We start from the raw sequence: 230,686 nt of genomic DNA, 5'->3' as shown, positions 1-230,686 counted from the left end.
AATAAGCGGTGTCGATATAAGCACCTCGACCGCCGGAATTCGGGCGTTGCCCTCGGTTGTCTTCATCAAACGCTGCGAAATTACCGACTTCAGAAGCCCGGCGAGCTGGATGCGGATCGATTTTTGCTGAAACGGCGGAAATGCCGAGATTATTCGCGTCAGCGTCTCTTGTGCATCGAGCGTATGGAGCGTCGAGAGCACAAGATGGCCTGTTTCTGCGGCTACGAGAGCGGTCTCGATGGTCTCAAGGTCACGCATTTCGCCGACGAGGATTACGTCCGGGTCTTGCCGAAGGCTGCCGCGAAGGGCTTCGGCAAAGCTCCGCGTATCGACATCGACCTCGCGTTGCGTGATGTAGGATTTCTTGTCCTTGTGGAGGAATTCGATCGGGTCTTCGATCGTCACGATGTGGCAATTTCGGACCTCATTGATATGATCGACGATCGCAGCGAGGGTTGTCGATTTACCCGAACCGGTCGTGCCGGTAACGAGAATCAGGCCGCGCATTTCTTCCGAGACCTTGTTCAGGATCGGCGGCAGGCCGAGCTCGGAAAAGTTCGCGATCTTGTCGGAAATAACGCGGGCGACGATTCCGATAGAGTTTCGCTGCTGGAAAATGTTGACGCGAAATCGTCCGAGACCCTTTACGCCGTAGCCGATATCTACCTCAAAAACGTCCTTGAAGTGCTGCTTTTGGCGGTTTGACATCATTGAGAACGCCATTTCGAGCGTCTCTTCCTGCGTAAGCTTGTTCGACCCGCCAAGTAATCTGAGTTCGCCATTGACGCGAATGACCGGCACTGCACCGGCCCGCAAATGCAGGTCGGAAGCACCGAAGCTCATCGCCATCCGAAGGAGATCGTCAATTCTGTTGAGCATATTTCAGCGGAAAATGGCAGGATCCCTGCAAGATCAGCCGTATCCGGCCGCGTTTTCCCCAAGAACTAAAGTGTGATCCGGCGGTTTGTGGCCAGGATTGTGGACAGGAGTGAACCGTTTCGTTCCAAATTACGACGGCTAAACACAGTTTAAACTGTTTGGGCAACCGAGGTCAATGCTTTTTGCCGTATTTGCCCGTGTATTCCCGCGACTGTTCGACAGTTTGCCGCCATCGTCGTAGAATTGGCTTGAAACTATGACCTTTGGCCCGCGAATCGAGAAAATAGAACCAAATTTTGCCGCCGGCGATGGATACGTCCACATTTTCACGGCCGGCCTTTCGATCGAGCCGCGCAGCCTGCGGGTGACGGTCGGCGGGAAGAGGGTTGTAAAGGCGGCAGGGCCGAAGCGGATCATCGTCCGGCTACCGGAGTCTTTTCGGGCGAGCCGGAATGCATCGTGGAATCTGGCGTCGATATCACACCGCCTTTTCGGCATGGCTTTGCGAACCATCTCACCGAAGGGCTTCACAACGTCGGCTCTCCGGCAGTCGATCCAACGACCGGAGCCATTTACGCTATGCGTTCGGGCAGCCGCGGGATGCAGCTCGTGAATACGCTCTATCGCGTTGAGCCGGACGGCTATCTGGACGAGCTGCCGGTTCAGGTGATGAACCCGAGCGGGCTCGCCTTTGGGCCGGACGGCAAACTCGACGTAACGAACCGAGCACTCGGCGCGCTTTACGTTATCGACAGCGACCTGGAGGCAACGCGGCTCACGACCGGGCTGGGAATCGCGACCGGGATCGCATTTGATAAGGAAGGAATTCTTTACGTCGGCGACCGCTCGGGCACGATCTTTCGGTGCGAGGTCGGTGGAATACCGGAGCATTTTGCACAGGTCGAGCCGTCGGTGGCGGCGTTTCATCTGGCGTTTGGCCCGGACGATCGGCTTTATGTAACGTCGCCGGGGCTTGCGAGCCGCGACGCCATTTATGCCATCGATAGGGACGGCACGGTCGAGACATTTCTCCGTGCCTTTGGCCGGCCGCAGGGGCTTGCGTTTGACCGCGACGGCAATATTTATCTGGCCGCAAACTACCAGGGACGGCAGGGAATTTTCCGTGTTTCGCCGGCAAAAGAGGTCGAATGGATCGCCTCGGCCCATGCCCCGGTCGGGCTTTGTTTTACGGCAAGGGGCGAGATGATAGTTGCCACGCATCACGAGCTTTACTCCTTTGACGCCAATATTTTAGGCACCCTCGTTTAGACAATGAAAAGACTTAGTTTTACCCTGATCGCCATCGGTCTTTTGCTGTTCGTTTCGTGCTCTGCGGAGCGTGCGGCGAACACGGCGACTCCCCCGGCCGAAGCTACACCGACGCCAACTCCCGCCGTCAGCCGCGATGCCGAGCTTGAGCGTGCGTTTGCCGAGATCGCGAAGGACTCGCAGGGGCGAGTCGGCGTTTATGCCCGCGTCGTCGAGACCGGCGAATCGGCGGAGCTCAACGCGGACGAGCGGTTCGCCATGCAGAGCGTCGTCAAAGTGCCGATCTCGATGGCGGTTTTGAAGCAGGTCGAAGAAGGTAGGCTTTCGTTGGATCAGACAATCACAATTGATAAGGATGAGTTTGTCCGACGCGGGATGCACTCGCCGATTCGCGATAAGGCCGAGCACTCCGACGGATACTTACTTTCCTCGAGACACGAACTCAGGGATCTAATCGCGTTCGCAGTTTCCGAAAGCGACGGGACAGCGGCTGACGTCGTTCAGCGAGTTGCTGGCGGAGCCGACGGCGTGAACGCATATCTCGAGTCGGTTGGCGTGGAGGCAATGAAGGTCACCTACACGCACAAGGAGTTTTCGAACAACATCGGGCGGCAGACCGCGAACTGGACCACGCCGAAAGGTGCCGCTGCATTGCTTGAAAAGCTGCTTGAATCTTCTACGGCGGATACAGCAGACGGCCGTGCCCTAACCAAACCGAATGCCGAACTTCTGCTGCGATTTATGACCGAGACCTGGACCGGGGCGAACCGGCTAAAGGGAATGCTTCCGCCCGGGACCGTCGTCGCCCACAAGACGGGAAGCTCCGGCACATTCAACGGACTTACGCCGACGGCAAACGACGTAGGCATCATCACAACGCCGTCGGGCCGACGCATTCTGATCGCCGTGCTGGTCGGCGATTCGCGGGCGGACGAAAAGACCCGCGACGCGGTCATCGCCCGAATCGCAAAGGCCGCCTGGGACAAATGGGCCGTTGGCGGTTAGCCGAGAATATCGCTGACCGGGAGGTTGAGGGCGGGCAGGGTTTCGGAGACGGCAGTTTCGCCGCGGAGAAAGATCTTGACGATGCCGTAAGCCGTTTCTTTCGGTGAGAAATGTACCTCGACGTGCTCCGATTCAAGGTCGATGAGCCACGTTTCCGGAATGCCCGCTTCGGCATACTTCGGCAGCTTTCGCGAACGGTCAAAGGCAATGGTTGAATCGCTCACCTCAATGACCAGGGCCACATCTTTGCCGGTCGGCAGGCCATCGATGTAAAGGTCTGCGCGGCGTGCCAGCACGCAATGTCCGGTTGCGGCTCGCTGTCATCTGAACGACGATCGGGTTCTGAACGCTCACTATGAAACGATCGGAAAAACGTCGAGTTTCGCAAGAACTCCGACAAAAATTACGCACCTAACGTGGCGGCTTCCAATTGGTGACATCTCAATGATCTCTCCGTCGATCAACTCGACCCGGGCATCGGGCGAACGTACCGCGTTCCGCCATTATGTGATAAAGCTCAACGGAGATCGGATAATGTTTTACCCTCGGCAGCATTCTTCCCGAATTATAAACGTAACCCACCAAAAAAAGAAGACCTTAATTCCCGGACCGGCACCTCATCCTTGGGGTGGGTCGTGCGGCGAGGATAGAACCCGAGAAAAGAATGCTATTACTGAAACGGATTTTACTTTCATGGCTAATCTAATCCTTCCATTTCATTCGACCGGACCAATTTGTTTGATATATAACGAAAGAGGCCTATCAGACAGAAAACGAGAATGCCGAAAATGGGCACGAGGATTGAAGATACCCAAAGGAATATCAGCAAATGCCGTTCGAGAAAGATCGAGAGGTCCGTCGAGTCCACGTGACCATCTGTAGTGTAATTTTGGAGGCCTCTGTAGCTCACCCAGATGAAAGAGCCTAAGAAAGCGATGAAAGCGGCTGACAATAACGGGCGAGTGGCCATCTTGGACTGCGAAGAAATCAAGATCAATCCAAAAAACACTGAGACGCCGACGATCCAATCCCGAAAAATCATGGAATAGTCAACGACTCCATCGAATCGTCCAAAGACCAAGAGAAACAGGATGCTTGAGACCGAAAAGATCGCGGCTAGTAGATCGGGCCAAGGCTTGTATTTTCGTGCGTTCATAAAGACTCCACATTGACCAATGCGACCCCAAAGGGGTCCGTTGGGGTTTGCTCGGGAAACAGATTCACAAGCTCGTCTTCGCGTGACGCACATTGATCTTCCCGATATTAGTTGCCAAAAGGATCGGTCTATCACCGGCGCCACTCAAAACAAGAACATAGACATTGCCAAAGACCCGTGATAACGTTTTAGGACTCTTGATATTCTGGGCTGTAATCTTGACCAGCTACGGGTGTGAACGAGACAAAAAGAAGAAGCAGAATAAATGCCCCATTAGAAAACAGGAAACCGCTAAGTGCCCTTCGAGTTCTTTCTTTCATCTCGTTTTCAATCGGAGTGTTCAGAGTCTTGAATCGCATAGTTCTGAGCTTTACAGAGCCCGCGTCACGTGGCTAGGAAAAGTGAATAAAAAAAAGGCGTGGCCGGGGTTAGCGCTCACACCTTTTACTGTTTACGGCGGCGGTTTGCCGCGGGCGGCTTGATGATAGAGCAGGGCTAGATCATAAAGCCGAGGTCGGTTTGCGGGAAAGTGCCGATGTTCGGGAAGACGGAGCCAAGTTCGTTTTCCGGCAGGCCGAACCAGCGGGCTAGGGTCGCGCAGTATTGCTCGACCGAGGTGGTCGGAATCCAGCGGCCGCGGGCACCGGTTCCGCTGGTCGTGTCGTCCGGGCCGGCGGTTCCGATGACGAGCGTTGGGAACGGCGTTCCGTTGGTCGTGTTCATTCCGTAGAAGTCACCGCCCGCGACCGATCCGCCGATCGCCATCATGTGGTTGCCCCAGGCGTGGTCGCTGCCGACGGTCGCACCCGAGCCAGCCGGGTTCATCGTCCGGTTAAAGTCAGAGAGCGTAAAGAGCGTGACGTCGTTTGAGACGCCCTGGACGACCATTTCGTCATAGAACGACCGTGCCGCCTGGCTTACCTGTGAGAGCAGATTGGTTTGGTTGTTAAGCTGATTGTTGTGCGTATCGAAGCTGCCGATCTGGCAGTAGAAGACCTGCCGATTGACGTTAAGGTCGGTTCGCTTCTTGATCAGCCGGGCGATCTGGCGAAGCTGGCGGCCGATGCTCGTGTTCGGAAATGCAACGGTCACTTCCTGAAAGGTCTGCAGAGCGTTGTTCGCCTCCATCGCAAGATCGGTAACGTGGCTCGCTGCGGCGAGGTAGTTGTTATCAAGGTCGATGGTGCGAAGCTGGTTCATCGCATTGCGACGGGCGACCGAGGCCGAGGTCGTGTTAAAGCCTGCGGGGTTGAGCACATTGGCAAGCGAGGTGTTGGCGTCGGCGATGGCCATCGGCAGCGTCGTTTGCCCTGCGGTGAAGAGCTGTGCACCGGCGATCGAGGTGATCATCGGGATGAGGCCGTTCGGGTTGTTCGGCTGGTTCATCCGGTCGGCGATCCGGCCGCCCCAGCCGGTAAAGGCCTGAGTGCTTGAAACGCTCGTCTGGCTCTGTGCCACCTGGTCGGAGTGCGAAAAGAGCTGATAGGGCTTCGGCACAGAGTTGTTCTGATACTGTGCCTTGGTCATCGGGGCGACGAGCGTCCCGACGTTGGTCACCATCGCCAGCTTCTGCTGTGCCCAGAGCTCGTGGATGCCGTTGTTTATGCCGCCGGTAATCGGGCCGAGAGCGGGGTGAAGCCCGTAGGTCAGCCCGCCGATCCGCGGAACACTTATCGGAAGCAGGTCGCCCTGCGGAATGGCAAGGCCCTGCGTCTGGCGGGTCGCGGCGTAAGCGGCATAGTTGCTGACCGAAGCGTCGTTATGCGCCGGGATGACCATATTGTTGCCATCATTGCCGCCGGCCATATAGAGGAGGACGATCGCCTTGTAGCTCTCGCCGCCCTGTGCGGGCTGCTCCTTCTCTTCCATCTTTTGGGCAAGCACGCTCATCATGCCCATATGGTGCATTTGCGTCGCGAGTGCCGTCATGCTCAAGGCACAAGTAGATTTTTTCAGAAATTCGCGTCTTGATTCATTCATCTTTCTCACCTCTGTACCTGGAATTGCGACGAGGTCGCGACCAAATAGATTGCTGCTTGTGCTCGGGCACGGGGAGTTGCCGCCGAAGACGGCGGTCACGGCCGGAAGTATCGTTGCCCGCATCTGCGGCGACATCGTGTAATGGAGCAGACGCTTGTTCAGCTCATCAAGCAGCAGGTTGCCGGTCGGATCAGCGGCGAGCGCTTCCATTTCGGTGAGGTCGAGCGAAGTCCCCTGCGGGAAGTTCTCGGTGCCGCCATTGATGCGGTTATAGACCATCGTATTGAAGACATTGAGCCTTCCGATCGCTGTGCCGGTGGTCATTATCCCAAACTCGGGTCCGTTCAGAGCCGTGCCGGGAATGGTGTAGTCCGGCGGGAAGTAGTTGAACACCGTCGGCGAATAAAAGACGCTCTGCCCGAGCGGGCTTGTCAGGCCGTTCACAACGCCATCCGACTGCTGGGTCAGGTTGGCGGACTTGACGTCAAATGCTTTGAGCACGTTTGTGACAAGCTGAACCGGCTCACGGAGCTTGCCGAAATTCGGGTCGGTCTTGACGTCGCCGCGTGCTTCGGGGTCAAGAAGGATCGCCTTGACGACAGCCTTCAGGTCGCCTCGGACGCCGAATCCATTGTTGTTGAAAACGGCGGCAACGCGTCCGACGTAAGCCGGTGTCGGGTCGCTCGTGACCAGGTGCTGGATCAGGAGTTTGCTGACGAACGGGCCAACGTTCGGGTGATAGAAGATGTTGTCGAGTGCCAGTTCGAGCTCGGTGTTGCCGTTGAGCCCGGCGGGAATATTCTGGTTAACGGCATTCGGATAGGCAAGCAGCGTCTTTGCCGTCATGTCGTGGTTATTTTGGTTAAGGATCATCGGATCCTTGTAGTTGACGATGCTCGGAGCCGAATTCGGGCAGCCGACGTTGCAGAACGTCCAGCCCGTCATCACCTTGGTGAAGTTATCGACGGTCGATTGGTCATAGGTCGGGATCGGCTGATTATTGCCATCAAGCATCAGCGTCCCGTCCTGATTGAGCATAAAGAGGCCGACCGAGAAAAGCTGCAGGATCTCACGCGGGTAATTCTCGTTCGGGTTGTTCTTCGTGCTGCGGACCATGTCGAGGTAGTTGCCCATGGCCGGGTTGAGCGTCATATCGCGCATAAGGTCGCGATAATTACCGAAGGCGTGCTGGCTCAGGATCTTATGGTAGGCGATCATCCAGCTTGATTGCTGTGTATCGACGCCCGAGACCACCCAGATCTGGCCGAGAGCCCATGAAACGCGATGGCGAAGCTGAGGCTCGCCATAGAGAGCTTCCTTAAAGAACCAATTCTGAAGCGGATACTGCGTATAGTGGTCGCGGTTACAGATCCGGCGTTCAGCGGTTCCATCAGCAAACATACCGCAACCGAGGGTCGCATTGTTGCTGTCGATGTGTTTGAGCGGAATGTTCGGATAGGGATTCACGAGCGACGGATACGGTGCTTCGAATTGCTCGGCAAGGTACGTCCGCAGGCCGATTCGGCGAATGCGGTCATCGAGCGAACGGTCAGCACCGAAGGTCGCCTGCTGGAGAAAACGCATCCGGTCGCCGGACCAGCGATAGCCGACGTACTCAGAGGTCGGCGGCTCAGCACCGGTCATGAACGACGCCGCCCGCGAAAGCGGCATCGGCTGCGAGCCCGGATCGTCCTTTATCTCACCGCCGGTCTTTCCGAGCCCCAAACGAACGCGGTTGCTCGAAAGCCCACGCCACGTCAGCCGGACAAGCACATCGCCATTGGCGGCGGGCTGCTCCCAAAATCCGAGTTCATCGCGGAGATAGATCGTTACCCGATACACTCCCTTTTGATATTCAGAAGGCTGAAGATCGACGACCGGGACGCGATACTGCCGCTTCTGCGAGTCTTCGAGATAAACGCGAAAGGCATTAGCCCCCTCGCCTTCCATCAGATCGATGTTGGTGACGTAGAGGTTTACCTTGGCGTTCAGCGGGAATGCTGTCTCGGCAAACGGCTGGCGTTTGCTGTCTCTGCGTTCCTCGGCATACTCAGCCAAGGCTCGGGTCGAGTCTTCCTGACTTAAAAGCACCGGAACCGGAGAATTTGGGTTTGGGTCAATTTGACCAAAAAGATTTAACGACGCAAACAACCCTATTAGCAAGGCTGCAGTTAAGGACACGGGACGCTTTGGCCCGGACACGCGACACTTCATAATTCGACCTCCCTTCTTGCGAAAGAAATCCTTGATTTGCTAAAGAACCCTGGGCTGACCTAACTGTTCGGTAGTGTATGGATGGGGTAACGAAATATTACACTCTCTCTTAGAAAGAAACAACGAATATTTACGGTCTCCGCAAAATTTTCTTCGTGGTTCGCCTGTCAGACGAATGTTAGACGCCTAAAGCGGCAATTTGGACGAAGATTTGCGGTTTGTTTTTTTTCAGCGAGATACGATTCAATGCGTGAAAAAGAACCTTTTATCTGAAAACCCCGGCGGGCCTGCACTTTGAGCGTGCCGTTTGCGGGCATGGTTGGTACGACCTGCCGCCGTTCTCTTTTGACGGTGAGGCTCGAAAACTCCGCTATACCTTCGCGATCGATGGGAAAAAGGCGGCTACATTGACGATATCGCCGTCAAAAGAGCGGCTGAAAGTGATCGCACCGGGTAATCTGCCGAGGAGGCGGTGATCACCACCGTCGGCCGGATGCTGCGCTTAGATGAGGCGTTTGACGAGTTTTATGAATTCGCGTCGAGCGATCCCAGGCCTTGCCTGGACCGCGGATCTTGGGGCCGGGCGGGTGCTTCGGTCGGCGACCGTGTTCGAAGACCTGATAAAAACGCTTTGCACGACGAATTGTTCGTGGTCGCTGACCCGTAAGATGGTTTCAATCTCACTGAAAGTCTTGGGATGTCTTGCAGAGCGGTTTCGGGCGTTTCCGACGGCTGAGGCGATGGCGGCAAAGAGCCCGGACTTTCTCGCACTGAGATCCGGGCCGGTTACCGATCTGATTATCTTGCCGAGATCGCCGAGGGCGTTGCTTCGGGAAAGATCGACCCTGAATCGTGGCTTTTGTCCGATCTGCCGACTCCGGAAATGAAAAAGGAGCTTTTGAAAGTTAAGGGCATCGGGACATACGCAGCCGAGCATCTCTTGAAACTGTTGGGAAGATACGACGGGCTGGCACTTGATTCGTGGCTCCGCGCCGCTTCGCGGAAAAGCATAATCGGAACCGACCGCCGACCGACAAGAAGATCGCGCAACATTACAGAAGGTACGGCCGTTGGCAGGGGCTCGCCCTATGGTGCGATATGACCGCGGATTGGTTTTCGCATTAGCGGTGAGGGCTTAGGCAGAACAATGACGCCTCTTTCGCGTATAGAAAAAAAGACGGGTGCGTAGTAAACTGCCGTTCGGTTCGTTTTGGGATAGCTGATGATCGAGAAAGGAAAGATCTTGCAGGGACGCTACCGGGTCGAAAAGCAGATCGGCCAGGGCGGAATGGGCGCGGTTTTTGTTGCCGTCGATGAACGCTTTGGAAGTACGGTGGCGATCAAGCAAACGCTCTGCATGGACGACAACTATCGCCGAGCGATCGAGCGCGAAGCACGCCTGCTGAACAGCCTCAAGCATCCTGCACTTCCTCGCGTTAGCGATCATTTTGTCGAGGATGAAGGCCAGTTCATCGTGATGGAATTCATTCCCGGCGAGGACCTGTGCTGCATACTCGAAGATCAGGGAAAGCCGTTCGAGGTCGATCAAGTGATCAAATGGGCAGAGCAATTGCTCGATGCACTTGAGTTTCTGCATAATCAGGAAAGCCCGGTCATCCACCGCGACATCAAGCCGCAGAACCTAAAGGTAACGCCAAAAGGCCAGATCATCTTGCTAGATTTTGGGCTCGCAAAGGGCAATCCGAGCGAGATGGGCGGAAGTCCACCACCAAGAGCATTTTCGGGTATTCACGCAACTACGCTTCGCTCGAGCAGATCCAGGGAACCGGAACGGACCCGAGAAGCGATCTCTACTCGCTCGCCGCGACGCTTTATCACCTCCTGACCGAGGTGCCGCCCGAGGACGCGCTCACCCGGGCGATGTCGGTGCTATCGGAAAGGCCGGACCCGCTCGAGCCTGCGAGCCAGCTAAACCCAAATGTCCCGCCGGGGCTTTCTGCGGTTCTATCGATGACGATGGACCTGAACGCCGACCTCAGGCCGCAGAGTGCCCGCCAGATGCGCGAGATGCTCGCGACGCATCAGAATTTTGCAGAGTTCGACGCGGCCAGGCAGCCAGAACAGGCCGAAATAGCCGGGCGATCCACGCTGAAACGACGAGGCTCTTGCCGGAAAACACGGCGAATGTTGCCGCGAGCACGGAGGCTCTGACGGCAGTCATGCCCGAAAACGTCAGCCAGCTTACCCAACTCCGATCGATCCCGGAGACGATCGGGGCCGGCACAGAAGCTCCGACCGGGAAGCGTCGGTTCGTTTACGCAGCGGGCGGCTTGGGGGCTCTCTTGTTGGCAGGCGTTATCGTTGCGGGGGTGGTTTCGTATTCAGAGTTTTCCGTGCCGGAGGTCCCTGTATCTGAACCCGGGCAGACAGCTTTGCCGCTGACAGCAAATATCGCAAATGCCGTGGGTTCGAATCAGGTCGAAGGCAGCGGTGAATCGGACCGGCGGCAAGCTAACACAGCCGAGGATGAGCACGCAGCCCGAGCGGACGCCGAGGGCAACGTTCCAGGCGCTCAGTAACAGCCCAAGGGAAATGTTACGCTCGAAAGTCTCGAGAATCTCGAAAGTGAACGGATCGTGATCGAAGGCGACAAGGTCTATATAGGCAACCGTTTGCTGGATGCCAATTCGTTCGAGTTTCGCCGAATGAGACCGAATGACCCAAGGCTTCGGCCACGGCGGCCTCCGATACCGCCCCAAACTCCGGACGCCAACTTCCGTCCGTTGACGCGAGAAGAGATCCAAAAAATAAGAGAGGCCCGGCGATTGGCCGCAAATGCGAATTTGCAGCGTCAGCCGTAGCCTCCCAAGTCTTCTTTTTTCTAGTTCTTCGCTTCGACGAGTTTCAGGTTCTCGACCGGAAACTTTGCGTCAACAAAGTTCAGGTGAAGCCGCATGCGGCCGTCCTTTGCGTTTTGGCGGTTACAGACTATTGCGAGTCCTGAGTAGTCGTGCGGTTCGCAAATTAGTTTGACGCGGTCGCCGACGTTTACATCGAGTGTTGAAAAGACGGCCGCACCGCTCTTGCTGACGTTTTCGGTGACCGACTTGGCTCCGCTCAGCGACTTCTTTTCTTTATCAACGAGGGCAACATAGCATTCGATCGACTGCCAAAAGCGGACGTCACGACGGATCTTGAACGCGGCCTTTGCCGGCTCTATCCTCCAAAGTCCGTCGGTATTCATTCCGCAAATTCGGAAATGACGCTCCGGATCTTCATTGTAGGACGGCGGAGCATTCTTTCCGGTGAAGGCGACCCCGATGTGGTAAGACTCGTTATCTTCTCCGTTTAACTTTTGGCAGAACTGAACGACGCCCCAGACCCTATAAAACTCTTTGTCATGGTCATAACAACGCATCTCCGCGGGAAGCGGTAGCATTAGTGAGATCAACTGGCCGGGACTAACTTGCCTTGCCATATAGAACCCGGCACCGGTCGGCGAATAACTAACAACATCGGCGACCTCTTTCCAACTCTCGCTGTCTTTCGATTTGCTCTTAACAACGGCGTTAAGGACGGCGGGCTGAGAATCGTCGATGATATCTTCAGAAATGATCTCTACGATGGGTTCAGTTTGGGTTGCGGACATTTTACCTCCGGACATAAGGGGATACATTTAATAGCGGCAATGCTGAATTTAGAAGGCGGCTTCGACCTCAATGCCTTCTAGCGGAAACATTCTGTCGACAAATTCGATATGGAGCCTTACCACGCCATCCGGGCCTAAACGGCGGCCGCGGACGATAGCGATGATGGTGATATTATGTCGGTCGCTCGTTACCCGCAGGAATGAACCTGTCTCAGCCTTGAAAGACGTAAAAACTGCGGCTCCACCAAGGCTGACATTCTCGGTTACGGTCACTTCGCTGGCCACGACATCGCCGTTCTCGTCAAGGACTTCGAGGAGAAGCGACTCAGGTATAGAGAAGCGTGTGTGCCTTCGCAAGTACGAGGGCAGATCGTTCTCATCTGGATTTGAAGCTGCGTCGGTAAGCATCCAAAGGCCTCCATCTTCGCGTGAGCTTATCTCATAAAGTTTTGAAGGGTTTTCGAGATAACTAGAGGGCGGTGTTTTCCCGATGAACGCGACGCCTACACCGTATTTTTGTGCAACAGGGTTGTGCCCGAGCGGAATGCACCGACGAACAAGCGCCCAAACCCTGTATTGAGGCTCAAGAAAATCAAAACACCGGAGCTGCCGGGGCAAGGGTGCGCTCATCGAAAGCAAACGGCCTCGTTTTACCGGCCGGGTAAGCGTAAACCCCGCACCGAACGCCGAAACATCCTCGATACGCGTGACCTCGTTCCAGGTAAATTTCTCATCGACCTTCACCTCGACACGGGCCGGAAGGGCGAGCGAATAGCGCTGGATCCTACGTTGGTCCTTTTCAACTTCAACTTCTGACATCTTTACGGTTTTTCAGGCAGTGGTCTCCGGGAAAGAAGGACGTGAACCAAGGAGTGTTCGCAGGTCGGGACGGGCCGGAGATGGGACGGGGCGTGGATTGCGATTCAGGCTCCCCGCCTGTAAAATCAAAGATAGCATCAAGCAGTGAAAAAATCCAGCACTTTTTACATTGTTTTGTAATGTTTAGCAAAATAATCGCCTGAACCCTATCAAATGGACTCATTACTCGAACGAGAACAAATAAATATTGACGATGAGATGCGCCGGTCGTATCTCGATTATGCAATGTCCGTCATCATCGGACGGGCGCTCCCGGACGTCCGCGATGGCCTTAAGCCGGTTCACCGCCGCATTCTTTACGGAATGTACGAGGCAGGGAACACGTCCAGCAAGCAATACAGGAAATCCGCACGTGCCGTTGGTGACGTGATGGGTAAATATCACCCGCACGGCGACTCGGCGATCTACGACTCGATCGTCCGGATGGCCCAGGACTTCTCGATGCGCTATCCGCTCGTCGATGGCCAGGGCAATTTTGGCTCGATCGACGGCGACAATCCGGCGGCGATGCGTTACACCGAGGTCAGGCTCCAAAAGCTGAGCGACGATGTGCTCGCGGATATCGAAAAGGAGACGGTCGATTTTCACCCGAATTACGACGATACGCTTTCCGAGCCGTCAGTTCTGCCGACAAAGATACCGCTTTTGCTGGTGAATGGATCGGAGGGAATTGCGGTCGGTATGGCCACGAAGATACCGCCGCACAACCTCACCGAGATTCTCGATGCAACGATTACGGTCATCAAGAACCCGACAGTGACGGTTGACGAGCTTATCAAGATCGTTCCCGGCCCCGACTTTCCGACCGCCGGATTTATCTATGGCCGCGAGGAGATACACAAAGCTTATCGCGAGGGCCGCGGCGTTATTCAGATGCGTGCCAAGGCGGCGATCGATCAGATCGGCCGCGGTGAACGCGACGCGATCGTCATTACGGAGATACCGTATCAGGTCAACAAAGCGAGGCTTATCGAAAAGATCGCTGAGCTGATGAACGAGAAAAGGCTCGAGGGAGCCTCTGAGGTCCGGGACGAATCGAACCGCGAAGGCATGCGGATCGTTATCGAGTTGAAGCGCGATGCGATCCCGCAGGTGATCCTAAACAAGCTTTATAAGCTGACACCGCTCCAGTCCTCGTTTGGCATCATTAGTATTGCGATCGTCGACGGGCAGCCGAAAGTGCTTACGCTCAAGGAGATGCTCGAGTGCTTCGTTGCCTTCCGCCGAGAGGTGGTAACGCGACGGACGCAGTTCGAACTTCGCAAGGCCCAGGCCCGGGCGCATATTTTGGAAGGCCTTAATAAGGCGATCGACGCTCTTGACTACATCATTCCGCTGATCCGCAATTCGCGGTCGGTCGATGAGGCCAAGAAGTGGATGACTGCCAATTTTGAGACGCTTGAAGAGGTCAAGAAATGGCGAGGTATCGCGGGCGGCAAAGGCGAGGAGGAGTTCAAGAAAGAGCTTCGGAAGATCATCAACAGTCTTGCGTTTACCGATATTCAGGCACAGGCGATCCTTGACCTGCAGCTTCGCAGGCTTTCGGCCCTTGAGCGGCAGAAGATCCTTGACGAATACGAGTCGATCATTAAGCTGATCGCAGAACTCGAGAATATCCTTGAGAACGATAGCGTGCTCAAGCAGGTGATCATCGATGAACTGCTCGAGGTCAGGAGGCTGTTCGGTGACGCTAGGCGGACGCAGATCGTCGATGCCGGCGTTGAGTTCAAGATCGAGGATCTGATCCCAGATGAAGAGGTCGCGATTACCGTGACAAAGGCCGGGTACATCAAGCGTACGGCGGTCTCGACCTACACACGGCAGGGCCGCGGTGGAAAGGGAAGGCTCGGTGCGACGGCGAAGAACGAAGATTTCGTTGAGCATATTTTCACGGCATCGACCCACGACTACCTGATGATCTTCACCGAGGACGGCCAGGTCTATAAGATCAAGGTCCACGAGATCCCCGAGGCTGCAGCAGCGGCTCGCGGAAAGGCGGTCGTCAACCTCGTTCAGATCTCGATGGAGCGAAAGCTTGTCGCGGTGATGCCGGTTCGCGATTTTACAGAGGAAGTTTACCTGACGATGGTGACGCGAAACGGTGTGATCAAGAAGACATTGCTTTCGGATTATCAGAACATCAGGGTCACGGGAATAAATGCCATCAATATTGACGAAGGCGATGAACTGCTCAATGTCATCCGGACGGATGGAAAACAGCAGATCTTCATCGCGACGCACAACGGAATGGCGGTTCGTTTTAATGAAACGGACGTCCGGCCGATGGGTCGCGTGGCCCGCGGCGTTCGCGGTGTTAACCTTCGCGATGGCGATTATGTCGTTTCGGTTTGTGCCGTCTCTCCCGAAGGTGATCAGAAGATCCTTTCGGTTTCGGAGAACGGATTCGGAAAGCAAACGCAGGTCGCAAACTATCGGCTGACGAAGCGTGGCGGCATCGGCGTCATCAATATGAAGACGACCGAGAAGACCGGCAAGGTCATTTCGGCGTTTCCGGTCGAGGATGATTCCGAGATAATGATAATCACGCAGCAGGCAAAGCTGATCCGGCTCGGAGTTGATAAGATCCGCGAAACGGGCCGGTCGGCTCAGGGCGTGATGCTGATCCGCTGCGACGACGGCGACTGCGTCACATCCGCAACGCTTTTGGCTGCGGAAGAAGGCGAAGAATAGTTCTACGTCGATAGGGAAGTACGGGCCGTTCGGGATCTCCGAGCGGCCCTTTTTCGTGGAAGGGATTCAGATATAATCGAGCCTATGATCGTTGTAATGACAACAGTTCCGAATGAGGCAGAAGGAATGCAACTCGCCAAAGGCATTGTCGAGAACCGGATCGCCGCCTGCGTCCAGGTATTGCCGCGGATGACGTCGGTTTATCGCTGGAAAGACGAAGTGAAAGAGGACGGCGAATATTTGCTGCTGATCAAGACGGTCGCCGAGCGCTACGGTGAGCTTGAAAGCTACATCGACGCTAACCACAGCTACGACGAGCCGGAGATCGTCGCGATACCGGCGAGCTACGTTTCGGACGGATATCTTAGTTGGGTGAAGGATTCGGTCGGCTTATAGCTTGTGCTTCTTTTCAACATCGCCGCATGTTTTGACGATAAAGTCCACGGCGTCCTGCGGAGAATCGGTCAGGTGGATCAGGTTCAGGTCCTCGGGGCTGATGTTCCGCTCATTTAGCATCATCGACGTGATCCACTGGAGCATTCCCTGCCAATATTGCGACCCAAAAAGCACGACCGGAAAGTTGCGGATCTTTCGCGTCTGGATAAGAGTTAATGCCTCGAATAGTTCATCCATCGTACCGAACCCGCCGGGGAAGATGATGTAAGCGTTGCTGTACTTGATGAACATCGTCTTGCGGACGAAGAAGTACTTAAAGGAGAGCGACTTGGTCTGGTACCGATTGGCCGATTGCTCAAATGGAAGCTCGATGTTGCAGCCGACGGAAACGCCGCCTGCCTCAAATGCGCCGCGGTTCGCGGCTTCCATGATTCCGGGGCCGCCGCCAGTGATGATCTCAAAATCCAACTCGGCGAGCAGCTTGGCCGTTTCGCGGGCGGCAATGTACATCGGATCGTCCTCGCGGGTACGAGCCGAGCCGAAAACGGACACACCGCGGATAATGGTCGAAAGATTGTCGAACCCGTCAACGAACTCGCCGAGAATGCGAAAAACGCGCCACGAATCGGACGTCTTATATTCATCCTCCGGCTCAGGCGAGCGGAGAAGGACCTCATCGTCCGTCAACTGCCAATAGCCCGGCTCCTGCTGGCGCTTCTTTGCCTCGGCCACGGTCTTGGGCTCAGGAGGCTTGTGAAGGTCTTTGTTCTTCTTCGGTTTGTTCGCGTCAGTTTCAGCCATAAATCAGTCTCGGAAGTCTAGGAAGTCTAGGATGTCTGGGAAGTCTAGGAAGTCCTTTTTAGTCTAGGAAGTCTTGTCAGTCTAGGATGTCCAGGATGTCGTGAATGACAAATCACCTTCACTACCGAGGCACCAAAGACTTCTTGAGCCAATAAGACTCCCCGACATTCCAGACATCCCAGACTGTCTAGACTTCCAAGACTTCCTAGACTTCTCAAAGCCCCATAATGTTATATCCGCAATCTACGTAGATCGTTTCGCCCGTGATGCCCGAAGCGAGGTCGCTGACCAAAAATAATGCCGTGTTGCCGACCTCGGCTGCTTCAACGTTTCGTTGCAACGGAGCTTTTTCGGCGACGTATGATAGCATCGAGCCCATGTTCTTTACGCCTCGGGCAGAGAGCGTGTTGATCGGCCCGGCCGAGATCGCATTTACGCGAATGCCCTGCCTGCCGAGATCGGCCGCGAGGTAGCGTACGGAGGCTTCAAGAGCGGCTTTTGCTACGCCCATAACGTTGTAATTTCGCACGACCTTTTCGGCTCCGTAGTAGCTCATCGTTACGATACTGCCGCCCTCTTTCATCAAGGGAGCCGCGGCAAATGCCACCTGGTTTAGCGAGAAGGCACTGATCTCGAGAGCCGTGCGGAACGCGTCCCGTGTGGTCGCGACGTAATCGCCCTCAAGTGCCTCGCGAGGAGCGAATGCGATCGAGTGGATGATGTAATCGAGCTTGCCGTACTTGCTGCCGATCGCCTCGAACGCGGCATCGACCTCGGCCTGGTTCGTCACATCCATCGGCAGGATGAGCGAATCCGGCAGATCGCCGGCGAGCTTTTCGACATTTTCTTTAAGCCGCTCGCCCTGAAATGAGAACGCTTGCCGGGCGCCGTTGCGGCTGCACGCATCGGCACAGGCCCATGCGATCGAACGTTTGTTTGCGACGCCAAGAATCAACCCGACCTTGTTTTCCAATAAGTTCATTGTTCCGTCACGTAAATTCGCTGAAGTGCCTCGAAATCGACGAATCTTACCTCAATATTGACCGGGGTTCCGCGAAAGGCGGCGCTTCCGATCGTGCTTCGCAGGTGCCGCTCGTCCTCGGCAGTAAGCTGCGTGACAAGTACGAGCATCAAGCGGACATCAAGCGGCGAGTTTCGCGTTTCGAGTGCTCGCCGGACGAGCCCGGCTTTTCGCATAATGGCCTCGCGTCGATCCTGCCGAAGCTCCGGCGTTACGAGAAACGCAACCTCGCAGCAAATGAGCCGCTTATCGCTGACGAATGCCGCATCAAAAGGCACGCCGTGTACGCTAACGTGGCGGAGCAGCGGTATGCCCTCTTCTTGCTGCATCTGACGAAGTGCGAGATCTTCGGCGACGATGTAAGCCGATTGTAGGTCGCTGATGCTCTCGGGTTCGACCTCGAGAATGCCGGCGAGTTCGGTCACCTCAATGCCGAGGCTCTGCCGCTGGATCTCGGGGCCGGTCGAATCCCAGTCGACGCGAGTGCCCGAACGCCAGGCGGCGAGAACTCGTGATTGGTCGAGTGCGACCCAAAAGAAGACGGCAAATCCGACGAGTCCGAGGCCGAGAAGAATGGCCAACGGCCATATACCGTAAATGACCGACAGAACGATCGAGACGGCCAACAATATCACGATAACGCCGCCGCCGATCAGCAGAGTCGTGTTGCCGGCCGGGCGTGAGAAGGTCGTGATCGAATTATCGAATTGCTTTGCCATTCAGCATCAGGCGGCGGTCGCCCGCTCGAACGGAATATCGTCGAAATGGGTCATTTGCTTAAAGTCCGCAAACCGCTGATTGATCTCAGGGTAATCGAGAGCATCGACCCGTTCGGTGCCGAACTTTTCGACGTTGAACGACGCCATTACCGAGCCGTAGATCATCGCCCGCCGCATTGTGTCGTCGGTGATCTCATTCTGGGCGGCAAGATAGCCCATAAAGCCGCCGGCGAATGTATCTCCGGCTCCGGTCGGATCAAAAACGCTCTCAAGCGGATAGGCCGGTGCGACGAAATAAGCGTCTTTTGTGAAGAGCGTCGCTCCATATTCGCCCCGCTTAATGACAACTGCACGAAGGCCGAGATCCATGATCTTACGTGCAGCCTTGTAGATGCTCGGTTCGTCGGTGAGTTGGCGAGCCTCGGCATCGTTGATGATGATGCAATCGACGACCTTGATGGTCTCGATAACGGCGTCCTTCATCGATGAGATCCAGAAGTTCATCGTGTCCATCGCGACGAACTTCGCATCCGGACACTGCTCGCGGACGCCTTTTTGAAGCATCGGAAGGATGTTGGCAAGGAAGAGCAGTTTCGAGCCCTTCGAATTGTCGGAAAGCTTCGGGTCAAACGTCTCAAAGACGTTGAGCTGCGTGTCGAGCGTATGGGCCGTGTTCATGTCGTAATCGTAACGGCCGCTCCAGAAGAACGTCTTGCCGTCCGGTACGGCCTCTATATCATCGGTGTTGATATGATGACGCTTGAAAACGTCCCACTCGGCATCGCCGAAATCACCGCCGACCACACCGACGGCATTCACCTCGGTGAAAAAGCTGGCCGAGAGCCCAAAGTGCGTCGCCGCACCGCCAAGAACCTTATCGCTCTTGCCGAACGGCGATTCGAGCGCGTCAAAAGCGACAGAACCTACAACTGTTAATGACATAAGTTTGAGTAATTGCCGGAAGCCAGAAGCAGAGAGAGCCAGAAGAGTTTCCCCCAGAGGCGTTCGCAACTGGACTCCCCATTTTACACGGCATAGAGGTTTTTTGCGATTCCAGAAAGTCAGAACCGCCTGCGTTAGCGGGCGGCCAGTTCGCGAGTGTAAGAATTCTGGCGGACGTAACGGCAACAAACTGACCCTCCGCTTATGCAGAGGGTTCCGACATTTGCGACTCTTATAAATTTTGTCTCTTTTTTCTTCTTTCTACGCATTATTTAGTAGGAAGGAATCAAATCGCCCAAAATTCATAGAAGGAATAGGAGAAAGCAGGTTATGGCATGGTGGTGGAGTAAAAAAGTTAATAAAGCAAGTTTGATAGAAACATTGCATCAGGCGGCGCAATTGGTTGAAAAGTACCAGAATTACGAATTTGGCATCTGCAATCTGTTGCCAAACCGAGTGAAAGAGAAGATCCAGGCTGCGTCGAAGGGTGTCAAAAGCTTGAATGAATGCACGGTCTTCTATGAGGACATGGAAAAAGCCTATGTTGCCCTTACGGTCTTAAACAATATGAAGACCGCGAAAGACCCGGAAATGGCAGCGAAGGCATACGGGCAGTTGTTGCAGTCTTTTGGGACCGTTATCGGTAAACTCCCTTTTCCGGCGAACAGTTATGCAAGGCCACTGACAGAGATCGGCAGCAAGTTTGAACGGATCGTCGGAACATTGATGCCTTCGGCACACGGAAGCGGGCTTGATAACGATCTCAAGGACTTCCTCGCCGGCGGGCAGAAATTCATCAACGGGATCTAACCCGCCACGGCGGATTTTTGCGATTCTCGCCGGCGTGGAATAGGCAGATCTTGTTGCCGTTGGGGTCGAGCAGGTAAGCTTGCCGCCAGAGCCACTCTTCATCACGCGGCTCCTGGATGAACTCCAAGCCGAGCGATTTCAGCCGGGCGACCTCGGCATCAACGTCGTCGCATTCGAAATAGAGAACGACCTGGTTAGCGGCAGGGGCGGCATCGGCGATGTTGACGGAGAGAGTGGCCTCGCCGTCAGGGCATTCGAGCCGGGCATATCGAGGAAGGGAATCGACAATAAGGCGAAGGCCGAGTTTCTGGAAAAACTCGACCGTTTCAATTGGCTTTGATGAATAGATGGTCGCCTGATTTAGGTTCATTTAGTCGCTGCCGAAAGCTCTACTCGACAGGTTTTAGATCTTTAAGCACTTTCTCCGCGTTTTCCCGATATTTACTTTCAGGGTTCCGCTCGAGCATCATCGCCAGGTATGCAGCGGCATTTTCGCGAAGCTTCTGCGGGTCATACTTTTCGCGTTCGCGTTCTATCTTAAGGTTCACCTTCTGCTTGCCTTCGTTTTTTGAGAGGTAGTAACTGCTCATTCCCGCAAGGTAAAGAAACTCGTCGATCTTTGAGAATTCAGGATAAGCGGCATAGGTCTCTTCAAACCGCCCGAGCACCTGCTTATAAGCCTTACGAGCAGGGCCAAATGCCTGCCAGGCGACATCAAGGTTGTGGAGAGCATCCGCCTCAAGCAGCGGATCACGGTCAATTGCAGGCGTTACATTGCGCAGCCCAAAGCTGTGGCTCGAAATAAATCCCTTTTAAAATTAACAACGAGGCAAAAATGTATTTCATGTTGATGCTTAGATGGAAAGGCCTCTTGAGGTTTTCTGTCCAACCGAAAGCGTCAATTATCGAAAATCGTTTCCTTCCAATCGATCAGGATTGATGCGATCGATCTCTCACTTTCGCCATCGCCCGATTGAGGCATTCCCATACTCATGCTCTTGATGATTCCCAGGTGCTTGCTTATTGTGGTCACCGCCCCGCCACTGAGATGATGACGTAGGCATGGTCTCATCTTGCGGCCGGAATATCCCGCCACCCCCCAACATAATGGAGCACCTCCTTGCTCCGTTCATCATCTTGCAGATTTGTACCCATTCCAATACGCGGTACTTGCCGATGATCGCCTCCAGCTTCTTTGCTGTTTCCGCGGGCCAGTGGTCGGGGGCGGTGAAGATGGCGTTCTTGGTCGCTCCGGCGAACTGGTTCGGCGTTTCCTTGGCGGCGACGCGTTTGACGGCGTCTTTCAGGATAAGCTGGGCGTTGCGGACGTTCTTGTTCAGATAGGCGATGACCATGTCGATCGTTACGTCGTCGTGGCCTTCGTACCAGCAGTCGTAGTCGGTGACCAGGGCGAGCGTGGCGTAGGCGATCTCGGCCTCGCGAGCGAGCTTTGCTTCCTGCAGGTTGGTCATGCCGATGACGTCCATGCCCCACTGGCGATAGACCATCGATTCGGCCTTGGTTGAAAAGGCCGGGCCTTCCATACACAAATAAGTGCCGCCGCGGTGGACCTTTACACCGACCGCTTTACAAGAGGCTTCGAGGATATCGCCAAGCTCATCGCAAACGGGATGGGCAAAGGTCACATGGCCGACGATGCCTTCGCCAAAAAAGGTCGATTCCTTGGCCCGGTCACGCGTCCGGTCAAAGAATTGGCTCGGGGATGACCATGTCGGTCGGCGCGTATTGCTCCTGAAGCGAACCGACCGCCGAAACCGAGAGAATGTATTCCACGCCCAAGAGCTTCATCGCGTAGATGTTCGCCCTGTAAGGCACTTCCGTGGGCGTAAACTTATGCCCGCGTGCGTGTCGCGGCAAAAACGCGACCGTAACGCCATCAAGTTCGCCAATGATGAACGCGTCCGACGGCGAGCCGAATGGCGTCTCCACCACCTGCTCACGAACATTTTCTAATTCCGGCATCTGGTACAAACCACTGCCGCCAATTATTCCGATTGTAACTTTTTCCATTCTAATTATCTGCCTTCTTCTCGCACTTACCCTTTGCGAATGCGGTCTCGACTATTGCCTTAAGCTCACCATTGTTTTGTTTAATTATCAATTCATCGAGCTTCGCGTTCCTGGCTTTTTCATTTTCTGCGACCATCGTCGAATAGGTACGAAGCATACTTTCAACGCCAGCTACCTGGGCCGCTATTTCGTCGGACTTTTTATCCGGGTTCTCTAGTTTGAAAACGGCCATGCCAAAGGTCATTTGCATTAACAGCTCGGATTTGAACTTATTCTTCTTCGAGGGATTCAATTCCATTACCTCGCCGCAAAGAGCTACGGTCACCTGGTCTGTGTCGACCACCCATCGGAATCCGGATTCCCGGGCTGCTGCAGCGTTCGGGTCGAGGGGCTTCCGCTCGAGTAGTTTTGCGTTACTGATGAACGTGCTTCGTTCTTGTTCTGCACGTGTTTGACCGAATACGACTTGGGAAAGGGCGATAGCCAAGACGATCGAAAAAAGTATCTTGATCTTCATTGCTGGGAATTCTCCTAATCAAATTGTTAACTGATCTTTAGTCTTTGTTCCGTTAGATGGTTTGGCCAGTTGAAACGGCCTCTATTTTAGTGCCTTCAGTGACCAATCGACAAAGCGGGTGCTCGAAATCGTGATAAAAAAGACACATCCAGCCTTCTGCGACCGCTCTCGGTAATATTTCTTTCTTGAACGCCAGTGTTTCGGTCGGGTAAAGGTCGTAGCCCATTATCCATGGGAGCGGGAGGTGGTGTCGAGTTGGGATGAGGTCGGCGAAACCGTACATCGTTTTGCCGCCGCGACTCAGTTGCCAGGTCTGCATTGTTTCGGAGTGGCCGCGAATGGTTTGGAGCTGTAGGCCGGGAATTGGTTCGTATTCGTCGGGCATCGGCTCAAGCTGGCCGGTCTCGATCATCGGCCGCCAGTTTTCGGGAAGATAGCTTGCCCGGTCGCGCTCGTGCGGAACCTCGGCGTGTTCGAGTTCTCGCTTGGAAACCAGGTAACGGGCGTTCGTAAATTGTGGTATCGGATGGCTTGAGAGAGCCACCCCGTCCGCCGAGGCGGCGTCCACCCCTCCTTCGTAAGGAGGGGAATTCAAAACGGTGTTGCCGCCGGCGTGGTCAAAATGGAGGTGAGTATTAATGACGATCGTGATGTCATCGGGCGTGCAGCCGGTCTTCTCAAATAGAGTTTCCGCAAAGGGCCGCTCGCGTAGGATCCCGTAGATCTTCGTTTCTTTCTTGGTCCATTTTTCGCCGATGCCGGTCTCGATCAAGACCTTTTCTTTACCGGTGTCGATAAAGACGCAGTTCATCTGCTGGCGAATGCGGTTGAGTTCATCGGGCGGGCAGACGCGTTCCCACAAAACGCGAGGGACGACTCCAAACATCGCCCCTCCGTCTAACCTAAATTCCGTATCCGGAATTATTTCTATTTTGTAATCGCCAAATTCCATCGGGCGTTTACCATTTAGTGGTCGTGTCCATCGCCTTCCGAGTGCCCACCGGGAGTGTTGATGACCTGCTGCTGTTGCTGCTGTTTCATCATCTCCTGAATTTGCTCGTCCGTGATCTGCGGGACGTTGAAGTCTTCCGGCACCTGAACATTGTTTCGGGCGACGAGGTCTTCCATCGTCTTTTTCTCACGTTCTTCTTCGAGCTTTCGGCGAACGTACTGCTTGATCGGTTCCTCGCGGCCGATGGGGTTGTTCGGGTCTTTGAATCCGGTCGAGATAAGGATGTGCCGAACGTCGTAGGTCTGTTCCTTCTGACCTTCGCGGCCATCGGCTTCGCCCTTCTTTTCAAGTTTGACGATGTGGTACCCGAAGTCAGTTTCGACAAGACCCTGCGAAACCTGGCCGGGTTCGAGGGCAAGTGCGGCTTCCTCAAAGGGCTTGACCATCATTCCGAGCCTGACGTTCTCATAAAGGCCACCGCGCTTTTTGCCGTCTTCACCGGCGTTGTTGCCCGGATCTTCGCTAAATTCATTCGCAAGAGCAGCAAAGTCTTCGCCACCTTTTGCACGAGCGAGAATCTCATCGGCTTTGGCTCGTTTAGCGGAGGTATCAAATTCCGGATTCGCCGCAATGTAGGCCGCGACATCCTCGTCCGTTACTTCTATCTCTTTGGCCATCTTGTCCGAGTAAACGCGGGCAAGGAACTGAGCCTGCTGGAGCTTGACCTGCAGGTCGATCTTATCTTTCAGCTCTTTCGGAAGTTCGCCGGAAGCGATCTTTGTCCCGAATTCGTCGTTGTAGATGTTGATCTTTGCAAAGAACTCACGGGCCTGGGTCTTCTCTTCTTCTGAGATCTCGCGGTCTTTCATCGCCGGATTGCTTTCCTTCAAAAGAGAGATCTTTGTGTCGAGAAAACGCTGAAACGCCATCTCGTTGTCCTTTTTGCCAAGGCCGATCTTGTCCTTGAGGTTCGCAAAGAATCCTTGTGCGGGCTGTTCGCCTTCACCCCAGAAAGCCTTTACCTGATCCTCGCCGATGAAGCCGAACGGTGGCATCGGGCCTTTGTCCTTGTTGATGTGGCGGTCGTAGTTTACTGCCGTCAGCTCAGTTCGGATGTTCTGAAGCTCGTTGCGAAATTTCGGGTCATTGGTCATTCCGCTCCGCTCCGCCTCAGAGGCAAATGCGAACAATTCTTTGAGATTGTTCAACTGCTGTTTACGAAGCTCAGCATCCTCGCCGAGGCGTTTGATCGCCATCGGATTCTGTTCGGCCAGATCGGCAACAAGGAGTTCGACCTCTTGCTGCGTGATCTTATTAAAACCGGCGTTCGAGTGGCCGCCGACCTTGCTTTTCCAGACGGCCAGCCCGGCACCGATGCCAAGTACGACGAGAAGCAAGATCAGACCTTTTGTTAAGTTACTCAATTCCTAATTCCTCACTAAAAAGATTATTCCAAATGTGCTTTCGGCAAACCGCAATCATACCAAAACACTACCGAAACAGCTAGGATGTTGTTGACCCCTGATCGGTTTGCACGAGTTCTAATAGAACTCCGCCCGAGGACTTTGGATGGACGAAGGCAACAAGGCATCCTTCGGCCCCGATCCGCGGCTCTTCGTCGATAAGTTGCATGCCTTGTGCCTTTAGCCTGGCGAGCGACGCCCGGATATCTTCAACCTCAACCGCGATGTGATGAATGCCGCCGCCGCGTTTTTCAAGAAACTTCGATATCGGCGAATCGTCCGAGGTCGGTTCGAGCAGTTCGACACGGCTCTCGCCGATCGGGAGCATCGCAACCCGCACCTTCTGATCCTCAACGATCTCGGTGTGAACGTTCTCAAGCCCGAGAGCGTCCTCCCAAAACTTAAGGGCCGCATCAATGCCCTTCGTTGCGATGCCTAAGTGGTTGATCTTCATACAGCTATTTTGCAAGTCTCACTTCTCTCGGCTCATCAATTCTTCGACAGCGGAATACGGATCGATCTGTTTCGCCGCGACGTTCGCAGAGAGCTTTTCGAGGGCCTTTTCGGCCCCATTTTTTTCAAGCAGATCGGCAAGCAGCCGCTCACGCAAAAGCTCCAGCAAACGCCAGCGGGCGATCGCGTGTTTGCGATCCGCGATGGCCTCGCCGTCGGCCATAGCCGTGTATTTCGCATATCTTTCGATGGCGGCGGCGAGGCCTTCGATGCCTTTGGATTCGGTCGCTACGGTCGGGACGATCGGCGGATTCCACATATCGGGGCGATGGGCGAGCGATAGGAGAGATTCGAGCTCCTTTTGCGTCCGCAGCACGCCTTCGCGGTCGGCCTTGTTGATGACGAAAACGTCGCCGATCTCCATTATCCCGGCCTTTATCGCTTGAATGTCGTCGCCCATTCCCGGCACGAGAACGACGACCGAAACATCGGCCGTTTTCACTATCTCGACCTCGTCCTGCCCGACGCCGACCGTTTCGACGATGACCTTGTCGTAACCCGCTGCATCAAGAATCGCCACCGCATCTACGGTCGAACGCGAAAGACCGCCGAGATTTCCGCGGGTCGCCATCGAGCGGATAAAGACATTCTTGTCCATGCCGAGCGTGGACATCCGAATGCGGTCGCCCAAGATCGCACCGCCCGAAAACGGGCTCGAAGGATCAATGCAGACGATTCCGACGCGAAGCCCCTCGTTCTTGTAAAAAAGAGCGAGCTTATCAACCAAAGACGACTTGCCGGCTCCCGGCGACCCGGTAATGCCGATAACGGTCGCTCGTCCGGTACGTGGAAAGATCGAACGCATCAGCTCAGCCGCCTTCGGCCCGCCGGACTCGGCCAAAGTGATCGCCCGGGCAACCGACCGCGGTTCGCCGGCAAAGAGCTTATCTATGTTTTCCAATACGGGCATCGATTCGAAGGCAGAAATAAAATATTCGCATTTCGGGCGGAAAATAAAAAGGCGGGCCGACCTGGCCCACCTTTTTCACTTTTGAACTTTTCACATTTTCCCTACATCTGCCCTTCATCGGCTGAGGGGCCATATATCGATGGAACGGCAATGTCGTTGAGCCGCAGATAGACCGAAAGCTGGCCGCGGTGATGGACGATGTGGTTGCCGACGAACGAACGCATTACGCTGATCTTCGGCATTGTGAAATAGACCGTTTCGCCATTGCGCATCGTCCAGTTTTCGAGGAAAACGTCGTCAGGCGTGTTGCGAAGCGTTTCGATCGCCTCGTTAACGTTCTTATCGAGAAACTCTACCAGCTCTTCGGTCGTTTTCGGGTCAAACGGAGTGTAATCAAACTTGGCAAAGTCGAGTTCCGGCTGGGTGAGTGTTGCCGGTGTCCAGCCAAACATCTCGGCGATGTGCGAGGCCAACCGGCCGAAGGTCATCGATTTTTCGTGCGGCTTCCAGTCGAATTTCTCGGCCGGGATGCGCTCCAGGCATTGGCGGGTCGTTGCTGCCTCATGCTGCAATTCAGCGATGAATGCTGAGGCCACGTTATTCGAACTTTGTGCAGTACTTCTGCTCATAAATATCTCCTTGCGAACTAAATTTGGAAGGGAAGGATACTATAGAAATTGCATAGATGCAACATGAAACACCGCAATGTTGCACATAACTTCCTCCAAATTCTTACGCCGCGGCTTCCGAAACTGTTCGCTTTTTCGAAAGCCAGTAAATATCGATGAGATTAGCGACCGGCCCAACGAGAAAAAGAGCATAGTAAGGAGCATGCACATTTTCCATTAGTCGCAGAATGGCCTCGACGCCCGCGATCGCAAGCACGACGATGATCTGCGCCGCCTTAGAATGCCGGACCGTCGTCTTCGGGTCCGTGATCATAAAAAAGATGAAGAGTTGATACATCGGTCCGGTGATCGGAGCGACCTCGGCGAGGAAAGAATGGCCGGTCCAGAGGCTTCTGATCAAGGCGAACGCAACGAACGCGGCGACGTAGGTTGCCGTGATATGAAAACGCTTGAGCCGATAGACAATTATCGAGCCGAGCAGCCAGATCACCATCATTGCGTAGATGTTGTTTCCCCATTGAATGGAAAGGCTTGCCACCGAAAACGGCGCGGCAAAGAGCATAAAGCTGACCGCAAAATTGGTCGGGTTCCAGAGGTGGCGGCCCTCGAGGCGGAGCACGTATTTCGAACAGATCGCCACCGCTGCACAAAGAGCGAACGGCCAAAACTCCGGCGAGCGAATTAGGATGCCGGCGCTGATGCCGGAGATATAGGCACTCGCCAGATGCGGGAATTTACCGGCGACCGCATACGAAAGGATGATCTCGGCCAGGATGCACACGCCGATGGCCGTAAGAGTCTGCGGATAACTTTCGAGAATGCCGAACGATAGCTGGCCGACGAGGAGGATCAGCGTTATGAGTATCGGCGCGATAAAGCGGGAATCGATGCCCCACATTTTCATTGGGACAGCGTCGCCGCCGAACGAAGCGGGATTGATTGCAGATACGTCGGTGCTCATTGTTCCTTGATCTTGTGTATTTTTCCTACCCCGGGAGATTCGATAGTGGTCCTTTTGCCAGACGGCCAAACGATCTCGGCCTTTTCGACCGAGCCGTAAGTTCCGAGCCCGAAGTGCAGCCGCCGCTGATTCTGTGAGCAGAAGCCAATGCCGCCGGTCATCTCCTGCCGCTGACGTTTTCCGTCCCAAAAGAGTGTGACGCTCGCCCCGATCGCTGAGCGGTTGCTCAGGCTTCCTTCAAGCTCAAAGCCGATCCAGATTCGGCCCGGTGCCGGGTTGTTTTTGTAAATTAGCGCCGGGCCATTCTGATTTGCGACGATAACGTCCAGAACACCGCGGTTCCAAAGATCGGCAAAGGCGACGGCACGTCCATCGAAAGTCTCGCTGACGCCGACAGCAAGTGCGGCGTCGTTGAAGCGGCCAGCTCCATCATTTAACCAAACTCGCTTCTGCTGAAAGCCCGCAAGGCTTCGGCCTTCCATTGACGGCCAGTTAGCCGCATCGCCGATGATCGTATTGTGCCCGACCGTGACTTTTGAATAATCATACCAATAATTCGCGGCCTTATCAGCAGAAATATATCCGTTCGTTAGGAAAAGGTCCTGGTTCCCATCGTTGTTGAGGTCGCCGAATTGGGCGGCCCAACTCCAGCCGCCGCGTTCGACGCCAAAGTTGTTCGCCTGGTTATCGTATTTCAATCCGCCGGTGCTGTCCTGCCGCGGAACCCAGAGATTGTTACCCTGGAGCAAGATGCCTTCCTCAGAAATATTAGAGACGTAAATCGACAAACGACCGTCGTTAAGCACATCGCCAAACGAGGCATTCATTCCGCTTTTAGGCGAAAAACCGACACCGCTTGATTCGCCGGCCGCGACAAAACGCTTCCCATCCTGATTCAAGAAAAGCTCAGAAACGGCATAGTCGTTTGCAATAAAGATGTCGGGGAAACCGTTGCCGTCGAAATCTGCGGAACCGGCGGCGAGTGCCCATCGGTTAGTGTCAATGCCGGCTGCCGTCGTTACATCTCCAAACTTTCCATTCCCCAAACCCCGCAGCAGATATTTCCGGCCGCCATTGCGAGCATATTCGAAGCTCTCGGGCATCATCAGTGTATTCGGCAGGTTCCAAAGATCGAGGTCTTGGTGAAAATAACCGCCGAGAAAGATATCGAGCACACCGTCGCGGTCGAAATCGAGCCATATAGCGGTGTTGATATTTGCCCAAGCCGGGAAACCGGTATCTTCGACACGGGTGAAGCTCTTGCCGCCGTTGTTCTTGTAAAGCTCGGTGCGGCCCCATTTATAAACGAGGAGGTCTTCAAAGCCGTCGTTGTCAAAGTCGCCCCAAACGGCTCCCATCGAGACACCATTTGCGCGGCTGTTAAGATCGGCAATTCCCAGTTCGGCCGCGACGTCGGTGAATGTCCCGTCGCCGTTATTTCGATAGAGGGCATTTTGTGAACCTTCGCCGCTGTTGGTGAAGTAGAGGTCGTTCCAACCGTCGCGATCAAAATCGACGACCGAGACTCCGGCGCCCATCGATGCGATGATCGGCATTATGTGGTCGAGCTTTTGATCAAGGCGTGGAGACGTGTGCTTGAACTCAACGCCGCTCTCGCCTGCGACCTCCGTCAAAAAGAAGCCGTACCGGTCGAGTGCCGCGCTCGAATCAACGCGTGTCTCTGAAACGCGGTAGCTGCCCCGAAGCCAAAAAGGTACAGAGAGGAGGGCGACGAAAAGGACAGCGGCGAAGATCCTTCCTATTTTGCTCATTCTAAATACGAGTTTACGGATTTCTTACCTTTGAGCGAAATCCATCCGGAGCGACATAGCGCGTGTGAAAATTGATCCAGTCTTCTCGGAAGCGCTTGAAAACGGGATCGTCCTCAAGCCGGCCCGGCGGCGTTGAATAGTCGCTCGTTTCGCGGCTCGGAAGCGGCAGCAGCGTCCGCGAAAAGACCGAGTTGAGATCGCCGTCCTTGATCCAGCCGTTTCCGACGATGACAAAATCACGCTTAAATCCCGCCGGCGGAGCGGGCAAAGCCGGAAACTTGAGCACGAGTTCATCGCCCGCATTCATAAGCACTAAACGGCCATCGACGCCCGTCAGCAATTCCTTGACGTCGCCAAAGCGGGTGTAATAGCCCTCAAGGTCGCGCCAGCGTTGGCCGGTCGTCAGGATCTGATCGTAGATCGGCTTCTCGGGCGACGAGGCATTCGGCTTATCAATTACCGAAAACCCGCGATATCTCAGTTCTGCAGTGCCGAGGGCGAGTTCGTGCGTTCGATTTTCATTCGTCGCGGCGGCAGTTGACCACGCAAGGCGGTCCCAATAGATTTCCATGCTCGTCCGAAGGCGGAAACGCCGATGTCCCTCGGGCAGTTCGATCAGCACCGTTTTCATCTTTCCGGCAGGGAAGCCGAGATTTTCTTTCGCGGTTTGCCAGCCGCCGTTGCTATCGGGAACTTCGATGCTAAGGCTTCGTGGCGGAGCGTGCGAACTCTGCCCAAGCTGGACGTTTATCGAAGCGTCCGTCGGGTAAAGCCAGCCGTCGGCGACGAGCGTCAGTTTCTTGTCCGTCGGCGCATCCTCGGGCAGCGTTAGCTCGACCCAATGATCTTCCGCGACGCCTTGGAATTTGCCGCGTTTGATCCCGTCGAGATAATTCTCATCGACGGCGAGTACGTATTCGGCAACATCGCGTCCGTTGTGGTCGGTAGCCGCGAGAAAGGACTTCGGTTCGTCGAATGTAAAGACCTGAAGCGGCGGAGGCGGAACGGCAAACCGCTCATCGGTATAAACCTCAACGTTTTCGGGGTGATCGACGGCAATCAGTCTGTAATGATCGAGGTAGAACGACTCCCAATATTCGCCTGTGATGCGGAGTTCGTAATGGCCATCTTTCGGCTTAATCGAACTGCCCGGGATCTTGAACCACTCCTCGGTCTGGATTATCCCGAAGGTGTCCTGCGCGTTGATCTTCAGGCCGAGTGCGGGGCTCCAGGGCGGGGCGTCTTTTACCATCTCAAAACTTTCGCCGTTCCAGGCAAAAAGATGCGGGCACGAGCCCTTTAGCCGCTGCTCGGCGGCGATGGCCTGGTCGCTCGCGAGGTCGAACTCGGCCTGAACGAAACCGTTATTCCAGACGATGCGCAGAACATCGGCATTCGGTGCTTCCCCGAGCCCGAAATGAACGACCGGAGCGGTGATGAGTTGCTTCTGCGTCCGGATGCCGGTGCGGACCTCCATTTCGCCGCCTATGCCGAACGAATTGACACGCTGATCGCCTTCGGTCTTACCGGCCCGCGGGCGAAATATCTGCCAGCGGTAGTTCTTACTGCTCTGATTCCTGAGAACGGCCGGAATTCCATCAGGGCCGATCCCGACTATATCAAGCTTTCCATCGCCGTTTTGGTCACGGACGGCGAACGCTTGGATCTTGAGCGGCTGGCCCAGGAGCATTCCGCCTCCGCCCGGGCCGAATGAGGCGATCCGAGTGGTTCCGGCGGTGGAGATTACGACATCGTTCCCGCCATTGTTGTCGATATCGCCAACGAAGACGGAGCATTCAGACCCGACTGCGGATGTTCCCGGACAAACATCGCCGAGTTCGGCGACGTTTATCTCTAAAGCTTCCCATCTGGATCGCTCCAGGTTCTTCGAAATGCGATGGAGTATTGACGAGGCGGCGATGACCTCAAGCCGGCCGCTTCCGCCGACATCGCCAACGGCGAATGCTTGGACTCCGGAAACATCAGGAATTTCAGCCTCAACGAACTTCCCGCCGCGGTCGTTAAGGAATACCCGAAGTTTGCCGTCCTTCGTTAACAGGAGCGCGTCAGCGTCGCCATCCTCGTCGATATCTGCATATGCAAATTGCCGAACACCGGCCACGCCCGCAAAAGTTTCGACGGCAGTAAATGTTCCGTCGCCGTTGTTTTGCAAAACGACCGTCGGGCCTTCGGTGGCCGCCGCGATGAGATCGAGGTCGCCGTCGTGCTCAACGTCGAGCGGCCAAACGCCGTCATACGAACGGCTGAGAATCGAACTACTGAGTTTCGTGGCAACGGTCACGTCCGCGAAGGTTCCGTCTTCGCCTTGTTTGAATATTTTCAGTCCCGACGATGAGGCAAAGGCGAGGTCATTGCGAAAGTCGAAATCGAAGTCGAACTGAGCGATCTGATCGGCCCTGTTCACTTGAGTTTCTATCGCCTGTTCGCCGACGAAGAACTTCTCGCCGGCCGCACGAGCGATCTTGGTTTCTCCGTCAGCGTTCAAATATATCGGCAAAGCAAAAGCGAAAACCTCACTGCCAAGCGGCTCGGCGGTAAAGGTTATCTCGCGGTCGGGCTCGGCGGGGCTGAAATTGGGCGCCGCGAGCTTCAGCGGCGTGTAGAGCGGCGTGCCGATCGTCGTTTCCGATGGCTTGAATTCGGCGATCGCCTGCCTGAACCACGGCTCGCGGAGCAGGACATTGCGGAGAAATGAAACGGCTGCCGCGGCCGCTTGCGTGTTTCCGCTTTCGACGGCCGAGCGGAGTTCAGCAAGCTGCTGAGAGCCCTCGGGTGAAAGTTTTGATGAGGACCGTTCGATCGCGGCGAAGGTATTTTTCAGGCTTTCCGTATCGCCGCTTCTGGCCTCAAGCCGGGCGACCTCGATGCGGGCGGCAAGATTCTCCGGAGCCTTCTCGGCGATCTTCGAATAAAGTTGAAGTGCCTCGGCTATTCCCGCCTCCCGTTCGCGAAGATCGGCGAGCAAATAGATCGGTGCCAGGTCATCGGGCGCCAGCGAGCCGGCCTTTTCGAGTTCTGCAGATGCTTTGGCGCTGTCGCCCTGCTGCAGTGCTACCGTAGCTGAGTTGAGCGTGACAACGGCGTTTTCAGGGGCGAGCTTTGAAGCCTGATCGATGGAGGTTCTTGCACCTTCCAGATCGCGCTGTCGAAGCTGGAGGACAGCGAGGTTGTTCCACGCCGCAGGTTCGCCCGGAGCAGTTTGGGTAGCTTTCTCGAGTTCCGATCGTGCACGGCGGTCATCGCCGACGTCGAGCGCTGCCAAGCCGACATAGAAACTTCGGACGGCTTCCGCGTGCTTCGGCGACGATGTGTCAGGCAAATTGCCGCAGCCTGCCAGCAGAACTGAAACGAAAAGTATTAACTTTCGGGATCGCAGCATGTTGAAAAATCGAACAGATCAAGGCTCGATCCGTTTTTCGCCCGGTACGAAGGCGACCGGAGAATTGCCCTCGCGAATGTAATAGAACGCACCGGACGCGAGGCCATTGACAACTTGCTTTTCCGAGCCGGGCCAGTGGATCGTAAGTTGATCGATCTTCTCTGCAGGCCCAAGGCCGAAATGGACGCGAAGGTCACTCATCGAGAGATAACTTTGTGCTCCCATCACCTGCCGCTCGATGGTCCGCTCGCCGATCTTCGCGACCAACCGGGCACCGATCGCACTTCGGTTCGCCTTTGAGCCTTCGAGCCAAAGCACAACAAACTTGCCCGGCTCTTTCGAATTATTGAAAGCGACCTGTGCAGTGCCGCCATTGTTATTTACGACGAAATCGATAAGACCGTCTCCGTTCAGATCCCCGGTTGCCAGGCCGCGGCTGACCTGAATATCTTTGAGAGCATCGCCCGATGAATCGCTTACATCCCGGAACTTTCCGTCACCGACATTGAGGAAAAGTGAGTTCTGTTGCGGAAAAGTGACCGTATCGGAATTTAAGTGAATATTGTCTTCGATATGGCCGTTAACGAAGAGCAGGTCTTCGAACCCGTTGTTGTTTGCGTCGAAAGCGTCAATGCCCCAACTCAGGCGATTTCGCGAGACCTCGCCGACGCCACGCAGGTCCGAGCTTTCTTGAAAAAGCCCCTTGGATATCTGCATGTAAAGACTCGTAACCTCAGATTGAAAATTGGTGACCATGATATCCTCGAGTCCATTCAGGTCAACGTCGGAAAAGTCAGCGCCCATGCTCCCTTCTTCCCGTCCCATTTCGTCGTAGGCGACTCCGGCAAGCTGGGCGATATCCGTAAATGTCCCGTTCCTGTTCTGCCACAGCTGATTTGGGGTTGTATCGTTCGCGACGTAGATATCTGTCCAACCGTCCTTGTCAATGTCGCCGATAGCCATGGCAAGGCCTTTTTCGGCCGAGCGAATGCCGGCGGTATCACTCACATTGGAGAATCGCCCGTTTCCTTCGTTCCTCCAAAGCTGATCGGTGACCGGCTGAAAAAGCACGGGAGTGGGGTAAATAAGCGTCCGGTTACGGAACGAACGGGGGGCATTTGCCGGTGAAAAGTCAACGTAACGAACTATGAAGATATCCAAGTCGCCGTCTTTATCGTAGTCAAGAAATCCGGCACTCGTCGACCATTTTCCGTCTGCGGTCAAACCTGAGCTTTCGGTCACATCTTCGAAGCTCGTACCTGAATTCTTGAGCAAGATGTTCCGTCCTTCGAAACTGGTCAAAAGAAGGTCTGTGTTTCCATCGTTGTCGAAGTCGCCCGCGGCCGCTCCCATTCCGTAATACCGGCTCGGGAGTTTCCATTCTTCGGTCTTGTCGGTGAAATTGCCCTTGCGGTCATTGAGATAAAGCCGCGTGTATTGGTCCGGCGTCCGTACCTCGGTCGCGATCGAACCGCTATTGACCAGCAAAACATCAGGCGCACCATCACGGTTAAAATCTGTGACGACGACGCCGCTGCCGATAACTTCAGGCATTAGCTTCGCATCCGTTCTTGATGGGACGTGTTTGAATGATATTCCCGAAGATGCGGTCGCGTCGGAAAAAGAGATCGAAGCCTCACCTGCGGGACCGGGGCCGTTGTTCACCGTCCCGGAATTTCCGCTGCAACCGGTGAAAGCGAGTTGAGCGGCGATGATGAGAACAAGTTTCTGATTTATCGATCTCATTTTAGTCGGTTCATTTCTTCCACGGCCGCTTTTGCCTCTTCCGTCCGGCCAAGCCGTGTGTATGACTCGGCAATGTACTGATACAGAACTGGCTTGGTCTGAGCGTCGGAGACCTCAAGTGCTTGCCGAGCGATCACGATAACTTCGGGATACTGCTGCTGATTCCATTTATCCTGAAGCTCATAGATCAACTGGACCTTTCGAAGTGCTCGATTTTCCTCGGAGGTAATTTTAGCCTGAGCATCTTCTGTCCGCTTGCGTAATTCCTCTGCCCGGGCGACGACTCCTTTCGCAAAGTATGAACGGCTGAGAGCGTTAAGCGCGGTCACGTTCTCGGGCTGCAAGTCGATAACGCGTTCGAGCAATGCACGGGACTCCTCGTCCTTACCCTGCCGGGCAAATATAAGTGCCCGGAGCGTCATTTCACTCAAGCGTCGTTCGCTCTCGATCCGTCCCCAGAACTTTTCAAGCAAGGCATCCGCCTCGTCAAACCGGCCGGTGTTGTAATAGCCGCCTGCGAGCAGGGCCGCGAGGTCGATGTCCTGAGGAGACTCAGCAACGAGCGGCTCTGCGGAGCTTACGACATCGGCGAAACGCCCGAGCCGGAAGTACGCGCGGGCGAGATTTGCCTTATCGTTGGCCGACAGCGAACCTTCAGGTTCGTTCCCGAAGAAATCAACAAGGGCCTGCCAATCTTCGCGTTTAATCAGTGCGGAAGTGTATGTTTCCTTTACCTTCGTAGCGCGAGGAAATTTCTCTCTGATCTTCTTTAGAGATTCGTAGTCGGATCTCTGAAGGGGGATTCCCGAAGCGAGAACCTGCTCGATCCGGGCGAGTTCGCCTAGGGATGCCTTGTCAGCGGCCAAGGCCTGGTTGTCGCGCTCGCTAGCATCACCGCATCCGCCGAGCCCGGCCGAAACGGCGAGCAGCAGAATGATGAATATCTCTCTGGGAATTCGCGGGCAAACTTTGATGGACACTCCGTCAAAGATAACCCGTTTTTATGCGGCTTTCAACAATTGCTTGGCAATGACCAGACGCTGGATCTCGCTAGTGCCTTCGCCGATGGTGCAGAGTTTTGCGTCTCTCCAATACTTCTCGGCGGGGTAATCTTTCGTGTACCCGTAGCCGCCGTGGATCTGGATCGATTCTTCGGCAACGCGAACGGCCGTTTCCGAGGCATAAAGCTTTGCCATCGCTGATTTCTGGGTGACCGACTTGCCCGCATCCTTCATCGCCGCGGCCTGAAGCGTAAGCAGCCGGGAGCACTCGATCTGCGTTGCCATATCTGCGAGCTTGAACTGAATGGCTTGAAACTCAGCGATCGGTTTGCCGAACTGCTCGCGTTCCTTTGCGTACCTGATCGCAGCCTCGTAAGCCCCTTGGGCGATACCTACCGAAAGCGCCGCGATCGAGATGCGTCCGCCATCTAGGATCTGCATCGCTTGCAGAAATCCTTCGCCCTCATTCCCAAGCAAATTCTCTTGCGGGACGTAGCAATCTTCAAAGACGACCGACGCTGTCTCAGAGGCCCGCATTCCGAGCTTGTTTTCTTTCTTATCGGGACGGAAGCCTTCCATTGATTTATCGAAAATGAAGGCTGAAATGCCGCGGTTTCCTTTTTCTTTGTCGGTCACCGCAACAGCAACGAGCGTGTTGCAAGCGATAGCGTGGGTGATGAAATTCTTTGAGCCGTTTACCTTCCAGCCGCCGTTCGAGCGGATCGCATTTGTGCGTGTGCCCGATGCATCGGAACCGGCTTGCGATTCGGTCAATCCCCACGCACCGAACGACTCGCCCTGAGCAAGCGGCACAAGATAGTCCTTCTTTTGCTGCTCGGTGCCGAACATATAGATGTGGTTCGAGCAGAGCGAATTGTGGGCAGCGACCGAAAGCCCGACCGAACCGCAGACACGGCCGAGCTCTTCGATGATCGTGGCATATTCCACATAGCCCATCGCCGAACCGCCATATTCTTCGGGAAAAAGGACGCCCATCAAGCCGAGCTCGGCAAGCTTTGGCCGAAGTTCGATAGGGAAGTGCTGACTTTCGTCCCACTCCATAACGTGCGGGCCGATCTCTGCCTCCGCAAATTCCCTGATGCTGTGTTTTATCTGCTGCTGTTCTTCTGTGAGTTCGAAGTTCATAGGTATATAACGAAATATTATGATTACATAATGCACGGTTTTGGGGCAAGTTTTCGCGGAGCAATTGTTTCGCGAACGAGCGAGAAGCTAGAATCAGAGTATGCAGAAAAAGGGAAGGGAGCTATCGTCCGATGACGAGATACGCGATTTGCTCCGGCAGACTCAATCGATCGCCGTTCTCGGGATAAAGCCGAAGTCGCACGCGATGCAGCCGGCGTTTTACGTTACTAAATACATGCAGGACGCTGGATACAAGATCATCCCCGTGCCTGTTTATTACCCGGAAGTTACGGAGATTCTCGGCGAACCAGTGTTTCGCGACCTTCGCTCGATCGCGGGCGGGGTCGATATGGTCAATGTTTTTCGGCGGCCGGCTGACATCGACAAGCACGTTGAGGAGATCATCGCTGCAAAGCCGAAGTCGGTATGGTTCCAGCTAGGAATTCGGAACGACGCGGCGGCGAAGGCATTCATCGAAGCGGGTATCGACGTTGTGCAGGATCGATGCCTTTTGGTCGAACATCGGGCACTTTTACGATGATCGGGTTGGTTTTTTCGGCGCTAGAAGCGAACGGATCTCTCGCTCATCAAGCGACCGATAGCGGCCGACGGGCAAGCCTAGATCGTCGATCATTCCAATTCGAATACGGCGGAGCTTTACGACGGAATGGCCGATCGAGTCGAACATCTTTCTGATCTGCTGATTGTGGCCCTCGTATAGCGTGACCTCATACCAGCCGTTCTTGTCGGTCGGCTTTAGCGGTGTGATCTCAGCCGGTGCGGTTTTGAATCCATCGGGCAGCCGGACGCCGCGGGCAAGTTTCCTGATCGCAACCTCGGGCGGAAGCCCCTTTACCTTAACAAGATAGACTTTCGGGATCTTTTTCGATCCGGCGACGGCATTGGTGAAGTCGCCGTCATTGGTCATTATGATCAACCCTTCGGTATTGAAATCAAGGCGGCCGACCGGATGCAACCGGCCGTGGCCTTTGATCAGGTCTGTGACAAGCTTGCGGCCTTCCGGGTCGGCGACGCTCGAAAGATAACCCTTCGGTTTGTTGAGCAAGAAATAGACATTTTCCCGATTGGCGAGCAGCGGGTTGATCAGCTTTCCGCGAACCTTTATGTGGTCATTGTCGGGATCAGCCTTGGTGCCGAGCTCGGTCACGACCTCACCGTTGACCGTCACCTCGCCGGCGCGTATCAATTCCTCGGCCGCACGCCGCGAAGCCACTCCGGCTTGTGAGATCAATTTTTGAAGTCTTTCCATATAGTGAGCTGTAAGCAGTGAGCCGTGAGCCGTGAGCCGTGAGCCGTTACCTGTAAGCCGCGAGCGAGACTTGCTTACTCCTTACGTTACCAAATCTTCGAAATCCTCCACCGAAGGCAGGTCGTTTAGGTCCTTCAAACCAAAGTGGATAAGGAACTCTTTCGAGGTTCCATACTGCATCGGGCGGCCGACGGTTTCTTTATGGCCTTTTGTCACAATGAGCCGTTTTTCTAGCAGTGTTTTGATTGCCGAGGCCGATTGCACGCCGCGAATTTCGAGAATTTCCGGAACGGTGACCGGCTGCTTATAGGCAATGACCGCCAGCGTCTCGAGAGCGGCGATCGAGAGCTTTGCCGAGGGTCGGGTCTTCAGGAACCGGCGGACGTCTTCGTGCAGCTCGGTGCGGGTCGCTATCTGCCAGCCGCCGGCGACCGCCCGGACCTGCAATCCGCTTTCGCGAGTGTCGTATTCCTCGCAAAGTGCCTCGAGAGCTGCCTCGACGCTCGCTTTGTCCTCTTCGAGCACGTCCGCGATGGTGCGGGCCATGATCGGCTCATCGGCGACGAATATCAGGGCCTCGGCAAGAGCCATTAGCTCGCCGGTGCTTCGCGATCGCTTTGCTGTTACTACTTGTTGTTCTACTTGTTCTGCTTCTTCTGACATCAAACTTTCTTCAGGATTATGTCGTCAAACGTCTGTTTCTGTATCAATTTAACGCTCTCGGTCCGGACGACCTCGAGCACGGCGATGAAGGCCGTTACGAGCTCGCGGCGCGTGTCAAACTCTTCAAAAAAGCTGGCGAGGCTTAGTTCGGCATGCTCGAAGATGCGCTGCTTGAGCCGCTTTATCATGTCGGCAAGCGAGACCTCGTCCCGCTCGATCTCCATCGTGATCTTCTCTTTCTGCCGCTCGACTATCTTCTGGAAAATGGTGATCAGGTCGAAGACCGTCGCACTGATCTCGGCGTTGTTGTCGTCGCTTTCGATCTTGCCGCGAGGAAAGACAGCCTGTTCGATGGTCGCCTTTTCATAGAGCATCTGGGCGGCCGACTTATATTTCTCGTATTCGAGCAGGCGATCGACTAGTTCCTTTCGCGGGTCCTCGACCTCTTCGTCCGGTTCGGCGAAAGGGTCGCGAGGCAGCAGCATCTTCGATTTGACCTCGATAAGCTGCGCCGCCATCACCAGAAAATCCGCCGCGACGGCGATATCGAGCGTCTTCATCAGGCGAATGTAGCTGAGATATTCGTCGGTGATGCGGGCGATCGGGATATCAAAGATATTCGCCTGCTCCTGCCTGATCAAATAAAGCAAAAGATCGAGCGGCCCGGCAAAATCGCCGATGCGGACGCTGATCTCGTCACGCGACTCCGTGACGATCTCTGCAGTTTCCGAAAGGAAATCAAAGGTATATTGTTCTTGCTCTTCCTGCATTAGGGAAACTCGCATTTTAGCCTATAGGGCGGGCGCAAGCGAAGGCAAAGCGTAAGAATTGCGTAACATCCAGCGGCGAATCAAATGTATTTCGTCTCTCGGAGGTAGATTATGTTGTCTATCCGCGGAGGTTCGTGGCCGGCGTCGCGGATGATCGTCATCAGGTTACCGCGGTGGGTGGTGGAATGAAGGAGGACGTGCGTCAGCAGTTCGCGGTAGGTGTTCTCGAAAGGCAGGCCCTCGCTTGAGCGGTATCTGACGGTGATATCGAGTCCCTCGTCGTCGAATCGACGAAGCAGCTTATCGAAAAGATCGGCGTTTTCGCGGGCCATCTGTCCGCAATCCTCTATCGACATCGGCGGCCAGAAGTCGAACCCGGTCGAGTCCTTTCCGTAGAGCCGCTCGTAGTATTCACGCTCCGTTACCAGCAGATGAGCCAAAATCCCGACCGCCCTCGGGAGTTCAACGCCCTTCAAGGCGACGACCATCCGCCGATTGGCCCAGTCGTTATAAGCAAAAAGCTGCCGGAGATGTTCGATGGTCTGCATACTTCAAAGTGAAAAGATGAAAAAGTGAAAAGGTTGAAAAGCTGGAAAAGTAAGGATGCTGCGAAGGCTGAACGGTGGAAAGATTGCTAAGAACAACATTATTTTGTGTTCCCTTCCCAAAGCTGATTTAGCCCGGCGAAACGCTGTAACCATACACTCACGCCACTTTTTCACCTTTCCACATTTCCACGTTTCACCCTTCTACTGCGTATTCTTTCAGGTCTTCGAGCCGGATGACGGTCAGCGCGTGTTCGTGCGTTGCGTTGAGAAAGACCTGCGGGGCCATGCCGTGTTCGAGCGCCTCTTTCCAGCGGAGCATACACAGGCACCACTTATCGCCGTCCTTCAAACCGGGGAACGCCCACTCCGGCCGCGGCGTTGAAAGATCATTGCCCGCCGCCTTTGAGAACGCGAGAAACTCGTCAGTCACCCGCACACAGACCGTGTGCCGCCCCGTGTCGTCCACGCCCGTCTTGCAATAGCCGTCGCGGTAAAAACCAGTCATCGGATCGGTGCAGCAGCTCTCAAGCTCGCCCCCGAGCACATTTCGCGGCTTCGGCTTATGCCCGTTGCCGTTTCCGTTTCCGTTTGTAAAGCTCATGCGAATATCTTACGGAATCGTCGAGATGGTGTCGATGTCTGAGTATTGCCCGACTGCGTCGTTGCCATCGAGGTATCGGGCGCGGATGCGGACGAGCCGCGGCAGGTTCTCCGGCCCGGCGGGAATGTGAAGCTCGGCCGGCGAACGCACAAATCGCCCCGCGGGCCGCCATTCCTTCTCCGTATCGAGCTGCATTTGGACGTCGATGCCGGTAAACTTGCCGCGTTTGAAGCGAACGCTGACGATATTTCCGGGCTCGGCCGTGAGGCTCGGGTTCGGTTTGGCGTCGTTAAGGTCGGCAGACTCGCCACGGATCGGCCGAATGCCGAGCGAGGCCTCATTCTCAGCCGAAAAATTTGGCGAAACGCGAATGCGCTCGACCACCTCGGCGATTCGGCGATAAACTCCGACCGAGGTTCCGGGCGGCGGAGTAAGCGACGAAGGCTGCGGGAAATCACTGAGCGGCGAACCGGGCCGTCCGGACAAAACATGCCGCCGATAGCTCGCCGCGGCCCGCCGAAAACTCTCGATATCGACCTGATTTTGGGCCAGCCACGCAAGCGTTTCGGCATCGGCCTCGACCGTCGCGATCTCCGCCGGAGAAAAACCGAGCGCCGCACCTTGCTTCGCAAATTCCGTGGCAAAATTCCGCATCCACGCCGCTTGATCGGTAAGACTATCGGGAAACCAACGGTTACTCGGCCTCATATTTCATTCACCTCAGCAAATAACAAAGAAATGTTAGTCGGCGATCCGTCCACCGCCATCGACATATGCCGCATAATAGCAGAAATGCAACGCATGAACAAAATAATTCACTGCATTATGGCAAAAATGCAATGCATGAACTGATTACTGCGTCGGAATGTGACTAACATGCACTGCATTTATGCATATATGGAATCGAAGTTAATCAGATCGCAAACGCGATGCATTAATTAGATACGTCGCAATAATGTGTTGGTGCAATGCACTGTCAGTATCAGCTAAATGCGAAAAATGTTTGGGATATTTTCTTTACCGGAAGCCTATTTTAATAGCTCGAGGGCCTTTTCTATTGGGCGGGCGATGACTGCGCGGTCGCCGGCAACGACTATCGGGCGATTGAGAAGCCCCGGATTCGCGACGATTGCGGCGATTATCTCGTCCTCGGGCGTCTCCGGCGTGAATCCGCGTTCCTTAAACTCCTTTTCTTTGGTCCGCAGCAGCCCAAACGCCGGTATTTTCAGCTTCGCGAGCAGCATTTTCACATCCGCCGCCGTCAGCCGCTCCCTGAAATAATCAACCTGCTCAAACTCAACGCCATTCTCCCGGAACAGCCCCGCCAAATTGCGACAAGTCGTTCAAGTAGGCTTTTCGTAAATGGTGATCTTCATAAATGTGCACTTTCTGCCCGGATCGTTCTTCAAAAAACCGATCCTCGCTTCGCTATTTCAAGTAGCCGCCGACCGGAACGTAACGAACCTCGGCCGACGCTTTCAGCTCTTTGCGGAGCCAATAGGTGTGCTCAACGCCGACTAGGACAAGTACCCGCTTGCCCGGGTGCTGCTTCGCGGCGGCAAGTATCTGCTTGAGGAAATGCGAATTCCAGCCATCCCATGCGGCTTCTTCGTTTGGTCCAAAAAGCGCATTCTGAAACTCATGCTTTACCTCGAACAAGGCGTCGGTCTCATCTGAATTCACGGCTTCGGCCGATTTCCATTTTTCGAAGAGGTACTCGTAAAGCTGGTTTGAATACACGGAAAAGGCTTCACTCTTTTGCGGAAACTTCTCGTTGAATTCCTTGCTTGATGCCCGAAATATCCCGACCAGCCTCGAGTATTCCGGTTCAGCCGGTTCCATCGGGATGGCCAGATAGCCGTGCTTCTCCAATAGCGGGAAAATGCTTCGCTGATATTCCTGCTTCGTCTTCTGTTCGGACCTGTTCTCTAGGGCTTCCGGCGTCAGCTCGGTAGCCAGGATATCCGGCTTTATAGTTTCAATGATCCGCGAAAGATCGGCGAATGAGTAACCGCTCGTCTTCTCGTGAAACTGATGAAGCGTCCCCAAAACAAGCACCTCCGACTTGCCCTTGCCAAACGAGGGAACCGGAGCCACCACCATCAAAGCAACGAAAAGAAATAAAACAATAAAATATCTGGGCATTTAAAACGATCTCCGTACTAAGGTGTTATCAAGCTCGACCGCCGAAAATCAGAAAATTGAAACCTATGTTCAAACTCAACGCGGTTCTACCGGAATAGCCCCGCCAAATTACGACAAGTAGTTCAAGTAGGTTTTGCGTAGATCCTTATCTTCATACTAGTTTGAAATACTGATCATTCGCTTTCCATATCCTTCTTTATTTTATGCTCCGAAGCGATCAGGAGAAGCAAAATAAGGGTGGCGAATGTAGAAAACAGAAGAGCCCATTCGAATGATGAACCGTCGCCATGGTGAATCAGCAACATTCCAAACATCGCGACAAATGCACTAAACGGAAGACCAAGAACTGCAAGGAAGACCGGAAAATAGAAGAACGAGAAGATCACCGCGACAACATACAAGGCGATGGCGATCTTCCAAGATCTTGTGATCAGCGGTTCACGGGCTGGTCTTTCGTCAAACATAACTCAGAGTAACCCAACGAAGATTCAGCAAAGGTTCAATTCGCGAGTGATCACTGCAACTTTTCCACCGGTGAATTGAAAAGTTAGAAAACCGTCACCGTCCGCATAGCCAAGCGTTTCAACTTCGTCGATTTTATGTAACCCAACTCGGCCCATCTTGCTACGAACTTGAGATAAATCCATACCGACTCTAACGCCTGGCGTCATTTCCCACTCAGGTGATGTGATCTCGATCAGGATGACAATATTTGATTCACCACTGTCATCCAACGTGAAGCGGATGCCCTTGTAAGTAACCACCGTCTTGATATATCCGCAGGCATTCTCGCCTCCGCGTTTTTCCGAAAGCGGTTTGCCGAAGCGTTGCTTTAGTTCTGCGTAAGACGTACCGATTCTAACCCCATTAACAAAATTGTAGGCATCATTCCAGGTTTCGGATGGAGTTGGCTCGACGGAAGGTTGCGGCGTCGGAACGGAATTCACCGCGATGTCGTTTGCGGCGGCTGGCATCTCCTGCCGAGCGCACCCAATGAGCGACGCGGCAGTCAGACCAAGAAAAACCGCGAATATTAATCGAGCACTATTTGATACCCATATTCTCATAAACCTTCTTCAACGTGTCGGCGGCGATTGCTCGGGCTTTTTCGGCGCCGGGGTTTAGGATGGAGCGGAGCGTTTCGTCGTCGTATTGCTTGACGCGTTCCTGGAAGGGGCGGAGGAATTCGACGGTGGCTTCGGCGAGTTCTGTTTTGAAATGGCCGTAGCCTTTGCCGGCGAAATGGGCGACGCACTCTTCGTCGGTCTTGCCGGTCAGCAGGCGGTAAATGGTCAGCAGATTGTTGATCGCCGGCCGCGTTTCGTCGAACTCGATGGTCGTGCCGCTATCGGTAACGGCCCGCTTGATCTTTTTCGTGACCGTGTCGGCGTCGTCGAGCAGGAAGATGGAGCCGGCGGCGTTCTCGTCGGACTTCGACATCTTCCGTTCGGGCTCCTGCAGCGATTTTATGCTCGCACCGGCCTTTGGAATGTAGGGCTCGGGCACCTTAAATGTCTCGCCGTAGTCGCGGTTGAAACGCTCAGCGAGGTCGCGGCTCAGCTCAAGATGCTGCTTCTGATCCTGCCCGACCGGGACGAGATCGGTCTGGTAAAGCAAAATGTCCGCGGCCATCAGGATCGGATAAGTGAATAGCCCGACTCCGGCACGCTCGGCGTTGCCCTTGCCTTTGTCCTTGAATTGCGTCATCCGCTCGAGCTCGCCCATGCGTGCGATGCAGGAAAGCGTCCAGGCGAGCTCGGCGTGTTCGGGGACATCGGATTGGATGAAGATGGTCGAACGCGAGGGATCGACGCCCGCCGCGAGATAAATGCGGGCAAGGTCGAGCGTCGCCTTGCGGAGCGACGCCGGCTCTTGCGGGAGCGTTATCGCGTGGAGATTTACGATGCAGTAAAACGCTTCGTACTCATCCTGAAGCGCGACCCAGTTCTTCAACGCACCGAGGTAATTGCCAATGTGAAGCTGCCCCGTAGGCTGGGCACCGCTGAAAATACGTTTTGTCATCGCGAACTAATAGATTGCGTAGAGCACATAAACCAATCCCATGAGGAACGGATAAAGTATGAACCGGAAAACGCCGATGTAGATGAGGAACATCAGGATAAGGAACCCAAACTGCTCGAGGAAATCGAAGATCGGCTGAGTGCTTTCCGGCAGAAACGTCGAGAGGATCTTGCTGCCGTCGAGCGGCGGAAAGGGCAGCAGATTGAACACGAAGAGCGAGAGATTGAGCAACATCAGGTTGCTGACAAACATCGCCAGCGGATTTGTCGCCCCGCCGAAGAGGTCATTTGGCGTGAATCCGTAGATGAAGAGGACCTTCGCCAGAACGATGCCGATTATGAGCAAGATCAGGTTCGCTAGAACGCCGGCGACCGAGACCATAACGTTCGCGAGCTTGTAGTTCGTCCAGTTGCTTGGGTTTACCGGCGTCGGTTTGCCCCATCCGATGAGCGGAATCGAGCCCAAAGCCCCGCCCATCGTTCCCAAAATGAACGCGACGACCGGGATCAGAAGCGTGCCGATCGGGTCGGTGTGGGCGACCGGGTTTAGCGTGACGCGGCCGAGCATAAAGGCCGTGTCGTCGCCAAATTTGTGCGACATCCAGGCATGGCCCGCCTCATGGGCCGAGACCGCAAGAAGCAGCACGACCATGAAAACAATGAGGTGGCTCGCCAGTACGGCCAAATCGATATCGCCCATTTAAACTCCTATAGATCTTCGGTTTACAACTCTTAAGTACCGATAAAAGTAACGCCCTATGCGTTGTTTTTATTGTTCGATTGTGCCATTCTTTTACGACAAAATAAAACAAACAAGGGGTTTACGTAATGCTTAATAAACTTTTGTTCGGCGGTGAGAGCGGTTTGTCGTGGCACGCGAATGCGGGGCTTGCGTTGCTGCGGATCTTTTCGGGTGTCGCGATGGCGTTTGCCCACGGGCTCGGCAAATTGCCTCCGGCCGAGGGACTTATCGGCCGCACGGCGGAGATGGGCTTCCCGATGCCGGCATTCTTTGCCTGGGCGGCGGCTCTATCGGAGTTCGTCGGCGGCATTTTTCTCGCACTCGGGCTTCTGACGCGATTATCGAGCTTCTTTATCGCGGTGACGATGCTTGTTGCACTCATCGGCGTTCACGGGGCAGATCCCTTCAACGTCCAGGAGAAGGCGTTCCTTTTCCTCTTTATTTCGATCGCCTTCATGTTGAAGGGCTCGGGCGATTGGAGCGTCGATAGCTTCCTCCGGAAGTAGTGAAAACGGCTTTTATGAAAAAGCACATAGTTTGCATAGCAAGCGAGCATAAGGGGAACGAGTTTCTCGAGGAGTGCCAGAACGCCGACTGGTTCGTGACTCTTGTGACCCGCAAGAAGCTGCTCGATGAACCCTGGGCATGGACCGCTCTCAATGACGTCAAGACGGTCGAGGATAACGCGAGCGTCGAGGACTATGTTCGCGCCGTAACGAACATCGCGGGAATGCGGCACATTGACCGCGTCGTCGGGCTTGATGAGTTCGATGTCGTAACCGCGGCCCGTGCCCGGGAGCATCTCCAGCTTGGCGGCATGACCTATTCGCACGCCGTCCGTTTTCGCGATAAATACGCCATGCGTAACATCGCGAGCGAGGCCGGAATCGCCTGCCCCGATTATATTTGCCCTGTGAATCCGGACGAGATAAATGCCTTTCTCGATCGCGTCCCTGCACCGTGGATCGTGAAGCCGCGACATGAGGTTTCGGCATTTGGCATTAGAAAATGCGAGACGAAAGAGCAGGTTTGGGAAGTGCTCAATGACCTCGACGACCGAAATAATTGGCGTGACCATCCGTCGCAGTTCCTTATCGAAAAGTTTATCGAGGGCGATGTCTTTCACGTTGATGCGGTCGTCCATAATGGAAAGGTCGTCGCGGCGGGCGTGAGCCGCTACGGCCGTCCGCCGTTTTCTGTTTCGCACTACGGCGGCGTGTTTACGACATCCATTGTCGAATATGGTTCAAAGGAGCGGAAAGAACTTGAGAAGCTAAACGCCAAACTCCTGAAAGAGTTTAAGTATGAAGAGGGCGTAACACACGGCGAGTTCCTACGGAGCAACGAGGACGGCGAGTACTATTTGCTTGAGGTCGCGTGCCGCGTCGGCGGCGCCTATATCGCGAACGTGCTCGATAGTGCATGCGGGTTCAATCTGTGGCGCGAATGGGCAAAGCTCTCGATCGCGGATAAAGATCATCCCTACGAAAAACCAAAGGTCCGCAAGGAATATGCCGGCGTCGCCCTTGCCCTTTCAAAAGACGATGAACCAGACACCTCGCACTACACCGACCCCGAGATCGTTTATCGTATAAAAAAGCCAAAGCACGTCGGGCTCATCTTTCACTCACCCGACCGCTCGCGCATCAACGAACTGCTCGAAGAATACACAAAGCGGATCGGCGATGACTTCCTAGCGGTCGCCCCGGCGAAGGAACGGTACGACGATTAGCGCTGGCGAAGCACAATCTTAGAGGGCGGCTGCGGCCGCTCTTTTCTTTTCGCGGGTGAATCGCTATCCTCTGTATTTTTATGACGCCGCGAGTTTCTACCGAAGTTCATTCCCCGGATCTGCTCGATCACGGGCTAGAGCCGTATTTTCAAGAGCTGCTGAAGTTCGAATCGACCGCGGAACTTGAGGCCTCGGCTCTGCACGACGAGATCCGCGAAGAGGCAGAGCGGATACTGAACGGGATGTTTCATGAGGAGCTTGCAACTGAGCCCGAGGGCGGCGATGCCTCGGAAGTAATCCGCACCATCGCGTGGAACATCGAACGCGGTTGCGTTTTTGAAGGCATTCTTGAGTCGCTCAAGGCTCACGCCGACCTGCGGGACAAGGATGTGCTTTTGCTGACGGAGCTTGATCATGGCATGGCCCGGAGCGGGAATCGGTTTGTTGCCCAAGAGATCGCCCGTGAGCTCGGGATGAACTACGCCTTCGCACCGGTCTATATCGCGTTGCAAAAAGGCAGCGGGGTTGAGGCGTTGGCGGAGGGCGAGAATACGAAGTCGATCCACGGCCTCGCGATGTTCTCGAAGTGGCCGATGCGAAATATCCACGCCGTGCCGATCCCGAATGGCAAAGACAAGATGTGGGGCAAGGAAAAGCGGCTTGGCTGGCTCCGGGCGTTGATCGCCGATATCGAGCATCCGGCGGGCACTTTCCGGGCCGTGACCGTGCATCTTGATTCGCACTGCTCGCGTGCCCATCGGCGGCTGCAGATGCAGATCATCCTTGATCATCTCGAAACGCTGGCTCCGCTCCCAACCATAATCGGCGGCGATTGGAACACGACGACGTTCAACTCGCAGAGCTCCCGACGGGCGATAATGGGCTATTGGCGTCGCGTTTTTATGGGGCCGAAGAACGTGGCGAAAAATCACTTACCGCATCCCGAAAGATATTTCGAGCGGCCACTTTTCAAGATGCTCGAGCGCCGCGGTTACGATTTCCGCAACCTCAATGAACTCGGAGCCGGAACGCTGCACTATCACGTCGAGAGCATCGAAAAGAACACGAACCTTCGGGACTGGGTGCCGGAGTGGTGTTTCCCTTTCATCTTCTGGGCGGCAAACCGCGTCGGCGGGAGCGTCTCTGGACGGTTGGATTGGTTTGCCGGTAAAGGAATCGAGCCTGCACATGAAGCGGCGGTCAAAACGATCGGCGAACTCCGCGATGCGAACGGGACGCCGCTTTCAGACCACGACGCCATCGGCTTGGACTTTCGCATTTCGGGCGCTTAGACTCTGACTAACGGAGAACATAATGGAAGTTTCATTTTCACAAACACTTAGTTTCGACGCGGCGACCTTTGAATACGAGGCGGTCGCCCACGAGAACGGCAACGCGACAACGATCAAATTCCCGGTCGACGAAAAAAAGGTAAGCCCCGGCGACGCGGTCGTCGTCGTTTCCGGCGAAGAGATCCACTTTCACGGGATGATCTCATCGATCGCAGACGGGTTCGCCTACGTTTCCGACCCGAAAGGCTCGCTGCTACCGGCCGGGGCCGTAAATTGATAAATTAGTTGATAGTTTATAAATGATAGTTGATAATTTGCGATCAGAAGTGGTCGGGTATATCGGCTGTTTTTCGATTTGATGGAGCCTGCCGCAGTCCGGTTCGAAGGCTTGTTTAGGCCCAATGAAGATGAGATCGGAAGGTCTTTCATTTTTCATCTTTCATTTATCATTTTGATTTCGGGGATGTAGCTCAGCTGGGAGAGCGCGGCGTTCGCAATGCCGAGGTCAGGGGTTCGATCCCCCTCATCTCCACCAAGTTTAATGAAGCGTGGCTTACATTGGGCCACGCTTTTTGTATTCTCGGACGTGTGCGGGGAGCTCGATGCCTTCTGCAAGCTTTGCATCGGGCAGCGGTTCGCCGGCAAACGTTTCAAGCGGGACGACTCCGGCCCAGACGTTCATTTCGTAGTCTTCTTCATCATCTTTGGGATCGCCGGTGCGTATCTTTGCCGAGGCTTCTTCGATCGGGAGCCGGAGGACCGACGTCGCTTTCATTTCGAGTTCATTTGGCCAGCGGATCTCGGGCCAGCGGCCGGGGATGATGTGCTCGGTGAAAGCCTCGAGAGCCGCATATTTTTCGTCGGCGTCGGTGACAAGTTCGGCCCGACCGAGCACTACGACCGAGCGGTAATTGATCGAATGATGAAACGCCGACCGGGCAAGCACCAGCCCATCGACATGCGTCACCGTAACGCAGACATCGGCTCCGGCCGCAAGATTTCGCAGCATCCGGCTGGCCGATGACCCGTGGATGTAAAGATCATCGCCGATGCGGGCGTACCCGGTCGGGATCACATACGGCTGGCCTTGGGCGACAAAACCGACATGGCAGATAAACCCCGCGTCGAGGATCGAATAGATCGTCTCGCGATCATAAGCCCCACGAGCCGGAAGCCGCTTGACCTTGGTGCGGTCCGTTTTTGTTTCTTTCGTCATCCGTTAACTAGACGTAGTCCACAGGCATTCGCGGACTCGCAATAGCGTACTGGCGTTATTTACAGCTCATCCAGTCGTCGCCGGCGCCGATCTCGGCGATGAGCGGGGCGTCGAGAATCGCGGCGGCTTCCATTTCGCGTTTGATGATGGCGGAGGCCTGCTCGACCTCGCCCTTCGGAGCTTCGAAGAGAAGTTCGTCGTGGACCTGCATTATCATCTTCGTCTCGAGCCCGGCGTCGCGGAGAGCTTTGGCGACGTTGATCATCGCTATCTTGACGATGTCGCTCGCCGTGCCTTGGATCGGCATATTGATCGCCTCGCGTTCGGCCCGCGAACGGACGGCGAAGTTGCGGTCCTTGATGCCGGGGAAGTAGCGGCGGCGGCCAAAAAGTGACGTGACGTAGCCCTTCTCGCGGGCCTCCTCAGGGATCCGATCCATGTATTCGCGAATGCCCTTATAGGTCGCGAAGTAGTCGTCGATGACCTTCCGCGCTTCCTGTTTTGAGATGCCGACACGCTGCGAAAGCCCAAACGCCTCGACCGCATAGGCGATGCCGAAATTGACTATCTTCGCCAGCCGACGCTTTTCCTTCAGGTCCTTTTCATCTGTCGCTCCAAAGACGAGCCGGGCCGTTTTTGCGTGGATGTCCTCGTTGTTCTGATATGCCTCAAGCATCACCGGGTCTTTGGTGATGTGGGCCAGAATGCGGAGCTCGAGCTGCGAGTAATCGGCCGAAATGAGCTTGTTGCCCGCTTCGGGGATGAACGCCCTGCGGATCTGCTGGCCCATCTCGGTGCGGACCGGAATGTTCTGCAGGTTCGGCTCGGTCGAGCTAAGCCGGCCCGTCGCGGCCACGGTCTGGTTGAGCACGCCGTGGATGCGGCCATCGCTGCCGACCATCTTCGGGAGCGAATCGGCATAGGTCGCCTTGAGCTTGTCCATCTCGCGATAGTCGATGATGAGTTGGGCGATCTCGTGGTCAACGGCAAGCTCGGCGAGCACATCCTTGCTGGTCGAGATCTGGCCGGTCGCGGTCTTTTTCCCGGTAGCGATGTTGAGGTCCTGGAAGATCTCGCCGACCTGCTTTGGCGAGCCGATGTTGAACTCGCGGCCGGCGATCTTAAAAACCCGCGCGGAGAGCGTTTCGAGTTCCTTTGAGATCCTTTCGGAGAAATCGTGCAAGGCTTCGGAATCGATCTTCATCCCGGCCGTTTCGATATCGGCCAGGATCGCTTCGAGCGGCACCTCGATCTCGTCGTAGATGCGGGTCAGCTTGTCCTCGGCGATCTTTTTTCGAAACTGCGGCACGAGCTGATAGACAAAATCGGCCCGCTCGGCGGCGGCAAAGCCCGAGGCCGTAAAACCGTCCGGCGTTTCGATCGCCGGGTAGGCGTTGAGATGGTTTTGTGCGAGGAACGCAAGAGTAAAATTTGACCGACCTGAGTCGAGCAGATAAGCGGCGATCATCGGGTCTTCCTTCACCTCACGAGGCTCGATGCCGAGCGAGCGAAGAACGCCGAGGTTGCGTTTGTAATCATGGCACGCCTTCGTCATGTAGGGATTGGCGAAGGTGTCGCCAAGCATCCGCACGACATACTCGCTCCCGCCCTCAAACTCTTGCAGATCAACAAAATACGAGACGCCGGGCGCATATGAAACAGCAATACCGAGCGGAGCGACCTTATCAAATGCGCTGTGCCGGTCGCCGCCGTTCGAATCATCAACATCGAACGCCCATGTTTCCTTTTCCCAGAGCGTGCGGATCAGCTTATCAAGCTCCTCGCGGGTTTTGACCGCCTCATACTTTCGCTCGATCCGTTCGGATGCGTCCTCGCCGCCGTGCATGTCAAAAAGCGTGGCCGCGTCGGAGAATTCCTTCGTCAGCGTGTTGAACTCGAGCTCCCGAAATAGCTCATATGCCTTCTGGCGGTCGGGCTCGCGGAAGCGGAGTTGGTCAAGATCGAGCTCGACCGGCACTTCGCAATGGACGGTTGCAAGCTCCAGCGACTGGCGAATGATGTCCTGATTATTTTGCAGGCTTTCGCGATAGGTTTTGTGCGTTACCTTGTCGGCATTTTCCATCGCTCCGATGGCCGAGCCGTACTCCAACACGAGCTTGCGCGCTCCTTTTTCGCCAATGCCGGGAGCGCCGGGAATGTTGTCGATCGAATCGCCCATCAGCCCGAGCAGGTCGATGATCATTGAGGGCGGCACGCCGAACTTTGCCTCGACCCAAGCCTCATCGCACCACTCGATCGGCGGCACGGGCACCTTGCGCTTTAGATTGGTCGAATTTTGTCGCATGGCAATGACATACGGATCCTGCACAAGCTGGCAAAGATCTTTATCGTTGGAGACGATGACCGCCTGCAGCTTCTTTTCGGCCGCCTTTTTGGCGAGCGTCCCGATAATGTCGTCAGCCTCGAAGCCGTCGTATTTCAAGATCGGCAGGTTAAATGCTTCGCAAACGCGGACGATGAACGGAAGCTGGGCCGCGAGGTCCTCGGGCATTTCCTCGCGGTTGGCCTTGTATGCCTCGTAAGAATCGTGGCGAAACGTCGGTGCCGCCGTGTCAAAAACCGCCGCGATGTAGTCGGGCTTTTCGTCATTGATCAGCTTGCGGAGCATGTTCGTAAAGACGAAAACGGCTTGCGTCACCTGACCTTTGCTGTTGCGGAGCGGCTCCTGCCGGGCCCCCATCGGGGCAAAGTAGGCCCGAAAGATGTGTGACATCGAATCGATCAGAAATACGCGCTTCATTTCGGTGTAGTGTAGCCGATTGTCGCCGCCGAGCGAAGCATCGCGGCCATCGAGTCTCTCGCGAACTGTTTCTGCAAATATCGAGCGGCCGGATAGCAAAGATAGGTAAGGAAATGCCCGGGCCGCGAGAATGCGAGAAGGCTGTAATGGACGTCGCCGTTCTCCGGGCTTCGCTCAACGAGGAACAGTTCCTCGCCCGATTCGCCATGATCTTCGAGTGTGCCGTAGGCAAATCCGAACTGCTCAGAACTATCGAGAACATAGACGATACGAGCCGCGTTCAAACTATAGATGCCGAAGTGAGAAACGACGACCGCGACATCGCGGCCCTTCTCGATCGGCGTATCGCCCGGATACGCTCTCGCCCAGCCAATGTCAAACATCGTCCATTCGCGGATCGCCGCCTTCGCCTTCTCCCAAACCTCTTCGCCCGAGCCCAAAAGAATTCGATTTCGGTCAACGATGTAGCCAGCCGGGATCTCGCCCTGCGTCGCACCGATATCCTCATAAGAAAAGCCGGTCCGGCCTGTTGAGTCGAGGAACGCTCGTATCGTGTCATTATCCGGCTCGAAGATGGTAAACATACTTTTCGTCAACGAACCTAATTCCACGCTATTTTTTAACACATTGCTGCCGGTCGATGCCCAGCAGTGTTTCATTTTTCGTCGAGGCCGTGCGTTTCTGAAACAGATGAAACAGATGAATCGCCTGAAACGTCTGGAACGTCTGGAACGTCTGGAACGCGGCCGGGCAGCTCCTCCACCGCCAAGGGCTTTCGTCTTCGGTTTTTGGTTTTGGGTCGTGGGTATTCGCATCGTCGCATTCTGACTACTGACTAATGACTACTGGCGACTGATCATGGATCATCGTTCTTGCTTTCCGGCTTACAGCTAACGGCTTACAGCTTACAGCTTACAGCTTACAGCTCAGTGCTCACCACCTTCTGCGGGCTCCGCGTTGGTAAAACCCCGCAATAACTGCTAACCATTTTCTTAAGCCGACACAATGCACCAATGGAAGAAATGGATGAAACGGGAGGTTTGGAAGGTTGCGAAGTTGCGAAGTTCGGGGTGCGGGCTTCAGCCGGCCTGTCATCGATGTTGAAGAAGGTGGCATCGGGCTTGGACATTCTTCACCATGGAAGAAGAAAAGGAGAAAACCGGAAGTTTGTCGGTGCCGTCTGTGGGTTTCGTCTGTGAATTCTGTGGTCTTAGAGAAAACCACTACCACAGAATGCGCAGACGGAAGCCGCACAGAGTATGAGTTTCGGAGTTTGGACTTCCTTAGTGGGAATATTGCCTTGGTAGTTAAGCCCTTGCTGACGCGCGAGCTTCCGCAACCGGATTCCAGATATCATAATTCACATTCATCATTCATCATTCATCATTCATCATTCCAATCGACACCCTACCTACGGGTCGGGTTTCCGCCTGTGTGGTCAGCGATCAGGTGAAAACGGCATCGGATGAACCGCCCTTACTTACGTGCCGGCCTCAAAATGTTTTACCACCCCGTCCGCGGAAGCGGCGACCACCCCTCCAGCGGAGGGGAGTTTCCCAACAAATTCCCTCCATCCCGAACACGGTCCCCTATTCACGATTTACGATTTACGATTCACGACCACAGGTTTGACAAGGAAAATCGCGGATTGGTATCCTTCTCATTCGCTCTTTTTGGGGCGAAAATCGTGTCCGGTTCGTCTAGGGGTCTAGGACACCGCCCTTTCACGGCGGCAACACGGGTTCAAATCCCGTACCGGATACCATCTTTATTTAGAGTTTCGACATCATAATGGTTTGATTCCGAGTTCGCTTGCACAACAAGCGAACTTTTTATTTTATACTTAAGTGTTATGCGAAAGCGGTTCTTATTAAGTTTTGCGGTGGTCCTGGTGGCCGCGGCCGGTGCGTTTGGCCAACAGCGGGTTACTGATTCGGTGATGGTCATGCCGTTTGAGAATGTTTCGAACAAGGCGGAGTTCAATTGGATCGGCGAGAGCTTTGCGCTTTCGCTTTCCGAGCTTCTGCAGGTTCCGGGGCTTGCGGTCGTTTCAAACAGCGAGCGGAAGATGATCCAGCAGCGGCTTCGCGTGCCGCTGGCGAGCATCCCGAGCCTTGCAACATCGCTCCGGCTCGCCCGCGAGAGCAATGCGACGCTGCTCGTTTCCGGCAAGTACACGATCATTCCGGCACAGGACGACCTGGCCGCGACGATCAACGTTACCGCTCGCGTCATCCGCGTCAATGAAGGCCGCTTTCTGAGCGAAGACCTGCCGGACGGCCGGCGGATCACCCGCGACATCGCGCTCAATGATGCCCTCGGGAACCTGCAAACGATGCAGGGACAGATCGCTTATCAGGTGCTGTATCAGCGGGACAAGGCGTTGCCATTCTCGCAAAATCAGATGATCGAGACGGCGACGAAGGTCCCGGCTCGGGCGTTTGAGGCATACATCAAGGGTTTGCTTACGCAAGACCCGATGTTTCGCGAGAACTTTTTCAAGAACGCGCTTAGGCTCCATGCCGATTCCGGCGCGGCGGGCGAATTTACCGAGGCGGCGCTCGAACTCGGGCATCTTCATTATGGCCAAAGGAAGTTCGGCGAGGCGATCGACGCCTTCCAGCGGGTGGTCAATACCGAACAGGCCTGCACCGAACGGGCTCGTGGCGAGAACCGGCCGGCGAACTGCAACGATGAGGCTTATGCCGAGGCGTCGTTTTACATGGGCGTTATCCGCTGGCAGCAGTCGGATTTCGACCAGGCACTCGCCGTGCTGCGGCCGCTATCGGAGGAACTTAAGATCACGAGCCTTTACAACATGCTCGGGGCGATCGCGGTTCAGGCTTCGCAGGCGGAGAAGCGTGATGAGGCTCGGCAGGCGGCACTACTCGCCGAGGGCGTCGCGTTTCTTGAAAAGGCACATGCAAATGCCGACGACGACCTGGCGATCAAGTTCAATCTTTCGTTCGCTCATTTCCTCAATGGCACTTACACCTCGGCAGCGGAATATCTGAAGGAGCTCGTCGCGGCGGCGCCGAAGGACGGCGAGGCATTTTACATACTTGCCAAGACACTCGGCGAGCTAAAGGACGAAACTGCGGCAGATGTCGATAACCTGGCCCGAACGCATCTGGCAGCCGGGAACCGATACGCAACGCTTGAACGCGATTGGGCGCGGGCGAAGGCCATCACGGATATGAAGCTCCGCGTAGTGCAGCCGCAGAGAAAAGATTTTGTCTCCGTCGTGCTAAGCCAGCGGGAAGCGACGCCGGTCGCTCGGCCCATCAGCAGCACGGAGACACTGCTTGCACAGGCGAAGAAGGAATATCAGGCCGGCGAGGACGACAAGGCGATGGAGACGATTCGCCGCGTTCTGGTCAGCGAGCCGATGAGCGCCGAGAGCTATTTGATACTCGGCAAGATACACCTTCGTCGCGGCGACCGCGACCAGGCGACGAGCGCAATGAAGACCGCTCTTTTCTGGGACAACCGTTTGCTTGATGCCCACGTAGCTCTCGGCCGCATTTATCTTGAACGCGGCGACTGCCAGCAGGCTCGAACCTTTGCCGCATCGGCCGCTGTGATCGACGGAGAGAACTCGGAGGTCAGTTCTCTACAGAGGCTTGCCGAGCGATGTTCCAAATAGTGCAAGCGATACGCACGAGAATGGAGCGGCAAGATCGCAGGGGTTGATCGTTTTGAACGATGTGTGAAGTCTCTAAGTCATGACAGTGCAGACGTTTACGGGAATTATTTAATATTGAAAGAACGAATTTGGGTCAAGGTGCAGGTTGTGGCACGCGGCGTGCATTAGAGAATAGCGGCCAGCTTGATCAAGGGATCAGGACCCCGCCGCCATCACTTCTCCGAGCGCGGTTTGCCACTGTGCTTGATAACCTTCCGAGCGTTCCTTCAGTTGTCCTTCCTTTATGAGCCCGGCCGAAAAGCCGGGCTCACCCTCTTTTAAATCACCGTAAACACAATAAAAATAAAGGTTTTCTGCGAATGTGCTGGAAACCTGCAGGTATTCATTGTGTTCGCGGGCACTTGTGCGCGGTTTGACGGAAAGCATTTCAATTTGAACGATGCCGATCGCGTCTCAAACGCCGGTTGACGAAAATTGTCACGCGGGCTCTGACAAATTTTGGATTTGTGACGAAGGGCGTCGTGTCAGTTTGAACGAAGTGAATCACGGTGAAATCCATCGATATTCCAGCAGAAAAGTTTAGCGGGCGAGGGAAGTTTGCTAAACTCGGCTGAGTGCTAAAGTGGTTCAAAGCCTTTATCCCGGATGTCCGGAGCTTGCTGCTCGCGGCAACGGGCGGCGTCTTGCTTGTGCTCGCGTTTCCTGATTTCGAGCTCTGGTATCTCGCTTGGGTCGCTCTGGTTCCGCTGCTCGCGGCGATAGATCGAGAAAAGGGATCTTCGCGGCGGGCGTTTACGGTCGGATGGACATTCGGGCTCGTCTTCTTTTTCGGGACTTGCTGGTGGCTGACTTTTGCCCCGATAACCTACGCCGGATTCCCGCCAATCGTTGCTTACTTTTTGCTGCTGATCGTTTGCATGATCGTCGGGGTATTTCCGGGGATCTTTGCGGCGATAATGGCGTTCTTGCTTCGCCGGTTCGGATCGGTCGCAATGCTCGCGGCTCCGTTCGTTTGGGTCTTCACCGAGTTCCTTCGCTACTGGCTAACGGGGAACAACTGGAACGCGATCGGGTATTCGCAGGCGTTCAGTGGGTTCGGACTTAAGTTTGCCCAGATTGGTGGAGTACTTATAACCTCGGGTGCTGTGCTGATCGGATCATCGTTCATCGCTTTTGTTCTTTCGGGCCGTCGGCAATATATGAACGACCCGAAGAAGGCTCCGATCTTCATAGTCGTTCTCTATGGATTGATTGGGCCGCTCGTGTTCATTGATTCGCGTGCTGCAGATCAAGCGTGGGAGGTTCCCGAGGTCGATGTTCGGCTTCCAATAGTCGCATCGATCTTTCTTCCGTTGATCTTGTTGACGATCTTGTCAATGATCTTTGCTTCGGTCTATGAATTTGGCTCTCTAAGCTCGGAACCGTCAGATGTCTCCGCGAGGGTCGTTGCGATCCAGCCGAATGTTCCGATGTCCGGGCTGACGTATGAAAAGTGGCAAGATTTGCGGGAGCGGCATGTGCGGATGGCGGAGGCGGAACTCGGCAAACTGACAACTGACAACCAAGAACTGACAACTGTTATCTTCCCCGAATCGCCGATGAACTTTATGTACGAATCGGACCGCGAGACGCGGGAGTTCATCGATGGTTTTGCCCGGCGGAATAACGTTTCGGTGCTATTCAATTCGGCCGAGCCAAACCATGCGGACGGGAAATTCTTTAACTCGGCGGTGCTGGTCGGGCCGAAGGGCGGCGAGGTGGCCCAGTATGACAAGATCTATCTGGTGCCGTTCGGCGAGTTCGTGCCGGAGCCGCTCGCGTCGGTTGTGCCGGCATTTGTCGGGAGCTTTTCTCAGGGGCAGGATTATGAGCTATTGCCGATCGGAACCGGGAAGGCGGGCGTGATGATCTGCTTCGAGTCGCACTTTGGCCAGCTCGGGCGCGAGTACGTCCGCGGCGGCGCGGATGTGCTGATCGAGATGACCAACGACGGCTATCTCGGGCCGACACCCATTTTGCGGCAGCATCTGGCAAACGCGGTCTTCCGGGCGGTGGAAACGAACCGGCCGCTGCTCCGGGTAACCAATGTCGGCATTACGGCCTATATAACCGAACGCGGCGAGGTCCGCGACCCGGCACCGGTTTACCAGGAAGACACGCGGGTCTGGACCTTTGCAACTTCCGACGGCTCGCAGACGTTCTATGTGAAATACGGCGACTGGTTCGCATGGCTTTGCGCGGTGGTGACCTTAGCACTACTTGCGTTTGGGGCGTTCCGAAAGAGGGCCAATGCGGAAGCCGCGGCGTCGTAGAAATACATTCAACGGTCGAGGTTGGTCAAGATGAAAATGGAACGGCTGATTCCGATGCTGCCGGTGGCGAATATCGCACGTAGTGTCGAATTTTATGGGAAGCTCGGGTTCGAGGTTGAGAACCGCAATGACGAATGGCGGTGGGCGATGCTGAGGTTCGGCGATTGCCGGCTGATGATCGACCAATCGATCAACCCGCATCCGGGAATGCCGCGGACCGGTGTGCTCTATCTTTATCCGAGCGACATCGTAGGCTATCATGCTCAGGTACGTTCGAATGGGATCGACATCCCGGACCTCGAAACGACCTTTTACGGCCTGACCGAGTTCCGGCTCGACGACCCGGACGGAAACCGGCTCTGGATCGGGCAAAATACAGGCTCAGAGGCCGGCTAAATCGAACGACGCAAACAAAATGGAATTACAGGAACTCAGAACAAAATACGACGAAATAAAAGAGAAGGTCCTCCAACTCGGGAGGTTTCTTTGACGCACCCGCCAAGCAGAGAGAACTAGCAGAACTTGAGGACAGGATCTCGGAACCGGGCTTTTGGGATGACCAAGCCGGTGCGCAGCGGTTTGTGCAGCAGCGGAGCCGGGTTGAGAAAGCTCTCGGCCAGCAGAAAGATTTTGAGACCGGCATTTCGGACGCCGAGGTACTTTTCGAATTTGCAGAGACCGATGAAGCCTCGGCCGGCGAGCTTGCCACGCTGATCGAAAAGCTCGACCGCGACGTAACGACCGCGGAGACGGAAAGCCTGCTCTCGGGCGAGACGGACGCAAACAACGCCATCTGCTCGATCCAGGCCGGAGCCGGCGGAACGGACGCACAGGACTTTGCCCAGATGCTGCTGAGGATGTATATCCGCTGGGCGGAGCGGCGCGGGTTTAAGGTCGATTTGATCGATGAACAGACGGGAAGCGAGGCCGGGATAAAGTCGGCGACATTCCGGGTCGAGGGCGATTATGCCTATGGGTTGTTATCGGCCGAGGCCGGCGTTCACCGGCTGGTTCGCATATCGCCGTTCAATTCGGGTGGAAGCCGCGAGACCTCGTTCGCTTCGATGTTCGTTTCGCCGGAGATCGACGAGAATATCGAGGTCAACATCGATGATAAGGACCTCCGAGTTGATACCTATCGGTCATCCGGAGCGGGCGGGCAGCACGTTAACGTGACCGACAGCGCCGTCAGGATAACTCATATGCCCTCCGGAATTGTGGTAACCTGCCAGAATCAGCGGTCGCAGCTGCAAAACCGAATGGTCGCGATGCAGGTGCTGAGGTCTAAGCTATACGAACTCGAGCTCGATCGACGCCGCTCGGATGCCGCCGAACTCGAGGCAACAAAGATGGACATCTCGTTTGGGTCGCAGATCCGCAACTACGTCCTGCATCCGTACCGGCTTGTGAAGGACACGCGGACAAAGCTCGAGGAAACTGATGTCGAAGCTGTGCTCGGCGGCGAGATCGACCCTTTCATTAAGGAATTCCTGATGTTCAAAAAGGGGATCAAGGGCCCCGCACCGGCTTAGCGAACGCGATCGGCAAATGAAGATCTGCCCGAAATGCAAGAAGGAATATACCGACGACGAGATGAACTATTGTCTCGCCGACGGCTCGACGCTGATCAAAAAGCGAGGGGCGAAGCCGCAGGAGCGTTCGCGGCTTAATGAGGTCGTTGCCGTCGGCTTGGTCGCGTTGGCGGTTCTCGTTTTTCTTAGCCTTGTGACCGGAAGTCCGGACGACCGTTCGATCATCTCCACCGGCCACGGCCAGGGGCGGGCAACACAAAACTGGATCGGCGTTGTCGGAGCCAATCTCTCAGCAATTCTGATAAGCGCCGTCGGGCTTACCGCATATTTTCTTCCTCCGCTGCTGGCTTTCATTGCCTGGCGGGTATTCCGCTCGGTGGGCCTGCGGCCGACGGTCGCACGCGGGGTTGGCTATGCGTTGATCGTGCTCGCGGTCTCGGGGCTCGGCTATATGATCGAGCCGAGCTACGGCGGCGTTCTCGGCGGCGCTTTCCCGTTCCTCGCGGCAAAGATGATCGGGACGACTGGGACGCTTATCGTTCTCATCGCCATGCTGACGGCGTCGGTGCTGCTCATTTCAAATTTCTCATTCGAATGGCTGCTTGCGACATTCGATCTGCCGATCCAAAATCTCAAAACGCGAGTACGCGAGTGGTTCGAGCGAAGGAGCTTGGTACGCCGTCAGCGGCACGACGCGGCGCTCGAGCGGGCCCAACGCCGACGCGAGCTTCGCGAACAACCTTCATCAGTAGAACCGCCGACGGTCCCGATTCCCGATACCTTGATCGGCGATCCCGTTCCCGCAACGATCCTCGAAAAACCGGCAAAGAAGACGCGGGCGATGAAGACCGAGGAACGCATCGAGGCCGCCGCAGCCGCTGACGAGTCGGAGCAGAAGCCCGCCGAAGAAGCCGAGCCGAAGCCGCCGGAAGAAAAGAAGGTGGTCGGGAAGGAGGGCTACACGCTGCCGAGTTCGGAATTGCTAAATCCGGCACCGCCCCGGATCGCCCACAACGATGCTCGGCTTCGCGACCTCGCGGTAATGATCGGCGAGAAATCACGTGAGTTTAATGTTGCTGGATCGGTCAGCCGATACTCGCCGGGGCCGGTCGTTACAACATTTCAGTTCAAGCCGGATGCGGGCGTCAAATACTCGCGGATTACCGGCCTCGCAGACGACCTTTGCCTGGCACTTGAGGCCGAGTCGATCCGCATCGACCGTATTCCGGGCACCGCCCACGTCGGCATCGAAGTGCCGAACCATGACCGCGAAACGATCTTTCTCCGTGACGTCATAGAATCGCCGCAGTTCAAGAGATCACAATCGCCGCTTACCATCGCGCTCGGCAAGACCATCTCCGGCGAGAACTACGTAACCGACCTCGCAAAGATGCCCCACTTGCTGATCGCCGGTGCGACCGGTGCGGGAAAATCGGTCGGCGTAAACTCGCTGATCGTCTCAATGCTCTACAAGGCGACGCCCGAGGACGTGAAGTTCATAATGGTTGACCCGAAGCGGCTTGAGCTCGGGCTCTATGCGGATATTCCGCACCTCCGCGTGCCGATCATCACCGAGCCGAAAGAGGCCGCGAACGCGCTCCACTGGGCGGTCCGCGAAATGGAGAACCGCTACAAGCGGTTGGCCGGATATGCCGTTCGCAACATCGAGGGCTACAACGCCGAGGCCAAAAGGCGGAACGCGGCGAAGCAGTTTGACGACGAAGGCAATCCGCACGAGACGCTGCCGTATTTCGTCATCATTATCGACGAACTTGCCGACCTGATGATGGTCGCCGGCAAGCAGGTCGAGACGTATATTACGCGGCTGGCACAGATGGCTCGGGCGGTCGGGATTCACCTAGTGCTGGCGACGCAGCGGCCTTCGGTAGATGTCATCACCGGACTGATCAAAGCAAACTTTCCGGCACGGATCTCGTTCCGCGTTTCTTCAAAGGTAGATAGCCGGACGATCATCGATGGCAACGGTGCCGAGTCGCTCCTCGGCCGCGGCGATATGCTCTTCCTGCCGCCGGCGACGTCGCAGGTGATCCGCGTCCACGGTGCCTATGTTGACGAGAAAGAGATCGCTCGGATCGTAGAACATGTGAAGACCTACGGCGAGCCCGAGTATGACCCGACCGTGACAAAGAGCGAAGAAGAAATGGCGGCCGAGGCGGGCGAGCACCCCTCGACCAACGACCCGCTTTTCTGGGATGCTCTGAAAGTCGTTGTGAATGCAAAGCGCGGGTCAACGTCGCTGCTGCAACGACACTTGAAGATCGGCTACGGCCGCGCGGCGGGGATACTTGATGCGATGGTCGCACGGGGCTACGTCGGAGAAATGGACGGTGCCGCACGTGCCCGCCCCGTCCTGCCAAAAGCATTCGAAGAGCTTTCCGAGATGATGGAAATGAAAGAGGGATTGTGACGCTTCTCTGCTCTCTCTGCGGAATTCTCAGCGAGCTCTGCGTTGAAGAGAGCAAAACGCAGAGAGCACGGAGATATTCGCCGAGATCGGAGAGATGAGTGCGGCCCGTCATTCTTGAGCTTTCGGGTTTTTATTGGGCGTTGAACCTTTTCCACACAATCTGTGGAAAAGCGGCGGATTTCGCCGATGTTAAATCGTTCAAGTCTTTGTAACATCGCGACTTTTAGCATTTTGCACATTGTTTCAGCACGCCGGAGAATGTCGTTTTCAGGATCGAAAAGCGGACGTTATAGAACCACAGTGAAGACCGCATTACTGCTTATCGCGGTGCTCGCAGCGGGTTGTTCAAAAGGCCTCGAAAACACAGAAACTGCATATAAACTCGAGCCCGCACCGGCCGCTCCCTCGCACGAAACCATTAACATCAACACGGCAGGAATCGATGAGCTCCGCCGAATTCCGAACATCGGCGAAGGGCTTGCGATGGAGATCATCCGCCACCGGAACGAGCACGGCCCCTTTCGGCGGCCGGAGAGCCTGATGCTTGTTCGCGGCATCGGCGACAAGCGTTTCCGCGAGATACGGCACCTGATCAGAATTGACTAACCGAGAGCCCACACCCACGCGAAGCTTTACCCGACATCCGCTCCTCTGGCTTGCGGCCGCGTTCGCATTTGGGGCGGCGGTGGGCGGTAATTTTACCGCGATAGGGCCGCTATATTTTGCGGCGGCGAGCGTCCTGCTGGCTGTTCTTGCTTTCGCGTTTCGTGAGCGCGCGATCGCAACCGCTCTTCTTCTCGCGGCATTTTTTTCGGCAGGAGCATTTGGATACATCTACGAGGCGGCGTCAATTTCGCCGGTGCGGGTAAAGGCGATCTATGACCTCGGCATCGTGCCACAAGCCGACCCGGTCGCCATCCGCGGGCGGCTTGTCCGGGCAGTCGAGGTCGGGCCCTCGACGGCGGTGCTTCGAATTGCAGCGACCGAGATCACCCACCGCGGCGAGGCAATGGCGACCGAGGGCGATGTTCGGGCGTTCGTTCCGGTCGATTCCGACGAGGCTCGCGGCGACCTCGAACGGCTCGGGCTCCGGCAGGGCGACAAGGTGATCATCGAATGCGGTCTCGATCGCGACGAAAGGTACCTTAATCCCGGGGTGGCTCGGCGGCCGGAACTGCTCGACCGGCAGGGGATCGACGCGGCGTGCATGCTCAAGAGCCCGCTGCTGATCGAGCGCGTTGCCAGAGGCGGCGGGATCGCGGCATCGGTGCTTGCGGCACGCGGTGCGGCGATCGAACGTACGGCAGAGCTTTTCAGCCCGCGGACAGCCGGCATTCTCGCCGCGGCGATGTTCGGCGACCGCTACTACCTCGACCGCGAAACCGCTGAGACCTTCCGCGAGGGTGGGACGTTTCACGTGCTCGTCATTTCCGGCCTGCATATCACTTTCATCGCCGGGCTTCTGCTTTATTTCACGAGCCGGTTCGTCCGATCGCGGGTGCGGCAGGCGGCGATCGTTCTGCCGGCGATCTGGATCTTTTCCTTCGCCGTCGGGATGGAAAAGCCGGTCACGCGGGCGGCACTGATGTTCAGCTTTATCCTCATTGGGCGGGCGATCGGGCAGGCGGGCTCGATGCTAAATGCCGCCGGTGCCTGTTCGCTCGTGTTGCTCGCCTGGCGGCCGAGCGATGTCTTCGACCCCTCGCTGCTACTGACCTTTGCCAGCGTTTTCGGGATAATCGCGACCGCCGTTCCGCTGATCGAGAAGCTGAGGGCGATCGGCGGCTGGCGGCCAACGCGGGAAGCTCCGTTTCCGCCGGCGGTGCCCGGCACGGTGCGACGCTTCTGCGAAGCACTTTACTGGAGCGAGGCGGGTTGGCGGATCGAAAGCGGGCGGAACGTCTGGCGGACATTGCTCTTTAAGCGGCCGCTCGTGGCGGGAGGTGTATGGGAGCGAATACGCCCATCGGTGCGTTTCGTTTTCGAGGCGGTCGTAGTTTCGGCCTCGGTGCAGCTTTGGCTGCTGCCGCTGATGGCAGTCTATTTTCACCGGATACCGATTGCCGGAATCGTGCTGAACATCTGGACCGGCGGACTGGTCGCGGCGATGGGGATACTTGCCGTGCCGGCACTTTTGCTTGGAAGCATCGCCGACGTGCTTGCCATGCCATTCGTTGCGGCAGCCGAGGCGGCTTCGACAGCGGCGGCGTGGGGCTCACAGGCGGTGCTCGGCCTTGGGCTAGGCGGGATGCGGATGCCTGTATATTCCGGAGCGGGCGTTGCGATCTATTTCCTTTATCTTGCCCCGGTCGTCGCACTGGCCGTGATGCTTTTCCGTTGGGATCCGTTTCGAATAAAGCCCGGTCCGATGATTCATAAGACTACGAAGCGAGGGCTCGCGGCGGCCGCTGCTGCACTGACGCTTTTGCTCGGGTCGATCATCGTTTTCACACCGCTCTCCGCTCCGCGGCCGAATGGCAAGCTGCGGGTCGATCTGCTCGACGTAGGGCAAGGCGATGCGGCCCTCATTACATTTCCGAACGGCGAAACGATGCTGATAGATGCCGGCGGGCAGGTCGATTACCGAACCGATGCGGAGGGCGACGAGGACTTTGAGCCGGACAGGGCACGGATCGGCGAGATGGTGGTTTCGGAGTTTCTTTGGGAACGCGGGCTTTCGCACATCGACCACATTGTCGCCTCGCACGCGGACAGCGACCACCTGCAAGGGTTGATCGATGTGGCAAGAAATTTCTCCGTTGGCCGGGCGTATTTTGCTGCGGCTCAGGGCGTGACCGAGGAATCGCAGATGCTTTACGCGATCCTTGCCGAACGCGGCGTTGCGGCCGAGCGGTTAACGGCCGGCGAAGCGATGACGGTCGGCGGAGTTCGGGTCGATGTGCTCTATCCGGCCGCGACTGCTTCGCCGAGTCTGGCGGAAAACGACCGATCTTTGGTGCTGATGCTGACCTTCGGCGAGCGGCGGTTCCTTTTCACCGGCGACATCGAGGCCGAAGCCGAGCGGCTCTTGATCGAAAGCGGAGCCGAACTCGAGGCAGATGTGGTGAAGGTTCCGCACCACGGCAGCCGGACCTCCTCGACAGAGGCGTTCGTCCGGGCAGTGCGGCCGCGGTTTGCGGTGATACCCGTGGGCCGGCGTTCGCGGTTCCGGCATCCCGACCCGCAGGTCGTCGAACGCTGGCACGCGGCCGGAGCCGAAACGCTTACCACCGGAAGCCGCGGAACTATCACCTTCGAAACAGACGGGCAGGGAATCGAAGTCTCCGCTTTCGTGAAATAAAAATGCCCGCGGCCGTGTTTTGCACCGCAGGCATTTTCTTGTATTGCGTTCGGCTTACATCGCCGGTGATTCGAACATAAAGGCAAGCTTCCATGCATCGCCTTCCTTCACATAGACCGCCGATTGATAGAGCGGGCCGTTCTTTTGCCCGTCGCAGGAGCCATCCGCGGCGCCTTTGAGCGTCAGGATCTCGACCGTAGGCGAGATCGCGGTCGCAACGGCATCGGTGATCTCGGCCTTCGTCACGCCTTCGCATTTCATCGTTTCGGTCCAGACCTTGATCGCGTCGGCCTTGGTGGCGACGTACGTGCCCATCGGATCGACGAACGAAGCGGCCGCGGCCATGTTGTCGTTGAACCACTTCGCGTCTTTTGCCTTCCAAGCGTCCCAGCCGCCCTGATGCATCTTCTTCAGTGCCTCGGTGTTCGGGCCGGCGGCCGGCTTTGCAGTGTCAGCCGAAGCTTCCTCTTTCTTCTCACCCGAAGCCGCAGGCGGAGCGGCGGGCGGATTCTTCGGGTCGATTATCGGGGTCTCGCTGTGGAATGCGGCCTTCCAGTCAGAGCCTTCGCGGACCCAAATGGTCGCCGCACGGGTCGGGCTCGGGACCTTTTCGGTCTTGCCGTCCATCGTGCAAGTTCCGTCAAAGTTGCTCTTATAGACCATCACGTAAGTGTCGTCATTGAGCTTGGCCATCTGTGCATCTTCGTGCGACCACGACTTCGCCTCGCATTTCACCGAGCCGATCATCTTCATCTCATCGGCCTTGGCGTAGCGTTTTCCGCCGCTGAAGCCAACGAACTTGTCGGAAAGCATCTTGTCGAAATGGGCGGTGTCGCCCTTGGTCCAAGCCTCGTAGGCCTTTTTCTCCATTTCGATGAATGCCTCCTTGGTCGGTGCCGCGGGTTTGGCGGCCGTCGCGTTAGCGGCATTGGCGTTTGCCGCCGTGTTGCCCGTATTTGCCGCCGGGCCGCCGCATGCCGAGACGAAGGCCAGCGAAGCGGCGATGATAAAAGTGAATAGTTTCATTCTAGTTGCCTCCAAGTGTTTCGGTTCGAACAAAAACAGGGAAGTTTGCGAGCAGCCGACGGTTTGATCACCCGAGCGGCCAAGCTGTACGGGAGCGAACATGCGGTGAGAGGCAATCTGTGAGGCGGATTCAGCGGGAAATATGACACAAGTGACGGGCGGATGCAATACCGGGGAAAAATAAAGACCCGGAGATTTGCTTTACGCAAACCCTCCGGGCGTTGCTTCAGTTGTCCTGTATTTGGGAATAGTAAAACAGTCTTAGACGGATGTCAAGAAAAAGTTAAGGTAAAACATTAACAAACTTGTTTAACACTAGTGCTTAAAATGACGGATACCGGTGAATGCCATCACGATGCCGTGTTCGTTCGCCGCGTCGATCGATTCTTCGTCCTTAACCGAGCCGCCGGGCTGAATTATCGCCGCGACGCCAATTTTTGCTGCCTCGTCAACGTTATCGCGGAACGGGAAGAAGGCGTCCGAAGCGAGCACCGAGCCCTTGACCGGGAGCTCGAAGCGTTCGGCCCGCATCGCTGCGATGCGGACGGAATCGACGCGGTTCATCTGTCCGGCACCGACGCCGATGGTGCGGCCGCCTGCGGCAAGAACGATCGCATTTGATTTCACATGCTTGCAGACGGTCCAGGCGAAGAGCATCTCGCGGATCTCGTCCTCGGTCGGCCGGCGGTTGCTGACGATGCGGAGCATGTCCTCGGCAAGGCGGTGCGAATCGGTTTGCTGGACGAGCATCCCGCCTGTGATCTGACGGACCTCAAGCCCGGTCGCTCCCATCTCCGGGTGAACGCGAAGCACGCGGAGATTCTTTTTCGTTTCAAAAACGTCGAGTGCGCCCTGCGAAAAATCCGGGGCGACGACGACCTCAGTAAAGACCTTTACAACCGCCTCGGCCGCCTCGGCATCGACCGTTCGGTTAAAGGCGACGATGCCGCCAAATGCTGAAACGGGATCGGTCGCGAGGGCTCGTTGGTAGGCCTCAAGATTAGTCGAGCCAAGCCCGACACCCGAGGGATTTGTGTGTTTGATGATCGCGACGGCGAGGTCGTCGAAGTCCTGCACAAGGTTCCAGGCGGCCTCGGCATCGACGTAGTTGTTGTACGACATCTCCTTGCCGAGAAGCTGCTCGGCATTGGCGATGCCGCCTTCGTTTCCGGTGGTGTAGAGGGCTGCTTTCTGGTGCGGGTTTTCGCCGTAGCGAAGGTCGGTTACCTTATCGAGAATGCTGTCGAGCGTCGGCGGGAGCGGGTTGCTCAGGTCGTATTCTTCGCCCTCGTCGTCATCGGCGTCGATGAACATCATATCGCCGAGCGGGTTGAATTGCTCGAGCTGTTCGAGCTCATCGTCCGAGAGCTGCTCGGCAAGGTAGGACGAGATCGCGAGGTCGTAGCTAGCCGTGCGGGTGTAGGCGAGCGTTGCCAACCGCTTACGTGTTTCCATTGAGAGCGATCCGGCGGTCTCCTTCATCTCGGCGACGAGGTCGGGATAGAGCCGCGGATCGGTGACGACCGCGACACTTCGCCAGTTCTTTGAAGCCGAGCGGATCATCGCCGGGCCGCCGATGTCGATATTCTCGATCGCTTCCTCAAGCGAAACGCCTTCCTTGGCGATGGTTTCTTCGAAGGGGTAAAGGTTAACGACAACGAGATCGATCGGCTCGATTCCGTGCTGCTCCATCGCCGCCACGTGCTCGGCGTTGTCGCGGAGGGCGAGGAATGCTCCATGGATCTTCGGGTGGAGCGTTTTGACGCGGCCGTCCATCATTTCAGGAAAGCCGGTCACTTCGCTGACGTCCGTCACGGCGACGCCGCTTTCGCGAAGCGAGCGGGCCGTGCCGCCGGTCGAGAGGATCTCGACACCATTCAATTGAAGATACTGGGCAAGTTCAACTATACCCGCCTTGTCCGAAACACTTATTAGAGCCCGCTTGATCTTAACGTTACCTGACATTTGATCTCCCTCTGGAATGAATAAAAACTACACTCTACCACTTGGGTTATGCGGAGCGGAAATTCGGAGGGTTTGCGAGGTGTTTGAAATACAAAAGCGGCCGCGAAAGGCCGCCGATTGAAGCATGAATATGACCTGCGAGCGTCGAGGGCTCAGCATAATTGCTACCCTATGCCCCGCCGTTTCTTAGAAAAAGAACCGGCCGAAGAACAGGATGCTCAGCACGACTGCTAGGACGTACACTACAATTTTGATGACACTCATACTATCCTTGGAAATGTGATAAAGAGCCCGTCAAAGTACCTTCCAAACTTTAAGTTTATGCCTGCACGCGGTGAAGTGTCAACGAGGTTAAGGCTCAACAAGGCTGTATTTTGGGCATTTCTGTTAATTTTACAAATTTTTACATTTGCCGCTGCGCAAGGCTCTGACGTCGAAATTAGGCTAGATCTCGAGGCAAAAAAGGCAGCGGTGACGGGGAGCTATGTCCGCAATGATGAGCAGGCGGCGAAGAGCAATATCTCTTTCGTACTCGGTGTTGCGGGCGTTGAGGGCTTAGGCGAGAGGCTAGGCGAAGTTCAAGCTTTTGATGCGGATAGTGCAGAGCTTTCGCTCCGTCGGCTTGTTGCGGGCGAGTATCTCGCACCGCGGCCGCCCGTGCGTTGGAGCTACGATATCGATCTCCGGCCGCCCGCGAATCGCCTTGCGTCACCGCATCTTTCGTGGCTCGGAAATGCGGGCGGGCTCTTGATGCTCGGTGATCTGCTGCCTTTTGAGGGCAGGCGTGAGCGGTCGGCTCGGGTCAAGGTAGTACTACCTGAAGGCTGGCGAGCGGTCTCGACATACAAGGCCGGGCCGGACGGTTCGATGGTCATCCCCGATGTTTCGCGGGCCGTGATCGCGATCCTAAGAGAAGGCGAACGGCCGATCGAGTTTCGCTCGAGACGCGGCACGAAATATGAAATGCTCATCACGGGTGAGTGGCAGTTCACCCGTGCGGACGCCGAAGGGATGCTCCGCGAGATCGCGGAGGAATATGAGAAGCTCTTCGACCGCGGCCCGGCGGAGAATGTCCTCGTCAACCTACTGCCGTTTCCGCAAGGCGGCGGGGTCGGCGAGTGGGCGGCGGAAACACGCGGCCAAACGGTCACGATCGTCTCAGGCGACACGCCGTTCAAAACGCAATCGACACAGCGGCTGCACGAGCAGCTTCGGCACGAGCTTTTTCATCTCTGGCTGCCGAATGGCGTCAAACTCACTGGGAACTATGACTGGTTTTACGAGGGAGCGGCGCTTTATCATTCACTGAAGACCGGAGCGAGGCTTGGGCGGATATCTTTCACGAACTTCCTTGAAACGCTCTCGCGAGCAGCGGCGATCGAGGCGAGAATGCCGGCCGGTTCGCAGCTAATGTCGTCCGGCGGAAGATGGTCGGGAAACTCGACCGGCGTCTACGCCCGCGGCATCCTGACCGCGTTCGCACTTGACCTTGCGATGCAGGACGCGAGCCGCGGAAAGCGTTCAATGGATGGTTTTCTCAAGCGGCTTTATACCGAGAATCGTGAACGCGAGGCCGACGGCAATGCGACGATCCTGCGGATGCTCGGCGAAGCGCCGGAAACAACGCTGATCGCCGAACGGCACATCAAAGGAAGCGACAGGCTTGAGCTCGGAAAGCTCGCGCTTCCGGCGGGCATTTTATGGGACGGCCGGAGATTCACCCTAAGCGAAAAGCCGAACGGCCGGCAGAGGGCGATACTCCGCGATCTGGGTTATAATAGCGAGCGTCGAAGACCGAGATATCAGAATGAGAAGTAAAGTAGCATTCCTAATCCTTACCATTGCGCTCGTGGCCACGCAGCCGGCCTGCAGCCTTTTAGATTCGACCGTCGACACGTTCTCGCAGGCGGTCGGGCTCTCCGATACGGCGATCGTGATCGCGAAAACGGCGCAGATCCGCACGTCGTATGCGGTCGTCGCGGCGGACCTTCTTGAGGTAAAACGCGGCGAGCGGCTCGATGTGCTCGACCAGATGGAGTTTGAGAAGGTGATCTGGTACCGCGTCCGGGCTCGCGATGAGGAAAACACCGAAGGCTGGATCGAGGCACAGAACGTCATCACAAGCGAAGTGCTCGAGCGGTCGCAAAAGCTAGCTGAGCAGTTCAAGGACCAGTCTCCACAGGCAGCCGGAAAACTGAGAGCGGCGTCAAACCTTCGTCTCGGGCCTGAAGTGAATGCAGAAAATGTGCTTTTTCGGTTATCGAATGGTTCGAACTTCGAAATAATGGACTGGAACTTTGTTCCCAAACAGCAGGTCGTCGACCCCGAAGACCCCGCCGCTCAACGGGGCGAGGTAGATGAAGACATTGCTGCCGCGAAAGAAGCCAACGAACCGGAAAGGCTCGATGAGAAATACGACATCTGGTATCTGGTGAAGCTTGATCCTTCGGTCTCGCCGGCTCCGGCGGGCTGGCTTTTTGGCCGACAGGTCGAACTTGATATCCCGAGCGAGATCGCCTTTTTCCAGCAGAACAATCGGAAGTTCGTCACCTGGCAGCGGCTCGACAGCGATGCCCAAAGCAGTTCTGTCACGGCAGACCGCAATGCGACGCCGGGCAATTGGGTGATACTCACACGCACGAATGTTTCGAAAGCGATCGACGGCGAGGAGCCGGACTTTGACGGCATTCTCGTCCTTGCGTTCGATAAATACAATCAGAGCTTTTACACCGTCTGGCGTTCGACCGGCGAGGTTTGGGGGACGCTGCCGCTGAGGGTCGAAGGCTCGGGCGACAACAAGACGTTTTCGATTCGCATTCGGCATCCTGAAGGAAGAATGGACGAGAAGCGTTTCGTCGTTTTCCGCGACCGCAATCGCGTCCGCGTCACGCAGCCCGAGGACATCGCACAATACTACACAACGCAAGGCCGGTGAAATGGAAGATGATCTGGAAAACCCGTTTCCGGAAACGGTCGAGCTTGAGATAACGGATTCGCTCGATCTTCACGCCTTTCACCCGAAGGATATTAAGGCCGTAACCGAGGCTTATCTTGAGGAAGCACGGCGGAAGGGGTTTCGGATCGTGCGGCTGATCCACGGCAAGGGCATTGGCGTTCAGCGTGAGATCGTAAGAAAAGTGCTCTCGGAGACAGACTTCGTAAGCAGCTTCAAAAGCGGCGACGAGATGTCCGACGGTTGGGGAGCGACGATCGCGGAACTCAAAGTCGAATAGCCTCCCGCTTTATTCGATCACGTCCGCCCAATTATCTTCGTGCTCCGGAGCAGCACCGAAAGCTCCGAGCAATTCGTCCTGTTCGGCCATTCGCTCCTCGGCCCGCTCGAGCCTGGCGGAAAGTGCACGACACCGGCGTTCGAGCTGACGCAGTCTTCGTTTGCGTTCCTTATCCAGCCGATCAAGGTAAAACATGTAGGCCATTTGGAGCCCGGCGACACCGGTCAGGACAAGACAAAGACAGATGAGAACGTAATAGAGCATTAGTTTCCCCCTTGTGCAACGAAAGCGGGCCAAACGAGCTATCTTCGCTCGAACAGTTTGGCCTTTTTCCGATAGTTTCGGATTATACTCTTGACCTATTGGAGATGAAAGGCAAAAATCATAAGCATTTCTGATGTTGCGGTAAAAGGGCGGCTGAAATGATGAACGACCTAAAACTTGTTTACACGCTTTTATGTGACGATGTCCGTATCGAGATGGGCAACAAGATCTCGTTGATGGGTATCTTTCAGAACATAATGGTTGAGAAGCTGCCGATATCGCTGATCAAATTCGCGGTGATCAACCATTGGACCGGCAGCGGCCGCTACGATACGGAAGTGCGGATCCTTGCACCGGACAGGGAGCGGGTCGTCGTCAGTTCGCAACCGACCAAGATCGAGCTTGCCACTGGCGGCTTTACCGACAACGTCAGCTTTTTCGTCAATATAATGCTCGAAAGCCCGGGAACCTACTGGGTGCAAACTCTGGCTGATGGCCGCGTGCTTGAGGAATTTCCGCTGATGGTGATCGACCAGAATGGGCTTGAAGCTTCGGCAGCTCCGGACGAGATATCAGAGACGATCAACTAACGGTCGTTGCGTGAGATATCGAGCGAGATCGCAGTACGGTAGATCGCAGCAGTTTCTACTTCAATATCTTTCGAGGCACTAACGCCCTTAAAACTTGCGGTGACGCGAAGCTTTGCCGGTCCCTCGGGACGGCGGAAGGTGAACTCGCCCTGCAAGGAAGTGAACGCCTGGCCTAATCGTTTCAGCGAGCCGTTGCTGCCGACCTCAAAGAGTTCGACCTTTGCACCCTGCATACTGTTTCCTTCCTTAAAGAAAACGCTTCCGCGAATGATGACGAGCGTGCCCTGATCTACATTGAGAATCAGGCGGTCGCCGATATTTCGTACGCTATTCTTGACCTCGACGCCATAGCGGATGCCCGAGGCAAAGCCCGTTGCATCGACCACAACATTGTAATTTCCCGAAGAAAGCCCATTGATCTCAAAGCTCCCGTTTCGGTCTGTTGTTGCCGAGCGGACGTCCTTGCCATCGAGCCGTGCGGTGACGGTCGCGTTTGGGATGGCTTTGCCGGATACGGTGCGAACTCGCCCTTTGATCCCACCCGACTGAGCCGCACTCTCGGCGGGAAATAGCAGAATAACGAACGCCGCGAGCGATGCGGCCGCGAGAGTTGAAATTAATGTACGTCTAAGCATTCGTAGATCCGGCGGCGGAGCTGCCTTTCGCCTCGCGGATAACATCATTGATGATGTCAGCAAGGCTTCGGGTTGGCTGGTAACCGATCATTCGTTTGGCCTTGTCGAGGCTCGGGACGCGTCGCTGCATGTCCTCAAAGCCCTCGCCATAGGCTTCATCGTATGAAACGAAGTGCAATTCGCTCGTGCTTCCGGTGAGCTCAATGGCCTTTTCAGCAAGCTGCTTGATCGAGGTCTCTTCGTCGTTTCCAAGGTTAATAACTTGACCGAGGCAGGACGGCGTGTCGAGCACCTTTGTTAGCCCCTCAACGACGTCAAGCACATGGCCGAAACAGCGGGACTGTGTGCCATCGCCGTGAATTGTGATCGGCTCGTTTTTCATCGCGGCGTGAACGAAGCGAGGCACGACCATTCCGTATTGCCCGGTCTGCCGCGGGCCGACGGTGTTGAAAAGCCGGACAACAACGACCGGCAGCCGCGTTTCCTTAAAATGGGCGAGAGCGAGGAATTCATCAAGCGTCTTGGCACAGGCATATGCCCATCGGTGCTTGTCGGTCGCGCCGGTCAGCAGGTCATCTTCCTCGCGGAAGGGAACCGAAGCACCCTTGCCGTAAACCTCGGACGTGCTAGGGATGAGCACCGGCTTGCGGTAACGCGAGCAGAACTTAAGCACAACATCGGTGCCATGGAAGATGGTCTCGATGGTCTTGACCGGCTGTTCCATGATGAGCCGGACGCCGACGGCGCTCGCCATGTGGAACACGCGGTCGGTATCGCGGATCAGGTCTTCCATCAGCGACTGGTTCATCACCGTGTCGATGATCAGCCGAAAACGCTCGTGGCCCTCAAGGTGCTCAATGTTGGCGTAACGGCCGGTCGAAAGGTCGTCGATGACCGTGATGGAATGCCCTTCGGCAATGAGTTTGTCTGCAAGATGGCTGCCGACAAATCCGGCCCCGCCTGTGATTAAAATTTTCATATGTCAATTGCCACTAGCTTCAGATAGTGGTTTACAGCTAAAAAAAAATCTCGGGCTTTAGCCCACCATTCGGCTAAAGCCTAAAAACTTTGTGTGTTGCCCTACCACTAGCTAAAGCTAGTGTCAATTGAAACGATCAATCGCGAGCAGTAGCAGCCGCATCACCGATCGACTCAGCAAAATAGGCAACGGTCTTCCTCAGTCCCTCAGCCAGCGACACCTTCGGTTCCCATCCGAGCAACTTCTGGGCTCGCTCGATGTTCGGCTTTCTCTGCTTCGGGTCGTCCTGCGGCAGCGGAAAGTGTTTTATCTCGATCTGCTTTCCGGTCGCTTTGCCGACCTCTTCGGCGAGTTCATTCATCGTAAATTCGCCGGGATTGCCGATGTTGACCGGGAGATGAATGCCTTCGGCCTCAGTGTTCATAAGGCGAATTAAGCCATCGACGAGGTCGCTGACGTAACAGAACGAACGCGTCTGGCTGCCATCGCCGTAGATGGTCAAGGGCTCGCCTCTGAGTGCCTGGACAACGAAGTTTGAAACCACGCGGCCGTCGTTTTCCATCATCCGCTCGCCGTAAGTGTTGAAAATACGGACGATACGGGTATCGACGTCATTTTGCCGATGATAATCCATCATCAGCGTTTCGGCGACGCGTTTTCCTTCGTCGTAGCAGCTTCGCGGGCCGATCGGGTTCACATTGCCCCAGTAATCTTCTGTCTGCGGATGAATAAGCGGATCGCCGTAAACCTCGCTGGTCGAGGCCTGAAGTATCCGGGCCTTTACCCTCTTCGCCATCCCGAGCATGTTTATCATGCCCATCACGCTTGTCTTTACGGTCTTGACCGGGTTGAACTGATAATGGATCGGCGAGGCCGGGCAGGCGAGGTTATAGATCTGGTCAACCTCAAGCAGGATCGGTTCGGTGACGTCGTGGCGGACGAGCTCAAAGCGGCGATCGTCGAAAAGATGTGCGACATTCGCCTTCCGCCCGGTGAAGAAATTATCGAGGCAAATCACCTCGTTGCCCTCATTGAGCAGCCTTTCGCAAAGGTGCGAACCGATAAATCCGGCACCGCCGGTAACCAATATCCTCATTTTATGTGATCGATCTGATATAGACGCCCGCACTAAACGGCGGCAAAGAGTGATTATCACCGAACCGGAACGATTACGCAATGGTTTTGGGAATCGAAAAGCGGTTTCTTACGTGGCTTGTATGAAACATTGGCATCGGCCTGTGCGTAAATAACATCGTATTCAGCACACATCGCACGACATTGACTTGCCCACCTGCGGCGCAATCCAGCAAAATGGTCTGCGAATCACACATTTAGGAGACAATTGATCGATGTTCAAGAGAGAAAGACTCGCATTTTTACTAGTTTTGACGATGGTTGCGCCCGGGCTTGTCCTCGCGCAGCCGGCACCGGCCGTCGAACGGCCTTCGGTTGACCGCATCCGCGACGAGGGCATGAACCGCTCGCAGGCAATGGCGACGATGAAGTACCTCAGCGACGTTATCGGCGCCCGGTTGACCAACTCGCCCGCACAACGCCGGGCAAACGCCTGGACCAAGGAACAGCTCGAAAAGTGGGGCATGAAGAATGCCGCCATCGACCCCTGGGGCGAATTTGGCAAGGGCTGGGAACTGAAGCGGTTCACGGCCTCGGTCGATGCGAACGGCGAATTCGTCGCATTCCGCTCATATCCGAAGGCATGGTCGCCCTCGACCAATGGAGCCATCACCGGCGACGTGGTCTATGTTGACGCGACCGATGAGGCGGGCCTTGAGAAATACAATGGCAAGCTGAAAGGTGCGATCGTCTTCACCGCTCCGGAACGCCGCGTTGAGCCGGGCTTTAGTCCGGTCGCTTCGCGTACGTCGGACGACGAACTCGCCAAGCTTGATGCCGCAAAGCCGCAGGATAACGTCCAGCAGAACCGCGGACGCCAAGGCGCTGGGGGAGCGGGCAATCAATCGTTCAACCAGCGAAAGTACCGCTTCTACTTTGAAGAAGGCGTTGCTGTTTTGGTCGAGCCGAGCATGGGAACTGATTCGGGAACGATCCGCGTCATGGGAGCCTCGCCGGCACCGACGACGCCGGTTCCGGGCCAGAGCCCGTTTGCGGGAATGCGAGTTTATTCAAAAGGAGCTGCTCCGACCATTCCGCAGCTTGTCGCCGAGACCGAGCAATACAACCGCGTCTATCGTCTTCTGAAGCAGGGCATCCCGGTCAAGATGACGGTCGATCTGGCGGTCCAGTTCTTTGGGGACGATCTGCAGGGCTACAACACCATCGCCGAGATCCCGGGAACGGACCTCGCCGATGAGGTCGTAATGATCGGCGGCCACCTTGATTCGTGGCACGCCGGCAACGGCTCGACCGACAATGGTGCGGGCGTGACGGTCACGATGGAAGCGATGCGTATCCTCGCGGCGACCGGCCTCAAGCCCCGCCGGACGATCCGGATCGCACTCTGGACCGGTGAGGAGCAAGGACTGCTCGGTGCCCGCGGTTACGTTGCGAAGAATTTCGCCCGTATCGGCGATGGCTCGGACAACGCAGCCTTTGCCGCACTCTCAGGCGGCCCGCGGACGCTGACAAAGCTTCCGGCTTACGACAAGTTTGCTGCCTACTTCAACCTCGATAATGGCACGGGCCAGATCCGCGGCATCAACATGCAGGGCAATGAGGCCCTGAGGCCGATGTTCCGCACTTGGTTTGAGCCTTTCCACGACCTCGGTGCAAAGACCGTTAGCATCAATTCGGTCGGCGGAACGGACCACCTCGCCTTCACGGGCGTTGGGCTTCCGGGCTTCCAGTTCATTCAGGACCCGATCGAATACTTCGGCCGCACCTGGCACACAACGCAGGACGTTGCCGATCGGACGATCGAAGAGGACCTGAAGCGTTCGGCCGTGATCATGGCGACCTTTGCCTATAATGCCGCGATGTCGGATGAGAAGATGCCGCGTCAGCAGGCGGCCGCCGGCGTCGCATCGCTGATCCCGGGCTTTGATTACCGTGCACTCAACGACGAGCAGGCGTTCGCCGCTCTCGGGCTCGGCCATCAGGTCTGCGGCTATCCGGTCCGACCGGAAGAACTGCCGAACGGGTTCCCGTCGATGTTTGCCGTCAGCACCTTCTTCCGCGATGGTGCAGAAGCAACCGCCGGCGAATAGTGCGGTTTCAATGAACAAAGGGCTGCATCGCTTTCCGCGGTGCGGCCCTTCATCTTTTGCCGAACCCGAAACAAAGGAATATCATCGAACGTATCAACTTCTGTTAACGCCACATATTCGGGAGCCATCAAAAATAAGGAGCAACGATGATGAAGAGACTGCTGTCATTTGCGACAATAGCACTGCTAGCGAGCAGCGGCCCGGCCGCACTCGCCCAGAAAGATATGAAACCACCCGTAGCGAAAAAGGTCCCGAGTGTCCTTAAGATCCATGGATACGAGATCACGGACAATTACGCATGGATGCGTGACCGTAACGAGAAGAAAGCCCCCGAGATCATCAAGTATCTTGAGGATGAGAATGCCTACGTCGAGCACCACATGGGCAAGCATCAGCCGATGGTCGACGAGCTCTATAAGGAAATGCTCGGCCGGATCAAACAGACCGACCTGAGCGTTCCGGTCAAGCGGGGCGACTATTGGTACTTCTCGAAGTCCGAGGAAGGAAAGCAGTATGCGACCTATCTCCGCAGCAAGGCCGCGGACGGGGCGAACCCCGAAGTTCTGCTCGACCTGAACAAAATGGCCGAGGGCTTTAAGTATTTTGCTGTCTCCAACGCTGAACCGAGCGACGATGGCAATATGCTCGCTTATGCGACCGACACGACCGGCTATCGTCAATATACCCTCCAGGTCAAAGATCTCCGCACCGGCAAGGTGCTTCCGGATAAGATCGAGCGGGTGACCAGCGTCGAATGGTCGCCGGATGGCAAGTTCCTCTTTATCGGCCAGGAAGACGCGGTCTCAAAGCGTTCCGACAAGGTCTGGCGGCACGAAGTCGGGACGAAGAACACCGAGCTCATTTTTGAAGAAAAGGACGTGCTCTTCAACACGGGCATCGGGCGTAGCCGCGATAAGCAGATGTATTTCATCGCTTCATTCGCCAAAACCTCGAGCGAATACCGCTATCTTCCGGCCAACGCGGTCAAGGACGGCGTGTTCAGCGTGCTCTCGCCGCGGCGTGAGGGGCATGAGTATTCGGCCGACTTCAACAACGGCGAGTTCTTTATCAGAACGAACAAGGACGCCGAAAACTTCAAAGTGATGCGGGTCGGGCAGAAGGATCCGAGCGAAGACAACTGGAAGGATTACATCCCGCACAACCCGGCCATCAAGATCGAGGGTATCGATTTCTTTAAGGATTTCGCCGTTGTCTCGGAGCTTGAGAACGGGCTTGAGTACCTCCGTGTGATGGATATGAAAACGCGGCGGGCACCGATGCGGATACCGACCGACGAAAGCGTTTACACGATGAGTCTCGCGTACAATCCGGAGTACGAAACGGACGTCATTCGGTTTGGTTATTCGTCGATGATCACGCCGCAATCGACCTTTGAATTCAACCTGCGAACGCGGCAATCCAAGCTCATCAAGCAGCAGGAGATACCGAGCGGCTACGACAAAACGCAGTATGAGACGACCCGCGTTTGGGCCGATGCCCGCGACGGCGTAAAGGTCCCGGTCATCCTGATGATGAAAAAGGGCACAAAGCTCGACGGCAAGTCGCCGATGCTGCTTTACGCTTATGGTTCATACGGTGCCTCGATGACGCCGAACTTCTCGACCGCCAGGCTTTCGCTGGTCGATCGCGGAATGATCTTCGCCCTTGCCCAGATCCGCGGCGGCGGCGAGCTTGGCGAAAAGTGGCGGCAGGACGGCCGAATGTTCAAGAAGATGAACACCTTCAACGACTTTGTCGATTCGTCGAAGTGGCTGCTTAAGAACAAATACACATCGAGCGACCGGCTTGTAATTCAGGGCGGTTCAGCCGGCGGCCTGCTGATGGGTGCGGTGATGAACCAGGCTCCGGAACTCTACAAAGCCGCGATCGTGCAGGTGCCGTTCGTCGATGTGATGAACACGATGATCGACGAGACGCTGCCTCTGACGACCGAGGAATGGGATGAATGGGGCAACCCGCGGGACGACAAAAAGGCCTGGGACTATATGTACAGCTATTCACCATATGACCAGATAAAGAAGATGGCGTATCCGAATATGCTGGTCGAGGTTTCGCTAAACGACAGCCAGGTGCCGTATTGGGAAGGAGCAAAATATGCGGCCAAGATCCGCGAATACAAGACGAACGACAGCGTCGTCCTGCTCAAGACCAACATGGGTGCCGGCCACGGCGGTTCCTCGGGCCGCTACGACCGCCTGAAGGAAGTGGCGTTCGAATATGCCTACGCACTGACACAGGTCGGGATAACAGAGTAAGGGCGTTTTAGCCAACAAAAGCAAAAAGCGGGCTCGCACAATGCGCGGGCCCGTTTTTTTTGCATTCGGCCTGAGAAGCGCTTGGCTGTAATTGGTTTCGGGTGTATATTCGCCGCGAGGTTCTTTCAATGTGGAGCTCTCGCTCTCGCGGCGGCGGCGGTTACGCAAAAAGCCGATGCTCTTGCAGTCTCGATGTTAGACGAACGGGATTTGCTCCCGTGTTACCGATCAATCATAAAATTTCGTTCCGGCCGGCGGCGTTTGTTGCCGGCAGGAAGAACCGGAGGATATTCAGATCATGGCGAGATATTTTGCACTTCGCGACAAGCGACTCGGGGGCGGTGTCCCTTCACGAGCTAATCTTTCAATCTTTAACACAGATGCCGAGGTGGCCTTGGCAAATGCCTTTGCGAGCATTAACGGTACGGCTCGGGCATCCGGCGGCAAGATCCACTCGATGTTCGTGCTTTGCCACGGCTATGCCGGATCGAATCGAAATGCCGCGATGTCGATGGACGCGGGCGGTATGGGGCTCCAGCTTGGCCGCGAGAATGTGCTGCATACGAACGTCGCAATGTGGTCGGCGATCGCGGGCAAGGTTGACAACATTGTCGTTTATTCGTGCGGGGCAGGTGATACCCAGCCGGGCAATGAAGGCACGACAGCGGATGGCCAGTACCTGATGGGAGCACTCGCGATCCACACCAATGCCAACGTTTACGCTGCGGACAAGATACAGTGGTACCGCAGGCACGAAGGCCTATCGAACGGCAGATATGAATTCGGAGCATGGGAAGGCACTTTGTTTTGCTTTCCGCCGAACGGGAACTCGCCGATGATCGTCGCCGCACCGCCGGTCGAGTTTAGCGATGTAATGATGGGCTCGGCCCCTTAGCCGTTGTTCCGGTCTTTATTCAGCGTGGATCAGCGGCTTGGCGTCGAGCGGGTGTTCGGTGCCGTAAATATTTGCGGCATTGAGCAGGTCGCCCTCGGCCCAGTAATTCCCGACGAGCTGGACGCCGATCGGCAGGCCTTCGGACGAAAGCCCGCAGGGAATGCTGATCGCGGGCAGTCCGGCGAGATTTGCCGAAACGGTGTAAATGTCGCTCAGATACATCGCCAGCGGGTCGTCGGAGCGTTCGCCCAAGCGGAAAGCGGTGGTCGGCGAGGTCGGCGTCAGCACGAAGTCGCAGTTCTCGAAAGCCGTCTTGTAGTCATCACGGACGAGAGCCCGGACCTTCTGTGCCTTGGAGTAATAGGCGTCGTAATAGCCGCTCGAGAGCACATAAGTGCCGAGCATTATGCGGCGTTTGACCTCGGGGCCGAAGCCCTCTTCGCGGGTCTTGAAATACATTCGCCGCAGCTCGTGAGCATCCTCGGCACGAACGCCGTAGCGGACGCCGTCATAGCGGGCAAGGTTTGACGATGCCTCGGCGGTCGCGATGATGTAATAGACCGCGATGCCGTATTTGGCGTGCGGGAGTTCGATGTCAACCACCTCGCAGCCGAGCTTGCGGAAATTATCGATAGAAGCTTCGACCGCCGCCCGCACTTCCTCATCAAGCCCTTCGCCAAAGAACGCCCGCGGCACGCCGATGCGTTTGCCTTCGAGGCTGCCGTCGAGCATCGATGAATAATCCGGCACCGGAACGTCTGCCGAGGTCGAATCAAGCGGGTCACGGCCGGCGACAACGCCAAGGACATCAGCGATCTTGCCCGCCGAGCTGCCAAAAACACCGATCGCATCGAGCGAAGACGCAAACGCGACAAGCCCGTAACGCGAGATGCGTCCATAGGTCGGCTTTAGGCCATAGATGCCGCAAAGAGCCGCGGGCTGACGCACCGAGCCTCCCGTCTCTGAACCAAGGGCAACATCGACCACACCCGAAGCCACAGCGACTGCCGAACCGCCCGAGCTTCCGCCGGGAACGCGTTCCGGGTCCCAGGGATTCCGAGCCGGGCCGAACGCAGAGTTCTCGTTCGAGGAACCCATCGCGAACTCGTCCATGTTGGTCTTTCCGACGGTGACGGCACCGGCGGCGTTAAGCCTCTGCACGGCGGTCGCGTCGTAATGGGCGGTATAGTTCGCAAGTATCCGCGAGCCGCACGAGGTGCGAATGTCTTTGGTGCAGATGTTGTCCTTGATGGCGATCGGCACGCCGCGGAGCGGAAGCTCGCCCGAGGCATTTTCAATGGCTTCGGAACGCCCGAGAGCATGATCCCGCTCAATCGACAAAAACGAGCCGAGCTGGTCATTTAGCCGCTCGGCATTGGTCAAAACGCGTTCGATCTCGTTCTTTAGCATCAGGTCTCAGTTATTAACTTTATCGATCAGCCAGGCATCGCCCGAGCGTTCCATTTCAACCGTGATCGCTCGCTGTTCCGTGCGGGTCTCGTCACGCCAGAAGAGCAGCACCTCGAACGACGTCCGCCCCTCGGCCGGTTTTTCGCAGCTCCCGATCCTGAACGCTCGCGGCACATCTGCGGTGCCGGAAGTGAATGGGTCGGCGTCACCGGTGGCCGCCGTGAGCGACTGATAGAACCGGTCGGTCAAATGCCGCCGCTTTTCCTCGAGCCGTTCCTTTGAGAAAAGCATATCGCCGGCAAAATGGGTCGAGTAAAACTCCCGCAACGCGGGCCGCGACTCGCCGCACTCCGCCGGCTCGAGCTGCGGCAAGCTGCACCCGGCGGCGAAAATGGCGGCCGCCATCAGCCAGGCGATCTTCATAGTACCTTCGGCACCTGAAAGTGGCCGTCGGTTGAGGCCGGAGCACGGCTCAGTGCCGCTTCAGTCCCGAGGCTTGTGCCGATCTCGTCTTCGCGGATCGCGTCGGTCGCCTGTCCGGCAGCGGTCAACCCGCCGAGCATCGGCTCAACGTCGCCGGTATCGAGCTCATTGAGCTGCTCAATATAGCCGACGATCTGCTCCATCTGCGGCGTGTAGATGGCGACCTCTTCGTCGGTTATCTCCAAATGAGCGAGCTTTGCGATCTTTTTGACATCCATATTTGGTCAATCTTCTTTCGACTCGGCAAACAATTCGGGGGCGGCCGCGATCTCGATATAGCGGACCATGCTCTTGCCGAGGAAACGATTCATCTTAGCGACCAGCTCCGGCGCGATCGAATCAAGCTGGGCTTTCCAATTCTTGTCCTTAGTGCCGACGACCAGCCGGCCCTTGGTGAAACTCTGTGCCCGCGAGGCCTCGGCGATCGCCTCGCCAACGGCCGGCCGCCAGAGCGATACGATAACGGTCTCAAGAATGTCCGGGTCATCGGGCAGCGATCGGACGAAAGTAGGTACAAGGTTTGAAAATCGCTCCATTTGCCAATCTGCTCCGATCTAATATCATCTTAAACGAGAACATTTAGAAATGCTAAATCACGACCAGAAAGACGGCATTTTGCCGGAGATAGTACTTGCCTCGGGGAGCCCGCGGCGATCGGAGATACTTGCTTCCGTCGGCTGGAGCTTTGTAAAGGACGTGCCGGAGATCGACGAAAGCCTACGCGAGGGCGAGACCCCCGAGGCTTATGTTGAGCGGCTGGCGGTTGAAAAGGCGGCCGCGATCGCGGGCCAGTGGCCGGGACGCGTCGTACTCGGGGCGGATACGACCGTTGTGCTCGGCGGCGAGGTCATCGGCAAACCGGCCGATATGGACGACGCCCGGCGGATGATCCGTCTGCTCTCAGGCGAAGTGCACGATGTGATAACCGGCGTCGCGCTCGTTCGCGATTCAACCGCAGTTTCGGGAATACAACGGACGGCCGTGACGTTTGCAGAAATGAGCGAGGCGGAGATCGAGTTTTTGGCACTTGAGGGCGACCCGCTCGACAAAGCCGGAGCATATGCCGTACAGGCCCAGGCGGCGCTCTTCATTCGCGGCATCAGCGGCGACTATTGGAACGTCGTCGGCCTGCCGATCAATTTGGTGTATGAGCTGTATCGCGGTTTTGAAGCCGCAATAGGTGAAAAGGCTTGAGGCGCTTTGAGACCTTGGTCTGGATTTGATCTGTCGCGGTCGTTACCGTGGAGAGCTTAATCAGTGGCTTTCGGTTCTGCTTCTGTATGTTCTGTGGTTCATGGCTCCCGAATGGTTGATCTAAAGAGTGACCGCGGTTTCTAAGAGCAAAAAACACAGACTGCACAGAACGAAGACACAGACCAGAGGTACAAACCACAGACACAAAAAGAGGCTCGCAGTGGAGCCTCTTTTTCTTGATTTATTTTCCATTGAGAATCAGAGCAGCCGATCGACAACGCGTGAGATCGGGACGGTGACGTCGTATTTCGGATCGATGCCGCCGTAGGGTTCGCCGACCATCTTGCCGTCCTTGCCGAGGATGACGAACGAAGGTACCTGATCAAGCGAATAGTGCTTGAGCATAAATGCACCGTCATTGTCTCGGATCATCGTGGCCGATAGGCGGTTCTTTGTTGCGAACTGGCTGAGATCCGCCGCCGAGGCAAAATTTCGCGTTCCTTGCGTTACCGAATCGGTAGCGACATAGAGCACAACGACGTCTTTACCGGCATACTTGCGGGAAAGCACATTGGTGAATTCCACCTGCTTTCCAGAGAGCGGAATCCACGAAGCTCCGACCGCCATTATGACGACCTTACCCTTGTGGTCCTCGATATTGAACGAACCGCCGTTTACGGTCGTCAGTCTTGCCTGAGCGGAGACCGCCGTTGCAGATATTGCGAAGACGGTAAAGAGGAGAAACGTTTTCAGATAGTTTTTCATCACTTTTTCGGGCCGGCAAATGCCTCGCCCTACACGGTTTAGATGCAATAGAGGTGCCAGACTACTGCCCGCGGCCTAATCTGATGTTATCTATCAGCCGAACACCTCCGATCTTTGCCGCAACCGCGATCATCGAGCCCGTATCTCCAACTCTCTCAACGACTTTCAGCGTTTCAGCATTTACTGTGGCAACATAGTCAAGCGTCACGTCAGGATCCGACTTCAGCGCATTTTCTACCATTTGAGTCAATTTCGAAGCATTACGTTCACCCGAAATGAAGGCATTTTGAGCCATATGGAGTGCCGCGTAGATCACCGACGCCCGAGCCCGATCCTCAGGCGAGAGAAGTTCGTTTCGCGAAGACCTCGCGAGTCCGCTCGGTTCGCGAACCGTCTGGACCGAGATAATTTCAGTATCGAAGCCCATGTCGCGGGTCAGTCTTTTCACTATGGCAAGCTGCTGGGCGTCCTTCTCGCCGAAAAAGGCGAAGTCCGGCCGAATGGTGTTGAGCAATAGCGTCACAACCGTCGCGACACCGCGAAAATGGCCAGGCCGCGAAGCGCCCTCAAGGCTCTCGGAAAGCCCCTCAACATAAACGAAACTTGAAAAGCCCTCGGGATAGATGTCGTGCGGCTCGGGAGCATAAATGTAGTCGACGCCGAACTCGGACAATAAGGCCGCATCGGTCGCCAGATCGCGTGGATAGTTTGCGAGGTCCTTTGCGTCTGTAAATTGGGCCGGATTAACGAAGATCGAGACAATGACCGCGTCGCCGCGTTTTGAGGCTTCCTGGACGAGAGCGAGGTGGCCTTCGTGAAGTGCCCCCATTGTGGGTACAAAGGCGATGGTCTTGTTCTCACGGCGAAGCTTGCGCGTGATCGAGGCCATTCGCTGTCGGCGATTAATGATCTCCATAACGAACTTAGAACGGAATAGTTGCCGTCAAATCTTCCAGGTTTACGTCTTCGGGCAAACCATACGACTCGGCCTCGGCCGGGTAGTTGCCGCTGCGGACGTCGTCCATCCATCGCGTTATCGCGTCGGTAATGACACCGCTGACGTTGGCATATTGCCGGACGAACCGCGGCTGGCGGCCGAATGTAAACCCGATCAGGTCGTGCAGGACAAGAACTTGGATATCACAGTCGGTACCGGCGCCGATGCCGACGGTCGAGATCTTAAGTTCTTTGGTGATGACGGCCGCGACCTCGCGCGGCACAAGTTCGAGAACGACGGCGAAAGCTCCTGCCTCTTCGAGAAGCAATGCGTCGTCGATAAGACGTTTTGCGTCGTCGGTCGTTTTGCCCTGGACGCGATAGCCGCCTAGCTTATGGACCGACTGCGGCGTCAGGCCGATGTGTGCCATAACGGGTATCTCTTCATCGACCAAGCGTTTCACAAGGTCAACCCGGTTGCGGCCGCCTTCGAGCTTCACGGCCTCGGCACCGCCGTATTTCATCAGCTTGAGGGCATTTCGCACGGCCTTGTTGTCGCCGGTGTGATAGCTGCCGTAGGGCATGTCGGCGACGGTAAGCGCTCGGCTTGAGCCGCGTTTTACGGCCTTGGTCGCCGAGAGAATTTCCTCAAGCGAAACCGGGATCGTGTTCCCGTAGCCGTGAATGACATTTCCCATGCTATCGCCGACAAGGATGATGTCCACGCCGGCCTCGTCAACGATGCGGGCGGTCGGGTAATCATAGGCCGTAAGGCAAACGAGCTTCTCGCCCTTCTCTTTGGCGGCTCGAAGTGCGGGAACGTAAACCTTCTCGGGTTTGTCCGGTTTAAGGTAGGCCATAAAAGGTGTTTAGTCTATTCCTTTCAGACGTTTAAGTCTAGCATCAGACGCCGGCGACATCGGCGGCGACGCCCCGGTTTACATCCGCGGGGAGCCACTTCTCAATGCGCGAATCGTCAGGCGTTACGGCAAGAAGGTCTTCGACCGTTTTGCCGAGAACCGGATGGCGAAGCTTCGGCGCAATATCATTCAGCGGCATAAGGACGAACTTTCGGAGATGGATACGCGGGTGCGGCAGCGTGAGGAACGGTGTGTCCATCTTTGTCTCGCCAAAGAAAAGCAGATCAAGATCGATGGTCCGCGGCTTGTGAAAGGTCTTGGACGTCCGGCCAAGGTTGTACTCGATCCGGAGCAGTCGGGCCATCAACTGGGTCGGGGTCACCTCTTTACAGCGCAGTGCGACGGCCATATTGAGAAAATCCGGAGCGCCTTCCATGTCGATCGGTTCGGACTCATAGATACATGAGATAGCGGTTACTTCAAAACACGCCTCGATCAACCCGCGGACGCCGAGCAGGAGATTTCCCGCCCGGTCGCCAAGGTCGGAACCGAGCCCGACATATGCTGTTACTGCCGCGTTATTAGCCGCCATTGTTTGCGTGCTTTCACCCCGGACTTCCCGCGGGGAGTGCCAGTTCGATCGAACGTTTTGAGTCTGACTTTTGTGAAAGCTCTCTTGAAAATACTTCAAGTCGCTACCAAAAAACAAGGAATCGGCCGCCCAAGGGAGCGATGCCAGGCTTTTCCCGACGCTTATTTTTTACTTTTGGGTTTACACATGTTTGAATAGAAACAGTCCGAAAGGACAAATCCAGAGGCTTGGGGACCGGTCCCCGATGCCCGGGCGGACAAACAGGTGTGGTCCGTCTTGACAAAAAAGCACACGCCGGATTTTATGGCCCGCAGACGATTCCGACATAGCCAGCGATTTGATAATCCGGCAGATCGCTCCCATCAAGAATATCTTTTGGATGCCAGCCATCCGGTGACCTCCCGGACGGAACTGCTGCGCCTTGTCCGCGGCGGCGAAGATACCTACCTTGAATTAAAGGTAAAGCTTTCGAATCCCGAGCGGATCGCTCAAGGGATCGTCGCTCTCGCCAATACGAATGGCGGGACGATCATCTTTGGTGTGAACGACCAATTGCGGGTCGAGGGGCTGAGCAACCCCGACGAGGTGCAGGCCGAGCTTGTCCGCATCTGCCGCGAGGAGATCGTGCCGCCGATCGTGCCGATGATCGACAGCATCGCTTTTGACAGCGGAAAGCGTGTTGTCGCGCTTGATATCGATGCCCGGCGAAAGCCTTTCCGGACCCGCGACGGCCGCTTTTACATGCGGTTCGGCGCGGAAAAGCGGGAGGTGACCCGCGACGAACTCTCGCGATGGCTCGACGAGATCCGGCCATTCACATACGAGAATATTCCGCTCTTTACGGCAACCGAAAGCGACATCGAGGAAGGGTTGCTTTGGTCGTTTGCCCAGGCGTTCGCCGATATCAATCCACTGCCGGGCCAGTTTGATACAAAAGAGCTCGTGCGAAAAGACCTCTTGCTCGCGGCGGGCAATGGCGACGAATTTTTCCCGACGGTCGCCGGGCTGACGTTATTTGGCCGGACAGAAAGCGTGGTCTCGCTCTTCCCGCGAAGCACGGTTAAGATCAGCCGCTTTTCCGGCGAGAACGGCAACGCACAGTTGGTGGAGAGCCGTGACGTCGGCGGCAATCTGCTGCATCAGTTTGAGGCAATGATGCAGTTCGTCGAACGCTACTGCGACCTCGAAAAGACGGCCCCGCGACAGCGAAAGGCCGACACGAACGGGCAAGCCGTGCCGCGTTCGAAATATCACCTCTATTCAGTTCGCGAGGCGGTTGCGAATATGCTCATTCATCGCGACTTCGCGCTTCGCGATATCGGCTCGCGAATGAACATCTACGACAACTCGATCGAGTTCATCAACGCCCGGCGGACGAACGGCTTCGTGCCACCGGCCTCGCGGGCGATACGGTTCGGCATAACCCAGCGGATCAATCCGCAGATCGCCGCCATCTTTACCCGCCGCGAATATTGCCCCGACGTGCCGCAAGGCGGCCTCCCGATGATCCTCAAACAATCCGAACGGATCTCACGCCGGCGGGCCGAGGTCTATACCTCGAACGACGAATTCAAACTAAAGATCTACGGGACCGCGTAGCGACGTCGCGATGCTCCTCGACATAACACCGCTCAGGGACTCTCGCGATTACCGGCTGCTCTTCATCGGCCAGCTCGTTTCCTTCTTTGGTTCGATGATGACGTTCATCGTCGTCCCGTGGCAGATGTATGAGCTCACGGGCTCATCGGCGATGGTCGGCTACATCTATCTCGCCGAGTTCGTGCCGATGCTCGTGCTTGCCGTCATCGGCGGAGCACTAGCGGATTTTGTTGAAAAGCGGCGGCTGCTCCGGTTGACCGAGTTTGGCCAGGCGGCGGCCTCCGCGACGCTTCTTGCCAATTCGCTGCTCGAAACTCCCTACGTTTCGGTGCTTTTTATTTGTGTAGCCGTCCACGCAGGCCTTGCCGCGATACAGCGGCCGGCATTCGAATCGTTCATACAAAAGATCATTCCGCCGGAGCTGATCTCGTCGGTGATGGCGCTCAACTCGATCCGCTGGAGTATCGGGGCGATCATCAGTCCGGCGATCGCGGGAATCATTGTTGTCAAGCTCGGGCCTTCGGTCGCCTACGCACTCGATCTGGTTACGTTTGCGGCGACGATCTACGCGGTCTATGCCGTCAGCGCCGTACCGCCGCCGGAGAATGCCGAGCGGCCGAGCCTCGATGCGATCCGCAAGGCACTGAGATACGCAAAGAGCCGGCAGGAGCTTCTCGGGACGTATTTCATCGACATCTTCGCGATGTTCTTCGCGATGCCGCAGGCGCTTTATCCGGCACTTGCGGTGATCTATGGTGAGCGATATCTCGGCTTCTTTCCTGCCGCGATCGCACTCGGTGCCTTGGTCGCGAGCCTGACCTCCGGCTGGACGAAGTCGGTTCACCGCCACGGAGTTCTGGTTACGGCGGCGGCAGTACTTTGGGGATTTGCGATCATCGGATTCGGGCTGGCGGACGGCATCGTTTTCGCGTTGCTTTTCCTTGTGGCGGCCGGTTTCTTCGATATGATCTCCGGCATCTTTCGCGGAGCGATCTGGAATCAGACGATACCGAACCATCTCCGCGGCCGGCTGGCGAGCATCGAGATGGTCAGCTATCTGACCGGGCCGATGCTCGGCAGCGCAAAGATGGGGATCGTGGCCGAGTCGTTCAGCGTAAAGATCGCTCTCGTTTCCGGCGGAATTTTGTGCGTCGTTTCGGTGTTGGCCGCGGCTTTGTTCCTGCCGGGTTTTCTCCGCTACGATGGCCGCGACGGCATCCGCCGCCGACACGAAGAGGAAGAAGCACACGCCGGCCGGAAGGCCGAAGAATAAAAGATCCCGGACCGTGCCCGCCGGACCGGAATGTGGTAGAAAACCATTATGCCGATAGTGAGAAAACGACAGATAGAATCACTGCAGCAGCTTAGCGGCGAGGAGCTCGAGGCTTTTCTCGATTCGCTCCCGGCCGGTGCAGAGTCGATTAGCAAGCTACTCGATTTTGTCGAGGACGAGCTGTACGACAAGGAGTGCAACCACAGCCTCCGCTATGCAATGCAGTTCATGATGGAGAACGGGCTCAGCTTCCCAAAGGTCTCAACTTGGCTGACGGAAAACGGCGGTTACTGCGACTGTAAGGTGCTAGAAGAAATAGCCCCGCACTGGCGCGAGAAGTTTGGTGATGATTGATCAAAGCACATCTTTGAGATAACGGCCGGTGTGCGAGGCTTCGCAGCCGGCCACTTTTTCGGGCGTGCCGATGGCGACGACATGGCCGCCGCCGACTCCGCCTTCGGGGCCGAGGTCTATCAGGTGATCGGCTGTCTTTATCACGTCCATGTTGTGCTCGATGACGATGATGCTTGAACCGTTATCGAGCAATGCACGAAAAGCTCCGAGCAGCTTATTGATGTCGTCAAAGTGGAGCCCGGTCGTTGGTTCGTCAAAGATGAAGAGCGTTCGCGAGGCGGTCGTTTGGGCAAGGTGCGAGGCGAGCTTTACACGCTGTGCCTCACCGCCGGAAAGTGTAGTCGCCGATTGGCCGAGCCGCAGGTATCCGAGCCCGACGGCATCCAGGACGCGGAGTTTCGTCACCAGCTTTTTCACATCCTTAAAGAAAAGTATTGCCTCGCTAACGGTCATCGCTAGAGCTTCGTGGATGTTTTTTCCCTTGTAGCGAATGCCGAGCACTTCCTGCTTGAATCGCGTTCCGCGGCAGTCCTCACAGGTGAGTTCGACGTCGGCGAGGAACTGCATCTCGACCGTAACGGTGCCGCTGCCCTGGCAAACCTCGCACCGGCCGCCGGGCACATTGAATGAAAAATGTGACGGGCCAAAGCCTTTCGCCTTTGCCGATTGTGTGCCCGCAAAAACGTCGCGGATGGCGTCGTAAGCTTTCACGTAGGTCACCGGGTTCGAACGCGGCGTGCGGCCGATCGGCGATTGATCTACCAAGATGACATCGTCGATGTTCTCGGTGCCTGTGATCTCCTTAAAAAGCCCGACGTGGCCGGTCCATTCGCCCCGCATTTTCTTGATGCCGGCGTAAAGCACGTCGTGGATCAGCGTCGATTTGCCCGAGCCTGAAACTCCCGTCACACAAACGAGCATTCCGAGCGGAATATCGACCGAGACGTTCCTGAGATTATTCTCGCGAGCACCCGTGATGGCGATCTTTTCCTTGCCCGGCTTCCGCCGCTTTTGTGGAACGCGGATCTCCATCTCGCCGTTCAGGTAGCGAGCCGTCAGCGATTGCTTCGATTTGAGCAGCCCTTTATACGTGCCCTCGTAAACGACCTCGCCGCCGAGTTCGCCCGCGGCAGGGCCGATGTCGATGACGTGATCGGCGGTCCGCATCGTCTCCTCATCGTGTTCGACGACGAGCAGCGTGTTGCCGATGTCGCGAAGGTGCTTGAGGATGTTGATCAGCCGCGTATTGTCCCGCGGATGGAGCCCGATGCTCGGTTCATCAAGCACATAAAGCGTGCCGACGAGCAGCGAGCCGAGATTGGTCGCGAGCTGAATACGCTGAGCCTCGCCGCCCGAAAGCGTGGAGGCAAGCCGATTGAGCGTCAGGTAATCGAGCCCGACATCGACGAGGAATTTGAGCCGCCGACGGACCTCTTCAAGCAGGCGTTCAGCGATCTTCTCGCGTTCGCGATCGAGTTCTAATTGGTTAAAGAACTTTGCGGCATCGGTGATCGAAAGATCAAGCACCTCGGGCAGCGAGCGGCCGCCTATTTTCACATCGCGGGCCTCTTGTCGGAGCCTCGAGCCGCCGCAATCGGGACACTTGGTGTAACCGCGGAACTTTGCGAGAAAAACGCGGACGTGGAGCTTGTATTTCTTCGTCTCAAGCCACTCGAAAAATCCGCGGATGCCCCGCCAGCCTTCGTCGCCAAATACGATGCAGTTCTGCTGATAATCCTCGAGGTCGGCGTATGGCTTTTTGATGTCTATCCCAGCCGCGGCGGCATAGCGAAGCAGTTCCTTCTGCGCCCATTCGTACTGCGGCCGCGTAAGGGCTCGACCGCTCCGTCCTTTATCGACTTGAGCGGATCGGGAATGACGAGCCCGTAATCGACGCCGATCGTATTGCCAAAACCCTGACAGGTCCGGCAGGCTCCGTAGGGCGAATTGAAGCTAAAAAGCTGCGGCTCCGGCTCTTCGTACACGGTGCCGTCATACTTGCAGATGTAGCGGTTGGCGTATTTAAGCTTCGTGCCGTCGGTCGTTTCGATGATGGCCGAATGTGCTTCGCGGAAGCAGGTCTCGAGCGAATCGACCAGCCGCTGGCGGATGTCCGCCGACGCCTTGAGGCGGTCGATGAGGACGAAAGTATCGTTCAGGTCCTCGTGCGGGTAGTCCTCGGGCCGTTGGAGTTCGATCACCTCGCCGCCGCGATAAAGCCTTGCATAACCGGACTGCATCAGCGACATCAGATGTGCCTGCGTGCTCAAAGCCTGTTCGTTCTTGACGGCTTTTGTTGTTCGCTTAGTCGGCTTTTTCGCCGGTGCAAGTGCTTCGGAACTGATCGGAAAGAGGACGTAGAACCGCGTTCCCTCGGCGAGCGTTGAGAGCGTCTCATCGGCAGCCGACTCGGGCGAGTCCTTCTTCACCTCGCGGCCGCAAACGTGGCAGAATGTCTGGCCCGCACGAGCGTAAAGCAAGCGAAGGTAATCGTAGATCTCGGTCTGCGTCGAGACGGTCGATCGCGGGTTGCGGGTCGAGTTCTTTTGCCTGATGGCGATGGCCGGAGCGATGCCGAGGATCTCATCGACGTCCGGCTTGTCCATCCGCTCGAGGAACTGGCGGGCATAGGCGGAGAGCGACTCAACGTAACGCCGCTGGCCCTCGGCATAGATGGTGTCGAAGGCAAGGCTCGACTTGCCCGAACCGGAAACGCCGGTGATCACCGTAAGTTTATTGAGCGGGAGCGAAACCGAAACGTTTTTGAGATTATGGACGCGGGCGCCGCGGACGCTGATCACTTCCTCTTTCCGTCGTACTGCCTTCATAGAAGCCTTCGCCGTGTGCAGGGCAAACTTTGATTCTAGCAAAGCGGTCGGGCGGGTGAAAGGCGGCGGCGGTTACCAGCGGCGTTCGATGCGGGAAAGATTCTCTCGCCAGTGTTCGGCAGATTCGCTGACAAGAAATTGGATGCCGCGTTCACCTGCGAGCGGGCTCGCCGGCGGACGGGCGATGCGGTAATTTCGGCCCTTTGGAGATGCGACCGAGAGCGTGATGCGTTCCTCGGACTTGCGAGAGACGGCAGCGAATCGCCATTCGGTCTTTGCCCGGATCAGGAGCCTTGCCCCGAGCGGAAGATCGGCAAGCGTCATTTCAGCTTCGGGAGATTCCATTTCTTTCGGAGCTTTTTGTACTCTGCAGCAGGCAGCTGGACAAGATACGGGTTCCGGGTCGGTTCGAGCCAGGAGACGATACGCTCGACATTTCGGCGTTCCATCGCGGTGCAGCCGCTGGTCGCGGTCTCGGCGTCCTTCCAAACGTGGAGAAAGATGCACGAACCATCGCCGCGGCGGACCGGATAGGAATTGTAAGCGACGAAGACACCGAGGCCGTATTCCTCACCGACGGCAAGCATTTTCTCCGAGCTTTTCCAATCGAAATTGCCGACCTTGAAGCGGTCAACGATCTTGTTGTAATGCGATGAGGCGGCGTCATCGACGCATTCGGTCGAGCTTTCGAGCTTGGTGTAGGGATAGTTGAGTTGTTCCGGTTTCGGTGAAGAGCCGAAGGCGGAGGTCAGAGAAAAAAGCCCTGCCGGAGCCTTGCCGTCGCCCTCTTTCTTGAATTCACTTGCAGATTCGGGGGCAGATTCGATCGCCCAGCCAAGGCCGCTGCGACCAACCACGATCGGGAATTCATCGCCGACAGCGGTCCACTTTGCGCGAAGCGTTTTGCGTTCGAAGAGGCGTGCTGTGCCTTTGACCGTCGGCCAATCGGGCGTGGTCACCACAACCGCCTGAAGCGATTCGGCAAATGGCTTTTTAACGGCCGGCGGCTCGGGTGTTTTCACCTGAGCCGCGACGGTAAACGAAAATGCAAGCAAGAAAAAACCGAGAGCCGGGAGTCTTCGCATAAGTTATTGATCTTCGAAAAGGGCGTCCGACGAACCCGACCGTTTGCTGACCGCATAGACCCGCAGGCCGATGGAGATCATCAGGATCGAGATTGCCATCCAGATAAACACCCAGACAACGGCCGGAAGCCCCGTGGCGGCCGCCATATTCGCTGCGTCCGATTGGGCGTTCGAGAAGGTCGAGATGAAGAAAAGATTTACCAGGTCGAAGAACGCATTAAGCAGTGTCTGCACCGCAAGAAATGCGAGTGCGAAATTGACCCACTTGATCTCGGCGTATTTCGCCACGGCAAAAAGGCCGGCTGCGATGATGCTGCCCGAAATTACCGTGAAAACAAGCCCGCCGAAAGTTGCGGTGGAGAAAAGATTCCAGATCGGGGCAAGCACGCCAAAGACGACCGTCAGAACCCCAACCGTTCCGGCCGAGATGTAAAGGGCAAGACGCGAATCGAACCCATAACGCATCCAGGCCAGCAGGGCGGCACCGAAAGCGGTCGTGCCGAGATAACCGGCACTTGAGATAAATAGCTGCGAGAACCAACCCGAGGACTGTGACCAAACAACGCCGCTCGCATCCGGCGAAACCGCCAGGCTCTGCACCGAGTTGCCGGTGAGGACGGTCGCCAAGGCATGGCCGCCTTCATGAATGAACGTCGCAAAAAGCTGGAGCGGGTAGAAAATATACCCGACGAACGGGATGAACCACGACGCGATCCAGATCCCGATGGTGACCAGAGTTGCGATAAGCAGCAACGTGAACTGCGGTTCGGCTTCTTTTGCGACTTTGTAAGGCATAATTTTCTCCCCTTAAAGGTCTGAAACAGATTACGAAACAGTTTACCGCAAAGTTCGCCCGGAGCGAAGAAAAATCGGCGGCTAGCTGCGGCTGTAGTCTTCCTTGCCGCCGGTTTTCGATTCGAGCCGGATGTCGGTTATCTCGATGTCACGCTGAACGGCCTTGCACATATCGTATATCGTTAGGGCCGCGACCGAAACGGCGGTCAACGCCTCCATCTCGACGCCGGTCTGTGATGTTGTGATGGCCTTGGCCCGAAGTTCGATGCCTGAATCCGTCAAATCGGCCTCGATATTTACCTTTGAAAGCGGCACCTGATGGCAGAGCGGAATTAGCTCCGAGGTGCGTTTTGCGGCCATGATGCCGGCGATGCGGGCGATCTCGAGCGGGTCGCCCTTCGGCGTTTCATTGGCGCGGAGCTTTGCGATGGTCTCCGGCGAAAGAATCACGCGGCCCGATGCGACGGCGACGCGCTTCGTCGGTTCTTTGCCGGAAACATCGACCATCCGGATGCGTCCGGCTTCATCAAAATGCGATAAATCGCTCATAGGTTCGCTCAGTGTGAATGCGCCTAATGTATCAAAGGAAGAGCACTTCGCACACCTCGCCGGACGTGAGGGAACCGCCGGCGGGAATTTTGACAAGGGCGTCGGCACTCGCAAAGCCGATGAAATCCGATGAACCATGCCAGCGGAGCGGAACGGCGAGCAGGCGGCCTTTGGAGTCGGTCGCGAGGCTCGCCGGCAGATAAGAGTCGCGTTCACGCGTGCCTTTCGCCTCGCCTTCCAATATTGCAAAGCCAGTTGGAAGCTCGACGGCGGACGCCGATTGCATCAGCATCAACGCCCGCCGAACGAAAAGGTGAAAGGTCACCGCCGCCGAGACCGGATTGCCCGGAAGGCCAAAGAAATATGCCTTTTGCAGCCTCGCGAAAACGGTCGGCTTGCCGGGCTTGAGCTTCACTTTTTCAAAGAAAACCTCCGCCCCGAGTCCGGCGATCGCTTCCTTCGTCAGGTCATATTTACCGACCGAAACGCCGCCGGTCGTTATGACAAGATCAACAGATCTCGCGGCGGTTTCGATGGCGGCGGTGAGTTCGGAAAGCTTGTCGCCGACAGTAGGAAGCGTTACTGTCTCAGCACCCGCGGATTGGCAGAGCGAGGCGAGCATCAATGAGTTGGAGTTGCGTATCTGGTCGGGCTTTGGGCGTTTCGCGATGGGCACGATCTCGGTCCCGGTGGCGAGTATGGCGACCCGCGGCCTTTTCGAAACCTTCAGCTTCGCGTAGCCGAAAGCCGCCGGTACTGAAATATTTGCGGGCGAAATGCGGGTTCCGCGGCGAAGCACTGTCGCGCCCTTTTTAACCTCTTTGCCTTTCGATACTATGAAGCGGCCCTTTGCGGTCGGTTCATTGAGTGTGACGTTGCCATTGGCCTCGGACGTTAGCTCGATCTTCTGAACTGCGTCGGCACCCGCAGGCATCGGTGCTCCCGTCATTATTCTCACGGCTTCGCCCGCTTTCATTCGCCCCTTCCAGCCGCGGCCGGCGGCTGACTCGCCAACCAGCTTCAGCACCGCCGGAGCATCTTTCGTATCAGCCGCACGCACGGCATAGCCATCCATCTGCGACCGATCAAACGGCGGCATATCCGAATCAGCCACTATATCTTCCGCTAGAATTCGGCCGATCGAGTTCTCGATCGCAACCCGCTCTGCCGGCAAAGCCAGCACCTCGCGGCCGATGATCTTAAGAGCTTTAGCAACTGCGATCATCGAATGATATATATCTCCGTCTGCCGCGGGCGGATGAATTCGTAGCCTTTTTCGGTCATTACGGCGTCGTCTTCGGCCATCATTGTGACCTTTTGCCCGCCCCATTCGGCGACCGGCGTTGAGGTGTTTAGCTCGATGGACATATACGAGCCGAGGATGATCTTGTTCCCGCCGCCGCCGATGTTACCGCGGAAATCGATCGACGGGCCGAGGCCATGGCCGTGGGTGCCGATCGGGTGCGAGTAGATCATCGCCTCAATGCCTTGCCGTTTGACCTCGGCCATTGTCTTTTCGTAAACCTCGGTGCCGGTCATGCCCGGTCTTGCGATGGAGAACAAGATGTCCTGCAGCCGATTCGTGTTCTTAAACGCCGCCGTTAGACCCGCCGGAATGGTCTTTTCGCCTTCCTTCAAGACATACGCGTGCTTTTGCCAGTCGGTCGAGAGGCCCATGTAATCCAGCCCGAAATCGAGATGGAGCAGGTCCCCGCGACGGATGACCTCGGCTTCGGCTGCGGTGCTGAGGAACGGCCCGGTCGTCTCGGTCGCGGCCCGCCGACGCTGGATGCGGAGGTCCGGTTGGAACCAGATGGTCAGGCCGAGCTTGTTGACCTGTTCCATCATCCACCAGCGGACGTCGCCGACCGTCGTCTTGCCCGGCGTTATCACCTCATTTGAAAACGCACGGCGGGCGATTATCTCGGTTGCGGCAACGGCGTTGCGATAGTGCTCGAGTTCCTCGGGAAGCCGCGTATCGAAAAACTCCACTAGCAAATCGGCCGCCGGGACGAACTTCTTTTCATTCTCCGCACCGAGCGATTCCGCCAGAAAGCGGTAGGAATCATAAGAAAGCCCGCTCTGTTGGCCGCGGCTGCCGCCGATGTTGAGTGCGATGGTCTTCGGCTTGCGTTCATCGACTATCTTTTTCAGCTCCTCGCCAAATTTATCGCGGGCGGGCATCACCATCCGGTAATGATTCTTAAGCCGCTCCTCGTCGTAGCGGACCATCGCGATCCGCTCCAGCGTCTCACCGCGGTCGATGAAGATGAAAACGTCCCGCCGGCCTACGATCGGGATCGGCGGCGTGATGTGTGGGGTTACGGGGTCGCTGTTAAATTCCTCATTCACAACGATCCACATATCAATGCCATGCCGCTTCATCATCCCCGGCAAAAGCGTCCCAAGCCGCTTCTTAAGCCACCCCTCCCGAACCTCCATCTGCTCTCGCTGCGAAAGCAGCTTCGGCATTGCTTCTGGGGTCGGGCTTTGAGCAAGGGCGTTGAATGAAAAGAGAGCAGCGACGGTGATGAGTATCGCAGAAAGAGTGAATAAGCGTTTCGAATTTGGCATATTTCGCTTGGACCGAGGTTCGGTGATATTCTTTTAAGTTGTTTCGAGTCTGATATTAACACAAAAGGATTTTCCGAAAAGGAGCAGTCGTGATCGATTTTGAATTGACAGAAGAGCAGGAGCAGTTGAGGAATACTGTTCGTGAGTTTTGTGCGGGCGAGGTTGCTCCGCACATTAAGGAGTGGGACGAGAAGGCGCACTTTGAGCGGAGCGTTTTTGACAAGATGGCCGAGCTTGGGCTGATGGGCGTCTGCATTCCGGAGGAATATGGTGGAGCGGGATTTGATTATATCTCGCTCGGCTTAGTCTGCGAAGAGCTTGAGGCCTGCGATACGTTCCTGCGGGTCGCGATGAGCGTCCACGTCGGGCTTAACAGCATGAGCCTGCTCGCCTGGGGAACCGAGGAGCAGAAGCAGAAATACCTCGTCCCTCAGGCGAAGGGCGAAAAGCTCGCGACCTTTGGCCTGACCGAACCGAACGCCGGGTCGGACGTCGTCGGGATGCGAAGCTACGCAAAACGCGACGGCGACGACTGGATATTGAACGGCGAAAAGATGTGGATCTCGCTCGGCAATACGGCCGATCATTTCCTGTTTTTCTGCTGGACCGATCAGGAAAAGCAAAAGGTTCGCGACCACACTGGTATCTCGTGCTTTATCGTCGAGCGGTCGATGCCGGGCTTTTCGAGCGGAACGCTCCACGGCAAGATGGGCATCCGTGCGGGTGATACGGGCTACTTTTCGCTCCAGGACGTCCGCGTCCCGGCGGCGAACATGCTCGGGCAGGAAGGCGAAGGCTTTAAGATCGCGATGTTCTCGCTCGAGAATGGCCGCTACACGGTGGCTGCCGGTGCGACCGGCGTCATCAAGGCTTCGCGTGATGCCTCGGTCGCTTATGCCAACACCCGCGAGGTGCAGGGCCAGACGATCGCCAATTTCCAGCTTGTAAAGCAGAAGATCGCCGAGATGGAAGCCGATTACCAGATGGCGCATCTGTTGTGGCTGAAATGCGGCTACCTGAAGAACGAGGGCAAGCCTTCGGCAAAGGCGGCGAGCCTAGCTAAGTGGCAGGCGACGACGCGTTCGGAGAAAGCGGCGTCGATGGCCATCGAGGTCCACGGAGCGAACGGCTACATCAATGATTATCCGGTCGAACGTTACCTGCGGAACTGCAAAGCAGCGGTGATCTACGAGGGAACCCGCGACATCCACACGTTGATGCAGGCCGACTGGGCGCTTGGGCTAAAGAAAGAAAAATCAGCTCGCGTTACGCTGCCGAAGTATCAAGCCGCCGGTGCGAAATAATTGGGTCGAGAACAAAAGAAAAGAGGATGGCTCGTGGGCCATCCTCTTTTTCATTTAGCCGGTTCGGTGTCTTTTTAATCGCAAACGCCACAAAGGCTTTGCACAAAGTTCGCGGAGACTTTTGCGAAGGCTATTTCTTCTCAAAACCCGGGACGCGATTTGTCAGCTTCCAGTCGTTACCTTCCTTTACGAACAGGACCTTGGCACCGTTCGGCATGCTTTTGGTCTTGACCTCGGCGACGGCTTCGTTGCCGGTGATGGTCTCATTGCGGACCTCGCAGAGAGCGGTCGTCGCCATATCGTTCGAGAAATATTCCATCAGTGAATCGATGCCGTCGGCCTTCATTTCCTCTTCGATGCGGCGAATAGAATCTGCTGAGTAGATCCGGCGAATAGCGGCTTCATCCTTTTTCTCGACCGCGGCACAGTATGCCTTGAAGACCGGGCCGACCGTCGGAGCTTCGTTGGTCGTCGCGGCCGGCGTCGGTGTGGTCACCGCGACCGGGCTGTTGCTGTCGGCATTTGCGTTGATAGCCGCTGAGTTTGCGACGTTGCTGTTTGCATTGGCGTTGTTTGCCGCGGGTTCGGCTCCGCCACATGCCGCAAGAAATGCCGAAAGCGATACGAAAATAAAAGCAATGAAAAATCTGTTCATAAATATCACCTGATTAAGCTAAGTTCAAACTCCCGAGTATAATAAAGCTCGCAATGTTCGACAATTCTTACACGACCATTTTTCGCAAGGTCTATCTCTTTACAGCTCTCCCCGAGCCGCTCACACCGGCCAGCGAGCACGTCCAGCTATTCGACAATTATCTGCCCGAGACCGGCCTCAGGCTTCGTTCGCTCCGCATTCCGGAGACGAAAGCGTGGCGGTATTTCTTTGACCAGGAACGGGCGGAGTTTGCTGCGGTGCGGACCATTAAGCGTGCGGCGATGGAACTCGATGAGAAAGAATATGCCCACCTGCAGATGTTTGAGGGCAACGAGATTCGCAAGAATCGCTATTTCGCCCAGCTCAACGCCCGGCCGGCGACGCTTGATATTTATCTCGGCGAGCTCTGGGGGCTGAATGTGGCGACGGTGGAGTTTGCTGATGAAAGCGAGGCTTTAGCATACCCGCAACCGGAGATCGCGGTGGCCGATGTCTCGGCGGATGCGTTTTTTACAGGGCCGAACCTTGTTCAGCTCAAGTTCGCAGACGTCCAAGCCCATCTGGCAAGCGAATAAAAGCAAAAACGGCCGCTGGCTAGTTCACCGGCGACCGTTCGATCATTTAGTATCTTCTCTTACTTACGGCGAGGCGTCATCGGGACGTTCTGCTCGACCGAGGCGAAGATCTGCAAATAGATCTTCGTTTCACGCGGGATGAGGTTCGCCCAGCCCGCACCGCCGCGGGTGATGTATCCCGGAAGGCGTGCAGGATTTGAATTATAGCCGGCCGCCATTATCTGTTCCTGGGTTGCAAGCCCGCGGAGCAATGCATCCGAGACCGAAGGCCGCGACTTGAGATCATCCCACGTCCACTGCATATAAAGCAGCATCGCCTGAGAGGCGTTAACGTGGTCGCGCATTCCTTCAACAAAGTTCGGATTGAGCGGGACGTTCGGGAACTGAGCCCTGACCATCCGATAGGTCGACGGGATCATTTGCACCATTCCGCCCGCACCGGCCGAGCTGACGGCGTATCGGTAGGTCTGGCCTTCGTTCAACGCAAAAAGCGTAAAGACGTCGTTGTAAATATTTTGATGCGGTTCGGTCCTGAAGCGGAGGTGATCGACGTGTTCGACGACGGCCAGCCTTTCCGCTATGTCGGCAACCTTCGGATCAACCCGAAATCCGAGACGCCCAAGCCGTTCGCGAGCCGTGTTAATAACGTTGCGTACGTAGATCTGTCCGGCGCCGACGACCTCCGGAGTAACGATGCCCGGATGGGTCGACATGTAGTATGCCGTTTCCTGATAAACGCCTTTATCGACTCTCGGATATTGGACAAGAAGCGGCAGATGCTGCTGATTGCGTTCGTCAAAAATGATAACCGGTGTATTGACCCCGTTGCCGCGAATCGTGCGGAGGATCATATTGCGTCCGCCTTCGGACACGACCGCTTTATCTGATGCGGTTGAAAGAAATGCATCCTTGGCGAGCATCACAAAGTCGATGTCATTGCGGTCCCAGTCGAAGAACGCGACCCGCACGGCCTCGACGCCCTCAAATGCATTGCCGCGGGAGGCGGTCGTGATCGGCCGCGATTGTAGGCGGCGTTTGGCATCGGCGATCTTTGCCTTGATCTCATTGAAAGAAGGCGTTCGGCGGCCGGTATTCGGGTAAGCGGAACTCGGCGGCGTTTCAGGCGTTGCGACAGGCTGAACCGGTGCGACAGTTCGGGGGCGCTCACCGGCATTCGGTCCCGACGCGGGACGCTCCTCTGCCTTGATATTTTCGGTAACTACGACCTTTACTTTTCGTTCTTCCGGTTCGGCGGGCTTTTGGCCGAAGGCTCCGGGGCATAGAAACAGCAATGCGGCAAACGGAAGTATTTTCGTTTTCATTATTTAATTCGTGCAGGGGAAAGCTGGGTTGAACGTTTACGGGCTAGTGCCCGCCTTCTCGACCTATAGATTCGCCCAACGCATAAATGGTTGTCAAATCAAAAACCGGTGATTATCGTAGCAATAATTAAGATTTATGGCAATTGAGGCTTTTCTGCGTGCCATAAGTTAATGTATAAGTTGAACTTGAGCTATTTTCTATGAGTACGGGCAAGAAAACGAAATTAATGAATTTATTTGGAACGGATGGGATACGCGGACGGGCCGGGGAGTTTCCGCTGGATGATGCTACGCTCTCGGCAATCGGTCGTGCGGTCGGCGAGCACTTATGCGACCGCCTCGGCCGCGGGGCAAAGATAATAACGGGCCGCGACACGCGCGAATCGGGCGAGCATATTGAGCAGGTCTTCTCGGCCGCCGCTGCGGGGTCGGGCGCCGAGTGCCGGTCGGCGGGTGTGATAACAACACCTGGCGTCGCTTTTCTCACGGCCGAGGGCGGATTTGACGTCGGCGTCGTGATCAGCGCGTCGCATAACCCTTACGAAGACAACGGCATCAAGCTATTCCTGCCCTCGGGCAAGAAACTAAACGCGCAGGATGAACGGGAACTTGAGGCTCGGATACACGAACTGCGAAAGGATTCGGCGACTCAGCCGAATCCTTCGTTTGATCTGACTTTGTATCCTGATTCGCACGCGAAATATCTCGAGCATCTGAAAGAAAACTCGCCGGGACTTCGCCTCGATGGGCTGAAGATCACGCTTGATTGTGCGAATGGGGCGGCAAGCACGCTTGCTCCCGAGCTCTTTCGCGAGCTTGGTGCCGAGGTTGTAGCGATCGCCTGTGACCCGGACGGACGAAATATCAACAAAGATTGCGGCTCGCTGCATCTCGAAGGCTTGCAGGCGGCAGTGACAAAAGACAAGGCTGATATCGGCATCGCCTTTGATGGCGACGCGGACAGGTGTTTGTTCGTCGATGCAGGTGGGAATGTGGTCGATGGCGATGCAACGCTTTGGATATTGGCCAACGACATGCTGCGTTCCGGCGAGCTCAAAAGCGGCAAGGTCATTGCGACCGTGATGAGCAACATGGGGCTCGAGATCGCATTTCGCGAAGCGGGCATCGAGATGGTGCGGACGAAGGTCGGCGACAAATATGTGCTCGATGAGATCCTGCGGTCCGGTGCCGAGTTCGGCGGCGAGCAATCCGGCCACATTATTGTCCGCGAGGTCGGCTTGGTCGGCGATGGGATGATGACGGCGTTGCTCGTCCTCAAAGCAATGAAGGCAACAGGGAAATCGCTCGCCGAACTCACGGCCGGTTTTACAAAGTTGCCGCAGATTCTGGTTAATCAAAGGGTCAAGGAAAAGGTTCCATTCGAGACAATTCCAGCGATAAAAGCGGCGGCCGACGAAGCTGAACGCAGGCTCGAAGGGCAGGGAAGGCTGTTGCTGCGATATTCCGGAACGGAGAACCTCGCCCGGGTGATGATCGAGGGCCGCGACCAAAATGTGATAGAGGAAATGGCACACAGCATTGCTGCGGTTATCAAAGATGCGATCGGCTGAGAAGAAAATCGAGGTCGGCGTTCGTATTCCCGGCGAGGCTTCAAAGTACCGGATAGCCTGCGGTTCTGGACTTCTCGACAGTGTCGGCGAGGTCGTCCGCTCAGCACTGGGCGAGGACGTCCGACGTGTTGCTGTGATCTCAAATCGAAAGGTGTTTGGGCTTTATGGTGAACGCGTCGAACTTGCGTTGAAGCAGGCCGGAGTTTCCGTTTCATCGTTCATGATCGGCGACGGCGAACGGTTTAAGACGCTGAAAACTGCAGAGAAGATACTCGCGTTTCTTAATTCCGAAGGCATCAAACGGAGCGACGCAGTCGTTGCACTTGGCGGCGGCGTCGTCGGCGATGCGGCTGGTTTTGCGGCATCTTTGCATCTTCGTGGCGTTGCGTTGATTCAGTTACCGACGACGCTGCTTGCGATGATCGATTCATCCGTCGGTGGAAAGACGGGCGTGAATAGCTCTTTCGGCAAGAACCTGATCGGTACGTTTCATCAACCGACGGCCGTCGTCGCAGATGTAAATGTGCTCGCCACGCTCGATCCGCGTGAGCTTTCGGCCGGCCTTTTCGAAGCTGTTAAGCACGGTGCGATCGCGGGCGAAAAGCTCCTCCCGACCACGGAAAAAATGATCGATGCCCGCGGCCGCGACCTGAAATTCATTGAGGCAGCAACACGCGAAACGTTTGCGAAGGGCATCGCAGAGCACGTCAAGTTTAAGGCTTTGATCGTGAAAGGCGATGCCCGCGAGGCGGTCGGAGACGTTGGAAATCGTTCGCGAAAGATCCTGAATTTCGGGCATACGCTCGCCCACGCCCTTGAACTTGCGACCGGCTACCGTTATCTCAAACATGGCGAGGCGGTCGGGCATGGAGTTCTCTTTGCTGCAGAACTCTCAAAAAGGCTTGAATTATTGCCCCCGGATAGTATAAACTTCTTAAACGATGTTGTTCATCGTGTCGGCGGCCTGCCGGCGGTGAACACGATCGACTTTGAGGCTGTTCTCTCAGCCCTTTCCAATGACAAAAAATCTCGTGGCGGTTCGATTGAATGGGTTCTGCTCGAAGGCATCGGCCGGCCTGAGATCGTATCAGACAAAACTTTCCCCGTTGGCCTTCTGCGGTCAAGCTTAAAAGCCTATCTTGAGTCCACGCGTTAATGATCTTCGCTTATCTGTTTTTCCAGGAGTATTTCGTATGAATAGCAATAAATTTGATCGCAGTTCGGAACGCGGCGGGGCAGGAGTGAAGTTCCTGATCGTATTCGTTCTCATCATTCTCGCCGGGAACGCCGGGGTTAACTACATTCCGGTCGCCTACAATGGTGCGAGCTTCCGGCAGGAAATGGACACGGCAGTGGTAAAGGGAATGGCGACATCTGGAAGGCTGAAGCCCGCTGATGTGGTTTCAGATTATCTTCGCCGTGCTGCGACGGATAACGACCTGCCGGTTGATGCTTTTGTCGAGGTGAAGGATAACGGGAAGTATGTCCAAGCGATAGCCTCGTACAGTGTCGATGTCAATATTCTTCCGTTTGGTATCTACAAGTACAAATACCAATTCGACCACACCGCCGTGCCGACAGGTTTTCTGACCAAGCAGTAACTAAGCGCCGACGGCGAGAGCTTCGCGGACCTTAGCGGGCTGTATCTGAACCAGAGCCGCAGGGGCATCGGCGAGCCAGGTCGTCGGGCAAACGCCGCAGGTCGTACATTTTTCAACAGCAGGACAAGGAAGGCTCGAGAGCGATTCTCGGGCCTTTTCGTGTTCGGTCTTGAGAAATTCGAACGAAAGGCCTGTATCGACGATCGACCACGGAAGAAATTCATCGTAGCTGCGGTCTCGCGAAGTATGGAAAGCGGGATCGACTCCGGTCTCGCGAAGGGCCTTGTCGATGTCGCCACCGAGGGCTGCAGCCCGCTCGATCACCTTTGCGATCGTGCGGTCGCCGGAGGAAAAAAGTGCCTGTTCGTGGGCGATGCGGGCGGACATAAAGCGGACGTCCACATTCGGGATGCGGCCCAGGCCCTTGCAGACGTATTTGATGCGGCGTTTCAATTCGCGTTCATCGCAAATGGCGTCCCACTGAAGCGGCGTGTTCGGCTTCGGCACAAACCCGTTAAGGGAAGGGATGATCTTTCCCGCACGGCCAAAGCGTTTCCCGGCTTCGAGCATTCGGTCCTTGATCCGTTCGACAAGGACAAACATCTCGTCGAGGTCTTCCTGCGTTTCGGTCGGAAGCCCGACCATCATATAGAGCTTGATGGTCAGCATTCCGCGGTCAAAAACAGCACCGCAGATATCGACGATCTCGTCGTTAGTCAAATTTTTGTTGATAACGCGGCGGAGGCGGTCGGAGCCGGTTTCCGGAGCGACGGCTATCTGCTGGTCATTTGATTCGACCAAAGCGTCGAGCAGTTCGTCGGAAATCTGGTCCAGCCGCAGGCTCGAGACCGTTATGCGATATTCCATCGCCCTCAATTCGCTGAGAATGGTCGATATCTCCGGGTGGTCGCAAACGGCGGTCGATACAAGGCCGATCTTGTCGGTCTTGCCACGCCATTCGGCGGCCTTGGCGAGGATGTCTTTTGCCGGGACGACCCGCGGCGGATAGTAGTTATAACCAGCCCAACAGAACCGGCAGCCCTGAGAACAGCCTCGAGAGATCTCGACCAAAAGACGGTCGCCCATCTCGGCCGCGGGCGCCCAGACTGCCGTCGAGGGGCAGAAGGTGTCTTGGTTGACGAGAAAATCCGCAAGTTCGTTTTCGCCGCGTTTCAGGGCCCGGCGGAGCGTGCCTTCTTTCGGGTTGACCGAGGCGAGGGCCCGCCCGACACGCTTCGGAACGCCCGCTTTCTTCGGAACATAATCGAAGACCGTGCCGTCGTCGTTGTAGATGACGTCGTAAAGCGACGGAATATAAAACCCGCGGCCGATGGCTGCAAGAGCGGCGAGACTTTCGTCCTTCGTTTCGTTTTCAAAGATCGCGTCAACAAGCTGGTGAGCGAGTATCTCGCCTTCGCCGACGGCGATTATGTCGGTAAAATCTGCGATCGGCTCCGGATTAAGAAAGGATGCCGCTCCCCCCATAATGATTAGCGGGTGATAATGGTTGCGTTTCGCGGACCATACCGGAATGCCCGAAAGCTGCAGCATCCGAGCCATGTTGAGGTAATCGGTCTCGAATGAAATTGAGAATGCAACGACATCGAAATCACGGACGGGCGTCTGAGTCTCAAGCGAGAGCAGCGGTGTCCGCGACTTTTCGTATTCTTTGAGCTCTGAAGCATCGGGCAGGAAGACGCGTTCGCAAGAGACTTCCGGAATGTTGTTGAACAGCTCATACATCGTATGAAGGCCGAGGTTGGCCATCCCGATCCCGTAAGTATTCGGGTAGCAAAGAGCAATGCGAAGCGAGGCCCCGTGTTTCACAACGTAACCTTCCTCGTTTGCAAGCTTTGCCTTGTAACTGTCCGTTATCTTTCTGTTCATCAATTCCGTAGAACGGTAAACAAATAGAATAACAGTTTGAGGCGGTAATACTCAATCATTTTCTAAACAAAAGACGGCCCGGAGGCCGTCCATCCGCATTCGCTATTCGAACCTGCTACCACTATTTCTTCTTCTCAACCTCTTTCGCGATCAGGACAACGCTGCGGTGCTGGACAACGAAGTTCTTTTCGTCGTAAACGCCGTCGCCGTCTACATCGACCTTAACCTCGAGCTTATGCTTCGAGCCCGGCTTATGTTTTTCGTCGAGTTCGTAGGCCATGTTGTATTGATTGCGGAGCAAGCCATTGATCGAGTTCAGGTAATCAGGGATCTCGCCGGGAAAGGTCATTTCAAAGTGCATTCCGCCCGATTCTCTAGCGAAGGTATTCATTATGTTCTTTGCCTGCAGGAAGTCCATCCTTCCCGGCATTCCAGTGATCGATGTCGTCGTCTCCAGGCGGTGTTCATACATCTTGTAGAACATGTTGCCAGTGCTAATTATGTAGATCGGTATTCCGGCCTCTTGGATCACCTTGCGGATCTCGCCGTAATTCGTTCGGCTGAAGGTATCGATGCCCGAAGCAACGAGGATGATCGCCCGCCGCTTGGCCCGGACGTCAACCATTCCCCCGTACTCCGTCGTCCGACTTTCTGAATTCTCAAGCACGACGGAGTCGCCTTTTCCGCCGATCAATGAGAACTTGATCGCGTCATAAAGATTGTTCTCGCGAAATGCAGGCGTGTTACGAAGCAGCAGATCGACCGTTTGGCGGATGCGGTTCGGATCGTTGGTAAAGTCTGTGATCGGTGTCGGGCGAAGGTCGAAAGCCACGACCGAGGCGTAATCATCAGGCGGTTTGATGAACTGCGTGATGAACTGTGCGACCGGGCGGATGGTCTCATAAATGCCGGGCTCAAAAACACCGCCCGATGCTCGGCCGAACATCTCGGACCATTTGCTGTACTCGAGGACAAGCGTAACGGTTATCGGGGCTTCAGGCGTGGCGAAATCGGCGATATCGCGTTTAATTCCATTCTCGAAAATCCCAAAATTCTCTTTTTTCAGGCCGGTGATGATCTGGCCGGACTTCTTGTTGTAAACGACCGCATCGACATTGACGATGTTTGTTTCAATGCGAAGCGGGTCGTCGATCACCTCGGCGTTCTTTATCTCCTCCTGAAGCCGCCGCTCCTCTTCTTCCTTCCTAAGCTGTTCTTCGGTCTTTGGCGTCGGCCGTTGATTGCGTTTTTCGTTTCCGGTCGGCGTCGGCCTTTGCGGGCGAGACTGCCCGACGGCAACCGATTGAAAAACGAACACCGCTAGGATCATGAATGCGACCCCGGTTCGACTACGAAGAACTAGATTTTTCATATAATTTTCCTTTGTTCAAGAAGTTCAGAGCTTTGACTCAAATTGTGGTCGATTGGTTGGCTTTAATCAAGAGTTATCTTCGTCGGCAGAACATTTTCGGTTTTTCCGCTGAACTTATGGGATGGTCTTTGACACCCTTGATGCCAGCGTCTAGAATTCCCTTTGCTTCTCAGTTAAATTGCTTCGAAATTATGTCCTCGCTCTCCAATTCTGAGACCGGTTCACTTGGCATTAGCGTTCGTTCGGCCGGGCTTACGGCCGTGACGCTGGCTGAGGGTAAGATCGTCTTCAGGAAGGAGGCGGTGCTCGGCACTGAATCTGGGATAGCGGAGCGGATCGCGGCGTTTGGACGCGAGTGTTTGGCGGAGGTTGGCGGCGAGGTCGAGCGTGTTGGGATCGCGGTCCCGGGTTTGATAAGCAATGACCGCAACCGGGTCGAATTCTCGGCTGCATTTCCTGAGCTTTCACGCACCGAGATCGGTGCAATGCTTGCCGACGCTTGGGGCAAGCCCGTCACGGTCGAAAACGACGCCAATTCCGGAGCGCTTGGTGAATATCGCTTCGGGGCCGGCCGCAATGCGGCGAGTATGTTCTATGCAACGCTCGGCACCGGCATTGGCGGGGCTATCGTCCTCGATGGAGATATCTGGCGCGGAAGTTCGGGTTTTGCGGGTGAATTTGGGTATGTGGCTATAAATTCCGACGGGCTTCGGCTTGAGGATGTTGCATCTGGCCCGAACATCGTCCGGCGTGCCGTGAGCAGGATACATCAGGACGCTACCTCAGACCTTGCTTCGCTCGATGATTCGCAGTTGACGGTCGAGAAGATCGTCGAATCGGCGGTAAAGGGCGATGATTTTGCAATGATGATGCTCGAACGGACCGGCACATATATTGGTTCGGCCCTCGCGAGCGTGATCAATTTGCTCAACATCGAGCGGGTCGTGCTCGGCGGTTTGATAATGAACGCCGGAGATTCAGTTTTGGATTCGATCGTTTCGCGAGCCCGCGAGCTTTCGTTCGGCCCGTCATTTCGTGATCTGACCATCGTCAGCGGCGAATTGGGGACGGATGCATACGCGATCGGGGCATGTATTGCCGGAAACGGCAAATGAATGGATCGTATCGCCGTTTCGAAGGCGTTAATCACGCTTATCAGTGGTTCTAATTCGACCGGGCGTTGTATTTGGACGCTGGCGTTAATAATTTGTAAAGAGCAGAGCTTGCGGTTTGCCCGGACTTTAGTTAAATTATTCGGAGTTTTTCCGATCTAAACCTCCGAAAATTTAAGCTCGAACGATTTAGAGGCCTGCAACTCTCGTAAATTGAAGATATTGGTCTATCGAATCGAGGTGGTTGGGGTTTTTCAGGTGTAACAATGGCCCAGTTTTTTCCAAAAAGCGCGAACAATGTGGCGAAGATCACAATGATCCTCGGCGTCGTACTGGCCGTAACGGCCTTTTACGCATACACACAGCTCGCCCGCTCGTCCTATCTTACCGGACGATACGTCGAGAAGCAGCAGCCTGTGCAGTTCAGCCACAAGCACCACACGGGTGACGATGGCATTGATTGCCGCTATTGCCATACGACGGTTGAGACGACCGCGTCGGCGGGTATGCCCTCGACCGAGACGTGTATGACCTGCCACTCGCAGATCTGGTCGGATAGCCCATACCTTGAGCCCGTTCGTGCCAGCTATCGCGACAATACGCCGATCGAATGGGAACGCGTGCATGACCTGCCGGAATACACTTACTTTAACCACAGCATCCACATCGCAAAGGGCATAGGATGCTCGACCTGCCATGGCCAGATCGACAATATGCCTTCGGTCTATCAGGAAAATACGCTTCAAATGGAGTGGTGCCTCGCTTGCCACCGCGAGCCGGAGAAGTTCATCAGGCCGAAATCTGAGATATATAACATGCGTTGGAAGGATAGCGACCTTTCGACCGAAGCACGTGTTCAGCTCAAGCAAGAATACAAGATCCGCAGCCGCGAAATGTTGACGAGCTGCTCGGTGTGTCACCGTTAGTGGCTGCCGTTGATCGTTTACCGGAAAGGGAAAGGAATCATTGATGATGCCTAGTCAGGAAAGCATACAAAACTTTGCAAAACTGCGAGACGAAATTCTCGCGGAAAACAGCGGCAAGGACTATTGGCGGAGCCTTGAAGAACTGGCCGACCGGCCGGAGTTCGAGGAATTCGTCAAGGGAGAATTCCCGATCCAGGCCGAGGAATGGGACAACAGCCTCAGCCGCCGCAACTTTATCAAGGTGATGGGTGCCTCGCTCGCCCTTGCCGGCCTTTCGGGGTGCGTCATTCAACCGCCGGAAAAGATCGTGCCCTATGTCCGGCCCAATGAGGACATGCTCCCGGGCAAACCACTCTTTTTTGCAACCGCGATGACGATGGGCGGGGTCGCCACCGGCGTGCTCGCCAAGTCGTTCGAGGGCCGGCCGATCAAGATCGAAGGCAATCCGCAGCACCCGGCAAGCCTCGGGGCGACCGACATTTACGCACAGGCGGCGATCTTGGACATGTATGACCCGGATCGTTCGCAGAAGGTAATGTACCGCGGTGCACCGAACTCCTGGCAGAACTTCGTTACGGCAATGCGGTCCTCCATAAACGAGAACCGCGCCGATGGAGGTGCGGGCATCCGCTTCCTCACGCCGACCGTGACCTCGCCGACCCTGCAAGCGCAGATCCGGCAACTTCAGACCCAACTTCCGAATTTGAAATGGGTCCAATACGAGCCGGTCAACAAGGATAATGTCCACGAAGGGGCAAAGCTCGCTTTCGGTTCGCCTGTGAACACGGTTTATAGGTTTGACCGGGCAATGCGCGTGCTTTCGCTCGATTCGGACATCTTCTCGGGCTCGAACGTCCGGTACATGGCGGATTTTGCCAAGGCCCGCCGCTATTCTGAAGAGAACAAAGAGATCAGCCGCCTCTATGCCATCGAAACGACGATGACGCTCACCGGAGCGAAGGCGGACCACCGTCTGGCGGTCAAGCCGAGCCAGATGACCGAGGTCGCAAAGGCGATCGCCGCGGCCGTCGGCGTTGGCGGTGCGAGCAGCACTTATACGGAAAATTCGGACTGGATCGCCGTGATGGCGAAAGACCTTTCGGCCTTCCGCGGCCGTTCGCTCGTCGTCGCCGGCGATAATCAGCCGCCGGCCGTTCACGCAATTGCACATGCGATGAACGCAGCTCTCGGCAACGTCGGCGAAACGGTTGTTTACACCGACCCGCTGGCAGCAAATGCCGATCGGCCGCAGATCGAACAGCTTAGCGAATTGGTCGCCGACATCGACGCCGGACGGGTGAAAATGCTGGTGATGATGGGCGGAAATCCCGTTTATTCAACCCCCGCCGACCTCAAGCTCAACTTCAAGCGATTCGTTCCCGAAGGGACGCAGGACACAAAAGTCCCTATGCGTGTTCACCTCGGGCTGCATTTTGATGAGACAGCCGAGATCTGCCATTGGCATGTGCCGGAGAAGCACTTCCTCGAAATGTGGAGCGACGGCCGTGCGTATGATGGCACTGTCACGATGACCCAGCCGCTTATCGAGCCGCTCTATGGCGGAAAATCGGTACACGAGCTGACGCAGCTTTTCTTCCGCGAGAACTTTGAAAAGAAAGACTACGACATCGTACGCGAATACTGGCAGACGCAGAACATCGGGGCCACGGCACCCGCACCGGCTCCGGTAGCTGTAGCGGCAAACGCGAACACGGCCGCGAATTCAAACACAAACGCTCAGCCATCGGCAGCAGCAACTCCCGCGGCTACATCTGCTCCTAGCACCTTTGAGGACAATTGGCGGCGTGCGGTTCATGACGGATTCCTCGCCAATAGTGCATATCCGGCAAAGGCGGTCTCAGCAAATACTGCATTTCTCAGCCAGCCGGCCGCGGCAAATTCAGGCAGCGGGCCGCTTGAGGTGACGATCCTGCCTGATCCTTCGGTTTACGACGGTCGCTTTGCCAACAACGGCTGGATGCAGGAACTTCCGAACCCGCTGACCAAGATCACCTGGGACAACGTCGGCCTGATCAGCCCGGCGACCGCCGCCCGGCTTGGCATCAACCGCTCGAACGATGCTCGTGAACAGTCCGGCGGTGAACGGCCCACTGCCTTTATCAACAGCCACGGCAACAATATGTTTTCGGACGTGGTCAAGCTGACCTATCAGGGGCAAGAGCTTGACGGCGTCCCGATGTGGATCGCTCCGGGCCAGCCCGATGACGTTATAACGATCTACATGGGCTACGGCCGTACGCGAGCCGGAAATGTTGGAACCGGCCTTGGCTACAATGCGTTTCAGGTGCAGCGTTCCGATGCGATGACGTTCGGCTTCGGCGATATTTTGAAGACCGCCGAAACCACGACCATTGCATCCGCGCAGATTCACTTCAACATGGAAGGCCGCGATCTGCTCCGCGTTTGGGACGTTAACCATTACGAAGAGCACGTCACAAAGGGCAAGCAGGACGACTTCAAGTCGAAGTCGATGTATAACACGCCCGAGTACGACAAATGGTACGCCGAGAACCACAAGTGGGCGATGTCGATCGACCTCAGTTCATGCGTCGGCTGCAACGCCTGCGTGCTGGCTTGCCAATCGGAAAACAATATCCCGGTCGTAGGCAAGGAACAGGTCGCTCGTGCCCGCGAGATGCACTGGATGCGTATCGATACCTACTACGGCGGCAGCGACGTCAGCAAGCCCGAAGGCCCGCACTTCCAGCCGGTGCTGTGTATGCAGTGCGAAATGGCACCGTGCGAGGTCGTTTGCCCGGTAACGGCAACCGTTCACAATCCGGAAGGCCTCAACGACATGGTTTATAACCGTTGTGTCGGTACGCGGTATTGCTCAAACAACTGCCCGTACAAGGTTCGCCGGTTCAATTTCTTCCTTTATCAGGACTGGGATACGCCGCAGTACAAGCTTATGCGAAACCCCGAGGTTTCGATCCGCAGCCGCGGCGTGATGGAGAAATGTACTTACTGCACTCAGCGTATCTCCGAAGCTCGCATCGAGGCAGAGAAGGAAGGACGCCGTGTCCGCGATGGCGAGGTTCTGACGGCCTGCCAGTCGGTCTGCCCGACCGGTGCGATAGTTTTCGGCGATATGAACGACCCGCTCAGCAAGGTCGCGAAGGTCAAGGTCGATCCGCGTAACTACAACTTGCTCAATGAGTTGAACACACAGCCGCGGACGACCTATTTGCCGGATGTCAAGAATCCGAACCCCGAGATGCCGGGCTATGTAAAGCCGAAGATCAAGAAGGTCTCGCACGCGAAGCCGGAAACTGCGGCAAAGAAAGAGGGCAACGACGGACATTAATGCTTGATGGCCGCGGGCGGGGTGACCTGACCAAAGGCCGGATGATCGATTCGGGCCGGACGGCGGCCGAAATGATATGTCAGACATCAAAGAAATACAAGAAAGGATCTATCCTCCAATGGTGGAGGGCGACCATTCGTTCGGGACCGTATCCGATAAGATCGGCGACCTTTCGCTAAAGCGGAGAACGCCGTTCCATTGGTACATCGGTTTTGCGATCTCGTTCATCGTCGCACAGCTTCTCTTGTTCTCGGTAGTGGTGCTGCTCGCCCGCGGTATCGGAATCTGGGGCAACAACCAACCGGTCGGCTGGGCCTTCGACATCATCAACTTCGTTTGGTGGATCGGCATCGGCCACGCCGGAACGCTCATTTCGGCGATCCTTTTGCTGCTTAATCAGAAGTGGCGGACCTCGATCAACCGTTTTGCGGAGGCGATGACGCTCTTCGCCGTGGCCTGCGCCGCGATGTTCCCGCTCTTGCACACGGGCCGTCCGTGGCTGGCGGCTTACTGGCTTTTCCCGTACCCGAACACGATGGGCATCTGGCCGCAGTTTCGCTCGCCGCTCATCTGGGACGTCTTTGCAGTCTCGACCTATGCGACGATCTCGCTGCTTTTCTGGTACGTCGGCCTCATCCCGGACTTTGCAACGCTCCGGGACCGGGCAAAGAATAAATTCTTCAAGGCTGTTTACGGCCTGCTTTCCTGGGGCTGGCGAGGAAGTGCACGCCATTGGCATCGCTATGAGATAGCTTATCTCCTGCTTGCCGGGCTTTCGACACCGCTGGTTCTCTCTGTCCACTCGATCGTGTCCTTCGACTTCGCCGTTTCTCAACTGCCGGGATGGCACGCAACGATCTTCCCGCCGTACTTTGTTGCGGGTGCGATCTTTGCCGGGTTCGCGATGGTTCTGATCCTCGTTATTCCGCTCCGGATCCTTTACAACATGAAGGATTTCATCACGGACACCCACCTCACCTATATGGGAAAGGTGATGCTCGCGACCGGGCTGATCGTGGTTTATGGCTACGCGATGGAAGGTTTTTTCGCCTGGTATAGTGCGGCAGAGTACGAATGGTTCATGATGAAGAACCGAATTTGGGAAGGGCCGTACTGGTGGTCTTATTGGCTGCTGATCCTCTGCAACGGTATGTCCATCCAGTTGCTGTGGTTCAAGAAATTCAGGGAAAGCGCCTTCTGGCTGTTCATGATCTCGCTGGTTGTCAGCGTTGGTATGTGGCTTGAGCGGTTTGTGATCATCGTTACAAGCTTGAACCGCGACTTCCTGCCCTCGTCATGGGCTATGTATTCGCCGACCGTCTTCGATTGGTCGATGTTCGTCGGCACCATCGGGTTCTTTTTCACGCTGCTCTATCTGTTCATCCGGTTCGTTCCGATCATCTCGATCTTTGAGGTCAGAACGCTACTCCCGGAAGCGAATGTGCACGGGCACCATCAGGATTTTGAGGAGAATGTGGTCGTCGTCGAGGAGACCTACGACCGAACGGACCCGCCTAACAGCGAAGGCGGAAAGTAACTGAGCCAGGTTTATTGTTATGCAGAAGAAACTGTACGGCTTAATGGCTGAATTCGATACCGCGACCGATCTGGTCGATGCGGCAAATCGAGTGCGCGAGGCCGGGTACACCAAGACCGACGCCTTTTCGCCATTTCCGCTTCACGAGATCGATGAGGCGTTGGGGATCAAGCGGAGCATTCTTCCGGTGCTGGTGTTTTTTGGCGGACTCGCGGGACTTTGCCTCGGCATCGGGCTCCAGGTTTTTGTCCACTATATCGATTATCCGATGAACGTCGGCGGGCGGCCGTACCTAAGTTGGCCGGCATTCGTTCCGCCGTCTTACGAGCTGACGATCCTGCTCGCGGGCTTTACGGCGGTTTTCGGAATGCTTTTTCTCAATGGGCTGCCGAGGCCATATCATCCGGTCTTCAATGTGCCGCGATTCGCGCTCGCTTCGCGTGAAAAGTTCTTTTTGCTGGTCGAGGCGGCCGATTCGAAATACGATTATGACGAGACCAAGGCGTTTCTTGGCGAACTTAAGCCGCAGGAGGTGTTCGATGTTGAAGAATAATCCTGCTCGCAGTGTTTTCATCGCCTGCCTTTTCGCGATTGCGATGGTTGCCTCCGGCTGCGGAGTTCGGTTCGATATGCAGGACCAGCCGCGTTACAAGGCCTATAAGAAGAGCGATTTCTTTGCCGATGGGCGTGCTTCGCGCGACATGGTTGAGGGAACGGTCGCTCGCGGCTTGTTGAAGGAAAACAAGGCCTTCTATACCGGCAAGATCGATAACCCGGACCCGAATGCACAGGTTCAGACCTCGACCGACGCAAGCGGCAACACGGTTGTGACGAGCTTTCCGAACGCGATCGACGAGTTCCCGATACCGGTTACAAAAGAGTTGATCGACCGCGGCGAACAGCGTTACAAGATCAACTGTATCGTTTGCCACGGTCCGGTCGGTGCGGGCGACGGCATGATCGTCCGCCGCGGGTTCGTACGGCCGCCGTCGTATCACATTGACCGGCTGCGTGGTGCTCCGGTCGGACATTTCTTTGACGTGATCTCAAATGGTTGGGGACGTATGACCGGCCAGAAGGCAATGATTCCGGTAGCGGACCGCTGGGCGATCGTGGCTTACATTCGGACGCTCCAGGCGAGCCAAAATCCTGAACAGATAATGAGAATGAACTCGGGCACTCAGCCCGCGGCAACAGCAACACCGGCGCCGGCCGCAAGCCCGGCCGCCCAGCCGAACGGAGGTGCCAATTAATGAACGGACACGGCGAATATCAGGCACCGGCCGAGATCAAGAAGTACCAGAGCATTGCTCTTGGTGCAGGCGGCATTGCGTTCATCGCGTGGGCCATCGGGACCTATTTCAATGTTGAGCAGGGGCTTCGGTCTTGGCTGCTCGGCTTTATCTTTTGGAGCGGGCTCGGGCTCGGCTCGATCGGCGTGCTGATGCTTCAGTACCTGACGGGCGGTGCCTGGGGCGTCGTTGTACGGCGGATCGTTGAGGCAGCAACGCGTACGCTGCCCGTGATCTTCCTGATCTTTTTGCCGATACTTTTCGGCCTTTCATATCTCTACGAGTGGACACACCTTCCGGCGGATGACTACGCAATGGTGCACCGCGGCTGGTTCATGACGACCGAAAGCTGGATCCTCCGTTCGGTGATCTACTTCATCATTTTCGGAGTGATCGTTTATTTACTTAATAAATGGTCAGCCGCTCAGGATGCGTCCAAGGACCACGAAGAGGCAGCCAGATGGCTCGGGCGAGCGACGGCGTTTTCCGGCCCGACGATGGTGATCTACGTACTCGTCGTAACCTTCGCGACCGTCGATTGGGTCATGATGCTCGAGCCGCACTGGTTCTCGACCATCTGGGGATTCCTTTTCGTCGCCGGCTGGGCTCTTGCGACATTCAGCTTTGCCGTCGCCATGCTCGCCTTTTTGTCGGACAAGGCTCCGATGAATCGCGTGCTTGATAAGCGGCACTTCCACGACCTCGGCAAGTTGATGCTCGCCTTCACGATGGTCTGGACGTACTTCAATTTCTCGCAGTTCCTTATCATCTGGTCCGGCAACATCCCGGAAGAAACGGGCTACTACATCTTCCGGCTTGATGGCGGCTGGCAGTGGGTCGCGGGCGGGTTGCTCCTTTTCCATTTTGCGTTCCCGTTCCTCATCTTGCTTCAGCAGGATTTCAAGCGAAAAGCGAAACTACTCGCGTCGATGGCAGGTTTTATTCTCGTGATGCGGCTCGTCGATATGTATTTCCTGATCGGCCCGACGCCGCGTATCGAAACGCACGGCAAGGGGCTTCCGCTGCTTGAGAGCTTTAGCTGGATGGACATCGTCGCCCCGATCGCGGTCGGCGGTTTCTGGATGGCGTTCTTCTTTTATCAGTATGCGAAGCGGCCGATCATGCCGATCATGGATCCGTTCCTGCAGCGGGCGATAGACCACGGCAAGGGGCACTAATTTTCGAAGTATTTTTTTGTTATGGCACACACAGCTAAAGACGATCTTGCGGTCGATGTCGAACTTGGTTACGAACAGAACGACATCCAACTTCGCGGCATCATCGGATTCGCCATCGGCCTTTTGTTGCTGATCGTGATCACGTTCGGGTTGATGTGGGCACTCCTCTATGTGCTCGAATCTTACTCTGCCGAAGCTCAGGCTTCGGTCAATCCGATGCAGATGAAGGAGAAGGAAAGGCTGCCTGCGGAGCCGCGGCTCCAGGGAGCTCCGGGGTTTGGCGTCGATGGGCCTAACGGGCGTGTGAATCTGGAATTAACTCCGCCGCAGGCTGAGTATTGGGAGCTTGAAAAGCAGTGGAAGGTGCTTTGGAAGGAAGGGGCCAAGCATCCAGAGACCGGGGCTGTGATCTCGATGCCGATCGAACAGGCGAAAGAGGTCGTTCTAAGCAGCGGACTCAAGGCAAAGCAGGGTCCGGAAGCCGAAAAGCTTGCCGAAAGGTCGCGACAGTATTTTACGGATGCAAGTGCCGGCCGCGTTGCCGGCGGCAATTACAAGTAGTCCCGCACGCCGCGGGAAAAGAGGTTCAAGAAAGTGTTCAAGCAAATGCAAAAGAGTGAAGTAGTGAGGCACGCGGTTTGGCCGATGCTCTTGCTTTGCATTGTTTTCGCCGGAGTGTTTACGGTAGCGGGCCAGAAGAACGAGCATTACAACTCGCCCCTCTACTCGCCGCGGAAGTACGACCCGGCACAGACAACGGCCAACGGTATTCCCGATCCGCTCAAGAAGGTCGGGATCGAGCAAAAGCTCGGCGAGCAACTGCCGCTCGAAACCAGGTTCAAGGACGAGAACGGCAACATGGTCGCTCTCGGTGATTACTTCAAGAGCGGCCGCCCGGTCATCGTGACGCTGGTTTATTACGACTGCCCGATGCTGTGCAATCAGGTGCTCAACGGCCTGACCGGTTCGCTCAAGGGCATCTCGCTCGATGCGGGCAAGGACTTTGACGTCGTTGCCATCAGCTTTGACGCAAAGGAATTCGACAAGCCTGAGATCGCCAAGAACAAGAAGGCCTCGTACATGAAGCGCTACGGCAGGCCCGGAACGGAGCAAGGCTTCCATTTCCTGACGGGTGAGCAGGCCTCGATCGACGCCGTAACGAACGCCGTCGGGTTCACCTATGAATGGGACGAAGCTTCGGAGCAGTTCGCCCATGCAAGTGCGATCATGATCGCGACCCCGCAAGGCGTGCTTTCAAAGTATTTTTACGGCATCGATTATGCTCCGCGTGACGTCCGGCTCGGCCTCGTCGAATCGGCCGAGAACAAGGTCGGCGGAGTTACAGATCAGCTTTTGCTTTATTGTTTTCACTACGACCCCTCAACGGGTAAGTACGGCCTCGCTGTCCTGCGGCTTATGCGAGGCGCCGCAGTCGCCACCCTGCTTGGAATGGCGGCGATGGGATTTGTCTTCTGGCGGAGAAATAAACGGAAGTCGGACGGGCTGAAATAGCCCGTCGCATAAGGACAACGGTTTTTATATGCAGACGGATTCGTGGATACCATTATTTCCTGAGAGTGCCTCGTCATTTTCGTGGCAGGTCGATGCTCTCTATTTTTATCTGATCGGGATCAGTGTCGCATTTATGATCCCGATCGTTGCGGCCATCTTTTGGTTCGTCGTCAGATACCGCGAACGCGAGAAATTTGCGACACCCGATGAGATCCATGGCTCTATCGTCCTCGAGACGGTCTGGTCGATCATCCCTTTCGTCATCTCGATGACCATCTTCCTCGGCGGTGCCGTTGTTTATTACACCCAGTACCGTATGCCGGAAGACGCGATGCAGGTTTACGTTGTCGGCAAGCAGTGGATGTGGAAGATCCAGCACGAAACCGGCCAGCGTGAGATAAATGAGCTCCACGTTCCGGTCAATACCAAGGTCAAGCTGACGATGACGACCGAGGACGTACTCCATGATTTCTCGATCCCGGCATTCCGTACAAAGGCGGACGTCGTCCCGGGCCGCTATACCTATCTTTGGTTCGAAGCCACAAAGCCCGGCACGTATCACCTCTTTTGTGCTGAATACTGCGGCCTGAATCACTCTGGAATGATCGGCTCCGTCGTCGTAATGGAGCAGAACGATTTCGAGAGCTGGCTCCAGGGCAATGCCTCGAATCTTACACCGGTCGAACAAGGCCGCGATCTTTTTGAGAACAAACTTGGATGTGCCTCGTGCCACGCAGGCGGAAGCGGACAGCGTGGTGCGGTGCTTGAAAATATTTACGGTAAAGAGGTCAAGTTCGTCGGCGGCAGCTCCACGATCGTTGACGACGAGTACCTCAGGAACTCGATATTGAACCCGAGCTCGCAGGTCGTTGAGGGGTATCAGCCGATAATGCCGACCTTCAAGGGCCAGGTGACCGAGGAGCAGCTCATATCGCTCGTGGCTTACATCAAGTCGCTGAGCGGCGTCGATGCCTCGGCAACTGCGCCGAGTGCCCCGGCCGCCCCTGCACCGGCCCCGGCTAACAACATGGGCTCAAACAGTAATCAAGGTGGTAGATAAATATGCAGAACGCAGACGGTTTTAATCCTTCGCTGATGCGCGAACCGAAGGACAGCTACCTCACGAATGGCTATTCGCTTAAGTCATGGCTCCTGACCAAGGACCATAAGCGGATCGCGTTGATGTATCTGATCTCGATCTCGGTCTTCTTTTTCATGGGCGGCCTGTATGCGGCGGCCATCCGGCTTGAACTCCTGACGCCGGGTTCCGACCTTTTGCAATCGGCCACCTATAACAAGGCCTTTACCCAGCACGGGATCTTGATGATCTTCTTCTTCCTGATCCCGTCCATCCCGGCAACGCTTGGAAACTTCCTGCTGCCGCTAATGATCGGGGCCAAGGACCTTGCCCTGCCGCGGATCAATCTTCTCAGCCTTTATCTTTACTGGATCGGCGGCCTTTTGACGCTATATGCATTGATGCAGGGCGGCGTTGATACCGGTTGGACGTTCTACACGCCTTACAGCACGACCTTTTCGAATTCGTACGTGATGGCGGTCGGGCTCGGAATTTTTATCAACGGGTTTTCGTCGATCCTGACGGGCCTTAACTTCATCGTTACGATCCACACGATGCGTGCCCCGGGCATGACCTGGTTCCGTCTGCCGCTCTTCGTTTGGGCACATTACGCGACGAGTCTTGTGATGATCCTCGGAACGCCGGTCATCGCGATCACCGTACTTTTACTCGCTATCGAAAGAGTCGTAAAGGTTGGTATTTTCGACCCCGCCATAGGTGGCGACCCGATCTTGTTCCAGCACCTATTTTGGTTCTATTCGCACCCAGCGGTCTATATTATGATCTTGCCGGGAATGGGCGTCATCTCTGAGGTGATCTCCAGTTTCTCGCGGAAAAAGATCTTCGGCTACGAGTTCATCGCCTTTTCGTCTATCGCCATCGCTGTCTTCGGCTTCCTTGTTTGGGGCCACCACATGTTCGTTAGCGGACAGTCGATCTATGCCGGGCTTGTGTTCTCGTTCCTGACGATGGTCGTGGCCGTGCCTTCGGCGATCAAGGTCTTCAACTGGACCGCGACGATGTACAAGGGTTCGATCTCGTATGATACGCCAATGCTTTACGCCATCGGCTTCCTCGGGCTCTTCCTCGTCGGCGGGCTTACGGGACTCTTTCTCGGTTCGGTCGGCCTTACGGTCCACCTTACCGATACCTATTTCGTCGTTGCCCACTTCCACTACGTGATGGTTGGCGGGCAGGTGATCGCATATCTCGCCGGTATCCATTACTGGTGGCCGAAAATGACCGGCAAGATGTACTCGGAGTTTTGGGGCAAGGTCTCGGCTATGCTTGTCTTCGTCGGGTTCAACCTGACCTTCTTCCCGCAGTTCATCCTCGGTTATCAGGGTATGCCGCGGCGTTACGCGTCCTATCCGGCCGAGTTTCAGGTGCTCAATATTTTCTCTACGGCCGGAGCTTCGGTGCTCGGTGTCGGCCTGCTGATGCCGGTCGTTTACCTGACCCATTCGATCTTTGCCGGTAAGCCGGCGGGTGACAACCCGTGGATGCTTCCGGGTCTTGAGTGGCGGACACAGTCGCCTCCGCCGACTCTGAACTTTGACGAGCAGCCCGTTGTTACCTGGGAAGCTTACGAATTTGGCGAGGAAAGCGGCCTTGATCTTGAAGAGGCCCGACGCGCCGCTGGCCGGCCTTCGGTCGTTTAATACTGCTCGATACTAGATTTGGCTTATGTCAACACACGCAGACGCACACGATCATCATCACGAACCGGGATTGCAGCACCAGTTCGAGAACATGAAGCAGCAGGAGGAATCCGTCTCGATCGGGATGTGGATGTTCCTCGTCCAGGAGATCATGTTCTTCGGCGGCCTGTTCACCGCGTATATGGTATTCCGGTGGCGGTACCCGATGGCATTTGCCGAGGGCTCCAATCACCTTGATGCCTTTTGGGGCGGCCTTAATACCGTCGTGCTCATCGTAAGCTCGCTGACGATGGCCCTTGCTGTCTATTACGCCCAGAAGGGAATCCGTAATATGCAGGTGATAATGATCGTGCTCACGATGTTCTTCGGTACGGTCTTTTTGGGCGTCAAGGCAATTGAGTATACAGATAAGTACAACAACGGCCTGATCCCGGTCGCTGGCTGGAACAAAAAGTCCACCGGTGCTGAGGTCGCAGAGAAGGCTCAGGCATTTGCGTTCCCGTGGGAGGTCAAAACCGAGGCCGCGGCTGCGAAGGACGGCGAGAAAAAGACGTACGTCAATCCTCGAGGCGACTTTCAATGGAACTACGGCCACGAGCTTGTTAAGCAAGCCGAAACGGCCGGCTACCTGACCGCGGACGAAAAGATCCATTATTACTCTAACGGCCAGATCGACCCGTTCAAGTTTCAAGAAAAGGTCCGGATGTTCTATTTCATCTATTTTGTGATGACCGGACTCCACGCTCTGCACATGGTCGTCGGGTTGCTCCTAATGGCTTGGCTGCTTTGGAAGGCCTGGATCGGGACCTTTACCGCTCTTTATTATTCGCCCGTCGAGATGTCAGGGCTTTACTGGCACTTTGTCGATATCGTTTGGATATTTCTATTCCCGCTTCTCTATTTGCTGGGGCGGCACTTTATACATTAGGAGGCACCGATGGCAGAAACTCATTCAGATCACGAGCACATCGGAATTCCGGGCTATTTGGCCGTTTTCGCAATTCTTATCGTCGGCACGTGGATAACCTACGTAGTAGCATTCTGGGATCTTGATTCGGTATTTCCCGGGGCGAACACTCTTCTTGCCTTAGCGATCGCCTTCACCAAAATGACGGTCGTTATGCTCTATTTCATGCACGTCCGCTGGAGCAAGGAGCTTGTTTGGCTCTCTGCCGTCGCCAGTTTCTTCTGGCTGCTGATCATGTTCGCATTTACGATGCAGGATTATTTCACCCGGGTTTCGGGCGTATTTTCCTCCTAGAGCGATTTCATTTGTTTTCCGGACGCGTCGGCCCTTTTTGTTGGGCAGGCGCGTCTTTGTCTTGTCGCTAGAAGTTGCACGATGTACGTGGTATTATCATCGGTTTGATGTCCTGAAACGAGACATTTGGTCTTATTTCGGTGCAACAGAGCCGCGTCGCCGGACATCAGAGATTGGAGATGTTTCGCCCTTTTAATACAAGCTATATACGTACCATTCTCATCGTGGCCGTTGCAGCCCTTTTTTCGGGCTGCATCTCGGTCAAGAATGAACGCGGCACACCGACACTTCTCAAGACCGAGGAGGCCTCACTTACATTTCTACGGAACGAGGTTGACCGCTTTGCGCGGGTCGAATCGCTTCGGGCGAAAATGGACCTCAAGTTCGAAGATAACTCCTTCGCCCAGTTCGGCAGCAAAGAGGTCTATCGCTCGGCCGATGGCGAGGTTGTCGTTCAGCGGCCGGCGAGTATTTACCTGAAGGTTCAGGTTCCTGTCCTCAAAACCGATGTCGCCCAGATGACCTCCGATGGCGAGAAGTTCCGGGTCGCGGTGCTTCAGGATGGCGGAAGCGGCAAGTACAAGAAATTCGTAATGGGCACGAACAATGCCGATTACGCAAAGCTACAGCGTGAGATCGACCTCGCCAACGGCGACGGCACGATCCGCCAAAACGTCAACGCCTTTGCAAATCTACGCCCGCAGCATTTTACCGATGCCATGCTCGTCCGGCCGACCGGCGGCGAATACACGTATTCGATGAGCTCGACCTTCCTGATCGAAGAAGATGGAAAGCAGAAGAAAAAGTCGCCGCTCCGGGTGGTCAATCGCGGGTATTATCTGCTTGATGAGTTTGGCCGAAACCCCGATGGCGGCCTGCAGATCGTCCGGCGGTTCTGGTTCGACCGCGTCGGCGGCATTCGGCTCGCCCGTCAACAGATCTTCGACGCCCGCGGCGAGATCGCGTCAGACATCGTTTATGGCCGCGAGGGCAGCCTGACCGATACCGGTGAATACAAAAATCTTCCGCTTGAGATAGTCGTAACTCGGCCGAAGGAGAAGTATTCGATGCGGCTCACCTATCAGGTGCCGGAAAAAGTGATGATCGGGCATCAGTTTCCGCAAGAGGCATTCGTGCTGCAGAATTCGTGGAACCTCGAAGAGGTCGATCTCGACAAAATGCTTCGTGAAAACAATACCGGGGCAACGACGCCGCGGCCTGTACCGGAGGCGAGCCGACTGCAAAAGTCCCCGTAATGAAAACGATTCTCAAGACAGAGGACCTGAAAAAGTCCTACCGGATGGGAAATAAGATCGACGTTCCTGCTTTGCGGGGCGTTTCTCTTGATATCGAAGAGGGCGAGTTCGTCGCGATCATGGGCCCTTCGGGATGCGGAAAATCGACGCTGCTTCACCTGCTTGGCGGACTGCTTAGCCCGACCTCGGGCAGGATCATCATCGATGGCGAGGATATCTCGGACGTTTCTGACGCCAAGCGGACCGATATTCGACGGCGGAAGATCGGTTTTGTTTTTCAGCGTTTCAATCTTTTTCCGACACTTTCGGCCGAGGGAAACCTGAAACTCGCCGAGCGGATCCACACCGGCGACCATAGCCACGACGATTCGAAGCGGCGAGAGGTATTGCGGCTCTTGAAGCTTGAGGATAAAATGCACCACAAGCCGCTTGAACTTTCCGGCGGCGAGCAGCAGCGGGTGGCACTCGCACGTGCCGTTATCAATGAACCGGCGATCATCCTTGCCGATGAGCCGACCGGCAATCTTGATACTGAGAATTCGAAGATCGTGCTCGATATGTTCCGCCGGCTGAACGAGGAATTTAACCAAACGATCATTATGATCACCCATAACCCCGAGGCGGCGGCCGTTTGTTCGCGGACGATAAATATGCGCGACGGGCGGATAGTCGAAGTGGAGCGGGCCGTATAGAAAATGAGCGTTTTTAAGCGAGCATTGCTATGGGATTACGGTCGCGAGACCTCGATCTATGTCGTATTTTGCTTGATGATCGTCGGTTTTATCTTTTTGACGCCGAGGTCTTGGTTTGATAAACGGGAAAGGCTTGCAACCCAAACCTCTCGGCTGATCGTCAAAGCCGAGGACTATTCCCCGGACCGGGCAACGCTCGAACTCCGGGTTCGGGAGATCAGTGGGAATTCCGAGGCCGTCATCGTCGAGACCCGCGAGAAAAAGAACGCCCGCGGCGAGACGGTTTATGAGATAGAGATCCGCTAGAGCGGCCGAAAGCCGTTTTTGTATTTACGGAGTTTTATATGAGCAATATTAAGAAATATCTCGGGCTGGCAGCTTTGATCTTTGTGATCGGCGGAGCGGCGGCGAGCGAGGTCTCAGGCCAGCTGACCAACGCGATCCTGACCCGGATGGACAATCACAACAAGGCGCTTACGTCGCTCAGGGCCGACGTGACAATGGTGAAGGAAAACACGCAGCTTCGCGTCAAGGACACGACCGAGGGCAAGGTTTCCTACGTTCCGCAGCGTAATGGCGATCCGCTTGTCCGCATCGATTGGCGGAGCCCGGATGAGACATTTGCGGTTGTGAAGGGAACATACATCATTTACCGCCCGCGTCTCCAGCAGTACATCACCGGAAGCACAAAGCAGGCTAAGGGCAAAGGCACGGCAAGCGGAGCTCTTGCATTCATGAATATGTCGCGTGCCGAGCTTCGGAAAAACTATGAGGTAGTTCAGCTAAGCCCGAACGCTACTATCAGCGGCGGCGTTAGCACAATTCACCTGAAGCTGACGCCGAAGATCAAGGCTTCGTATCAATACGCCGAGGTCTGGGTCGATTCGGACGGAATGCCGCGACAGAGTAAGGTAGTTGAAAATAACGGCGACTCGACCACGATCCTGCTCAAGAATCTTGAGAAGAACATCACGCTCGACCGATCTATCTTTCAGGTAAAGCTTCCGCCGGGAACGAAGAAGGTTGATGCCTAGTTTGGCGGTCATTTTCGATTGGCCCCGGGCGAGAGTTGTCCGGGGCTTTTTCGTGCGGTTTGAATTGCCGCTCACCGCGTCTTATAATTTCGGTTTCGGCAGATAAGCGAAGGGCGGCCCTTTGCAATAGCGATTTATGCCCAAGGCAAGTTCATTTAGCAGGTTCACACGCGGCGTCCGCCATACGGTGCGGGCATTTGCCTCGACCAAGCATCCGGTGCTGGTCCACATCGTCCCGATGCGGCGGTGCAACCTTGCGTGCACTTATTGCAATGAATATGACAAGACGAGCGACCCGGTGCCGATCGATGTAATGCTCGAGCGGATCGACAAACTTGCCGAGTTTGGTTCATCTGTTATCACCATTTCGGGCGGCGAGCCGATGATGCACCCGGAGATTTTTGAGATCATCGCCCGCATCCGCCACCACGGAATGATTGCCGGCCTTATCTCGAACGGCTACTATTTTCAGGTCGATAAGATCAAAAAGCTCAACGAAGCAGGGCTCGACTATCTGCAGATCTCGATCGACAACGTAACGCCCGACGAAGTTTCGAAAAAGAGCCTCAAGGTGCTCGATGCGAAGCTCGTCAATCTCCGCGACCACGCGAAGTTCAAGGTAAACATCAATTCGGTCGTCGGCGGAGGTGTGGCAAATCCGGAGGAGGCTCTGATAATCGCTAGCCGTGCCCGCGAGCTCGGGTTCTCTTCGACCGTCGGCGTGATCCATGACGAAATGGGCCTCAACAAGGGCCTGACCGACCGCGAGAAGGAAGTTTACAAAGAGATCAAATCAAAGGGAACTCGGTCCTACGCCCGCTGGAATTGGTTCCAGGACGCGCTCGTTGAAGGTAAGGAATACGAATGGCGGTGCCGTGCCGGTGCCCGTTATCTTTATGTGGATGAGGGCGGCATTGTCAGTTGGTGCTCGCAGCAACGAGGCACGCCGGGCATTCCGCTGCTCGAATATACTCACGAGGACATGGAACGCGAGTACATCACGGAAAAATGGTGCGCCCCGACCTGCACCATCCAATGCGTCCATCAGGTCGGCCACCTCGACGCCTGGCGGGACAAGCAGATCTCAGTGAACGACTACAACAACCGTAAGGGCAATGGCCTAAAGAAAGAGACCGTCGCACAAGTCCTCAATGCCAAATAAAGGAACCGCCGGGCACGTCCCGGCGTATTTATTTCTATGACCGGCGAAGAGCACAACAAATACGTATCCTGGGCATTTCTCGGCTACGGGATATTTCAAGCAGTGATGCTCCTTCTCGTCGCCGCTGTATTTCTGATCGTCTTCGGTGCCGCCGGTGCAAGCGACCCCAATTTTCCCGCGGTTTTGTTTGGCGTTATTGCCCTCGTCGCCGTCCTGATCAACGCTCTGTTCGTCGTACCCTCGTTTGTTGCCTACTACGCGATGAAAAATCGAAAGCCGTGGGCTCGCATTGCGGCGATCGTCGCCGGGGCCTTGGCAGTGATGAGCATGCCCTTCGGAACGGCGGCGGGTGTCTATGCCTTCGTCTTCTTTCTCGGGGAGGACTGGAAGCAGGTTTACGAGCCGCAGCGGCCGCCGCACATGCTCCGCGACGACGCCGGTTTCGGTTCCACCTACGGCCGCGACGATCAAACGGCCGCCGACCGCGACGCCCAATTTCAATACCGCGAACCGCCCGACTGGCGATAGGGCACACGTCTAACGCCGTTGGCCGCACTTTCGTCCTCGCACAAGCCTTGACGCCTGGGTTATCCTGTAGATATGAAACTCAACAGGAACGAGGCGAAAGCCCTTACGAACGCAAAGGAACTTGAGCTTTACGATATGGCGCGTGCACCGCGTTTGAACAAGCTCACGGTGAAGGAACTCAAAAACCTGGTAAAGCGAAGCCGGACGCTCCGCGACAAGCTAAAGGACGTAAAGCGTAGTCAGGTGCGGTCAAAGCAGGCGACCGCGAAGGCTCGCGGTGTGCAGCCAGCGGACCGAAGCAAGGAGAAAGCGGAGCTCTTTGCTGAAGTGCATGACGTATTCGTCGCCCGGCTCGCCAAGGTCGAGGCCGCCGAGGCAAAGGCGAAGGAAAAAGAGAAGGCAGCCGCAAAAAAGGCAGCACCTAAGAAGCCACTAGCTTCGGCCTCGAAGGGCCGCGGAACCGGAGCCGGAAGGCCGGCCGCTTCGCGATCGGATAAAGCCACGTTTGCTTCGAAGGCGGCGGCACATGCCGATGTCGATGCGACTCAGGGCCCGCAGGCCGCAGCTCGCCTGGATGACCCGACGGCATTGGTCGAGGAGACAAGGATAGCCCGCAGCGGCATCACGCGGCAAAGAGGGCATCTCTCGGGTGTGAACAAACGGCGGCAGGGCAAGCGCGATTCAAAATAGATTGACAGGGCCGGCCGGGGAATAATCCCGCCGGCTTTTTGCTTTTTAGACGTTATGAGCGAAAAACTATCGATACCGATCATACTCGGCACCAACCGCAAGGACCGAAAGAGCGAGCACGTCGCGAAGTGGGTCTTTGCACAGATGCAGGAACGCGACGACATCGAGCCTGTCTTTTTCGACGTCCGCGATTTCGACCTGCCGCAGGACCATTACGGCACAGAGATCGGCCATCTTTTTCCCGAGTGGCGCGATGCAGTGATCGCCGCCGATGGGCTTGTCATCGTCACTCCCGAATATAACCACGGCTATCCGGGCGTGCTCAAGAGTGTGCTCGACACGCTGTTGAAAGAATATATTCACAAAGCGGTCGCTTTGGTCGGCGTTTCGGCCGGGCCGTGGGGCGGCACGCGAGTCATTGAGTCAATGGTCCCGATGGTCCGCGAACTCGGGCTTGCCGTCACGTTTACGGATCTCAATTTTCCGAAGGTCGGCACGAAGTTTGACGAGGACGGTAATCTGCTTGACGAGGCTTATGAAAAGCGGGTTACCGGGTTCCTCGATGAGCTCGTATGGATGGCCCGGTCGCTGAAATGGGGAAGGGAGGATCTTTGAGTTGTGATCGATAACGGTTCGCGAACCTGACCTCGGGAAGTGGTGCTATGAGACACGATGAATATCATCGGACCGAACGAGTGGGCTGGCTTCGGGCAGCGGTTCTCGGCGCCAATGACGGAATAGTCTCGACCGCGAGCCTCGTCATCGGTGTAGCGGCAGCCACCGGGGACCGCGACGCGATTTTGGTAGCGGGCATTGCCGGGCTCGTCGCGGGTGCAATGTCGATGGCCGCCGGAGAGTATGTTTCGGTCTATTCGCAGGCGGATACCGAACGCGCCGATATTGAACGTGAGAGGAAAGAGCTTGAGGAAGATCCTGAGGGCGAACTGAGCGAGCTGACCGGCATATACATTTCGCGAGGGTTGAGTCCCGGACTCGCCAAACAGGTGGCCGAGGAACTCACCACACACGACAAACTCGGTGCTCATGCCCGCGATGAACTCGGAATAACCGAGGAACTGAAGGCGAGGCCAATACAGGCGGCGGTTTTTTCTGCAGTGAGTTTTGCCATTGGAGCGGCGATCCCTCTAGCCCTCGTGCTGGCCTTCGCTGGCGAATGGCTGATGTACATTGTTGGAGCTGGCTCGCTCGTATCACTCGCCGGCCTCGGTGCGATCGCCGCGAGAGCCGGCGGCGCCGATCCGGTTCGCGGTGCCGTTCGCGTTGCTTTTTGGGGAGCTGCGGCGATGGTTGTTACGGCTCTTGTCGGTAGCCTTTTCGGAACGGCGGTCGCGTGATCTCTGTTTTCAGTTTGCTTAGGTAAAATAAGGTAATGAAGAAGGTCGGACTTTTTCTCGGGCTTATGGCCGCCGCGTTCGTCGTCTCCGGCGGCTTCTTTTTGCTTTGGGCTTTGTGGATCCCGTCGCCGATGCCGGAGGCTCTTGAGGCGATGACGAGCAGTGAGACGGTCGAGGTTCGCACCGAACCGACGCTGACATTTTTGCCGAAGGCGGGGAAGCCGAAAGCTGGCGTAGTGATCTACCCAGGAGCACGGGTTGATGCTCGGGCCTATGCACCGCTCGGGCGGCGGCTTGCCGAGGCGGGCTATCTAGTAGCGATCCCTTCCGTAAGGCTAAATATGGCGGTCTTCGAGCCGGATGCGGCTGAACGGGCAATTGCTGAAAATCCGGAAATTGAAACTTGGGTTGCGGCCGGGCATTCGCTCGGCGGGACTATGGCGGCAAGATTTGCGGAGGCGGATCCGTCGAGGTTCCGGGGCGTCATTTTTCTCGGGTCGTATCCGCTGGCGGCGTCGCAGCTCAAAAACTCGGGCTTCGCAGTTCTTTCGGTCTACGGAACGCTCGACGGCGTCTCGGAACCGCGGGACATTCGTGCGGCGGAACGTGTACTGCCGGCGAGCACCGTGTGGGTTCCGATAGAAGGCGGGAACCACGCACAATTCGGCTACTACGGCGACCAGAGCGGCGACAACGCTGCCGCTATCAGCCGCGAGGAACAGCAGCGTCAAACCGCCGAGGCGATCATTAATTTTCTCCGTTCTTTAGAGTCCCCAGAGGCGTAAAGTTTGCTCGATCTAGTATGTCTCCCACATATTAGAAACACTTACACGCATCCTCACAATTCTTCATAAGGTATAAGTGCATCTGTTAAATCCTGACACCCGAAAACCCTATTGATTTCAGTCGATAAGTCGATGTAAATCACTAAGAATTGTCCTGGGGCTTCGCTTGTCCATTCAGGACCGAGAAATCTTTGTAGTTTTGGGGATCATCGGAACCGGACAGTGACACTGTTGTCACAAAGACCGAACATGGGCCAAGTGGTAAGCAATGCAACGGCCGCAGGACCTCTTAGGAACGCATTTTGTGCGTAAAGAAAATAAATTCCTGGAGGACATATGTTACCTGAGCTTTCCGTCGGACAATTTTCGTTAGTTGCAAACTTTCTTTCCTTCGCTATCGCCACTCTTGGTGCGGCGGCGATCTTTTACTTTATCAGCCCTGGTGTCAACAAGCGCTACAGGCTCGCAGTCGTGGTCAGTGGACTCGTGTGCCTTATCGCGACGTACCATTATTTTCGGATCTATGATTCGTTCGTCACTGCGTACGCGCTGGAGGGGACGGGAAACCTTGCCCGCTATGTTGCAAGCGGAACACCGTTCAACGACTTTTACCGGTACGCTGACTGGTTCATCACGGTTCCGCTCTTAATGGTCGAACTTGTCGCCGTACTTGCCCTTGCTCGCAGTGAGAGTCGAACCCTTTTGACCAAGTTGGTCGTTGCAACAGCCCTGATGATCGCCCTGGGCTATCCGGGTGAGGTTTCATCAGATGCCGGAACGCGGTGGATCTTCTGGACACTCAGCATGATCCCCTTCATTTACACTCTCTATGTTCTTTTCATCGAACTTGGAAAGGCCTTGGAGAGGCAGCCCGCTGAGGTTCGTGGATTGATCTCGACTGCCCGGGTCGTGATCTTGGTTACGTGGATGTTCTACCCGATAGCCTTTGCCATCAAGACTCTGACGGGAACCACTGCCGAAGGCGAAGTAGCGATCCAGATCGGATACTCGATCGCCGACGTCACTGCAAAGGCCGGTTATGGACTAGTCATCTACTTCATTGCTCGCCGAAAGAGCGAGTTGGAAGAGGAAGTCCCGGGGTCGAGTTTATCTGACGCCGCATTGCCAGCCTAGGTCCTCAATCTTGCACTTAGTTGGAGGCTGGCCTAGCTTCTGAGGCCAGCCTGACTTTCAAGGGAATGAAGGTGTCACAATGAACGAAGAAACTGGTTCGATCCTCATCGCCGGAGCCGGGTGTGCTGGTCTTAGCCTCGCGACCCATCTAGTTCAGCGTAAGAGCCTTAACAAAAACATCGTGCTCGTTGAACCGCGAATGCGTGACGAGTACAAAAATGATCGAACCTGGAGCGGTTTTGCGACCAAACCTCATCTCTTTAGCGGCCTCGCAACGAACCGCTGGAACAAATGGAAATGCAAGACCTTCAACGGCGAGAACATTTCCGAATCTGGGCGGTACGCGTACGAGTCGATTCGATCTTCTGACTATTACGATTATTGCTTTGAGCAATTAGCCTCTGACCCTAGGGTCGAAATGCATTTTGGCTGCCGTCTTGTAAATGGGGCCGATGGTTGGTTCCATATCGTCGACCGGTCGAATCAATTAAAACAAAAGATCAGGCCGGAGCATTTTTTCGACAGCCGCCCGCAGCCCAACGCCTTTTTTGAGGGAAATCGAGATGACGTTGCCCTTTGGCAGCAGTTTTCGGGGATCGAAGTTGAGATGACGCGAGATGCGTTCGATCCCGGCGTCGCGACCCTAATGGACTTCGCCATCGATCAAGAAAATGCGATCCGTTTCATCTACGTACTGCCATTCTCGAGGCGGCGTGCCTTGGTTGAGGTTACTTTATTCAGTGCTTCGAAGCTTTCATTTCATCATCTGAGAAATGAAGCGGAGACCTATCTCAACAACACTTACGGTGAAAACTCTTGGCGTATGCTAGGTCATGAGAACGGCAGGATCCCAATGGTCACCGCGGAGATCGAGTCTAACACCTCGGAAAAAGTAACGAGGATCGGACTCAGCGGCGGGCTGGCACGTCCGTCGACTGGTTACGCCTTCGCGGCGATCCACGAACACAGCCGACAGATCGCAGATACGTTGGAACGCGGACAACCGATCAAAGATCGAAAGCAGGAATGGCTTTCGAAAACCCTGGATCGCATATTCTTAAGCTTTCTTTCGAAGCACCCGGAGCAGGCGGGTGAACTGTTTTTAAGGATCAGTCAGAACACGGATCCGGACCGCTTCGCTCGCTTTATGATGGATGACAGCAGCCTGCTCGATAAGCTTGCCGTTATAATGTCGATGCCGAAGCTCCCGTTCATCATCGAAGCGTGGCGATCCCGCAACATCTGGCTTATGCGCCGATCAAGTTCAGCGACCGTTAAGGCCTTCCGGCCAAATACGGAGGTCCGTCTGTGACGAGCCGCTCGGCCCAACAGAAATTGAGGGACTTGCACACGAAGTTGATGCTCCCGGTTTTGATCGGCTGCGCGTTGTTGGGGTTGTTTTGGACGCCCGATTTCACAACTCAGGTTGTGCTGATGTCGATCGGCGTCGCGACCATTGGTCTCGGGCACGGGGCAATGGATCATCGGGTCGGCGAGATCTTGATGCGGCCGCGATTTGGCCAACAATGGCCGATCATATTCGCGTTGTTTTATCTTACGCTTGGAGCGATGGGACTCGCTTTTTGGTTTATCGCACCCGCGGCCGCTCTAACCGCATTTCTCGTTTACTCGGCAATTCATTTTGGATCTGACCGTTTGCAGGAAAACGGGATCTTGCATGCGTTCATGCGAGGCTCGATTCCAATATTGCTGCCGATCGCTTTACGACCCGAAGACGTTTCAGAGCTTTTTTCGACGATTGCGGCCACGACTATATGGGTCGAGGAGTACGTGCAAAGTGTTGGAATTCTTGCTGCGATCGCGGTTCTTTTTACGCTGATTTCCGCACTTCGGCGGCGTGAGTATCTTCTAGGCACTGAAGCCTTGGTGCTCGTGGCTCTCAACTTTACGTTACCTCCGCTGATAGCGTTCTCGCTGTATTTCGTGTTTCTTCACTCAATAAGACATATTATCGAATTAGCCGGTTGGATCGAGCCAAACTCGCTGGCAAAGGGCTTTAGTCGAATCGCGCGCGAATCTGTTCCGCTGACCGTTATCACGCTTTTGGCAGGTGCTTTTGCAATAAATTTCGCGCGTGTCGGAGGAATAGAGGCCGGTGTTATTCAGGCAGTTTTCGTCGGGCTAAGTTGCCTGACGGTGCCGCATATGATGATAACGCATCTTGCTGAAAAACGATCAGCCGATGCGGAATTCAGCATGAGCTGAAGATCTCAACTGCCCGAGTGCGAATCGCCGGGACTCTGCGATCCCCTCAGTGGGACACTTTCTCCGATGGTCCAGACAACGACCGAGCTTGAGAGCCCGAGTCCGGAAAGGCGGCCCGCCATCATTACAAGAGTCTCGCCCGGAGTGACCATGCCCGCTTCGAGAAGCGTCCGTTCGCCGATCTTCAGCATCTCCTGAGTCGCCCAAGGAACTTCGTGAACGAAGGGCTGCACTCCCCAGATAAGAGCAAGCTGATTGTAGGCGTCCTCGGAGGTCGTTAGGCCAAAGCTCCGCAGACCCGAACGAAAGCTCGAAAGCCGCCGTGCCATCAAGCCGGATTCTGTGTAAACCGCGATCTTTTCGGTCATCGTTTCTTTTGCGGCGTAGGCTGCGGCCTTGCAGAGTGCCTGGCTCGTCCGGCCCGAGGGCGGGAGAGAGAATTTTACCGGCTTCTTAAGTTGGTCGGGTTTGATGGTTTCAGCGGAATCGATGATCTGTGCCATTGTCCGAACCGTTTCGACCGGATAGCTGCCCGAAGCCGTTTCGGCAGAGAGCATCACGGCGTCCGTCCCGTCCCAAACTGCGTTGGCGACGTCCGAGGCTTCGGCACGCGTCGGGTAAGGACTCTCGATCATCGACTGCAGCATCTGCGTGGCTGTGATGACAAATCGATCATTGGCGACGGCCCGTTCGATGATTCGTTTTTGATAGACCGGAACAAGCTCGACCGAGGTCTCAACGCCAAGATCGCCGCGGGCGACCATCACGCCATCGGTCGCCTGAATGATCTCCTCAAGATTTACGATCGCCTCTGCTTTTTCGATCTTCGCAACGAGCAACGCGCAGCCCATCTCCCGCCGATTGAGCTTTTTGATCATCTCCTTCGCTTCGACGCAATCTTCGGCACGCCGGACGAACGAAAGAGCGATGTAGTCCACGTTCTGCCCCATCGCCCATTCCAGATCGGCGTGGTCCTTTTCGGTCATCGAGGGGATCGGGAGCGAGGTTGCGGGCAGGTTTATGCCCTTGCGTTCCTTCAATTCGCCGCCGACAACGACGGTGCAGTTGACGTCCGTGTCGGTCACCGAATCGACCCTTAGCTTGAGCGCTCCGTCATCGAGCAGGATCATCGAATCGGGTGTGACCACTTTCGGGAGTTCGGAGAAATTGGTACTAACGATCTCACTCGTGCCCTCGACCTTTTTGGTCGTCAGTGTAAATCGCGCACCCTCGGTTAGCATTACAGGCTCGCCGCCGGCTAGTGTACTTGTTCGGATCTTTGGGCCTGAGAGGTCAACCAGAATTGCCAGCGGCCGGTCGAGCGAGCGAGCCGCACTTCGGGCATTCGCGATCAACACTTCGTGCTCGGCATAGGTGCCGTGCGACATATTTATCCTGACGGCGTTGACACCTGTTTCGATCATTGTCCTGATGATCGGTTCGGTGTTTGAGGCCGGGCCGAGCGTGGCGAGGATCTTTGCGTTTCTCATCGTTAGGATTGTATCGCACCGCAGCGGAACGTGCGAAAATTGCAGCCCTGCGGTTAACAATTTGTTTGCCGCCGGCTATTTTGCTAGCTCGCGAAGTTTTGCAAGGTAATGAAGCGAGGTGGCGACGAAGGTCGAGTGTGACCACGTAAGCGGTGCAACCGAGACCGGACCGCCGGTGACGGGGTCGGCTTGCTCGGCAAGCACACCGGAGGGCAGTGCCTTCTCGACCACCCAGTCGATCATCCTGCGGGCGGGCTCAAGCTCTTCGGCCGACGTAGCCCGAGCGATGTAATACTCGGCCAACCAGAGGCTGCAGATGAACCAGGCGTTGCCGGGTTCGGAGGCGGAAACTCGCATGTATCCGTCATTCTCAAACCGGGCAAGGCCGCCGCTCGAGACGCCAAGCTTTTCTTCGATCGCCCTCATCGTGCTTTCGACCTTCGGGTCATTGACCGAGAAACAACCGAAATAAAACAGCCCGAAAAGCGAGGCGTCGACCGTGGCGTCGGGTTCGTAATGGTCATCGCCTTTGAACTGCAGCGAACGGAGATAACGGTTATGTTCGATGCTGAAAAGATGCCGTTCCATTGCAGCGAGGATCGAATCGGCTCGCTCCCGGTAACGCATTGCGCGGTCGTGTTCGGCAAATAGCTCGGCAAAGTTTGCCGCGGCCCGCAGGCCGGCAACCACCGACGCACATGTAAAGGTGTGGATTCCACGGCGGTCTTCCCAAAGATTCCAACTCGGAGCGGGCAGCCCGAGTTCCGGATGAATGAAATCCGCCATAAAGTCGGCACACGGGATGGTCATCTTTGTGTAAAGCCGATGAGCGAATTCGATATCCCGATAGCGGTCGTAATGTTCCCAAAGCGACCAGAGAACGAGTGCCGTTTCGTCTTCCTGGATCGGGACTTGCGGTTCCCCGGTCCAGCGGTCCCAGGCGGCATGCCAACCGGAGGCAACGGTTCCGTCCGCGTTATATTTTTGCAGAAAGTAGCCATTCGGATGCACGATCCGGCCGCAAAGGTCGAAGAATTTTCGTGTCAGGTGCGAAAAGCCCGCAAGGTCGAGAGCCTCGGCAACGAACGCACCGTCACGCGGCCAGAGATAGCTGTAATGATCGGTCGCACGAAGCGTCACGTCCCAATCATTAGCGGCGAGGATCGCTCCGCCTTTGTCCATTTGGCTGTGAACGATAAGGAGCGAGAGCTTCAGCTGTTTCTGAACTTCGGGTGAAAGAGGCTCGAGGTCGGTATCGTTTTTATTGACCCAGGCTCGCCAATAGTTTGCCGTGTAGTCGAGAAATTCGCTTGGGTCGCTGCCGGTTACGCGATCGTTCAGCTGTTCGACCTCCGCGTGGTCGGTCCCGGCGGCGATCCAATAAAAGAACTCGAAGCTCCCGAGCGGTTCGAGCTCAAAATGGACACCGACGGTTGAATCGACCGAGCCTTCGGTCGTGACTCCGCCCTGGAGTTCGCCATCTTCGGCGTCTCGCCAGGTGCCTTCCTGCCCTTGAAAATCCTTGCGGCCGGTCGCAAACGAATCGAAATGAGGTGAGGTGTTGATCAGAAAATATCGCTCTTTTTGATAATGGATCAGCGAACGAGTTACGGGGTCGTAAAAAGCGGTGTCGCCGACCTTGTTCTCATAAAGGCGAAAGTCGTGGTGCAGAAAAACGCGAACGCTCCGCTTTTTCCCGGCGGTATCATAGACGCGGACACGGCGGAGAAAGATATTTTCGTGGCTCGCGACCGTATCATTCGCATCTATGCGTAGCCCAAGCGATGCGTTCTTAAGCGTGACGGCCGTTACCAGCGTTTCGGGCATGTAACGCAGTTCGCGTTCCCATCCAGCATCCGCGATCCACGAAAAATTGCCATCGCACCAAACGCCAAAACGCGAGACCGAGCCTTCGGTGTGGTTCTCCTGCCCGACGTGGGGAAAGAATATATCGCGGATCTGATACTTGTCGTCAAAATTGACGAGCAGCGAGCCATTGCCAACAGGGATATCACGCATTTGTTTTCGCGTCTAACGACGTCCGTTCGAGCGATGTTCGTCCGAGGATGACAACCGTTCTTTCGCTATCGAAAGCTAGTGAGCTGATGGCTTCGTCAACCGGGAACCAGCGGGCTTCGGCGACCTCGTGGTCGTGGTCGGCAACGTCGCCGGAGAGGTATCGCATCAGGTAGAAATGGACGAACTTATGTATTCTGACCTGCGAGCCCGAGCGAGTATCGACAAACCAGTATTCGATTATCTCGATCGGTTCGAGGAGTTCGCACTCAATGCCCGCCTCCTCGCGGACCTCGCGGAGAGCGGCCTGCTCGGGCGTTTCACCGGGGTCGATGATGCCCTTCGGCAATTGCCAACGCAGTTCGGGGAGCATCAGCACTAGCGCGACTTCGAGCTTTCCATCCGTTTTGCGAAACGCGGCACCGCCCGCCGAAAACCTGCTTTCGTGTTTCCATTCAAGGGGGTTATTGCCCGATCGCCTGTGCGATCAATTCGTCAAGCTGGGCGGCGATCTCCTTGTCGAATCCAACGATCTTGCGGACGAATTTACCCTCGCGGTCAAAGATCGCAGTTTGCGGTATCGCCGATTCTTCGCCAAAGACAAAGCGGGTGAGTTCGTCTTCGGGCACCGCAAGCGGATAGTTGATCTTCATTTCTTCGAGGAAGGCTGGGACCTTGGGCCGATCTTCCGGGCCGCCAACGTGAAGCCCGATGACCTGCAGATCGTTCGGGTAACGTGCCTGCAGTTCGAGCAGATGCGGAATGCCTTCCTTGCAGGGCGGACAATAGGTAGCCCAGAAATCGAGCAACAGAACTCGGCCTTTGTAGTCTTTTACTTTCTGAACATTGCCCTCAAAGGTGCTCCAGCTAAGCTCTGTTTCCGGCTTCATCGCCCGCCGCGGTGCGTCCTTGACCGGCATTCCGTTGACCGCAACCGGCCGGTCGCCGACGGCAACCGGCGCCGCGGCCGGCTTGCAGGCGGCGAAACAAACAAGTGAAAGTATCGCGAGAAAAAACGATCCAAACCGCATAACCTGATTCTACATAAGTTCACCGGGAACTTCACATACCGGGCGTTCATCAACCGTCTTGTGGCAAAATCGCATTGTGACTTCGGCACGCGAAAAATTCTCCGAGCTCTTCGCCCGCTCGCTTGGGTTGCAGGCTGAGGATTTCAATGCCGAGGGAAGGTCGGTCAAGTTCGATTGCGGTTGTTTCATTGCGGTCAGGTTCTTGATAGACGAGGCGAGCAGCGTGATCGAACAAGCCTCATTTCGCACAAATGGCTGCCCGGCGATGATCGCGGCCGGCCTCGGATTAAAACGGCTCCAAGGCCGAGGACTTCAGGAACTACATGGGCTGGAAGATATCGAACCTCAGAACGACGATTCGGCGTTTCGGGTCGATCGCGGTCGATGCTCGGAGGCGGTAACCGAGGCGTTGCGAACCGCACTCGCCGGCTTCCGAGACCGTCGGGTCGCAGAGTTTACAGGCGAGCGGGCTCTTATTTGTTCGTGCTTTGGTATTGGCGAGGACAATATTGAAGAGGCTATCACCGGCACGAACATCGATTCGCTTGATGCACTGATGGACACGACAAGGGCCGGAACGGGCTGCGGGTCGTGCCGGATGCTGCTTCAGGAAATGATCGAAACGAGCGAAATGCGTTGATTTTTGCGGTTTTCTTTGTGATATAATTCCGGGATTCGTCGAACGCTAAATTTCGACGGAAAAGTTTAAGCGAAGGAGCATTTTTTGATCAGGGCTGCCGGCGGTGCAGCAGAATTAATTTAGTTCGATAAGTAATGGACGACCCTGCCAGTTTATCTGCCTTATTTTCGGGTCCTATTCTGAACTTCGCACTGGAGTTTCCTTCAATAGGATCCGTAACGTTCAACCTTTTTCTGGTCATAGCGCTTGTTCTGGCAAACGGCTTTTTTGTTGCCAGCGAGTTCGCGTTGGTCAAGGTGCGCCGATCGAGAATTGCGTCGCTGGCCGCCGAGGGCGATCGAGCTGCCATCCGGCTGCTCGGGATGCTCGACAACCTGAACGCGTACATTTCCGCCACGCAGCTCGGGATCACGCTCTCATCGCTTGGCCTCGGTTGGCTCGGCGAACCGGCCGTCGCTTCTGTGCTTGAGCCGTTTTTAAGCCAGTTTGCGGAGATGGTCGGGCTTCCGTGGCTCGCGGCGGGGGCGGTTTTGCATACTGTTTCTTTCGCCATTGCGTTCTCGTTCATCACGTTCTTGCATATCGTTTTTGGCGAACTTGCACCTAAGACGGCGGCTCTTGAGATCTCCGAGAAGGTCTCCTATTTCGTAGCTGTTCCGCTCCAGCTCTTTTACAAGGTCTTTTATTACCCGATCCGTTTGCTCGATTGGGCCGGTACAAAAACGGCACGGGCATTTGGGCTTGAGCCGACGGGCGAACATGGAGCAAGCTATTCCGAGGATGAGATACGTGCGTTGATCAACGCCTCGCAAGAAAAGGGTTTGCTTAATGAGGACGAACGCCGGCTGATCAATCAGGTGTTCGAATTCTCAGAGACGACCGTTCGCGAGGCAATGGTCCCGCGGCCGGAGATGGTCGCGATACAGGCAAAATGTACGCTCGACGAGCTGATCGAGGCCTTCCGCAGCCATGGCTACTCTCGGCTCCCGGTCTACGACGAATCGCTCGACGATATTCGCGGCGTCGTTCATAGTAAAGATATCCTTCGTTTCATCGGCTCGCCGAGTTCGTTCCGGCTGGAAAGGATACTCAAGAAGCCGATCTACGTTGTTGACTCGGCACGGCTCGAGGACGTTCTCCGGCAGATGCAGAAAGAAAAGTTCCACTTCGGCTTCGTCGTCGATGAACACGGCGGAGTCGAGGGCATCATAACGCTTGAGGATCTGCTCGAAGAGATCGTCGGCGAGATCAGCGACGAGCACGACGATGAGGTCAATGAACAGATCCACGAGCAGCCGGACGGCAGCTTTGTGCTCGACGGCGGCCTTGCCGTCCGCGACCTGAACAAGCGGCTCGGGCTTCATCTCCCGATCTCTGAGGCCTACACGACCATCGGCGGTTTCCTGATGTCAGAATCCGGCCAGATACTCGGCGAAGGCGATATGGTCCCATTTAACGGGCACACTTTCCATGTTGAGAAGGCGGCAAAGCGGAGAATAGTAAAGGTCCGAATGCGCGCGACCGTCAAGGCGGAAGCTCCGGAAGCCGATACGGCGCTCGCGGCCTAGCCGACGCAGATCAAGCTGACCAAACGGCCCCGAAGGAACAAAAATGAACCGCCGCAGTCTTGGGATCGGATCCACTCAAGGTTCAGTAATAACAAAACGCCCTGGCGAGCAAAGCGTTCGCCAGGGCAATCGATCAGCAAATATAAACAACTCAGCTAAAAACGGTCAAGATCCATGACCTTGGCCCAAGCTTTAACGAAGTCCTTAGCAAATTTCTCTTTAGCATCGTCGGCCGCGTAAAATTCAGCGACCGCTCGCAGTTCAGCGTGCGAACCAAAGATGAGATCGACCGGCGATGCCTTCCACTTAAGAGCTCCTGTCTTCCGATCGCGGCCTTCGTAAACGCCTTCGGAAGTCGTTGACTTGGACCATTTTGTGGACATGTCCATCAGGTTGACGAAGAAATCGTTACTCAACGTTCCCGGGCGTGCGGTAAATACACCAAGATCGGAACCACCGGCGTTTGCGTTCAACGAACGCATTCCTCCGACGAGCACGGTCATTTCCGGAACCGTCAGCGAGAGAAGGCTCGCTTTGTCAACCAGCATTTCTGCGGGCGATACGCGATTGCCTTTTGCATAGTAATTGCGGAATCCGTCAGCTGTCGGCCTCAGCAGTTCGAAGCTTTCGACGTTTGTCTGTTCCTGGGTGGCATCGGCTCTTCCGGGCTTGAACGGGACGGATATCGTAACGCCGCCGTTCTTCGCTGCCTGTTCTACGGCGGCCACGCCGCCCAGAACCACCATATCTGCAAAAGAGACCCTCTTCTGTCCTTGCTGAGTTCCGTTGAATTCTGTCCGAATTCGCTCAAGGCCCTTCAAGACGCTATCCAGCTCTTTCGGATCGTTCGCTTCCCAGTCTTTCTGCGGCGCAAGGCGGATCCTGCCGCCGTTCGCCCCGCCACGCATATCCGAAGATCGGAATGACGATGCCGCGGCCCACGCCGCACGTATCAATGCCGTGTTGCTGATCCCCGAATTGAGGATCTTTGTTTTCAGCGCATTGATGTCGTTGTCGTCGATCAGTTGGTACTCGAACGTTGGAATCGGATCTTGCCAGATCAGTATCAGGTCAGGAACGTCCGGGCCTATGTAGCGTGATCGCGGCCCCATGTCGCGGTGGGTCAGCTTGAACCAGGCCCTAGCAAACGCCGCATCAAACTCTTTCGGATTCGCGAGGAAACGCCGTGAGATCTTTTCGTAAACGGGGTCGAATCTGAGCGAAAGATCGGTCGTCAGCATTATCGGCGGAACCCGTTTACCCTTGATATGAGCATCGGGGACCATGTCTTTGGCTGCTCCGCCCTTGGGTATCCACTGAGTTGCACCTGCTGGGCTCTTGGTCTTCTCCCATTCAAAACCGAATAGATTCTCAAAATAGTTGTTGCTCCAGCGTACAGGAGTCCTTGTCCATGCTCCTTCAAGCCCGCTCGTCATGGTGTCTTCAGCGTTGCCTTTTCCGCATTTATTCGTCCAGCCGAATCCCTGGTCTTCCAGGTTCGCACCGGTCGGTTCGGGACCGATGCAGTCCACCTTCTGCGCTCCATGTGTCTTTCCGAGCGTATGTCCGCCAGCGATCAGGGCAACCGTTTCTTCGTCGTCCATTCCCATTCGGCCGAACGTTTCGCGAATGTCCTTAGCTGCGAGCAGCGGATCCGGATTGCCGCCGGGGCCTTCAGGGTTCACGTAGATCAACCCCATCTGCACCGCTGCGAGCGGCCTTTCAAGCGATTTCTCGGCATCGTATCTCTTATCCCCTGCGAGCCATTTCGTTTCTGCTCCCCAATAGACCATATCGGCTTCCCAGTCGTCTTCGCGTCCGCCCGCAAATCCGATCGTCTTAAGGCCCATGTCGTCGAAAGCGACATTACCGGCTAAGATCATCAGGTCTGCCCAGGAGATCCGACGGCCATATTTTTTCTTTACCGGCCACAAGATCCGCCTTGCCTTGTCGAGGTTCGCGTTGTCCGGCCAGCTGTTCAGCGGTTCAAAACGCTGCTGTCCGCCGCCTGCACCGCCTCTTCCGTCCATCGAACGGTAAGTTCCGGCGCTGTGCCATGCCATTCGAATAATGAAGGGGCCGTAGTTGCCGTAGTCGGCGGGCCACCAATCCTGCGACGTTCTCAGCGTTTTCTTAATATCGGCTTTTACCGCCTCAAGATCCAGTTTCTTGAATTCCTCGGCGTAGTTAAAATCTTCACCCATCGGATTCGACCTGGGAGATTGCTGTCGAAGTGGTGAAAGGTCAAGTCGATCCGGCCACCAGAATTCGTTTGTGGCGGGTTTTGTTTGTGATAGGACCGGTAGTGAAAGCAATAGCATAACTACCAGTAAGCACGTCAATGACGGCGTAATTCGTTTAGACATATCTGATCTCCCATTGCTGATCGCCATCTTCGGTAAAATATTGATCAGCCCTTAAGTACTGCCGTCTCAGGCTGTGCTGAGACGAATAGCGTCCTTGTTCCTGTCCATGACTCGCGGTTCATATGTGCAGATTTTGGAACTAAAGTCCCGCTAAAGCACAAAGACCTGCCCGAAAAAAGTTTTTCATCAAGCAGGTACCAAATCGCGTATTCAACGAGTTGATTATAGAACTAAACCCGAGCCGGCAAGGTGACCGACATCACAAGTCCCTCGGAAAAGAAGCGGGCTTGCTTGGGCCGCGGTTTTTGATGATTGGGGCGTGATGGTCGAACTTTGCGACCGGCGATTTCCACATTAAGACTTCCGCATCGCTCCACCGCAGCGAGAAAAGAACACATTTTCTGTGCCGATCGATCCTCATCGCCCGCTGCAGATTCCACGCCTTATTGTTCGTGCTTCGCACCAATGGCGACACGAGTGTCACCGCTCCTTCCATATGGTTGCGCTGAAAAACATCGGGACACGGGACGGAGTTTTGTGTTTGCTTCGGAACACGGTTACATTATCTTTTATCGATAAATACCGACCTTATTGGAGACAATCATTAAATGAGCTTGATCGAACACGTCTGGGCAAGGGAGATAATGGACTCCCGCGGAAATCCGACCATCGAGGCGGAGGTAATTCTTGAGGATGGCCTTACCGGCCGCGCGGCGGTGCCAAGCGGAGCCTCGACCGGCGAGAACGAGGCCGTTGAGCTTCGCGACGGCGACGACCTGCGCTACCTCGGCAAGGGCGTTCTGAAGGCGGTCGAGAACGTTATCGACAAGATCGGGCCGGAGATCGAAGGCCTAGATGTGCTTGATCAGGTCGAGATCGACGAAACTATGATCGGGCTCGACGGCACCTCGAACAAATCAAATCTCGGGGCGAATGCGATGCTTGCCGTGTCATTGGCGGCTGCACGTGCGGCGGCTCAAGTGCTCGAGATCCCGCTCTATCGCTACATCGGCGGGGCCAACGCCCGAACGCTGCCCGTGCCGATGATGAACATCCTCAATGGCGGCGCCCACGCGGATAACAACGTAGATTTCCAGGAGTTTATGGTAATGCCGGTCGGGGCCGAGAGCTTTACCGAAGCTCTGCGGATGGGGGCCGAGATATTTCACCACCTAAAAGGCGTGCTCAAATCGCGGGGCTATTCAACCAGTGTCGGCGACGAAGGCGGCTTTGCTCCGAACCTGAAGTCGAACGAGGAAGCGGTCGAGACGATCCTCGAGGCGATCGAAAAGGCCGGTTACGCCGCGGGCGACAACGTGATGCTCGCCCTTGACCCTGCCGCGAGCGAGTTCTTTATCGACGGAAAATACGTCTTCAAAAAGTCGGACAAACGCGAGCTTTCGTCCGACGAAATGGCCGCATATTGGACCGATTGGTGCGACCGCTACCCGATCATTTCCATCGAAGACGGCATGGCCGAAAACGACTGGAACGGCTGGAAGGCTCTGACGGCCTCGGTCGGCGAAAGGGTCCAGCTTGTCGGCGACGACCTTTTTGTTACTAATGTTCGCTTTCTGCAAAGGGGAATCGACGAAGGTGCGGCAAATTCGATCCTCATCAAGGTCAACCAGATCGGAACGCTGAGCGAAACGCTCGACGCCATCGAGCTCGCCCGGACGAACAATATGACCGCCGTCATCTCGCACCGCTCGGGCGAAACGGAAGACACGTTCATTGCGGACCTTGCGGTTGCAACCAATGCCGGCCAGATCAAGACCGGAAGCCTCTGTCGCTCGGACCGAATAGCAAAGTACAACCAGCTTCTCCGCATCGAAGAAGATCTCGGCGATTCGGCGCGATACCCGGGCCGCAAGGCGTTCTACCAGATCCGCGGTTAGCGATGGAAACGAGAAACGGGGAATTCTTGATCACAACGGACAAGGACCGGCTCGATGTCGGTCTGATCCAAAAATTTCTCGTCGAGGAATCTTATTGGGCCCGCGAGCGTACGATCGAGCAGACGCGGACGGCGATCGAGAACTCGATGTGTTTTGGGGTTTATGAGGGCGAGAGGCAGGTCGGGTTTGGCCGGGTGGTGAGCGATAAGGCGACGTTCGCGTATATCGGCGATGTGTTTGTGATCGACGAATATCGTGGCCGCGGCATCGGGAAGATGCTGATGGAGGCGATGGTTTCGCACCCGGAGTTGCAGGGCCTGCGGCGGTGGGTTTTGGCCACCCGCGATGCCCACGGGCTTTATGAGCAGTTCGAGTTCGCCCCGCTCCGCCACCCGGACCGCTGGATGGAGAAGACGGCCCCAAACGCGTACTGAAAAATCTCTGGTAAAAGCCGCCCGCTATCCGATATAATCTAATCAACGGCTTTCCCACCATTGCCGTGCTTTCCCGATAACGCGATCCTTCTCCATCCGCCCAATTTAGCATGGCGGACAGTGAATTCCTCAAAATGAACAAACCTCTCGAAAGGCCGCTTGCTCTGATAATCCTCGATGGCTGGGGTTCCGCCGATGCTTCGGAAACAAACGCCATCGCCGCCGCACATACGCCATATTACGACGAGATCTGCCGCCGATATCCGGCGACGCTGCTTGCCGCTGCGGGCGAAGCAGTCGGGCTTGCCGCTAGTGAGGCCGGCAACGCGGAGCTTGGCCATATGAACATCGGTGCGGGCCGCGTTGTCCGCACGCCGGTATCAAACATCCGCGAGGCCGTCCGCTCGGGCGCCTACATGGACAACGAGCTTCTTGCCAACGCGTTCACCGAGGCGAAGGCCGCCGGAAAGAATGTGCACCTGGTCGGGATGATCAGTCAGGGCGACATTCATTCTTCGCAGGAAAATCTCTTCGCGATGATCCGAATGGCGAAAAAGTTTGGGCTTGAGGACGTTTTCATCCACGGCATTCTTGATGGCCGCGATGAGCCGCCGCGGACGTCGGACGTTGTGGTCGAGGCGCTTGAGGTCAAGCTTGCCGATTTCGGCATTGGCCGGATCGCATCGCTCTGCGGCCGCTTCTACGCGATGGACAGCAGCGAGAATTGGGAGCGAACGGCCCGAGCATTTACAATGCTGGTCCATGCCGAGGGCGAGCGGGCCTCCGACCCCGTTATGGCCGTGCGGAGTTCATTCCTCCGCGGCATCTCGGACGAATTCATCGCCCCGATCGTGTTTGAATCTTCGCCCGGCGTTCCGGTCGCAACGGTAGGAAGCGGGGATCTTGTCATTTATTTCAATCATCGCCCCGATACGATCCGCCAACTCGTTCGGGCGCTTTCGGTGCCCGATACCGGAATGATCTCAGCCGCTTCAAAGCCTGAGATCAACAGCATTTGCCTAGCGGAATATGACCCGAACTTCGGCCTTCCCGTCGCTTTTCCTTCGCCGGTGATCGACGGTGTTTTGGGCTCGGTCCTGGCGGCAAATCATGTCGCGAATTTCCGCATTTCTGAATCCGACCGCTTTCCTCATGTCTCGCGTTTTCTTGATTGCGGCGTCGGCGATGCGGGTGAGTATGAGGTCGGTGTCGAGGTCCAGTCGCTTGAGGGCTTTAACCGCGTGGCCGAGCCCGAGCTTCGCAGCTTTAAGATAACTGACCGCTTTATCAAGGCCGTCCGCGAAGAGCCCGGCAGCGTTTTCGTCCTGAACTTTCCCGCTCCGGGATTGCTTGCCGAAACCGGCAGTTTCGAGCGAACGGTCGAGGCCGTTCAGTATGTCGATACCTGTCTCGGCGGCGTGATCCGCCACCTGCGAAATGCCGGCGGAGCGGCGGTCATCACCTCGACCCACGGCAAATGCGAGCAAATGACGGAAGAGAACGGCGAGCCCGCCCGCGGAGCGTCGCAGAATCCGGTTCCGTTCCATCTTGTCGATGACCAGGCCGAAGGCCGAGCGTTGCGGACCGACGGCACGCTTGCCGATGTCGCCCCAACGCTGCTCGCGATGGCGGGCATCGAACGCTCGCCGGAGATGACCGGCCGCGACCTCCGAGCCTAAGAAAGCTCAACGAAAAGATGCCTCGCGGGCCCGATTTCGGCCTGCGGGGCTTTTTCTTTATAATCAAGATTTTCGCCAAGCGACAACTAATAATGATTGAAGGCTATTTTGACGATACAGAAGAGCGCCGCAAGCAGCGGCAGAACGGCACAGGCTGGGTCGAGGTAATTGTCGGGTCGATGTTTTCGGGCAAGTCCGAGGAATTGATCCGCCGGCTCAATCGGGCACGCATCGCCCGGCAGAAGGTGCAGGTCTTCAAGCCGAAGATCGACGCCCGCTATTCACGCGAAGAGATCGCCTCGCACTCCGGCCAAACACACACGTCGCTGCCGGTAACGACCGCTGCCGAGCTGCTCGCACAGGTCGAGCACGACACCGAGGTCGTCGGGATCGACGAAGGGCAGTTCTTCGATATGGAGATCGTCGAGGCGGTCAATCGGCTCGCGGCGGAAGGGAAGCGGGTGATCGTCGCCGGGCTTGATCAGGACTACACGGGCAAGCCCTTCGAGCCGATGCCGCAGCTTCTTTGCGTGGCTGAGTTCATCACCAAGACGCACGCCATCTGCGTCAAATGCGGCTCGACGGCGAATTATTCACAGCGGACGGTCGAATCCGAAGCCCGGGTCGAGGTCGGTGCGGCCGATAAATACGAAGCCCGCTGCCGGAAATGCTTCGTCCCCCACGCCGACGCGCCGACCGAGGGATAGTCAATGGTGAATGGTGAATCGCCGTGTCAGTAGCCCGACCGTGAGGGAGGGCGCGTCGCAGTGACGAGTGGCGAGTGACGAGGGGTAATTCCAGATTCCAAATTCCGAATTCACCGTTCACAATTCACAATTCACTATTTTCCTTATCCCTTCGAGATCTTCATTGAGTACATAATGGCGGCGAAGGTGTCGCGTTTTTGGTCAAACTCGTTCCCTTTGGTCGAGACCATTATGTTGAGCTGCTGATTCTGGCCCTGATAGTTGCGGAAAGCTATCCACTGGTGCCGCCGCGGGCCGGTCTTGTCTTCGGGCATCGCTTCGACCCATTCCACGCCCTTAATGCCATCGATCTCAAGCCAGCGGACGGTCTCGTATTTGCCCTGTTTTAGCTGTTCAAGTGCCGAGTCGTACTGCGCTTTCAAACTTATCTCTGCGGGGAAGCTGGCGGGCATAGTCGATATCGTCCCGATCAGAAAGCCGACCGCGGGCGAGCCGTAATTGAAGCTCTCTTTTCTGACATCCATCTTGTTCCAGCCTTCCGGTAGCCGCCAAGACATGTTCTGCTCTTCCCATTTTACTTCGGTCGCCGCGTCGGCGATCGCCTTCTGGTCCGAGTTCAAAGAGGCCGTATCAACGTCGCCGTCCGAGCTTTTATCGGCGGTGGCCGGCGTTGTGCCGCCGGGCGTGTTGCCGTCGCCCTGCAGCGATTGCAGCCGTTCGCCGAGCCCGCAGAAAGACAACGCGAAAAATAACATTCCAAATCCGAGCAATGATTTCATTAACTAACCTCCGGTAAATTGTTTGCTGTAAGGCGCGTGGTGGAAAATTCTTGGTTATTGTCGGCCGAAACGCTCGAAAGGTCAAACACCGTTGCCAAACTCGCCGGGACCGGAATAATTTCAAAAGTGTTGCCAAACATTTCTGAAAAGTAGCCGAAGATTCGTCCCACGTTCGCGAACATTTGACCAATATTGCAGAACATTTGTCCCACGCTGACGAAAAGTTTCCTCATGTTGGCTAACATTTCCCACACGTGAGCCAACATTTGCCCTACGTTAAGGAAGATTTCTTTCACGTTGCCAATCATCTGTCCACAAAAGAGTTGGATCAATCCACGTTGCGTAGATATTAAATCTTTGAGGCCGGAGTGATTCTAGCAACCGGTCGGCCCTTCGCGTCGTAATCAAGTATAATCATTTCAGCGATTACAAAGATGAATCAAGAACAAGCGACATTACGGGCCGAGGGCGTTACGAAGCGCTACGGCGACTTTACTGCGGTCGATGATCTCAGCTTTGAGGTCCGGCCCGGGCGTGTTTTCGGCTTTCTCGGGCCAAACGGTGCGGGCAAGACGACGACAATACGAATGATCGTCGGCATCACGTTCCCGGACGAAGGCCGGATAAGCCTTTTTGGCGAGCAGGTCACGACCGAAACGCAAGGCCGCATCGGCTATCTGCCTGAGGAACGCGGGCTTTACAAGAAAATGAAGGTCGTCGATCAGCTCAAGTACTTCGCCGCGTTAAAGGGCGTTTCGGGCCGCGAGTCCGAGAAGCGGATCGACTTCTGGCTCGAGCGAATGCAGCTCACTGAGTGGAAGAAAAAGAAAACGACCGACCTCTCAAAGGGAATGCAGCAAAAGATACAGTTTATCGCGACCGTGCTGCACGACCCCGATCTGCTCATCCTCGATGAGCCCTTCTCGGGGCTCGACCCCGTCAACGTCGAGTTCCTGATCGACGTCATCAGCGAATTTCGCACTGGCGAAAAGACGATCATCTTTTCAACGCATCTGATGGAAACGGCCGAGCGGCTTTGCAGCGATATCTTGCTGATCGATAAATCGAAGAAGGTCCTCTTCGGCAGTCTGCGTGAGATAAAGGAAAGCTACGGGCAAAATCTGATCGCCTTTCGCGGCGAGGGTGCAGGGGCGATACTCGAGGACCGCTCGACCATCGAACGCGTCGTAACACACGCCGATGAACAGGAACTTCATCTCGCCGAGGGGATCGATGCACAGGATCTGCTCAAGCGTATGGTCGCGGCCGGAGTTTCGATCTCAAAGTTTGAGAAAACAGAACCGAGCCTCAACGACATCTTCATCGACCGCGTAAAGGGAGGAGAGAACTCGCATGGATAGGTTTTTTGCCGTCGTAGTTCATGAGTACAAAAAGGTCGTGCTCAAGTGGTCGTTCCTCGTCGGGACGCTGCTTTTGCCGGTGCTCGCCGGAGTTTTCGCATTCGTGCCGGCGATCATCTTTTCGCTCAAGGGCGAGCCAACGCGGATCGCCTTGATCGACCGCTCGGGCACCGTTGCTCCTCGATTGAAGGACAATCTTTCAGCCGAAAAGCGGGCAGAGCGAGCCCGCACAGCCGCTCGAGAAGCGGCGGTCAATATCACGCCCTCGCAAGAGGAGCAGTTAAAAATGGCCTCGACGCAGATGGCCGATTCGTTCATTTTTACTGACATCGATCCCGCCGGCCGCTCGATCGAAGACATGCGTTCCGAACTGACAACGCGGATAACGGCCGATGAATTCGACGCCTATCTGATCATCCCGCCGGACATCAACGATACGGCGGCCGTCTATGAATTCCGCTCGCGGAAAGGGGCTGATTTTGTCACCAACGATTCGCTCCGCGATGCTCTCAACAGCGCAGTGCGCTCGCAGCGGCTCGCCGAGGCGAACATAAGCGAAGAGCGGCTGGCCTCGATCGGCCGGGCTGTGAAACTCGACGCCAAAGGCCTCGATGACCGCGGCGGCGAGAAGGACACGACCGGCCTGATGATCGCCTCGTTCGTCATCGGGCTGATGATCTACATCACGCTCGCGATCTACGGTCAGGCGATAATGGGCGCGGTAGTCGAGGAAAAAGAGACGCGGATCTCCGAGATACTTTTCTCATCGGCAAGGCCGTTCACGCTGCTCTTCGGAAAGCTTGTCGGCGTCGGGCTCGCGGGGCTGACACAGCTCTCGATCTGGATCGTAAGTGCCGCCGCCCTGCTCGCGTTTCTCGCGTTGCAGACCGATCTTTCGCAGCTCGTCGGTGCGGTTCCTTCGATCTCGCCGCTGATGATCCTCTATTTCCTTATCTTTTTCCTCATCGGCTATTTTATTTACGCGTCGATCTTTGCATTGATCGGCTCGGTGGTCACATCGCTCCAGGAAGGCGGGCAGTTCGCGTTCCCGCCGGTGATGCTTCTGCTTGCGGCGTTCTATTTCAGCATTGCGGTGATCCGCGATCCGAATTCTTCGCTCTCATTCTGGGTCTCGATCGCACCGTTCTTTGCCCCGATTACGATGCCGATACGCATCCTCGCAGAGACGCCGCCCTTCTGGGAGATCGCTCTTTCGATCGGGATAAACGTGCTTGCCATCGCCGGGCTCGTCTGGCTTGCCTCGCGAGTTTACCGTGTCGGGATGCTGATGTATGGCAAGCGGGCGACGCTTCCCGAGATCTGGAAATGGATCCGCTACGTCTGATCGAATGATAGAGATCGAGAAGAAATATCGCCTTCCAGCAGGACTGCGTGGCGAGGTCGAGAAGCGGCTCGCCGAATTTGGCGCCGAGTATCTTGGCGAGGACCACGAGGAGAATATCATCCTCGGCGGCGGGCCGATGGCCGATCTAAACTCAGTTATGCGCATTCGCAAAACCCCGTTGCGGACGATTCTCACATTCAAAAAGCGGCTGCCGGGCATTTCGGACGTAAAGCAGCAGATCGAGGAAGAGACCGAGATCGCGGACGGCGACGCGATGGAGCGAGTCCTCGCGGCGATCGGCATCACGCGAAAGCTTGTTTACGAAAAGCGGCGAAAGAAGTGGCGGTTCCGCTCGACCGAAACGGTCATCGACGAACTCCCTTTCGGTCTCTTCATGGAGATCGAAGGTGCGCTGACCGCCATCCGCGAGGCCGAGCTGCTGCTTGAGATTGACACGCTGGAAGCAGAGAATAAAACATATCCCCGATTGACCGCCGAACTCGGGAGCGAGAAAGACGGTGTCATCGAATCCCGTTTCGTGAAATCCTTCTGAAGCTAAGATCCGTTTTGTTTTGTGAGTTCGAGAATCAGGCCGACGAGCGGTTCGGGGTCGAAGGGTTTGGTCGCGTAGCGTTGAAAGCCGGCGGCAAGTGCCGAGTCGCGGCTTTGTTCCGAGGTGAAAGCGCTCAAAGCTATTGCAGGTATCTCGGCCCCGCCATCGGAGTTTCGCGAACGGATCCGCGAGATGAGCGAGAGCCCGTCCTCGCCGGGCATTGCGAGGTCTGAAATGATCAGATCGGGCAGCCGGCCATTTGCACCGTTCAGTATTTCGACCGCCTGTCTCGCGTCCATCGCGGCGTGAATATCCGCCCCATTTTGCTGAAGAAATAGCTGCAGCACCTCTCGCGAATCCGGGTCATCTTCAACGATCAGGATGCGAAGGCCATCGAGCCTTCGGGCGTCGGGCCGTGCCGATTCAGCTAAAGCGACCGTAGCAGGAGCATCCTTTAGCGGCAGCCGAACAGTGAAAGCCGAACCGTGTCCCGGCCCGTCGCTTTCCGCGGTGATCGTGCCGCCGTGGCGTTCGGCGAGAATCTTTGCGATCGAGAGCCCGAGCCCGAAGCCGGAGCTATTCCTGCCGCTTTCCACATGGCCTTGCGAGAACTGCCGGAAGATCGCCGTCAAAGCGTCGGCGTTGATGCCTTGTCCGGTATCGGCAATGCGAATCGCCGCCGTGCCGTCATCGGACGTGAGCTCGATCGATACCGTGCCGCCCGGCTCGGTAAATTTGATGGCGTTTGAAATTATATTGCCAAAGACCTGCTGCAGCCGGTTTGCGTCGGCAAAGACGACCAGATCTTCGCGGTCGGCAGAGAATGTGAACTCAAGTTCTCGCGAGGTCGCCGCAGGTTGATGGGCCTGAACCGCCCCGCGGATAAGTTTATAGAGATTCGTAGGGCGATATTCGAGCCGAAGCTTGCCCGAAGCGACACGGGCTGAATCAACAAGGTCGTTTATCAGCTTTGCCTGGACCTGGGCGCTACGCTCGATCGTCTCCAATGCGTTTCGCCGTGTCTCGACATCGAGTTCCTTCGAAAGCAGGATCTTCGACCATCCCATTATCGCGTTGAGCGGGGCGCGAAGTTCGTGTGAGACAAGCGTAAGGAAAAAATCTTTCGCCCGGTTCGCCTCGGTCGCCTCTTCGCGTGCCTTTCGTTCGCGTTCGTATATCTTTGCAAGCTCTTCGGCGGCGACCTTTTCTGCGGTTATCTGCCGAAGATTTCCTAGCATCCTCGAGCCTGCGGTATCGCTTGGCCCGACTATCTTGCCTTCGGCGCGGATCCACTGTGTTTTGCCGTCAGGATAAACGACGCGAAACTCTTGATCGAACCGTCCCGGCTGGTTTTCGGCATTTGCGATAAATGCCGCTATCCGCGGTCGGTCGTCTGGATGAATAGATGAAATGAACGCTTCGTATTCAAGCTCTTCGTACGGCGAAAGGCCAAGTATTTCATTTGTCCGAGGAGTTGAGCGCGCCCGGCCGCGTTCCAGGTCCCAAGCAAAAAGCCCGGCACCTGCCGCTCCTGCTGCCTCGATCAATTCTGCATAATGCCGTCCGTCCTCATCTTGAACGCCGCTGCCGCAATGTCGGCCGGCGACCATGACCATTGCTTCTTCCTCAGACGAACTTACGGGAAACAGAAAGAGCTCGATCGGCACGCTCTCGTTTACCCGCAGCCGGAAGTCAAGTGTAAGCCGACGCGGCGACCCGGCGAGAGCCTCACCGACTGCCGTTGAAAGCAGTGCAGAAGTGTTTTCGGTTGATTGCCAATAGACGGTCTCTGAAATTACCTGGCCCGCGAGCAGCGATGGGTCTGATCCGGCCTTCTCAAAGATGCGTCCGTTCATTGAGATAACGCGACCTTCAGCTCCGACGACACCATATAGGTCAAACGCCGCTTCGAACAGCGGCCCGAAAAAGCCGCCCGGGAGCATTTGGCCCAGGGCATCGTTGATCTCAGGTGCCGGTCTTGAATCCATTGGAAAACTGCGGGGGTGTTCGCCTAGCGTTGGCCGCCAGGGAACCCCCCCGATTGTAACCTAAACGGCCCGTCGGCCGGTAAACAGCCTGATGACAAAAACAACAACGGCCACAAGAAGCAACGTATGAAGAACGCCGCCAAAGGTCGATCCGCTAATCATACCAACAAGCCAAAGAAGTAAAACGATGACGATAATAGTTTCAAGCATAAGTCCTCCTTTGTTTTGAAAAAGAATCAATCTCGTATGGACACGCTTGTTGCTATTTCAAGCCCCGTGCCAAAAAGAAAAAAATGAATGTTTAGCGACCTCTAAACCGTTATGCGTAGGCCTAGAATAAAAAAGCTAGGATAAATCGCATTGAAAGCATACACTAGAGCGTATCGGTTCAGGACGTGGCGATTTGGGGGACGGGGCCCATATTTTTGCTGTATTGAAGTGAAACACATTTTCGTCGCCATCATATAGGCAAAGCGCGAAAGTGTGATGTCTATTCGGAAAAACTGGCATAGACCTTGCATTTTGGTTAGCCGGAAATCTGACACAGTTAGAAGCCGCCGGAAGTAGAGAGGGCGGTTTTCAATATCAAGAGGATTAAATGGGATTAAAGGCACTGGTGATCGACGATGATACCGTCACTCTCGATCTGCTGAGTTTTCAGCTTAAGGACGAAGGGTTTGATACGGCGACGGCCGTTTCCGGCGTAAAAGGGCTCGAGCATATTAAGACGGATGAGTTCGACGTAATTCTTACCGATCTTAATCTGCCGGACATCAACGGGATCGACCTGATAAAGCAGACGAAGCTCATCTCGCCTGACACCGAGATAATTATCATTACCGGTTACGACCGAGCCGAAAAGGCCATCGAAGCAACGCGGGTCGGAGCATTCGGCTATCGCGTAAAGCCGCTCAATCTCGAGGACCTAATGCTCGATGTCCGCAACGCCGTCGAGTCAAAACGGCAGGCGGTAATCAACCGCAAGCAAGCCGCCGAGATCAGGGAACTGCGGACCAAGCTTACCAGCCGAAACTCATATGAAGGCATCATCGGCGGTTCGCGGTCGATGCAGAATATCTACGAGATAATCGAAAACGTCGCCGAATCGGACGCAAATATCCTCATCCTTGGCGAGTCCGGCACAGGAAAAGAGGTCATTGCCAATGCGATCCACTACAAAAGCCATCGAGCCGACGAGACCTTCGTAAAAGTGAACTGCTCGGCACTTCCGAAAGAGTTGATCGAATCCCAGCTTTTCGGGCATGTTAAAGGGGCATATACGGGGGCAAATTCTGACAAGATCGGATTCATCGGCCAGGCAAATCGCGGGAGCATTATGCTCGATGAGATCGGCGAAATGCCGGTCGACCTGCAGCCGAAACTCCTTCGCGTGTTGCAAGAAAAGGTGTATTACCGCGTCGGCAGCGATCGGCCGCAGGATGCTGATTTCAGGCTTATAGCAGCAACCAACCGCGACCCATTTGAAGCAATTCAGGACGGAAATCTTCGCGAGGACCTTTACTATCGTATTAATACTATCGAGATTAGGATACCGCCGCTCAGGGAGCGAACGGAGGACATCCCGATGCTCGCCGAGCACTTTTTGAAGATCTATTCGGATAAATATCGGCGGCCGGATACTGAGTTTTCGCAGTCGGCGTATGACCAAATGCTGCACTACAGTTGGCGTGGAAACGTCCGCGAACTCCAGAATGCGGTCGAACGTGCTGTTCTCTTGAGCAAGTCCGGAAGAATCACCGGGCTTGATATTCCAGGCGGTGCGGGAGCTGAAGCAGAGGAAACGATGATCGGCGGACAGACCCATCCCGAATATAGCGGAAATGGATCGATGCCATTCGCAAGGGCCAGATTAAGCTCCGAGGAACTGATGCGCGAGGCGGGAGCGGCCATCGTCGAAAGTCTCGCCGACCCGGAGGACGGGCGGTCGAACGACGATGTCTTTGAAGGCATCGAACGCGAGGTCGTAACGGCGGCCCTCAAGCGTACCAAGGGAAATAAGCAGGCCGCCGCGAACCTGCTTGGGCTTTACCGGCCGCGGCTCTACGGCATGATAAAGCGGCACCAACTTGAGGTCTAACACCAACGAAAGCAAAAGACGCCGAGCACGAAGCCCGGCGTCCTTTTTTCACTGTTAAGATAGTTACTGGCTATTGGAGACGGCCGGCACCTTGACCTCGACATCGATCTCCTTTTTCTGCTTTCCGCTAAGGATGCCGCCGTAATACAACGCACCGAAAATAATTCCGATAATGATTATCAAAGCCACGGCCCAGATAAGGCTATTGGCAACACTTTTTCCTTCAGACATAAACTTTTCCTCCAAGAATATAATTTGAGCTAACGACTACTGAGTAATGCGTAGCAAGCCTTGTGCCACCCGGTAGAACAAGGCCGAGAAAGAAAAATATTGTCGTTTCCGGCGATTGTGTGTAAGAATAGTCGTGTTCCAAAAAGTTCAAATTCAAACGAGGAGAAAGCACTATGTTCAGCGCTATCGGTACCGTTATTGTTGGTTTGATCGTGGGCATAATTGCCCGTTTTGTACTTCCCGGTAAAGAGGCCCTGCCCGATGGCCTGACCGGCTTACTAGTTACCATCGTGGTCGGTATTGCCGGTGCCTTTCTGGGTACCTTTATCGGCGGAGCACTTTGGGGCGGAGCAAATTATGCTGCCGGCTGGATCATGTCAATAATCGGGGCTGTGATCTTGCTTCTCTTGCTTCGGCTAGTTTTTGGCTCGAAGGCATCCTAAGAGACATAAGTTCGCGAACGGATCAAGGCCTGCCGATCGGTGGGCCTTGTTTTTTGTCGTCAGGTTCCGAGCATTTTGGAACCCGCGGGACATTGGCGCTTTTATGCTGACACACAAGGCAAGGTTCAAGTTTCCACGCTCCGTTGCGCGTGGATCAGGAAAGGCGGACGGCATTTTTGAAGAGAGGTGCCGGCCGTCTTTCCGCGCTTGCTCTCGGTAGACGGCCTGTGACCCCGGTCACTTGACTCCGGGGCGTATAATAGAAAGTGTGAAGCCGAAAAACATTCGGCCACGGAGGTAAATATTATGCGGACCCATCTCAAAATAATTCTTGGATCACTATTTGTGGCGTTCGCCTGCGCGTCCGCGTTTGCCCAAACCGGACAACGTGAAACATATACTGGGACGATAATCAGTTTTGGCACTGGCCTGAGTACAAGGACAACGACCGCAACATTCACTCTTGATCTTCGGGGTAAGACCACGGACGAACAAGCGGCACGATTTCTTGCCGTACTCGTCGAAGGCGGCCAGGACACACTCCTAAAGGAGCTGAATGACGAGGATCTCGGGTCGTTCACGGTTGATGGACGACTTGGCCGGACGATCAACGCCGTCCGTTTCAGCGAGGTTGATGGAAAGACCCGTATCTTTGCCGTATTCGAAAGATGGATACAGTTCGCGGAGGTTCGCGGGGGGTATCGCTCGATAGATTACCCGTTCGGTATCATCGAGCTTTTCATCGACCCAAAGACCGGACGCGGCGAGGGAACTTTCATTGCGGCCGCGAAGGTCCGATGGAAACGCGACTCGAAGGACGGGGAGTATCACGTAGAGATCGAGAATTTTGCGACGTTTCCGGCTCGCCTCATGGGTGTAACGAAGCGGAAGTAGAGCGGATCAGCTTGCTGCTTCTTTCTGTTCGGGCGGGAGTTCCATCCGGATAAGGCCGTCGAACTGGATATTGTAACCGACGCCTTTTACCGGGACCGACATCGCTTCTTCGGTCTCGCCCTCAGAGTTTGCGATGCCGATGCTGGCAAAATAGCACGACGCTCCGTGCGCCTTGGCGTGCAGGACGAGTGTTTCGAAGGCTTCCTTGCCCTCTTCAAAACGTCCACGCTTCGGGTGAACATCCGTTCGCACAACAAAGAAGGCAAGCTCGCCTTCTTTTTTTGCGACGATCTGCGGCTCGGTCCGAATGTCTGCAAGAACGTCCGCCGAGTCGATCACCCAACCGTCCGTTTCAAGCTGCTTGTAGAGGATTTCGACGCCAAAGGCGTGAATATCCGCCGGCGTCATCAGTTCACGTTCTTCCATTGTTTTTATCGTAGCGTTCGCCGGCCCAGGTCGCAAAACCAGAAGAATTATATGTTTGCAAGCACCCGCCGAAGATCGGGCCTGCGGCTTCTCTTGACTTATTCCAGACTTCGCTCTATTTTCATCACACAGTCCATTTCATTGCATTGTGCCCGCGTTTGACCGCGGAAGCCGTAAGTGCCCATCTTTTGGGAACTTCTGGCGGCTACCGTACCGGCGATCGCCGGCCCACTATGGGTTCGAAGCGTGCTGACCAACCGCACTCCGGGCCGGGTTCTTTGACCTTATCTTTTGGAGGATAAAATGATCGATATCTCAAGTATCTTCAGGCACTACCGGCCTGCAGCGGTGGTGTTCGTTATGGCATCGCTCTTCGCGGTCGGTTTGACGATGGATCTTGCCGCACCTGTTTCGGCAGACCAGAAAACCCGCGTAGGTGCCGAGCCTCGACCCGCCTTCGGGGCAAGTGTGGTCGTAAATCCCGGCAACGGGCAATATTCTACCCTTACGGCCGCATTTGATGCCATCAATGCGGGTACTCACACCGGCGCCGTGACCATCACGATCTTTTCGAACACGACCGAGCCTGGATCGGCGGTCCTCAACTCAAGCGGAGCGGGAGCTGCATCGTACTCAACACTCCTTATCCAACCCGGCGGTGACAATGTATCCATCTCCGGGCCGAGTCTTCAGGGCAGAGGGTTGATAGAACTTAATGGTGCTGACAATGTCACAATCGATGGTGATAACCCGAATACACCAGGAACGAACAAGGACCTAACCATTCAGAATACAGCAGCGAATACGGTTACGTTCACATCAGTCATTCGGGTGGCTTTGAACACGACAACCGTCACTACTGCAAACGATAATCGCATCAGAAACTTGAATATTGTCGGGAGTTCGACCGGACAGAATATTTCGACCGCAACTTCGACGACGGGCTCGGCAAATACAACGTTCGGCATTTTTCTAGGGCCAAACGCATCGGGCGATGTTACAGCCCCGACTGCGATCACATCGGTCACGACGGGCGTTGGGGCCGGAGCTACCGCCTCGGGCTTTGAGATCGACAACAACCGGATCGTTACGGCCGCTCGGGGCATCTCAATGAATGCGTCTGCCGCAACGGTTCTTGGCGGACTTGATATCTTTGAGAATGAGATCGGAAATCCGGTGGCCGGCGATGTTGATCAGGTGACGGCCGCAGGGATCACCATCGGTGGTTCAACCGACGCGCTGATCAACGAAAACACTATTTATGTTGAGGGCTATATCCCCTCGAGTGCGGCGAACCACGGCATCGCGGTCGGCGTCCTGAGCTCGACAGCCACGGCCGCAGTGGTCGAAAGAAACCGCGTAAACCGGGTGAAGAACAACAACCCAAACACCTGGTCGGCATACGGGGTAAATCTCGGCGGCGGTAATGGCCACACGGTGAGAAACAACTTCATTTCGAACATCATCAATGACCAAACTACCGGAACGGGCGGTTTCGGGACGACATTTGGAGCATATGGTATCCGGATCGCCGCCGGAAACGACCACTTTATCTACCACAACTCAGTTCACCTCTCCGGTAACATGGGCGGTACGACCAGCACGAACCTGACGGCAGCGTTTGTCGTCATCTCAAACCTCCGAACCGGCATTGATGTCCGCAACAACCTTTTCTCGAACCAGATCGCCGGCGGAAACCCGGCCGGTACGCGAAATACGGTCGTCTATCTTCCGCCGAGCGGAACGGCCACGATGAACCTGACGATGAACAACAACGGCATGTTCGCGGGCGGCGATGCGCTCAACACGCTCGGCCAGTCCGGAACTGCATTTGCGACCAGCGTCAATTTCACGGTCGCGGACTTTAACCCGACTACGACCACACCGGCTACGAACCTGCGTGCTTACACGAGCACTCTTTCGGCGGCCGGGACAAACGACAATGCTTCGTTCGCATTTACCGGAGCTCCACCGTTCGTCAGCAATACGGACCTTCACATTCCGGATAGCACGGCTACTCCGCTTGAATCACGTGGAACAGGCGTCAGCGTCGGATCGGACATCGATGGGCAGGCCCGTAATGTAACGACGCCGGACATCGGTGCAGATGAATTTGCGGGAGTCTTCGTAACGGACTTCCTCCCGCCGGCTCAAAACTACACTCCGTTTGGCAACACTTCACAAACGGGGAACCGAGTGCTAACGATGACAGTCACGGATGAGACCGGAGTTGCGACAGCGGGTGTTTTGGTTCCGCGTATATACTACCGGAAGAACGCAGGTTCTTACGCCGCAACGCCTTGCGTTCTGACTGGCGGAACCGGAACTAACGGAACCTGGGACTGCACGATCGACGTCGCACTTCTGGGAGGAGTAGCTCTCGGGGATACGGTCTCGTACTTCACGATCGCACAGGACATCGCTGTGCCTCCGAATATCGGAACAAATCCGGGCGGCGGGACGGCCGCTGACGTCACAACAATCATAAGCCCACCACCAACGCCGAACAGCTACCTGATCGTTGGGGCACTTCCTGCCACGGTTAACGTTGGAACAGGTGAGGCTATCACATCGTTGACCAACGCCGGCGGTCTTTTTGAAGCACTCAACAGCGGCTTCACACTCGCCGGTAACACGACCATCCTCATTACGTCTGACCTCACTGCAGAAACGGGAGCGGTCGGCCTTAATGAATTTGCCGAGGACGGCCCCGGCGGTTACACGCTCACGATCAGGCCTTCAGGAGCGGCTCGCGTTATCAGCGGATCCGGTGCTACAAGCAATGGCCTGATCAACCTCAATGGTACGGATCGTTTGGTCATCGATGGCTCGCTCACACCGGGTGGAACGACTCGCGATCTAACCATCACGAACAATCAGACCGGAACTTCAACCGTCATCTGGATGAAGACGATCGGGACAAACGGCTGTAACAATAACGTCATCCGGAACACCATAATCAATGGTGCGGCGATCCCCAACTCAACGACGACCGCCGGCATCCTGACCGGTAGCAGCGTAACGATCGGAAACGACGGCGAAGGACCGCAGAACAACAACACCATCCAGAACAACTGGATCTATCGCGTTCAGAACTCGCTCTATGTTCGCGGCGGAACAGCCGCAAACATCGATGAGGGCTGGACCATTATCGGCAATACGCTCGGTTCGAATGAGACAAACGACAACAACATCTTCCGCGGTATGTTGATCGGCAATGCGAACAACTTCGTGATCGCGAATAATACAGTCAACGGTGTCCGCTCGACGGCTACCACGACGGCGGCGATGAGCGGAATTCAGGTCGGTCTGCTTTCGACGAATGGTGTTGTCGCAAACAACGTGATTCGAAACATCAAGAACGTGAGCTCCAGCGGCACGGGTGCATTCGGCATTTCGGTCATCGCTACCTCCACGGCATCAAACGTCTCGATCACGAACAACATGATCGACGATATCGGGGCAACTGGCTCAGCAACCGTTGCGAGCAACGGCCACGGCATCTCAATCACCGGTGGTTCGGGCTGGAATGTTTACTACAACTCGGTGAACATGGGCACGAATCAGGCATCGGGAACGACCTCCGCGATGTTCGTTTCGGCGGCGGTAACGGCGGCGGGAGCGGTAAATGCTAGGAACAACATCTTTGCAAATACGCAGACCTCCGGTGCTACTCGCTACAGCGTTTACAGCCTTGCTCCGGCAAGCATCTTCGGCACGATCAACAATAACAACTACTTCTCAGCCGAGAATGTAGGGTTCATTGGCGGATCGGCACGAGTGACGCTTGGCGATTGGCAGACGGCCACAACGCAAGATGCAAACTCGTTGGCGGTCAATCCGCTGTTCGTTTCGGCAAGCGACCTGCACATTACGGCAGGCAGCCCGATGATCGGAGCCGCGGCACCGATCGCCGGCATCACCACTGACCTCGATGGCCAGACCCGCGACGCGGCCACTCCGGACATCGGAGCGGACGAGTACGTTGTTAGCGAGCCCGGCCCACCAGCTGTCATCTCAGGACAAGTTACAGACGCAGGCCAGAACGGACTCGCGTTCGTGACGGTAACGCTAACCGGACCAGCCTTTGGCGACGTTGGTTTCACCGTGATAACCAACAGCTTCGGCCGGTTCACCTTCCCGGCGGTTCCGACGAACGTTACCTACACCGTAACGGTCTCGCATCCGCGGCGATACGTTTTCGCCAATCCTTCGCAGGAAATCAACCTGCAGGGCGATGTCGATAACGTAAACTTCATCGGCAGCGAACCTTAAATCAAAGCCGATTTAGGGCAAAAAGAGGGGCGGAGCGATCCGCCTCTCTTTTTTTTATTCGGAATTGCCCGCGTCGACGGAAAGAGGCTCGTTGCGGGACCGTTCCAACGCAGCCTTTGCAATTACTCACAAATTGCTAAGGTTTTCCTCAAGACTCGAGATGCGGACTCGCCTAAACTAACAAAAACGCTGAACTCAGCCGAAAAGATCAGCCCGCTTTAAAAGCGAAAAGACCGGCATTTTGCACCGACGGAAATATATGAAGATCCTAATTCTATTTATCGCCGCGACGTTATTCTTCGAGAGTACATATGCCCAAAACGGGGAAGTTCGAACCACGAACGAGGCCGAAGGATATAGTTTCGTTGCACCTAAGGGCTGGGCTTCGAACGCCACCGCGGAAGGATACGCATTCGTAGAGCCGGGCCAGAACATCATTCTGGTGGTCAAGGCCCACAACTATCGCGACCACAACGCATTCATGGCCGATGCGAATCTTGAAAAAGACGGCCTTCAGCTAGTTGGCGGCCACCAGGACATTCGCGGAGGAAAGATCTTCAGAACATCCGGGAACACGCCGCAGGGACTAGCGATAATTGATACGGCCGTAGTTTATCGGAGCGATGGCGGCGGTGTAGCAATAGTTGCGTTAACCGATAACGCGAATTCGGAACGGGGCTTTAACACGGCTCTCGCGGTCGCCAATTCAATGACGTTTCACCCGCCGCAAGTCTCCGCAGTCGCCCAGAGGGTTCGTCAGGGCCTCACCGGAAAACAGCTAACTTATCTCTACACCGCGAGCGGCTATTCGGAACGCAAGGATATTGTTCTTTGCAGTGACGGAACCTTTTACCAATCGACCGGAATGGGCGGATTCAGCCCGGGCAATTCCGATGGAGGAAGCTTTGCGGCGAGAGGCGGACACGCCGGGTCGTGGTCCATCGCCCCGAACGGCGGCAGCCTGCTTCTGAGATTCAACAGCGGTGGTACGACTTCCTACACGCTCTCGGCACGCCAAGCCTCGAACGAGGTCGGCCTAAATGGGCAACGTTTCTTTATCCAGTCACAAACTGTCTGTCAGTAGTGCATTCTGAGGGCCCGGCAAACGATCGGTGGACCAGTGAAACTGGACACAGGAATTATTTACGGAAACGACCTGCATACCTTAACGGGCAGAGAAATAGCGAGAAAGGGAAAACAAATGACCTCACTTATCACAAAAAGCAATCTGTTACTTTCGGTTATTGGAAGTTTGATTTTCTTCCATTTCGCAGTTTCGGCCGCTCCGAATACCGCAAACTACACGTTTACGACGGCGACAAATGGCTCGCTGACCAACATGGCGAACTCCGAACAGTTGATCAGGCGGAGCACCATTTCGACAACAACCACGGTCGTTCACCCGATCGGGTTCGATTTCTATTTCATGGGTGAGTATCAGGGAAACACCGTACCCATGCGATATTCCCATTTTTCGGTAACGACAAAAGGCTTTCTCGGGCTTGGCACACAGCCTGTCAATGGGAATTTTGCACAGGCTCTCGGCGTGGATTTGGGGATGCCTGTTATCGCCCCTTTTGCAGGCAATTTAAGAACATCGGCAAGCGGCGCCGTGCGTTTCAGAACGGTTGGCAATGCACCCGAACGTGTGCTTGTCGTGCAATGGGCCAATATGAGCTCATTCGCGTCAGGTACATCGGTCGACATGACGTTCGAAGCCCGGCTCTACGAAACGACCGGTGTGATCGAGTTCGTATATGGGTCAATGAACCAAACGATAGCTACCTCAACTGGCCAGATCGGATTCGCGTCCGGTCTGGATTCCGGTGAGATCGGAAGGGTGATCGCTCCGCAATCGGGAACACCGGAACCGACTTTCGACGCTACATCAACAGGAACTGGCGGGAACACCTATGCCATCGGACCCATCTCTGTGCTGACATCTGCATCAACCACTTCGCGGCGAGTCTTCCGCTTTACGCCGAATGCTCCTTCTGCGCCGTCCGATGTAGGTTTTGCAAATGTTACAGCAACGTCTTTGACGATCAATTGGTCAGATAATTCAACTAACGAAACGGGATTTGCGGTCTATTTAAGAGAAGATCTGCCCGCGGAGCGAAAAAGTCGAGAAGGCCCCGAAGAATTTCAGCCCGAGCTTGAAGATCTTCGCGAAACGCTGGTCGATCATGTCGCGGAAGATGAGCAAAGTTTACACCGAGCCCGAGGATTTGAAACGCTTCCAGTCATCGAAAAAGCTATTACGGTAACGAAAAGATGGCGGGACCCCGAAGCATCCGGGCCTTTTGAATTAGAAGGGTTTCAGTCCGCAACTGCTGTTGGCGAAGGAGCGACTTCGGCGGTGATCACCGGTCTCAAGCCCAATACCGCTTACTCATTTCGCGTCGTGGCTTTGACCGAAGGAGCGGTTGGCCCTGCAGCAGCCGGCGATCAGGCTACCATCGCTGCGGGAATCGTTCTCGCGACATCGTCAGGCGGAAATTGGAGCGATCCGGCAACATGGCAAGGCAATGCGGTGCCGTCGGAAAATGATCGAGTCGAGATCCCTGTGGGCACAACTGTCGTCATCGACCAAATAGGCTTACAAGCAAACGACGTCGTCGTTTTTGGCGTACTTGAATTCACGTCCATTCAAAATGCTTCGCTGACCGCAAGATCGATCATGGTTGAAAACGGAAGTATCTTCAGAGCGTCAGTCACCGGCACAAACATTTACACGTTAAACCTTAACGGAGATCTCATCAATAACGGCACGCTCGATTTTTCCAACAATTCGAATACCGCTGGCGTAAACTTAATTTTTCGCGGGAAGGAAGACGCGAACTTTGGCGGCACCGGTGCCGTGACGAACGTATTCCGCATCACAATGGATTCCAAGGGGTTCGACGGTCTACCGCGCACGGTCACGTTGGATCCGCAGAACTTTTCGGTCAAAGGCCAGACGGTTGAATCATCAACCGGATTCCTTGAATTGCTCACCGGCGTGCTCAAGATATCCGGAACATTCACGGGAACGCACCGAGTTTTCTCCAATGACGTATTTGGATTTTTGCTCCCGGTTGATACTGGACTTTGGATCGACAATCCGAATTTTACATTTGCCGCCGCTTCGCCGCAGATCAGGGATGGCGGATCCTTGCGGGTTTCGGCAGGTACGGTTGTGCTTCAAAGTCTCATGATCATCCGCGATCTGGTCGTTGAAGGTGGACAGATCGATACGATAAGTCCGATCAATGTGTCCAATTTTGCTCAGTCAGGCGGAACGATCACCACCGGAAAAGGAACATGTTCGGGTACGGCCTTTCTGGTGATCGGAAAATATGAAACGACGGGGGGAACCGTTGTTTTGCAGGCATCGCCAACGGGTTGCGGCTCTACTAACGTCATCTTCGACAATTTAGGAGCCGCATTCAACTCGACTGGAGGAACCGTTCAAACGGGAAATGCCGCATCGGGAGCAGCGAAGACCTTTACCGTGACGGGGACGGTCTACGACCTCGTGACAAATGGCACGAGCGCAAATCATCTGACAAATGCGACTGACCTCTCCACGCGGGGCAACACTCTGATCGAGGCCAACACTCGACTTACGGCTCTTCGCTTTAATCAGATCGGCCCGCTTTTTACCAACAACGGCACGTTGAACTCCACGGCAGATGCAACAGTCTCAGCTTTCAATTTCAGCGGCACCGGGCCACAAACTTATACCGGGACCGGCACTGGCGGTACGCTGACTACTCCGCTTCAAACGCTTGGTATATCAAATGTAAACAATGTGACGATCGACCCGTCATCACCACAGGTAGTTACTTCGCGTATCAATCTGTTCAGCGGCACGTTGATCAACAGCGATAAGATCTTGATCGGAGGCGGAACCGCGGCGGGGTTGAGGTTGGTTCAGCGGGGTAATGCGAACACGCAAACTGCTCCGCCGGGTGAATTTGATACATCACCAACCTTTAGTCTAGGCACGTCCGGACTCCAGTTAATTTACGCAAATGCCGGGACCAACATTCCGACCGGATTTGAGGTTCCTTCGTCCAGGGTCATAAGCCGGTTATTGTTTCTTTGTCCCAACGGCCTGTTACTTACCGGAGGCGACCTGACGATAGAAAACGTGTCGCCGGTTGGACGTCTAGAGATATCGAGCGGCGTCTTTTCAACAGGTGCAAACACTCTGATCCTAGGAGCGACTACGACCGTTACGAGGACTGGCGGCCATATAGACGGCGATCTTCGAATGATCTACACCGCGGCCGGAAGCAAGACCTTTCACACCGGCACGTCTGATTCATATTCGCCAGTCACCGCAAACGTGACGGCACTTGGAGTCAATCCATCTAGCCTAACGATCCGTTCGAACGCCGGAGCACACCCGAATGTGCCTAACGCACCATCGGCTCTTCGGCGATTCTGGAGTATTACAGAATTAGGTGAACTGACGGCAAATCTAAGCTTTGTCTATCAGGAATCAGATCTTCCTAACGGTATCCCTGAAACGTCGCTTGATCTCAAGCGATACACAGGGTCTGGTGACATATTTGATACCATTCTGGCCACGCTAGACACGACTTCGAATACGATAACGACAACCTCACCGGTCAGCGATTTTTCTGATTGGACGCTCTTCTCCACTCTTGCGCCGACCTCAGCCAATGTCTCCATCGGGGGTAGAGTGCTGGCGAACGGCCGAGGAATTGCGTTCGCCACCGTTGCGGCGACGGACGCCGAGGGGACGGTAAGAACGGCCCTTTCAAATCAGTTCGGGTACTACAAGTTAGAAGACCTTGCGGCTGGAGAGAATTACATTGTTTCAGTCCGGCATAAGCGATTCTCGTTCCTGCCTCGTGTAGTCTTCGCGACGGAGGATATTTCAGATCTAACGCTGGAATCTGAATCGGGGCAGAAGTGATCGCAACGGGCAGGCGAGAATTGCGAATTCGCGTCCGCCCGGTCATTGAATAAAGGGGACGGAGGAAAGGAATGGCATTTCTTTATATTGATTCGTTTGTTCCGGGGGCTTCCGAGCTTCCGGGAATTGTGGATGACAAAAATTTTCTGCTCAAGCGGATGAAGCTTGTCTTGCTGAAGATCTCGGGCACGCCCGTGATCACGTCTTACGGCTACCTTTACCCTAAGCCACCAAAGGGCCTAAGCCGCAGTCGCGATCGCCTTAAAGCTAATTATAAGAAGATCTGGGAGGACGTGATCATCGCTTTTGACTGGGACACATACGGAGCGACGGCGAATGTGAGGACCTACGAGATTAATATCGGTGAATTCTTTCTCAAGAAAGAGATACCCGACAACGATCTGGAGAAGGTCGTTCTACACGAGATCCTACACATTTTTGTTGATATGCCGCGGATACTGCATCACCCGCAGATCAACACAATCATTAAGGATGGCCTCGGTTATGAGGGCGAACCGAATCCATTCGGTACGGACTGATGTCGGACCGAGTTTTTCAACCATTGTTTGAGTCCTGGCTTTAGTGCGGCCGGCGGCTTTGGTAGTCTGTTCTGGTATGAAGAGCTTTCTTTTTGCGTTGATCTTCGCAGTTGCCATGACCATTCAAGCCGCCGGACAGGCGAACCCTGATCATTACACGATTTTCACCTCAGATGGGAAGCCGGCCACGCTTGAGGACATAATGCGTGCCGTAGCAGCCTCTGACGCCGTTTTCCTTGGCGAATATCACGACGACACGGTCGCCCACGCTCTTCAACTCGAGATATTCAAACGTGCCGTTGAGCAGTTCGGTCCGAACCGAAAGGTCCAGCTCTCGCTTGAGATGTTCGAGCGCGACGTTCAGGTCGTGCTTGATGAGTATCTCGCCGGCAGGATCACCGAGGATCACTTCCTCCGTAGTTCGCGTCCCTGGAACAACTATAAGACCGACTACCGGCCGCTGGTCGAGCTCGCAAAAGAGAAGCGGCTGCCCGTGATCGCAGCAAATGCTCCGCGGCGATACGTCAACATGGTCGCCCGGCTCGGCAAAGATTCTGTTCTCTCGCTTTCGCCCGAAGCGAAGAAATGGCTTGCTCCGCTCCCGTTTGGCGAGCCTTCGGAAGCATATTCTAAAAAGTTCAACGCATTGATGGGCAAGATCCACGACTCCACGCAGCCCGTCAGCCCCATGTTATATTCGCAAACGCTCTGGGACGCGACGATGGCATATTGGGTCGCCAAGGCCCTGAAAGAGCACAAGGGCTCGCTCGTAGTTCACCTCAACGGCGGATTCCATACCGAGTCGCGGCTCGGTACCATCGAAAAGCTCGCCAAATATAGATCAAAGGCGAAGTCCCTGGTCGTAACCATGCGTTACGAAGAGAATTTCCGTACCTTCGACCCGGCCAAACACAACGGCCTCGGCGATTTCGTGATCCTGACCGACAGCAAACAGCCCCGCAGCCAAAGATAGATCTCTCGAGAATGTCCTTAGGCTTTGCTTGAGCGTCGCCGGAACTTGGCGTCGTGGGGGGCGTTTTCCCGCTTGGCTCAGCGATTCGTTTCAAACATCAGCAACACTAATTTGGGCATGGTAGCAGTGTAATTAATGCTAATGAATTGTTTCATGCTTTGATTCCGTAGACTACGAACGAGCGAAATCGTTCCTATCTTCATTATAAGGGCTTCTTTATGGACATCATCCTCTCAATTCGTGGTCGCATTCTTACTCTTTTCGCCGGCGTACTTCTTCTTGCCGGTTTGGTCGTCGTTCCGGTCCAGGCACAGGAGACGGGCCGGATAAGTATTACCGTCAAGGACTCGGCCGGAGCGGTCGTTTCCGGTGCCACCGTTAAGATAACCACGCGCTCCGGGGCGACCCGTACGGCCGTTACCGGCGAGACCGGCGTGGCCGAGTTCGAACTCGCGGTTGAAGGTGAGCTACGCGTGGTCGTTTCAGCCGCCGGCTTCCCGGACAAACTCGTTTCGCTTGCCGGCAATGGAGCGGCCATCGATTCCGAGATCGTTCTCGACCTGGGCACGATAAATGAATCCGTAACGGTCACCGCGGCCCGGACGCAGATCTCCTCAGAGGAAACCCCGGTTCCGGTCAGTGTCCTTGGCAGTGAAGAGATCGCCCGCAAGGGCATCAACACGCTCGGCGATGTCTTCCGGACACTTCCGGGAACTTCGACCGTCAACGAAGGCGCATTTCAGGTGCGGCCGCGTATTCGCGGGCTCGACAGCAATCGCGTCCTTATCCTCGTGGACGGTGAGAGGCTCAACAATTCCCGAACCTCGACCAGCCAATCGGGGGTCGAGGGCGGACTTGTCGAGACCTCTCAGATCGAATCGATCGAGGTGGTCCGCGGAAGCGGTTCGGTGCTTTATGGAACCGATGCCCTCGCCGGTACGATCAATATCATCACCAAGGACACGCCGACACGCCGCGATAGCGGATTCCGATTCGGTGCCGCTCTCGATACGTTCTACAGCTCGAATGAGTCCGGCCGCCGCGGCAATCTCGCCGTTACGGGTGCGAGCAAGTTCTTTGCATTCAGGGTAGCTCAGTCGCTCGAGCGATATGGCAATTATTCGACCGGCGATCCGGCCGGCCGTGTGATCGACGGCGTGACCGCAGACGGCGAAGTGCTCAACTCGCAGTCGCATGGCGGAAATACGCAGGCGACCGGGCGTTTCTTTATAAACGAGACGAACACGCTCAAGCTCAATTATGAACGGCGTCGGGCGTCGAATATCGGGTCGCCGACGCTTGTCGGAGTGTTCAACGGGTTCTTCCCGTTCTCAAACCGCGATAAGTTCAGCGGCCGCTACGATGTTGCTGCCATCACCAAGAACCTGCAGCGTGTTTCGGTAATGGGACACTATCAGACCCAGAACCGGAACTTCACGAATATCCTGACCGTCCCGCCGGTCTTGCCGTTCTTTCCCGGACAATATCAGTTCAGCGAAACCATCACTGACACGGACAGCACAGGGTTTGATGTTCAGACCGACTGGATCTTCGGCACTCGGGTGAACCTGATCGCCGGAGCGAGCTACTTTAACGATTTCAATTCGGACCGCCGGCTTTTCATAACGGCAACGACACCGGCCTCACCGAACCGAAACGTCTCAACCTCGCGGAGCGTCCCGGATGCATCGCTCTCGAACATCGCCGCTTTCGCTCAAGGCGAGATACGGATAACAAAGCGGCTGAAGGCCGTCGCCGGCATTCGCTTTGACCGGTTCAGGACATCGGCCGAGCCGACGGCGGAGTTCTCGCTGCCCGGGTCGCTGACGCCGAGCCAGATCGAAGACCTCAGTCTCGACGGCCTGACCTCGGGGCTCTCGGTCGATAATTCAGCGGTGACGGGCGATGTGGGGCTTGTCTTTGTCGTCAACCCGAACCTCAATCTCTCGGCAAGGGTCGGACGGTCATTCCGGACGCCTAACATCTTCGAGCGGTTCTTTACGGACTTTGGCTCGGTCGGCGGCTTTTTGGTCGGTAATCCGAACCTCGACCCCGAGACTGGCGTAAATTTCGACGCGACCGTGCGGTTCAAGACGTCGCGTTTTTCCGGCTCGGTGACCTATTTCAACAACCGGTACCAGAATTTCCTCGCGACCCAGACCGCACTCGACCGCAACGGAATGCCGATCGTTCTCCCGCGGCCGGCACCGCAGCAGCCGATACCGGTCTTCCAAACTCAGAACGTCCGCAGTGCCCGCATTCAGGGCCTTGAGGCCGAGATCGAAGCCCCGATCAAGATCAGCCTCGGGTATCTGACACCTTACGGAAATTTCAGCTATCTTCGGGGCGATGACCTTGATGAGGACGTACCGCTCGACATCATCAGCCCGCTTCGGACCAATGCCGGGTTCCGTTGGCAGAACTTCCTGAAGAATTACTATATGGACTACAACGCTCGTATCGTCGTAACTCAGGACAGGCTCTCGCCGGCGTTTCTCTTGCCGATATTCCAGGGCGGCAACGGCGGTCCGGAACCGGGATTCGTGACGCACAACGTGAGCGGCGGATATATCTTCCGAAAGGAACGGTTCAACTTTTCCGTCAACCTCGGAGTCTCAAACCTCTTCGACCGCTTTTACAGTGAGCAGTTCGTTTTTGCCCCGGCACGTGGGCGTTCGTTCACTATCGGAACGACCTGGCAGATAAGGTAAGTCTGTTCACCCAAAATGAGAAGAGCCCGGCGACTTACGCGTCCCGGGCTCTTTCCTTTTTTCGGCTAGGCTACTTAGGCCGGGCCGCGGTGAAGGGAAGCGTCCCGAAGCCGGGGACGTTGAGCGTGCCCTTAATCGTGTGGCCCTCAAGTGTTCCGGACATCTCGATCGTGGTCGGGCTGCCCTGGACATCGGCCTGGATGGTGCCGGTCACCTTGTTCCCATCGACCTTGCCTTTCTCGATCTTGCCGCCGCCGACCGGCGATGCCATCGTGCCGGTGAAGTCGTTATCGGCTTGCGTGATCTCAAGATTCAGGTCGATAAGTTGCCCGCCGGCATCGACCGTCATCGTCCATTTGCCGCTGAGGCTTCCTGAGCCGGTAGAACCGCCCGATGTGCCCGGATCGGCAACCGTCACTTTCGAAACATCGACCGTGATCTCGCCAAGCCGCTTAGCGACCTCCGGCGTCATTGTCGTCTGATACCGCCCGCCAAGGTGCTTGGCAAGGAACTTTTCAGCCGCGGCGATCATCGCCATGTTGTTGACCGGCCGGGCAAATCCATGGCCTTCATCCGGTGCGAGGATGTACTCGACCGGATACTTGCGGTCGCGGAGTGCGATGACGATCTGGTCAGACTCACGTTGCTTCACCCGCGGGTCGTTGGCACCTTGAACTATCATCAACGGCGTCTTGATCTTGTCCGCGTGGAGGTGCGGCGACTGCCGCTTCATCTGAGCGATGCCTTCCGGTGTTCGCGGGTCGCCCATCCGCTTGTAAAACGTCTCTCGGATAGCTTCCCAATAGGGCGGGATCGAATCAAGCAGCGTCTGCAAGTTCGAAGGCGGCACGATCGCCACCGATGCGGCATAAACATCCGGCGTGAACGTTACGCCCGCAAGTGCCGCATAGCCTCCGTAGCTTCCGCCCATGATGCCGACGCGTTTCGCATCGACGATTCCTTGATCGACCAGATGCTTTACGCCCCAGGTGATATCGTCCTGCATCTTCTCGCCCCATTCGTTGTTACCGGCATTAAGGAATTTCTTTCCAAAGCCGGTCGAGGCACGGAAGTTCGGCTGCAGCACGGCATAACCGCGGTTTGCCAGAAACTGTGCGTAGGTATCATAACCCCACGTATCGCGTCCCCAAGGACCACCGTGCGGATTGACGACTAGCGGCAGATTCTTTGCTGGTAGCCCCTTCGGCAAGGTCAAATAGGCCTGGATCTCGAGCCCGTCCGAGGATCTGTAGCGGATCGGAGTCATCGGCGAAAGAGCGGAACGGTCCAGCTTTTCGCGGACCTGATAAAGCGTCGAGAGGTCTTTGCTCTTGGTGTCATAGACCCAGACCGTTCCCGGATCGACGTCACTTGTGCTGACGACGATGAACTTCTTTTCATCGCTGGTCGCCGACTGGAAGTTGATCTCGCGGTCGCCGAGCCGCTTCTTTATGTCGTTGTAATACTTCTCGTATTTCTTGTCCTTGAAATAGATACGCGGTTTGTCGTCGTAGTAAACGGTCGCGACGATGTCCTTCGTGACGCTCGAAAAATTGACGCCGTCAAGATCGACCTTGCCGAGCGGATCGCCCTCGACCTTTTCGACCTTGCCGGTCGCGACGTCCAGCAATGCCAGCTCGATCAGGTCCAGCGAACCCTTGTTCGTACGGATATACACCCGCTTGTTGTCCTTGTGGAATGCGACCGGGCCGCAGTCCTCGAATGCGTTGCAGTCATAGATCTTGGTCGTTTTGCCGTCGGCATCAACGCGTAAAAGTTCGGTATCGCCGTTCTGTGCAGAGCGGACGGCCATCCGGAGTTTGTCGGCGTGGTCAAAGACCATCTGCTGCAAGCGATCTTTGTTCTCGCTGATCAGCGTCCGTTCGCCGGTCGAGATCTTTACTTTGTAGAGGTCGTGCCACGCTTTGTCGCGTTCGTTGAGCCCGACATAGATGGCATCCGGGTCCGAATCCGGCACGTGCTGGATGATCGCCCTTACGCCCTGTGCGGCGGTGATGTTGCGAGCGGCCGGGACCGGCGAGCCCGCGGCCGGTTTGTCCATCGGGTTGACGGCGTAAACGTTGAAGTTCTCGTCGCCGCCATCGTCCTGAACGAACAAAATGAATTTCCCGTCGCGCGACCAGAAGTAGGAACGAACGGGCCGTTTCTGGTCGTTCGTCATAGGGCGAGCGGCCGAAAATGGTTCGCTAATGCCTTTGACCCAAACGTTCATCGTCCCGCTGAGCGGCTTGATGAAAGAGATATATTTCCCGTCGGGCGAGATCTGTGCACCGGAGTACTCCGGGTTGTCAAAAAAGATCTCACGGTCAATAAGCGGTGGTTGCTGTGCCACCGCAAATGCGGCAAGTGATAGCGTTATCGCAAGAAATACCAATGTTCTTTTCATATCTGTCTCCGAATGTTGAACTAAAACGTGTGTCTTAAACTTTACGACCGGCCGCCGCAAAGTGTTCATTAAAATCCGACCGAAGGATCCTAAAGCCAACGCTTCTTCTTGAAACGCTGCTCGGTCCAAAGGCCCGGAAAATGCTCGATCTGCGGCGGCTCGTTTGGCCGATTGATGACGGTCAATCCATCGAACCGATACGACATCTCAAACACGCCGAAAATACGCCGGTAAACAAGTGCTGTCCGTGTAATGATCCGCTGTTTTTGCAGGTCAATTGCAGCCAACGGCCCGGCGAGGTCTTCGCTCCCGCGGGTCTTTACCTCGATAAAACAGATCGTCTCGCCATCAAGCGTGATCAGGTCTATTTCACCACGGACCTGGACGCCTTTCGAGTTTCGGCCGATCGGGGCGGTGAAGTTCCGGGCAACGAGCCGATGCCCGAGCGATTCAAGAAACTCGGCGGCAAGTTTCTCGCCCTTTGTGCCGGTCGCCCTTGTCGCGGCCCGAGGCGAAGAACTATCCTTTTCATAAAGGTTCAATAATCCGTTCGGCAAGTCCATTTTTTTCCGATTGCCGGAAGTATAGCAGAATTGGCCCAACGCACTAACAAGATCACTATGCAGAAACCGCAAACATACACGAACAAACTCATTAACGAAAGTAGCCCTTATTTGCTCCAGCACGCTCATAACCCCGTTGATTGGTATCCCTGGGGCGAGGAGGCTTTCGAGCGAGCAAAGGCTGAGGACAAGCCTATCCTGGTCAGCATTGGCTATTCGGCGTGCCATTGGTGCCATGTGATGGAGCACGAATCGTTCGAGGACGAAGCGGTTGCCGCGATCCAGAACGAGCACTTCATCAACATCAAGGTCGATATGGAAGAGCGTCCCGACGTTGATCAGATCTATATGAACTTCGTTCAGCTGACGACCGGCCGCGGCGGCTGGCCGATGAACGTCTTCATCACGCCCGAGAAGATGCCCTTCTTTGGCGGAACATATTTCCCGCCAAACCCGCGATACGGAATGCCGAGCTGGCCGCAGCTCCTCGAGAGCATCGCCGAGGCTTGGCGTGAACGCCGCGATGAGCTTATGGGCTCGGCTTTCGAGATACTCGGCGAGCTGCGAAAACTGTCGATCGCGGATCCGGCAGGAGCTGGCGTGAGCAACGAATTGCTCGATGTCGCCTTTGCGAGCTTCGTCCGGTCATTCGACGCAAAAAACGGAGGCTTCGGCGGAGCACCGAAGTTTCCCGCGGCGATGTCGATGGAGTTTCTGCTTCGCTACTGGAAGCGGACCGGCAACGAGAACGCCCTCTCGATCGTGAAGCACACCGCCGAAAAAATGGCGAAGGGCGGCATTTATGATCAGCTCGGCGGCGGGTTTCACCGATACGCGGTCGATGCTATCTGGCTTGTGCCGCACTTTGAGAAGATGCTGTATGACAATGCCCAGCTGATCCGCATTTACCTTCATCTTTATCAGATAACGAAGGATGACTTCTTCCGTCGTATAGCCGAAGAAACACTTGAATACGTCCGCCGCGAGATGATCGGCCCAGAGGGCGGCTTTTACTCGACACAGGACGCCGACAGCGAAGGCGAAGAAGGGAAGTTCTTTGTCTGGACGCCGGAGGAGATCGTCGAAATTCTCGGCGAGGACGACGCCCGCGTGTTCTGCCTTTACTACGATGTAACCGCCGAAGGTAACTTTGAGGGGCACAACATTCCCAACATCAAGAACGCTCCCGAAGAGACGGCCGCGGCTCTTGGCCTCTCAGAAACTGAATTGCAGGCGGTTATCGAGCGAAGCAAAGAAAAACTCTTTACCGAACGCGAGAAGCGCATCAAGCCTTTCCGCGATGAAAAGGTACTGACCGCGTGGAACGGGCTAATGCTCGCCGCCTTTGCCGAGGCGGCGGCCGTGCTCGGTAACGGTGAATATCTTACGGCCGCCAAAGCGAATGCCGATTTTCTCCTAAAGGAATTGGTCAGCGACGGCCGCGTGCTCCGCACCTGGAAGGACGGCAAGGCGAAGCTCAACGGCTACGTTGAGGACTACGCGAATCTTGCCGACGGCCTGCTTGATCTATATCAGGTCTCAGGTGATGTGTGGTACTTCAGCGAAGCTCGCCGGCTTGCGGAGATGATGATCACCGAGTTTTGGGATCCGGAGAATGGCGGATTCTTTTTTACGTCGAATGACCATGAAGAACTGATCGTTCGTAACAAGGACTTTAACGACAACGCAACACCCTCTGGCAATTCGGTCGCGGCCGACGTGCTCATCAAGCTGGCGAAGTTCACCGGCGAAGAGAAATACGAACGGTTCGCGATGACCGTGCTGAGGTTGATGTCCGGGCAGATCCGCCGCTTCCCGAATGGCTTTGGTCGGGCATTGGCGACACTTGAGTTCGCGCTCGGCGAAACGAAAGAGGTTGCTCTAGTCGGGGAAAATGTAAGCCAACTTACCGCTGAGCTCTGGCGCGAATACAGGCCTATGAAGGTCGCGGCGATCTCGGGCGAAACGGTCGGCGATGAAGTTCCGCTTCTAAGAGGACGCACCAGCGTTGACGGAAATGCGGCCGCGTATGTTTGCGAAGGATTTGTCTGCAAGCGGCCGGTGACAGCTCCGGAGGAGCTTTCCGAACTGCTGGGTTAAGCTCACGCAAGGTAACGGCAAAATGAAAAGCACCCCGTCCTAGGAACGAGGTGCTTTTCGGTCTAGAGCTAAACTAACGCTTATTTGTTAGCGTTGGTGTTAGCGTTGCTGGTGGTGTTGGCAGCCGGCTTGTTAGCCATTGCGTTAGTAGCGTTCGAAGCTGCATTAGCAGCCGTGTTCGCAGCATTAGCAACTGTGTTTGCAGCGGTCTGGGCAGCATTAGCAGCCGAGTTCATTGCATTAGCAGCCGAGTTCATTGCGTTAGCAACTGCTTTGTTAGCATTTGCTGCCGAGTTGTTGGCAGTTCCGGCATCGCCGCAGGCCATACCGAGAGCGCCCATTGCCAAAAGGATCGTAAGTCCGATAACTTTCTTCATTTGAAATTCTTCTCCTGTCTTCTTCAAAGATTAAATTTAACCTATATTTTCGCCGGACAATAAAACGTCCGGAGACGTTCCAATAACAAGCAGTATTATGGAACAAACGTCAATATAGTAATCAATGCCCCGTTAGTCAACCCGAAAAACGCGAAATTCGCTATTTGACCAACGCCCGTCTGTAACGAAAGTGCCGTCCTCGGGGAGCTAAAGGCCACCCAAAATGAAAAGCACCGAGCGGGATCACCCGTTCGGTGCTTCAAGGTCTTCCGGTAAGGAAAACTTACTTCGCGTTCGTATTGGCGTTGGCCGGCTTGTTTGCATTTGCCGTGCTGTTTGCCGAAGTGTTCGAAGTCGAGTTCGAGGTCGTGTTCGAAGTGGTGTTCGAAGTCGAGTTCGACGTCGTGTTCGAGCTGGTGGTGTTTGACGTCGTGTTCGAAGTCATGTTCGTGTTAGCGCGATTTGCGTTTGCGTTGGTCGCGGTGTTGTTTGCCGGGGCAGCATCACCACAAGCCATACCAATTGCGCCAAGTGCGATTACGGTTGAAAGAGCAAAAACCTTCTTCATATCTTGCAAGATCTCCTGTCTTCTAAAGAGATTATCTATCCTGTTTCTAAACTAAGTTCCTGCCGTAGCAGTTTGCCCTGAAACGATCAATTTCACGGCAAACGTCACTATAGGAATACGTTAGCCCATAGTCAACCCCCAAAGCCCCCAAAAGCACGTTTTTTGAAATATTTTTTTAGGCCAAAAACTGCGGTAAAATCCCCGATCTTGCGGCTTTGCCGGTTGCTCAGACCATTGACGCGCGATGCGGTCTCGCGTAAGCTCTGAGTTGGGCGACCCACCGCTTGCTCCACCCCATCTTTTTTGCCGCGTCGGTCAATTGGAAAATGTCCACAGGAACCAAGCCCAACAACTCATCCGCAACCGAATTAGACCGGGCACAGTTCGCTCTGCTGCTCTTCGGGTTGGTCGCCCCGGCGATCACATTTGTCATCGCGGTCTCCGGCCTTTCGATGTTTCTCAAGACGGCGATCCTGGTCGGGCTCTCGGCAATTTACGCCGTCGGCTGGTTCGCCGCACTGCGCCGCCGCGGCGTGGCCACTGGTTTGGCCGAGCCGGATGAGGTCACGGTCGCAACGTGCGTTTTCGATGACGACGACATCGGCGGTTCGCTTTCTTCAGCGTTTTCCGATCCGCAGACGAGCCTTCCAAACGAACGAGCATTCTTCGTCGTGCTTGAAAATCAGGTGGCCGAATCTGCCCGGATGAAAGACGAGCGTCCGCTGTCGGTCCTCTCGATCGACATAAGGGACTTCGAGGAGATCTGCAAAAATTTCGGCCATGCGACCGGAGACCGGCTTGTTCAGTTCGTTGCCGATATCATTCAGTCGCAGCTTCGGCAGATGGATCTCGTGACGCGGTCGGGCTCAGACGAATTCAATATCGTGCTGCCGACCGCAAATGCCGTGGTCGCCGCGGAGATCGCGTCGCGTATCAAAGATGCGCTATTGCCGATGCCGTTCGAGGCCTCAGAGGATGAGGAGATCAAGGTCTGGCTCAACTTCGGTGCGGCGACGTTCGGGACGGACGGCGACTCGGCCGAACATCTGCTTAGGGCCGCACGGCAGCGTAGGCTTCAGGAAAAGACCGGCGACACGGGAACGATCTTCACTGTTGATCGAGATTATTTGAACTAGCCCGGCCGCGATCGTGCGCGGCCGATCGGCAAAACCTGTGCTACATTTTTAGCCGATGGCAAAGATAAGCTTCTACGGCGGCGTCGGCACGGTCACCGGTTCCAAGTACTTAATTGAGCACGACGGCAAGAAAGTGCTCGTTGATTGCGGGCTCTTTCAGGGCTTCAAAGAACTCCGCGAGCGTAACTGGCAGCCGCCGCCTTTCGAGCCCGAATCGCTGGACGCTGTCATCATTACCCACGCCCACATCGACCACACCGGCTATCTGCCGCGGGTCGTCCGGCTCGGCTACGACAAACCGATCTACACATCAAAGGGAACCGGCGATCTACTGAAGATCTTGCTTCCCGATTCGGCCAGGCTTCAGGAAGAGGAAGCCGATTACCGCAACCGCCACAAGCTGACGACGCACACGCCGGCACTTCCACTCTATGACGAGAACGACGCACGCGATACCTTGAAGCTTCTCAATACCGTCGCAAACGACGGTGTCCCCGTCGAGGTCGCACCCGGCATCAGGGCAAGCTTTCTCGTCGCTGGGCACATCATGGGAGCGAGCCTCGTGCTTCTTGAGATAGATGGTGCGGGCGAGGGCGGCGGGCCGCTCCGCTTTCTTTTCTCCGGCGATCTTGGCCACTACGATCAGCCGATCGTGAAAGACCCCGCTCCGCCGCCGGCCTGCGATTACCTGATGGTCGAATCGACCTACGGAAACCGTTTGCACGGCGATGTTGATTCCGCAACGCAGATGGCGCGGATCATAAATGAAGCCGCCGAACGCGGCGGGCCGATCCTGATCCCGGCCTTCGCCGTTGGACGAACGCAGGAGGTGCTTTACCTGATCCGCGAGCTCGAAGACGAAAAGCGTATCCCGATCCTCCCGGTCGTTGTCGATTCGCCGATGGCCGCCCAGGCAACTCAGGTCTACGCCCGCTGGACCGAAGAGCACGACGAAGAATACGCATCGATCCTCAATACAAAACGGCATCCGCTCCGAACCGCTTCGATGACGACCGCCTCCTCACGCGACGAATCGAAGAAGGTAAACAATATGAAAGGCGCGCGGATAATCGTTTCGGCCTCCGGGATGATGACCGGCGGGCGAATTCTTCACCACGCGATCAGAATGCTTCCCGACGAGAACGCGACCGTAGTATTCGTCGGCTTTCAGGCAGCCGGGACGACCGGCCGCCGCATTCAGGACGGCGAACGCGAGGTCAAGATAATGAAGCAATGGGTCCCGGTAAATTGCCGCGTCGAGAAGGTCGAAGGCTTTTCAGCCCACGCCGACTGGAAGGCCGTGCTCCAGTGGCTCGAAGGTTTGCCAAACCGGCCGAAAAAGATCTTCACGACCCACGGCGAACCCGAGGCCGCCGAAGCGATGGCCGAGCACATCCGCGATCGCTTTGGTTGGGATGTGATGGTTCCCGACTATCTGCAAACGGCAGAGTTAGGTTGATCGACGAAATGAGGTGTTCGATGAGATACGCATTTTTGTTTATCGCTCTATTTTTTATCGGAACGGCATCGGCCGTTGAGGCTCAGGTCAATGTCACGGACGAGTTGACCCTGGCAGCAGGGGTACCGAAACACGCCGGTCTCGATGAGGTATACCAGAGATTCAGCAAAGCATATCGCGACCTCGATGCCGGTGCGTTCAAGGATATTTATACCTCGGACGCGGCCTACCTCGTCCCGGGACAGAACGTACAGATCGGCATTGACGGGATCGCTGCGAACTTTGCCCGATTTTTCGATTCAATTAGGCAGCGCGAAGCAAGGCTTACGATCGCGTTCGAGATCGTCCAGCGAAAGGCCGAAAGCGCAATGGCGTATGACGTCGGTATTTACACCATCCGAACGTTCAACAAGCAAGGCTCGCAGATAGGTGTCGGCAAAGGGAAGTTTGTCGTGGTAGGCCTCCGCAAAGATGACGTATGGATGTTTAAGGTCGATGGCTTCAGTCCGATGCCGGCCGATACCGCCACGGCGGCCCCCACTGTCAGCTCGGTCTCGTGGATCGCAGGATGCTGGGAGATAAATGACACAGCCCGTGAGCGGGTCGTACATGAGCAGTGGACGAAGCCGGTCGGTGGCGTAATGCTCGGGATGGCTCGGACAGTGCGAGCGGGGAAGTTGGCCAATTGGGAATTCACCCGCCTGATCGAAAAGGACGGTGATGTCTTTTACGTCGCCAAGCCTTCTCAGAACGCTGCTGAGACATTCTTCAAGCTTGTAAAGATCTCGGCCGCCGAAGCTGTATTTGAGAATCCCGAACACGACTTCCCGCAACGGATCATCTACCGCCGCGAGGGCGAGAAACTCACCGCCCGCATTGAGGGCACGAACGACGGTAAGCCCGCCGGCATTGATTATCCATTTACCCGCGTTTCCTGTCCCTGATCCTTATTCGTACCGCAGGGCTTCGATCGGGTCGAGTTTGGCGGCTTTTCTCGCGGGGAGTACGCCGAAGACGAGGCCGATGAGGACCGAGACAGTGAGCGAGGTGATGATCATCCAGGGCTCGACCGTTGCCGGCATCGAGGGCACAAGGAGCATCAAAAGATTACTTATCGCGAGCGAAAGTACGACGCCGATAACGCCGCCGAGCAGCGTAAGAGCCATCGCCTCAGATAGAAACTGAAAAACGATCGCGGACCGCGTCGCACCGATCGCTTTGCGGATGCCGATCTCTTTCGTGCGTTCGGTTACCGAGACGAGCATGATGTTCATCACGCCGATGCCGCCGACCAGCAGCCCGAGCATCGAGATGGCGATCGCGGCGGCACCAATGCCGGCGAGCATGCCGTCAAACTGCCGCATAAAGTCGTCGGCCGTCTTGATGTCAAAGTCGTTCGGAGCGCCGAATTTCACGTCTCGCCTTACGCGCAGAATGCCCTCGATCTCTTCGACCGCCTCTTTGATCATTCCGTTCTTTGCCTGTGCAATGTGCAGCACGGCATCGCGCGTCGGGGCGACCTTGCGGGCCGTGCGGAACGGCAAAAAGATCTTCCGGTCCTCTTCATTCTCGCCAAAAAAGCCCGTCTTTCGCTTTTCCAGAACGCCGACGATCTCCCAAGACATTCCGTTCATTCGGATCGTCTTGCCGAGGGCTTCGTCGGGGTCGCCGTCAAATAATGCCTCGACCGCACTTATCCCGACAACGAGGACGTTTCGCCGTTCGAAATTATCGAGCTCGGTCAGCCAGCGGCCGTTCCGCATGCTGACGTTGGCAATATCTGCATAGTTCGGCGTAACGCCATCGGTCAGTGCCCACCGGTAATTCTTGTCCCGGTAGATCATGTTGTCGTCAAAGCCCGTGCCCCACGAACCGATGTTTACGGCTACCGAAGCCACATCCTGCATCGTTGAGGACTGCGCGACAATGGCGTTTGCGTCGTCGATGGTCAGCGGCTTGCGGTTCCGTTCATCGCGGTTGCTCGGGCCAAAGCCGGTCGAAAGATGGAAAAGATAGATGTTGTTCGTGCCGTATTCCTCAAACATCGAAACGATGTTGCTCCTCATTCCGGTCAGGATCGAAGCGACGACTATCGCCGTCAAGATGCCGACCACAATGCCGAGTATCGTCAGAAATGAGCGAAATTTGTTGCCCATGACGCTGTCATAGGCCATCTTCAGAACTTCGACCGGTAATGATGCTGAGATACTCATACGCTTAGTTCTTCGTCAGGGCGACGATCGGGTCGAGCCTTGACGCCTTCCATGCCGGATAAAGCCCGGCGAGAATTCCGATGCCGCTCGAGACGGCGATCGAGAGCACGACATAAAACGGGGTTATCGTCATTGTCATGCTCAGCAGAAAGCCGACGAGCTGGGTTGCACCGACCGCAAGCAGCAGTCCGAGCAGACCGCCGACAACGCAAAGCAAGGCCGATTCGATCAGGAACTGCAGCATTATCTGGTTGCGCGTCGCACCGATCGCCTTTCTCAGGCCGACCTCGAATGTCCGCTCCGTCACCGAGACAAGCATGATGTTCATCACGACGATGCCCCCGACGACGAGAATGATCAGCGTTATCGGTATAACGACCGCCGCGATCGCTCCGGTCACCTGGTCCATTGTCGAGTTAAATTCATCAACATTGACCACGCTGAATGTGTCCTCATCTGAACCGAGAAGCTGCCTCTTATTTCTAAGCAGCAGATGCGCCTCGTCGATCGCCGGCTTGAAGGTCTCCTTCTCGATGGTCTTTCCGTGGACCTGAATGCCGCCCGTCCGGTTAAAGATCTGGTTGTGCAGCGTGATCGGTATATAAAGGTGGCGGTCCTGCGATTGCCCAAAGAACGACCCGCGCTTCTGCTCAACGCCGATTATGGTTACGGGAACGCCCCGGATGCGGATCTCCTCACCTATCGGCGACTTGAACTCAAAGAACCGCTCGACAACATCGGACCCGATAACGGCCACCCGGGCCGAGCGCTCGACCTCTTCTTTTGAAAAGAATCGGCCGGCGGTCAGCGTCTTGTCCTCGATCTCATACATATTGTCGGTAACGCCCATGATGCGGACCGACGGCATCTCGACGGTGCCGACCTGAAGATCGGTGCCGGCGTTCATCTGCGCCCCGACGTAGCTGCAAAGCCGGCAATTGTCGCGAATATACTCGTATTCTTCCCAGGTTACGTCCTTATTCAAGCGGTTCTTTCGTTCATATTCTTCATCGGACATGTCGCCCATGCTCGCCATCCGCGTCATCATGAAGTGGTTCGAACCGAGCACCTTCGAGACCTGGTCGATCACGTAGGTCTTCAGGCCCGCGATCGACGCCCCGACCACGATCACCGCCGCCACACCAATAATGATGCCGACGAGCGTCAGCAAAGCCCGAAGCTTGTGCTCAAGGATCGATTTCAGTGCGATCCAAAAAGCGTCAAAATAAAAGGAATATAGCTGCCTCATCGTGTCGGGCTTTTCTGTTGATCCGGATGTCTGTCGCAATGTATAACGTCAGTTCGTTCAAAAAGGTTCGGGAATTTGCGACAAAAAAAAGAGGCCGCCTTTTCAGACAGCCTCCGAATCCTCATGGTTGAGTTCACCTATCTCGACCCATCGTCGATCGGAGTGATGTCGAGACCGTCGATGTTGTCGTTGAGTTCGACGAAGCGGGTCTCAAATCGATGGCGCTTAGAATTTACCGTCACAATAACCGATTGACCGGCCGCAAGCCCTTCGAATTCAAAGTGTCCAAACGAGCTCGTTCTTAGGATGTGGCTTGCTCCCTCTTGATCGACAAGCACGACCTCGGCATTGCTGATGCCGCGTCCCGAACTATCTAAAACTCTGCCCGCGACCGAAACACCGGCCGACGAAGGCACTGCATAGATCGGTACAGGACTGGAAGCGAAGGTTCCGGAGGCAGCCGCAGTCATTCCCTGCAGAAAGCTACCGGCTCCAAGTGAAAAACTTGGCGAAACGGAGGAGAAGCTAAAAGCGAGATTTCGCTGTGTAGTTGCCGCAAACGAAAGGAAATGCGACCCATAAACGACCGTGTGATCCGGCGTGGTTGCTGAGATATTCGCCGCGTTTCCGCCGTCAGATCCCGTCATCAATGGGTTTTGGACGTTTGGCGAAAAGACTGCGGTCAGCAAATTGGTTCTGTCGCCACCGCCTGTTCCGGGAGGTGCGGGCGTGTCCCGGATGACCTCGATGATCGTCACCTGATTGAGAGGCTGGTTGACGGTGCCGCCGCTCGAACTGCCGGGCAGGGTCGTCGTTGTTGTTACATAGAGGCGTGCAAACTGAATGCCCTGAAGTGACGGAGGCAGTCCGGCAATGTTCTGATAAATAAAGAAAACCGGCGAACCTCCCGGCACATGAGAAAGAGTCGCGTTCGTTCCGTTGTTGACAACAACGAAATCCTGTGTTCCGAACTGCTCGAGAAACTGGGCAAAGGTCGTTGTTTGACCAATTGCGGAAACTGCGAAAATAATAACGCAGGCGAAAGAAAGGCCGATTTTGCGAGAGAATGCAGAGATCCTCATCGGATGGAAAAATTTGTTCATCGCGGATATACCTCAAACTATTGGCTTGCTGAGTGAGAGCGTGACCGGGATGGGAGATTTGAAGCAAAATCGCTTCATATACAAGATAACAAAAACATTAGGTGTTTGTCCATGTTAAATTTTTGTAAAAAGCATTTACCTATACGTGATCGGTTTCCCGTAAAGTCCTTTTCCGCGTTGCAAGGCCGGTGATCAGGGTTTGTGTAACAAAATGGCGGTCGTGCTATACTGCCTTTTTGTTTTAACTCTGTTTCGCAAACCAGGAGAATTGCATTTTGGCAGTCTTAGTTGATAAGAACACGCGCCTGATCGTTCAGGGCATCACCGGTAAAGAGGGCACCTTTCACACGCTGCAGATGCGTGATTACGGCACGAACGTCGTTGGCGGCGTAACGCCCGGCAAGGGCGGGACTACCCACGAGGGCATTCCCGTATTCAACACCGTCGCCGACGCCGTAAAAGAAACCGGAGCGAACGTCTCGGTCATTTATGTGCCGCCACCATTTGCCGCGGACGCGATAATGGAAGCCGCAGATGCGGGCCTGCCGCTGGTCGTCTGCATCACCGAGGGAATTCCGGTCGCCGATATGGTTAAGGCGAATGAGTATTTGAGCACTCGTACGACACGGATGATCGGCCCGAACTGCCCCGGAATCATTTCGCCCGGCAAGTGCAAGATCGGCATTATGCCCGGCCATATACATAAGGAAGGCCGGATCGGCGTCGTTTCCCGTTCGGGAACGCTAACTTATGAAGCAGTCGGCCAATTGACCGCCCTCGGCCTCGGCCAATCGACCGCCATCGGCATCGGCGGCGACCCGATAATCGGCACAACGCACACCGACGCTCTTCGGCTCTTTCAGGAAGACGACGAGACCGATGCGATCGTGATGATCGGCGAGATCGGCGGAACTGCCGAAGAGGACGCCGCCGCCTACGCAAAAGATAACGTCACAAAGCCGATAGTCGCCTTCATCGCCGGCCAAACGGCACCTCCCGGACGCCGCATGGGCCACGCTGGTGCTATCATCTCTGGCGGAAAAGGCACCGCCGAAGAAAAGATGAAAGCGCTCAGGGCCGCCGGCATCCGCGTCGTCCAGTCGCCCGCCGACATCGGGAAGGCCATCGTCGATGTCCTGGGAGCCGGCGCCGCCGCTTGACCGGTTTAGATTGAACTTCGGTAGGAACGGGGAGAGGTTAGTAATGCGGTTGTTGATTCTTCTTTTTGTTTTTTTTGCTCTTTCTACAGCTACGGCTGCCGACACAGGTGTCGCGGACAGTAGCGGCCGCAAAATTGTTCTAACTGGAAACGTATTTGACCCGAACGGCGCGCTTGTCCCCGGTGCTCAGATCCGGGCGACAAGCGCATCAGGCGCGGTAACATCGACTGATTCGAGTGCCTCCGGTATTTTCTCTTTGCCCGTTGCTCCCGGCCTTTACAAACTCCAGATAACGAAATCGGGATTCATATCTGCTAATTTTCCGGAGTTTTTCGTTGTAAATTCGACGACCGGCAAGATGTATATCGACATCGTACTCTTTCCGGGGCTGTCCCATTCGCCATGCGGTTACTCAGGTGCCGAATGCCTTCCCGAGAATTTGCTTGTCGAATCGTTCGAGATCAGATATGTCCCGAGTCTGAAGCGACTGATCAGGGATCTTGGCCCCAAGGAGATCGAGCCAAATCGGCGCCCATAATAATTTATCGTCTAACCGCCCGTTGTCCATCGATCGATATTCCAAGGGCTGCCGATGTGGCAGCCTTCTGTGTCTTCCATCTGTGAGTTCTGTAGTACTTATTGGTAGATCATGGTCCGGTACCAACGACTCCAAAGAAATAAAACTCGAGTTCCGCATACCCTGCATTTTTAGAAAAATCTTGTAACAACGCCCGCCTTTGGAGTAAGCTACCTCAAATATTTTGCTCAAAGGCGATAACCATATGAGAACCGCGATTTTAGCTACGATCTTTGCCTCAATACTTCTCCTCTTTGCACCAAGTGCCGTCCTCGCCTGCTCGTGTGCCGAACGTCCGACTCAGGACAAAGAGTTCAATTCTTCTGAGAGTGTATTTATCGGACGGATAGTGGATAGCACTGCTCCAACACCGCGAGAAGAAGTACTCGGTCGAGACCCGGGCTTAACTGTAGTGGTGATCGAGAAGGTGTATAAGGGCGATCTTAAAGTTGGTGACCGGTTCACCATTTCCAATGGTGATGGCGTGAACTGCGCCTACACATTCGGACAAATGTCAGTTGGCCAAACGTGGCTACTGTACCTGAGAAAGCCGTATCCAAGGTCTGTATTCGACCTCTCGTCAGGGAAGTGGAAGGCTACCGGGGAAATGACGACCCACGTCAGTTTTTGCGGACGTTCAGGGCAAATTGACAGATCGAGCCACGACCTCGCATACCTGGATAACCTAGAACGGTATAGAGGGAAGAATCGACTATCGGGTAGGCTGATGGAAGCAGGACGGGATGTTCCTAATGTTGCCGGGATGCGGATAAAGATTATAGGCAAACAAAAAAGCTTTACTACTCGAGTCCTTGAATCGGGCTATTTTGAGATTTACGACCTTCCGCGTGGTGAATACACAGTTGATTTTGATGCGCCGTCGGGGTGGAAACTAGGTGATTATTACCATAGTGAATTTACGACATACCCTAACAGGTTTGATGACGAGGGCCTTGGCAAGAATCGGCGGCGTGTTTCCATCGGCGATGAACATTACGGACTTGATTTTTCCTTTGTACACGACACACGGGCCGCTGGCCAGATCCTTTCAGCTGAGGGCGTCCCTTTAGAACGTGTCTGTATTTCGGCGGTTCCGATTGACTTGTCTCCGGACCAATATGTGGTTTCCGCATGTTCTGCGCGAGACGGATCCTTCGATTTTGAGCAAATAAGGCCAGGCGCATATCATCTGGTCGCGAATCGCGACGGGAAGATCAGCGAAAAGGAACCGTTTGGTACGATCCTCTACCCGGGGGTTTTGAAACGGAGCGATGCCGGCGTCGTCGTAATAGAGCCGGGCCGCTATTTGACAAAATTGGATATTCAGATCCCGCAAATGATCCCTCTGATGGAAGTTTCGGGGCGGGTTCTGTATGCCGACAACAAGCCCGCTGATCGATCGTCGGTCCGATTTATACCGGCGGATAGAGAAAGCTACGCCGAGGTCGAAGCGCATTCGGAATCGGACGGGTCATTTGCCATAAAAGTACCTTTTGGGGCTGCAGGTGAAATAATTGCCGAAAGATATTTCTGGGACCATTCATATAGCTGTCCCCAAATAGTCGCTGCCCGCGAAGCCGAAAAGACGGACAAACTTAATACCTCGACTCTCGCAGTCACCGGCAAAGAATCGCTTTATAGCGTACAACTGAAATTCCCATTTGATTTCTGTAAGGAGAACTAGGGCAGATAGTCCGCCACAGGAGCCGAAGCTATCTTTCTAAGTTCAGCAGCAGGCAGCCTCGGAGTGGACCGCAGAAGCTTCGGGCAAAATTTCCGGGAAACTACTTGAAAGCCGCGGCGGGGCTTATTTTCGGAAATGTTCAGCACAAAGCGAAATCGACTCTCTTTGGACTTGACACAAATTGCCCAAAATCATACTATCTGAAGTTTCGGACTTTGACGGTCTGGGCGGTTTAGCAGTTCGTGACTACGTCTGCTGAGCAGGAATGTTTGAAAGCCAGGTCAGGAAGTGTTGCGTAAACGGCATCGAACCAACGATGCCTGGGGATCTTTGCGGGTTTTAGAACCGCTCTTCATTTGCCACGCTACAGCAAAGACGGGCTTTCTCGGGACATAGCTATCACCTTAATTCAATCAGCATTGGCTGCTTGAGCTAACTGCCGAACAGGTTTCGGCAAGAGTCAGGTAACGGATTGCTTTTGTCTTTTTAAATAGAGGCTGACGGAAATTGCCGCATTGCCTCGATTGATTAAGAAAAAGCCGGTCGATATTTGCCGGCTGCAAAGAAAAAGATGCCGACTATAAATCAATTGGTTCGCAAAGGACGCCAGAGGGTCAAGTACAAAACGGCCAGCCCCGCACTGCAGGCCAACCCGCAGAAGCGTGGAGTTTGCACGCGTGTTTACACCTCGACACCGAAGAAGCCGAACTCGGCACTTCGTAAGGTCGCACGTGTACGCCTTACAAACCAGATCGAGGTGACGACCTACATTCCGGGTATCGGCCACAACCTGCAGGAGCACTCGATCGTGCTCATCCGCGGCGGCCGTGTAAAGGATCTTCCGGGTGTGCGTTATCACGTCATTCGCGGAACGCTCGACGCCTCAGGCGTCGCAAACCGCAATCAGGCCCGTTCGAAGTACGGTGCGAAGCGTCCGAAGGGAGCGAAATAGTGAATTGTGAATAGTAAATCGTGAATAGAGCGACTATTTACGATTTACGATTAACGATTAACGATTGACGATCAACGAATATGGCAAGAAGAAGAGTTGCGACACGACGAGAGATACTGCCGGATCCGATCTACGGAAGCACGCTGGTGACCAAGTTCATCAACGGCATGATGTGGGAAGGCAAAAAGAGCACGGCCGAGGCCATCTTTTACAGCGCGATGGATAAGATCGGCGAAAAGACGGGCGAAGAGCCGCTAAAGGTCTTCAAGAAAGCCGTTGAGACCGTCGCTCCGGCCGTTGAGGTCAAATCACGGCGTATCGGTGGTGCCACATATCAGGTGCCGCTTGAGGTCAGCCGGGACCGACGCTATGCCCTTGCGATCCGCTGGATCGTCGGCAACTCGCGTAACCGAAGCGAAAAGACAATGAAAGACCGCCTCGTCGGCGAACTTTTGGATTCAACTCAGGGCCGCGGCGGAGCTGTTAAGAAGAAGGACGACGTCCACCGCATGGCCGAGGCGAACAAGGCGTTCGCACATTATAGATTTTAGTGAATCGTGAATCGTAAATCGTTAATAGAAGACGACCGCGATTCACAATTCACGATTTACGATTTACCAAAATGGCTAACATTAGCTTAGACAAATTTAGAAACATCGGGATCATGGCCCACATCGACGCGGGCAAGACCACGACGACCGAGCGCGTCCTTTTCTATACGGGCGTTTCGCACAAGATCGGCGAGGTCCACGAAGGCACCGCGACGATGGACTGGATGGAGCAGGAGCAGGAACGCGGCATCACCATCACATCCGCGGCCACGACCTGTTTCTGGAAGCGAAATGGCGTTGAGCACCGCATCAATATCATTGATACGCCGGGCCACGTTGATTTTACGATGGAGGTCGAGCGTTCGCTGCGTGTTCTTGATGGAGCGGTCGCCGTTTTTGACGGCGTCGCCGGTGTCGAGCCGCAGTCCGAGACAGTTTGGCGTCAGGCCGATAAATATAAGGTCCCGCGTCTTTGCTTCATCAATAAGCTCGACCGTGCAGGTGCCTCATTTGAACGCAGTTTTGATTCGATCCTTACCCGCCTCGGCGCAAATGCCGTCGCACTTCAGATACCCATCGGTTTAGAAGATCAGCTCAAGGGCGTCATCGACCTGATCGAAATGAAGGGCCTAATCTGGAATGATGAGACCAAGGGAGCGGAGTACGAGGTTGTCGATATCCCGGCCGATCTCGTCGATTCAGCAAAAGCTTGGCGTGAAAAGCTTGTCGAGGCCGTTTCGGGCATTGATGACGAGCTGATGATGAAGTACCTCGAAGGCGAGGAAGTTACCGCCGACGAGATCCGCAAGGGGCTTCGCAAGGGCACGCTCGAGCTCAAGATCGTTCCGGTCGTTACCGGTTCGGCATTTAAGAACAAAGGCGTTCAGACGCTTCTTGATGCTGTTGTAGATTTTCTCCCGAGCCCACTGGATATTGAGGCCGTCGAGGGAATTAACCCCAAGACCGATGAGTCCGAGCCGCGTCCGGCAGACCCGAAGGCACCGTTCTCGGGCCTCGTGTTCAAGCTGATGGCCGATAAGCACCTTGGCCAGCTCGCCTTTGTCCGCATCTATTCAGGCACCGTCAATTCAGGCTCCTACGTTTACAACACGATCAAGAATACGAAAGAGCGCGTCGGCCGTTTGATGCTCATGCACGCCAATAAGCGTGAGGACGTCGAAACCGCATCGGCAGGCGAGATCGTCGCGATCGGTGGTATGAAGAATGTCACGACGGGCGACACCATCTCGGACGAAACGAAACAGATCATTCTCGAATCGATGGAATTCCCCGATCCGGTCGTTCGTGTTGCGGTCGAACCGAAAACACGTGCTGACCAGGATAAAATGGGCGTCGCGCTTAACCGCCTCGCTCAGGAAGACCCGTCGTTCCAGGTTTCTACCGACCACGAAACGGGCCAGACCATCATCGCCGGCATGGGCGAACTTCACCTTGAGATCATCGTTGACCGCATGAAGCGTGAGTTCAGCGTCGAGGCGAATGTCGGTAAGCCGCAGGTCGCCTACCGAGAGACCATTACGATGGGAGCTCCCGGCAAAGAGATCTTTAAGAAGCAGTCCGGCGGCCGCGGCCAGTTTGGCCACGTCGAGCTTGAGATCGAGCCCGCACCGGGCGAAGGCTTTGTTTTCGAAGATAAGATCACAGGCGGAGCGATCCCGCGTCAGTTCATCAAGCCGGTCTCGGAAGGCATCAGGGACGCGATGCGTCGCGGTTACCTTGCAGGCTATGAGCTTGTTGATATCAAGGCGAGGCTCGTTTTCGGTTCGTATCACGAAGTTGACTCGGACGAGCGTTCATTCCACATCGCCGGTTCGCTTGCGTTTCAGGACGCAGTGAAAAAGGCAAAGCCGGTCCTGCTCGAACCGATCATGAAGGTCGAGGTCGTGACGCCGGAAGAATATATGGGTGCGGTCAATGGCGACCTTAATCGCCGCCGCGGCCAGATCGAGAAGATGGAACCGCGTCCGGGCAATGTCTCGGTCGTGACGGCCTTCGTCCCGCTTTCAGAGATGTTCGGCTATACGACCGACCTCCGTTCGGCTACCCAGGGACGGGCGACCTCGAGCATGCACTTTGAGCGTTATGCCGAGGCTCCGAGGAACGTCGCTGAGGAGATCATCGCGAAAGTAAAGGGAGCAAGTAGTTAGTTTAGAGTTCCGCCTGCGGGCGGCATCAAAACTTGAGGAGAAAAGATGAGCAAAGAGAAATTCGACCGGAGCAAGCCGCACGTGAACATTGGGACCATTGGGCACGTGGACCACGGCAAGACGACATTGACGGCAGCGATCACGAAGGTGATGTCGAAGCACAATCCGAAGATGATCGTGCGGGCATTTGATTCGATCGACAACGCGCCAGAAGAGAAGGCACGTGGTATCACGATCGCGACGGCCCACGTTGAATATGAGACGGCGAACCGCCACTACGCCCACGTTGACTGCCCGGGCCACGCTGACTATGTGAAGAACATGATCACGGGAGCGGCGCAGATGGACGGAGCGATTCTAGTGGTGGCAGCGACGGACGGCCCGATGCCGCAGACCCGCGAGCACATCCTGCTCGGCCGCCAGGTCGGTGTTCCGTCGATGGTCGTGTTCATGAACAAAGTGGACATGGTCGATGACGAGGAACTGCTTGAGCTGGTCGAGATGGAAGTGCGTGAGCTTCTCTCAAGCTACGAGTTCCCGGGCGACGACATCCCGGTCGTTAGAGGCTCGGCCCTGAAGGCACTCGAAGGCGACCCGGCATGGGAGCCGAAGATCGACGAACTGATGCAGGCGGTGGATGACTACATCCCGACACCTGCCCGCGAGACGGACAAGCCGTTCCTGATGCCGGTCGAAGACATCTTCACCATTCAGGGCCGCGGCACGGTCGCAACGGGAAGGATCGAACGCGGCGTCATCAACGTCAACGAACCGGTCGAGATCGTCGGTATCAAAGATACCCGCAACTCGGTCGTGACCGGCGTCGAGATGTTCAAGAAGCTTCTCGATTCGGGAATGGCAGGCGACAACGTCGGGCTGCTGCTCCGCGGTGTTGAGCGTAAAGAGATCGAACGCGGACAGGTCATCGCCAAACCGGGCTCGATCACGCCGCACACCAAGTTCAAGGCCGAGGTGTACGTCCTGACAAAAGAAGAAGGCGGCCGCCACACCACGTTCTTTACGGGATACCGTCCGCAGTTCTACTTCCGCACAACGGATGTGACGGGAGTCGCGAACCTGCCGACGGGCGTCGAAATGGTGATGCCGGGCGATAACATCCAGATGGAGATCGAACTGATCGCCCCGATCGCGATGGAAAAGGGACTCCGCTTCGCTATCCGCGAAGGCGGCCGCACAGTAGGTGCCGGAACCGTCTCGGAGATCGTTGAATAAGATAGCAGTCAGCAGTGAGCAGAAACGGTCTGCTCACTGCTAACAGCTCACCGCTCGCTGAATTTTATGTTGAACGAAAAAATTCGCATCAAGCTTAAAGCTTACGACCATCGCGTTCTTGACGAATCGACCAAGAACATCGTCGAGACGGTCAAGCGTACCGGAGCCCGGCTCGCCGGCCCGATCCCGCTTCCGACGGTCAAGAACAAATGGACCGTGCTTCGCTCGCCGCACGTCGATAAGAAGTCGCGTGAGCAGTTCGAGATCCGTACGCATAAGCGGTTGATGGACATTCTCGACCCGACGGCTGAGACGGTCGATGCTTGATGCGGCTTGATCTGCCGGCCGGTGTGGACGTTGAGATCAAGGCCTTTGGTAAGAATTAGTTGGCCGAGTTATCGAGTTACTGAGTTGCAGAGTTGTTTCTGCTAACTCTGCAACTCGACAAACTCTGCAACTCTGGGAACTGTGATTATGATCAGTGGAATCATTGGAAGAAAGGTCGGAATGACGCAGCTCTTTGCCGAGGATGGCACGGTGACCCCGGTCACTGTCATCAAGGCAGGCCCATGTGTCGTTGTTCAGACAAAGAGCGTTGCCGGAAAGGATGGCTATAACGCGGTTCAGCTTGGGCTGGTCGAGGATAATCCGATCCGGCTCAAGAGGGTGACCAAGCCCCTTCGCGGCCACTTTGAAAAGACCGGCGGCGGTGTGCCCCCGACCCGCATCCTCAAGGAACTCCGTCTTACGGAAGAGCCTGAGGCTACGGTCGGCGACCAGATAAAGGTCGATGTCTTCGCAGATGGCGACAAGATCGAAGTGGTCGGCCGCTCGAAAGGTAAAGGCTTTGCCGGCACTATCAAGCGTCATGGCTTTTCCCGCGGCCCGGAATCGCACGGTTCGATGAACGTCCGCAAGCCGGGCTCGATCGGCCAGTCGGCCTACCCGTCGCGTGTCATTAAGGGGACGAAATCCTCTGGGCACATGGGCGACGAAAGGGTAACGATCAAAGGCTTGACCGTCGCAAAGGTCGATGCCGAAAACAATCTGCTCATGGTCCGCGGTGCGGTTCCCGGAGCGAACGGAAGCGTTGTTATTGTTAAAAAGTCCTAGAAAGGGACGAGTGACAAGTGACGAGGGGGTGAACAAGCCCTTGTCCCTTATCACCTGATTACTGGAGTTGATTATGCCTACCGTAATGGTTCGCAATTTGAAGAATAAGGAAGTTGGCGAGGTCACGCTGCCGGACACAGTGTTTGGCGCGGAGTACAACGAATCTCTGGTCCACGCCGCGGTCCGCAATTACCAGGCGAATGGCCGCCAGGGAACGTCCGCGACGAAGACTCGCGGAAACGTTTCGGGTTCGGGCCGCAAGCTCTGGAAACAGAAAGGCACCGGCCGGGCACGTATCGCGTCGCTTCGCTCGCCGCTTTGGAAGGGCGGCGGCAACGTCCACGGCCCGCAGCCGCGAGATTGGTCGTACGACCTTCCGAAGAAAATGCGACAGGGAGCGCTTCGCTCGGCACTTTCGGAAAGGCTTCGCGAAGGTAACCTGATCGTTATCGATGAGTTCAGCTTTGGTGCCGCGAAGACGAAAGATTTCATCTCGGCGATCGAGACCTTGAGCATTCACGAGAAGATCGACGGAGCAAAGACGCTGATCGTCGATTCGCTCGATAACGTGAACCTCATACTTTCGTCGCGAAACGTGCCGAAGACCAAGGTGACGAACAGCTTCGGGTTGAACATTTACGACATCATCTACCACGAGAAGGTGCTGATATCGAAGGCCGCGGCCGAGGAGCTCGCGAACCTTCTTTCGCCGGGAAGCGAAAAGATAGAGATCGCCGCTGAGCCGAAGGCAAAGAAAACGCGTGCGAAGAAGACCGAAGAAAAGGTAGAGGAGGCGACTGACAATGAGTAACAAAACTGTTTGGGACATTTTGAGGTCGCCGGTCGTCACCGAAAAGAGCGTGATCCTCAAAGAGGATTCGACCGATGCCGAAGACCGGAAGCAGGGCCAGGTGCTCACATTCCGGGTTGACACAAAGGCTAACAAGATCGAGATCAAGAAAGCGATCGAAGAGATCTTCAATGTCAAGGTCGCCGCCGTCCGGACCGTCAGCTACGAGGGCAAAATGAAACGCCGCGGCAGGCAGGAAGGACGCCGCCCGAACTGGAAAAAGGCGTACGTTACGCTCCGCAAGGGCGAACCGATGGTCGATTACGCAGAAGCTATTTAGTAAATCGTGAATCGTAAATCGTAAATAGAGTTTCTATTCACGATTGACGATTTACCATTCACGACAAAGATATGGGAATCAAGAGATTAAAACCGACATCACCGGCGAGGCGGTATCAGACCTATCTGACCCGCGATGAATTGACGCCGGGAGCAGCACCCGAGAAATCGCTGCTTGAACCTAAAAAGCGGATCTCCGGCCGTAACAACGATGGCCGCATTACGATCCGCCGCCGCGGAGGCGGCCACAAGCGGTTCTATCGCGTCATCGATTTCAAGCGTGACAAGACCGGCGTGCCCGGCCGCGTTGCCCAAATCGAGTACGACCCGAACCGCTCGGCCCACATCGCCCTCATCGCGTATCTTGACGGCGAGAAGCGATACATCATTTCGCCGGTCGGATTGAAGGTCGGTGCAACGATCCTTAGCGGTGCGGATGCCGACATCCTGCCCGGAAACGCGTTGCCGATCAAGAATATCCCGCTCGGCACCGAGGTGCACAACATCGAGATGCGGCCCGGAAAGGGCGGCCAGATGGTTCGCTCGGCCGGCGGATTTGCACAGATCATTGCGAAGGAAGGCGATTTTGCACAACTTCGTATGCCTTCCGGCGAAGTTCGCCGCGTCCCGGTCGTTTGTATGGCGACCGTCGGCCAGGTGGGCAACACCGAACATGAGAATGTTTCGCTTGGTAAAGCAGGCCGAAGCCGCTGGATGGGCAAGCGTCCGAAGGTTCGCGGAGTCGCGATGAACCCGGTCGATCACCCGCACGGTGGTGGTGAGGGCAAGACCTCAGGCGGACGTCATCCGGTAACCCCGTGGGGACAACCGACCCGCGGTTACAAGACCCGCCGTAACAAGCGGACCTCGAACATGATCGTGAAGGATAGGAGGCGGAAATAATTTCAAATTCCAAATTCCAAATTTCAAATTTGGGATTTGAGATCTGAAATATGGAATCTAGATTATGCCACGTTCACTAAAAAAAGGGCCGTTCATCGACCTTAGTATCCAAAAGACGGTTGGCCGCATTATCGAAAGCGGCAAGAAGCCGCCGGCGATCAAGACCTGGTCGCGACGCTCGACGATCTCGCCCGACATGGTCGGCCTGACGTTCGGAGTCCACAACGGCAAACGGCACATCCCGGTCTTTGTTACGGAAAACATGGTCGGACACAAGCTTGGCGAGTTTTCCCCGACGCGGACCTACAAGGGCCACCCGGGAACCAAGGCGGAGAAGGCATCGAAGAGAAGGTAAGCGGTTAGCAGTAAAAGAGATATCTGCTCGCGGCTAACTGCTCACAGCTCACAACAAGAATATGGAAGCGATAGCAAAGACAAAATATCTGAAAGGTTCGCCGCGGAAGGCGAGGCTTGTCATCGATCTGATCCGCGGGCAAAACGTTTCGCGGGCCCTTTCGATCCTCAAGTTCACGCAAAAGCGTGCCGCCGACCCGATCGCAAAGTGCCTCAATTCGGCCATCGCGAATGCGACGTACAACGCAGAGCAGATGAACATCGCGATCGATCCCGATGATCTCTGGGTCAGGGCATGTTTCGTTGATATGGGCCCGACCAAGAATCGGCGCCGCGTGCGTCCCGCTCCGCAGGGCCGTGCCTATCGCGAACAGCGGCACTATTGCCACATCACCATCGAGGTGACGTCGGACGAGAAGCCGAAGACCGAGAAGGAACTTAAGGCAGAGGCGGCGAAGGCAAAGCGTATCGAAGCGAAAAAGGCCGAGCCGAAAAAGACCGCCAAGAAGGACGCTCCGAAGGCAAAGAAGGACGAGGTGACGGAAACCGCAGCTCCCGCCGAGGAGACGCTTGAGGCCGCACCGGCAGTCGAAGAGACGATCGAGACGGCACCGGCCGCGGAAGAAACGGTAGAGGCAACGACCGATGAGGTTGTGACCGCCGAGGCTTCCGAAGAAGCCGCACCGGCTGCCGAAGAAACTGAGACCGCTGAAGGCACCGACGAAAAAGGCGCGGAGGCCGAGACCAAGTAGAGATCTGAATTATGGGACAGAAAGTTCATCCATACGGTTTTAGGGTCGGGTACAACAAGGATTGGCACTCGCACTGGTTCACTAAGCAGGACTTTGCGGCCTTTCTTGCCGAAGACCTTAAGCTCAAGCGGGAACTCAAAAAGAAGTTTACCGGTGCCGGCGTCTCGCACATCGACATCGAACGTGCCGCCGCCAAGATCCGTATCGTCATCTACACCTCGCGCCCGGGAATCATCATCGGCCGCAAGGGTGCAGAGATCGAAGCTCTTAAGGAGAGCCTGATGCGGAAGACGGGCAAAGAGGTCGAACTTTCGATCCTTGAGATCAAGCATCCCGAGCTCAACGCCCAGCTTCAGGCCGAAAAGATCGCTCAGCAGCTTGAAAAGCGGATCGCTTTTCGCCGTGCGATGAAAAAGACGATGGAAGAATCCATCCGCTTTGGTGCCCAGGGTATCAAGGTGATGGTCTCGGGCCGGCTCAATGGAGCTGAGATCGCCCGGACCGAATGGTCACTCGATGGCCGTTTGCCGCTGCACACGCTTCGTGCGGATATCGACTTCGGTTTTGCCGAGGCACACACGACCTTCGGCGTTATCGGTGTAAAGGTTTGGATCTATCGCGGCGATATCCTCGATGCAAATGCCTCGATGGCCCGCGGAACGACGACCGACCCGATCAATGAGGTCCGCGGAAATCCCGGAATGCGTGGCCGAGGCGACCGGCGTCCGCGTCGCGACGACCGGCGATAGGTTCGGTAACAGGTTTACGAGTTTATGAATCGGTTCTGTCCGCTCGGTCGCTGAATACTGATCGCTGACAACCGACAACTGGAGACAAATTTATGTTGATGCCGAAAAAGGTCAAGTTCAGGCGGGTCCAAAAGGGCCGGAACCGCGGTAAAGCACACCGTGGCGATAACCTCGATTTCGGGGAATTCGGGCTCCGCACCCTTGAGGCCGGCTGGATCACCGATCGACAAATCGAAGCGGCACGTATCGCGATGACGCGTCACGTAAAGCGCGGCGGAAAGATCTGGATCCGGATGTTCCCGGACAAACCGGTCACCAAGAAGCCGGCTGAAACGCGTATGGGTAAAGGTAAAGGAGCACCGGATCATTGGGTCGCGGTCGTGCGGCCCGGACGCATCCTTTATGAGATCCAGGGTGTTCCGGAAGCTCTCGCCCGCGAGGCGATGCAGCTTGCCGCACAGAAGCTTCCGGTGAAGACGAAATTCGTCACCCGAGCTGACCTCGAAGGAGGTATTGTCTAGAAATGAAGCGGAAAGAACAGTTGGACCAGCTTCGGGAAATGACTCTCGAAGAATTGAACGATCAGGCAGATGCCCTTAAGGAATCGCTTTTTCGCCTCAAGTTTCGCAAATCGCTCGGCGTTGGTGAGACCATCAGCGACATCCGGCGAGAGAAGCGTACGCTTGCCCGCGTTCACACAATGATCGCGGAAAGGTCGAAAGGGGAAAAAGCGGCAGAGGCTTAAGTAGGGCCGAGAAGAAGAAATGGCTAACAAGAATACAGAAGAGATCGAAGACGCGGTGGAACCGACAGAAGAGACGGCGGCAGTAGAAGAGCCCGCGGCAGAGAATGCCGCTGAGGCCTCGGCGGAGACCACAGAAACCGCTGAAGCTGCACCGATCGAGGCTCCGGCGGAAAGCATTGCGGCCGAGCCGAAAGCTCCGGCCGGCGATGACACCGCCAAGGTCGAACGCGTGCACAAGCGTGCGGAAAAGATCGGCGTCGTTTCCTCGGACAAGATGACCAAGACGGTCGTCGTTCGTGTGGACCGGCTCGTCAAGCACCCGATCTATCGAAAGTACATTCGCAAGCGTAAGAAATTTATGGCCCATGACGATTTCGGTGCCCGCATCGGCGACAAGGTCCGGATCGTCGAGACCCGACCGCTTTCGGCACGCAAGCGTTGGCGCGTTGTTGAGATCATTCAAAAGGCTGAGATCTAAAAGTAAGCGGTAAGCAGTAAGCGGTGAGCAGACAGGAAGAATGACTCACGGCTCACGGCTAACAGCTCACAGCTCACTGGAGAAAAGTTATGATTCAGATGCAGACCTCTTTGACGGTCGCAGACAATTCGGGAGCCAAGCGGGTCGAGATGATCGCCCCGATCGGCGGTTCGACCTCAAAGATCGCCCGCCTCGGCGACAAGATCAAGGTCACCGTCAAGGAAGCTTCACCGGATGGAACGGCAAAGAAGGGAAAGGTTTACAACGCGGTGATCGTCCGCACGCGAAAAGAGGTCCGCCGCAAGGATGGAACCTACATCCGCTTCGATGAGAATGCGGCCGTGCTTATCAAGGACGACGGCAGCCCGGTCGGAACGCGTGTTTTCGGCCCTGTAGCCCGCGAGCTTCGTGAAAAGAACTTCATGAAGATCGTCAGCCTCGCTCCGGAGGTGATATAGAGATGAAACCGGAAAGAACAGGTACCGTTAAAAGCAGGATCAAGCGTGGCGACCAGGTGGTCTTCATCGCCGGCAAGGAATTTAACCGCTACGACAGTGCAGGAAAGCGGCAGCCGTTTCGCGGCCGCGTTATCGCCGTCGATGCCCGCCGCGGCAAGGTCAAGGTCGAAGGCGCAATGCTCGTCAAGCGTCACCGCAAGCCGGTCCCGCAGATGAACCAGCAGGGTGGCATCATCGAGCAGGAAGCTTGGGTCGATCTATCGAACGTGGCTGCAATTGATCCCGAGACTGGAAAGCCGACCAGGATCAAGATCGAAGAGCGTGACGGCAAGCGGGTCCGCGTCGCCAAGAGCGGCAAGGTGATCCCGGAGCCGAACGTCTTCGGCAAGAAAGAGGTCAAGAAGGACAAGACCGAGGAAGAAGAAGCAGCCGAATAGGCGGTTTGATGTTTGGTAACGCCCGAGCGGCGGGTCCCAAACGAGGAAATATCAGGCAATGGCAAGACTTAAAGATAAGTACAGAAAAGAGATCGCACCGGCTCTCGCCAAAGAGTTTGGCATCGAGAACCCGATGGCGATCCCGAAGATCGAAAAGATCGTCGTTAATATGGGCCTCGGCGAAGCAAGTGCGAACGCCAAGATCCTTGACGTAGCGGCCGAAGAGCTGAAGACGATCACCGGCCAAAAGCCCGTGGTCACCAAGGCGAAGAAGTCGATCGCAGCTTTCAAGCTCCGGCAGGGAATGAATATCGGAACGATGGTAACGCTTCGCGGCGACCGGATGTACGAATTCCTCGACCGCCTGATCTCAGTGGCACTTCCGCGTGTCCGCGACTTTCGCGGTATCTCGGGAAAGGCGTTCGATGGCCGCGGCAACTACACGCTCGGCGTTCGCGAACAGCTTATTTTCCCCGAGATCGATTTCAACAAGGTCGATAAGACGCGAGGAATGAACATCTCGATCGTCACGACCGCAGGCAACGACGAGCAGGCAAGGTCGCTGCTCAAGATGATGGGAATGCCCTTTAGGCAGTAATGGAGAATGGACAATTGATAATGGACAATTAAGGAAAGGGTTCCGAATATTTTCAACTATCAATTATCAATTATCAATTTTTATATGGCAAAGATCAGTAAAGTCGTAATGAACGAAAAGCGGAAGCGTCGCGTCGCCCTTTGGGCCGATCGTCGTGCCGATGCAAAGCGGATCATCAATGATCCGAAGTCGACGCCCGAGCAGGTCGATGCGGCCGTGGTTCTGCTGCAAAAGATGCCGCGTGATGCGAGCCCCGTCCGGGTCCGCAACCGCTGTTCGCAGACGGGCCGCCCGCGCGGATTCCTGCGGAAGTTTGGCGTCTCGCGTGTTGCTCTGCGTGACCTTGCTCGTGAGGGACAGATCCCTGGCGTGGTCAAGTCAAGCTGGTAGAAAAGATCAAAGTTCCGGCCGTTAGGTGCCGGGTGAACGAAAGAGAACGGAGTTAAGAATGACCGATCCAATAGCCGATATGCTTACCCGAGTCCGCAATGCCATCGCGGCCAACCATAACCGCGTTGACATACCGGGCTCGAAGTTAAAGCTCGAAGTTGCCCGTATCCTCAAAGAGGAAGGTTATATCAACAATTTCACGACGAAGGGCGAAGGCACGAAATATGTGATCCGTATATTCCTTCGTTACGATACAAAGGGCACTTCGTCGATCACGCATCTTTCGCGTGTCTCAACGCCGGGCCGCCGCGTTTACGTCGGTGCAGGCGATATCCCGAAAGTGCTCGGCGGTTATGGCATCAACATCATCTCCACATCGCGTGGGTTGATGAGCGGCAAACGCGCCCGTAGCGAAAAGGTCGGAGGCGAGATCCTCGCTGAAGTTTATTAGTGAGACGAGCGGCCGTTGAGTCGCCCAGGGGATGAATGGCGGCGCCGCGTGCGGCCGGCCACACAGTCCAATAAATATATGTCACGAGTAGGAAAAAAACCGATCACGATCCCGTCCGGAGTTACGGTAGAGATCAAGGAAGGCCAGCTTGAGGTGAAAGGGCCGAAGGGAAAGCTTACCGCGCCGATCCCGAAGGGCATTACATTCAAGCAGGAAGACGGCACGCTCGTCGCCGAGCGCGAAAGCAATGACCAGCGTGCGTTCCACGGGCTCGCCCGGGCGCTAGCCAATAATGCGGTCGTCGGTGTTACCGAAGGCTTTACGAAGCAGATGGATCTGGTCGGCGTCGGCTATAAGGCGGATGTCCAGGGCAGGAAGATCAACTTTTCGCTCGGCTATTCGCACCCGGTCGTGTATTCGCTTCCGGATGGCATCGATGCCACAGCCGAACGCGTAAACACAAAGGCTTCGATCAACCAGTATCAGCTTACGCTGACGCTTAGCGGCATCGATAAACAGATGCTCGGGCAGGTCGCTGCCGAACTCAACCGGCTCCGCAAGCCCGATGCCTACAAGGGCAAGGGCGTTCGCTACGCCGATAAGTATTACAGGCTGAAGCCGGGTAAAACAGGTAAGTAGTAAATCGTAAATCGTGAATAGTAAATAGTGCGAACCATTTACGATTTACGATTCACAAACAACTAAGATTATGGCACAGAAAAGCAGAGCAGATATCCGACGCGGTGTTCACACCCGCATCCGCAAGAAAGTTCGCGGAACGGCAGAGCGTCCCCGCCTCGCGGTGTTCCGGAGCGTGAACCATATTTATGCTCAGGTCATCGATGACGACAGCGGCCGCACCATCGCGAGTGCTTCGACCAACGAAAAGGACCTGGCCGGCTCGACCGGCGGCAACATCGAAGCTGCGACCCGCGTCGGTAAAGCGATCGCTGAAAGAGCGGTGGCGGCCGGAGTCTCGAATGTCGTTTTCGACCGCGGCGGATATGTTTACCACGGACGCGTTAAGGCCCTTATCGATGCCACGCGTGCCAACGGATTGAATATGGAAGAGGCTGCAAAGGCTGCCGCGGCCGGCGACTCAGCCGAAGGCGAGAAGAATGATGAATAACCAGAGAATTTCTCCGAACGGGCTGATCCTCAAAGATTTCCTCGTTCAGATCAATCGAGTAACAAAGGTCGTAAAGGGCGGTAAGAACATGTCGTTCGCGGCGCTCGTCATCGTCGGCGACGAGTCCGGCCACGTCGGATTCGGCACGGGCAAGGCGAAGGAAGTTCCGAACGCGATCAAGAAAGCGGTCGAAGCTGCAAAGAACAGCCTGATCCGCGTTCCGCTTATCGAAGGAACGCTGCCGCACGAGCTGATCGGTGAATTTGGAGCGGGCCGTGTACTCCTCAAGCCCGCAGCCGAGGGAACTGGCGTTATCGCCGGCGGAGCTGTCCGCCTCGTGATGCAGGCCCTTGGTGTCCACAACGTTCGCACAAAGATCCTCGGGTCGAGCAATCCGCACAACGTGGTGCGTGCGACATTTAACGGCCTTACGCGAATGAAGGACCCGATGGAGGTCGCTCGCCTCCGCGGCAAGCAGGTCGAGGAGTTGGTCTAAAGTTGCGATGTTTCGAAGTTGCGAAGTTTTGATCAACGACTTTCGCAACATCGAAACTTTGAAACTTCGAAACTACTGTTATGGCAAAGAAAGAAGAAAACAAAACGGACGGCACGATCCGGATCCAGTATTACCGGAGCTCGATCGGCTATGCCAAGAAGCAAAAGGACGTGGTCCGGGCGCTTGGCATCACAAAGCTGAACCAGACGGTCGAGCGGGAAGATACTCCGTCGATGCGCGGCATCGTCAAAAAGGTCCCGCACCTTCTCCGTATCGTTGATTAACTTGAGATATCTCGCGGAGACTCGTAAGCTCTTTCATAAGGGCAAAAAGCGAGTATCCGCGTCTTTAGTGTCTGAAAGACATTCAGAACGCGAAAGAGGAAACGAAAATGGCATTATCATTAAATAATCTTAAGCCGGCACCGGGCTCGACCCATAAGAAGAAGCGGGTCGGCCGCGGCCCCGGATCGGGGCTCGGAAAGACCGCCGGCCGTGGCCATAAGGGCCAGAAGTCGCGATCGGGCTACAGCAGCCGCCCCGGCTTTGAAGGCGGGCAGATGCCGCTCCAACGCCGCTTGCCGAAGCGCGGTTTCACCAACATCTTCAAAAAGAAGTGGCTTGAGATCAGCCTTGCCAAGATCGAGTTGAGCTTCAACGACGGCGATGAGGTCACTCCGGAGCTTCTTCACGAGCGCGGCCTGATCAAAAAGGCGAAGCACGACGTGGTCATCCTCGGCACCGGCGAGATCACGAAATCACTCAAGATCTCTGCACACCGGTTCACAAAGACCGCAAAGGACAAGATCGAAAAGGCCGGCGGAACGGCTGCGGTAATTGAGAAAGCAGCCAGAGCAGAAGCATAGTGATCAGTGATCGGCGGCCATAAGTGATCGCCGCATCCGCCGCTCTTGATACTGACCACCGGCCACTGGCCACTGAATTATATGGAGAAGTTTTTAAGCGCCATACAGAACATGTTCAGCATTCCCGAGCTGAGAAAGCGTATCTTTTTTACGCTTGGTCTGCTTGCCATTTATCGGCTCGGGGCGCATGTTTCGGCGCCGGGTATTGATAAAGTAAGGCTTGAGCAGATGTGGGGCGATATCGCCAATACTCTGCTCGGCGTTCTCGACCTCTTCTCGGGCGGAAACTTCCGCACAATCTCGGTTTTCGCCCTTGGTGTGATGCCGTATATCACGGCGTCGATCATCATGCAGCTAATGCCGGTGCTCTCGCCGGCCGTTAAAAAGATCCAGGAAGAGGGCGAGGTCGGCCGTCAAAAGCTGAACCAATATACCCGTTACCTGACATTGGTCCTTTGTTTGCTGCAGACTTTCTTCGTCGCCACCTGGCTCTCGCGAAGCGGCATTATCGAGAATACCTGGCCGGCAACGCTGATGATCGTGGTCACGCTGACGACCGGTACGATCTTCGTGATGTGGCTTGGTGAACAGATAACCGAACGCGGCGTCGGCAACGGCATCTCGCTGCTCATCTTCGCCGGTATCGTTATCGGGCTGCCCAGTGCGGTCATACAGGTTGCAGATCGCGTCCGGGCGGGCGACCCGCTTCAGACGCTCGGCGTCATCTTCCTCGTCGCCGTAATGATCGCGATCATCGCCGTCATTGTTTATGTCGAATCGGCGCGAAGAAAGATAGCTATCAGCTACGCCAGCCGCAAGGTCGGCAACCAGACGTTCCGCGGGCAAGAGACAAGCCTTCCGCTCAAGATAAATATGGGCGGCGTCATCCCGGTGATTTTCGCTTCCTCGGTGCTGGCAATGCCGCAGACCGTGATCAGCGCATTTCCGGCGGACCCGAACGACCAGACCTCCACGTGGTCGCAGATCGTTCAGTTCATGGCTCAGTTCCATGGCGGCGATCCGTGGTATGAGTTGGTATTCATCTCGTTGATCGTGATCTTTACCTTCTTTTACATCACGATCATCTTCAACGTCGATGATGTCTCGGATAATCTCCGCAAGCATGGCGGGTTCATTCCCGGCATTCGGCCCGGAGCACCGACGGCTGAATATCTTAACGGCATCCTGACGCGGCTGACGACCGTCGGAGCAATTTACCTTGCTCTCGTCGCGTTCGTTCCGCAGGTACTGCTTAGCGGATTTCGCGTTGCCCGGTTGCCGTTCATCGGCGATAGCCTGGATGCGTTTTTGACCGCAACCCCGGGGCTTAGCTGGATACCGACCGGGCTCGGCTATCAGTTCTTCTTCGGCGGAACGTCCTTGCTCATTTTGGTCGGCGTCGCAATGGATACGGCCGCACAGATCGAGGCTCAGCTCGTGATGCGGAACTACGAGGGTTTCCTCGGGGCCGGTTCGCGGCTTCGTGGACGCCGCAACTAGAAACAGAGTGGGAGAGAAGAGGAGAAAGGGAGAGCGCCGACGCCGCGGATTTCTCCTCAACTCCTCTTCTCCTTTTCTCCGATTCTATTAAAGTGATGAACAAGATCGTCGTACTTATCGGAGCACCGGGAGCTGGCAAGGGAACTCAGGCCAGGCTGCTCGAAGAGCGAAAGGGCATTCCGCAGATCTCGACCGGAGATATGTTCCGCGAGATGAAAACGCTCGATACGCCGCTCGCCCGCGAAGTACAGGAAATAATGGCCTCGGGCACGCTCGTTCCGGATGATGTTACGTTCCGGATGGTCAAGGACCGTACCTCGCGGGAGGATTGCCGCGGCGGCTATATCCTCGATGGCTATCCGCGGACGGCCGTTCAGGCCGAGCAGCTCGAGGGGTTGGCGAAAGAACAGGGTTTTGAAATTAGTGCTATCGAGGTCGATGTGCCGCGTGAAGAATTGATGCGGCGGCTGACCGGACGCCGGTCATGCCCGGTCTGCGGTGAGATCTACAACGTTTATTCTAAGCCGCCGAAGGTCGATGGCCGCTGCGATCTGCACCCGGAGGCGGAATTGACTCACCGGGCCGATGATAATGTAGAAAGCGTCGGAACTCGCCTCGCGACCTATGACGACCTGACGAAGCCGCTGATCGAGTATTACGAAAACTCGGGCCGGCTCAGAAAGGTCAGCGGCACCGGCAGCCTCGAGGACATTTACGCCGAGCTTGAGAAGCTCGTTTAGGATTAGTAATTATCAATTACTAATTTCGTGAGAATAAGAAATTCCAAAGTCGGCGGAGTTTTGAGCGCGGCCTCGGCCGCATTTTTCGGTAAGAGAATGATAATCGCGAAATCGCAAAAGGATCTCGAAAAGATGCGTGCCGTCGGCGAGTTGATCGCCACGGTCCGTGAGACCTTGCGTGCGATGGTCGCACCGGGCATCACCACCTTGGAGATGAACGCCACGGCCGAAAAGATCATGCGCGATGCCGGAGCGATCCCGACCTTCATCGGTTACAAGCCGCGTGGGATGACGCCGTTCCCGTTCGCCATCTGTGCGTCGGTCAATGAACAGATCGTCCACGGTTTCTCGACCGAAACGCCGCTTAAAGAAGGCGATATTCTCTCGGTCGATATGGCCTGCACGCTCGATGGGTTCGTCGGCGATACGGCAACGACCATCCCGGTCGGCGAGATCAGCGAAGAGGCCCGGAAGTTGATCCAGGTCACCGAAGAGTGTCTCGCACTCGCGATCGAGCAGTGCCGGCCGAACAAGCGTATTGGCGATATCGGGCACGCGGTTCAATCGCATGCAGAGCAGTTCGGCTACGGCATTGTCCGTGACTATACCGGCCACGGCATCGGCCGCCGAATGCACGAAGCACCGCAGATACCGAATTACGGCCGTGCCGGGACGAAAGAAAAGATACGTTCGGGCTATTGCTTTGCCCTCGAGCCAATGCTCAATCTGGGCACGGCTGAGACGAAGACGCTGGACGACGGCTGGACCGTTGTAACGCTCGATGGCAAGCTATCGGCCCATTGTGAGCACACGATCGCCGTTTTGCCCGAAGGGCCCGAGATTTTGACGCTTACCCGCGAGCAGAAGAGGGATCTTGCGGAAAAGAAGGCCGAAAGTGCGTCAGCCTGACTTGAAATAAAAGGGCAAGGCGGTTATTATTAGGAGTTTGTCCAACTCGCAGGAAGTTGGTCGACGCTATTTATGTCGAAACAGGGAGCTTTTGAGAGCACGATCGTCGTGTTTGAGGTTCTTCCTACGAGGGTAGTTTGTTCGATATAGATAGCAGGGAGAAGCATCATGAAAGTGCGTCCGTCAGTAAAAAAGATCTGCGATAAGTGCAAAGTAATTCACCGCAAGGGCGTTGTGCGCGTCATTTGCGATAACCCAAAGCACAAGCAGCGGCAAGGATAAATAAGATATGGCTCGTGTAGCAGGTGTAGACCTACCGCCCAATAAAAGGGCTCAGATCGGTTTGACGTATATCTACGGCGTGGGCAAGTCGCGCGCGACCGAGATCCTCGGCAAAGCGGATATCAGCATTCATGCTAAGATCCGCGATCTTTCCGAGGATGAACTTAACAAGATCCGTGCACTCCTCGACGAGGGCGGCAACATCGAGGGCGACCTCCGCAAGCGTGTCCAGATGGACATCAAGCGGCTGATGGATATCGGCTGCTACCGCGGGCTTCGCCATCGTCGCGGCCTTCCGGTTCGCGGCCAGCGCACCTCGACCAATGCACGTACTCGCAAGGGGCCGCGTAAGGCCGCCGTCGCGAAAAAGAAGGCACCGGGTAAGAAGTAGTTGATAGCTGACAGTTGATAATGGATAATCCGCGATTGTCCGTTGTCCATTATCAATTGTCCACTTTAATTAAATGGCAAAAGCACCACAAAAAGGTAAAAAGACCTTTAAGAAAAAAGAGCGAAAGAATATCCCGGTTGGGATCGTTCACGTTTCGGCGTCGTTCAATAACACGCTGATCTCGATCACCGATACGCAGGGCAATCTTATCGCCCAGTGTTCATCGGGTGCCCGCGGTTTCCGCGGTTCGCGTAAGGGCACGCCCTTCGCCGCCCAGCAGGCGGCAGGTGAGGCGGCCCGAAAGGCGATGGAAGCCGGAATGCGCGAGGCCGAGGTTCGGGTTAAAGGCCCGGGCGGCGGCCGCGAGTCGGCCGTTAGGGCGATCAACAATGCAGGCATTCGCGTTACGGCGATCCGCGATACTACGCCGATCCCGCACAACGGATGCCGCCCGCCGAAGCGTCGGCGCGTTTGAGTTTTCCGATTCCAGATTCCAGATCCCAAATTGGTATCTGGTTGTCTGGATTTGGAATATGGAATTTTGAGTTTTTATCGAAAGGAAGAAGGGCCGCGATCGGCCTGTAAACTTTTCCGAATTACATCGGAGGCAGAAAATATAAATGGCTAGATATAGAGATGCGGTGTGCCGGCTGTGCCGCCGCGAAGGTGGAAAATTATTTCTTAAGGGCGACCGTTGTTTCAAGCCCTCATGTGCTATCGAAAAGCGTGGGACCAACCCGCCGGGACAGCACGGCGGAGCCCGCCGCAAGATGCTCGCCGGTTACGGCCAGCAGCTTCGCGAAAAGCAGAAGGTCAAACGCATCTATTTTATCCTCGAAAAGCAGTTCCGGAATTATTTCGAGAAAGCACTTCGGCAGAAGGGCGTTACCGGCGAGAATCTGCTCTTTATGCTTGAGCGGAGACTCGACAACGTCGTTTACCGTTCGGGCTTTGCGACCTCGCGGCGTCAGGCACGCCAGCTTGTGAACCACGGGCATATCTTTGTTAACGACCGCAAGGTCGACATCCCGTCGTTCCAGGTGAAGGTCGGCGACCAGATCACGGTAAAAGATAAGAGCCAGAAGAATGCTCACGTAGATGGCGCATGGCAGACGGCTGCCGGCCGCGGCCGTCCGGGTTGGATCGCTCCCGAGGGCAAAGATCTGACGGTTTCGATCGCGTCGTTGCCGACGCGGCAGGATATTGATGCAAATATCAACGAACAGTTGATCGTTGAGCTGTACAGTAAGTAGGACGAATTGTTCGCTCTTTTCGCGTGCCCGTTTTGGCCCTTTGGCAAAACGGGACGCGGAGGGGCGAAGTTGCTGATTTTAAAAAGGGCTACCTATGACACAAACCAATAATTGGACAGATTTCCAAATGCCGAGCCGGCTCAATGTCGACAGCGAGACGCTGACCGAGCGCTACGGCATGTTCTACGCGCAGCCTTTCGAACGCGGTTTCGGTACGACGATCGGAAATTCGATCCGGCGGGCACTTCTTTCCTCGATCGAAGGCGCCGCTATTACTGCGGTAAAGATCGACGGTGTCGAGCACGAATTTTCTTCGATCAAGGGCGTCGTCGAAGATGCGACCGACGTTATCCTTAACCTTAAGCAGGTCCCGTTCAAGCTCCACGGCGGCGGCGGCCCGAAGACCCTGACCATCAGCAAAAAAGGCCCGGGAAATATTACAAGCGCAGACATCGACCACGATGGAGATGTCGATGTTCTCGACACCGACGTCCACATTGCCACCATCAGCGGCTCGGGCACGGTCAATATCGAGATGCGGCTCAAGCGTGGCCGCGGCTACGTTTCGGCTGAGTTCAACAATGACGATGACCTCTCGGTCGGTTATATCCCGATCGATTCGGTCCATACGCCGATCAAGAAGGTCAATTATTCGGTCGATAAGACCCGCCAGGGTTCGAACACCGAATTCGACAAGTTGATCATCGAGGTTTGGACCGATGGCTCGGTCAAGCCGGAAGATTCGATCGGCCTTGCGGCAAAGCTCGTCAAGGACCACATGTCGATCTTCATCAATTTTGAGGAAGAGGAAGAAGAGTACAAGTACGAGGACATCGCCCGTCCGCCCCTGATGCGGAACGACCTGCTCGACAAGCCGGTCGATGAGCTCGAGCTTTCGGTCCGCTCTTACAACTGCCTCAAGAATGCGGACATCCGTTCGATCCGCGACCTGATCAAGCGGTCGGAGCGTGATATGCTCCATACAAAGAATTTTGGCAAAAAGTCGCTTAACGAGATCAAGGACCTGCTCCACGGAATGGGCCTCGATTTTGGAATGGACTTTGACGAACAGGGAAATCCGATCCCGGGAACCGGCGGCCGCGACCTCGAATAACTGAGCCCAGGCCGATCAGACCCCGGAACACCAGGAAGCCCGGGGCGATTCGATAGAAAAGTATTTACACGACTTCCTGGTTTTGGATATGAGACATCGTAAGGCACACAGAAAATTGGGACGAACCACCGAGCATCGCATGTCGATGCTCCGCAATATGGCGACCTCGCTCGTCAATGCGGACAAGGAACACATCATCACCACCGTCCCGAAGGCGAAGGAACTTCGTCCTTTCATCGAGAAAGCGATAACGCTCGCCCGCAAGGCACATAATCTTGAAAGCGCCGATTCAACGGTACAAGAGGTGCATCTTCGCAGGCAGGCTGCCCGCTTTTTCCACGCCGGCAACTCGCAGTTCAAGGAAGAGCAAAGCCGGTTCCGCGGGAAAAAAGGCGAGGCGAAGGACCCGATCGAGCGTACGGCCGGCGTTAAGGCTCTCAAGCGGCTTTTCGATGAACTTGGCGTTCGTTACAAAGACCGCAATGGCGGCTATACGCGCCTCATCCGCCTCGGCCGCCGTTCGGGCGATAATGCGGAGCTTGCCGTTGTCGAGTTGGTTGACAACCCCCGTGAACTTGCCGCCAAAGGCTAAAGCGCCCACAAAGGAGCGAAACAACCTATGAGCGAACAAACAGCATCGGCACAGGCAGCGGAAGACACGCCTAAAAACGAAGGTACTCGCCGCCGCAAACATCAGCGCCGCCACAACCACGAGGCTTCGCTGAACATGGGCGAGCTGCGTGAGCTTGCCGAGTTGGTAAATGAGCACGGCTTTACCGATTTCGAGTTCGAGAACCAGAACATCCGCGTCCGCCTGAGCAAGGCGACGGCTCCGGTCTATGCTGCCGCTCCGCAGCCGGCCGCACCAGCCGTTCCGCAAGCCGCTCCGGCGGCCGAGACCGCGGCATCCGCTGCCGTCTCGGAGGACGAAGGACTGCACATCATCACCTCGCCGATCGTTGGTACGTTCTATCGTGCCCCGGGCCCGGACAAGGATCCGTACGTCTCCGAAGGAAGCAAGGTCTCGCCGGAATCGGTCGTCTGCATCGTCGAGGCGATGAAGCTGATGAACGAGATCCAAGCCGAAACCTCAGGCGAGGTCGTCAAGGTCTACATAGAGAACGGCGATCCGGTCGAATTCGGCCAGCCGCTGTTTGGTATAAGGAAATAAACCGGGTAAATCGTGAATCGTGAATCGTAAATCGTAGGAATTTGCCTCTGATTACGATTGACGATTCACGATTTACTATTTTCGATGAGAGAAATTCGCAAACTTTTGATCGCCAACCGCGGCGAGATCGCCTGCCGTATCATCTGGACCTGCAAGGAGATGGGCATCAAGACCGTCGCCGTCCATTCCGTGGCGGACCGCGAGGCCCTGCACGTAAAATTTGCCGATGAGGCGGTCTGCGTCGGCGGTAACCCTTCGGCCGAGAGCTACCTAAATATCCCTGCCATCATCAGTGCTGCAGAGATCACCAACGTTGACGCGATCCATCCCGGCTACGGCTTTTTGGCCGAATCCGCCACCTTCGCCACCATCTGCGAAGACTGCAACATCAAGTTCATCGGCCCGCGAGCAGAGGTCATCGCCATGATGGGCGATAAGGTCGAAGCTCGGCGGACCATGCAGGCCGCGGGTGTGCCGATACTTCCCGGAAGCCCGGAACCGATCGAATCGACCGAAGAAGCAGCACGGCTTGCCCGCGAGATAGGTTTTCCTGTCATCATCAAGGCAGCAGCCGGCGGCGGCGGCCGCGGAATGCGGATCGTCCGCCAGGAAAGCGAGCTTCACGGCAGCCTTGAGACGGCACAGTCCGAAGCTCTTGCTGCTTTTAAGAACGGAGCGGTTTACATCGAACGATATCTCGAGCGGCCGCGGCATATTGAGATCCAGGTGCTCGCTGATGAATTCGGAAATGTGATCCATCTTGGCGAGCGCGAGTGCTCGATCCAGCGGCGGCACCAAAAGCTTCTCGAGGAAGCTCCGTCGCCGGCCATTGACCCCGAGACACGTAATCGCATGGGCGAGGTCGCCGTAAAGGCCTGTCGTGAGATCGGCTATTCGAGCGCCGGAACCTTCGAGTTTCTGCTTGATGAGGACGGCAGCTTCTATTTCATGGAGATGAACACGCGGATCCAGGTCGAGCACCCCGTCACCGAGATGGTCACGCTTGCCGATATCGTCCGCAACCAGATCCGCATCGCGGCCGGCGAAGAGCTTTACTACTCGCAGGACGATGTGCAGATCGTCGGGCATTCGATCGAGTGCCGGATCAATGCCGAAGACCCGGTGACATTTACGCCGAGCCCCGGCAAGATCACCGCGTTCAATATTCCGGGCGGTCCCGGCGTCCGTGTCGATACGGCCGCCTATCCAGGCTACACCGTACCGCCCTATTACGATTCAATGATCGCTAAGCTCATCGTCCACGCTCGGACGCGCGAACTCGCGATCGCCCGTATGCAGCGGGCACTCGATATGATGGTCGTCGAGGGCATCAAAACGACCATCCCGCTCCACCGCAAGATTATGGCGGACGAGCGTTTTCGCTCTGGCAAGTTCTCGACCAAGTTCATGGAAGAATTTGACGCATAAGTTGATTATTATTAACGGATAGCGGATAATTCATTTTGTTCTCAAAAGGGCTGCACGCCCTCGAAAGTTCATAATATTCGTGGTTACCGTTTTTGATGAACGGAGTTACTGCGTACCAAAGGAGAGGCTATTTTGAGCCGGAAAGTATAAATGGCAACAGCAAAACCAGTTAAGGAACAGATCGTAGAGGATTACAAGACACACGGTAGCGATACGGGTTCACCACAGGTGCAGATCGCACTTTTGACGCAGCGTATCAATGAGCTTACCGAGCACTTCCGGACGCACAAGAAGGACAACCATTCGCGTCGCGGCCTGCTCAAGATGGTCTCTCGTAGGCGTAAACTTCTTGATTATCTGAAGAGCAAAGAGATCGAACAGTATCACCAGATCATCCAGAAGCTCGGACTCAGGCGCTAAGCCTCCGCGTCCGAAAGCCATGTTTTTGGGGGCCGGCCGTTGCCGGCCATTGCAACAAATTTTCCCGCCCGGGTTGTTGTTTTCAACCCCGGCGGCATGTGAAAGAATCATTCAAGGCGGCAGCTGCACGTGACAGCTTTGTACAAAACCATAACGAGACATCTACATTGCGTAGCAAACTCTAAAGGCGGCGGAGCTTCACGATTTGGCTCCGGCCGCCTTTGTCTTTTGAGGAAAAAAAGTAAATGACGAAGAAATATTTGAAAGAATCGATCAAGGTCGGCGGCGAGGAACTGATCGTCGAGACCGGAAAGGTCGCCAAGCAGGCCGACGGATCGGTCGTTATCCGCTATGGCGACACCATGCTGCTCGTCACGGCAGTAAGCATGAAGACGGCGAGAGAAGGACTAGACTTCTTTCCGCTGACCATTGAATACCGCGAGTCGAGCTACTCGGCCGGCCGCATTCCCGGAAACTATTTCCGCCGCGAAGGACGCCCGGGCGAAAAAGAGATCCTGACGTGCCGTTTGATCGACCGCCCGATCCGCCCGCTCTTCCCGGATGGATATCGCTTTGAGACGCAGGTCGTCGGAACGGTCATCTCCGCTGATAGCGAAAATGACCCGGATGTTATAGCGATCACGGGAGCCTCGTGTGCTCTTTATTTGTCTGACATCCCGTTCGTGACCCCGATTGCGGGTATCCGCATCGGCCTGATCGACGGCAAGTATGTCATCAACCCGACCTACGATGAGCGTCGCGAATCTGACCTGAACCTGATCGTCGCCGGAACTGAAGAGGCGATCGTGATGGTCGAGGCCGAGGCCAACGAGGTCCCGGAAAAGATCATGCTCGAGGCTCTGATGCTTGCTCATAAGGAGATCAAGCGGCTCTGCCTCTGGCAGATCGAACTTGGCAAAGCTCTTGCGATACCGAAGCGTGAATTCGTTCCGGCGGTCGTTGACGAGGCCATTCTTGCCGAGATCGAAAAGAACTTCGGCGACCGGCTCCGCTCGGCGCTCGACACCACCGGCAAGGACAAGCTTTCGAGCTATGCCGCGGTCGATGCGCTCAAGAAAGAAGTGGTCGAGAGCTATCCGGAAGACGACGCTGCAAAGCGGACGATGGCCGGCAAGGCATTCTCACAGCTTAAGGAAAAGGTCTTTCGTGAGGACATGCTCGGCAATCGCCGCCGTCCCGACGGAAGAAAGTTCAGCGAGATCCGCCCGATCTCGTGCGAGGTCGGCTGGCTTCCGCGTGTACACGGTTCGGCTCTCTTCACCCGCGGCGAAACGCAGGCGATCGTTACCACAACGCTCGGCACGAAGATGGACGGGCAATTCATGGACGACCTCGAAAAGGGAACCATCGATCGCCGGTTCATGCTCCACTATAATTTCCCGCCTTACTCGGTCGGCGAGGCAGGCCGTTTCGGCGGAACCTCACGCCGCGAGACGGGACACGGCAACCTTGCCCGCCGGGCGATCGAGGCCGTTCTTCCGAGCGAAGAGGAATTTCCTTACACGCTTCGCATCGTTTCGGACATTACAGAGTCGAACGGATCATCGTCAATGGCTTCGGTCTGCGGCGGCATCCTGAGCTTGATGGACGCCGGTGTGCCGATCAAGCGATCGGTCGCGGGTGTGGCGATGGGGCTTGTGATGGAAGGGAATCGCTACGCGATCCTCTCTGACATCGCCGGTGCCGAAGATCATTATGGCGATATGGACTTCAAGGTGACCGGAACCAGCGAAGGCATTACTGCACTGCAGATGGACATCAAGGTCGCCGGCATTAATGCGATGATCCTTCAGGAAGCACTTGAGCAGGCCCGCAAAGGCCGGCTGCACATTCTTGAGGTAATGCAGAAGGCGATCGAAGCTCCTCGCGAAGACATTTCGCAGTATGCTCCGCGCATCATCACGATCAAGATCAATCCCGAGAAGATCCGCGACGTCATCGGCAAGGGCGGTTCGACCATCCGTGCTCTGACCGAAGAGACCGGTGCGAAGATCGATGTTTCCGACGACGGAACCATCCTCATCGCGACCGCAGATGGCGAGGCCGCACAGGCCGCGATCGCCCGCATCAAGGCACTTACAGCAGATGCCGAGGTCGGCGAAACCTATCTCGGGACCGTTTCGCGAATCGTCGATTTCGGTGCTTTCGTTGAGATACTTCCGGGGCTCGACGGCCTGCTGCATATCTCCGAGATCTCAGACCGCCGCGTCAAGGACGTCCGCGACGAGCTCAAGGAAGGCCAGCAGATCATGGTCAAATGCATCGGCAGGGAAGGCAACAAGGTAAAACTTTCCCGCAAGGCCATCCTGATGGAAGAAAAAGGCAAGGCCTCCGGCGGCGAGGCGGAGTAGGCCGCTCGCGTCCTCGGTACGTTACGATCGACCATGCATCGGCGGCGGCATTTGAGTATGCTGCCGCCGTTTGCTCTTATAGGGGTGATCAACGATGGAAGAAACGATCAAAAGCTGGCTCTTTGACCCTGCGGTCGGAAAGTTCATAACGGCGTTAATAGTACTGATCGCATTGTTCGGGATATCGCGCCTGGCAAAGCGATCTGTAACCCGATATGTTCGGACAAGCGATACCCGCTATAAGCTTCGGAAATTCATTACTTTTCTCACGTATCTGGCGGCGATCCTGATTCTTAGCATCGTATTCAGTGATCGCTTGGGAGGGCTGACCGTTGCCCTCGGCGTTGCCGGCGCCGGTATTGCATTTGCATTGCAGGAAGTCATTTCGAGCTTTGCCGGGTGGTTTGCGATCTCGTTCGCCCATTTTTACAGCCCCGGGGACCGGGTTGAGGTTGGCGGAATTAAGGGCGACGTCATCGATATCAGCTTTCTGCGAACAACGATAATGGAATGCGGCGAATGGGTTGACGGCGATCTTTATAACGGTCGAGTTGTAAGGGTCGCAAACAGCTTTGTATTCAAGGCCCCGGTGTATAACTACTCCGGAGAATTTCCTTTCCTGTGGGATGAGATCAAGGTTCCGGTCAAATACGGAAGCGAAGAGAAGTACACACGGCAGACCCTTCAGATGGTCGCGGACGAACTCGTTGGTGATTATGCGGCGGGTGCAAAGGCAGCCTGGGTCAAATTCTCAAAGCAGTTTCTACTTGAGGACGCGGCCGTTGAGCCAATGGTCACGCTCGTGGCTACCGACAATTGGTTGGAATATACGGTCCGTTATGTGACGGATTACAAACTCCGTCGTCGTACAAAGGACCTGCTTTTCACGCGTATCGTCGAGGAATTCGCCCGATCCGAGGGCAAAGCGGCATTTGCATCTGCAACTTTTCACATTGTCGAAACCCCGCCTCTCGACATCAACATTCGGAACGGTTGAGCAGGAAACCAAATCACGCTTCGAGCCAAGAGCAAAATCTTGGACTGATGTGCGTGATCTGATCTTGGTCGACGACACACCGATATGCCGCAACGCCATCCTACTCCGGAGCGTTGAAATTGAAAACAAGTATGCCTTTGACCTTTACCGGTTTGCCAGCGAGCATTGTTGGGGCGAACTTTGCGGACCGGGCCGCGGTTACGGCCGACTGCCGAAGAAGCGGATGGCCGCTGACCGCGTTTGCCTCGATGACGTTGCCCTCAGTATCGATCATGATCTCAACATTGACGGCCCCCGACGCCCTGACCGCTCTTGTGGCCGGAGGATACGGCGGCTTCGGGAGGCTGATGGCCTTGCCGTTCAGAACCCCGCCTGAAATAACATCCGGAAGTTCCTTGCCCTTGACCGATCCGGAATTGGTCTTCAAAGACGATCAAGTTCACGAAAAATTGGAAACTGATCCTCCTCCCCGAGTGTGATGGGACTTGCCCTGCTCCTTTTACAGCGTCCACCAACTTCACAAAATTGCCATATTCTCGTTGGCTTCATCGGGGGTGAGCTTTACGAGAACCGCCTTTTCAACTTCGTTCGTATTCTCTCGCAGCACTCCGTTTTGTTCGCGTTCCCTGAAGATTTCGTCCAGTAATACGGTCAACTCTCGGAGGTCGGCTTTCGGCTCATTGTTTATCACCGGCCTTCCGTCATCTCCCGTCCGGATGAAAAGCGTTAGCGGATTCGGTTTGGCGTCGATATCTCGCTCGCGTTTGCTTATAATTTGCACTTCGAAGACCCGGTTTGGAGCAGCCACCGGCTCGGAAAACAATCCGCCCTCTTTCGCCTCGGGGTCGCGTGCGCTTGTAAGCAGCTTGACCGTTTCGATCTTTTGCCGCCGAAGTTCGTCGATGACCGCCGCGATTTCGCTCGTCGGAATATCTGCCGCAGCGGCGATATAAACGACCCGTTCATCCGGCGTCCTCGTGCTCATCGCTTCCTGCGCCCTTGAGCCAAGCGTGGCAATGTCGATTGGTTGCGAATCGGGGTCATGAAGCAAGATCTTGCCCGGCTCGAGCATAATGATCCGAAACGCCGATGGCTTACCCGCATCAAAGTCTTCGACGGCGTTTTCAAAGCCGGCCGGGATTCGTTCCGCTAATCTTCGCTGGCCCTCCGGCACCGAAGGCCCCGTCAGCTCGCGGAGCGATGCGCAGGCGAGGGAAGTTGCGGCCACCAAAGCGGCAGCCAGAACGAGACCGAACTTGTTTGAGCTATTTCTGCTTTTCATAAGAGCCGTGGTCCGAAGCCAAGCAAAGACCTATCTGCTGTTGGCTGAAACGATAACCTCGATCTGGGTCAATTGCAAATAAACGCTTCTCCACGGCCTCGAGCAACCGCTTTGCACGAGCTATTGCACGATCCGGTAAGCCCCGAGCGTGTCGCCATCGGCGAGTTTCGAGCAGGCCCGGCGATCCGTAGCCACCCGCGAGGCGTTACCGGCCTGCAGCAGCGGCATGCCGGTTGTTTCCGATCCTCAGGGCATACCAGCTGTAGGTCTCGGCCACAAGCCACACTCCGAGGGCGGACGCCAAAGTGATCAGGAGAATTTGGGCATCAAGCGGTGCAAGGCCGAGCATATCACGCAGGAAGGGCACATACAGCGTTGCGATCTGCAGCACGATCCCGGCGGCGACCGTTATATGAAGTGTCGGGTTTAGCTGCGGCAGTACAGAAATATGCCGCGACGGGTACGCGAAAACGATCTGTATGATCGATTCGAAAATGAACACCGCCGTCCGTACGGCCGCGACCCCATAACCCAACAGCGGCAGAGAAATAAGCAAGCCTATCCCTACCGCCGCTTTTATCGTTCCGGAAAGTGCAACGAAAAGGAGCGAAGCCCGGTCGAGCAGAGGCGAGCTAGGATCTCTCGGGGGAACGTCCATCATGCCGGAGTTTTTGTCGAGGCCAAGGGCGATGGCCGGCGGGCCGTCCGCGATCACATTGATCCACAAAAGCTGCACAGCTGTTAATGGCAGAAGCAATCCGCCGCTTGCGTCCTTGAGGCCGAGGATGAACGATCCGACAGAACCGCCGACGACCAGCAGTATCAGTGCAAGGTCGGTAGAAAAAAAGAAGCGGATGAACTTCTGAATGTTCTCGTAGATCCCGCGTCCTTCCTCAATGGCGGCCACGATGGTCGCAATGTTGTCGTCCAGTAAAACGAGGTCGGCGACCTCGCGGGAGACGTCGCTGCCGCGTTCGCCCATCGCCACGCCAACGTCTGAACGTTTTAGAGCGGGAGCGTCATTGACGCCGTCACCGGTGACAGCAACGATCTCGCCCCCGGCCTGCAGAGCCTCGACCAGCAATAGCTTATGCTCGGGCGAAACGCGGGCAAAGATGTTGCAGTGCTTTACCGCCTCATGCAGTTCATCGGCACCAAGGTTATCAACGTCGAATCCGGTCAGGACACGGCTCGGCGGGATGCCGACCGCGTTCGCGACCGCAAAGGCGGTTGCCGGGTGGTCGCCGGTGATCATCACAACCCGAATCCCCGCATCTTGTGCCTTTCTGATCGCTTCGGGGACTTCGGGCCGCGGCGGATCCCACAACAAGACAAGCCCCCCAAAATGCAGTTCGTCGTCACTCTCGCCGTCACGCCAGCCAAGCGCGATAACACGGAACCCGTCCGCGGCGTAACCTGCAGCTTTCTCTTCCCAATTTGTTCGCTCTTCGGCGGTCATTTTGGACCGCTCGATGATCACCTCGGGAGCACCCTTGAGATAGCTGACCTGGCGGCCGGCTTCTTCGACGGTGACACGCATGTACTTGTGCTTGCTGTCGAACGGAAGCACTGACTTCCGCGGCCGAGCTCTGTTCTCGGCGGCGGGGTCGATGCCTTGTGTTCGAGCGTATTCCAGCAGGGCGATCTCGAGCGGGTCGCCCGCTCCGGACTCGAGGTCGGCATCGTTGGCAAGAACCATCGCAAGGAGAGCGCTCCTGGTTTTCGGACTGTCCAGATCCTTGACGTACATTCTGTTTTCGGTCAGCGTACCGGTCTTGTCCGTTGCGATCACGGTCACCGAGCCAAGAGCCTCAACCGCGCTCAGGCGGCGGATCACTGCCTTTCGCTTTGCCATCCGTTCGACCCCGAGCGATAGCGTTAGCGTTAAGACCGCCGGCAGGCCTTCGGGTACTGCGGCAACCGCCAGAGCGACCGCGAACAAAAGAACCTGGCCGAGCCTTTCCGTCCCTTCGATGTAGAGGCCGGTTAGGATCAGAATTACCGCCAGACCGCCGATCGCGTAGGCAACCTGCCGTCCGAAAACGTCGAGACGCCTTTCAAGCGGTGTTTTGCCCGCGCCGATCTCCCCGATCATTACGGCAAGCCGCCCCATCGAACTCTTTTCGCCCGTATTTGTTACTGCGGCGTAGCATTTACCGCGCACAAGAAGTGTTCCGCTGAATAGCTCGCCGCCTTCGCCCTTCTCGACCGGTACGGACTCGCCCGTCAAGATCGATTCATCGACCGAAACACCTTGCGATTCCAAAAGGTCTCCGTCCGCTGGCACGCGTTCGCCCGCTTCGATCCGCACTACATCGCCCGGAACCAGCTCTGAGGCCGGAATATGGGAGATCCTTCCGTCGCGCACAACCCAAACAAGCGGAGCGGCAAGAAGTTTGAGCCGGTCAAGTGCAGCTTCGGCCTTGTTTTCCTGGTAAATTCCCAGCCCGGAATTCAAGAGCAAGATCAGGCCGATAGCTACAGATTCGATCGGTATTCCGTCGGCACCTTCTATGCCCCAAATAAGTATGTCGATGATAAGTGCGAAAAGGAGGATGTAGATCAGGGGGCTTTTAAATTGCCGCACAAAACGGACCCAAGCAGGAGTCGGGCGTTTTTCGGGCAGCGTGTTTCGCCCGAACTTCCCGAGCCGTACTTCAGCCTCGGCCCGGGTCAATCCGGTCTGCTTTTCTGTTCCGCTTGGCGGGTCCATAGTTTTGAGCGGCATCTTATGTAAATTGCGGCGCGGAAATGAGGTCACCTTGGTCCGGCCTTCGCCGGCCAGCCGCTATTGGGTGATGCTGAACGCCTTGAGTTTATCACCGTCGGCCGTGTAGAGCAGGCCGAGCGATTCATCTGTGAAGAACTGCGGGTCGGGGTCCGAGACCATGATCCGGCGCTCGTCGCGGCCGGTGTGGATATTAACGCCGACCAGGCCGCGGCGGTCCGCAGGCCGCGGCAGATCGGTGAAGAAATACATATGCCGGCCGCGAAGCTCTGCCAAACGCTCCCGCCTTAGCAGGTGCTCTGATAGCCGCTCGGCCTGACTAACCGGGTCGAGCCGGTCGAGAATGCTTTCCCGCACGTCGCTGCCCGATGGCAAAGCACGTCCGGCGGCTCGGCGAACGAGGCTCGAAGGCCGCACGACCGTAAGGCCCTCGATCCTGTTTGCGAGCCGCGGAAACTCAGCGATAGATCCATAGGTATAGATCCTTCGCGTAAGAAAATCACGGGCCGAGTTGCTTGCGAGCGTGGTCAGATCGAGCGAGCCAAATCTCTGCCTGAGCCCGGACCACCGGAGCGAGCGGACAATGCCGACGACATTTCCGCCGGTGCGGGCGATGTTGAACGCCGTACTCGCCAGCCCGCCATAGCGGAAATACAAAGCAACGGCCCTCAAAGCGATGCCCGTCACGATCCGCAGCACACCGCGGTCCGGTGCCTTGTGCCGCACACGCCAGCTTTCCTGTTTGCCGCGGAAGGCCGCCAGCGTGTCGCGGCCGCCGACCACGACCTCACGCCGCTCATTGAGCAGGACGAACTGGGCACCCCGCACCTTGTGTTCGAACTTTTCCTTGGACTTGCCCGTTCGGGCGTCGATGTAGATCAGGTCGTCGCGGTCGGCGACCACTATCGTTTCCTCATCGGCAAACGTGAAATTGGTGATTCCTTTATCAGCACCCTTGTACCGCCACATGACCTTGCCCGTCTGCGTGTCGATCGCCGAAACCCCGAATGGCCCCTTCGTCTCGGTCTCGCCGTCCTTTAGGCGGGTGAACTGCCCGCCCGTCCGGACGTAGAGCACGTCGCCGAGCAATGCCATCTCCGCCGCCGTGCCGAGGTCGTCCGCCTTCCATTCTTCCTTGCCGGTAGAGCGGCCAACGGCACGTATGCGTCCGCGGCCCGAGACGAAGATGTGCGAATCGTTGAATATTGGGTCGGCTTCAGTAAGGGCAAGCCCGCCCTCGTTCACCTTGAACCGCTCGCGTTCCTTTTCGTCGCCGGTGCGGGCGTCGTAGCTCGTCAGTCCCTCATAGAAGACAAGCAGACGGCCATCAAGCAGAAGCGGCGGACGGTAGTTGTCGAGTGTATACGCCACCTCGCCGCCTTCTTCGCCAAAGGTCGCGGGCATCATCTCAACATCGCTGTCGAGTTCGCGTCGCCAAAGCTGTTCGCCATCCGAAAGCCGCAGCATATGGATGACCGGCGTCCGTTTCATCTCGCTGCCGAGCCGGCCGCTTGTATCGCGGACGACGACCACGGCCAGCAGATCAAGCTCCGGGTCGGCGGCAAGCTGCAGGACATCGCCCCGCACCTTTTCACTTTCCCAGAGCCGCCCGCCCGAGATAAGATCGACCGCCGAGAGCCGCGAACGGCTGCCGAGGTCGCGGGTAAAGAGCAGAATGTCGGTGTCGGGTACCGGTGTGATCGCGGTCTCATTTATCTTCCCCGTGTCGCGTCGCCAAAGCCGCTGGCCCGTCTCGCCGTCGATGGCGTAAAGGCTCCGTTCCGTCCCGGCGAGTACGATCCCGAAGTCCGTCATCTGATAGAACGCGATTCGGCCATCGAGCCCCGCCTGCCACGCGGGTTGGGCAGAGCCGCCAACGAATAGCACGAGAGCAAAAGCAAAGGCCGGCAAGATCTTCATTGCCCCATTGTAAACCCACCGCGGCCCGAATCCGCAACAATTTACCGCCGCCGCCCACCGAAGAAGCAGATGGCCGCCTTCGCCCTTTCCGGCGAAACTATTGTAAAATCACAGTTTAACTTTTTCCCCGAGTTTATTATGTCTGCACCAAATATCGAGACCATCGTATCGCTTGCCAAACGCCGCGGCTTTGTTTATCCCGCATCTGAGATCTACGGCGGGCTTGGATCGTCTTGGGACTACGGCCCGCTCGGCGTGGAACTGGCGAACAACATCAAGCGAAGCTGGTGGAACTGGGCGGTTTATGAACGCGACGACATCGAGGGGCTCGATTCCTCGATCATCCTCAACCGCAGCGTCTGGAAATACTCCGGCCACGAGACGACCTTTTCCGATCCGCTCGTCGATTGCCGCGAGTGCAAATCCCGCCTGCGGCAGGATAAGCTTGACCAGAACGATGAAGGTAAATTCGTCTGCTCGAGCTGCGGTTCGACCAACCTGACCGACCCGAAGGATTTCAATCTGATGTTTCGGACGACCGTCGGTGCCGCATCGGCGGACGACGACCCAACTTCGCTCGCATATCTCCGCCCCGAGACGGCACAGGGCATTTTCATCAATTTCAAGAATGTGCTCGATACCTCGCGGCGAAAGCTGCCCTTCGGCATCGCCCAGATCGGCAAGGCGTTTCGCAACGAGGTGACGCCCGGAAATTTCATCTTCCGCACGCGCGAATTCGAGCAGATGGAGATCGAATATTTTGTCCGGCCCGAGGAAGCGGCGACGGCGCATCAGGAATGGATCGATGGATTTGACGAGTGGCTGTGGTCGGTCGGCATCTCGCCCGAGAACCTCAAACACTACGAACAGGAAAAGCACGAGCTTGCCCACTACTCCGAACGGACGGTCGATATCCTCTATCGCTTTTTCCCCGAACGCGAGGACGAAGCGAAGCAGTGGGACGAGCTGATGGGCATCGCCAACCGGACGGACTACGACCTTCGCGTGCACTCGAAAAAGCCGGAGGATGCGGAAGGGAAGCGGATCAACCCGGAATCGACCGAGGACCTTTCGTATTTCGATACGGCGACCAACGAGCGTTTTTACCCGTACATCATCGAGCCCTCGACCGGCGTCAACCGCACGCTCCTGGCCGTGATGATGGACGCCTACTCCGAACGCACGAACGATAAGGGCGAGACCCGCGTCATCCTGAAACTCAAGCCCGAGATGGCGCCGATCAAGGTCGCCGTCCTGCCGCTCGCGAAGAACAAGCCCGAGATCGTCGAGATGGCCCGCCGCATCAAGAAAGACCTGCAGCCCTCAATGCGTGCCGTCTATGACGACACCGGCGGCATCGGCAAGCTCTACGCCCGCCAGGATGAGATCGGCACGCCGTTCTGTGTCACCGTCGACCACGAATCGCTCGAAGATGGCGCCGTAACCGTCCGCGACCGCGACACCTGGAACCAGGAACGCGTAAATGTAGATGCGCTGGCGGAGTATCTGCGGTCGAGACTCGTCAGCTAGCTTGAAGCTGCCGCTGTTCGTCCCGCGGAGACCGCCTCTACCGGGACCGCGGCGAGGCTTTCAAGCTTAGGCGAGTGGCCCTTGCCGCTGCAGTGTGACAACGGCTTTGGAGAAGGGCGAGGTTTGGGTCATTTCAAGGCCTTCGGGCGTCATCCGCATTTCCTGCTTGATCGTCGTGCCGTAAAAGGGTATGTGATAAACGGCACCGTCATGGTCTTCGGCGATCGCTCCCGGAGCTATCCATTCAACAGGCTTCGCCAACCACGGAAACGCAAACTGCCGTCCTTTCATGACCAGATTTCGGCCATCCGCGTCGAGGCACATCGTCTCGTCGCTCCGCAGCAGCGTTATCCCGAATATCGAAAGCCGTGTCGTATGGAGAACTTCGTTTTGCTCCCGACGCGTCGTGGCATCGACCGTAGTCCAAAGAACGGCCCTGCCGGATCGGGATAGAAGATCCGTCATTCGAAGCGACCACCTGTCGAGCCGGCCGAGCCCGCTCGCCGCGAGAGCCTCGGCGTCGGTTATCGCAAAACGGAACCCGCCCCGCCAACGGCCCTCTTTTCGCTGATAATATTGAAGATTCAGCGGTGCCGGATGAGTGATATTTGCGTCGGTCATCGTGATTCACCTTCGGGCCTAGCTCATCGTTCGATGTACTCGGAAAGTGCAGGCCAGTCGATAACGTTCCACGCAAACAAAACGGTCACGGCAAGGTGGAACAAAACTATGAAGCCAAAAACGACCCACCACGCCGTCGGTTCACGCCAATAGTAAACCTTGCGGCCGTATGTTCCATGAAATGTGCCGCTGCGTAAGCCGAGGAATAGCAGCAAATAAAAAGCCCAACACATCAGCCACATCCCACCGCCGGTGATCCAGCTCCCCGTTTGAGTGCTGATGATCGCGGCCAAAACGAGGTCGATGATCATCCGCACGGCGATGAAGCCGTAGATCAAGCCAAATGTTCTCCTTTTCCAACTTGGACGCATAAATTGGCCTCCGGTGATCCGGATCAGCGTTCGCTAATATACTAACCCAAACCGACGAAACATTGGTGCGAAGACAGCGTTGGGCTCAGCGTCCCTGAAAGGGACGAATGTAATAGCCCAGGGTAAGAGCGAAGCCCGCAACCCTGGGAACGCAACGCAACCGACCGCCGACCCTGAAGGGGTCGAACAAACAACCGGAGATTTTGCTCCCCTTCAGGGAGCGACTCCGATAAACAACACATCCCCGGGGTTTCACCCCGGGCTATTATCTTCGTCACCTTCGGCGACCGTCTCGCGGCTCTGCCATTCTATTTGCGGAAAAGTTTACTTTTCCGGACGCTACAATAAATGTACCCGGCTAAGCCGCCCACAAATGAGCCACCAACGCAAGGCTTTCGCGTTCTGCACTACGCAGATCGAGCAGCAGGCCGCAGGAGCCTAAACACCGAAACATTCAAACACCTTCAGACACCTTTTCCTGTTTGATTAGAGTTGAATGGTATAATTCTGGCTTGCTTTACGACCAGTATTTCATTGATGACCTGAAGGACCGTGCTGATCTGGTGCGGTTGATCGAGCCGTATGCTCCGCTTAAGAAGAAGGGGGCGAACTGGATGGCTTGCTGTCCGTTTCATCAGGAGAAGACGCCTTCGTTCTCGGTCAATCCGGCGAAGGGTTTCTATAAATGCTTCGGCTGTGGGAAGGGCGGGAATGCGTTCACTTTCCTGATGGAAATGGAGGGCCTGAACTTCCCCGAGGCCGTCCAACGCGTTGCGGAAATGAACGGCGTGCCGCTGCCGGAACCTATCGACGACGGCCAGTATCAGCAGAGCAAAAAGCGAAAGGAAGAGAAGAAACAGCTCTCGGAACAGGTCATTGAGCTGAACCGGATCGCTCTCGAATTCTGGGAAGGCGAGCTACAATCAAAGGACAAAAAGGCGAAGGCGGCACGCGAATATCTGGAAGGACGCGGCATCTCGGAGGAGGTCCAGCGGCAGTTTCGCATCGGCTTTTCGCCCGATTCGTGGGATGCATTGCTCGGTCATCTAAAAGCGAAAGGTGCCGACGAAAAGCTTATCGAGCAAAGCGGGCTTGTCTCCGTAAATGAAGAGAAAGAAAGGGTGTTCGACCGTTTCCGCGGGCGGATAATGTTCCCCGTTCTGGACGTCAACGGCAACCCCGTCGCGTTCGGTGCCCGGGCAATGGGCAAAGACGAACCGAAGTATCTCAATTCGCCGGAGACGCCGGCTTATGTGAAAGGCCAGCATCTTTACGGGCTCTTCCAGTCGAAAGATGCCATTCGGCAAAAGAAATTCGCCATCTTGGTTGAGGGCTATCTCGACCTGATCGCCCTTTACCAATTCGGCGTCTCGAACGTAGCCGCAAGCCTCGGGACGGCGTTCACACCCGAGCAATCAAAGCTGCTTTCTCGCTTTACCAAACGCATCGTCATCAACTACGACGGCGATTCGGCGGGCATAAAGGCCGCTCGTCGGGCGATCGAGGAGCTACTCCCGCAAGATTTCGATATCAAGGTTCTTGTGCTGCCGGACGGCCAGGACCCGGACGACTTCATCCGTTCGAACGGTCCCGAGGCCTATAACGAAGCACGCGGCAAGGCAAAGACGTTCCTCGCCTTTACGCTCGATGCCTCGCTTCGCGACCGAAAGCTCGCGAACCCGCGAGACAAAGCCGACGCGATCGCCGAAGCCATGCCCGCGATAGGTGCGATCAAGAACCCGATCCAGAAACGTGAGTCGTTCGATCAGGCGATGAACTTCTATCGCATCGATGATGAAACGATCAAACGCGACCTCTGGCGTTCGGTCCGGTCGGCGGCTGTCGACGCGGTCTCGATCGGAAAGCAGGTCCGAAGGCTGCATCATTCGCGGATCACCATCGCCGAACAGCAATTGCTTGAGATGATCGTCCACGACCACGAGCTTTGCGAGATCGTTCTTTCGAGCCTTGAGGTGACCGACCACTCCGACCTCGTCACCGGACCGATCTTTCAGGCATTGATAAGCCGCATGGCAAACGGCAAACTGCCAACGCCCGACGAGCTGCACGGGCTCTTTGCCGACGACGAGATGCTCCACGACATCACGGGAATGCTCCAGTTGGTAGAGCCTAAAAGGCAGCCCGGCGAGGTCATCGACGACCTGCTCCGCTCGGCTGAGAACTGCATTTGCACCTTGCGCAAACTCGCCATCGACAACAGATTAGGCTCGATCGCCCAGGAACTGATCGCCGCTGAGAACTCAACCGACGTAGCACTCTTAAACTCACTCGTTGGCGAACAGCTCGAACTCGCACGTATACGCCAGGAGCTTCTTAGTAAAATCAAGGAAATCTGATAACATAGATGGTTTAGTTCTTGTGGCAATGCCGCTGAGTTTTTAGCGTTCGGAAAAGATTTGCAGACTTAAATTGATGACAACGGTTTGGTGCCCCGTTTAATCCAAATCGTTTTGACTTATGGCCGATTACAACGAGAAAGAAGACCTGATGGACCGCCTGGTGGCCATCGGTAAGCGAAAGAAGTTCCTTAGCCTCGACGAGCTGCATCGCGAAATGCCTGACAATATGATGTCCGCAGAGGACCTCGAGGACGTTCTCGAACGCCTCGAAGGAGCGAATATTTCGGTTGCAGAAAGCGACGCCAAGTTGCTTGAAAAAGCACAGAATCTGGCTCTAGACGAAGAAGAGGATACAGATGACGAGGACGACCTCGACCTTGATCTCTCCGCTGGTGTTCTTGATAAATCCAACGATCCGGTAAGGCTTTACCTACGCGAGATGGGTATCGTTCCGCTGCTAACCCGTGAGGGCGAGGTTGCCATTGCAAAGCGGATCGAACGCGGACAAATAAAGACCCAAAAATCTATCACGCGTTCGCCGATCGCGGTCGAAAGGCTTATTCAACTCGGGACCGAACTCGAAACCGGTGTACACAGCATCCGCGAATCGGTGATCTTTGCCGAACAAGCTGAGATCTCGGTCGAAGAGGACAAAGCTGAAGAGTATCTTCGCTGGACGCTCGAAGGCATCGAGCGGATCAAGAAGACATATGCGGCGACGATCAAGTCTTATGTAGCTCTTGCAAAAGAAGAAGAAGCTCAGAAGGGCAAACCGAAACCCGGTAAGAAACTCCTTCGGCTCCGAAGGCAAACCGCCTCGCTACGGCTTGAGGTGGCAGGAGAGATCAAGGCCATTAACCTGACCGAATACGCTTCGCAGCTTCTGATCCTCGAGATCAAACAGGTCGTAGAAAAGATAAAGGGACACGAGTCCGTTATCAAAAAGCATGAGCGTAAGATCGCTCGCGGCAAGGTCACACCGGCAGAAAAGCGGAAGATCAATGCAGCCATACGTGAGGAGAGGACTGCGATCAGCGAGATCGAAGAGCGATATCGCATCCCGGCACTCGAGATCAAGCGTTCCCTGCAGACGATCGTTGTAGGCGAGGCAGAAACCAACCAAGCAAAACGCGAACTCGTCGAAGCGAACCTTCGTCTGGTTGTTTCCATCGCCAAGAAATATACGAACCGTGGCCTTCAGTTTCTAGACCTGATCCAGGAAGGCAACATCGGCTTGATGAAGGCGGTCGATAAGTTCGAGTGGCGTCGTGGCTACAAGTTCTCGACCTACGCGACATGGTGGATCCGGCAAGCGATCACGCGTGCCATTGCCGATCAGGCCCGCACCATCCGAATCCCCGTGCACATGATCGAGACGATCAATAAGCTGATCCGCACTTCGCGGTTGCTTGTGCAGGAACTCGGTCGCGAACCTTCGAGCGAAGAGATCGCAAAGCGGATGGACATCCCAGTATCGAAGGTCCGAAAGGTACTCAAGATCGCACAAGAGCCGATATCTCTCGAAACGCCGATCGGCGAGGAAGAGGATTCGCACCTCGGCGATTTCATCGAGGACCGCTCGATCCTCAATCCGGCGGAATCGGTCACATTTTCGAACCTTCGCGAGATCACGGATGAAGTTCTAGCGACCCTTACTCCACGCGAGGAGAAGGTCATCAAGATGCGTTTTGGGCTTGGCTCAACCGGGTCAGAACACACGCTCGAAGAGGTCGGCCAGCACTTCGCCGTAACCCGCGAACGCATCCGTCAGATCGAGGCTAAGGCGTTGAGAAAGCTCAGGCATCCCTCACGATCACGTCGCTTGAAGGCGTTCCTTGAAGGCAAGGCTTAGTAACCTAATTATAAAGAAACAAAGGCAGTCGAACGCGGCTGCCTTTTGTACAGGCGTTTCACGCTTCATCCGGGGCATTGCAATAGGTCAATCGGCATTCACATCTGTTGATCGATCAGCACTTTAGCTTGCTCGACGGCCTCGGAAAGATCGCTGACCTTCCCGTCGAGCTGCATTTCGTAGACTGCATCCAGTATGCGACTGAAATCGGGCGACGGCGTCAAGCCCAGATCGATCAGGTGCCGGCCGAGCAATATCGGGTCTGGTGCCTTTTTTTCGACCGCAAGCGAGCGAACGCGTTCGATGAACCACTCCTGTGCTTCGGAGCCGAAGATCATCTTGCTACGGTCACCATCCGGATAGCGGCCAAGGCTGTCGGCCTTTGCGACTCGGTACAACAGGTCGGGCTCGACCTTCCTTGCAAGCCTGCGAAACGCTCCATCGCCGACGGGCTCTTTTGCCTTGAACCACTCACCGGGCTTTAGGTGATAACGGACGAGTTGAATCACCTGATCGCGAACGTCATATCCATTGAGCGTAAATACGCCGAGCCGATCCAAAAAGGAGATCGTCGGTTCAACGCCCGCTTCATCATGCCCGCGTGACCGCGTACGACCGTCAACGAAAACCGTCGTTGGAGGCTTGCCGAGGTCGTGACATAAGGCTCCTAACATGACCGTCACTTTCCTTTCGTACGGCAGATCGTCGATCAACATTCTCGCCTCGTCAACGACCATCATAGTGTGCACAT

The 230,686-nt window shown here is 55.8% G+C and carries 217 protein-coding genes, 2 tRNA genes and 5 pseudogenes (2 of these 224 running past the window's edge); 134 read left to right on the top strand and 90 right to left on the bottom strand.

Translation table 11 applies throughout. The features are described from left to right. Nucleotides 1–879, bottom strand: partial view of a type IV pilus twitching motility protein PilT gene (locus tag IPM21_02270; protein ID MBK9162739.1) — the 5' portion only. Its footprint begins 273 nt before the window's first position; only the first 879 of its 1,152 coding nucleotides appear in the window; the start codon lies at nt 877–879; its stop codon lies beyond the left edge, outside the window. A 256-nt stretch (nt 880–1,135) separates the two neighbouring features. Between IPM21_02270 and IPM21_02265 the strand changes: the two genes are divergently transcribed. From IPM21_02265 to bla, 3 genes are read left to right on the top strand one after another with little or no spacing between them, the layout of a single operon-like run. Beyond that, on the top strand, nt 1,136–1,492 hold the full coding sequence (locus IPM21_02265) for a hypothetical protein (GenBank protein MBK9162738.1): 357 nt from the start codon (nt 1,136–1,138) through the stop codon (nt 1,490–1,492). Further along, nucleotides 1,459–2,148 carry a hypothetical protein gene (locus IPM21_02260; GenBank protein MBK9162737.1) on the top strand — a complete coding sequence of 230 codons (690 nt, stop codon included), beginning with the start codon at nt 1,459–1,461 and terminating at the stop codon, nt 2,146–2,148. Before IPM21_02265 ends, IPM21_02260 begins: the two co-directional genes overlap by 34 nt. 3 nt (nt 2,149–2,151) lie before the next feature. Then, the gene (gene bla / locus IPM21_02255; protein MBK9162736.1) at nt 2,152–3,153 is read left to right on the top strand and encodes a class A beta-lactamase; all 1,002 of its coding nucleotides are present in this window, start codon (nt 2,152–2,154) and stop codon (nt 3,151–3,153) included. Here the strand turns inward: bla and IPM21_02250 are convergent. The 3 genes from IPM21_02250 to IPM21_02240 all read right to left on the bottom strand — a co-directional run bounded on the left by IPM21_02250 (nt 3,150) and on the right by IPM21_02240 (nt 8,380). Further along, on the bottom strand, nt 3,150–3,449 hold the full coding sequence (locus IPM21_02250) for a Uma2 family endonuclease (GenBank protein ID MBK9162735.1): 300 nt from the start codon (nt 3,447–3,449) through the stop codon (nt 3,150–3,152). The two genes, bla and IPM21_02250, sit on opposite strands and share 4 nt — an antisense overlap. 57 nt (nt 3,450–3,506) lie before the next feature. After that, complete coding sequence (locus IPM21_02245; protein MBK9162734.1) at nt 3,507–3,617, bottom strand: hypothetical protein; 111 nt, start codon at nt 3,615–3,617, stop codon at nt 3,507–3,509. Between the two features lie 1,187 nt (nt 3,618–4,804). After that, a complete protein-coding gene (locus tag IPM21_02240) occupies nt 4,805–8,380 on the bottom strand; it encodes a DUF1800 family protein (protein MBK9162733.1) in 3,576 nt (1,191 codons plus the stop codon). A 595-nt stretch (nt 8,381–8,975) separates the two neighbouring features. Here IPM21_02240 and IPM21_02235 point away from each other — a divergent pair. The 4 genes and pseudogenes from IPM21_02235 (at nt 8,976) to IPM21_02220 (ending at nt 11,043) form a co-directional block, all read left to right on the top strand. Then, complete coding sequence (locus IPM21_02235; protein MBK9162732.1) at nt 8,976–9,170, top strand: hypothetical protein; 195 nt, start codon at nt 8,976–8,978, stop codon at nt 9,168–9,170. Nucleotides 9,171–9,386: 216 nt separating this feature from the next. Next, nucleotides 9,387–9,605, top strand: coding sequence for a hypothetical protein (locus IPM21_02230; GenBank protein MBK9162731.1), 219 nt, complete (start codon nt 9,387–9,389; stop codon nt 9,603–9,605). A 120-nt stretch (nt 9,606–9,725) separates the two neighbouring features. Continuing rightward, nucleotides 9,726–10,675, top strand: a pseudogene (locus IPM21_02225) (serine/threonine protein kinase). 8 nt (nt 10,676–10,683) lie between these two features. Beyond that, nucleotides 10,684–11,043, top strand: coding sequence for a hypothetical protein (locus IPM21_02220; GenBank protein ID MBK9162730.1), 360 nt, complete (start codon nt 10,684–10,686; stop codon nt 11,041–11,043). Nucleotides 11,044–11,345: 302 nt separating this feature from the next. On the opposite strand, the gene IPM21_02215 is transcribed toward IPM21_02220, so the two are convergent. Next, nucleotides 11,346–12,113, bottom strand: coding sequence for a PilZ domain-containing protein (locus tag IPM21_02215; GenBank protein ID MBK9162729.1), 768 nt, complete (start codon nt 12,111–12,113; stop codon nt 11,346–11,348). Nucleotides 12,114–12,161: 48 nt separating this feature from the next. Continuing rightward, a complete protein-coding gene (locus tag IPM21_02210; protein MBK9162728.1) occupies nt 12,162–12,932 on the bottom strand; it encodes a PilZ domain-containing protein in 771 nt (256 codons plus the stop codon). A gap of 213 nt (nt 12,933–13,145) precedes the next feature. Between IPM21_02210 and gyrA the strand changes: the two are divergent. Continuing rightward, nucleotides 13,146–16,079: pseudogene (gene gyrA / locus IPM21_02205) on the top strand (DNA gyrase subunit A). Here the strand turns inward: gyrA and IPM21_02200 are convergent. From IPM21_02200 to IPM21_02185, 4 genes are all read right to left on the bottom strand, one after another. Beyond that, on the bottom strand, nt 16,074–16,880 hold the full coding sequence (locus tag IPM21_02200) for a TIGR00730 family Rossman fold protein (protein MBK9162727.1): 807 nt from the start codon (nt 16,878–16,880) through the stop codon (nt 16,074–16,076). The pseudogene gyrA and the gene IPM21_02200 sit on opposite strands and share 6 nt — an antisense overlap. 214 nt (nt 16,881–17,094) lie before the next feature. After that, nucleotides 17,095–17,862 (bottom strand): enoyl-ACP reductase, encoded by a 768-nt coding sequence (locus tag IPM21_02195; protein ID MBK9162726.1) that lies wholly within the window; start codon nt 17,860–17,862, stop codon nt 17,095–17,097. Further along, nucleotides 17,859–18,620 carry a hypothetical protein gene (locus IPM21_02190; GenBank protein ID MBK9162725.1) on the bottom strand — a complete coding sequence of 254 codons (762 nt, stop codon included), beginning with the start codon at nt 18,618–18,620 and terminating at the stop codon, nt 17,859–17,861. The genes IPM21_02195 and IPM21_02190 overlap by 4 nt, the downstream gene beginning before the upstream one ends. A 6-nt stretch (nt 18,621–18,626) precedes the next feature. Further along, nucleotides 18,627–19,562, bottom strand: a complete 936-nt coding sequence (locus IPM21_02185; GenBank protein ID MBK9162724.1) for a sugar kinase — start codon at nt 19,560–19,562, stop codon at nt 18,627–18,629. 369 nt (nt 19,563–19,931) lie between these two features. On the opposite strand from IPM21_02185, the gene IPM21_02180 reads away from it, so the two are divergent. Beyond that, complete coding sequence (locus tag IPM21_02180) at nt 19,932–20,372, top strand: hypothetical protein (protein MBK9162723.1); 441 nt, start codon at nt 19,932–19,934, stop codon at nt 20,370–20,372. Here the strand turns inward: IPM21_02180 and IPM21_02175 are convergent. The 15 genes and pseudogenes from IPM21_02175 to IPM21_02105 form a co-directional block, all read right to left on the bottom strand. Next, nucleotides 20,359–20,742, bottom strand: coding sequence for a VOC family protein (locus IPM21_02175; GenBank protein ID MBK9162722.1), 384 nt, complete (start codon nt 20,740–20,742; stop codon nt 20,359–20,361). The two genes, IPM21_02180 and IPM21_02175, sit on opposite strands and share 14 nt — an antisense overlap. Before the next feature lie 19 nt (nt 20,743–20,761). Then, nucleotides 20,762–21,040 (bottom strand): outer membrane protein assembly factor BamD, encoded by a 279-nt coding sequence (gene bamD / locus IPM21_02170; protein ID MBK9162721.1) that lies wholly within the window; start codon nt 21,038–21,040, stop codon nt 20,762–20,764. Between the two features lie 285 nt (nt 21,041–21,325). Next, nucleotides 21,326–22,403 (bottom strand): annotated as a pseudogene (mtnP, locus tag IPM21_02165) (S-methyl-5'-thioadenosine phosphorylase). A 1-nt stretch (nt 22,404) separates the two neighbouring features. Beyond that, nucleotides 22,405–22,920 (bottom strand): hypothetical protein, encoded by a 516-nt coding sequence (locus IPM21_02160; protein MBK9162720.1) that lies wholly within the window; start codon nt 22,918–22,920, stop codon nt 22,405–22,407. Between the two features lie 52 nt (nt 22,921–22,972). Next, nucleotides 22,973–23,806 carry an MBL fold metallo-hydrolase gene (locus tag IPM21_02155; GenBank protein MBK9162719.1) on the bottom strand — a complete coding sequence of 278 codons (834 nt, stop codon included), beginning with the start codon at nt 23,804–23,806 and terminating at the stop codon, nt 22,973–22,975. Nucleotides 23,807–23,886: 80 nt separating this feature from the next. Then, nucleotides 23,887–25,296 carry a peptidylprolyl isomerase gene (locus tag IPM21_02150; protein ID MBK9162718.1) on the bottom strand — a complete coding sequence of 470 codons (1,410 nt, stop codon included), beginning with the start codon at nt 25,294–25,296 and terminating at the stop codon, nt 23,887–23,889. A 79-nt stretch (nt 25,297–25,375) separates the two neighbouring features. Continuing rightward, on the bottom strand, nt 25,376–25,789 hold the full coding sequence (mce, locus tag IPM21_02145; GenBank protein MBK9162717.1) for a methylmalonyl-CoA epimerase: 414 nt from the start codon (nt 25,787–25,789) through the stop codon (nt 25,376–25,378). A gap of 18 nt (nt 25,790–25,807) precedes the next feature. Next, entirely contained in the window at nt 25,808–26,749 is a 942-nt protein-coding gene (gene meaB / locus IPM21_02140) for a methylmalonyl Co-A mutase-associated GTPase MeaB (protein ID MBK9162716.1), read from the bottom strand. Nucleotides 26,750–26,859: 110 nt separating this feature from the next. Next, nucleotides 26,860–27,387: a DinB family protein gene (locus IPM21_02135; protein ID MBK9162715.1), complete on the bottom strand. Its 528-nt coding sequence runs from the start codon at nt 27,385–27,387 to the stop codon at nt 26,860–26,862. 103 nt (nt 27,388–27,490) lie between these two features. Continuing rightward, the gene (locus IPM21_02130) at nt 27,491–28,348 is read right to left on the bottom strand and encodes a hypothetical protein (GenBank protein MBK9162714.1); all 858 of its coding nucleotides are present in this window, start codon (nt 28,346–28,348) and stop codon (nt 27,491–27,493) included. Next, nucleotides 28,345–30,120, bottom strand: coding sequence for a CRTAC1 family protein (locus IPM21_02125; GenBank protein ID MBK9162713.1), 1,776 nt, complete (start codon nt 30,118–30,120; stop codon nt 28,345–28,347). The genes IPM21_02130 and IPM21_02125 overlap by 4 nt, the downstream gene beginning before the upstream one ends. Nucleotides 30,121–30,133: 13 nt before the next feature. Next, nucleotides 30,134–33,460: a VCBS repeat-containing protein gene (locus IPM21_02120; protein MBK9162712.1), complete on the bottom strand. Its 3,327-nt coding sequence runs from the start codon at nt 33,458–33,460 to the stop codon at nt 30,134–30,136. 78 nt (nt 33,461–33,538) lie between these two features. Further along, nucleotides 33,539–35,266: a CRTAC1 family protein gene (locus IPM21_02115; protein ID MBK9162711.1), complete on the bottom strand. Its 1,728-nt coding sequence runs from the start codon at nt 35,264–35,266 to the stop codon at nt 33,539–33,541. Continuing rightward, entirely contained in the window at nt 35,263–36,246 is a 984-nt protein-coding gene (locus IPM21_02110) for a hypothetical protein (GenBank protein MBK9162710.1), read from the bottom strand. Before IPM21_02110 ends, IPM21_02115 begins: the two co-directional genes overlap by 4 nt. Nucleotides 36,247–36,267: 21 nt before the next feature. Beyond that, nucleotides 36,268–37,413: an acyl-CoA dehydrogenase family protein gene (locus tag IPM21_02105; protein MBK9162709.1), complete on the bottom strand. Its 1,146-nt coding sequence runs from the start codon at nt 37,411–37,413 to the stop codon at nt 36,268–36,270. 100 nt (nt 37,414–37,513) lie between these two features. On the opposite strand from IPM21_02105, the gene IPM21_02100 reads away from it, so the two are divergent. Beyond that, a complete protein-coding gene (locus IPM21_02100; protein ID MBK9162708.1) occupies nt 37,514–37,954 on the top strand; it encodes a CoA-binding protein in 441 nt (146 codons plus the stop codon). Here the strand turns inward: IPM21_02100 and IPM21_02095 are convergent. The 12 genes from IPM21_02095 to IPM21_02040 form a co-directional block, all read right to left on the bottom strand. Continuing rightward, a complete protein-coding gene (locus tag IPM21_02095) occupies nt 37,946–38,683 on the bottom strand; it encodes an rRNA pseudouridine synthase (protein ID MBK9162707.1) in 738 nt (245 codons plus the stop codon). The genes IPM21_02100 and IPM21_02095 overlap by 9 nt on opposite strands. An 81-nt stretch (nt 38,684–38,764) precedes the next feature. Further along, nucleotides 38,765–39,274 (bottom strand): SMC-Scp complex subunit ScpB, encoded by a 510-nt coding sequence (scpB, locus tag IPM21_02090; protein MBK9162706.1) that lies wholly within the window; start codon nt 39,272–39,274, stop codon nt 38,765–38,767. A 71-nt stretch (nt 39,275–39,345) separates the two neighbouring features. Then, nucleotides 39,346–40,131, bottom strand: coding sequence for a segregation/condensation protein A (locus IPM21_02085; GenBank protein MBK9162705.1), 786 nt, complete (start codon nt 40,129–40,131; stop codon nt 39,346–39,348). Nucleotides 40,132–40,196: 65 nt separating this feature from the next. Next, nucleotides 40,197–40,664, bottom strand: coding sequence for a hypothetical protein (locus IPM21_02080; GenBank protein ID MBK9162704.1), 468 nt, complete (start codon nt 40,662–40,664; stop codon nt 40,197–40,199). 193 nt (nt 40,665–40,857) lie between these two features. Further along, the gene (locus IPM21_02075) at nt 40,858–41,265 is read right to left on the bottom strand and encodes a DUF2237 domain-containing protein (GenBank protein MBK9162703.1); all 408 of its coding nucleotides are present in this window, start codon (nt 41,263–41,265) and stop codon (nt 40,858–40,860) included. Between the two features lie 9 nt (nt 41,266–41,274). Next, on the bottom strand, nt 41,275–41,973 hold the full coding sequence (locus IPM21_02070) for a hypothetical protein (GenBank protein ID MBK9162702.1): 699 nt from the start codon (nt 41,971–41,973) through the stop codon (nt 41,275–41,277). A 320-nt stretch (nt 41,974–42,293) separates the two neighbouring features. Next, on the bottom strand, nt 42,294–42,593 hold the full coding sequence (locus tag IPM21_02065; protein MBK9162701.1) for an arsenate reductase: 300 nt from the start codon (nt 42,591–42,593) through the stop codon (nt 42,294–42,296). A 100-nt stretch (nt 42,594–42,693) separates the two neighbouring features. After that, on the bottom strand, nt 42,694–43,410 hold the full coding sequence (locus IPM21_02060) for a hypothetical protein (GenBank protein MBK9162700.1): 717 nt from the start codon (nt 43,408–43,410) through the stop codon (nt 42,694–42,696). Between the two features lie 173 nt (nt 43,411–43,583). Further along, nucleotides 43,584–43,874: a hypothetical protein gene (locus IPM21_02055; protein MBK9162699.1), complete on the bottom strand. Its 291-nt coding sequence runs from the start codon at nt 43,872–43,874 to the stop codon at nt 43,584–43,586. A gap of 24 nt (nt 43,875–43,898) precedes the next feature. Next, a complete protein-coding gene (locus tag IPM21_02050) occupies nt 43,899–44,384 on the bottom strand; it encodes a hypothetical protein (protein MBK9162698.1) in 486 nt (161 codons plus the stop codon). 70 nt (nt 44,385–44,454) lie between these two features. Further along, nucleotides 44,455–45,432, bottom strand: a complete 978-nt coding sequence (gene trpS / locus IPM21_02045; GenBank protein ID MBK9162697.1) for a tryptophan--tRNA ligase — start codon at nt 45,430–45,432, stop codon at nt 44,455–44,457. 6 nt (nt 45,433–45,438) lie between these two features. Further along, a complete protein-coding gene (locus IPM21_02040; protein MBK9162696.1) occupies nt 45,439–46,131 on the bottom strand; it encodes a site-2 protease family protein in 693 nt (230 codons plus the stop codon). A gap of 128 nt (nt 46,132–46,259) precedes the next feature. Between IPM21_02040 and IPM21_02035 the strand changes: the two genes are divergently transcribed. The 5 genes from IPM21_02035 to IPM21_02015 all read left to right on the top strand — a co-directional run bounded on the left by IPM21_02035 (nt 46,260) and on the right by IPM21_02015 (nt 49,732). After that, complete coding sequence (locus IPM21_02035; GenBank protein ID MBK9162695.1) at nt 46,260–46,679, top strand: DoxX family protein; 420 nt, start codon at nt 46,260–46,262, stop codon at nt 46,677–46,679. A 14-nt stretch (nt 46,680–46,693) separates the two neighbouring features. After that, complete coding sequence (locus tag IPM21_02030; protein ID MBK9162694.1) at nt 46,694–47,905, top strand: ATP-grasp domain-containing protein; 1,212 nt, start codon at nt 46,694–46,696, stop codon at nt 47,903–47,905. An 80-nt stretch (nt 47,906–47,985) separates the two neighbouring features. Beyond that, nucleotides 47,986–49,197, top strand: coding sequence for an endonuclease/exonuclease/phosphatase family protein (locus IPM21_02025; GenBank protein ID MBK9162693.1), 1,212 nt, complete (start codon nt 47,986–47,988; stop codon nt 49,195–49,197). A gap of 22 nt (nt 49,198–49,219) precedes the next feature. Next, nucleotides 49,220–49,474: a hypothetical protein gene (locus IPM21_02020; protein MBK9162692.1), complete on the top strand. Its 255-nt coding sequence runs from the start codon at nt 49,220–49,222 to the stop codon at nt 49,472–49,474. Between the two features lie 182 nt (nt 49,475–49,656). Continuing rightward, nucleotides 49,657–49,732, top strand: a tRNA-Ala gene (locus tag IPM21_02015). 18 nt (nt 49,733–49,750) lie between these two features. On the opposite strand, the gene IPM21_02010 is transcribed toward IPM21_02015, so the two are convergent. From IPM21_02010 to IPM21_02000, 3 genes are read right to left on the bottom strand one after another with little or no spacing between them, the layout of a single operon-like run. Beyond that, a complete protein-coding gene (locus IPM21_02010; protein MBK9162691.1) occupies nt 49,751–50,413 on the bottom strand; it encodes a pyridoxamine 5'-phosphate oxidase family protein in 663 nt (220 codons plus the stop codon). Between the two features lie 55 nt (nt 50,414–50,468). Beyond that, complete coding sequence (gene polA / locus IPM21_02005) at nt 50,469–53,174, bottom strand: DNA polymerase I (GenBank protein MBK9162690.1); 2,706 nt, start codon at nt 53,172–53,174, stop codon at nt 50,469–50,471. Continuing rightward, a complete protein-coding gene (locus IPM21_02000; protein MBK9162689.1) occupies nt 53,171–53,758 on the bottom strand; it encodes a DUF1990 domain-containing protein in 588 nt (195 codons plus the stop codon). The genes polA and IPM21_02000 overlap by 4 nt, the downstream gene beginning before the upstream one ends. A gap of 429 nt (nt 53,759–54,187) precedes the next feature. Here IPM21_02000 and IPM21_01995 point away from each other — a divergent pair, with 429 nt between their 5' ends. The 3 genes from IPM21_01995 (at nt 54,188) to IPM21_01985 (ending at nt 56,820) form a co-directional block, all read left to right on the top strand. Then, the gene (locus tag IPM21_01995) at nt 54,188–54,373 is read left to right on the top strand and encodes a hypothetical protein (GenBank protein ID MBK9162688.1); all 186 of its coding nucleotides are present in this window, start codon (nt 54,188–54,190) and stop codon (nt 54,371–54,373) included. Between the two features lie 490 nt (nt 54,374–54,863). Continuing rightward, nucleotides 54,864–54,939 (top strand) — tRNA-Glu (locus IPM21_01990). An 87-nt stretch (nt 54,940–55,026) separates the two neighbouring features. Further along, on the top strand, nt 55,027–56,820 hold the full coding sequence (locus IPM21_01985; GenBank protein ID MBK9162687.1) for a tetratricopeptide repeat protein: 1,794 nt from the start codon (nt 55,027–55,029) through the stop codon (nt 56,818–56,820). A 195-nt stretch (nt 56,821–57,015) separates the two neighbouring features. On the opposite strand, the gene IPM21_01980 is transcribed toward IPM21_01985, so the two are convergent. After that, nucleotides 57,016–57,246 carry a hypothetical protein gene (locus IPM21_01980; GenBank protein MBK9162686.1) on the bottom strand — a complete coding sequence of 77 codons (231 nt, stop codon included), beginning with the start codon at nt 57,244–57,246 and terminating at the stop codon, nt 57,016–57,018. A gap of 188 nt (nt 57,247–57,434) precedes the next feature. Between IPM21_01980 and lnt the strand changes: the two genes are divergently transcribed. The 6 genes from lnt (at nt 57,435) to IPM21_01950 (ending at nt 66,393) form a co-directional block, all read left to right on the top strand. Beyond that, nucleotides 57,435–59,132 (top strand): apolipoprotein N-acyltransferase, encoded by a 1,698-nt coding sequence (gene lnt, locus IPM21_01975; GenBank protein MBK9162685.1) that lies wholly within the window; start codon nt 57,435–57,437, stop codon nt 59,130–59,132. A 36-nt stretch (nt 59,133–59,168) separates the two neighbouring features. After that, the gene (locus tag IPM21_01970) at nt 59,169–59,528 is read left to right on the top strand and encodes a VOC family protein (GenBank protein ID MBK9162684.1); all 360 of its coding nucleotides are present in this window, start codon (nt 59,169–59,171) and stop codon (nt 59,526–59,528) included. A gap of 19 nt (nt 59,529–59,547) precedes the next feature. Next, a protein-coding gene (prfB, locus tag IPM21_01965; protein MBK9162683.1) for a peptide chain release factor 2 occupies nt 59,548–60,664 on the top strand; the annotation gives its coding sequence in 2 pieces (ribosomal slippage) (nt 59,548–59,607 and nt 59,609–60,664; 1,116 coding nt in all). A 511-nt stretch (nt 60,665–61,175) separates the two neighbouring features. Continuing rightward, nucleotides 61,176–63,092 (top strand): DNA translocase FtsK, encoded by a 1,917-nt coding sequence (locus tag IPM21_01960; GenBank protein ID MBK9162682.1) that lies wholly within the window; start codon nt 61,176–61,178, stop codon nt 63,090–63,092. 300 nt (nt 63,093–63,392) lie between these two features. Further along, nucleotides 63,393–63,698 (top strand): helix-hairpin-helix domain-containing protein, encoded by a 306-nt coding sequence (locus tag IPM21_01955; GenBank protein MBK9162681.1) that lies wholly within the window; start codon nt 63,393–63,395, stop codon nt 63,696–63,698. Beyond that, on the top strand, nt 63,691–66,393 hold the full coding sequence (locus tag IPM21_01950) for a ComEC/Rec2 family competence protein (GenBank protein ID MBK9162680.1): 2,703 nt from the start codon (nt 63,691–63,693) through the stop codon (nt 66,391–66,393). Before IPM21_01955 ends, IPM21_01950 begins: the two co-directional genes overlap by 8 nt. 54 nt (nt 66,394–66,447) lie before the next feature. On the opposite strand, the gene IPM21_01945 is transcribed toward IPM21_01950, so the two are convergent. Beyond that, nucleotides 66,448–67,419 (bottom strand): nuclear transport factor 2 family protein, encoded by a 972-nt coding sequence (locus IPM21_01945; protein MBK9162679.1) that lies wholly within the window; start codon nt 67,417–67,419, stop codon nt 66,448–66,450. Nucleotides 67,420–67,734: 315 nt separating this feature from the next. Continuing rightward, entirely contained in the window at nt 67,735–69,384 is a 1,650-nt protein-coding gene (gene purH / locus IPM21_01940) for a bifunctional phosphoribosylaminoimidazolecarboxamide formyltransferase/IMP cyclohydrolase (protein ID MBK9162678.1), read from the bottom strand. 471 nt (nt 69,385–69,855) lie between these two features. Here purH and IPM21_01935 point away from each other — a divergent pair, with 471 nt between their 5' ends. The 3 genes from IPM21_01935 to IPM21_01925 are packed head-to-tail and all read left to right on the top strand — an operon-like array spanning nt 69,856 to nt 72,617. Continuing rightward, nucleotides 69,856–71,202, top strand: coding sequence for a hypothetical protein (locus IPM21_01935; protein ID MBK9162677.1), 1,347 nt, complete (start codon nt 69,856–69,858; stop codon nt 71,200–71,202). After that, the gene (locus tag IPM21_01930; GenBank protein MBK9162676.1) at nt 71,192–72,319 is read left to right on the top strand and encodes a hypothetical protein; all 1,128 of its coding nucleotides are present in this window, start codon (nt 71,192–71,194) and stop codon (nt 72,317–72,319) included. The genes IPM21_01935 and IPM21_01930 overlap by 11 nt, the downstream gene beginning before the upstream one ends. 1 nt (nt 72,320) lies before the next feature. Continuing rightward, nucleotides 72,321–72,617 (top strand): Smr/MutS family protein, encoded by a 297-nt coding sequence (locus IPM21_01925; GenBank protein ID MBK9162675.1) that lies wholly within the window; start codon nt 72,321–72,323, stop codon nt 72,615–72,617. A 9-nt stretch (nt 72,618–72,626) separates the two neighbouring features. On the opposite strand, the gene IPM21_01920 is transcribed toward IPM21_01925, so the two are convergent. Further along, nucleotides 72,627–72,881: a hypothetical protein gene (locus IPM21_01920; protein ID MBK9162674.1), complete on the bottom strand. Its 255-nt coding sequence runs from the start codon at nt 72,879–72,881 to the stop codon at nt 72,627–72,629. A gap of 161 nt (nt 72,882–73,042) precedes the next feature. On the opposite strand from IPM21_01920, the gene IPM21_01915 reads away from it, so the two are divergent. Further along, entirely contained in the window at nt 73,043–73,471 is a 429-nt protein-coding gene (locus IPM21_01915; protein MBK9162673.1) for a hypothetical protein, read from the top strand. Here the strand turns inward: IPM21_01915 and IPM21_01910 are convergent. The 3 genes from IPM21_01910 to IPM21_01900 form a co-directional block, all read right to left on the bottom strand. Further along, nucleotides 73,468–74,106 (bottom strand): carboxypeptidase regulatory-like domain-containing protein, encoded by a 639-nt coding sequence (locus IPM21_01910; GenBank protein MBK9162672.1) that lies wholly within the window; start codon nt 74,104–74,106, stop codon nt 73,468–73,470. The genes IPM21_01915 and IPM21_01910 overlap by 4 nt on opposite strands. Next, the gene (locus tag IPM21_01905; GenBank protein MBK9162671.1) at nt 74,099–75,085 is read right to left on the bottom strand and encodes a GDP-mannose 4,6-dehydratase; all 987 of its coding nucleotides are present in this window, start codon (nt 75,083–75,085) and stop codon (nt 74,099–74,101) included. Before IPM21_01905 ends, IPM21_01910 begins: the two co-directional genes overlap by 8 nt. 136 nt (nt 75,086–75,221) lie before the next feature. Then, nucleotides 75,222–76,181 carry an SDR family oxidoreductase gene (locus IPM21_01900; protein ID MBK9162670.1) on the bottom strand — a complete coding sequence of 320 codons (960 nt, stop codon included), beginning with the start codon at nt 76,179–76,181 and terminating at the stop codon, nt 75,222–75,224. Nucleotides 76,182–76,434: 253 nt separating this feature from the next. Here IPM21_01900 and IPM21_01895 point away from each other — a divergent pair, with 253 nt between their 5' ends. The 3 genes from IPM21_01895 to IPM21_01885 all read left to right on the top strand — a co-directional run bounded on the left by IPM21_01895 (nt 76,435) and on the right by IPM21_01885 (nt 81,441). Next, a complete protein-coding gene (locus IPM21_01895) occupies nt 76,435–78,270 on the top strand; it encodes a M20/M25/M40 family metallo-hydrolase (protein MBK9162669.1) in 1,836 nt (611 codons plus the stop codon). A 146-nt stretch (nt 78,271–78,416) separates the two neighbouring features. After that, nucleotides 78,417–80,546: a S9 family peptidase gene (locus IPM21_01890; GenBank protein ID MBK9162668.1), complete on the top strand. Its 2,130-nt coding sequence runs from the start codon at nt 78,417–78,419 to the stop codon at nt 80,544–80,546. Nucleotides 80,547–80,844: 298 nt separating this feature from the next. After that, entirely contained in the window at nt 80,845–81,441 is a 597-nt protein-coding gene (locus IPM21_01885) for a hypothetical protein (protein ID MBK9162667.1), read from the top strand. A 15-nt stretch (nt 81,442–81,456) separates the two neighbouring features. On the opposite strand, the gene gatA is transcribed toward IPM21_01885, so the two are convergent. From gatA to IPM21_01865, 4 genes are read right to left on the bottom strand one after another with little or no spacing between them, the layout of a single operon-like run. After that, the gene (gene gatA / locus IPM21_01880; GenBank protein ID MBK9162666.1) at nt 81,457–82,851 is read right to left on the bottom strand and encodes an Asp-tRNA(Asn)/Glu-tRNA(Gln) amidotransferase subunit GatA; all 1,395 of its coding nucleotides are present in this window, start codon (nt 82,849–82,851) and stop codon (nt 81,457–81,459) included. Between the two features lie 6 nt (nt 82,852–82,857). After that, nucleotides 82,858–83,274 carry a hypothetical protein gene (locus IPM21_01875; GenBank protein ID MBK9162665.1) on the bottom strand — a complete coding sequence of 139 codons (417 nt, stop codon included), beginning with the start codon at nt 83,272–83,274 and terminating at the stop codon, nt 82,858–82,860. Next, a complete protein-coding gene (gene gatC / locus IPM21_01870) occupies nt 83,271–83,552 on the bottom strand; it encodes an Asp-tRNA(Asn)/Glu-tRNA(Gln) amidotransferase subunit GatC (protein MBK9162664.1) in 282 nt (93 codons plus the stop codon). The genes IPM21_01875 and gatC overlap by 4 nt, the downstream gene beginning before the upstream one ends. A 6-nt stretch (nt 83,553–83,558) precedes the next feature. Further along, nucleotides 83,559–83,870 carry a DUF721 domain-containing protein gene (locus tag IPM21_01865; protein MBK9162663.1) on the bottom strand — a complete coding sequence of 104 codons (312 nt, stop codon included), beginning with the start codon at nt 83,868–83,870 and terminating at the stop codon, nt 83,559–83,561. 49 nt (nt 83,871–83,919) lie between these two features. Here IPM21_01865 and maf point away from each other — a divergent pair, with 49 nt between their 5' ends. Then, nucleotides 83,920–84,528: a septum formation protein Maf gene (gene maf / locus IPM21_01860; protein ID MBK9162662.1), complete on the top strand. Its 609-nt coding sequence runs from the start codon at nt 83,920–83,922 to the stop codon at nt 84,526–84,528. Between the two features lie 258 nt (nt 84,529–84,786). On the opposite strand, the gene IPM21_01855 is transcribed toward maf, so the two are convergent. The 4 genes from IPM21_01855 to folK form a co-directional block, all read right to left on the bottom strand. After that, nucleotides 84,787–85,293 (bottom strand): TlpA family protein disulfide reductase, encoded by a 507-nt coding sequence (locus tag IPM21_01855; GenBank protein MBK9162661.1) that lies wholly within the window; start codon nt 85,291–85,293, stop codon nt 84,787–84,789. Nucleotides 85,294–85,354: 61 nt separating this feature from the next. Next, entirely contained in the window at nt 85,355–86,209 is an 855-nt protein-coding gene (locus tag IPM21_01850; GenBank protein MBK9162660.1) for a pantoate--beta-alanine ligase, read from the bottom strand. 7 nt (nt 86,210–86,216) lie between these two features. Continuing rightward, nucleotides 86,217–87,089: a 3-methyl-2-oxobutanoate hydroxymethyltransferase gene (gene panB / locus IPM21_01845; protein MBK9162659.1), complete on the bottom strand. Its 873-nt coding sequence runs from the start codon at nt 87,087–87,089 to the stop codon at nt 86,217–86,219. A gap of 43 nt (nt 87,090–87,132) precedes the next feature. Continuing rightward, entirely contained in the window at nt 87,133–87,681 is a 549-nt protein-coding gene (folK, locus tag IPM21_01840) for a 2-amino-4-hydroxy-6-hydroxymethyldihydropteridine diphosphokinase (GenBank protein ID MBK9162658.1), read from the bottom strand. 303 nt (nt 87,682–87,984) lie between these two features. On the opposite strand from folK, the gene IPM21_01835 reads away from it, so the two are divergent. The 3 genes from IPM21_01835 to IPM21_01825 are packed head-to-tail and all read left to right on the top strand — an operon-like array spanning nt 87,985 to nt 90,907. Continuing rightward, on the top strand, nt 87,985–89,280 hold the full coding sequence (locus tag IPM21_01835) for a putative DNA binding domain-containing protein (GenBank protein MBK9162657.1): 1,296 nt from the start codon (nt 87,985–87,987) through the stop codon (nt 89,278–89,280). 10 nt (nt 89,281–89,290) lie between these two features. Beyond that, on the top strand, nt 89,291–90,553 hold the full coding sequence (locus tag IPM21_01830; GenBank protein ID MBK9162656.1) for an MFS transporter: 1,263 nt from the start codon (nt 89,291–89,293) through the stop codon (nt 90,551–90,553). Between the two features lie 48 nt (nt 90,554–90,601). Continuing rightward, the gene (locus tag IPM21_01825; GenBank protein ID MBK9162655.1) at nt 90,602–90,907 is read left to right on the top strand and encodes a DUF2695 domain-containing protein; all 306 of its coding nucleotides are present in this window, start codon (nt 90,602–90,604) and stop codon (nt 90,905–90,907) included. On the opposite strand, the pseudogene uvrA reads toward IPM21_01825, so the two are convergent. The 7 genes and pseudogenes from uvrA to IPM21_01790 form a co-directional block, all read right to left on the bottom strand. Next, nucleotides 90,908–93,735, bottom strand: a pseudogene (gene uvrA, locus IPM21_01820) (excinuclease ABC subunit UvrA). A gap of 72 nt (nt 93,736–93,807) precedes the next feature. Beyond that, complete coding sequence (locus IPM21_01815; protein ID MBK9162654.1) at nt 93,808–94,080, bottom strand: hypothetical protein; 273 nt, start codon at nt 94,078–94,080, stop codon at nt 93,808–93,810. Further along, nucleotides 94,056–94,820 carry a L,D-transpeptidase family protein gene (locus IPM21_01810; protein ID MBK9162653.1) on the bottom strand — a complete coding sequence of 255 codons (765 nt, stop codon included), beginning with the start codon at nt 94,818–94,820 and terminating at the stop codon, nt 94,056–94,058. The genes IPM21_01815 and IPM21_01810 overlap by 25 nt, the downstream gene beginning before the upstream one ends. 3 nt (nt 94,821–94,823) lie before the next feature. After that, nucleotides 94,824–95,615 carry a M50 family metallopeptidase gene (locus IPM21_01805; protein MBK9162652.1) on the bottom strand — a complete coding sequence of 264 codons (792 nt, stop codon included), beginning with the start codon at nt 95,613–95,615 and terminating at the stop codon, nt 94,824–94,826. Nucleotides 95,616–95,696: 81 nt separating this feature from the next. After that, the gene (gene moaC, locus IPM21_01800; protein MBK9162651.1) at nt 95,697–96,164 is read right to left on the bottom strand and encodes a cyclic pyranopterin monophosphate synthase MoaC; all 468 of its coding nucleotides are present in this window, start codon (nt 96,162–96,164) and stop codon (nt 95,697–95,699) included. A 31-nt stretch (nt 96,165–96,195) separates the two neighbouring features. Continuing rightward, the gene (locus IPM21_01795; GenBank protein MBK9162650.1) at nt 96,196–97,389 is read right to left on the bottom strand and encodes a molybdopterin molybdotransferase MoeA; all 1,194 of its coding nucleotides are present in this window, start codon (nt 97,387–97,389) and stop codon (nt 96,196–96,198) included. Continuing rightward, nucleotides 97,386–98,738, bottom strand: coding sequence for a M24 family metallopeptidase (locus IPM21_01790; GenBank protein ID MBK9162649.1), 1,353 nt, complete (start codon nt 98,736–98,738; stop codon nt 97,386–97,388). Before IPM21_01790 ends, IPM21_01795 begins: the two co-directional genes overlap by 4 nt. Before the next feature lie 89 nt (nt 98,739–98,827). Between IPM21_01790 and IPM21_01785 the strand changes: the two genes are divergently transcribed. After that, nucleotides 98,828–100,042 (top strand): acyl-CoA dehydrogenase family protein, encoded by a 1,215-nt coding sequence (locus IPM21_01785; GenBank protein MBK9162648.1) that lies wholly within the window; start codon nt 98,828–98,830, stop codon nt 100,040–100,042. Nucleotides 100,043–100,172: 130 nt separating this feature from the next. Here the strand turns inward: IPM21_01785 and IPM21_01780 are convergent, their stop codons facing one another. Next, nucleotides 100,173–100,697: a hypothetical protein gene (locus tag IPM21_01780; protein MBK9162647.1), complete on the bottom strand. Its 525-nt coding sequence runs from the start codon at nt 100,695–100,697 to the stop codon at nt 100,173–100,175. 53 nt (nt 100,698–100,750) lie between these two features. Here IPM21_01780 and IPM21_01775 point away from each other — a divergent pair, with 53 nt between their 5' ends. Continuing rightward, entirely contained in the window at nt 100,751–101,272 is a 522-nt protein-coding gene (locus tag IPM21_01775; GenBank protein MBK9162646.1) for a hypothetical protein, read from the top strand. Between the two features lie 59 nt (nt 101,273–101,331). Here the strand turns inward: IPM21_01775 and IPM21_01770 are convergent, their stop codons facing one another. Continuing rightward, complete coding sequence (locus IPM21_01770; GenBank protein MBK9162645.1) at nt 101,332–102,594, bottom strand: hypothetical protein; 1,263 nt, start codon at nt 102,592–102,594, stop codon at nt 101,332–101,334. Between the two features lie 227 nt (nt 102,595–102,821). Between IPM21_01770 and glmM the strand changes: the two genes are divergently transcribed. From glmM to IPM21_01755, 3 genes are read left to right on the top strand one after another with little or no spacing between them, the layout of a single operon-like run. Then, the gene (gene glmM, locus IPM21_01765; GenBank protein ID MBK9162644.1) at nt 102,822–104,165 is read left to right on the top strand and encodes a phosphoglucosamine mutase; all 1,344 of its coding nucleotides are present in this window, start codon (nt 102,822–102,824) and stop codon (nt 104,163–104,165) included. Further along, complete coding sequence (gene aroB, locus IPM21_01760; protein ID MBK9162643.1) at nt 104,152–105,321, top strand: 3-dehydroquinate synthase; 1,170 nt, start codon at nt 104,152–104,154, stop codon at nt 105,319–105,321. The genes glmM and aroB overlap by 14 nt, the downstream gene beginning before the upstream one ends. A 37-nt stretch (nt 105,322–105,358) precedes the next feature. Then, a complete protein-coding gene (locus IPM21_01755; GenBank protein MBK9162642.1) occupies nt 105,359–105,766 on the top strand; it encodes a hypothetical protein in 408 nt (135 codons plus the stop codon). Here the strand turns inward: IPM21_01755 and IPM21_01750 are convergent, their stop codons facing one another. Together IPM21_01750 and IPM21_01745 are read right to left on the bottom strand one after the other, a co-directional pair. Continuing rightward, the gene (locus IPM21_01750) at nt 105,767–107,653 is read right to left on the bottom strand and encodes a radical SAM protein (GenBank protein MBK9162641.1); all 1,887 of its coding nucleotides are present in this window, start codon (nt 107,651–107,653) and stop codon (nt 105,767–105,769) included. 121 nt (nt 107,654–107,774) lie between these two features. After that, entirely contained in the window at nt 107,775–109,025 is a 1,251-nt protein-coding gene (locus IPM21_01745) for a VWA domain-containing protein (protein ID MBK9162640.1), read from the bottom strand. Nucleotides 109,026–109,216: 191 nt separating this feature from the next. On the opposite strand from IPM21_01745, the gene IPM21_01740 reads away from it, so the two are divergent. From IPM21_01740 to IPM21_01615, 26 genes are all read left to right on the top strand, one after another. Continuing rightward, the gene (locus IPM21_01740; GenBank protein MBK9162639.1) at nt 109,217–110,140 is read left to right on the top strand and encodes an ROK family protein; all 924 of its coding nucleotides are present in this window, start codon (nt 109,217–109,219) and stop codon (nt 110,138–110,140) included. A 263-nt stretch (nt 110,141–110,403) separates the two neighbouring features. After that, nucleotides 110,404–111,063, top strand: a complete 660-nt coding sequence (locus IPM21_01735; protein MBK9162638.1) for a cytochrome c3 family protein — start codon at nt 110,404–110,406, stop codon at nt 111,061–111,063. Between the two features lie 43 nt (nt 111,064–111,106). Continuing rightward, nucleotides 111,107–114,391 (top strand): TAT-variant-translocated molybdopterin oxidoreductase, encoded by a 3,285-nt coding sequence (locus IPM21_01730; GenBank protein ID MBK9162637.1) that lies wholly within the window; start codon nt 111,107–111,109, stop codon nt 114,389–114,391. Between the two features lie 76 nt (nt 114,392–114,467). Then, on the top strand, nt 114,468–115,928 hold the full coding sequence (gene nrfD / locus IPM21_01725) for a polysulfide reductase NrfD (GenBank protein ID MBK9162636.1): 1,461 nt from the start codon (nt 114,468–114,470) through the stop codon (nt 115,926–115,928). A gap of 19 nt (nt 115,929–115,947) precedes the next feature. Beyond that, on the top strand, nt 115,948–116,481 hold the full coding sequence (locus IPM21_01720; GenBank protein MBK9162635.1) for a DUF3341 domain-containing protein: 534 nt from the start codon (nt 115,948–115,950) through the stop codon (nt 116,479–116,481). Continuing rightward, the gene (locus IPM21_01715) at nt 116,468–117,181 is read left to right on the top strand and encodes a cytochrome c (GenBank protein ID MBK9162634.1); all 714 of its coding nucleotides are present in this window, start codon (nt 116,468–116,470) and stop codon (nt 117,179–117,181) included. The genes IPM21_01720 and IPM21_01715 overlap by 14 nt, the downstream gene beginning before the upstream one ends. After that, on the top strand, nt 117,181–118,398 hold the full coding sequence (locus IPM21_01710) for a hypothetical protein (GenBank protein ID MBK9162633.1): 1,218 nt from the start codon (nt 117,181–117,183) through the stop codon (nt 118,396–118,398). Before IPM21_01715 ends, IPM21_01710 begins: the two co-directional genes overlap by 1 nt. A gap of 21 nt (nt 118,399–118,419) precedes the next feature. Further along, nucleotides 118,420–118,959 (top strand): hypothetical protein, encoded by a 540-nt coding sequence (locus tag IPM21_01705; protein ID MBK9162632.1) that lies wholly within the window; start codon nt 118,420–118,422, stop codon nt 118,957–118,959. A gap of 84 nt (nt 118,960–119,043) precedes the next feature. After that, nucleotides 119,044–119,910, top strand: a complete 867-nt coding sequence (locus tag IPM21_01700; protein MBK9162631.1) for an SCO family protein — start codon at nt 119,044–119,046, stop codon at nt 119,908–119,910. Between the two features lie 28 nt (nt 119,911–119,938). Further along, nucleotides 119,939–120,970: a cytochrome c oxidase subunit II gene (gene coxB, locus IPM21_01695; protein ID MBK9162630.1), complete on the top strand. Its 1,032-nt coding sequence runs from the start codon at nt 119,939–119,941 to the stop codon at nt 120,968–120,970. A gap of 35 nt (nt 120,971–121,005) precedes the next feature. After that, nucleotides 121,006–122,649, top strand: coding sequence for a cytochrome c oxidase subunit I (gene ctaD, locus IPM21_01690; GenBank protein ID MBK9162629.1), 1,644 nt, complete (start codon nt 121,006–121,008; stop codon nt 122,647–122,649). A 25-nt stretch (nt 122,650–122,674) separates the two neighbouring features. Beyond that, complete coding sequence (locus tag IPM21_01685) at nt 122,675–123,577, top strand: cytochrome c oxidase subunit 3 (protein MBK9162628.1); 903 nt, start codon at nt 122,675–122,677, stop codon at nt 123,575–123,577. Nucleotides 123,578–123,586: 9 nt separating this feature from the next. After that, nucleotides 123,587–123,910 carry a cytochrome C oxidase subunit IV family protein gene (locus tag IPM21_01680; protein ID MBK9162627.1) on the top strand — a complete coding sequence of 108 codons (324 nt, stop codon included), beginning with the start codon at nt 123,587–123,589 and terminating at the stop codon, nt 123,908–123,910. A gap of 179 nt (nt 123,911–124,089) precedes the next feature. Further along, nucleotides 124,090–125,166: a hypothetical protein gene (locus IPM21_01675; GenBank protein ID MBK9162626.1), complete on the top strand. Its 1,077-nt coding sequence runs from the start codon at nt 124,090–124,092 to the stop codon at nt 125,164–125,166. Continuing rightward, nucleotides 125,166–125,858 carry an ABC transporter ATP-binding protein gene (locus tag IPM21_01670; protein ID MBK9162625.1) on the top strand — a complete coding sequence of 231 codons (693 nt, stop codon included), beginning with the start codon at nt 125,166–125,168 and terminating at the stop codon, nt 125,856–125,858. The genes IPM21_01675 and IPM21_01670 overlap by 1 nt, the downstream gene beginning before the upstream one ends. A gap of 3 nt (nt 125,859–125,861) precedes the next feature. After that, the gene (locus tag IPM21_01665) at nt 125,862–126,164 is read left to right on the top strand and encodes a hypothetical protein (protein ID MBK9162624.1); all 303 of its coding nucleotides are present in this window, start codon (nt 125,862–125,864) and stop codon (nt 126,162–126,164) included. A 38-nt stretch (nt 126,165–126,202) separates the two neighbouring features. Next, nucleotides 126,203–126,892, top strand: coding sequence for an outer membrane lipoprotein carrier protein LolA (locus IPM21_01660; GenBank protein ID MBK9162623.1), 690 nt, complete (start codon nt 126,203–126,205; stop codon nt 126,890–126,892). 136 nt (nt 126,893–127,028) lie between these two features. Beyond that, on the top strand, nt 127,029–128,054 hold the full coding sequence (locus IPM21_01655) for a radical SAM protein (GenBank protein ID MBK9162622.1): 1,026 nt from the start codon (nt 127,029–127,031) through the stop codon (nt 128,052–128,054). 36 nt (nt 128,055–128,090) lie between these two features. After that, the gene (locus tag IPM21_01650; GenBank protein MBK9162621.1) at nt 128,091–128,582 is read left to right on the top strand and encodes a hypothetical protein; all 492 of its coding nucleotides are present in this window, start codon (nt 128,091–128,093) and stop codon (nt 128,580–128,582) included. Nucleotides 128,583–128,654: 72 nt separating this feature from the next. After that, the gene (locus IPM21_01645) at nt 128,655–129,272 is read left to right on the top strand and encodes a hypothetical protein (GenBank protein MBK9162620.1); all 618 of its coding nucleotides are present in this window, start codon (nt 128,655–128,657) and stop codon (nt 129,270–129,272) included. 54 nt (nt 129,273–129,326) lie between these two features. Continuing rightward, nucleotides 129,327–129,887 (top strand): NAD(P)H-dependent oxidoreductase, encoded by a 561-nt coding sequence (locus tag IPM21_01640; protein MBK9162619.1) that lies wholly within the window; start codon nt 129,327–129,329, stop codon nt 129,885–129,887. 47 nt (nt 129,888–129,934) lie between these two features. Next, complete coding sequence (locus IPM21_01635; protein ID MBK9162618.1) at nt 129,935–130,627, top strand: VIT family protein; 693 nt, start codon at nt 129,935–129,937, stop codon at nt 130,625–130,627. Nucleotides 130,628–130,662: 35 nt separating this feature from the next. Continuing rightward, the gene (locus IPM21_01630; protein ID MBK9162617.1) at nt 130,663–131,412 is read left to right on the top strand and encodes an alpha/beta hydrolase; all 750 of its coding nucleotides are present in this window, start codon (nt 130,663–130,665) and stop codon (nt 131,410–131,412) included. 336 nt (nt 131,413–131,748) lie between these two features. Next, a complete protein-coding gene (locus IPM21_01625) occupies nt 131,749–132,546 on the top strand; it encodes a bacteriorhodopsin (GenBank protein MBK9162616.1) in 798 nt (265 codons plus the stop codon). Nucleotides 132,547–132,625: 79 nt separating this feature from the next. Beyond that, nucleotides 132,626–133,858 (top strand): hypothetical protein, encoded by a 1,233-nt coding sequence (locus tag IPM21_01620; protein ID MBK9162615.1) that lies wholly within the window; start codon nt 132,626–132,628, stop codon nt 133,856–133,858. Between the two features lie 44 nt (nt 133,859–133,902). Beyond that, the gene (locus tag IPM21_01615) at nt 133,903–134,772 is read left to right on the top strand and encodes a Brp/Blh family beta-carotene 15,15'-dioxygenase (protein MBK9162614.1); all 870 of its coding nucleotides are present in this window, start codon (nt 133,903–133,905) and stop codon (nt 134,770–134,772) included. 5 nt (nt 134,773–134,777) lie between these two features. Here the strand turns inward: IPM21_01615 and pyk are convergent, their stop codons facing one another. The 4 genes from pyk to IPM21_01595 form a co-directional block, all read right to left on the bottom strand. Next, nucleotides 134,778–136,262 (bottom strand): pyruvate kinase, encoded by a 1,485-nt coding sequence (gene pyk, locus IPM21_01610; protein MBK9162613.1) that lies wholly within the window; start codon nt 136,260–136,262, stop codon nt 134,778–134,780. 75 nt (nt 136,263–136,337) lie between these two features. Continuing rightward, nucleotides 136,338–138,281: a glycoside hydrolase family 15 protein gene (locus IPM21_01605; GenBank protein MBK9162612.1), complete on the bottom strand. Its 1,944-nt coding sequence runs from the start codon at nt 138,279–138,281 to the stop codon at nt 136,338–136,340. Further along, nucleotides 138,274–138,651: an NUDIX hydrolase gene (locus tag IPM21_01600; GenBank protein ID MBK9162611.1), complete on the bottom strand. Its 378-nt coding sequence runs from the start codon at nt 138,649–138,651 to the stop codon at nt 138,274–138,276. Before IPM21_01600 ends, IPM21_01605 begins: the two co-directional genes overlap by 8 nt. A 91-nt stretch (nt 138,652–138,742) precedes the next feature. Then, nucleotides 138,743–139,309: a TlpA family protein disulfide reductase gene (locus IPM21_01595; GenBank protein ID MBK9162610.1), complete on the bottom strand. Its 567-nt coding sequence runs from the start codon at nt 139,307–139,309 to the stop codon at nt 138,743–138,745. 76 nt (nt 139,310–139,385) lie between these two features. Here IPM21_01595 and IPM21_01590 point away from each other — a divergent pair, with 76 nt between their 5' ends. Further along, nucleotides 139,386–139,949 (top strand): (2Fe-2S)-binding protein, encoded by a 564-nt coding sequence (locus tag IPM21_01590; GenBank protein ID MBK9162609.1) that lies wholly within the window; start codon nt 139,386–139,388, stop codon nt 139,947–139,949. A gap of 134 nt (nt 139,950–140,083) precedes the next feature. Beyond that, the gene (locus IPM21_01585; GenBank protein MBK9162608.1) at nt 140,084–141,517 is read left to right on the top strand and encodes an HlyC/CorC family transporter; all 1,434 of its coding nucleotides are present in this window, start codon (nt 140,084–140,086) and stop codon (nt 141,515–141,517) included. Between the two features lie 155 nt (nt 141,518–141,672). On the opposite strand, the gene katG is transcribed toward IPM21_01585, so the two are convergent. Beyond that, on the bottom strand, nt 141,673–143,883 hold the full coding sequence (gene katG / locus IPM21_01580; protein ID MBK9162607.1) for a catalase/peroxidase HPI: 2,211 nt from the start codon (nt 143,881–143,883) through the stop codon (nt 141,673–141,675). Nucleotides 143,884–144,491: 608 nt separating this feature from the next. On the opposite strand from katG, the gene eno reads away from it, so the two are divergent. From eno to IPM21_01560, 4 genes are all read left to right on the top strand, one after another. Beyond that, nucleotides 144,492–145,781: a phosphopyruvate hydratase gene (gene eno / locus IPM21_01575; GenBank protein ID MBK9162606.1), complete on the top strand. Its 1,290-nt coding sequence runs from the start codon at nt 144,492–144,494 to the stop codon at nt 145,779–145,781. A gap of 2 nt (nt 145,782–145,783) precedes the next feature. Next, nucleotides 145,784–146,215 (top strand): GNAT family N-acetyltransferase, encoded by a 432-nt coding sequence (locus tag IPM21_01570; GenBank protein MBK9162605.1) that lies wholly within the window; start codon nt 145,784–145,786, stop codon nt 146,213–146,215. Nucleotides 146,216–146,349: 134 nt separating this feature from the next. Then, a complete protein-coding gene (locus IPM21_01565; protein MBK9162604.1) occupies nt 146,350–147,894 on the top strand; it encodes a 2,3-bisphosphoglycerate-independent phosphoglycerate mutase in 1,545 nt (514 codons plus the stop codon). Between the two features lie 92 nt (nt 147,895–147,986). Further along, on the top strand, nt 147,987–148,601 hold the full coding sequence (locus tag IPM21_01560) for a thymidine kinase (protein MBK9162603.1): 615 nt from the start codon (nt 147,987–147,989) through the stop codon (nt 148,599–148,601). Nucleotides 148,602–148,744: 143 nt separating this feature from the next. Here IPM21_01560 and IPM21_01555 read toward each other — a convergent pair whose 3' ends face one another. Further along, a complete protein-coding gene (locus tag IPM21_01555; GenBank protein ID MBK9162602.1) occupies nt 148,745–149,380 on the bottom strand; it encodes a hypothetical protein in 636 nt (211 codons plus the stop codon). Beyond that, the gene (locus tag IPM21_01550) at nt 149,380–149,712 is read right to left on the bottom strand and encodes a hypothetical protein (GenBank protein ID MBK9162601.1); all 333 of its coding nucleotides are present in this window, start codon (nt 149,710–149,712) and stop codon (nt 149,380–149,382) included. Before IPM21_01550 ends, IPM21_01555 begins: the two co-directional genes overlap by 1 nt. Before the next feature lie 102 nt (nt 149,713–149,814). Between IPM21_01550 and IPM21_01545 the strand changes: the two genes are divergently transcribed. The 3 genes from IPM21_01545 to IPM21_01535 are packed head-to-tail and all read left to right on the top strand — an operon-like array spanning nt 149,815 to nt 152,639. Continuing rightward, a complete protein-coding gene (locus tag IPM21_01545; GenBank protein MBK9162600.1) occupies nt 149,815–150,741 on the top strand; it encodes an ATP-binding cassette domain-containing protein in 927 nt (308 codons plus the stop codon). Then, entirely contained in the window at nt 150,734–152,086 is a 1,353-nt protein-coding gene (locus IPM21_01540) for an ABC transporter permease (GenBank protein MBK9162599.1), read from the top strand. Before IPM21_01545 ends, IPM21_01540 begins: the two co-directional genes overlap by 8 nt. 4 nt (nt 152,087–152,090) lie before the next feature. Next, nucleotides 152,091–152,639: a class IV adenylate cyclase gene (locus IPM21_01535; GenBank protein ID MBK9162598.1), complete on the top strand. Its 549-nt coding sequence runs from the start codon at nt 152,091–152,093 to the stop codon at nt 152,637–152,639. A gap of 2 nt (nt 152,640–152,641) precedes the next feature. Here IPM21_01535 and IPM21_01530 read toward each other — a convergent pair whose 3' ends face one another. Together IPM21_01530 and IPM21_01525 are read right to left on the bottom strand one after the other, a co-directional pair. Next, nucleotides 152,642–154,627, bottom strand: a complete 1,986-nt coding sequence (locus IPM21_01530) for a response regulator (protein MBK9162597.1) — start codon at nt 154,625–154,627, stop codon at nt 152,642–152,644. Nucleotides 154,628–154,687: 60 nt separating this feature from the next. Beyond that, nucleotides 154,688–154,837 (bottom strand): lmo0937 family membrane protein, encoded by a 150-nt coding sequence (locus tag IPM21_01525; protein MBK9162596.1) that lies wholly within the window; start codon nt 154,835–154,837, stop codon nt 154,688–154,690. A gap of 388 nt (nt 154,838–155,225) precedes the next feature. Between IPM21_01525 and IPM21_01520 the strand changes: the two genes are divergently transcribed. After that, the gene (locus IPM21_01520; protein ID MBK9162595.1) at nt 155,226–156,725 is read left to right on the top strand and encodes a sigma-54-dependent Fis family transcriptional regulator; all 1,500 of its coding nucleotides are present in this window, start codon (nt 155,226–155,228) and stop codon (nt 156,723–156,725) included. Between the two features lie 63 nt (nt 156,726–156,788). On the opposite strand, the gene IPM21_01515 is transcribed toward IPM21_01520, so the two are convergent. Further along, entirely contained in the window at nt 156,789–156,956 is a 168-nt protein-coding gene (locus IPM21_01515) for a hypothetical protein (GenBank protein ID MBK9162594.1), read from the bottom strand. A 173-nt stretch (nt 156,957–157,129) separates the two neighbouring features. Here IPM21_01515 and IPM21_01510 point away from each other — a divergent pair, with 173 nt between their 5' ends. Together IPM21_01510 and IPM21_01505 are read left to right on the top strand one after the other, a co-directional pair. After that, complete coding sequence (locus IPM21_01510; GenBank protein MBK9162593.1) at nt 157,130–157,399, top strand: GlsB/YeaQ/YmgE family stress response membrane protein; 270 nt, start codon at nt 157,130–157,132, stop codon at nt 157,397–157,399. 306 nt (nt 157,400–157,705) lie between these two features. Continuing rightward, nucleotides 157,706–158,293 carry a hypothetical protein gene (locus IPM21_01505; protein ID MBK9162592.1) on the top strand — a complete coding sequence of 196 codons (588 nt, stop codon included), beginning with the start codon at nt 157,706–157,708 and terminating at the stop codon, nt 158,291–158,293. A gap of 6 nt (nt 158,294–158,299) precedes the next feature. Here the strand turns inward: IPM21_01505 and IPM21_01500 are convergent, their stop codons facing one another. Next, entirely contained in the window at nt 158,300–158,719 is a 420-nt protein-coding gene (locus tag IPM21_01500) for a hypothetical protein (protein MBK9162591.1), read from the bottom strand. Nucleotides 158,720–159,022: 303 nt separating this feature from the next. Here IPM21_01500 and IPM21_01495 point away from each other — a divergent pair, with 303 nt between their 5' ends. From IPM21_01495 to IPM21_01470, 6 genes are all read left to right on the top strand, one after another. Beyond that, nucleotides 159,023–162,994, top strand: coding sequence for a carboxypeptidase regulatory-like domain-containing protein (locus IPM21_01495; GenBank protein MBK9162590.1), 3,972 nt, complete (start codon nt 159,023–159,025; stop codon nt 162,992–162,994). 259 nt (nt 162,995–163,253) lie between these two features. Continuing rightward, nucleotides 163,254–164,078 carry a hypothetical protein gene (locus tag IPM21_01490; protein MBK9162589.1) on the top strand — a complete coding sequence of 275 codons (825 nt, stop codon included), beginning with the start codon at nt 163,254–163,256 and terminating at the stop codon, nt 164,076–164,078. 117 nt (nt 164,079–164,195) lie between these two features. Then, nucleotides 164,196–167,924 carry a hypothetical protein gene (locus IPM21_01485; GenBank protein MBK9162588.1) on the top strand — a complete coding sequence of 1,243 codons (3,729 nt, stop codon included), beginning with the start codon at nt 164,196–164,198 and terminating at the stop codon, nt 167,922–167,924. 71 nt (nt 167,925–167,995) lie between these two features. After that, nucleotides 167,996–168,463, top strand: coding sequence for a hypothetical protein (locus IPM21_01480; GenBank protein MBK9162587.1), 468 nt, complete (start codon nt 167,996–167,998; stop codon nt 168,461–168,463). 76 nt (nt 168,464–168,539) lie between these two features. Continuing rightward, the gene (locus IPM21_01475; GenBank protein ID MBK9162586.1) at nt 168,540–169,436 is read left to right on the top strand and encodes a ChaN family lipoprotein; all 897 of its coding nucleotides are present in this window, start codon (nt 168,540–168,542) and stop codon (nt 169,434–169,436) included. 218 nt (nt 169,437–169,654) lie between these two features. Next, nucleotides 169,655–172,147, top strand: a complete 2,493-nt coding sequence (locus IPM21_01470) for a TonB-dependent receptor (protein ID MBK9162585.1) — start codon at nt 169,655–169,657, stop codon at nt 172,145–172,147. A 70-nt stretch (nt 172,148–172,217) separates the two neighbouring features. On the opposite strand, the gene IPM21_01465 is transcribed toward IPM21_01470, so the two are convergent. Both IPM21_01465 and IPM21_01460 read right to left on the bottom strand, forming a co-directional pair. Then, on the bottom strand, nt 172,218–174,554 hold the full coding sequence (locus tag IPM21_01465; GenBank protein ID MBK9162584.1) for a S9 family peptidase: 2,337 nt from the start codon (nt 174,552–174,554) through the stop codon (nt 172,218–172,220). Between the two features lie 89 nt (nt 174,555–174,643). Continuing rightward, nucleotides 174,644–175,117, bottom strand: coding sequence for a YraN family protein (locus IPM21_01460; protein MBK9162583.1), 474 nt, complete (start codon nt 175,115–175,117; stop codon nt 174,644–174,646). 57 nt (nt 175,118–175,174) lie between these two features. Between IPM21_01460 and IPM21_01455 the strand changes: the two genes are divergently transcribed. Continuing rightward, entirely contained in the window at nt 175,175–177,217 is a 2,043-nt protein-coding gene (locus IPM21_01455; GenBank protein ID MBK9162582.1) for a thioredoxin domain-containing protein, read from the top strand. An 80-nt stretch (nt 177,218–177,297) separates the two neighbouring features. On the opposite strand, the gene IPM21_01450 is transcribed toward IPM21_01455, so the two are convergent. Further along, nucleotides 177,298–177,594 carry a hypothetical protein gene (locus tag IPM21_01450; protein ID MBK9162581.1) on the bottom strand — a complete coding sequence of 99 codons (297 nt, stop codon included), beginning with the start codon at nt 177,592–177,594 and terminating at the stop codon, nt 177,298–177,300. A 254-nt stretch (nt 177,595–177,848) separates the two neighbouring features. On the opposite strand from IPM21_01450, the gene IPM21_01445 reads away from it, so the two are divergent. From IPM21_01445 to IPM21_01430, 4 genes are all read left to right on the top strand, one after another. After that, nucleotides 177,849–178,217, top strand: coding sequence for a hypothetical protein (locus IPM21_01445; GenBank protein ID MBK9162580.1), 369 nt, complete (start codon nt 177,849–177,851; stop codon nt 178,215–178,217). Between the two features lie 271 nt (nt 178,218–178,488). Further along, entirely contained in the window at nt 178,489–179,298 is an 810-nt protein-coding gene (locus IPM21_01440) for a diguanylate cyclase (protein ID MBK9162579.1), read from the top strand. 55 nt (nt 179,299–179,353) lie between these two features. After that, a complete protein-coding gene (locus IPM21_01435; protein MBK9162578.1) occupies nt 179,354–180,757 on the top strand; it encodes an MBL fold metallo-hydrolase in 1,404 nt (467 codons plus the stop codon). Between the two features lie 20 nt (nt 180,758–180,777). Beyond that, on the top strand, nt 180,778–181,701 hold the full coding sequence (locus IPM21_01430) for a DUF4440 domain-containing protein (GenBank protein ID MBK9162577.1): 924 nt from the start codon (nt 180,778–180,780) through the stop codon (nt 181,699–181,701). Nucleotides 181,702–181,704: 3 nt separating this feature from the next. Here the strand turns inward: IPM21_01430 and IPM21_01425 are convergent, their stop codons facing one another. From IPM21_01425 to IPM21_01415, 3 genes are all read right to left on the bottom strand, one after another. Next, complete coding sequence (locus IPM21_01425) at nt 181,705–182,970, bottom strand: ABC transporter permease (GenBank protein MBK9162576.1); 1,266 nt, start codon at nt 182,968–182,970, stop codon at nt 181,705–181,707. A gap of 4 nt (nt 182,971–182,974) precedes the next feature. Further along, nucleotides 182,975–184,219 carry an ABC transporter permease gene (locus IPM21_01420; GenBank protein ID MBK9162575.1) on the bottom strand — a complete coding sequence of 415 codons (1,245 nt, stop codon included), beginning with the start codon at nt 184,217–184,219 and terminating at the stop codon, nt 182,975–182,977. A 137-nt stretch (nt 184,220–184,356) separates the two neighbouring features. Further along, nucleotides 184,357–185,322, bottom strand: coding sequence for a carboxypeptidase regulatory-like domain-containing protein (locus IPM21_01415; protein ID MBK9162574.1), 966 nt, complete (start codon nt 185,320–185,322; stop codon nt 184,357–184,359). 275 nt (nt 185,323–185,597) lie between these two features. Here IPM21_01415 and sucD point away from each other — a divergent pair, with 275 nt between their 5' ends. The 42 genes and pseudogenes from sucD to IPM21_01205 all read left to right on the top strand — a co-directional run bounded on the left by sucD (nt 185,598) and on the right by IPM21_01205 (nt 217,271). Then, nucleotides 185,598–186,482: a succinate--CoA ligase subunit alpha gene (gene sucD, locus IPM21_01410; protein MBK9162573.1), complete on the top strand. Its 885-nt coding sequence runs from the start codon at nt 185,598–185,600 to the stop codon at nt 186,480–186,482. 43 nt (nt 186,483–186,525) lie between these two features. Further along, complete coding sequence (locus IPM21_01405; protein MBK9162572.1) at nt 186,526–187,020, top strand: carboxypeptidase regulatory-like domain-containing protein; 495 nt, start codon at nt 186,526–186,528, stop codon at nt 187,018–187,020. 244 nt (nt 187,021–187,264) lie between these two features. Continuing rightward, nucleotides 187,265–188,743, top strand: coding sequence for a hypothetical protein (locus tag IPM21_01400; protein ID MBK9162571.1), 1,479 nt, complete (start codon nt 187,265–187,267; stop codon nt 188,741–188,743). 571 nt (nt 188,744–189,314) lie between these two features. Continuing rightward, on the top strand, nt 189,315–189,695 hold the full coding sequence (locus tag IPM21_01395) for a 30S ribosomal protein S12 (protein MBK9162570.1): 381 nt from the start codon (nt 189,315–189,317) through the stop codon (nt 189,693–189,695). A gap of 80 nt (nt 189,696–189,775) precedes the next feature. Then, on the top strand, nt 189,776–190,246 hold the full coding sequence (gene rpsG / locus IPM21_01390) for a 30S ribosomal protein S7 (protein ID MBK9162569.1): 471 nt from the start codon (nt 189,776–189,778) through the stop codon (nt 190,244–190,246). Nucleotides 190,247–190,317: 71 nt separating this feature from the next. Then, nucleotides 190,318–192,414 carry an elongation factor G gene (fusA, locus tag IPM21_01385; protein MBK9162568.1) on the top strand — a complete coding sequence of 699 codons (2,097 nt, stop codon included), beginning with the start codon at nt 190,318–190,320 and terminating at the stop codon, nt 192,412–192,414. 45 nt (nt 192,415–192,459) lie between these two features. Beyond that, on the top strand, nt 192,460–193,647 hold the full coding sequence (tuf, locus tag IPM21_01380) for an elongation factor Tu (GenBank protein MBK9162567.1): 1,188 nt from the start codon (nt 192,460–192,462) through the stop codon (nt 193,645–193,647). 66 nt (nt 193,648–193,713) lie between these two features. Then, nucleotides 193,714–194,033: pseudogene (gene rpsJ / locus IPM21_01375) on the top strand (30S ribosomal protein S10). 88 nt (nt 194,034–194,121) lie between these two features. After that, nucleotides 194,122–194,760: a 50S ribosomal protein L3 gene (rplC, locus tag IPM21_01370; GenBank protein MBK9162566.1), complete on the top strand. Its 639-nt coding sequence runs from the start codon at nt 194,122–194,124 to the stop codon at nt 194,758–194,760. A gap of 73 nt (nt 194,761–194,833) precedes the next feature. Beyond that, nucleotides 194,834–195,571, top strand: a complete 738-nt coding sequence (gene rplD / locus IPM21_01365) for a 50S ribosomal protein L4 (protein MBK9162565.1) — start codon at nt 194,834–194,836, stop codon at nt 195,569–195,571. Beyond that, nucleotides 195,564–195,890, top strand: coding sequence for a 50S ribosomal protein L23 (rplW, locus tag IPM21_01360; protein MBK9162564.1), 327 nt, complete (start codon nt 195,564–195,566; stop codon nt 195,888–195,890). The genes rplD and rplW overlap by 8 nt, the downstream gene beginning before the upstream one ends. A 71-nt stretch (nt 195,891–195,961) precedes the next feature. Then, nucleotides 195,962–196,792, top strand: a complete 831-nt coding sequence (gene rplB, locus IPM21_01355; GenBank protein MBK9162563.1) for a 50S ribosomal protein L2 — start codon at nt 195,962–195,964, stop codon at nt 196,790–196,792. 64 nt (nt 196,793–196,856) lie between these two features. Then, entirely contained in the window at nt 196,857–197,147 is a 291-nt protein-coding gene (gene rpsS, locus IPM21_01350) for a 30S ribosomal protein S19 (GenBank protein ID MBK9162562.1), read from the top strand. A gap of 61 nt (nt 197,148–197,208) precedes the next feature. Then, nucleotides 197,209–197,898, top strand: coding sequence for a 50S ribosomal protein L22 (gene rplV / locus IPM21_01345; protein ID MBK9162561.1), 690 nt, complete (start codon nt 197,209–197,211; stop codon nt 197,896–197,898). Nucleotides 197,899–197,909: 11 nt separating this feature from the next. Next, nucleotides 197,910–198,647 (top strand): 30S ribosomal protein S3, encoded by a 738-nt coding sequence (gene rpsC / locus IPM21_01340; GenBank protein ID MBK9162560.1) that lies wholly within the window; start codon nt 197,910–197,912, stop codon nt 198,645–198,647. Between the two features lie 92 nt (nt 198,648–198,739). After that, nucleotides 198,740–199,168, top strand: a complete 429-nt coding sequence (gene rplP / locus IPM21_01335) for a 50S ribosomal protein L16 (GenBank protein ID MBK9162559.1) — start codon at nt 198,740–198,742, stop codon at nt 199,166–199,168. A 2-nt stretch (nt 199,169–199,170) separates the two neighbouring features. Then, nucleotides 199,171–199,392, top strand: a complete 222-nt coding sequence (gene rpmC, locus IPM21_01330) for a 50S ribosomal protein L29 (protein ID MBK9162558.1) — start codon at nt 199,171–199,173, stop codon at nt 199,390–199,392. 19 nt (nt 199,393–199,411) lie between these two features. Then, nucleotides 199,412–199,870 (top strand): 30S ribosomal protein S17, encoded by a 459-nt coding sequence (gene rpsQ / locus IPM21_01325; protein ID MBK9162557.1) that lies wholly within the window; start codon nt 199,412–199,414, stop codon nt 199,868–199,870. A gap of 89 nt (nt 199,871–199,959) precedes the next feature. Continuing rightward, nucleotides 199,960–200,328, top strand: a complete 369-nt coding sequence (rplN, locus tag IPM21_01320; protein MBK9162556.1) for a 50S ribosomal protein L14 — start codon at nt 199,960–199,962, stop codon at nt 200,326–200,328. Nucleotides 200,329–200,330: 2 nt separating this feature from the next. Next, on the top strand, nt 200,331–200,765 hold the full coding sequence (gene rplX, locus IPM21_01315; GenBank protein MBK9162555.1) for a 50S ribosomal protein L24: 435 nt from the start codon (nt 200,331–200,333) through the stop codon (nt 200,763–200,765). Between the two features lie 58 nt (nt 200,766–200,823). Next, entirely contained in the window at nt 200,824–201,363 is a 540-nt protein-coding gene (rplE, locus tag IPM21_01310; protein MBK9162554.1) for a 50S ribosomal protein L5, read from the top strand. 84 nt (nt 201,364–201,447) lie between these two features. Further along, on the top strand, nt 201,448–201,753 hold the full coding sequence (gene rpsN, locus IPM21_01305; protein ID MBK9162553.1) for a 30S ribosomal protein S14: 306 nt from the start codon (nt 201,448–201,450) through the stop codon (nt 201,751–201,753). Between the two features lie 58 nt (nt 201,754–201,811). After that, nucleotides 201,812–202,204, top strand: coding sequence for a 30S ribosomal protein S8 (gene rpsH / locus IPM21_01300; GenBank protein ID MBK9162552.1), 393 nt, complete (start codon nt 201,812–201,814; stop codon nt 202,202–202,204). A 78-nt stretch (nt 202,205–202,282) separates the two neighbouring features. Then, nucleotides 202,283–202,843, top strand: a complete 561-nt coding sequence (gene rplF / locus IPM21_01295; protein ID MBK9162551.1) for a 50S ribosomal protein L6 — start codon at nt 202,283–202,285, stop codon at nt 202,841–202,843. Between the two features lie 70 nt (nt 202,844–202,913). After that, nucleotides 202,914–203,333, top strand: a complete 420-nt coding sequence (rplR, locus tag IPM21_01290; protein ID MBK9162550.1) for a 50S ribosomal protein L18 — start codon at nt 202,914–202,916, stop codon at nt 203,331–203,333. Continuing rightward, nucleotides 203,323–203,829 (top strand): 30S ribosomal protein S5, encoded by a 507-nt coding sequence (gene rpsE, locus IPM21_01285; GenBank protein MBK9162549.1) that lies wholly within the window; start codon nt 203,323–203,325, stop codon nt 203,827–203,829. Before rplR ends, rpsE begins: the two co-directional genes overlap by 11 nt. An 80-nt stretch (nt 203,830–203,909) precedes the next feature. Beyond that, nucleotides 203,910–204,113, top strand: coding sequence for a 50S ribosomal protein L30 (gene rpmD, locus IPM21_01280; GenBank protein MBK9162548.1), 204 nt, complete (start codon nt 203,910–203,912; stop codon nt 204,111–204,113). A 107-nt stretch (nt 204,114–204,220) separates the two neighbouring features. After that, nucleotides 204,221–204,694 (top strand): 50S ribosomal protein L15, encoded by a 474-nt coding sequence (gene rplO / locus IPM21_01275; GenBank protein MBK9162547.1) that lies wholly within the window; start codon nt 204,221–204,223, stop codon nt 204,692–204,694. Nucleotides 204,695–204,775: 81 nt separating this feature from the next. Next, entirely contained in the window at nt 204,776–206,194 is a 1,419-nt protein-coding gene (gene secY / locus IPM21_01270; GenBank protein ID MBK9162546.1) for a preprotein translocase subunit SecY, read from the top strand. Between the two features lie 95 nt (nt 206,195–206,289). After that, nucleotides 206,290–206,934: an adenylate kinase gene (locus tag IPM21_01265; GenBank protein ID MBK9162545.1), complete on the top strand. Its 645-nt coding sequence runs from the start codon at nt 206,290–206,292 to the stop codon at nt 206,932–206,934. Nucleotides 206,935–207,030: 96 nt separating this feature from the next. Beyond that, a complete protein-coding gene (gene map, locus IPM21_01260; protein MBK9162544.1) occupies nt 207,031–207,843 on the top strand; it encodes a type I methionyl aminopeptidase in 813 nt (270 codons plus the stop codon). A 168-nt stretch (nt 207,844–208,011) separates the two neighbouring features. Further along, nucleotides 208,012–208,125, top strand: coding sequence for a 50S ribosomal protein L36 (rpmJ, locus tag IPM21_01255; protein ID MBK9162543.1), 114 nt, complete (start codon nt 208,012–208,014; stop codon nt 208,123–208,125). A 7-nt stretch (nt 208,126–208,132) separates the two neighbouring features. After that, nucleotides 208,133–208,516 (top strand): 30S ribosomal protein S13, encoded by a 384-nt coding sequence (gene rpsM / locus IPM21_01250; protein MBK9162542.1) that lies wholly within the window; start codon nt 208,133–208,135, stop codon nt 208,514–208,516. Between the two features lie 73 nt (nt 208,517–208,589). Further along, nucleotides 208,590–208,991: a 30S ribosomal protein S11 gene (gene rpsK / locus IPM21_01245; protein ID MBK9162541.1), complete on the top strand. Its 402-nt coding sequence runs from the start codon at nt 208,590–208,592 to the stop codon at nt 208,989–208,991. A gap of 145 nt (nt 208,992–209,136) precedes the next feature. Then, nucleotides 209,137–209,769, top strand: a complete 633-nt coding sequence (gene rpsD / locus IPM21_01240) for a 30S ribosomal protein S4 (GenBank protein ID MBK9162540.1) — start codon at nt 209,137–209,139, stop codon at nt 209,767–209,769. A 94-nt stretch (nt 209,770–209,863) separates the two neighbouring features. Then, complete coding sequence (locus IPM21_01235; GenBank protein ID MBK9162539.1) at nt 209,864–210,883, top strand: DNA-directed RNA polymerase subunit alpha; 1,020 nt, start codon at nt 209,864–209,866, stop codon at nt 210,881–210,883. Nucleotides 210,884–210,971: 88 nt separating this feature from the next. Then, a complete protein-coding gene (gene rplQ, locus IPM21_01230; protein ID MBK9162538.1) occupies nt 210,972–211,475 on the top strand; it encodes a 50S ribosomal protein L17 in 504 nt (167 codons plus the stop codon). Nucleotides 211,476–211,610: 135 nt separating this feature from the next. Continuing rightward, complete coding sequence (gene accB, locus IPM21_01225) at nt 211,611–212,054, top strand: acetyl-CoA carboxylase biotin carboxyl carrier protein (protein MBK9162537.1); 444 nt, start codon at nt 211,611–211,613, stop codon at nt 212,052–212,054. Nucleotides 212,055–212,138: 84 nt separating this feature from the next. Then, on the top strand, nt 212,139–213,482 hold the full coding sequence (gene accC / locus IPM21_01220; GenBank protein MBK9162536.1) for an acetyl-CoA carboxylase biotin carboxylase subunit: 1,344 nt from the start codon (nt 212,139–212,141) through the stop codon (nt 213,480–213,482). Between the two features lie 150 nt (nt 213,483–213,632). Further along, complete coding sequence (gene rpsO, locus IPM21_01215; GenBank protein ID MBK9162535.1) at nt 213,633–213,902, top strand: 30S ribosomal protein S15; 270 nt, start codon at nt 213,633–213,635, stop codon at nt 213,900–213,902. A 245-nt stretch (nt 213,903–214,147) separates the two neighbouring features. Continuing rightward, nucleotides 214,148–216,274, top strand: coding sequence for a polyribonucleotide nucleotidyltransferase (gene pnp, locus IPM21_01210; protein ID MBK9162534.1), 2,127 nt, complete (start codon nt 214,148–214,150; stop codon nt 216,272–216,274). Between the two features lie 94 nt (nt 216,275–216,368). Next, nucleotides 216,369–217,271, top strand: a complete 903-nt coding sequence (locus IPM21_01205; GenBank protein ID MBK9162533.1) for a mechanosensitive ion channel family protein — start codon at nt 216,369–216,371, stop codon at nt 217,269–217,271. 100 nt (nt 217,272–217,371) lie between these two features. Here IPM21_01205 and IPM21_01200 read toward each other — a convergent pair whose 3' ends face one another. The 4 genes from IPM21_01200 to IPM21_01185 form a co-directional block, all read right to left on the bottom strand. Next, nucleotides 217,372–217,698, bottom strand: coding sequence for an energy transducer TonB (locus IPM21_01200; GenBank protein ID MBK9162532.1), 327 nt, complete (start codon nt 217,696–217,698; stop codon nt 217,372–217,374). Between the two features lie 90 nt (nt 217,699–217,788). Next, nucleotides 217,789–218,553 (bottom strand): hypothetical protein, encoded by a 765-nt coding sequence (locus IPM21_01195; protein MBK9162531.1) that lies wholly within the window; start codon nt 218,551–218,553, stop codon nt 217,789–217,791. Between the two features lie 205 nt (nt 218,554–218,758). Beyond that, entirely contained in the window at nt 218,759–221,266 is a 2,508-nt protein-coding gene (locus IPM21_01190) for an HAD-IC family P-type ATPase (protein MBK9162530.1), read from the bottom strand. 75 nt (nt 221,267–221,341) lie between these two features. Next, nucleotides 221,342–223,201: a PQQ-binding-like beta-propeller repeat protein gene (locus tag IPM21_01185; protein ID MBK9162529.1), complete on the bottom strand. Its 1,860-nt coding sequence runs from the start codon at nt 223,199–223,201 to the stop codon at nt 221,342–221,344. 138 nt (nt 223,202–223,339) lie between these two features. Between IPM21_01185 and IPM21_01180 the strand changes: the two genes are divergently transcribed. Next, nucleotides 223,340–224,731: a glycine--tRNA ligase gene (locus IPM21_01180; GenBank protein MBK9162528.1), complete on the top strand. Its 1,392-nt coding sequence runs from the start codon at nt 223,340–223,342 to the stop codon at nt 224,729–224,731. Nucleotides 224,732–224,797: 66 nt separating this feature from the next. Here the strand turns inward: IPM21_01180 and IPM21_01175 are convergent, their stop codons facing one another. Next, nucleotides 224,798–225,352 (bottom strand): hypothetical protein, encoded by a 555-nt coding sequence (locus IPM21_01175; GenBank protein ID MBK9162527.1) that lies wholly within the window; start codon nt 225,350–225,352, stop codon nt 224,798–224,800. Nucleotides 225,353–225,375: 23 nt separating this feature from the next. Beyond that, on the bottom strand, nt 225,376–225,690 hold the full coding sequence (locus IPM21_01170; protein MBK9162526.1) for a hypothetical protein: 315 nt from the start codon (nt 225,688–225,690) through the stop codon (nt 225,376–225,378). A 515-nt stretch (nt 225,691–226,205) separates the two neighbouring features. Here IPM21_01170 and IPM21_01165 point away from each other — a divergent pair. Together IPM21_01165 and rpoD are read left to right on the top strand one after the other, a co-directional pair. Beyond that, nucleotides 226,206–228,080, top strand: a complete 1,875-nt coding sequence (locus tag IPM21_01165; GenBank protein MBK9162525.1) for a DNA primase — start codon at nt 226,206–226,208, stop codon at nt 228,078–228,080. Nucleotides 228,081–228,201: 121 nt separating this feature from the next. Continuing rightward, entirely contained in the window at nt 228,202–229,935 is a 1,734-nt protein-coding gene (gene rpoD, locus IPM21_01160) for an RNA polymerase sigma factor RpoD (protein ID MBK9162524.1), read from the top strand. 98 nt (nt 229,936–230,033) lie between these two features. Here rpoD and IPM21_01155 read toward each other — a convergent pair whose 3' ends face one another. After that, on the bottom strand, nt 230,034–230,686 hold the 3' portion of the coding sequence (locus IPM21_01155; protein MBK9162523.1) for an HD domain-containing protein. It continues 739 nt past the right edge of the window; only the last 653 of its 1,392 coding nucleotides appear in the window; its start codon lies off the right edge, out of view; it ends in the stop codon at nt 230,034–230,036.

The organism is Acidobacteriota bacterium, from assembly GCA_016716435.1.
Lineage (GTDB): Bacteria > Acidobacteriota > Blastocatellia > Pyrinomonadales > Pyrinomonadaceae > OLB17.
This window is presented reverse-complemented; position numbering and strand designations above follow the sequence as displayed.

Coding starts and splice junctions, on each gene's coding strand:
- IPM21_02265 (MBK9162738.1), top strand. CDS start 1,136: ATGACCTTTGGCCCGCGAATCGAGAAAATAGAACCAAATTTTGCCGCC.
- IPM21_02260 (MBK9162737.1), top strand. CDS start 1,459: ATGCGTTCGGGCAGCCGCGGGATGCAGCTCGTGAATACGCTCTATCGC.
- bla (MBK9162736.1), top strand. CDS start 2,152: ATGAAAAGACTTAGTTTTACCCTGATCGCCATCGGTCTTTTGCTGTTC.
- IPM21_02230 (MBK9162731.1), top strand. CDS start 9,387: ATGAAAAAGGAGCTTTTGAAAGTTAAGGGCATCGGGACATACGCAGCC.
- IPM21_02220 (MBK9162730.1), top strand. CDS start 10,684: ATGCCCGAAAACGTCAGCCAGCTTACCCAACTCCGATCGATCCCGGAG.
- IPM21_02215 (MBK9162729.1), bottom strand. CDS start 12,113: ATGTCCGCAACCCAAACTGAACCCATCGTAGAGATCATTTCTGAAGAT.
- IPM21_02210 (MBK9162728.1), bottom strand. CDS start 12,932: ATGTCAGAAGTTGAAGTTGAAAAGGACCAACGTAGGATCCAGCGCTAT.
- IPM21_02200 (MBK9162727.1), bottom strand. CDS start 16,880: ATGGCTGAAACTGACGCGAACAAACCGAAGAAGAACAAAGACCTTCAC.
- IPM21_02195 (MBK9162726.1), bottom strand. CDS start 17,862: ATGAACTTATTGGAAAACAAGGTCGGGTTGATTCTTGGCGTCGCAAAC.
- IPM21_02190 (MBK9162725.1), bottom strand. CDS start 18,620: ATGGCAAAGCAATTCGATAATTCGATCACGACCTTCTCACGCCCGGCC.
- IPM21_02185 (MBK9162724.1), bottom strand. CDS start 19,562: ATGTCATTAACAGTTGTAGGTTCTGTCGCTTTTGACGCGCTCGAATCG.
- IPM21_02175 (MBK9162722.1), bottom strand. CDS start 20,742: ATGAACCTAAATCAGGCGACCATCTATTCATCAAAGCCAATTGAAACG.
- IPM21_02160 (MBK9162720.1), bottom strand. CDS start 22,920: ATGAAGATCAAGATACTTTTTTCGATCGTCTTGGCTATCGCCCTTTCC.
- IPM21_02155 (MBK9162719.1), bottom strand. CDS start 23,806: ATGTTTGGAGTCGTCCCTCGCGTTTTGTGGGAACGCGTCTGCCCGCCC.
- mce (MBK9162717.1), bottom strand. CDS start 25,789: ATGAAGATCAACCACTTAGGCATCGCAACGAAGGGCATTGATGCGGCC.
- IPM21_02135 (MBK9162715.1), bottom strand. CDS start 27,387: ATGAGCAGAAGTACTGCACAAAGTTCGAATAACGTGGCCTCAGCATTC.
- IPM21_02130 (MBK9162714.1), bottom strand. CDS start 28,348: ATGAGCACCGACGTATCTGCAATCAATCCCGCTTCGTTCGGCGGCGAC.
- IPM21_02125 (MBK9162713.1), bottom strand. CDS start 30,120: ATGAGCAAAATAGGAAGGATCTTCGCCGCTGTCCTTTTCGTCGCCCTC.
- IPM21_02115 (MBK9162711.1), bottom strand. CDS start 35,266: ATGAGATCGATAAATCAGAAACTTGTTCTCATCATCGCCGCTCAACTC.
- IPM21_02105 (MBK9162709.1), bottom strand. CDS start 37,413: ATGAACTTCGAACTCACAGAAGAACAGCAGCAGATAAAACACAGCATC.
- IPM21_02100 (MBK9162708.1), top strand. CDS start 37,514: ATGCAGAAAAAGGGAAGGGAGCTATCGTCCGATGACGAGATACGCGAT.
- IPM21_02095 (MBK9162707.1), bottom strand. CDS start 38,683: ATGGAAAGACTTCAAAAATTGATCTCACAAGCCGGAGTGGCTTCGCGG.
- scpB (MBK9162706.1), bottom strand. CDS start 39,274: ATGGCTCTTGCCGAGGCCCTGATATTCGTCGCCGATGAGCCGATCATG.
- IPM21_02085 (MBK9162705.1), bottom strand. CDS start 40,131: ATGCGAGTTTCCCTAATGCAGGAAGAGCAAGAACAATATACCTTTGAT.
- IPM21_02080 (MBK9162704.1), bottom strand. CDS start 40,664: ATGCAGACCATCGAACATCTCCGGCAGCTTTTTGCTTATAACGACTGG.
- IPM21_02075 (MBK9162703.1), bottom strand. CDS start 41,265: ATGAGCTTTACAAACGGAAACGGAAACGGCAACGGGCATAAGCCGAAG.
- IPM21_02070 (MBK9162702.1), bottom strand. CDS start 41,973: ATGAGGCCGAGTAACCGTTGGTTTCCCGATAGTCTTACCGATCAAGCG.
- IPM21_02060 (MBK9162700.1), bottom strand. CDS start 43,410: ATGCCCAGATATTTTATTGTTTTATTTCTTTTCGTTGCTTTGATGGTG.
- IPM21_02055 (MBK9162699.1), bottom strand. CDS start 43,874: ATGTTTGACGAAAGACCAGCCCGTGAACCGCTGATCACAAGATCTTGG.
- IPM21_02050 (MBK9162698.1), bottom strand. CDS start 44,384: ATGCCAGCCGCCGCAAACGACATCGCGGTGAATTCCGTTCCGACGCCG.
- trpS (MBK9162697.1), bottom strand. CDS start 45,432: ATGACAAAACGTATTTTCAGCGGTGCCCAGCCTACGGGGCAGCTTCAC.
- IPM21_02040 (MBK9162696.1), bottom strand. CDS start 46,131: ATGGGCGATATCGATTTGGCCGTACTGGCGAGCCACCTCATTGTTTTC.
- IPM21_02035 (MBK9162695.1), top strand. CDS start 46,260: ATGCTTAATAAACTTTTGTTCGGCGGTGAGAGCGGTTTGTCGTGGCAC.
- IPM21_02030 (MBK9162694.1), top strand. CDS start 46,694: ATGAAAAAGCACATAGTTTGCATAGCAAGCGAGCATAAGGGGAACGAG.
- IPM21_02025 (MBK9162693.1), top strand. CDS start 47,986: ATGACGCCGCGAGTTTCTACCGAAGTTCATTCCCCGGATCTGCTCGAT.
- IPM21_02020 (MBK9162692.1), top strand. CDS start 49,220: ATGGAAGTTTCATTTTCACAAACACTTAGTTTCGACGCGGCGACCTTT.
- IPM21_02010 (MBK9162691.1), bottom strand. CDS start 50,413: ATGACGAAAGAAACAAAAACGGACCGCACCAAGGTCAAGCGGCTTCCG.
- polA (MBK9162690.1), bottom strand. CDS start 53,174: ATGAAGCGCGTATTTCTGATCGATTCGATGTCACACATCTTTCGGGCC.
- IPM21_02000 (MBK9162689.1), bottom strand. CDS start 53,758: ATGTTTACCATCTTCGAGCCGGATAATGACACGATACGAGCGTTCCTC.
- IPM21_01995 (MBK9162688.1), top strand. CDS start 54,188: ATGGAAGAAATGGATGAAACGGGAGGTTTGGAAGGTTGCGAAGTTGCG.
- IPM21_01985 (MBK9162687.1), top strand. CDS start 55,027: ATGCGAAAGCGGTTCTTATTAAGTTTTGCGGTGGTCCTGGTGGCCGCG.
- IPM21_01980 (MBK9162686.1), bottom strand. CDS start 57,246: ATGCTTTCCGTCAAACCGCGCACAAGTGCCCGCGAACACAATGAATAC.
- IPM21_01970 (MBK9162684.1), top strand. CDS start 59,169: ATGGAACGGCTGATTCCGATGCTGCCGGTGGCGAATATCGCACGTAGT.
- IPM21_01960 (MBK9162682.1), top strand. CDS start 61,176: ATGATCGGGACGACTGGGACGCTTATCGTTCTCATCGCCATGCTGACG.
- IPM21_01945 (MBK9162679.1), bottom strand. CDS start 67,419: ATGAAACTATTCACTTTTATCATCGCCGCTTCGCTGGCCTTCGTCTCG.
- purH (MBK9162678.1), bottom strand. CDS start 69,384: ATGTCAGGTAACGTTAAGATCAAGCGGGCTCTAATAAGTGTTTCGGAC.
- IPM21_01930 (MBK9162676.1), top strand. CDS start 71,192: ATGAGAAGTAAAGTAGCATTCCTAATCCTTACCATTGCGCTCGTGGCC.
- IPM21_01925 (MBK9162675.1), top strand. CDS start 72,321: ATGGAAGATGATCTGGAAAACCCGTTTCCGGAAACGGTCGAGCTTGAG.
- IPM21_01920 (MBK9162674.1), bottom strand. CDS start 72,881: ATGCTCTATTACGTTCTCATCTGTCTTTGTCTTGTCCTGACCGGTGTC.
- IPM21_01915 (MBK9162673.1), top strand. CDS start 73,043: ATGAACGACCTAAAACTTGTTTACACGCTTTTATGTGACGATGTCCGT.
- IPM21_01910 (MBK9162672.1), bottom strand. CDS start 74,106: ATGCTTAGACGTACATTAATTTCAACTCTCGCGGCCGCATCGCTCGCG.
- IPM21_01905 (MBK9162671.1), bottom strand. CDS start 75,085: ATGAAAATTTTAATCACAGGCGGGGCCGGATTTGTCGGCAGCCATCTT.
- IPM21_01900 (MBK9162670.1), bottom strand. CDS start 76,181: ATGAGGATATTGGTTACCGGCGGTGCCGGATTTATCGGTTCGCACCTT.
- IPM21_01895 (MBK9162669.1), top strand. CDS start 76,435: ATGTTCAAGAGAGAAAGACTCGCATTTTTACTAGTTTTGACGATGGTT.
- IPM21_01890 (MBK9162668.1), top strand. CDS start 78,417: ATGATGAAGAGACTGCTGTCATTTGCGACAATAGCACTGCTAGCGAGC.
- IPM21_01885 (MBK9162667.1), top strand. CDS start 80,845: ATGGCGAGATATTTTGCACTTCGCGACAAGCGACTCGGGGGCGGTGTC.
- gatA (MBK9162666.1), bottom strand. CDS start 82,851: ATGCTAAAGAACGAGATCGAACGCGTTTTGACCAATGCCGAGCGGCTA.
- IPM21_01875 (MBK9162665.1), bottom strand. CDS start 83,274: ATGAAGATCGCCTGGCTGATGGCGGCCGCCATTTTCGCCGCCGGGTGC.
- gatC (MBK9162664.1), bottom strand. CDS start 83,552: ATGGATGTCAAAAAGATCGCAAAGCTCGCTCATTTGGAGATAACCGAC.
- IPM21_01865 (MBK9162663.1), bottom strand. CDS start 83,870: ATGGAGCGATTTTCAAACCTTGTACCTACTTTCGTCCGATCGCTGCCC.
- maf (MBK9162662.1), top strand. CDS start 83,920: ATGCTAAATCACGACCAGAAAGACGGCATTTTGCCGGAGATAGTACTT.
- IPM21_01855 (MBK9162661.1), bottom strand. CDS start 85,293: ATGAAAAACTATCTGAAAACGTTTCTCCTCTTTACCGTCTTCGCAATA.
- IPM21_01850 (MBK9162660.1), bottom strand. CDS start 86,209: ATGGAGATCATTAATCGCCGACAGCGAATGGCCTCGATCACGCGCAAG.
- panB (MBK9162659.1), bottom strand. CDS start 87,089: ATGGCCTACCTTAAACCGGACAAACCCGAGAAGGTTTACGTTCCCGCA.
- folK (MBK9162658.1), bottom strand. CDS start 87,681: ATGGCGGCTAATAACGCGGCAGTAACAGCATATGTCGGGCTCGGTTCC.
- IPM21_01835 (MBK9162657.1), top strand. CDS start 87,985: ATGGCCCGCAGACGATTCCGACATAGCCAGCGATTTGATAATCCGGCA.
- IPM21_01830 (MBK9162656.1), top strand. CDS start 89,291: ATGCTCCTCGACATAACACCGCTCAGGGACTCTCGCGATTACCGGCTG.
- IPM21_01825 (MBK9162655.1), top strand. CDS start 90,602: ATGCCGATAGTGAGAAAACGACAGATAGAATCACTGCAGCAGCTTAGC.
- IPM21_01815 (MBK9162654.1), bottom strand. CDS start 94,080: ATGGAATCTCCCGAAGCTGAAATGACGCTTGCCGATCTTCCGCTCGGG.
- IPM21_01810 (MBK9162653.1), bottom strand. CDS start 94,820: ATGCGAAGACTCCCGGCTCTCGGTTTTTTCTTGCTTGCATTTTCGTTT.
- IPM21_01805 (MBK9162652.1), bottom strand. CDS start 95,615: ATGCCTTACAAAGTCGCAAAAGAAGCCGAACCGCAGTTCACGTTGCTG.
- moaC (MBK9162651.1), bottom strand. CDS start 96,164: ATGAGCGATTTATCGCATTTTGATGAAGCCGGACGCATCCGGATGGTC.
- IPM21_01795 (MBK9162650.1), bottom strand. CDS start 97,389: ATGATCGCAGTTGCTAAAGCTCTTAAGATCATCGGCCGCGAGGTGCTG.
- IPM21_01790 (MBK9162649.1), bottom strand. CDS start 98,738: ATGCCAAATTCGAAACGCTTATTCACTCTTTCTGCGATACTCATCACC.
- IPM21_01780 (MBK9162647.1), bottom strand. CDS start 100,697: ATGAACAGATTTTTCATTGCTTTTATTTTCGTATCGCTTTCGGCATTT.
- IPM21_01775 (MBK9162646.1), top strand. CDS start 100,751: ATGTTCGACAATTCTTACACGACCATTTTTCGCAAGGTCTATCTCTTT.
- IPM21_01770 (MBK9162645.1), bottom strand. CDS start 102,594: ATGAAAACGAAAATACTTCCGTTTGCCGCATTGCTGTTTCTATGCCCC.
- glmM (MBK9162644.1), top strand. CDS start 102,822: ATGAATTTATTTGGAACGGATGGGATACGCGGACGGGCCGGGGAGTTT.
- aroB (MBK9162643.1), top strand. CDS start 104,152: ATGCGATCGGCTGAGAAGAAAATCGAGGTCGGCGTTCGTATTCCCGGC.
- IPM21_01755 (MBK9162642.1), top strand. CDS start 105,359: ATGAATAGCAATAAATTTGATCGCAGTTCGGAACGCGGCGGGGCAGGA.
- IPM21_01750 (MBK9162641.1), bottom strand. CDS start 107,653: ATGAACAGAAAGATAACGGACAGTTACAAGGCAAAGCTTGCAAACGAG.
- IPM21_01745 (MBK9162640.1), bottom strand. CDS start 109,025: ATGAAAAATCTAGTTCTTCGTAGTCGAACCGGGGTCGCATTCATGATC.
- IPM21_01740 (MBK9162639.1), top strand. CDS start 109,217: ATGTCCTCGCTCTCCAATTCTGAGACCGGTTCACTTGGCATTAGCGTT.
- IPM21_01735 (MBK9162638.1), top strand. CDS start 110,404: ATGGCCCAGTTTTTTCCAAAAAGCGCGAACAATGTGGCGAAGATCACA.
- IPM21_01730 (MBK9162637.1), top strand. CDS start 111,107: ATGATGCCTAGTCAGGAAAGCATACAAAACTTTGCAAAACTGCGAGAC.
- nrfD (MBK9162636.1), top strand. CDS start 114,468: ATGTCAGACATCAAAGAAATACAAGAAAGGATCTATCCTCCAATGGTG.
- IPM21_01720 (MBK9162635.1), top strand. CDS start 115,948: ATGCAGAAGAAACTGTACGGCTTAATGGCTGAATTCGATACCGCGACC.
- IPM21_01715 (MBK9162634.1), top strand. CDS start 116,468: ATGTTGAAGAATAATCCTGCTCGCAGTGTTTTCATCGCCTGCCTTTTC.
- IPM21_01710 (MBK9162633.1), top strand. CDS start 117,181: ATGAACGGACACGGCGAATATCAGGCACCGGCCGAGATCAAGAAGTAC.
- IPM21_01705 (MBK9162632.1), top strand. CDS start 118,420: ATGGCACACACAGCTAAAGACGATCTTGCGGTCGATGTCGAACTTGGT.
- IPM21_01700 (MBK9162631.1), top strand. CDS start 119,044: ATGCTCTTGCTTTGCATTGTTTTCGCCGGAGTGTTTACGGTAGCGGGC.
- coxB (MBK9162630.1), top strand. CDS start 119,939: ATGCAGACGGATTCGTGGATACCATTATTTCCTGAGAGTGCCTCGTCA.
- ctaD (MBK9162629.1), top strand. CDS start 121,006: ATGCGCGAACCGAAGGACAGCTACCTCACGAATGGCTATTCGCTTAAG.
- IPM21_01685 (MBK9162628.1), top strand. CDS start 122,675: ATGTCAACACACGCAGACGCACACGATCATCATCACGAACCGGGATTG.
- IPM21_01680 (MBK9162627.1), top strand. CDS start 123,587: ATGGCAGAAACTCATTCAGATCACGAGCACATCGGAATTCCGGGCTAT.
- IPM21_01675 (MBK9162626.1), top strand. CDS start 124,090: ATGTTTCGCCCTTTTAATACAAGCTATATACGTACCATTCTCATCGTG.
- IPM21_01670 (MBK9162625.1), top strand. CDS start 125,166: ATGAAAACGATTCTCAAGACAGAGGACCTGAAAAAGTCCTACCGGATG.
- IPM21_01665 (MBK9162624.1), top strand. CDS start 125,862: ATGAGCGTTTTTAAGCGAGCATTGCTATGGGATTACGGTCGCGAGACC.
- IPM21_01660 (MBK9162623.1), top strand. CDS start 126,203: ATGAGCAATATTAAGAAATATCTCGGGCTGGCAGCTTTGATCTTTGTG.
- IPM21_01655 (MBK9162622.1), top strand. CDS start 127,029: ATGCCCAAGGCAAGTTCATTTAGCAGGTTCACACGCGGCGTCCGCCAT.
- IPM21_01650 (MBK9162621.1), top strand. CDS start 128,091: ATGACCGGCGAAGAGCACAACAAATACGTATCCTGGGCATTTCTCGGC.
- IPM21_01645 (MBK9162620.1), top strand. CDS start 128,655: ATGAAACTCAACAGGAACGAGGCGAAAGCCCTTACGAACGCAAAGGAA.
- IPM21_01640 (MBK9162619.1), top strand. CDS start 129,327: ATGAGCGAAAAACTATCGATACCGATCATACTCGGCACCAACCGCAAG.
- IPM21_01635 (MBK9162618.1), top strand. CDS start 129,935: ATGAGACACGATGAATATCATCGGACCGAACGAGTGGGCTGGCTTCGG.
- IPM21_01630 (MBK9162617.1), top strand. CDS start 130,663: ATGAAGAAGGTCGGACTTTTTCTCGGGCTTATGGCCGCCGCGTTCGTC.
- IPM21_01625 (MBK9162616.1), top strand. CDS start 131,749: ATGTTACCTGAGCTTTCCGTCGGACAATTTTCGTTAGTTGCAAACTTT.
- IPM21_01620 (MBK9162615.1), top strand. CDS start 132,626: ATGAACGAAGAAACTGGTTCGATCCTCATCGCCGGAGCCGGGTGTGCT.
- pyk (MBK9162613.1), bottom strand. CDS start 136,262: ATGAGAAACGCAAAGATCCTCGCCACGCTCGGCCCGGCCTCAAACACC.
- IPM21_01605 (MBK9162612.1), bottom strand. CDS start 138,281: ATGCGTGATATCCCTGTTGGCAATGGCTCGCTGCTCGTCAATTTTGAC.
- IPM21_01600 (MBK9162611.1), bottom strand. CDS start 138,651: ATGCTCCCCGAACTGCGTTGGCAATTGCCGAAGGGCATCATCGACCCC.
- IPM21_01595 (MBK9162610.1), bottom strand. CDS start 139,309: ATGCGGTTTGGATCGTTTTTTCTCGCGATACTTTCACTTGTTTGTTTC.
- IPM21_01585 (MBK9162608.1), top strand. CDS start 140,084: ATGGACGACCCTGCCAGTTTATCTGCCTTATTTTCGGGTCCTATTCTG.
- katG (MBK9162607.1), bottom strand. CDS start 143,883: ATGTCTAAACGAATTACGCCGTCATTGACGTGCTTACTGGTAGTTATG.
- eno (MBK9162606.1), top strand. CDS start 144,492: ATGAGCTTGATCGAACACGTCTGGGCAAGGGAGATAATGGACTCCCGC.
- IPM21_01570 (MBK9162605.1), top strand. CDS start 145,784: ATGGAAACGAGAAACGGGGAATTCTTGATCACAACGGACAAGGACCGG.
- IPM21_01565 (MBK9162604.1), top strand. CDS start 146,350: ATGAACAAACCTCTCGAAAGGCCGCTTGCTCTGATAATCCTCGATGGC.
- IPM21_01560 (MBK9162603.1), top strand. CDS start 147,987: ATGATTGAAGGCTATTTTGACGATACAGAAGAGCGCCGCAAGCAGCGG.
- IPM21_01555 (MBK9162602.1), bottom strand. CDS start 149,380: ATGAAATCATTGCTCGGATTTGGAATGTTATTTTTCGCGTTGTCTTTC.
- IPM21_01545 (MBK9162600.1), top strand. CDS start 149,815: ATGAATCAAGAACAAGCGACATTACGGGCCGAGGGCGTTACGAAGCGC.
- IPM21_01540 (MBK9162599.1), top strand. CDS start 150,734: ATGGATAGGTTTTTTGCCGTCGTAGTTCATGAGTACAAAAAGGTCGTG.
- IPM21_01535 (MBK9162598.1), top strand. CDS start 152,091: ATGATAGAGATCGAGAAGAAATATCGCCTTCCAGCAGGACTGCGTGGC.
- IPM21_01530 (MBK9162597.1), bottom strand. CDS start 154,627: ATGGATTCAAGACCGGCACCTGAGATCAACGATGCCCTGGGCCAAATG.
- IPM21_01525 (MBK9162596.1), bottom strand. CDS start 154,837: ATGCTTGAAACTATTATCGTCATCGTTTTACTTCTTTGGCTTGTTGGT.
- IPM21_01520 (MBK9162595.1), top strand. CDS start 155,226: ATGGGATTAAAGGCACTGGTGATCGACGATGATACCGTCACTCTCGAT.
- IPM21_01515 (MBK9162594.1), bottom strand. CDS start 156,956: ATGTCTGAAGGAAAAAGTGTTGCCAATAGCCTTATCTGGGCCGTGGCT.
- IPM21_01510 (MBK9162593.1), top strand. CDS start 157,130: ATGTTCAGCGCTATCGGTACCGTTATTGTTGGTTTGATCGTGGGCATA.
- IPM21_01505 (MBK9162592.1), top strand. CDS start 157,706: ATGCGGACCCATCTCAAAATAATTCTTGGATCACTATTTGTGGCGTTC.
- IPM21_01500 (MBK9162591.1), bottom strand. CDS start 158,719: ATGGAAGAACGTGAACTGATGACGCCGGCGGATATTCACGCCTTTGGC.
- IPM21_01495 (MBK9162590.1), top strand. CDS start 159,023: ATGATCGATATCTCAAGTATCTTCAGGCACTACCGGCCTGCAGCGGTG.
- IPM21_01490 (MBK9162589.1), top strand. CDS start 163,254: ATGAAGATCCTAATTCTATTTATCGCCGCGACGTTATTCTTCGAGAGT.
- IPM21_01485 (MBK9162588.1), top strand. CDS start 164,196: ATGACCTCACTTATCACAAAAAGCAATCTGTTACTTTCGGTTATTGGA.
- IPM21_01480 (MBK9162587.1), top strand. CDS start 167,996: ATGGCATTTCTTTATATTGATTCGTTTGTTCCGGGGGCTTCCGAGCTT.
- IPM21_01475 (MBK9162586.1), top strand. CDS start 168,540: ATGAAGAGCTTTCTTTTTGCGTTGATCTTCGCAGTTGCCATGACCATT.
- IPM21_01470 (MBK9162585.1), top strand. CDS start 169,655: ATGGACATCATCCTCTCAATTCGTGGTCGCATTCTTACTCTTTTCGCC.
- IPM21_01465 (MBK9162584.1), bottom strand. CDS start 174,554: ATGAAAAGAACATTGGTATTTCTTGCGATAACGCTATCACTTGCCGCA.
- IPM21_01460 (MBK9162583.1), bottom strand. CDS start 175,117: ATGGACTTGCCGAACGGATTATTGAACCTTTATGAAAAGGATAGTTCT.
- IPM21_01455 (MBK9162582.1), top strand. CDS start 175,175: ATGCAGAAACCGCAAACATACACGAACAAACTCATTAACGAAAGTAGC.
- IPM21_01450 (MBK9162581.1), bottom strand. CDS start 177,594: ATGAAGAAAGTTATCGGACTTACGATCCTTTTGGCAATGGGCGCTCTC.
- IPM21_01440 (MBK9162579.1), top strand. CDS start 178,489: ATGTCCACAGGAACCAAGCCCAACAACTCATCCGCAACCGAATTAGAC.
- IPM21_01435 (MBK9162578.1), top strand. CDS start 179,354: ATGGCAAAGATAAGCTTCTACGGCGGCGTCGGCACGGTCACCGGTTCC.
- IPM21_01430 (MBK9162577.1), top strand. CDS start 180,778: ATGAGATACGCATTTTTGTTTATCGCTCTATTTTTTATCGGAACGGCA.
- IPM21_01425 (MBK9162576.1), bottom strand. CDS start 182,970: ATGAGTATCTCAGCATCATTACCGGTCGAAGTTCTGAAGATGGCCTAT.
- IPM21_01420 (MBK9162575.1), bottom strand. CDS start 184,219: ATGAGGCAGCTATATTCCTTTTATTTTGACGCTTTTTGGATCGCACTG.
- IPM21_01415 (MBK9162574.1), bottom strand. CDS start 185,322: ATGAACAAATTTTTCCATCCGATGAGGATCTCTGCATTCTCTCGCAAA.
- IPM21_01405 (MBK9162572.1), top strand. CDS start 186,526: ATGCGGTTGTTGATTCTTCTTTTTGTTTTTTTTGCTCTTTCTACAGCT.
- IPM21_01400 (MBK9162571.1), top strand. CDS start 187,265: ATGAGAACCGCGATTTTAGCTACGATCTTTGCCTCAATACTTCTCCTC.
- IPM21_01395 (MBK9162570.1), top strand. CDS start 189,315: ATGCCGACTATAAATCAATTGGTTCGCAAAGGACGCCAGAGGGTCAAG.
- rpsG (MBK9162569.1), top strand. CDS start 189,776: ATGGCAAGAAGAAGAGTTGCGACACGACGAGAGATACTGCCGGATCCG.
- fusA (MBK9162568.1), top strand. CDS start 190,318: ATGGCTAACATTAGCTTAGACAAATTTAGAAACATCGGGATCATGGCC.
- tuf (MBK9162567.1), top strand. CDS start 192,460: ATGAGCAAAGAGAAATTCGACCGGAGCAAGCCGCACGTGAACATTGGG.
- rplC (MBK9162566.1), top strand. CDS start 194,122: ATGATCAGTGGAATCATTGGAAGAAAGGTCGGAATGACGCAGCTCTTT.
- rplD (MBK9162565.1), top strand. CDS start 194,834: ATGCCTACCGTAATGGTTCGCAATTTGAAGAATAAGGAAGTTGGCGAG.
- rplW (MBK9162564.1), top strand. CDS start 195,564: ATGAGTAACAAAACTGTTTGGGACATTTTGAGGTCGCCGGTCGTCACC.
- rplB (MBK9162563.1), top strand. CDS start 195,962: ATGGGAATCAAGAGATTAAAACCGACATCACCGGCGAGGCGGTATCAG.
- rpsS (MBK9162562.1), top strand. CDS start 196,857: ATGCCACGTTCACTAAAAAAAGGGCCGTTCATCGACCTTAGTATCCAA.
- rplV (MBK9162561.1), top strand. CDS start 197,209: ATGGAAGCGATAGCAAAGACAAAATATCTGAAAGGTTCGCCGCGGAAG.
- rpsC (MBK9162560.1), top strand. CDS start 197,910: ATGGGACAGAAAGTTCATCCATACGGTTTTAGGGTCGGGTACAACAAG.
- rplP (MBK9162559.1), top strand. CDS start 198,740: ATGTTGATGCCGAAAAAGGTCAAGTTCAGGCGGGTCCAAAAGGGCCGG.
- rpmC (MBK9162558.1), top strand. CDS start 199,171: ATGAAGCGGAAAGAACAGTTGGACCAGCTTCGGGAAATGACTCTCGAA.
- rpsQ (MBK9162557.1), top strand. CDS start 199,412: ATGGCTAACAAGAATACAGAAGAGATCGAAGACGCGGTGGAACCGACA.
- rplN (MBK9162556.1), top strand. CDS start 199,960: ATGATTCAGATGCAGACCTCTTTGACGGTCGCAGACAATTCGGGAGCC.
- rplX (MBK9162555.1), top strand. CDS start 200,331: ATGAAACCGGAAAGAACAGGTACCGTTAAAAGCAGGATCAAGCGTGGC.
- rplE (MBK9162554.1), top strand. CDS start 200,824: ATGGCAAGACTTAAAGATAAGTACAGAAAAGAGATCGCACCGGCTCTC.
- rpsN (MBK9162553.1), top strand. CDS start 201,448: ATGGCAAAGATCAGTAAAGTCGTAATGAACGAAAAGCGGAAGCGTCGC.
- rpsH (MBK9162552.1), top strand. CDS start 201,812: ATGACCGATCCAATAGCCGATATGCTTACCCGAGTCCGCAATGCCATC.
- rplF (MBK9162551.1), top strand. CDS start 202,283: ATGTCACGAGTAGGAAAAAAACCGATCACGATCCCGTCCGGAGTTACG.
- rplR (MBK9162550.1), top strand. CDS start 202,914: ATGGCACAGAAAAGCAGAGCAGATATCCGACGCGGTGTTCACACCCGC.
- rpsE (MBK9162549.1), top strand. CDS start 203,323: ATGATGAATAACCAGAGAATTTCTCCGAACGGGCTGATCCTCAAAGAT.
- rpmD (MBK9162548.1), top strand. CDS start 203,910: ATGGCAAAGAAAGAAGAAAACAAAACGGACGGCACGATCCGGATCCAG.
- rplO (MBK9162547.1), top strand. CDS start 204,221: ATGGCATTATCATTAAATAATCTTAAGCCGGCACCGGGCTCGACCCAT.
- secY (MBK9162546.1), top strand. CDS start 204,776: ATGGAGAAGTTTTTAAGCGCCATACAGAACATGTTCAGCATTCCCGAG.
- IPM21_01265 (MBK9162545.1), top strand. CDS start 206,290: ATGAACAAGATCGTCGTACTTATCGGAGCACCGGGAGCTGGCAAGGGA.
- map (MBK9162544.1), top strand. CDS start 207,031: ATGATAATCGCGAAATCGCAAAAGGATCTCGAAAAGATGCGTGCCGTC.
- rpmJ (MBK9162543.1), top strand. CDS start 208,012: ATGAAAGTGCGTCCGTCAGTAAAAAAGATCTGCGATAAGTGCAAAGTA.
- rpsM (MBK9162542.1), top strand. CDS start 208,133: ATGGCTCGTGTAGCAGGTGTAGACCTACCGCCCAATAAAAGGGCTCAG.
- rpsK (MBK9162541.1), top strand. CDS start 208,590: ATGGCAAAAGCACCACAAAAAGGTAAAAAGACCTTTAAGAAAAAAGAG.
- rpsD (MBK9162540.1), top strand. CDS start 209,137: ATGGCTAGATATAGAGATGCGGTGTGCCGGCTGTGCCGCCGCGAAGGT.
- IPM21_01235 (MBK9162539.1), top strand. CDS start 209,864: ATGACACAAACCAATAATTGGACAGATTTCCAAATGCCGAGCCGGCTC.
- rplQ (MBK9162538.1), top strand. CDS start 210,972: ATGAGACATCGTAAGGCACACAGAAAATTGGGACGAACCACCGAGCAT.
- accB (MBK9162537.1), top strand. CDS start 211,611: ATGGGCGAGCTGCGTGAGCTTGCCGAGTTGGTAAATGAGCACGGCTTT.
- accC (MBK9162536.1), top strand. CDS start 212,139: ATGAGAGAAATTCGCAAACTTTTGATCGCCAACCGCGGCGAGATCGCC.
- rpsO (MBK9162535.1), top strand. CDS start 213,633: ATGGCAACAGCAAAACCAGTTAAGGAACAGATCGTAGAGGATTACAAG.
- pnp (MBK9162534.1), top strand. CDS start 214,148: ATGACGAAGAAATATTTGAAAGAATCGATCAAGGTCGGCGGCGAGGAA.
- IPM21_01205 (MBK9162533.1), top strand. CDS start 216,369: ATGGAAGAAACGATCAAAAGCTGGCTCTTTGACCCTGCGGTCGGAAAG.
- IPM21_01195 (MBK9162531.1), bottom strand. CDS start 218,553: ATGAAAAGCAGAAATAGCTCAAACAAGTTCGGTCTCGTTCTGGCTGCC.
- IPM21_01190 (MBK9162530.1), bottom strand. CDS start 221,266: ATGGACCCGCCAAGCGGAACAGAAAAGCAGACCGGATTGACCCGGGCC.
- IPM21_01185 (MBK9162529.1), bottom strand. CDS start 223,201: ATGAAGATCTTGCCGGCCTTTGCTTTTGCTCTCGTGCTATTCGTTGGC.
- IPM21_01180 (MBK9162528.1), top strand. CDS start 223,340: ATGTCTGCACCAAATATCGAGACCATCGTATCGCTTGCCAAACGCCGC.
- IPM21_01175 (MBK9162527.1), bottom strand. CDS start 225,352: ATGACCGACGCAAATATCACTCATCCGGCACCGCTGAATCTTCAATAT.
- rpoD (MBK9162524.1), top strand. CDS start 228,202: ATGGCCGATTACAACGAGAAAGAAGACCTGATGGACCGCCTGGTGGCC.